At 61.5% G+C, this 227,118-nt stretch carries 213 protein-coding genes, 10 tRNA genes and 1 riboswitch (1 of these 224 running past the window's edge); of the genes, 142 read left to right on the top strand and 81 right to left on the bottom strand.

The window, feature by feature from the left end:
* Positions 1-524, bottom strand: partial view of a nuclear transport factor 2 family protein gene (locus I5R65_RS03865; RefSeq protein WP_180667619.1) — the start only. 988 nt of this gene lie to the left of the window's left edge; 524 of the gene's 1,512 nt are visible here — the first part of the coding sequence; it begins with the start codon at positions 522-524; its stop codon lies off the left edge, out of view.
* Between the two features lie 244 nt (positions 525-768).
* Between I5R65_RS03865 and cysS the strand changes: the two genes are divergently transcribed.
* From cysS to tilS, 4 genes are all read left to right on the top strand, one after another.
* Positions 769-2,160, top strand: a complete 1,392-nt coding sequence (gene cysS / locus I5R65_RS03860; protein ID WP_180667623.1) for a cysteine--tRNA ligase — start codon at positions 769-771, stop codon at positions 2,158-2,160.
* Position 2,161: 1 nt separating this feature from the next.
* Entirely contained in the window at positions 2,162-2,821 is a 660-nt protein-coding gene (locus tag I5R65_RS03855) for a DNA-3-methyladenine glycosylase (RefSeq protein ID WP_180667624.1), read from the top strand.
* A 147-nt stretch (positions 2,822-2,968) separates the two neighbouring features.
* Positions 2,969-3,949, top strand: coding sequence for an acetyl-CoA carboxylase carboxyltransferase subunit alpha (locus tag I5R65_RS03850; protein ID WP_180667625.1), 981 nt, complete (start codon positions 2,969-2,971; stop codon positions 3,947-3,949).
* Between the two features lie 95 nt (positions 3,950-4,044).
* On the top strand, positions 4,045-5,463 hold the full coding sequence (gene tilS / locus I5R65_RS03845) for a tRNA lysidine(34) synthetase TilS (RefSeq protein ID WP_180667626.1): 1,419 nt from the start codon (positions 4,045-4,047) through the stop codon (positions 5,461-5,463).
* Between the two features lie 140 nt (positions 5,464-5,603).
* Here the strand turns inward: tilS and I5R65_RS03840 are convergent, their stop codons facing one another.
* Together I5R65_RS03840 and I5R65_RS03835 are read right to left on the bottom strand one after the other, a co-directional pair.
* Positions 5,604-5,855 (bottom strand): hypothetical protein, encoded by a 252-nt coding sequence (locus tag I5R65_RS03840; RefSeq protein ID WP_180667627.1) that lies wholly within the window; start codon positions 5,853-5,855, stop codon positions 5,604-5,606.
* 87 nt (positions 5,856-5,942) lie between these two features.
* Positions 5,943-6,260 carry a hypothetical protein gene (locus tag I5R65_RS03835; protein ID WP_180667635.1) on the bottom strand — a complete coding sequence of 106 codons (318 nt, stop codon included), beginning with the start codon at positions 6,258-6,260 and terminating at the stop codon, positions 5,943-5,945.
* Between the two features lie 205 nt (positions 6,261-6,465).
* On the opposite strand from I5R65_RS03835, the gene I5R65_RS03830 reads away from it, so the two are divergent.
* Positions 6,466-7,125, top strand: coding sequence for a LysE family transporter (locus tag I5R65_RS03830; RefSeq protein WP_006463555.1), 660 nt, complete (start codon positions 6,466-6,468; stop codon positions 7,123-7,125).
* A 127-nt stretch (positions 7,126-7,252) separates the two neighbouring features.
* On the opposite strand, the gene I5R65_RS03825 is transcribed toward I5R65_RS03830, so the two are convergent.
* Both I5R65_RS03825 and I5R65_RS03820 read right to left on the bottom strand, forming a co-directional pair.
* Positions 7,253-7,552 (bottom strand): PsiF family protein, encoded by a 300-nt coding sequence (locus I5R65_RS03825; RefSeq protein ID WP_180667641.1) that lies wholly within the window; start codon positions 7,550-7,552, stop codon positions 7,253-7,255.
* A 79-nt stretch (positions 7,553-7,631) separates the two neighbouring features.
* On the bottom strand, positions 7,632-8,021 hold the full coding sequence (locus I5R65_RS03820) for a lysozyme inhibitor LprI family protein (RefSeq protein ID WP_180667656.1): 390 nt from the start codon (positions 8,019-8,021) through the stop codon (positions 7,632-7,634).
* A gap of 148 nt (positions 8,022-8,169) precedes the next feature.
* Here I5R65_RS03820 and I5R65_RS03815 point away from each other — a divergent pair, with 148 nt between their 5' ends.
* The 4 genes from I5R65_RS03815 to rmuC all read left to right on the top strand — a co-directional run bounded on the left by I5R65_RS03815 (position 8,170) and on the right by rmuC (position 13,079).
* Positions 8,170-8,520 (top strand): hypothetical protein, encoded by a 351-nt coding sequence (locus tag I5R65_RS03815; protein WP_077238524.1) that lies wholly within the window; start codon positions 8,170-8,172, stop codon positions 8,518-8,520.
* Positions 8,521-8,609: 89 nt separating this feature from the next.
* Positions 8,610-11,108: an ABC transporter permease gene (locus I5R65_RS03810; protein ID WP_180667657.1), complete on the top strand. Its 2,499-nt coding sequence runs from the start codon at positions 8,610-8,612 to the stop codon at positions 11,106-11,108.
* An 81-nt stretch (positions 11,109-11,189) separates the two neighbouring features.
* Complete coding sequence (locus I5R65_RS03805) at positions 11,190-11,591, top strand: group II truncated hemoglobin (protein WP_180667658.1); 402 nt, start codon at positions 11,190-11,192, stop codon at positions 11,589-11,591.
* A 21-nt stretch (positions 11,592-11,612) separates the two neighbouring features.
* Entirely contained in the window at positions 11,613-13,079 is a 1,467-nt protein-coding gene (rmuC, locus tag I5R65_RS03800) for a DNA recombination protein RmuC (protein WP_180667715.1), read from the top strand.
* A 70-nt stretch (positions 13,080-13,149) separates the two neighbouring features.
* On the opposite strand, the gene glp is transcribed toward rmuC, so the two are convergent.
* The 4 genes from glp to I5R65_RS03780 all read right to left on the bottom strand — a co-directional run bounded on the left by glp (position 13,150) and on the right by I5R65_RS03780 (position 19,806).
* Positions 13,150-14,436 carry a gephyrin-like molybdotransferase Glp gene (gene glp / locus I5R65_RS03795; protein ID WP_180667660.1) on the bottom strand — a complete coding sequence of 429 codons (1,287 nt, stop codon included), beginning with the start codon at positions 14,434-14,436 and terminating at the stop codon, positions 13,150-13,152.
* Complete coding sequence (gene mobA / locus I5R65_RS03790; RefSeq protein WP_196872125.1) at positions 14,433-15,053, bottom strand: molybdenum cofactor guanylyltransferase MobA; 621 nt, start codon at positions 15,051-15,053, stop codon at positions 14,433-14,435. Before mobA ends, glp begins: the two co-directional genes overlap by 4 nt.
* A 47-nt stretch (positions 15,054-15,100) precedes the next feature.
* Complete coding sequence (gene moaA / locus I5R65_RS03785; RefSeq protein ID WP_180668869.1) at positions 15,101-16,216, bottom strand: GTP 3',8-cyclase MoaA; 1,116 nt, start codon at positions 16,214-16,216, stop codon at positions 15,101-15,103.
* A gap of 371 nt (positions 16,217-16,587) precedes the next feature.
* On the bottom strand, positions 16,588-19,806 hold the full coding sequence (locus tag I5R65_RS03780) for an Rne/Rng family ribonuclease (RefSeq protein WP_180668868.1): 3,219 nt from the start codon (positions 19,804-19,806) through the stop codon (positions 16,588-16,590).
* A gap of 799 nt (positions 19,807-20,605) precedes the next feature.
* Here I5R65_RS03780 and I5R65_RS03775 point away from each other — a divergent pair.
* From I5R65_RS03775 to I5R65_RS03760, 4 genes are all read left to right on the top strand, one after another.
* On the top strand, positions 20,606-21,673 hold the full coding sequence (locus I5R65_RS03775) for an RluA family pseudouridine synthase (RefSeq protein WP_180668867.1): 1,068 nt from the start codon (positions 20,606-20,608) through the stop codon (positions 21,671-21,673).
* A 128-nt stretch (positions 21,674-21,801) separates the two neighbouring features.
* On the top strand, positions 21,802-22,461 hold the full coding sequence (locus I5R65_RS03770; protein ID WP_180668866.1) for an HAD-IA family hydrolase: 660 nt from the start codon (positions 21,802-21,804) through the stop codon (positions 22,459-22,461).
* Entirely contained in the window at positions 22,454-22,846 is a 393-nt protein-coding gene (locus I5R65_RS03765) for a Rieske 2Fe-2S domain-containing protein (RefSeq protein ID WP_180668865.1), read from the top strand. Before I5R65_RS03770 ends, I5R65_RS03765 begins: the two co-directional genes overlap by 8 nt.
* A 47-nt stretch (positions 22,847-22,893) precedes the next feature.
* Positions 22,894-23,928, top strand: a complete 1,035-nt coding sequence (locus I5R65_RS03760; protein WP_180668864.1) for a S49 family peptidase — start codon at positions 22,894-22,896, stop codon at positions 23,926-23,928.
* A gap of 89 nt (positions 23,929-24,017) precedes the next feature.
* Here the strand turns inward: I5R65_RS03760 and I5R65_RS03755 are convergent, their stop codons facing one another.
* Complete coding sequence (locus I5R65_RS03755) at positions 24,018-24,782, bottom strand: SAM-dependent methyltransferase (RefSeq protein WP_180668863.1); 765 nt, start codon at positions 24,780-24,782, stop codon at positions 24,018-24,020.
* Positions 24,783-24,971: 189 nt separating this feature from the next.
* On the opposite strand from I5R65_RS03755, the gene I5R65_RS03750 reads away from it, so the two are divergent.
* Both I5R65_RS03750 and I5R65_RS03745 read left to right on the top strand, forming a co-directional pair.
* Entirely contained in the window at positions 24,972-26,429 is a 1,458-nt protein-coding gene (locus I5R65_RS03750; RefSeq protein ID WP_180668862.1) for a Ppx/GppA phosphatase family protein, read from the top strand.
* 340 nt (positions 26,430-26,769) lie between these two features.
* Positions 26,770-27,804 carry an extracellular solute-binding protein gene (locus tag I5R65_RS03745; RefSeq protein ID WP_180668861.1) on the top strand — a complete coding sequence of 345 codons (1,035 nt, stop codon included), beginning with the start codon at positions 26,770-26,772 and terminating at the stop codon, positions 27,802-27,804.
* 63 nt (positions 27,805-27,867) lie between these two features.
* Here I5R65_RS03745 and I5R65_RS03740 read toward each other — a convergent pair whose 3' ends face one another.
* Positions 27,868-29,010, bottom strand: coding sequence for a GNAT family N-acetyltransferase (locus I5R65_RS03740; RefSeq protein WP_180668860.1), 1,143 nt, complete (start codon positions 29,008-29,010; stop codon positions 27,868-27,870).
* A gap of 125 nt (positions 29,011-29,135) precedes the next feature.
* On the opposite strand from I5R65_RS03740, the gene I5R65_RS03735 reads away from it, so the two are divergent.
* From I5R65_RS03735 to I5R65_RS03720, 4 genes are all read left to right on the top strand, one after another.
* Positions 29,136-31,193, top strand: coding sequence for an NAD(+) synthase (locus tag I5R65_RS03735; RefSeq protein WP_180668859.1), 2,058 nt, complete (start codon positions 29,136-29,138; stop codon positions 31,191-31,193).
* A 179-nt stretch (positions 31,194-31,372) separates the two neighbouring features.
* A complete protein-coding gene (locus I5R65_RS03730; protein WP_006463535.1) occupies positions 31,373-31,711 on the top strand; it encodes a P-II family nitrogen regulator in 339 nt (112 codons plus the stop codon).
* Between the two features lie 267 nt (positions 31,712-31,978).
* Entirely contained in the window at positions 31,979-33,499 is a 1,521-nt protein-coding gene (gene adh, locus I5R65_RS03725) for an aldehyde dehydrogenase (RefSeq protein WP_180668858.1), read from the top strand.
* Between the two features lie 115 nt (positions 33,500-33,614).
* Positions 33,615-33,995, top strand: coding sequence for a DUF779 domain-containing protein (locus tag I5R65_RS03720; protein ID WP_180668857.1), 381 nt, complete (start codon positions 33,615-33,617; stop codon positions 33,993-33,995).
* On the opposite strand, the gene I5R65_RS03715 is transcribed toward I5R65_RS03720, so the two are convergent.
* On the bottom strand, positions 33,976-36,000 hold the full coding sequence (locus I5R65_RS03715; protein WP_180668856.1) for a sigma-54-dependent Fis family transcriptional regulator: 2,025 nt from the start codon (positions 35,998-36,000) through the stop codon (positions 33,976-33,978). The genes I5R65_RS03720 and I5R65_RS03715 overlap by 20 nt on opposite strands.
* 199 nt (positions 36,001-36,199) lie before the next feature.
* Here I5R65_RS03715 and I5R65_RS03710 point away from each other — a divergent pair, with 199 nt between their 5' ends.
* Together I5R65_RS03710 and I5R65_RS03705 are read left to right on the top strand one after the other, a co-directional pair.
* Entirely contained in the window at positions 36,200-37,504 is a 1,305-nt protein-coding gene (locus I5R65_RS03710) for a PA0069 family radical SAM protein (protein WP_180668855.1), read from the top strand.
* A gap of 65 nt (positions 37,505-37,569) precedes the next feature.
* Positions 37,570-38,880 carry a leucine-rich repeat-containing protein kinase family protein gene (locus I5R65_RS03705; protein ID WP_180668854.1) on the top strand — a complete coding sequence of 437 codons (1,311 nt, stop codon included), beginning with the start codon at positions 37,570-37,572 and terminating at the stop codon, positions 38,878-38,880.
* Here I5R65_RS03705 and I5R65_RS03700 read toward each other — a convergent pair.
* The 3 genes from I5R65_RS03700 to trxB form a co-directional block, all read right to left on the bottom strand.
* Entirely contained in the window at positions 38,877-39,530 is a 654-nt protein-coding gene (locus tag I5R65_RS03700) for a Smr/MutS family protein (RefSeq protein ID WP_180668853.1), read from the bottom strand. The two genes, I5R65_RS03705 and I5R65_RS03700, sit on opposite strands and share 4 nt — an antisense overlap.
* 85 nt (positions 39,531-39,615) lie before the next feature.
* The gene (locus I5R65_RS03695) at positions 39,616-39,930 is read right to left on the bottom strand and encodes an I78 family peptidase inhibitor (protein ID WP_180668852.1); all 315 of its coding nucleotides are present in this window, start codon (positions 39,928-39,930) and stop codon (positions 39,616-39,618) included.
* A 144-nt stretch (positions 39,931-40,074) separates the two neighbouring features.
* The gene (trxB, locus tag I5R65_RS03690; protein ID WP_180668851.1) at positions 40,075-41,028 is read right to left on the bottom strand and encodes a thioredoxin-disulfide reductase; all 954 of its coding nucleotides are present in this window, start codon (positions 41,026-41,028) and stop codon (positions 40,075-40,077) included.
* Positions 41,029-41,505: 477 nt separating this feature from the next.
* On the opposite strand from trxB, the gene I5R65_RS03685 reads away from it, so the two are divergent.
* Positions 41,506-43,854 carry a DNA translocase FtsK gene (locus I5R65_RS03685; protein ID WP_180668850.1) on the top strand — a complete coding sequence of 783 codons (2,349 nt, stop codon included), beginning with the start codon at positions 41,506-41,508 and terminating at the stop codon, positions 43,852-43,854.
* 97 nt (positions 43,855-43,951) lie between these two features.
* A complete protein-coding gene (gene lolA / locus I5R65_RS03680; protein WP_180668849.1) occupies positions 43,952-44,671 on the top strand; it encodes an outer membrane lipoprotein chaperone LolA in 720 nt (239 codons plus the stop codon).
* Between the two features lie 72 nt (positions 44,672-44,743).
* On the opposite strand, the gene fdxA is transcribed toward lolA, so the two are convergent.
* Complete coding sequence (fdxA, locus tag I5R65_RS03675; RefSeq protein WP_180668848.1) at positions 44,744-45,082, bottom strand: ferredoxin FdxA; 339 nt, start codon at positions 45,080-45,082, stop codon at positions 44,744-44,746.
* Positions 45,083-45,341: 259 nt separating this feature from the next.
* Between fdxA and I5R65_RS03670 the strand changes: the two genes are divergently transcribed.
* Positions 45,342-46,646, top strand: coding sequence for a replication-associated recombination protein A (locus I5R65_RS03670; protein WP_180668847.1), 1,305 nt, complete (start codon positions 45,342-45,344; stop codon positions 46,644-46,646).
* Between the two features lie 21 nt (positions 46,647-46,667).
* On the opposite strand, the gene I5R65_RS03665 is transcribed toward I5R65_RS03670, so the two are convergent.
* Complete coding sequence (locus I5R65_RS03665; RefSeq protein WP_180668846.1) at positions 46,668-47,306, bottom strand: alanyl-tRNA editing protein; 639 nt, start codon at positions 47,304-47,306, stop codon at positions 46,668-46,670.
* Between the two features lie 93 nt (positions 47,307-47,399).
* On the opposite strand from I5R65_RS03665, the gene I5R65_RS03660 reads away from it, so the two are divergent.
* The gene (locus I5R65_RS03660) at positions 47,400-48,344 is read left to right on the top strand and encodes a LysR family transcriptional regulator (protein ID WP_180668845.1); all 945 of its coding nucleotides are present in this window, start codon (positions 47,400-47,402) and stop codon (positions 48,342-48,344) included.
* Positions 48,345-48,373: 29 nt separating this feature from the next.
* Here the strand turns inward: I5R65_RS03660 and I5R65_RS03655 are convergent, their stop codons facing one another.
* Positions 48,374-49,018, bottom strand: coding sequence for an anaphase-promoting protein (locus I5R65_RS03655; RefSeq protein ID WP_180668844.1), 645 nt, complete (start codon positions 49,016-49,018; stop codon positions 48,374-48,376).
* Between the two features lie 175 nt (positions 49,019-49,193).
* On the opposite strand from I5R65_RS03655, the gene serS reads away from it, so the two are divergent.
* Positions 49,194-50,495, top strand: coding sequence for a serine--tRNA ligase (gene serS / locus I5R65_RS03650; protein WP_180668843.1), 1,302 nt, complete (start codon positions 49,194-49,196; stop codon positions 50,493-50,495).
* A 102-nt stretch (positions 50,496-50,597) separates the two neighbouring features.
* Here serS and I5R65_RS03645 read toward each other — a convergent pair whose 3' ends face one another.
* On the bottom strand, positions 50,598-52,484 hold the full coding sequence (locus I5R65_RS03645) for a GGDEF domain-containing protein (protein WP_180668842.1): 1,887 nt from the start codon (positions 52,482-52,484) through the stop codon (positions 50,598-50,600).
* Between the two features lie 263 nt (positions 52,485-52,747).
* Here I5R65_RS03645 and I5R65_RS03640 point away from each other — a divergent pair.
* Positions 52,748-52,837, top strand: a tRNA-Ser gene (locus tag I5R65_RS03640).
* 396 nt (positions 52,838-53,233) lie between these two features.
* Positions 53,234-54,979: a diguanylate cyclase gene (locus I5R65_RS03635; RefSeq protein ID WP_180668841.1), complete on the top strand. Its 1,746-nt coding sequence runs from the start codon at positions 53,234-53,236 to the stop codon at positions 54,977-54,979.
* A 3-nt stretch (positions 54,980-54,982) separates the two neighbouring features.
* On the opposite strand, the gene I5R65_RS03630 is transcribed toward I5R65_RS03635, so the two are convergent.
* Both I5R65_RS03630 and I5R65_RS03625 read right to left on the bottom strand, forming a co-directional pair.
* Entirely contained in the window at positions 54,983-56,005 is a 1,023-nt protein-coding gene (locus I5R65_RS03630) for a LacI family DNA-binding transcriptional regulator (RefSeq protein ID WP_180668840.1), read from the bottom strand.
* A gap of 104 nt (positions 56,006-56,109) precedes the next feature.
* Entirely contained in the window at positions 56,110-56,535 is a 426-nt protein-coding gene (locus I5R65_RS03625) for a MarR family winged helix-turn-helix transcriptional regulator (RefSeq protein WP_180668839.1), read from the bottom strand.
* 158 nt (positions 56,536-56,693) lie between these two features.
* On the opposite strand from I5R65_RS03625, the gene I5R65_RS03620 reads away from it, so the two are divergent.
* Positions 56,694-57,890 carry an HPP family protein gene (locus I5R65_RS03620; protein ID WP_180668838.1) on the top strand — a complete coding sequence of 399 codons (1,197 nt, stop codon included), beginning with the start codon at positions 56,694-56,696 and terminating at the stop codon, positions 57,888-57,890.
* A 359-nt stretch (positions 57,891-58,249) separates the two neighbouring features.
* Here I5R65_RS03620 and I5R65_RS03615 read toward each other — a convergent pair whose 3' ends face one another.
* Complete coding sequence (locus tag I5R65_RS03615) at positions 58,250-58,423, bottom strand: hypothetical protein (protein WP_180668837.1); 174 nt, start codon at positions 58,421-58,423, stop codon at positions 58,250-58,252.
* A gap of 32 nt (positions 58,424-58,455) precedes the next feature.
* Here I5R65_RS03615 and I5R65_RS03610 point away from each other — a divergent pair, with 32 nt between their 5' ends.
* A complete protein-coding gene (locus I5R65_RS03610) occupies positions 58,456-58,674 on the top strand; it encodes a DUF1289 domain-containing protein (RefSeq protein ID WP_180668836.1) in 219 nt (72 codons plus the stop codon).
* Here I5R65_RS03610 and I5R65_RS03605 read toward each other — a convergent pair.
* Positions 58,668-59,309 (bottom strand): Maf-like protein, encoded by a 642-nt coding sequence (locus I5R65_RS03605; protein ID WP_180668835.1) that lies wholly within the window; start codon positions 59,307-59,309, stop codon positions 58,668-58,670. The genes I5R65_RS03610 and I5R65_RS03605 overlap by 7 nt on opposite strands.
* Positions 59,310-59,475: 166 nt before the next feature.
* Here I5R65_RS03605 and I5R65_RS03600 point away from each other — a divergent pair, with 166 nt between their 5' ends.
* On the top strand, positions 59,476-60,006 hold the full coding sequence (locus tag I5R65_RS03600; RefSeq protein WP_180668834.1) for a DUF177 domain-containing protein: 531 nt from the start codon (positions 59,476-59,478) through the stop codon (positions 60,004-60,006).
* Positions 60,007-60,119: 113 nt separating this feature from the next.
* Positions 60,120-60,302 carry a 50S ribosomal protein L32 gene (rpmF, locus tag I5R65_RS03595; RefSeq protein ID WP_006463510.1) on the top strand — a complete coding sequence of 61 codons (183 nt, stop codon included), beginning with the start codon at positions 60,120-60,122 and terminating at the stop codon, positions 60,300-60,302.
* Positions 60,303-60,308: 6 nt separating this feature from the next.
* On the opposite strand, the gene I5R65_RS03590 is transcribed toward rpmF, so the two are convergent.
* The gene (locus tag I5R65_RS03590) at positions 60,309-60,560 is read right to left on the bottom strand and encodes a hypothetical protein (RefSeq protein ID WP_180668833.1); all 252 of its coding nucleotides are present in this window, start codon (positions 60,558-60,560) and stop codon (positions 60,309-60,311) included.
* On the opposite strand from I5R65_RS03590, the gene plsX reads away from it, so the two are divergent.
* From plsX to I5R65_RS03435, 31 genes are all read left to right on the top strand, one after another.
* Positions 60,532-61,632, top strand: coding sequence for a phosphate acyltransferase PlsX (plsX, locus tag I5R65_RS03585; protein WP_180668832.1), 1,101 nt, complete (start codon positions 60,532-60,534; stop codon positions 61,630-61,632). The two genes, I5R65_RS03590 and plsX, sit on opposite strands and share 29 nt — an antisense overlap.
* A 17-nt stretch (positions 61,633-61,649) precedes the next feature.
* Positions 61,650-62,636, top strand: a complete 987-nt coding sequence (locus tag I5R65_RS03580; RefSeq protein ID WP_180668831.1) for a beta-ketoacyl-ACP synthase III — start codon at positions 61,650-61,652, stop codon at positions 62,634-62,636.
* A gap of 75 nt (positions 62,637-62,711) precedes the next feature.
* Complete coding sequence (gene fabD, locus I5R65_RS03575; RefSeq protein ID WP_180668830.1) at positions 62,712-63,644, top strand: ACP S-malonyltransferase; 933 nt, start codon at positions 62,712-62,714, stop codon at positions 63,642-63,644.
* Complete coding sequence (fabG, locus tag I5R65_RS03570) at positions 63,641-64,396, top strand: 3-oxoacyl-ACP reductase FabG (RefSeq protein WP_180668829.1); 756 nt, start codon at positions 63,641-63,643, stop codon at positions 64,394-64,396. The genes fabD and fabG overlap by 4 nt, the downstream gene beginning before the upstream one ends.
* A gap of 163 nt (positions 64,397-64,559) precedes the next feature.
* Positions 64,560-64,799: an acyl carrier protein gene (acpP, locus tag I5R65_RS03565; protein ID WP_006463505.1), complete on the top strand. Its 240-nt coding sequence runs from the start codon at positions 64,560-64,562 to the stop codon at positions 64,797-64,799.
* A 34-nt stretch (positions 64,800-64,833) separates the two neighbouring features.
* Positions 64,834-66,075 (top strand): beta-ketoacyl-ACP synthase II, encoded by a 1,242-nt coding sequence (gene fabF / locus I5R65_RS03560; protein WP_180668828.1) that lies wholly within the window; start codon positions 64,834-64,836, stop codon positions 66,073-66,075.
* Between the two features lie 69 nt (positions 66,076-66,144).
* Positions 66,145-66,642 (top strand): protein YgfX, encoded by a 498-nt coding sequence (locus tag I5R65_RS03555; protein ID WP_180668827.1) that lies wholly within the window; start codon positions 66,145-66,147, stop codon positions 66,640-66,642.
* 91 nt (positions 66,643-66,733) lie between these two features.
* The gene (rpoE, locus tag I5R65_RS03550) at positions 66,734-67,336 is read left to right on the top strand and encodes an RNA polymerase sigma factor RpoE (protein ID WP_006463502.1); all 603 of its coding nucleotides are present in this window, start codon (positions 66,734-66,736) and stop codon (positions 67,334-67,336) included.
* Between the two features lie 76 nt (positions 67,337-67,412).
* Positions 67,413-68,108: a sigma-E factor negative regulatory protein gene (locus tag I5R65_RS03545; RefSeq protein WP_180668826.1), complete on the top strand. Its 696-nt coding sequence runs from the start codon at positions 67,413-67,415 to the stop codon at positions 68,106-68,108.
* A gap of 1 nt (position 68,109) precedes the next feature.
* Positions 68,110-69,144 (top strand): MucB/RseB C-terminal domain-containing protein, encoded by a 1,035-nt coding sequence (locus tag I5R65_RS03540; RefSeq protein WP_180668825.1) that lies wholly within the window; start codon positions 68,110-68,112, stop codon positions 69,142-69,144.
* A 16-nt stretch (positions 69,145-69,160) separates the two neighbouring features.
* Positions 69,161-70,639, top strand: a complete 1,479-nt coding sequence (locus tag I5R65_RS03535) for a DegQ family serine endoprotease (RefSeq protein WP_180668824.1) — start codon at positions 69,161-69,163, stop codon at positions 70,637-70,639.
* 113 nt (positions 70,640-70,752) lie between these two features.
* A complete protein-coding gene (locus tag I5R65_RS03530) occupies positions 70,753-71,043 on the top strand; it encodes a glutaredoxin family protein (protein ID WP_180668823.1) in 291 nt (96 codons plus the stop codon).
* Between the two features lie 250 nt (positions 71,044-71,293).
* The gene (gene lepA, locus I5R65_RS03525; RefSeq protein WP_180668822.1) at positions 71,294-73,087 is read left to right on the top strand and encodes a translation elongation factor 4; all 1,794 of its coding nucleotides are present in this window, start codon (positions 71,294-71,296) and stop codon (positions 73,085-73,087) included.
* A 1-nt stretch (position 73,088) separates the two neighbouring features.
* Positions 73,089-74,003, top strand: a complete 915-nt coding sequence (lepB, locus tag I5R65_RS03520; RefSeq protein ID WP_180668821.1) for a signal peptidase I — start codon at positions 73,089-73,091, stop codon at positions 74,001-74,003.
* Positions 74,004-74,206: 203 nt separating this feature from the next.
* A complete protein-coding gene (gene rnc / locus I5R65_RS03515; protein ID WP_180668820.1) occupies positions 74,207-75,181 on the top strand; it encodes a ribonuclease III in 975 nt (324 codons plus the stop codon).
* Positions 75,178-76,107, top strand: a complete 930-nt coding sequence (era, locus tag I5R65_RS03510; RefSeq protein ID WP_180668819.1) for a GTPase Era — start codon at positions 75,178-75,180, stop codon at positions 76,105-76,107. Before rnc ends, era begins: the two co-directional genes overlap by 4 nt.
* A 103-nt stretch (positions 76,108-76,210) precedes the next feature.
* Positions 76,211-77,071, top strand: coding sequence for a DNA repair protein RecO (gene recO / locus I5R65_RS03505; RefSeq protein ID WP_180668818.1), 861 nt, complete (start codon positions 76,211-76,213; stop codon positions 77,069-77,071).
* 142 nt (positions 77,072-77,213) lie between these two features.
* On the top strand, positions 77,214-77,993 hold the full coding sequence (gene pdxJ / locus I5R65_RS03500; protein ID WP_180668817.1) for a pyridoxine 5'-phosphate synthase: 780 nt from the start codon (positions 77,214-77,216) through the stop codon (positions 77,991-77,993).
* Between the two features lie 10 nt (positions 77,994-78,003).
* A complete protein-coding gene (gene acpS / locus I5R65_RS03495) occupies positions 78,004-78,396 on the top strand; it encodes a holo-ACP synthase (RefSeq protein WP_180668816.1) in 393 nt (130 codons plus the stop codon).
* On the top strand, positions 78,393-79,421 hold the full coding sequence (gene nagZ / locus I5R65_RS03490; protein WP_180668815.1) for a beta-N-acetylhexosaminidase: 1,029 nt from the start codon (positions 78,393-78,395) through the stop codon (positions 79,419-79,421). The genes acpS and nagZ overlap by 4 nt, the downstream gene beginning before the upstream one ends.
* Positions 79,422-79,445: 24 nt before the next feature.
* Positions 79,446-81,302: an excinuclease ABC subunit UvrC gene (gene uvrC / locus I5R65_RS03485; RefSeq protein ID WP_370460953.1), complete on the top strand. Its 1,857-nt coding sequence runs from the start codon at positions 79,446-79,448 to the stop codon at positions 81,300-81,302.
* A gap of 121 nt (positions 81,303-81,423) precedes the next feature.
* Positions 81,424-82,023, top strand: a complete 600-nt coding sequence (gene pgsA, locus I5R65_RS03480; protein ID WP_180668813.1) for a CDP-diacylglycerol--glycerol-3-phosphate 3-phosphatidyltransferase — start codon at positions 81,424-81,426, stop codon at positions 82,021-82,023.
* Positions 82,024-82,093: 70 nt separating this feature from the next.
* Positions 82,094-82,169 (top strand) — tRNA-Gly (locus tag I5R65_RS03475).
* Between the two features lie 152 nt (positions 82,170-82,321).
* Positions 82,322-82,395 (top strand) — tRNA-Cys (locus I5R65_RS03470).
* 11 nt (positions 82,396-82,406) lie between these two features.
* Positions 82,407-82,482 (top strand) — tRNA-Gly (locus I5R65_RS03465).
* Between the two features lie 52 nt (positions 82,483-82,534).
* Positions 82,535-82,610 (top strand) — tRNA-Gly (locus I5R65_RS03460).
* Positions 82,611-82,661: 51 nt separating this feature from the next.
* A tRNA-Gly gene (locus tag I5R65_RS03455) sits at positions 82,662-82,737 on the top strand.
* A 296-nt stretch (positions 82,738-83,033) separates the two neighbouring features.
* Complete coding sequence (locus I5R65_RS03450) at positions 83,034-84,008, top strand: chemotaxis protein (protein ID WP_180668812.1); 975 nt, start codon at positions 83,034-83,036, stop codon at positions 84,006-84,008.
* A gap of 156 nt (positions 84,009-84,164) precedes the next feature.
* Positions 84,165-85,208, top strand: coding sequence for a nicotinate-nucleotide--dimethylbenzimidazole phosphoribosyltransferase (gene cobT, locus I5R65_RS03445; RefSeq protein ID WP_180668811.1), 1,044 nt, complete (start codon positions 84,165-84,167; stop codon positions 85,206-85,208).
* Positions 85,201-86,034 carry an adenosylcobinamide-GDP ribazoletransferase gene (locus I5R65_RS03440; RefSeq protein ID WP_180668810.1) on the top strand — a complete coding sequence of 278 codons (834 nt, stop codon included), beginning with the start codon at positions 85,201-85,203 and terminating at the stop codon, positions 86,032-86,034. Before cobT ends, I5R65_RS03440 begins: the two co-directional genes overlap by 8 nt.
* Positions 86,022-86,651, top strand: coding sequence for a histidine phosphatase family protein (locus tag I5R65_RS03435; RefSeq protein ID WP_370545870.1), 630 nt, complete (start codon positions 86,022-86,024; stop codon positions 86,649-86,651). The genes I5R65_RS03440 and I5R65_RS03435 overlap by 13 nt, the downstream gene beginning before the upstream one ends.
* A gap of 45 nt (positions 86,652-86,696) precedes the next feature.
* Here I5R65_RS03435 and I5R65_RS03430 read toward each other — a convergent pair whose 3' ends face one another.
* Both I5R65_RS03430 and I5R65_RS03425 read right to left on the bottom strand, forming a co-directional pair.
* The gene (locus I5R65_RS03430; protein WP_180668808.1) at positions 86,697-87,350 is read right to left on the bottom strand and encodes a response regulator transcription factor; all 654 of its coding nucleotides are present in this window, start codon (positions 87,348-87,350) and stop codon (positions 86,697-86,699) included.
* On the bottom strand, positions 87,343-88,758 hold the full coding sequence (locus I5R65_RS03425; protein WP_180668807.1) for a cache domain-containing protein: 1,416 nt from the start codon (positions 88,756-88,758) through the stop codon (positions 87,343-87,345). The genes I5R65_RS03430 and I5R65_RS03425 overlap by 8 nt, the downstream gene beginning before the upstream one ends.
* Before the next feature lie 322 nt (positions 88,759-89,080).
* Between I5R65_RS03425 and I5R65_RS03420 the strand changes: the two genes are divergently transcribed.
* From I5R65_RS03420 to I5R65_RS03385, 8 genes are all read left to right on the top strand, one after another.
* On the top strand, positions 89,081-89,464 hold the full coding sequence (locus I5R65_RS03420; RefSeq protein ID WP_180668806.1) for a response regulator transcription factor: 384 nt from the start codon (positions 89,081-89,083) through the stop codon (positions 89,462-89,464).
* Positions 89,461-90,084 carry a chemotaxis protein CheC gene (locus I5R65_RS03415; protein WP_102663978.1) on the top strand — a complete coding sequence of 208 codons (624 nt, stop codon included), beginning with the start codon at positions 89,461-89,463 and terminating at the stop codon, positions 90,082-90,084. The genes I5R65_RS03420 and I5R65_RS03415 overlap by 4 nt, the downstream gene beginning before the upstream one ends.
* Positions 90,081-91,043, top strand: a complete 963-nt coding sequence (locus I5R65_RS03410; protein ID WP_180668805.1) for a diguanylate cyclase — start codon at positions 90,081-90,083, stop codon at positions 91,041-91,043. Before I5R65_RS03415 ends, I5R65_RS03410 begins: the two co-directional genes overlap by 4 nt.
* Positions 91,044-91,333: 290 nt before the next feature.
* Positions 91,334-91,750, top strand: coding sequence for a hypothetical protein (locus tag I5R65_RS03405; RefSeq protein ID WP_180668804.1), 417 nt, complete (start codon positions 91,334-91,336; stop codon positions 91,748-91,750).
* Between the two features lie 145 nt (positions 91,751-91,895).
* Positions 91,896-92,774 carry a protease HtpX gene (gene htpX / locus I5R65_RS03400; protein ID WP_180668803.1) on the top strand — a complete coding sequence of 293 codons (879 nt, stop codon included), beginning with the start codon at positions 91,896-91,898 and terminating at the stop codon, positions 92,772-92,774.
* 175 nt (positions 92,775-92,949) lie between these two features.
* Positions 92,950-94,590 (top strand): YbaL family putative K(+) efflux transporter, encoded by a 1,641-nt coding sequence (gene ybaL / locus I5R65_RS03395; protein ID WP_180668802.1) that lies wholly within the window; start codon positions 92,950-92,952, stop codon positions 94,588-94,590.
* 95 nt (positions 94,591-94,685) lie between these two features.
* Positions 94,686-94,854, top strand: a riboswitch (FMN riboswitch).
* Between the two features lie 88 nt (positions 94,855-94,942).
* Entirely contained in the window at positions 94,943-95,458 is a 516-nt protein-coding gene (locus tag I5R65_RS03390; RefSeq protein ID WP_180668801.1) for a 6,7-dimethyl-8-ribityllumazine synthase, read from the top strand.
* A 178-nt stretch (positions 95,459-95,636) separates the two neighbouring features.
* Positions 95,637-95,948, top strand: a complete 312-nt coding sequence (locus I5R65_RS03385; RefSeq protein WP_180668800.1) for a hypothetical protein — start codon at positions 95,637-95,639, stop codon at positions 95,946-95,948.
* Positions 95,949-96,077: 129 nt separating this feature from the next.
* On the opposite strand, the gene I5R65_RS03380 is transcribed toward I5R65_RS03385, so the two are convergent.
* The gene (locus I5R65_RS03380; RefSeq protein WP_180668799.1) at positions 96,078-96,632 is read right to left on the bottom strand and encodes a DUF2242 domain-containing protein; all 555 of its coding nucleotides are present in this window, start codon (positions 96,630-96,632) and stop codon (positions 96,078-96,080) included.
* 326 nt (positions 96,633-96,958) lie between these two features.
* Here I5R65_RS03380 and I5R65_RS03375 point away from each other — a divergent pair, with 326 nt between their 5' ends.
* A complete protein-coding gene (locus tag I5R65_RS03375) occupies positions 96,959-97,132 on the top strand; it encodes a hypothetical protein (RefSeq protein ID WP_231395093.1) in 174 nt (57 codons plus the stop codon).
* A 96-nt stretch (positions 97,133-97,228) separates the two neighbouring features.
* Here the strand turns inward: I5R65_RS03375 and I5R65_RS03370 are convergent, their stop codons facing one another.
* Both I5R65_RS03370 and I5R65_RS03365 read right to left on the bottom strand, forming a co-directional pair.
* Positions 97,229-98,038, bottom strand: coding sequence for a hypothetical protein (locus I5R65_RS03370; RefSeq protein WP_180668797.1), 810 nt, complete (start codon positions 98,036-98,038; stop codon positions 97,229-97,231).
* A 366-nt stretch (positions 98,039-98,404) separates the two neighbouring features.
* Positions 98,405-98,491: transfer RNA gene (locus I5R65_RS03365), tRNA-Leu, on the bottom strand.
* A 305-nt stretch (positions 98,492-98,796) separates the two neighbouring features.
* On the opposite strand from I5R65_RS03365, the gene I5R65_RS03360 reads away from it, so the two are divergent.
* The 6 genes from I5R65_RS03360 (at position 98,797) to I5R65_RS03335 (ending at position 103,444) form a co-directional block, all read left to right on the top strand.
* Positions 98,797-99,663 carry an alpha/beta fold hydrolase gene (locus I5R65_RS03360; protein ID WP_180668796.1) on the top strand — a complete coding sequence of 289 codons (867 nt, stop codon included), beginning with the start codon at positions 98,797-98,799 and terminating at the stop codon, positions 99,661-99,663.
* Positions 99,664-99,733: 70 nt separating this feature from the next.
* Positions 99,734-100,084: a RidA family protein gene (locus I5R65_RS03355; protein ID WP_180668795.1), complete on the top strand. Its 351-nt coding sequence runs from the start codon at positions 99,734-99,736 to the stop codon at positions 100,082-100,084.
* Positions 100,085-100,090: 6 nt separating this feature from the next.
* Positions 100,091-102,343, top strand: coding sequence for a bifunctional (p)ppGpp synthetase/guanosine-3',5'-bis(diphosphate) 3'-pyrophosphohydrolase (locus I5R65_RS03350; protein WP_180668794.1), 2,253 nt, complete (start codon positions 100,091-100,093; stop codon positions 102,341-102,343).
* A 125-nt stretch (positions 102,344-102,468) separates the two neighbouring features.
* Positions 102,469-102,545, top strand: a tRNA-Val gene (locus I5R65_RS03345).
* A 102-nt stretch (positions 102,546-102,647) separates the two neighbouring features.
* Positions 102,648-102,724, top strand: a tRNA-Val gene (locus tag I5R65_RS03340).
* Between the two features lie 312 nt (positions 102,725-103,036).
* On the top strand, positions 103,037-103,444 hold the full coding sequence (locus I5R65_RS03335) for a response regulator (RefSeq protein WP_180668793.1): 408 nt from the start codon (positions 103,037-103,039) through the stop codon (positions 103,442-103,444).
* A gap of 83 nt (positions 103,445-103,527) precedes the next feature.
* Here the strand turns inward: I5R65_RS03335 and I5R65_RS03330 are convergent, their stop codons facing one another.
* On the bottom strand, positions 103,528-103,713 hold the full coding sequence (locus I5R65_RS03330; RefSeq protein WP_180668792.1) for a hypothetical protein: 186 nt from the start codon (positions 103,711-103,713) through the stop codon (positions 103,528-103,530).
* Positions 103,714-104,086: 373 nt separating this feature from the next.
* Between I5R65_RS03330 and thrS the strand changes: the two genes are divergently transcribed.
* The 10 genes from thrS to I5R65_RS03280 all read left to right on the top strand — a co-directional run bounded on the left by thrS (position 104,087) and on the right by I5R65_RS03280 (position 114,016).
* Positions 104,087-105,994: a threonine--tRNA ligase gene (gene thrS / locus I5R65_RS03325; RefSeq protein WP_180668791.1), complete on the top strand. Its 1,908-nt coding sequence runs from the start codon at positions 104,087-104,089 to the stop codon at positions 105,992-105,994.
* 73 nt (positions 105,995-106,067) lie between these two features.
* Positions 106,068-106,589, top strand: a complete 522-nt coding sequence (gene infC / locus I5R65_RS03320; protein ID WP_075258054.1) for a translation initiation factor IF-3 — start codon at positions 106,068-106,070, stop codon at positions 106,587-106,589.
* Between the two features lie 264 nt (positions 106,590-106,853).
* Complete coding sequence (gene rpmI, locus I5R65_RS03315; RefSeq protein WP_006712688.1) at positions 106,854-107,051, top strand: 50S ribosomal protein L35; 198 nt, start codon at positions 106,854-106,856, stop codon at positions 107,049-107,051.
* A 24-nt stretch (positions 107,052-107,075) separates the two neighbouring features.
* Positions 107,076-107,438, top strand: a complete 363-nt coding sequence (gene rplT / locus I5R65_RS03310) for a 50S ribosomal protein L20 (protein ID WP_006712690.1) — start codon at positions 107,076-107,078, stop codon at positions 107,436-107,438.
* A gap of 191 nt (positions 107,439-107,629) precedes the next feature.
* The gene (gene pheS, locus I5R65_RS03305) at positions 107,630-108,658 is read left to right on the top strand and encodes a phenylalanine--tRNA ligase subunit alpha (RefSeq protein WP_180668790.1); all 1,029 of its coding nucleotides are present in this window, start codon (positions 107,630-107,632) and stop codon (positions 108,656-108,658) included.
* 66 nt (positions 108,659-108,724) lie between these two features.
* Positions 108,725-111,151: a phenylalanine--tRNA ligase subunit beta gene (gene pheT, locus I5R65_RS03300; protein ID WP_180668789.1), complete on the top strand. Its 2,427-nt coding sequence runs from the start codon at positions 108,725-108,727 to the stop codon at positions 111,149-111,151.
* 64 nt (positions 111,152-111,215) lie between these two features.
* Positions 111,216-111,629, top strand: a complete 414-nt coding sequence (locus I5R65_RS03295) for an integration host factor subunit alpha (protein WP_180668788.1) — start codon at positions 111,216-111,218, stop codon at positions 111,627-111,629.
* A 3-nt stretch (positions 111,630-111,632) separates the two neighbouring features.
* Positions 111,633-112,034: a MerR family transcriptional regulator gene (locus I5R65_RS03290; RefSeq protein ID WP_180668787.1), complete on the top strand. Its 402-nt coding sequence runs from the start codon at positions 111,633-111,635 to the stop codon at positions 112,032-112,034.
* A gap of 150 nt (positions 112,035-112,184) precedes the next feature.
* Positions 112,185-112,706, top strand: coding sequence for a GNAT family N-acetyltransferase (locus I5R65_RS03285; RefSeq protein ID WP_180668786.1), 522 nt, complete (start codon positions 112,185-112,187; stop codon positions 112,704-112,706).
* Between the two features lie 227 nt (positions 112,707-112,933).
* Positions 112,934-114,016: a choice-of-anchor A family protein gene (locus I5R65_RS03280; RefSeq protein WP_180668785.1), complete on the top strand. Its 1,083-nt coding sequence runs from the start codon at positions 112,934-112,936 to the stop codon at positions 114,014-114,016.
* Between the two features lie 106 nt (positions 114,017-114,122).
* On the opposite strand, the gene I5R65_RS03275 is transcribed toward I5R65_RS03280, so the two are convergent.
* The gene (locus I5R65_RS03275) at positions 114,123-114,731 is read right to left on the bottom strand and encodes a phosphatase PAP2 family protein (protein ID WP_180668784.1); all 609 of its coding nucleotides are present in this window, start codon (positions 114,729-114,731) and stop codon (positions 114,123-114,125) included.
* A 398-nt stretch (positions 114,732-115,129) separates the two neighbouring features.
* On the opposite strand from I5R65_RS03275, the gene epsL reads away from it, so the two are divergent.
* The 11 genes from epsL (at position 115,130) to I5R65_RS03220 (ending at position 129,832) form a co-directional block, all read left to right on the top strand.
* Entirely contained in the window at positions 115,130-116,365 is a 1,236-nt protein-coding gene (gene epsL, locus I5R65_RS03270; RefSeq protein WP_180668882.1) for an XrtB/PEP-CTERM-associated polysaccharide biosynthesis outer membrane protein EpsL, read from the top strand.
* A 10-nt stretch (positions 116,366-116,375) separates the two neighbouring features.
* A complete protein-coding gene (locus I5R65_RS03265) occupies positions 116,376-117,785 on the top strand; it encodes an undecaprenyl-phosphate glucose phosphotransferase (protein ID WP_231395044.1) in 1,410 nt (469 codons plus the stop codon).
* The gene (locus tag I5R65_RS03260; protein WP_231395043.1) at positions 117,785-118,831 is read left to right on the top strand and encodes an EpsD family peptidyl-prolyl cis-trans isomerase; all 1,047 of its coding nucleotides are present in this window, start codon (positions 117,785-117,787) and stop codon (positions 118,829-118,831) included. Before I5R65_RS03265 ends, I5R65_RS03260 begins: the two co-directional genes overlap by 1 nt.
* 70 nt (positions 118,832-118,901) lie before the next feature.
* Positions 118,902-119,696 carry a polysaccharide export protein EpsE gene (epsE, locus tag I5R65_RS03255; RefSeq protein WP_370460950.1) on the top strand — a complete coding sequence of 265 codons (795 nt, stop codon included), beginning with the start codon at positions 118,902-118,904 and terminating at the stop codon, positions 119,694-119,696.
* Positions 119,697-119,772: 76 nt separating this feature from the next.
* Entirely contained in the window at positions 119,773-121,170 is a 1,398-nt protein-coding gene (gene epsF / locus I5R65_RS03250; RefSeq protein WP_180668783.1) for a chain length determinant protein EpsF, read from the top strand.
* A 51-nt stretch (positions 121,171-121,221) separates the two neighbouring features.
* A complete protein-coding gene (gene epsG, locus I5R65_RS03245; protein ID WP_180668782.1) occupies positions 121,222-122,100 on the top strand; it encodes a chain length determinant protein tyrosine kinase EpsG in 879 nt (292 codons plus the stop codon).
* 29 nt (positions 122,101-122,129) lie between these two features.
* Positions 122,130-123,773 carry an exosortase B gene (gene xrtB, locus I5R65_RS03240; RefSeq protein WP_180668781.1) on the top strand — a complete coding sequence of 548 codons (1,644 nt, stop codon included), beginning with the start codon at positions 122,130-122,132 and terminating at the stop codon, positions 123,771-123,773.
* A gap of 159 nt (positions 123,774-123,932) precedes the next feature.
* Positions 123,933-125,360 (top strand): O-antigen ligase, encoded by a 1,428-nt coding sequence (locus I5R65_RS03235; RefSeq protein WP_180668780.1) that lies wholly within the window; start codon positions 123,933-123,935, stop codon positions 125,358-125,360.
* A gap of 107 nt (positions 125,361-125,467) precedes the next feature.
* Positions 125,468-126,709, top strand: a complete 1,242-nt coding sequence (locus I5R65_RS03230) for a glycosyltransferase family 4 protein (protein WP_180668779.1) — start codon at positions 125,468-125,470, stop codon at positions 126,707-126,709.
* Positions 126,706-127,764 (top strand): acyltransferase, encoded by a 1,059-nt coding sequence (locus tag I5R65_RS03225; RefSeq protein WP_180668778.1) that lies wholly within the window; start codon positions 126,706-126,708, stop codon positions 127,762-127,764. Before I5R65_RS03230 ends, I5R65_RS03225 begins: the two co-directional genes overlap by 4 nt.
* A gap of 28 nt (positions 127,765-127,792) precedes the next feature.
* A complete protein-coding gene (locus I5R65_RS03220; protein ID WP_180668777.1) occupies positions 127,793-129,832 on the top strand; it encodes an acyltransferase family protein in 2,040 nt (679 codons plus the stop codon).
* Between the two features lie 48 nt (positions 129,833-129,880).
* Here the strand turns inward: I5R65_RS03220 and I5R65_RS03215 are convergent, their stop codons facing one another.
* The gene (locus I5R65_RS03215; protein WP_231395042.1) at positions 129,881-131,326 is read right to left on the bottom strand and encodes an Atrophin-1 multi-domain protein; all 1,446 of its coding nucleotides are present in this window, start codon (positions 131,324-131,326) and stop codon (positions 129,881-129,883) included.
* 403 nt (positions 131,327-131,729) lie between these two features.
* Between I5R65_RS03215 and I5R65_RS03210 the strand changes: the two genes are divergently transcribed.
* The 4 genes from I5R65_RS03210 to I5R65_RS03195 all read left to right on the top strand — a co-directional run bounded on the left by I5R65_RS03210 (position 131,730) and on the right by I5R65_RS03195 (position 136,773).
* Positions 131,730-132,920 carry a glycosyltransferase family 2 protein gene (locus I5R65_RS03210; protein ID WP_180668876.1) on the top strand — a complete coding sequence of 397 codons (1,191 nt, stop codon included), beginning with the start codon at positions 131,730-131,732 and terminating at the stop codon, positions 132,918-132,920.
* A gap of 43 nt (positions 132,921-132,963) precedes the next feature.
* Positions 132,964-134,082 carry a WecB/TagA/CpsF family glycosyltransferase gene (locus I5R65_RS03205; protein WP_180668877.1) on the top strand — a complete coding sequence of 373 codons (1,119 nt, stop codon included), beginning with the start codon at positions 132,964-132,966 and terminating at the stop codon, positions 134,080-134,082.
* 127 nt (positions 134,083-134,209) lie between these two features.
* Positions 134,210-135,346, top strand: a complete 1,137-nt coding sequence (locus I5R65_RS03200; protein WP_180668875.1) for a sugar phosphate nucleotidyltransferase — start codon at positions 134,210-134,212, stop codon at positions 135,344-135,346.
* Entirely contained in the window at positions 135,346-136,773 is a 1,428-nt protein-coding gene (locus I5R65_RS03195) for a mannose-1-phosphate guanylyltransferase/mannose-6-phosphate isomerase (protein ID WP_180668776.1), read from the top strand. The genes I5R65_RS03200 and I5R65_RS03195 overlap by 1 nt, the downstream gene beginning before the upstream one ends.
* 87 nt (positions 136,774-136,860) lie before the next feature.
* Here I5R65_RS03195 and I5R65_RS03190 read toward each other — a convergent pair whose 3' ends face one another.
* From I5R65_RS03190 to kdsB, 5 genes are all read right to left on the bottom strand, one after another.
* Positions 136,861-138,225, bottom strand: a complete 1,365-nt coding sequence (locus tag I5R65_RS03190) for a capsular biosynthesis protein (protein WP_180668775.1) — start codon at positions 138,223-138,225, stop codon at positions 136,861-136,863.
* A gap of 25 nt (positions 138,226-138,250) precedes the next feature.
* Entirely contained in the window at positions 138,251-139,681 is a 1,431-nt protein-coding gene (locus tag I5R65_RS03185) for a lipopolysaccharide biosynthesis protein (RefSeq protein WP_180668774.1), read from the bottom strand.
* A gap of 100 nt (positions 139,682-139,781) precedes the next feature.
* Entirely contained in the window at positions 139,782-140,621 is an 840-nt protein-coding gene (kdsA, locus tag I5R65_RS03180) for a 3-deoxy-8-phosphooctulonate synthase (protein WP_180668773.1), read from the bottom strand.
* A 92-nt stretch (positions 140,622-140,713) separates the two neighbouring features.
* Complete coding sequence (locus tag I5R65_RS03175; protein WP_180668772.1) at positions 140,714-141,661, bottom strand: SIS domain-containing protein; 948 nt, start codon at positions 141,659-141,661, stop codon at positions 140,714-140,716.
* 30 nt (positions 141,662-141,691) lie between these two features.
* Positions 141,692-142,972 (bottom strand): 3-deoxy-manno-octulosonate cytidylyltransferase, encoded by a 1,281-nt coding sequence (kdsB, locus tag I5R65_RS03170; RefSeq protein WP_180668771.1) that lies wholly within the window; start codon positions 142,970-142,972, stop codon positions 141,692-141,694.
* A gap of 621 nt (positions 142,973-143,593) precedes the next feature.
* Here kdsB and I5R65_RS03165 point away from each other — a divergent pair.
* Positions 143,594-144,124, top strand: a complete 531-nt coding sequence (locus I5R65_RS03165; protein ID WP_180668770.1) for a serine O-acetyltransferase — start codon at positions 143,594-143,596, stop codon at positions 144,122-144,124.
* Between the two features lie 178 nt (positions 144,125-144,302).
* Here I5R65_RS03165 and I5R65_RS03160 read toward each other — a convergent pair whose 3' ends face one another.
* Positions 144,303-144,851: an FxDxF family PEP-CTERM protein gene (locus I5R65_RS03160; protein ID WP_180668769.1), complete on the bottom strand. Its 549-nt coding sequence runs from the start codon at positions 144,849-144,851 to the stop codon at positions 144,303-144,305.
* A 736-nt stretch (positions 144,852-145,587) separates the two neighbouring features.
* Positions 145,588-146,748 carry a glycerate kinase gene (locus I5R65_RS03155; protein ID WP_180668768.1) on the bottom strand — a complete coding sequence of 387 codons (1,161 nt, stop codon included), beginning with the start codon at positions 146,746-146,748 and terminating at the stop codon, positions 145,588-145,590.
* A 335-nt stretch (positions 146,749-147,083) separates the two neighbouring features.
* Here I5R65_RS03155 and I5R65_RS03150 point away from each other — a divergent pair, with 335 nt between their 5' ends.
* The 5 genes from I5R65_RS03150 to I5R65_RS03130 all read left to right on the top strand — a co-directional run bounded on the left by I5R65_RS03150 (position 147,084) and on the right by I5R65_RS03130 (position 150,540).
* Positions 147,084-147,338 (top strand): hypothetical protein, encoded by a 255-nt coding sequence (locus I5R65_RS03150; protein ID WP_180668767.1) that lies wholly within the window; start codon positions 147,084-147,086, stop codon positions 147,336-147,338.
* A 191-nt stretch (positions 147,339-147,529) separates the two neighbouring features.
* Positions 147,530-148,393, top strand: coding sequence for a hypothetical protein (locus I5R65_RS03145; protein ID WP_219341831.1), 864 nt, complete (start codon positions 147,530-147,532; stop codon positions 148,391-148,393).
* 144 nt (positions 148,394-148,537) lie between these two features.
* Positions 148,538-148,614, top strand: a tRNA-Pro gene (locus I5R65_RS03140).
* Between the two features lie 365 nt (positions 148,615-148,979).
* On the top strand, positions 148,980-150,077 hold the full coding sequence (locus I5R65_RS03135; RefSeq protein ID WP_180668766.1) for an acyltransferase: 1,098 nt from the start codon (positions 148,980-148,982) through the stop codon (positions 150,075-150,077).
* 220 nt (positions 150,078-150,297) lie between these two features.
* Positions 150,298-150,540: a hypothetical protein gene (locus I5R65_RS03130; RefSeq protein WP_180668765.1), complete on the top strand. Its 243-nt coding sequence runs from the start codon at positions 150,298-150,300 to the stop codon at positions 150,538-150,540.
* 88 nt (positions 150,541-150,628) lie between these two features.
* Here the strand turns inward: I5R65_RS03130 and dmeF are convergent, their stop codons facing one another.
* On the bottom strand, positions 150,629-151,603 hold the full coding sequence (gene dmeF, locus I5R65_RS03125) for a CDF family Co(II)/Ni(II) efflux transporter DmeF (RefSeq protein ID WP_180668764.1): 975 nt from the start codon (positions 151,601-151,603) through the stop codon (positions 150,629-150,631).
* Positions 151,604-151,612: 9 nt separating this feature from the next.
* Positions 151,613-151,888, bottom strand: coding sequence for a metal/formaldehyde-sensitive transcriptional repressor (locus I5R65_RS03120; RefSeq protein ID WP_102662989.1), 276 nt, complete (start codon positions 151,886-151,888; stop codon positions 151,613-151,615).
* Positions 151,889-152,147: 259 nt separating this feature from the next.
* Between I5R65_RS03120 and I5R65_RS03115 the strand changes: the two genes are divergently transcribed.
* The 11 genes from I5R65_RS03115 (at position 152,148) to I5R65_RS03065 (ending at position 164,854) form a co-directional block, all read left to right on the top strand.
* Positions 152,148-153,851, top strand: a complete 1,704-nt coding sequence (locus tag I5R65_RS03115) for a methyl-accepting chemotaxis protein (protein WP_180668763.1) — start codon at positions 152,148-152,150, stop codon at positions 153,849-153,851.
* A 195-nt stretch (positions 153,852-154,046) separates the two neighbouring features.
* Complete coding sequence (locus tag I5R65_RS03110) at positions 154,047-154,919, top strand: CheR family methyltransferase (protein WP_180668762.1); 873 nt, start codon at positions 154,047-154,049, stop codon at positions 154,917-154,919.
* On the top strand, positions 154,916-155,521 hold the full coding sequence (cheD, locus tag I5R65_RS03105) for a chemoreceptor glutamine deamidase CheD (protein ID WP_180668761.1): 606 nt from the start codon (positions 154,916-154,918) through the stop codon (positions 155,519-155,521). The genes I5R65_RS03110 and cheD overlap by 4 nt, the downstream gene beginning before the upstream one ends.
* Before the next feature lie 49 nt (positions 155,522-155,570).
* Positions 155,571-156,647, top strand: a complete 1,077-nt coding sequence (locus tag I5R65_RS03100) for a chemotaxis response regulator protein-glutamate methylesterase (protein ID WP_196872124.1) — start codon at positions 155,571-155,573, stop codon at positions 156,645-156,647.
* A gap of 177 nt (positions 156,648-156,824) precedes the next feature.
* A complete protein-coding gene (gene cheY, locus I5R65_RS03095; protein ID WP_180668759.1) occupies positions 156,825-157,220 on the top strand; it encodes a chemotaxis response regulator CheY in 396 nt (131 codons plus the stop codon).
* Entirely contained in the window at positions 157,174-157,872 is a 699-nt protein-coding gene (gene cheZ, locus I5R65_RS03090; RefSeq protein ID WP_219341830.1) for a protein phosphatase CheZ, read from the top strand. Before cheY ends, cheZ begins: the two co-directional genes overlap by 47 nt.
* A 633-nt stretch (positions 157,873-158,505) precedes the next feature.
* On the top strand, positions 158,506-159,681 hold the full coding sequence (gene flhB / locus I5R65_RS03085) for a flagellar biosynthesis protein FlhB (protein WP_180668757.1): 1,176 nt from the start codon (positions 158,506-158,508) through the stop codon (positions 159,679-159,681).
* 2 nt (positions 159,682-159,683) lie between these two features.
* A complete protein-coding gene (flhA, locus tag I5R65_RS03080) occupies positions 159,684-161,792 on the top strand; it encodes a flagellar biosynthesis protein FlhA (RefSeq protein ID WP_180668756.1) in 2,109 nt (702 codons plus the stop codon).
* Positions 161,789-163,276, top strand: a complete 1,488-nt coding sequence (gene flhF, locus I5R65_RS03075; RefSeq protein ID WP_180668755.1) for a flagellar biosynthesis protein FlhF — start codon at positions 161,789-161,791, stop codon at positions 163,274-163,276. Before flhA ends, flhF begins: the two co-directional genes overlap by 4 nt.
* 34 nt (positions 163,277-163,310) lie before the next feature.
* Positions 163,311-164,111 carry an antiactivator of flagellar biosynthesis FleN protein gene (locus I5R65_RS03070; protein ID WP_180668873.1) on the top strand — a complete coding sequence of 267 codons (801 nt, stop codon included), beginning with the start codon at positions 163,311-163,313 and terminating at the stop codon, positions 164,109-164,111.
* Between the two features lie 5 nt (positions 164,112-164,116).
* Positions 164,117-164,854: an RNA polymerase sigma factor FliA gene (locus I5R65_RS03065; RefSeq protein ID WP_180668754.1), complete on the top strand. Its 738-nt coding sequence runs from the start codon at positions 164,117-164,119 to the stop codon at positions 164,852-164,854.
* 224 nt (positions 164,855-165,078) lie between these two features.
* Here the strand turns inward: I5R65_RS03065 and I5R65_RS03060 are convergent, their stop codons facing one another.
* The 3 genes from I5R65_RS03060 to flgA form a co-directional block, all read right to left on the bottom strand.
* A complete protein-coding gene (locus tag I5R65_RS03060; RefSeq protein ID WP_180668753.1) occupies positions 165,079-165,537 on the bottom strand; it encodes a flagella synthesis protein FlgN in 459 nt (152 codons plus the stop codon).
* Positions 165,538-165,567: 30 nt separating this feature from the next.
* Complete coding sequence (flgM, locus tag I5R65_RS03055) at positions 165,568-165,888, bottom strand: flagellar biosynthesis anti-sigma factor FlgM (protein ID WP_180668752.1); 321 nt, start codon at positions 165,886-165,888, stop codon at positions 165,568-165,570.
* A gap of 195 nt (positions 165,889-166,083) precedes the next feature.
* The gene (gene flgA, locus I5R65_RS03050; RefSeq protein WP_180668751.1) at positions 166,084-166,830 is read right to left on the bottom strand and encodes a flagellar basal body P-ring formation chaperone FlgA; all 747 of its coding nucleotides are present in this window, start codon (positions 166,828-166,830) and stop codon (positions 166,084-166,086) included.
* 221 nt (positions 166,831-167,051) lie between these two features.
* On the opposite strand from flgA, the gene flgB reads away from it, so the two are divergent.
* The 11 genes from flgB (at position 167,052) to flgL (ending at position 178,250) form a co-directional block, all read left to right on the top strand.
* On the top strand, positions 167,052-167,480 hold the full coding sequence (gene flgB, locus I5R65_RS03045; protein WP_180668750.1) for a flagellar basal body rod protein FlgB: 429 nt from the start codon (positions 167,052-167,054) through the stop codon (positions 167,478-167,480).
* A 6-nt stretch (positions 167,481-167,486) separates the two neighbouring features.
* Positions 167,487-167,891, top strand: a complete 405-nt coding sequence (gene flgC / locus I5R65_RS03040) for a flagellar basal body rod protein FlgC (RefSeq protein ID WP_180668749.1) — start codon at positions 167,487-167,489, stop codon at positions 167,889-167,891.
* 18 nt (positions 167,892-167,909) lie between these two features.
* A complete protein-coding gene (locus I5R65_RS03035; RefSeq protein ID WP_180668748.1) occupies positions 167,910-168,635 on the top strand; it encodes a flagellar hook assembly protein FlgD in 726 nt (241 codons plus the stop codon).
* A 39-nt stretch (positions 168,636-168,674) separates the two neighbouring features.
* Positions 168,675-169,976: a flagellar hook protein FlgE gene (gene flgE, locus I5R65_RS03030; protein WP_180668747.1), complete on the top strand. Its 1,302-nt coding sequence runs from the start codon at positions 168,675-168,677 to the stop codon at positions 169,974-169,976.
* Positions 169,977-170,087: 111 nt separating this feature from the next.
* Positions 170,088-170,825 carry a flagellar basal-body rod protein FlgF gene (flgF, locus tag I5R65_RS03025; RefSeq protein WP_180668746.1) on the top strand — a complete coding sequence of 246 codons (738 nt, stop codon included), beginning with the start codon at positions 170,088-170,090 and terminating at the stop codon, positions 170,823-170,825.
* Positions 170,826-170,863: 38 nt separating this feature from the next.
* Positions 170,864-171,646, top strand: coding sequence for a flagellar basal-body rod protein FlgG (gene flgG / locus I5R65_RS03020; protein WP_102662979.1), 783 nt, complete (start codon positions 170,864-170,866; stop codon positions 171,644-171,646).
* Between the two features lie 70 nt (positions 171,647-171,716).
* A complete protein-coding gene (locus I5R65_RS03015) occupies positions 171,717-172,376 on the top strand; it encodes a flagellar basal body L-ring protein FlgH (RefSeq protein WP_180668745.1) in 660 nt (219 codons plus the stop codon).
* Between the two features lie 38 nt (positions 172,377-172,414).
* Entirely contained in the window at positions 172,415-173,560 is a 1,146-nt protein-coding gene (locus tag I5R65_RS03010; RefSeq protein ID WP_180668744.1) for a flagellar basal body P-ring protein FlgI, read from the top strand.
* A gap of 56 nt (positions 173,561-173,616) precedes the next feature.
* On the top strand, positions 173,617-174,591 hold the full coding sequence (gene flgJ, locus I5R65_RS03005) for a flagellar assembly peptidoglycan hydrolase FlgJ (protein ID WP_180668743.1): 975 nt from the start codon (positions 173,617-173,619) through the stop codon (positions 174,589-174,591).
* A gap of 159 nt (positions 174,592-174,750) precedes the next feature.
* A complete protein-coding gene (flgK, locus tag I5R65_RS03000; protein ID WP_180668742.1) occupies positions 174,751-177,096 on the top strand; it encodes a flagellar hook-associated protein FlgK in 2,346 nt (781 codons plus the stop codon).
* A 23-nt stretch (positions 177,097-177,119) separates the two neighbouring features.
* Positions 177,120-178,250: a flagellar hook-associated protein FlgL gene (flgL, locus tag I5R65_RS02995; RefSeq protein WP_180668741.1), complete on the top strand. Its 1,131-nt coding sequence runs from the start codon at positions 177,120-177,122 to the stop codon at positions 178,248-178,250.
* Between the two features lie 92 nt (positions 178,251-178,342).
* Here the strand turns inward: flgL and I5R65_RS02990 are convergent, their stop codons facing one another.
* The 16 genes from I5R65_RS02990 to fliF form a co-directional block, all read right to left on the bottom strand.
* Entirely contained in the window at positions 178,343-179,749 is a 1,407-nt protein-coding gene (locus I5R65_RS02990; protein WP_180668740.1) for an efflux transporter outer membrane subunit, read from the bottom strand.
* A gap of 10 nt (positions 179,750-179,759) precedes the next feature.
* The gene (locus I5R65_RS02985; protein ID WP_180668739.1) at positions 179,760-181,763 is read right to left on the bottom strand and encodes a MacB family efflux pump subunit; all 2,004 of its coding nucleotides are present in this window, start codon (positions 181,761-181,763) and stop codon (positions 179,760-179,762) included.
* A 7-nt stretch (positions 181,764-181,770) separates the two neighbouring features.
* Positions 181,771-182,985, bottom strand: a complete 1,215-nt coding sequence (locus tag I5R65_RS02980; protein ID WP_180668738.1) for an efflux RND transporter periplasmic adaptor subunit — start codon at positions 182,983-182,985, stop codon at positions 181,771-181,773.
* A 136-nt stretch (positions 182,986-183,121) separates the two neighbouring features.
* Positions 183,122-183,925, bottom strand: a complete 804-nt coding sequence (fliR, locus tag I5R65_RS02975) for a flagellar biosynthetic protein FliR (protein ID WP_180668737.1) — start codon at positions 183,923-183,925, stop codon at positions 183,122-183,124.
* Between the two features lie 45 nt (positions 183,926-183,970).
* Positions 183,971-184,240: a flagellar biosynthesis protein FliQ gene (gene fliQ, locus I5R65_RS02970; RefSeq protein WP_180668736.1), complete on the bottom strand. Its 270-nt coding sequence runs from the start codon at positions 184,238-184,240 to the stop codon at positions 183,971-183,973.
* Positions 184,241-184,259: 19 nt separating this feature from the next.
* Positions 184,260-185,057 carry a flagellar type III secretion system pore protein FliP gene (gene fliP, locus I5R65_RS02965; RefSeq protein WP_231395040.1) on the bottom strand — a complete coding sequence of 266 codons (798 nt, stop codon included), beginning with the start codon at positions 185,055-185,057 and terminating at the stop codon, positions 184,260-184,262.
* Positions 185,041-185,589, bottom strand: a complete 549-nt coding sequence (gene fliO, locus I5R65_RS02960; RefSeq protein WP_370460949.1) for a flagellar biosynthetic protein FliO — start codon at positions 185,587-185,589, stop codon at positions 185,041-185,043. Before fliO ends, fliP begins: the two co-directional genes overlap by 17 nt.
* Positions 185,590-185,695: 106 nt before the next feature.
* Entirely contained in the window at positions 185,696-186,151 is a 456-nt protein-coding gene (fliN, locus tag I5R65_RS02955; RefSeq protein ID WP_180668735.1) for a flagellar motor switch protein FliN, read from the bottom strand.
* 2 nt (positions 186,152-186,153) lie between these two features.
* Positions 186,154-187,158, bottom strand: coding sequence for a flagellar motor switch protein FliM (gene fliM, locus I5R65_RS02950; RefSeq protein WP_180668734.1), 1,005 nt, complete (start codon positions 187,156-187,158; stop codon positions 186,154-186,156).
* 29 nt (positions 187,159-187,187) lie between these two features.
* Positions 187,188-187,703, bottom strand: coding sequence for a flagellar basal body-associated protein FliL (gene fliL, locus I5R65_RS02945; protein WP_180668733.1), 516 nt, complete (start codon positions 187,701-187,703; stop codon positions 187,188-187,190).
* Positions 187,704-187,829: 126 nt separating this feature from the next.
* A complete protein-coding gene (locus I5R65_RS02940; RefSeq protein ID WP_180668732.1) occupies positions 187,830-189,122 on the bottom strand; it encodes a flagellar hook-length control protein FliK in 1,293 nt (430 codons plus the stop codon).
* Between the two features lie 90 nt (positions 189,123-189,212).
* The gene (fliJ, locus tag I5R65_RS02935; protein WP_180668731.1) at positions 189,213-189,653 is read right to left on the bottom strand and encodes a flagellar export protein FliJ; all 441 of its coding nucleotides are present in this window, start codon (positions 189,651-189,653) and stop codon (positions 189,213-189,215) included.
* Positions 189,654-189,690: 37 nt separating this feature from the next.
* Positions 189,691-191,097, bottom strand: coding sequence for a flagellar protein export ATPase FliI (gene fliI / locus I5R65_RS02930; RefSeq protein WP_180668730.1), 1,407 nt, complete (start codon positions 191,095-191,097; stop codon positions 189,691-189,693).
* 38 nt (positions 191,098-191,135) lie between these two features.
* The gene (gene fliH, locus I5R65_RS02925) at positions 191,136-191,837 is read right to left on the bottom strand and encodes a flagellar assembly protein FliH (RefSeq protein WP_180668729.1); all 702 of its coding nucleotides are present in this window, start codon (positions 191,835-191,837) and stop codon (positions 191,136-191,138) included.
* A 62-nt stretch (positions 191,838-191,899) separates the two neighbouring features.
* Positions 191,900-192,895, bottom strand: coding sequence for a flagellar motor switch protein FliG (fliG, locus tag I5R65_RS02920; RefSeq protein ID WP_034338562.1), 996 nt, complete (start codon positions 192,893-192,895; stop codon positions 191,900-191,902).
* The gene (gene fliF / locus I5R65_RS02915; protein WP_180668728.1) at positions 192,888-194,672 is read right to left on the bottom strand and encodes a flagellar basal-body MS-ring/collar protein FliF; all 1,785 of its coding nucleotides are present in this window, start codon (positions 194,670-194,672) and stop codon (positions 192,888-192,890) included. The genes fliG and fliF overlap by 8 nt, the downstream gene beginning before the upstream one ends.
* Positions 194,673-194,921: 249 nt before the next feature.
* Here fliF and fliE point away from each other — a divergent pair, with 249 nt between their 5' ends.
* Positions 194,922-195,278 carry a flagellar hook-basal body complex protein FliE gene (fliE, locus tag I5R65_RS02910; protein ID WP_180668727.1) on the top strand — a complete coding sequence of 119 codons (357 nt, stop codon included), beginning with the start codon at positions 194,922-194,924 and terminating at the stop codon, positions 195,276-195,278.
* Between the two features lie 158 nt (positions 195,279-195,436).
* On the opposite strand, the gene I5R65_RS02905 is transcribed toward fliE, so the two are convergent.
* From I5R65_RS02905 to lexA, 10 genes are all read right to left on the bottom strand, one after another.
* Positions 195,437-196,192: a flagellar brake protein gene (locus I5R65_RS02905; protein WP_180668726.1), complete on the bottom strand. Its 756-nt coding sequence runs from the start codon at positions 196,190-196,192 to the stop codon at positions 195,437-195,439.
* A 27-nt stretch (positions 196,193-196,219) separates the two neighbouring features.
* Positions 196,220-196,564: an EscU/YscU/HrcU family type III secretion system export apparatus switch protein gene (locus tag I5R65_RS02900; protein ID WP_180668725.1), complete on the bottom strand. Its 345-nt coding sequence runs from the start codon at positions 196,562-196,564 to the stop codon at positions 196,220-196,222.
* Positions 196,551-197,735 carry a flagellar hook-length control protein FliK gene (locus I5R65_RS02895; protein WP_180668870.1) on the bottom strand — a complete coding sequence of 395 codons (1,185 nt, stop codon included), beginning with the start codon at positions 197,733-197,735 and terminating at the stop codon, positions 196,551-196,553. The genes I5R65_RS02900 and I5R65_RS02895 overlap by 14 nt, the downstream gene beginning before the upstream one ends.
* A gap of 2 nt (positions 197,736-197,737) precedes the next feature.
* Positions 197,738-198,067 carry a flagellar protein FliT gene (locus tag I5R65_RS02890; protein ID WP_180668724.1) on the bottom strand — a complete coding sequence of 110 codons (330 nt, stop codon included), beginning with the start codon at positions 198,065-198,067 and terminating at the stop codon, positions 197,738-197,740.
* A 5-nt stretch (positions 198,068-198,072) separates the two neighbouring features.
* On the bottom strand, positions 198,073-198,531 hold the full coding sequence (fliS, locus tag I5R65_RS02885) for a flagellar export chaperone FliS (RefSeq protein WP_180668723.1): 459 nt from the start codon (positions 198,529-198,531) through the stop codon (positions 198,073-198,075).
* 29 nt (positions 198,532-198,560) lie between these two features.
* Positions 198,561-200,630, bottom strand: a complete 2,070-nt coding sequence (fliD, locus tag I5R65_RS02880; RefSeq protein WP_180668722.1) for a flagellar filament capping protein FliD — start codon at positions 200,628-200,630, stop codon at positions 198,561-198,563.
* Positions 200,631-200,860: 230 nt separating this feature from the next.
* A complete protein-coding gene (locus I5R65_RS02875) occupies positions 200,861-201,220 on the bottom strand; it encodes a flagellar protein FlaG (protein WP_180668721.1) in 360 nt (119 codons plus the stop codon).
* Between the two features lie 78 nt (positions 201,221-201,298).
* Positions 201,299-202,387, bottom strand: a complete 1,089-nt coding sequence (locus tag I5R65_RS02870; RefSeq protein WP_180668720.1) for a flagellin — start codon at positions 202,385-202,387, stop codon at positions 201,299-201,301.
* Between the two features lie 322 nt (positions 202,388-202,709).
* Positions 202,710-204,683, bottom strand: coding sequence for a tetratricopeptide repeat protein (locus I5R65_RS02865; protein ID WP_180668719.1), 1,974 nt, complete (start codon positions 204,681-204,683; stop codon positions 202,710-202,712).
* Between the two features lie 198 nt (positions 204,684-204,881).
* Positions 204,882-205,541 carry a transcriptional repressor LexA gene (gene lexA / locus I5R65_RS02860; protein ID WP_180668718.1) on the bottom strand — a complete coding sequence of 220 codons (660 nt, stop codon included), beginning with the start codon at positions 205,539-205,541 and terminating at the stop codon, positions 204,882-204,884.
* A 325-nt stretch (positions 205,542-205,866) separates the two neighbouring features.
* Here lexA and rpsF point away from each other — a divergent pair, with 325 nt between their 5' ends.
* The 7 genes from rpsF to I5R65_RS02825 all read left to right on the top strand — a co-directional run bounded on the left by rpsF (position 205,867) and on the right by I5R65_RS02825 (position 210,925).
* Positions 205,867-206,232 (top strand): 30S ribosomal protein S6, encoded by a 366-nt coding sequence (rpsF, locus tag I5R65_RS02855; RefSeq protein WP_006462645.1) that lies wholly within the window; start codon positions 205,867-205,869, stop codon positions 206,230-206,232.
* 24 nt (positions 206,233-206,256) lie between these two features.
* Complete coding sequence (gene priB, locus I5R65_RS02850; RefSeq protein ID WP_180668717.1) at positions 206,257-206,559, top strand: primosomal replication protein N; 303 nt, start codon at positions 206,257-206,259, stop codon at positions 206,557-206,559.
* 53 nt (positions 206,560-206,612) lie between these two features.
* The gene (rpsR, locus tag I5R65_RS02845; RefSeq protein WP_006462643.1) at positions 206,613-206,897 is read left to right on the top strand and encodes a 30S ribosomal protein S18; all 285 of its coding nucleotides are present in this window, start codon (positions 206,613-206,615) and stop codon (positions 206,895-206,897) included.
* 26 nt (positions 206,898-206,923) lie between these two features.
* A complete protein-coding gene (gene rplI / locus I5R65_RS02840; RefSeq protein ID WP_180668716.1) occupies positions 206,924-207,376 on the top strand; it encodes a 50S ribosomal protein L9 in 453 nt (150 codons plus the stop codon).
* Positions 207,377-207,581: 205 nt separating this feature from the next.
* Complete coding sequence (locus I5R65_RS02835) at positions 207,582-209,027, top strand: replicative DNA helicase (RefSeq protein WP_370460947.1); 1,446 nt, start codon at positions 207,582-207,584, stop codon at positions 209,025-209,027.
* A gap of 203 nt (positions 209,028-209,230) precedes the next feature.
* Positions 209,231-209,857 carry a DUF47 domain-containing protein gene (locus tag I5R65_RS02830; protein ID WP_102662959.1) on the top strand — a complete coding sequence of 209 codons (627 nt, stop codon included), beginning with the start codon at positions 209,231-209,233 and terminating at the stop codon, positions 209,855-209,857.
* A 60-nt stretch (positions 209,858-209,917) separates the two neighbouring features.
* Positions 209,918-210,925, top strand: a complete 1,008-nt coding sequence (locus tag I5R65_RS02825; RefSeq protein WP_180668714.1) for an inorganic phosphate transporter — start codon at positions 209,918-209,920, stop codon at positions 210,923-210,925.
* Positions 210,926-211,026: 101 nt separating this feature from the next.
* On the opposite strand, the gene I5R65_RS02820 is transcribed toward I5R65_RS02825, so the two are convergent.
* The 10 genes from I5R65_RS02820 to I5R65_RS02775 all read right to left on the bottom strand — a co-directional run bounded on the left by I5R65_RS02820 (position 211,027) and on the right by I5R65_RS02775 (position 221,761).
* The gene (locus I5R65_RS02820) at positions 211,027-212,694 is read right to left on the bottom strand and encodes a PhoH family protein (protein ID WP_231395039.1); all 1,668 of its coding nucleotides are present in this window, start codon (positions 212,692-212,694) and stop codon (positions 211,027-211,029) included.
* Between the two features lie 423 nt (positions 212,695-213,117).
* Positions 213,118-213,594 carry a peroxiredoxin gene (locus I5R65_RS02815; protein WP_180668712.1) on the bottom strand — a complete coding sequence of 159 codons (477 nt, stop codon included), beginning with the start codon at positions 213,592-213,594 and terminating at the stop codon, positions 213,118-213,120.
* A gap of 70 nt (positions 213,595-213,664) precedes the next feature.
* Positions 213,665-214,606: a xylanase gene (locus tag I5R65_RS02810; RefSeq protein WP_180668711.1), complete on the bottom strand. Its 942-nt coding sequence runs from the start codon at positions 214,604-214,606 to the stop codon at positions 213,665-213,667.
* Positions 214,607-214,860: 254 nt separating this feature from the next.
* Positions 214,861-215,916: a bifunctional UDP-4-keto-pentose/UDP-xylose synthase gene (locus I5R65_RS02805; RefSeq protein ID WP_180668710.1), complete on the bottom strand. Its 1,056-nt coding sequence runs from the start codon at positions 215,914-215,916 to the stop codon at positions 214,861-214,863.
* Between the two features lie 29 nt (positions 215,917-215,945).
* Positions 215,946-216,863 (bottom strand): formyltransferase, encoded by a 918-nt coding sequence (locus I5R65_RS02800; RefSeq protein ID WP_180668709.1) that lies wholly within the window; start codon positions 216,861-216,863, stop codon positions 215,946-215,948.
* Positions 216,860-217,816: a glycosyltransferase gene (locus tag I5R65_RS02795; RefSeq protein ID WP_180668708.1), complete on the bottom strand. Its 957-nt coding sequence runs from the start codon at positions 217,814-217,816 to the stop codon at positions 216,860-216,862. The genes I5R65_RS02800 and I5R65_RS02795 overlap by 4 nt, the downstream gene beginning before the upstream one ends.
* 180 nt (positions 217,817-217,996) lie before the next feature.
* The gene (locus I5R65_RS02790; RefSeq protein ID WP_180668707.1) at positions 217,997-219,127 is read right to left on the bottom strand and encodes a DegT/DnrJ/EryC1/StrS aminotransferase family protein; all 1,131 of its coding nucleotides are present in this window, start codon (positions 219,125-219,127) and stop codon (positions 217,997-217,999) included.
* An 87-nt stretch (positions 219,128-219,214) separates the two neighbouring features.
* A complete protein-coding gene (locus I5R65_RS02785) occupies positions 219,215-219,586 on the bottom strand; it encodes an EamA family transporter (RefSeq protein ID WP_006462630.1) in 372 nt (123 codons plus the stop codon).
* Complete coding sequence (locus I5R65_RS02780; RefSeq protein ID WP_180668706.1) at positions 219,583-221,325, bottom strand: glycosyltransferase family 39 protein; 1,743 nt, start codon at positions 221,323-221,325, stop codon at positions 219,583-219,585. The genes I5R65_RS02785 and I5R65_RS02780 overlap by 4 nt, the downstream gene beginning before the upstream one ends.
* A 55-nt stretch (positions 221,326-221,380) precedes the next feature.
* Positions 221,381-221,761, bottom strand: a complete 381-nt coding sequence (locus I5R65_RS02775; protein WP_077237067.1) for an Mth938-like domain-containing protein — start codon at positions 221,759-221,761, stop codon at positions 221,381-221,383.
* 394 nt (positions 221,762-222,155) lie between these two features.
* Between I5R65_RS02775 and I5R65_RS02770 the strand changes: the two genes are divergently transcribed.
* Both I5R65_RS02770 and I5R65_RS02765 read left to right on the top strand, forming a co-directional pair.
* A complete protein-coding gene (locus I5R65_RS02770) occupies positions 222,156-223,385 on the top strand; it encodes a pyridoxal phosphate-dependent aminotransferase (RefSeq protein ID WP_180668705.1) in 1,230 nt (409 codons plus the stop codon).
* A gap of 71 nt (positions 223,386-223,456) precedes the next feature.
* Positions 223,457-224,767, top strand: a complete 1,311-nt coding sequence (locus tag I5R65_RS02765; protein WP_180668704.1) for a homoserine dehydrogenase — start codon at positions 223,457-223,459, stop codon at positions 224,765-224,767.
* A 110-nt stretch (positions 224,768-224,877) separates the two neighbouring features.
* Here I5R65_RS02765 and I5R65_RS02760 read toward each other — a convergent pair whose 3' ends face one another.
* Complete coding sequence (locus I5R65_RS02760; protein ID WP_180668703.1) at positions 224,878-225,315, bottom strand: surface-adhesin E family protein; 438 nt, start codon at positions 225,313-225,315, stop codon at positions 224,878-224,880.
* A 323-nt stretch (positions 225,316-225,638) separates the two neighbouring features.
* Between I5R65_RS02760 and thrC the strand changes: the two genes are divergently transcribed.
* On the top strand, positions 225,639-227,099 hold the full coding sequence (gene thrC, locus I5R65_RS02755; RefSeq protein WP_180668702.1) for a threonine synthase: 1,461 nt from the start codon (positions 225,639-225,641) through the stop codon (positions 227,097-227,099).
* The last annotated feature ends 19 nt before the right edge of the window (positions 227,100-227,118 follow it).

Raw genomic sequence — 227,118 nt, 5'->3', positions numbered from 1 at the left:
TTGGCACCCGGATCGATCTGCAGTGCCTTGTCATAAGCCTGACTGGCCAGCTTGGCATAGACGTCGCCCAGGTTTTCCAGCGCCGTGGCATAGGTCGGGTTGGTGCGCATGGCCATGTCCAGCGCGCCACGGGCCTTGTCGTACTGGCCGTCGGCTGCGTACAGCACGGCCAGGTTGTTGTAGGGCTCGGGCAGGTCGGGGAAATCTTCGGTCAGCTTGCTGAACACCGCGATGGCCTCCGCAGAACGGTTTTGTTCTGCTAAGATCAGCCCCTTCGTGAAACGCAGTTGCGCATCGCGCGGGTGTTTCGCCAGCACGGCATCGGTCTTGGTCAGCGCCTCGGCATACTGGCCTGCCCGCATCAGCTTGTTGATGTCAGACATTTCGCTGGCATGCGCGAGCCCGGGCGCTGCCCCGAACAGGGCGGCCACCAGGCTGGACAACACTGCTGTCTTGTGGGCAGTCTTGCTGATCAAACCGCGCAAACCATGAATGGATGTCTGTTCTTGTGATTCTGGGGCCATGGTTTTATCGATGCTATACTCGAAGAAATTCGAAGAAATTCAAAGAAAGCTGGCATTTTATAACAAACAGGTAAGACAAAAAGAGGTTTGGCTACCGTGACCCGTTCATGTCGCAATTGCTGCTAGAACAATGATCCCCAGGCAGGGGCATTCCAGCGCCAAGTCTTTCCCCGGTGCGGACCCCGCGCAATTTGCATGAACCCGGCACCCCCAGCGGTAACGCCAGAACCAGAATTCCCATCCCATGAGCGAGCTCAAGATTTACAACACGCTAGCGCGTGATAAGCAGACCTTTTCCCCGATCGAACCTGGCAAGGTGCGCCTGTACGTGTGCGGCATGACCGTGTATGACTATTGCCATATCGGCCATGCGCGAGTGCTGGTGGTGTTCGACATGGTGCAGCGCTGGCTGCGCGCTTCCGGTTATGCAGTGACCTATGTGCGCAACATTACCGACATCGATGACAAGATCATCAAGCGCGCCCTGGAAAACGGCGAAACCATCAGCCAGCTGACCCATCGCTTCATCGACGCCATGAACGAGGATGCCGGCGCCCTGGGCGTGCAGCGCCCCGACCATGAGCCGCGCGCCACCCGGTACGTGCCGCAGATGCTGGACCTGATCGGCAAGCTGGAAAAGAATGGCCTGGCCTACAAGGCCAGCGACGGCGACGTCAATTACTCGGTGCGTGACTTCCCCGGCTACGGCAAGCTGTCCGGCAAGTCGCTGGACGACCTGCGCGCCGGCGAGCGCGTCGATGTCAACACCGGCAAGCGCGACCCGCTGGACTTCGTCCTGTGGAAGGCGGCCAAGCCGACCGAGCCGGACGAGGCCAAGTGGGATTCGCCCTGGGGCTGTGGCCGCCCGGGCTGGCATATCGAGTGCTCGGCCATGTCCAGCGACCTGCTGGGCGACCACTTCGACATCCACGGCGGCGGTCAGGATCTGCAGTTCCCGCACCACGAAAATGAAATCGCCCAGTCCGAAGGCGCGCACCAGCACACCTTCGTCAATTATTGGATGCACAACGGCTTTGTGCGTATCGATAACGAGAAGATGTCGAAGTCCCTGGGCAATTTCTTCACCATCCGCGACGTCCTGAAGCAATACGACCCGGAAGTGCTGCGCTTCTTCATCCTGCGCGCCCACTATCGCAGTCCGCTCAATTATTCGGATGCGCACCTGGACGACGCCCGCCAGGCCTTGACCCGTCTGTATACCGCATTGAAGGATGTGCCCCCCGAGGCCGGTGGCCTGGTCGCCGACGAAGCCCATGCCCAGCGCTTCGCCGATGCCCTGAACGACGACTTCAACACCCCGGTGGCGATCTCGGTGCTGTTCGAGCTGGCCAACGAGGTCAATCGCAGCCGCTCGCCGGCACAGGCGCGCCAGTTGAAGGCGCTGGCCGGCATCCTGGGCCTGCTGCAGCGCGCGCCGGGCGAATACCTCAAGGGCGGCGCCAGTGCCGCCGGTGGTCTGGACGAAGCGGCCATCGAAGCCCTGATCGCGGCCCGCAAGGCGGCCAAGGCCGGCAAGAACTTTGCCGAAGCCGACCGCATCCGTGCCGAACTGACCGACGCCGGCATCGTTCTGGAAGACAAGCCGGGCGGCCTGACCGAATGGCGGAGAGCTTGATTTGAATACCAACCGAAAAGCCAGCGACGTCGATCCCAGCCTGATCGTTCCGGCCTACTGGGAAGAGGCCAAGGCCGAGCTGATGAAGCGCGACCGCATCATGCGCAAGCTCATCCCGCAGTTCGGGGACCTGCAATTGACGGTGCGGGGCGATGCCTTCACGACCCTGGCGCGTTCGGTGATCGGCCAGCAGATTTCGACCAAGGCCGCCAATGCGGTCTGGCAGCGCTTCCTGGAAGCCTGCCCGCGCTGCACGCCGGGCCAGGTGATTCGTACCGGTCCGGAGGCGCTCGCCGCCTGCGGCCTGTCCAAGCGCAAGGCCGAATACATCCTGGACCTGGCGGCCCATTTCAAGGCCAAGACGGTACATCCCGACAAATGGGCGGAGATGGAAGACGAAGCCGTCATTGCCGAGATGATCCAGATTCGCGGCATCGGCCGCTGGACAGCCGAGATGTTTTTGATATTTAATCTGCTGCGCCCGAATGTGCTGCCGCTGGATGACCTGGGATTGCTCAAGGGCATCAGCAACAGTTATTTCTCGGGCGAGCCGGTTTCGCGCAGCGATGCGCGCGAGGTCGCCGCGAACTGGGAACCGTGGCGCACCGTGGCCACCTGGTACCTGTGGCGCAGCCTGGACCCGCTGCCATCCGATTATTGATCCAAGGGGAAGAGGGCGCGGATGCCTCTGGTGTATACTCCGCTCCTCTCAAGATTTAAGGCAAACCGATTTATCCGGGACCATCACGCCGCAACCCGCAACGGGGCGGCCTCCCGCCGATGAACGGACTTGTTGAAAAGGAACACAATGAGTAAATCGACAACGACTTTTCTGGGCTTCGAGCAGGCCATCGCCGAGCTGGATGCCAAGATCGAAGAGTTGCGTTTTGTGCAGGACGATTCGGCCGTCGACATCTCCGAAGAGATCGAGCGCCTGGTCAAGAAAAGCCAGCAGCTGACCAAGGACATCTACGCCAAGCTGACCCCCTGGCAGGTGTCGCAGATCGCCCGCCACCCGCAACGTCCCTACACCATGGACTACGTGCGCGAGTGCTTCACCGACTTCCACGAACTGCACGGTGACCGCACCTTCGCCGACGACCAGTCCATCGTCGGTGGTCTGGCCCGCTTCAATGGCCAGGCCTGCATGGTCATCGGCCACCAGAAGGGGCGCGACACCAAGGAGCGCGCCATGCGCAACTTCGGCATGCCCAAGCCCGAAGGCTATCGCAAGGCCATGCGCCTGATGAAGGTTGCAGAGAAATTCGGCCTGCCGATCTTCACCTTCGTCGACACCCCGGGTGCCTTCCCCGGCATCGATGCCGAAGAGCGCGGCCAGTCCGAAGCCATCGGTCACAACCTGTACGTGATGGCCGAACTGAAGGTGCCGCTGATCGCCACCATCATCGGTGAAGGTGGTTCTGGCGGCGCGCTGGCCATTGCCGTGGGCGACCAGGTGCTGATGCTGCAATATGCGACCTACTCGGTGATCTCGCCGGAAGGTTGCGCTTCCATCCTGTGGAAGACCGCCGACCGCGCCGCCGATGCCGCCGAAGCACTGGGCCTGACCGCCCATCGCCTCAAGGCCATCGGTCTGATCGACAAGATCGTCAACGAACCGCTGGGCGGCGCCCATCGCGATCCCAAGCAGATGGCCGGCCTGCTCAAGCGCGCCCTGTCGGATTCGCTGCGCCAGTTCCAGGGCATGAAGACCAAGGACCTGTTGGCGGCCCGTCACGAAAAGCTGATGGCCTATGGCAAGTTCAAGGAATTGAATTCGGCGGAATAAGCCGGCGGATAGTCTTCCCCCCGGTTTCAGCTTCCACCGTTCAGGCGCCAGCGATTGCTTCGCTGGCGTTTGTCTTTTCAGCCGCTGCCTTTCCCATGTCCGATCATCCTTCCGCTTCCCACGACAAGACTCTGGTCACCCTGAAGCAGGCACTGCAAACGACGCTTGCGGGTGCCGGCTTCGATGCCACGCGCGACACGCTGGCCGTGGCCTACAGCGGCGGTCTGGATTCCACCGTGCTGCTGCAGGTGGCCGCCGAATGGGCGCAGGAAGGCGGCGGCAGGCTGGTGGCCTTGCATGTCCATCATGGGCTCAGCCCCCATGCCGATGCCTGGCTGGCGCATGCGCAAGCTTGTTGCGAGGAACGCGGTGTGTCCTTCCAGGCCGAGCGCGTACAACTGCAGCAGGTCGCCGACAGCGGTGTCGAAGAAGCGGCGCGTCTGGCGCGCTATGCCGCGTTGGGGCGTCTGTGTCGCCAGCAGGGCGCGCGCCTCTTGCTGACCGCGCACCACCTCGACGACCAGGCCGAAACCGTCCTGCTGCAACTCCTGCGCGGCAGCGGCCTGGCCGGCCTGTCCGGCATGGATCGCTGCAATGCCGCGCCGGGCTTGCTGGGCGACCCCGATACCCTGATGGCGCGGCCCCTGCTGGGCGTGACGCGGGCGCAACTGGAAAGTGTCGCGCAGGCACAGTCGCTGACCTGGGTCGAGGATGAATCCAACCACGATCCGCGCTACGCCCGCAATGCGCTGCGTCATCAGGTGATGCCGGCGCTGGGCCAGGTCTTTCCCGGCTACCAGCAGCGGTTGGCGCGGGCCGCAGGCCATGCCCAGGGCGCGCAGGAATTGCTGCGTGAAGTGGCCCAGGCGGACCTGGAGCAATGTCGGCAGGACGATCATCTGCGCATGCCGGCGCTGCGTCAGTTGAGCGAGCAGCGCTTCCTCAACCTGATGCGCCACTGGTTTGCGCTGCGCGGCATGCGCATGCCCTCGGCAGCCTGGATGCAGGAGATGCGCAGTCAACTGCTGCAGGCCGACGTCGAGGCGCAATTGTGTGTCTCGCACCCCGATGGCGAGGTCCACCGCTATCGCGACCGTGTTTTCCTGGCCCCGCGCCGCCGGCCGCCGGAGGAGGGCGAGTCCCTGCAACTGCGCTGGCAAGGCCAGGCCCAGGTGCGCGTGCCGGCTTTCTACGGCACGCTGCATTTCGAGCCCATGGTCGGCACTGATACTGACGCCGATGGCAGGGGAGGCTTCGATCCGGCCTGGTTGCGGTCGCAATCCTTGCTGGTGTGTGGTCGCGGCGGCGGCGAGCGCGTCCGACTGGCGGCCAACCGGCCGGCGCGCAGCCTCAAGCAGCAATACCAGAGTGCCGACGTCCCCGCCTGGGAGCGACCTTACCTGCCGCTGGTATGGGCCGGCGACACCTTGCTCCTGGCCGCCGGCATCGGCATGGACTGCACCCGTTTCGTCACGCAGGGCGAGCGCATCGCCTTGCGCTGGCAACCCGACTGAGTGTTGGGTTCAAATTATCTAAACAATATAAAAAATACCGCACCCTGGCTACTAGCGAGGGTGCGGCATCCCTGTCATCCCTGACATGGGTGGGCGTGGCAGAAGATGCGCCGCGCCCGGTCTTGCTCCTTGCAGACGGCTTACTTCTTGGCGCCGTCGGTGGCCGGCTTGGCTTGCTCGCCGGTGGCTTCCTTCTTTTCAGTCTTGGCTTCGGCCTTCTTTTCCGACTTCTTGTGCTTCACGTGATGCTTGGCCTTGGGCGCAGCCTCGGCCTTGGCGGCTTCGGTCTTGGCCGGGGCGGCGGCCGGTGCTGCTGCTGCGCCGGTCTGGGCGAACACGGGCAGGGTCAGGGCCGACAGCAGGGAGGCAACGATGATGGTCTTGGTGTTCATGATGGTGTCCTTTCAAGGAGACGGAAATCGATTTGGATGCTGCGTTGCTAGGTGTATCAGTGATCGGTAGTACGGTGTACTGCAGGATTACTTGGTCTTGGCGGCGGCCGGTGCGGCATCAGCGGCCGGCTTGGCTTCGCTGCCGGCGGCGTCCTTCTTTTCCGCCTTCTTTCCGGTCTTGCCTTCAGCCTTGGTGGCAGCCTTCTTTTCGGCCTTCTTGTGCTTGGCCTGATGTTCGGACTTGGTCTTGGTCGTGGTGTCGGTCTTGCCTGCTTCCGCCTTGGCCGGTGCGGCCGTGGTCGCGGCTGGGGCGGCGGTGGCAGGTGCGGTGGCGCCGGTCTGGGCAAACACCGGCAGGGCCAGCGCGGTCAGCAGGGAAGCGACGATGACGGATTGGGTTTTCATGGCAATTTCCTTTAGAAAGTGGTTGTTACGTTCGGCGCTTGATTTTGCGTAATCGATGATGATTTCCTTGCGCCTTGCTTCCTATAACGAGCCGCCGACGTGCAGGACGACGTCAAAGTGTTTCAATTCATCGTGGATTTGTAAGCAATCGTTGCGGCTGTGCTTATAATGAGAACCTTCACTTTTTTGCCTCACCGAGCGCCTCATGGACTATCAGACCTGGTTCACTTTCTTCGCTGCTGCATGCGTCATCGCCATTTCGCCCGGATCGGGCGCGGTCCTGTCCATGAGCCACGGTCTCAATTATGGCGTGCGCCGCACCAGCGCCACCATCCTCGGGCTGGAGATCGCGCTGGTGGTGATCCTGGTCATCGCCGGTGCCGGCGTCGGTTCGCTGCTGGTGGCCTCCGAGACCGCCTTCAATGTCATCAAGGTGGCCGGTGCGCTGTATCTGATCTATCTCGGTTTCTCGCAATGGCGCGCGCCGGTGCCGACCGAGCAGCAGGGCGAAGCGCTGGACGCGGCCAATGCCGCTGCCCGCGCCAATCGTGGCCAGCTCTGGTGGCAGCGCTGCATGACCGGCTTCCTGACCAATGCCACCAATCCCAAGGGCATCGTCTTCATGGTGGCCGTGCTGCCGCAGTTCATCGACCACCAGCGTCCGCTGTGGCTGCAATTGCTGGTGCTGGCGGTGACCATGGTGGTGGTGGATCTGGTGGTGATGCATGGCTACGCGTTCGCGGCCAGCCGCCTGCAGCGCTTCTTCCGCAGCCAGAAGGCGATCAAGGCGCAGAACCGTTTCTTCGGTGGCGTGCTGATGCTGGTGGGCGCGGGACTGTTCTTCTTCAAGCGCACCCAGCACTGAACCACGCGCGCAGGACCACGCGCCCAACAAAAAACCCGCAAGTCACAAACTTGCGGGTTTTTTTCATCCGGGCAGGCCGGTGAGGCCGATGGAATGGCCTGCGCCTGCCTTTTCCTTCACTTCAGCTTCATTTGTCCTTTTTCAAACACGACGACATGAAGGCCTTGCGCTCATCGCCCTTCTTGCCGGCGGCGTCGGCATTGCACTGCTTCATCTTGTCCTGCTGGGTGGCCGGCTTGGGCTGCTCCTTCTTCAGGCAGGACGACATGAAGGCCTTGCGCTCGTCCCCTTTCTTGCCGGCGGCGGTGGCGTCCGCATTACATTGCTTCATCTTGTTCTGCTGGGCGTTTTCCGCCATGACGGGGCTAGCCACGAGCAGCGGGGCGGTCAGTGCGAAAGAGGTGATGGCGATGAGCAATTTTTTCATTGAATACTCCCTGGGCAGTGTGGATTCGTCTGTCTGAAAGTTCAGACGGGAGCATTACAGCATGAAAGTTTGCGACTGCCTAGCGCACGCAGTTCAGGTCACCCTCCTGGCAGCCGGCCAGGGCCTTGAGCTCATCGGCGCGCTGCCGGGTCTTGTCGGCCAGGCAGGTCTGCAGGGCCAGCGAGGCCGCCGAACCGCCGGCGCTGGCGGAGCTCTCGAACCGGCAGGACAGGTCGCGGTATTTCAGCCAGGCCAGTTGCACTTCGCGCAGCTGGTTCTGCTGGGCCTTGCTCAGCTTCTCGCGGTAGGCCAGATAGGTGGCATTGAGGTCGCTGTCGTTCTGGGTCAGGGTCTGCGAGGCGCAGGCATTCATTTCGGCCTGGGTGGCGGCCTTGCTGCAATCGGCGGCGTAGCTGGCGCCGGCGCACAGGAACAGCAGGGCGCCCAGCAGGGGCAGGGGGGCTTTCATCGTCGGGAAACTCCATCATGGTTACCGGATGCTCGGGATAGAATTGCATTTTGCCTGTCTTAGAAGACAGTGCGGGGTCACGGTTCTCCCAGGCGTGCAAGAAAATTGCAACAAGCCGTACCCGACCCTGCGGACAAAGGAGAAACATATGGGATTGAGCTGGTTGTCTGCCATCAAGTTGATTCCCTGGGGCGATGTGGTCCAGGCCACCCCGGGCATCGTCAAGGGCGCACGTGATCTATGGTCGCGCACCCGCAAGGCCAAGTCGGCGGTGGAGGCGCAGGAGGCCATGCCGGCGGCCAGCGATGCCGAACTGTTCGCCCAGCGCATCCGGCAGCTGGAGGCCGAGCAACTGGAAGCCAGCCAGTTGATCAACACCCTGGCCGAGCAGAATGCGCAACTGGTCGCCACCATGGACCGCATGCGTTCGCGCCTGCGCATGTTGACCGCTGGCTGCGTGCTGCTGGCCGTGGGGCTGGTGGCGCTCTGGTTGCGTTGAGCCTGCAGGCGGCGTGGAATCGGTATTCCCGCTATGGTGCAGGTATGGCCTGCGCATTTTCTTCTTCCTTTTTTATTCCTGGCCACTGAATGTTCCAACAAGCATTGCGCATGACCCTGCGCGACTGGCGTACCGGTGAACTCCGCTTCCTGCTGATCGCCCTGATCGTGGCGGTGGCGGCCCTGTCGTCGGTGGGTTTCTTCGTTGACCGCATGCGGGCCGGCATGGCCCGCGACGCCCACCAGTTGCTGGGGGCCGACCTGTTGGTGGCGGCCGACCAGCCGCTGCCGCCGCAATGGGTGCAGCAGGCCGGCCAGCAGGGGCTGTTGCAGGCCCAGACCCAGGTCTTTCCCAGCATGGCGCTGGCGGGCGAGGGTGATGTGGCACGTTCGGTGCTCTCTTCCATCAAGGCCGTCACGCCGGGCTATCCGCTGCGCGGGCAGCTCAGGCTGCGCGCCGCTGATGGCAGCGACCGGCCGGCCGAAGGCATTCCACAGCCCGGGACGGTGTGGGTGGACCCGCAGATCCTGTCACAACTGGACGTGAAACTGGGCGATACCATCAAGCTGGGCGACTTGCCGCTGAAGATCGCCGCCATCATCTCGGTGGAACCGGACCGTGGCAGCGCCTTCGTCAACTTCGCCCCCCGCGTGATGCTGGGCGAAGCCGATCTGGCCGCCACCCATCTGGTGCAGCTCGGTTCGCGGGTGACCTACCGGCTGCTGATCGCCGGCCCGGCCGGGGAGGTCCAGCGCTACCAGAAGCAGATCGAGCGCCAGATCGACGCCGACAAGCTGCGCGGCGTGCGCCTGGAGTCATTGGAAAACGGTCGTCCCGAGATGCGCGCCACGCTGGACCGGGCCGAACAGTTCCTCTCGCTGGTGGGCCTGCTCTCGGCCATGCTGGCGGCGCTGGCGGTGGCCATGGCGGCGCGCCGCTTCATGCTGCGCCACCTGGACGCCTGTGCCATGCTGCGCTGTTTCGGCCTGACCCAGGCGCAGGTGACGCGGCTGTATCTGACCGAATTCATCGTCATCGGCCTGGCCGCCAGCGTGATTGGCATGCTGGTCGGCTTTGCCGCGCATTTTGCGCTGCTGCAGTGGCTGGGCAGCTTCATGCCGACTGCCTTGCCGGCGCCGGGCTGGGCACCGGCGGTGCAGGGCGTGACCACCGGACTGCTGTTGCTGGTCGGCTTTGCGCTGCCACCCATCCTGCAGTTGCGCAATGTGCCGCATAACCGGGTGATCCGGCGCGACCAGGGCGCACCGCAGGCGATGACGGTGCTCACCTATGTGTTGGGCACGCTGGTGTTTTCTGGCTTGCTGCTGTGGCAGGCCGGTGACCTCAAGCTGGGCTTGCTGACCATTGCCGGTTTCCTCGGCGGCTTCGGCCTGTTCGCATTGGTGGCCTGGCTTTGCCTGCGCGCGCTGCGTTCCATGCGCGGCCTGGTGGATCGCCAGAGCTGGCGCTTTGCCATCGATGGCCTGCAGCGTCGTCCGGCGGCCGCTGTGATGCAGGTGGTGGCGCTCGGGCTGGGCTTGATGGCGCTGCTGCTGCTCACCGTCATCCGTGGCGATCTGGTGGGCGCCTGGCGCCAGGCCACCCCGGCCGACGCGCCCAATCGTTTTATCATCAATATCCAGCCCGACCAGCGCCAGCCGGTGCAGCAGGTGCTGCAGCAGGGCGGGGTGAAGGACGCCGCCCTGTATCCGATGATCCGCGGCCGCCTGGTGCAGATCAACGGGCGCCCGGTGAACCCGGCGGATTACCAGGAAGATCGCGCCAAGCGGCTGGTCGATCGTGAGTTCAACCTCTCCACCATGGCCGAGATCCCGCCCGGCAACGGCATCGTCGCCGGCCGCTGGTACGACGATCGCCAGCCGGAGGCCTCGGTGGAGCGCGGCCTGGCGCAGACCCTGGGCATCCAGTTGGGTGATCGCCTGCAATTCGACATCGCCGGCCAGTTGGTGGAGGCGCCGGTGACCAGCCTGCGCAAGCTGGAGTGGGGTTCCTTGCGGGTCAACTTCTTCGTGATCCTGAACCCGACCCTGATGCGCGATACGCCGCAGAGCTGGATCACGGCGGTGCATCTGGCTCCGCAGCAGGAAGCCCTGGGCAATCGCCTGACCCGCGACTTCCCCAATCTCACCGTGGTCGATATCGGCAGCGTGCTGCGCCAGATCCAGGAGGTGGTGGGGCAGGTGATTTCGGCGGTGGAGTTCCTGTTCCTCTTCACGCTCTGCTCGGGCGTACTGGTGCTGTATGCGGCCCTGGCCGGGTCGCAGGACGAGCGGGTGCGCGAGGCGGGCCTGTTGCGCGCCCTGGGCGCCACGCGCCAGGAGCTGTCGCGGGCGCAGCGCATCGAAGTGCTGCTGGTGGGTTCGCTGGCCGGACTGCTGGCGGCCAGTGGTGCCGCCGGCATCGGCTGGGCGCTGGCGCATTACGTCTTCAATTTCGACTGGAGCTTCAGCCCGCTGGTGTGGGTCGCCGGCATGGGGCTGGGCGCGGCCTGCTCGGCACTGGGCGGCTGGGCCGGACTGCGTCATGTGTTGCGTCGTCCCCCTTTGCAGACCTTGCGCGAAGCCTGATCCGCACCAGGTCAAAGGCGCTGCAGATCGCAGCCGGCCGGCCCGACGATGGCGGGTTGGCTGCGGTATCATGGCGGTCTTATGCAAATCGAAGATCCCAACCAACCCACCACGTTCGACCTCATCGGCGGCGCTGAAAAACTGCGCGAGATGGTCGACCGTTTCTACGACCTGATGGACCTGGAGCCGGAGTTCGCCGGCATTCGCGCCCTGCATCCGCCTTCGCTGGAAGGTTCGCGGGAGAAGACCTACATGTTCCTCTCCGGCTGGACCGGCGGTCCCAGCCTGTACATGGAAAAATTCGGCCATCCGCGCCTGCGTGCACGTCACCTGCCTTTCCCCATCGGCATCTCCGAGCGCGACCAGTGGCTGCGTTGCATGACCTGGGCCATGCAGGACGTGGGCCTGCCCGACGAGCTGATGAAACGCCTGCTGGCGGCGCTCTACCAGACCGCCGACTGGATGCGCAACAAGCCCGAGTAAGACCCCATGAACACATTTGACATGATCCTGGCCGGCCTGGTGGTGGTCGGCATCGTCTTGCAGCTACTGGTGCTGCTGCGCGGCGGCTCGCGCGACGATCCAAGTGCTGCCATCGAGGACATGCTGTTGCAGCTGCAGCAGGAACTGCAACGCCACCAGCAGGACACCGGCGAGCGCATCGAGCGCGAGTTGCGCAGCCAGGTCCAGGCCAGCGCCCAGAGCACGCGCCAGGAGCTGGGCAGCAACTTCGCCCAGTTGCAGCAGACGCTGGCCACGCAGATGTCCAGCGTGGCCGGACTGCAGAACCAGCAGATCGATGGCTTCGCACGGCAACTCGTGAAACTGAACGAAACCAATGCCCAGCAACTGGACAGCATGCGCCAGTCCGTCACCCTGCAGGCGCAGGTCAACCGCGAAGAGCAGGCGGTCTCGCTCAAGCGCTTCGGCGATACCCTGCACCAGCAACTGTCGGCACTGACCGAATCCAACGCCCAGCGCATGGGCGAAGTGCGGGCCACGCTGGAAGCCCGCATCAAGGATCTGCAGAATGACAACGCGCTCAAGCTGGAAGAGATGCGCAAGACCGTGGACGAGAAGCTGCACGCCACGCTGGAACAGCGCCTGGGTGAATCCTTCAAGCTGGTCTCGGACCGTCTGGACAAGGTGCATCAGGGCCTGGGCGAGATGCAGCAGCTGGCCACCGGCGTGGGCGATCTCAAGCGCGTGCTGACCAACGTCAAGACCCGTGGGACCTGGGGTGAAGTGCAGCTGGAAATCCTGCTGGAACAGATGCTCACGCCCGAGCAGTACGCCAAGAACGTCGAGACCGTGCGCGGCACCGGCGAGCGCGTCGAATTCGCCATCCGCCTGCCGGGTGCGAAGGACGAGGGCGAGCCGGTGTGGATGCCCATCGACGCCAAATTCCCCAAGGAACAGTACGAACGCCTGGTCGATGCCGCCGAGCGCGCCGACGCCGATGGCGTCGCCAGCGCCGGCAAGGAGCTGGAGCGCGCCGTGCGCAACGAGGCCAAGACCATCGCCGAGAAATACCTGTCGCCCCCGCTGACGACCGATTTCGCCATCTTGTTCCTGCCCACCGAAGGCCTGTATGCCGAGGTGATGCGCCGACCGGGCCTGTCCGACGATCTGCAGCGTACCTGCCGGGTGACCATCGCCGGGCCGTCGACGCTGTCGGCACTGTTGAATAGCCTGCAGATGGGCTTCCGCACGCTGGTGCTGGAGAAGCGATCCTCCGAAGTGTGGCAGGTGCTGGGTGCGGTCAAGACCGAGTTCGGCAAGTTCGGCGAAGTGCTGGCTTCGACCAAGGTGGCATTGGAGCGCGCCGCCCGCAACATCGATCAGGCCGAGACCCGTACGCGCCAGATGACCCGCAAGCTCAAGTCGGTGGAGGCACTGCCGGCGGACAATGCGCAGAAGCTGCTGGGGACGGCGGAACTGGACCTGGGTGATACGGATGAGGCGGTCTGAGCGGCTGATTCGTCTGTCCAACAACGAAAAAGCGCGGCCTTGACCGCGCTTTTTTCATCCTGGGACGGCTTCAGACCAGACCGTCGAACAGCACCACCGAGACCTCTTCGCCGGCAGCCACGTCGCCGCGCGCATGCTCCAGTTCGAGAATGCAATTGGCGTCCGACATCGAGCGCAGGATGCCTGAGCCCTGCATGCCGGTCAGGCGCACGCTCCACCGGCCATCGGCGTCGGGTGCCAGGATGCCGCGCTGGTATTCGGTGCGACCGGCCTTCTTGCGGATGGGCGTGGCGGTCGTCACCCGTAGACGTGGCAAGGGTCGGGACTCGGCACCGGCCAGCCGCAGCAGCGCGTCGCGTACAAAGAAGGAAAAACTGACGGTCACCGCCACCGGATTGCCGGGCAGGCCGAACAGGTAGGCATCGCGTCCACGCGAGCTGATGCGGCCAAAGGCCAGCGGCCGGCCGGGACGCATGGCGATCTTCCAGAACGTCATTTCACCCAGGCTGGCCATGATCTGCTTGGTGTAGTCGGCGGCACCCACCGACACGCCGCCGGAGGTGATGACGGCGTCGGCCTCTTCGCAGGCACTGCGGAAGGCTGCTTCCAGCGCCACCGGATCGTCTGGTACCACGCCCATGTCCAGTACCTCGCAACCCAGGCGGGTCAGCATGCCGTGCAGGGTGTAGCGGTTGGAGTCATAGACGCAGCCTGCGTCCAGCGGCTCGCCCACCGAGCGCAGTTCGTCGCCCGTGGAGAAGAAGGCCACGCGCAGGCGGCGCTGCACCGGCACCTCGGCGATGCCCAGCGAGGCCAGCAGGCCGATGTCGGAGGGCCGCAGGATGCGCCCGCGCGGCAGCGCCACGCTGCCTTGCATCAGGTCTTCGCCGCGCAGGCGGCGGTTGTCACCGGGCCGTACGCGTCCGGGCGGCAGGGTCACGCCCTGGTCGTCGGCGTCGGTGGTCAGTTCCTGCGGGATGACGGTGTCGCATCCGGTCGGCATGGGGGCGCCGGTCATGATGCGCACGCACTGGCCGCGCTGCACGCTGCCCTCGAAGCGCTGGCCCGCATGGACCGCGCCGACGATCTGCAGGCGCCGCGCCTGGCCGTCGGCAATGTCTTCGCCGCGCAGGGCGTAGCCATCCATGGCCGAGTTGTCATGGGCCGGGACGTCGATGCGGGAGATGATGTCCCGTGCCAGTACCCGCGAGAGCGCGCTGCGGATGGCCAGCTTTTCCACCGTCTCGATGGGGGTGATGAAGTCCTGGATCACGGCCTGGGCACGGGCCACGGTCATGGCGTGGGGGTCATAGCCACTGATGCAGCTGACGATGTCGTTCAGGGAAGGATGGGTCATTGTTCTTCTTCGAGCCGTTGCAACTCCGGCGCGGTGTTGATGTTGCTGAAGGCGTGTTCTTCGGGGAATTCCACTTCCACGCACTGGAGGGTGGCGAACCAGCGCTCCATCTTGCGTTCACCCGTGGCGAGGAAGGCATCCAGGGCGTCGCGGGTGCTCCTGCTGAGCAAGGCGCAGACAGGATGACGCTGCCGGCCTTGCGCGCCGATGGTAACGGCGATGGCGGCCTCGGCGCCGACCTCGGCAATGGCATCGGCCAGATGCGCCACCAGGTCAAACGGGATCAGCGGTGCATCGCAGGGGGCGCAGGCCAGCCAGGGGGTGGTGCAATGGGCCAGGCCACTCTGCAGCCCCGCCAGCGGGCCGGGGAAGCCGGCTTGCAGGTCGCTCCAGACCGGGTAGCCGAAGCTGGCATAGTGCAGTTGCGAGCGATTGGCGTTGACGGCCAGGGTGCCGACCTGCGGCGCCAGCCGCTCCAGCACGTGCTGCACCAGCGGCTTGCCATGCAGCCGTTGCAGGCCCTTGTCGACCCCGCCCATGCGCGTGCCGCGTCCGCCGGCCAGCACCAGGCCGGTGATGTGGCTGGCGGTCAGGGTGTTGGCGGTGGGGGAGGCCATGGCGGGTGAGGACAGGAGGCAGGGCGGCGGGAGGCGGAACTGAAGGCCTAGCCACCGATATAGGACATCTCGACCTTGCGTGCCGGGGCGGCTTGCATGGCGCTGCGCAATTCGGAATAGCGGTCGCCCCGTTGGCCCCACAGCGCGGCGATGGCGCCTGCCATCTCGGCGTCGCTGGCGCCATTGCGCAGGAGGCTGCGCAGGTCGTGGCCCTCGCTGGCGAACAGGCAAGTGTAGACCTTGCCTTCGGTGGAGAGCCGGGCGCGCGAGCAATCCTGGCAGAAGGCCTGGGTCACGCTGGAGATCACGCCAATCTCACCGCCGCCATCGACATAGCGCCAGCGCTCGGCGGTCTCGCCGGTGTAGTTGGGGTCGGCCACCTGCAGTGGCATCTCGGCCGAGATGCGTCGCACCACTTCGCTGGAGGGCAGTACCTCGTCCATGCGCCAGCCGTTGGAGCTGCCCACATCCATGTATTCGATGAAGCGCAGGATGGCCGGTGTCCCCTTGAAGTGGCGCGCCATCGGCAGGATCTGGTCGTCGTTGACGCCCTTCTTGACCACCATGTTGATCTTGATCGGTCCCAGGCCGGCGGCGTGGGCGGCGTCGATGCCTTCCAGCACGCGTGCCACCGGGAAGTCGACATCGTTCATGCGGCGGAAGCTCTCGTCATCCAGCGAATCCAGCGAGACCGTCACGCGCCGCAGGCCGGCAGCCTTGAGCGCCTGCGCCTTCTGCTTGAGCAGGGTGCCATTGGTGGTCAGGGTGAGATCGACAGGCTCGCCATCGGGCGTGCGCAAGGCGGCCAGCATGGCGATCAGGGTCTCGATGTTCTTGCGCAGCAGCGGTTCGCCGCCGGTGAGGCGGATCTTGCGCACGCCATGCGCGACAAACTGGGCGGCCACGCGGGTCAGCTCTTCGAAGGTCAGCAGGTCGGAATGCGGCAGGAACTGGTATTGCTTGTCGAAGACATCCTTGGGCATGCAATAGACACAGCGGAAATTGCAGCGGTCCGTGACCGAGATGCGCAGGTCGTGCAGGGGGCGGCCCAGGGAGTCGGCCAGCCAGCCGGTCGGTGCCATCGCCAGGGGCGCAATCACGCCTGCCGTGCTGGCGGACGGCGCTTGCCGGTAATCGACGATGGGAATGACGCGCTTGTTCATACGGGCTGGTGAAAAAGGGTGTGTAAAGATAGCACGGCTGGCGCTACGGCGTTGCTGTCGGTTCATGCATATTCAGTATGCCGCAAGTGCAGGTAACGTGCGCAAAGCCTGTACCAGCCTGGCCTTGCCGCACGACCAGGGTGACTGTGGCACAGCGCGGCCGACACTGTATCGCTGCCAGGGCGGGCCAACTGTCACCAGATAGGGGGCAAGTTGCCGATGGCAAGAGGGCAGGAGGGTGGCAGTCGCCCGACTGAGGTGAAAGACCGGCACGAAAGCCGGCACGCAAACCGGTAGGAAAGCCGGCAAGAAAAAAGGGAGCCGAAGCTCCCTTTTTCCTGGTGATCACCGGTGCGACTGCACTTGAGCGATCAGCGACGCGTTTCCACCTGGACCAGCGGTTCGCTCGACTGCGGCGGCAGCGGCTTGCGCTCGCGCGGTGCACGCGGTGCCGGGACGAAGGCGGCGGCGGCTTCTTGTGCAGCGCGCAGCTTGACCGGATCGGTCGTGGCCAGCGTCAGGCCGGCTTGCGACAGCATGTGCTGCAGCGACTCCGGCTGGCCGCCGTTGCCGGCAGTTGCGGCCGGAGCAGCAGCTTCGACAGCGGCTGCAGGCGCGAACGCAGCCGGGGCCGGTGCCGCAGTGGTTTCCACCGCATCCAGCAGGCTGATCTGTTGAGGCAGGTTGGTAGCCGGAGCGGCATGCTGCACTACCTCGACCTGCACCGGTGCTTCCGACGCTGCCGGAGTGGCAGCAGGGGCTTGCACGGGCGCAGGCGCCGGGGCAGGTTCGAAGGCCGGCGTCGGAGCGAAGCTGGCGTCGATGGACGGCGCCGGTGGTTCGATGGCTTCCTGCTGCGAGAACACGGCTTCGGTCGCTTCGGCTGCGGCTGCGGCCACGGCTTCCACCGAGTTCACGCCGCTTTCCACTGCGACAGCTTCGCTACGGACAGCGGCCGGCGCTGCGCTTGCTTCAACCACGTCGGCCGGAACCGGCGAGGCAGCAAAAGAGGCCTGGGCCACAGCGGCCTGGGCGACTTCCACCGTTGCGGCCGGCGTCGCAGTGAACACGGGTTCACCGTTTTCACCGGTTTCGCCAGCTTCAGCTTCAGCTGCATCGGCATCGGCGTTTTCGATCAGGTTGCCGTTCTCGTCACGTTCGCGACGATGACGGTTGCGGCCGCCACGACGACGACGACGGCGCGGTTCGGTGCCGCCTTCGGCATTTTCCGAGGCTTCAACGCCTTCGCCACCTTCGACCTGTGCCACTTCCAGCTGTGCTGCCTGCTCGTCATTGGCCAGTGCCACGGCACCAGCGGCCACGGCGACGCCGGCAGTTGCGGCGCCGGCTGCCAGAGCGGCTTCCAGCGGCAGACCTTCCTCGGTGCGGGCTTCCTTGCGTTCACCACGGGGGGCGCGTGGTTCACGTGGTTGACGCGGTTCGCGACCTTCGCGGGGTTCGCGAGTTTCACGGCCTTCACGCGGCTCACGGGCTTCGCGTGGCTCGTTGCGACGGGCTTCCTTGGCTTCCTGGCCCTGGACTTCACGACCCTCGCGGGCTTCACGCGGTTCACGGCCTTCGCGCGGTTCACGACCTTCCTTGGGCTCACGCGGGCCACGCGGTGGGCGTGCCTGCTTGGCTTCAGCCAGTTCACCTGCCTTCATCTCGACCGCAGCCGGGCCGCGGGCATTGCGTTGTTCGCCATTGCCATTGCGCTCGCCACGTTCGGCACGATCACCACGGTCGTTGCGATCATTGCGATTGCGGCCGCGACCGTTGCGGTCTCCACCACGGCCGCCACGTTCGGTGTCGCGCTTGGCAGGGGCCTTGGCTTCGACCGGGGCCGGCACTTCCAGCGGGGCCACGGGCTTCTTGCGGAAGAAGGCGAAGATCTTGCCCAGCAGGCCCGATTCCGGTGCCAGGGTCGGCGGCGGGACGGCAGCGGCGACCGGTTCGGCTGCCTTGCGTTCGACGATCGGGGCCGGCTGGTCGGGGGTGATGCCCTTGACCATGGCTTCCTGGCGCGGACGCTCTTCTTCCTTCTGACGCTTGCTGTAGCCGATGTCGGTATCGGCCTGCTCGGCCATGGCGTAGCTGGCCTGGGATTCGTCCAGGCGCGGATCGTCGTGCTTGATCCGTTCCATCTTGTAGTGCGGGGTTTCCAGGTGCTTGTTGGGGATCATGATGACCGTGACGCGATGACGCGTTTCGATCTTCAGGATTTCGCCACGCTTTTCGTTCAACAGGAAGGCGGCGACGTCCACCGGTGCCTGCACGTGGATGGCGGCGGAATTTTCCTTCATCGCCTCTTCCTGGATGATGCGCAGCACCTGCAGGGCGGAGGATTCGGTATCGCGGATGTGGCCGGTGCCATTGCAGCGCGGGCAGGTCACGTGGCTGCCTTCGGACAGCGACGGACGCAGGCGCTGACGCGACAGTTCCATCAGGCCGAAGCGCGAGATCTTGCCCATCTGGACGCGGGCACGGTCGTGGTGCAGGGCATCCTTCAGGCGACCTTCGACTTCGCGCTGGTTCTTGGAATTCTCCATGTCGATGAAGTCGATCACGATCAGGCCACCCAGATCGCGCAGGCGCAACTGGCGGGCCACTTCATCAGCCGCTTCGAGGTTGGTATTGAAGGCGGTGGTCTCGATGTCGCTGCCACGGGTGGCGCGTGCCGAGTTCACGTCCACCGACACCAGCGCTTCGGTGTGGTCGATCACGATGGCGCCGCCCGAGGGCAGCGGCACCGTACGCGAGTAGGCGGTCTCGATCTGGTGTTCGATCTGGAAGCGCGAGAACAGCGGCACGTCGTCGCGATAGCGCTTGACGCGATGGACCATGTCCGGCATCACGTGGGCCATGAACTGCTGGGCCTGGTCGTGGATGTCGTCGGTGTCAATCAGGATTTCGCCGATGTCGGGCTGGAAGTAGTCGCGGATGGCGCGGATGACCAGCGACGATTCCTGATAGATCAGGAAGGCACCCGAGGACGACTGGCCGGCGCCTTCGATGGCGCGCCACAGTTGCATCAGGTAGTTCAGGTCCCACTGCAGTTCATCGACGTTACGGCCGATGCCGGCGGTGCGGGCGATGACGGACATGCCGTTGGGCAGGTCCAGCTTGTCCATGGTCTCGCGCAGTTCCTGGCGGTCTTCACCTTCGACGCGGCGGGAAACACCACCACCACGCGGGTTGTTGGGCATCAGGACCAGATAGCGGCCGGCCAGCGAGATGAAGGAGGTCAGGGCGGCGCCCTTGTTGCCGCGCTCTTCCTTTTCGACCTGGACGATGATTTCCTGGCCTTCGCGCAGCGCTTCCTTGATGCTGGCGCTACGGACGTCGACGCCTTCCTTGAAGTAGGTGCGGGCGACTTCCTTGAACGGCAGGAAACCGTGGCGCTCCTCGCCGTAGTTGACGAAGCAGGCTTCCAGCGAGGGCTCGATGCGGGTGATCACGCCCTTGTAGATGTTGGACTTGCGCTGCTCGCGTCCGGTGGTTTCGATGTCGATGTCGATCAGCTTCTGACCGTCAACGATCGCCACGCGCAGTTCTTCCTGCTGCGTTGCGTTGAACAACATACGTTTCATGTTTTCACTCCGGGATCCGAAGATCCTTCAAATGGCCCGTCCGTATGTGGTAGCGGGCCAAAAGTACAGGGGATGTACGCGAGAACGAAGTGATTGGGGAGGGAATTGCCTTGATTGTGTGAATGCGCCTTAGCGGGCGCTCCAGCACAAGGGGGCGCGGATGCAGTGGACCGGGACGCCGGGCAGCACCGTATCCGCGCCGCGCGCTCCGCCATAGGCGGTCGCGCAGGCAACTGCGGACGGTAAGCTGGTCTGTGGAGCCAAACGTAACATAGTGAGGGTTGGCGACGGCGATCGGGTTCTACTGCATCAACCGGCAAGCTTCGCGATGGCCCGGCCCGAATTGCGGCATGGCCCGAGCGATGCGCTGCAAGGCGGCGGGCTGATGAGCCTGTCACGCTTGCGCTGCTGGTCGCCGGGGGGCTGTGCGCTGCTGTCCTGGGTCAGGTCACCGGATGCGAGTCTTGCCAGACTTTTATCCTGATGATCCAAACAATTCTGTTCCACTTCCAAGTGCGCTGTCCGATTGCAACTGCGGTGCAAACTGGACTCGCAAAGGGAAGGTGCGTACTCGTTTCGAGGCCTTTACGTGGACCAGGCAAGCGACATGATCGGTTGTATTGTCAACCGTTGCAGCGCTTTTATTGCGTCTGCGATGGCGCGCGTCGTGGTTTTCGGGGCCCCCTTCGTCAATTTTGCAAATGAGCGAGGCTGACGAAGTCTCCTCTTGTGTAGAATGTTCCTTTTTTATTCTACTGACGCCGTTTTTTGATCGGCGTCAATCGATTATATATTCAAAATGAAGGACTTAGCGAGATTTTCTAGGGGGGCTTCTGAAAGCGCCGACGCGGCGCCGGCCTCCCGGAACGCAGCCGCCTCGCAGAGCGTCCCTCAGGTGCAGTTGCTGACCATTTCTGACGAAGAAGCGGGGCAGCGGATTGACAATTTCCTGCTGCGGATCTGCAAGGGCGTTCCCAAGAGCCATATCTATCGGGTCCTGCGTTCGGGCGAGGTGCGCGTCAACAAGGGCCGTATCGACCAGACCTATCGCCTGGTTGAGGGCGATGTCCTGCGCGTGCCGCCAATACGAGTTGCAGAGAAGCAAGAAGCCGTGGTGCCGGGGGCGGAATTCCGCATCCTGCTGGAAGACAGCCACATGCTGGTCATCGACAAGCCGGCGGGGGTGGCCGTGCATGGTGGATCGGGCGTGAGCTACGGCGTGATCGAGCAACTGCGGGCAGCCCGGCCGGAGGCCAAGTTCCTGGAACTGGTGCATCGCCTGGACCGCGATACCTCGGGCGTGCTGCTCATTGCCAAGAAGCGTTCTGCCCTGACCAACCTGCACGAGCAGATGCGCGAGGGCCAGACCGACAAGCGCTACCTGACCCTGGTCCAGGGTGACTGGAAGAATGCCCGCCAGCACGTGAAGTTGCCGCTGTTCAAGTACAGCACGCCTGACGGCGAGCGCCGGGTGCGGGTGCAGGCCGATGGCCAGCCGTCCCATACGGTGTTCTCGCTGCTGCGCCGCTTCGGTGAATTTGCTTTGCTGGAAGCTGAACTGAAGACCGGTCGCACCCATCAGATCCGGGTACACCTGTCTTCCAGCGGTTTTCCCATCGTCGGCGACGACAAGTATGGCGACTTCCCCTTGAACAAGGCGCTGCAGAAGGCCGATGGCAAGCGTATTGCTTTCAAGCGCATGTTCCTGCATGCCTGGCGCATCAGCTTCCTGCATCCGGAAAGCGGCCAGACCGTCACCCTGAAGGCCGGCCTGCCCGAAGAGTGCGCCAAATTCCTGCGCAGCCTGGAGGGCGGTGCCGAGGGCGATCTGTTGCCCTACAACATGCTGGCTGGCACGGAGGACTGAAGGACAGTGCACGTAGTCGGCCGGGATATGATACTTTCTGCCCGGCATTAACAAAATCGCATGTTTCGCCGCTTCCTTGTCTTGATGGCAATCCAGCGGCGGTCATGCCAGCAGAAAGAGCATCAGACATGGCAAGAAAGCAATTCGACCTGATCGTCTTCGACTGGGATGGCACCCTGATGGATAGCACGTCCACCATCGTGCGTTGCATCCAGGCGGCGGCGCGCGACCTGGGTCTGCCGATTCCCGACAAGAGCGCGGCGTCCTACGTGATCGGCCTGGGCTTGCAGGATGCGATGCAGGCGGCCATTCCCGATGTCGATCCCAAATACTATCCGCGCATCGTGGAGCGTTACCGCCATCATTACCTGGGCCAGGACAAGGACCTTACGCTCTTCGAGGGCGTGCCGGCGATGCTGACCGACCTGTCGCAACAGGGCTATTTCCTGGCGGTGGCCACCGGCAAGAGCCGGGTGGGCTTGAACCGGGCCATGAACAGCACCGGCTTGCTGTCCATGTTCGACGCCACCCGCTGTGCCGACGAGACCTTCTCCAAGCCACATCCGGCCATGTTGCAGGAGCTGACCCGCGAGCTGGGCCAAGACATGCACCGCACCCTGATGATCGGCGACACCACCCATGACCTGCAGATGGCGATCAATGCCGGCGCCGTGGGGGTCGCGGTGGAATTCGGTGCGCACCCGCCCCAGCAGTTGCAGACACTGTCACCGCTGTATTCGGCGCGTTCCATCCGCGAATTGCACCAGTGGCTCAACGAGCATGCCTGAGACCGGCCACGTGAACCCTTCCCGCGAGATCCTGATCTGTGCGTCTGGCGAGCTGGCCGAAGGCGGCTTGGGCAAACGCTTCCCGGTCCAGGTGCATGGCGACGAGACCACCGGTTTCGTGGTGCGCTACGGCGGGGTGGTCTATGGCTACCTGAACCGCTGCGCGCATGTCCCCATCGAACTGGACTGGGCCGAGGGAGAGTTCTTCGAATCCAGTGGCCTCTATCTCATGTGTGCAACACATGGCGCCGTTTATGCGCCCGATACCGGAAAATGCGAGGGCGGTCCTTGTACCGGCGCCCACTTGCGTAAGATCATGGCGATGGAACGCGACGGTCAGGTCTACTGGCGTCCGGACGACATCGTCAAGCCCGTCGAGGCATGAGCTTCGGGGAAACCGGCGCAGGCTGCTGCGCTGCTTAGAGTGAGCCTATGAGCAACAACGAATCTGAAAACCAGCAAAACAAGCCGCCAGTCCCTCCGCAAGCCGCTCCGGCGTCATCCATTCCCGCCAGCGTGCGCGAGGACAAGAAGACCGGCTGGGAGCGCGACGTACTGGAGAAACTGGCCCTGTTCGCCGTCAAGGAGCAGCGCGCCCGGCGCCGCTGGGGCATCTTCTTCCGCATCTCCATCCTGGTGGTGATCGTGCTGGGCGCCTGGCTGGCCTTCACCTACAACAAGACCGAGAGCGAGCCGCTGGGCACCCATACCGCCCTGGTCGAGATCAGGGGCGCCATCGATTCCGAAGGGCAGGGTTCGGCCGGGGTGGTGATCCCGGCACTGGACAAGGCCTTTGCTGCCTCCGACTCGGTGGGCGTCATCCTCAAGATCAACAGCCCCGGCGGCAGCCCGGTGCAGGCCGGCATGATCAATGACGAGATCAACCGCCTGCGCAAGGCCTATCCCAAGAAACCGATCTACGTGGTTGTGGAGGAAGTGTGCGCCTCCGGTGGCTATTACATTGCCGCAGCGGCCGACAAGATCTACGTCAACAAGGCCAGCCTGATCGGCTCGGTGGGCGTGCTCATGGACGGGTTCGGCTTCACCGGCCTGATGGACAAACTGGGTGTGGAACGTCGCCTGCTGACCGCGGGCGAGAACAAGAGCTTCCTCGACCCCTTCAGCCCGCAAAGCCCGAAGCAGCGCGAGTACGCGCAATCGATGCTGCAGGAAATCCACCAGCAGTTCATCGAAGTGGTGCGCCAGGGCCGTGGCACGCGACTGAAGGAAACGCCGGATACCTTCTCCGGGCTGGTGTGGACCGGCTCCAAGGCGATCGAGCTGGGCCTGGCCGATGGCTATGGCACGGTCGACAGCGTGGCCCGCGATGTGCTCAAGGCCGAGGATGTGGTGGACTATACCCAGACTGAAAACCTCTCCGAACGGGTGCTCAAGAAATTCGGCGTGGCCTTCGGTGCGGGCTTTGCCAAGACCCTGATGTCGACGCCGCTTTCCACCTTGCGCTGACGCCGTAGCAGGAAGGTGCATGCAAAAAAGGCCGGTTGTGTATCACAACCGGCCTTTGTCATTGTGGTGCTGCGCGTTCTTTTTCCGGATTATTCGGCCAGCAGCAGGAAGACGGTCGGCTTCTTGTGGAAGTCCGGTGCCTTGCCGACGGCCAGGGCGGTTTTCCACTGCGCGGCGGTCTGCGTGCGCACCGATTCGCTGGCAAGCGACAGGTCGGTGGCCACGCAGATGAGCGTGCCGGGCTGACAGGATTGCACCAGCGCTTCCAGCATGGCGGTATTGCGATAGGGCGTTTCGATGAGCAACTGGGTCTGCTTTTCCTTGCGGGCGCGGTCTTCCAGCTGGCGGATGCGCTTGGCACGCGCTTCGGCGTCGGTGGGCAGGTAGCCGTTGAAGGCGAAGCTCTGGCCATTGAGCCCACTGGCCATGACCGCCAGCAGCAAGGACGAGGGGCCTACCAGCGGCCGCACCTGGATGCCATGCTGATGGGCCAGCCGGACCAGGTTGGCACCGGGATCGGCCACCGCCGGTACGCCCGCTTCAGAGATCAGGCCACCGTCACGGCCTTCCAGCAAGGGAGCCAGCAGCGAGGGTAGGGCCGCCGGCGGCGTATTGACGTTGAGCTCGGCGATCTGGATTTCCTGGATGGGCTGGGTCAGTGGCTGGCTGCTACCCAGCAGTTTCAGGAAGGCCCGTGTGGTCTTGGCGTTCTCCGCGACGAAATAATCCAGGCGTGCCGCGATGGCCTGCACCTGGCGCGGGATGATGCTCTCCAGCGGATGCATGGCGCTGGCGTCGGCGGGAAGCTCGGTGGGTCCCAGCGTGTTGGGAACCAGGTAAAGAATGCCGGGCATGGAAGGGAAATGGAATAAATTGTATAAAATAATATGTGCGACGCAGCATGGCAGCGCCGAGCCGCCATTCTACAGGGTGCCGGCTGTCATCAAAGTGTAATGCGCGCCGATTATCTTGTCGGGATGGAGACAAGGTGAGGTTTAAATTATTTAGCAATTGGCTACTAGTGCCATTGCGAAAGGACATGCATGTTTGCAGCGGTAGATCTCGGTTCCAACAGTTTTCGCTTGCATATCGGCAAGTACGAGGACGACGGCATACGCGTCATCAAGAGCGCGCGTGACCCCATCCGCCTGGCGGCGGGCATCGACAAGAGCGGCAATCTGACCCAGCAGGCCTGTCAGAGTGCCATCGATTCGCTCACGCGCTTTCGCGCCATCCTGCGTGACTATCCGCTGACCGCGGTGCGGGTGGTCGCCACCAATACCTTGCGCGTAGCCAAGAATGCCGCCGACCTGCTGCCGGAACTGGAGCGGGCCATCGGTTATCCGGTAGAAATCATTTCCGGCGAGGAAGAGGGGCGCCTGATCTACATGGGCGTGGCCGGCGTGCTGGCCAATGCCGGCGAAGAGCGCATGGTCATCGACATCGGCGGCGGTTCCACCGAGGTCATCCGCGGCCTGGGCGAACATATCCGTCACGTCGAATCCTTCGGCATCGGTACCGTCAATCAAAGCCTGGCCTTCTTCCCGGATGGCGCCATTACCGCCGCAGCCTTCGAGCGTGCCATCATCTCGGCCCGCTCGCATGTGGAAGACGCGGTACATCTGTTCAGTTTCGATCCGATGAAGGTGAATGTCTATGGCTCGTCCGGCACCATGCGGGCGATTGCCGATACCATCCGTCGCAACGGCATGGGCGATGGCCGCGTAAGCCTGCCCAGCCTGGCCGACCTGATGCAGCGCCTGATCGACTTTGGCCATGTCAGCCAGATTGCGCTGGACGGCATGAAACCCGACCGCGCCGGCGTCATCATGGGCGGGCTGGCGGTGCTGATCGGTTTCATGCAGGAGTTTCGCATCGAGGTCATCACCCCGGTGGAAGCCGGCCTGCGCATGGGCGTGATGTGGGACTTGCAACTGCGCGCCACCAAGGCCGACCGCCGCGACCGTTCGGTGGAAGAGTTCGCCCGCCGCTTCCATGTCGATGCCGCCCGCGCCCATGGCGTGGCTGATACCGCGCTGGGTTTCTTCGATCTGTTGAAGCCGGCCACCGATTCCTACGCCCGCTATCTCTACTGGAGCGCCTTGCTGCATGAGACCGGACTGGTGGTGTCGCCCACCGGTTACCACAAGCATTCGGCCTACATGATCGCCAACGCCGACCTGCCGGGCTTTACTACCCGCGAGCAGCGCCTGATGAGTACCTTGATCCTCGGCCAGAAGGGCAACCTGAAGAAGATCAGCGAGATGCTGGCCGACGTCGATTTTGCCAAGGCGGTGCTGGCGCTGCGGCTGGCGGTGATGTTCCGCCATGCGCACATCACGCTGGACCTGGACAAGGTGCGGGTCAAGCTCAAGAGCCGCATCGATCTGGAGATACGCCGCGATTACATCAAGGAGCATCCCAGCATTTCCTTCTGGTTCCAGAAGGAACAGGAGTGGTGGGCCGGCATCGGCGTCGATTTTGCCGTCAAGGTGATCTGAGCGCGCTTCGCCTGCCCAAGCAGCTTTCGCCGCTTTCAAAGAACCTCAAAACGCCCTTGCCGCAGTGGTCGGCGAGGGCGTTTTTGCGTTCACTGCGTGGTTTCCCGATATGTCTTCCAGAAGATGATAATGCTTCTTATTTGTGATATATTCGCCTGCGCTTTACCTACCGCGAACGTGCATGCACATGCACGCGCATACCCATAACGAGGCAGCCATCAGGCCGCCCGCTGCGACAGCCAAGTCCATCCTGGAGCCTGCTCCCCGGACCGCCTTCCGCGCCAAAAGAAAACGCCGTTTCGCCACGGCGGTCGTTCACTCTTTTTGAAAAGGATGGTCCATGTTTTCCCGTCAATTCGCCGTCGGCGCCGTACTGGCTGCCATTGCCGCCTCCAGCTTCGCGCAGGAAAAGGTCCTCAATCTCTATTCGGCACGCCACTATCAGACCGATGAAGCGCTCTACGCCGACTTCACCAAGGCTACCGGCATCAAGATCAACCGCGTCGACGGCGATGATGCCGGCATCCTGGCGCGCCTGAAGAGCGAGGGTGCTTCCAGCCCGGCCGACGTGATCCTGCTGGTGGATGCGGCGCGCCTGTGGAAGGCCCAGAGCGATGGCTTGTTCCAGCCCGTCAAGTCCAAGCTGCTGGACGAACGCATCCCCGCCAACCTGCACAGCAAGGAAGGCAGCGACGGCACCCAGTGGTTCGGTTTCTCCACCCGCGCCCGCGTGATCGTCTACAACAAGACCCGCGTCAAGCCGGAAGACGTGGACACCTACGAAGCCCTGGGCGATCCGAAGAACAAGGGCAAGCTGTGCACCCGCAGCGGCTCGCACCCCTACAACGTCTCGCTGTTCGGCGCGCTGCTGGAGCATGATGGCGCCGCCAAGACCGAAGCCATCTTGAAGGGCATGGTCGCCAACCAGGCGCGCCAGCCGGTGGGCGGCGATACCGACCAGATCAAGGCCGTGGGTTCGGGCGAATGTGGCGTGGCCATTTCCAACTCCTACTATGTGGCCCGCCTGCTGCGCTCCACCAAGCCGGAAGACGTGGCCCTGATGGAAAAGGTCGGCATCGTCTGGCCCAACCAGAAGAGCTATGGCGCGCACGTCAACATCGCCGGTGGTGGCGTGGCCAAGCATGCCCCGCACAAGGCCGAAGCCGTGCAGTTCCTGGAATACCTGGCCAGCGATGCGGCCCAGCGCTACTTCGCCGAAGGCAATAACGAATGGCCGGCCGTCAAGAGCGTGAAGACCGAGAACCCGGCGCTGGTCAAGATGGGCCCGTTCAAGGCCGAAGTGATCAACATCGGTGCCGTCGGTGCCAACCAGCAGAAGGTGCTGCAGATGCTGGATCGCGTCGGTTACAAGTAATCCGGATGTCTGGCAGGAGGCCGGCCCGCAGCATTGCTGCGGGCCGGCTTTTTTTACGCCGCCTCAGCGGGGCGGATCGCGGAAGGGATTGCGCTCGTTGAGCTCGTTGATATAACCATCGATGCCACCGCCTTCGCGGGCCAGGAAGTGTTCCACCGCATCGTAGAAGCCCGGATGCGCCAGCCAGTGCGCCGACCAGGTCTTCTGCGGCAGGAAGCCGCGTGCCATCTTGTGCTCGCCCTGGGCACCGCCTTCGAACCAGCGGATCTTTTCGGCGATGCAGAATTCCAGCGGCTGGTAGTAGGCGGTCTCGAAGTGCAGGCAGGGGACGTGTTCCAGCGCGCCCCAGTAGCGACCGTAGAGGGTGTCGCCGTCATGCACGGTGAGCGAGGAGGCAATCGGTTGGCCATCGCGCAGGGCCAGGGTCAGCAGCAGGTGCTGCGGCATGGTGGCACCGATGCGGCGGAAGAAATCCAGGTTCAGGTAGGGCGTCGAATAATGCGCCGCATAGGTGTGGCGATAGCAGCGGTTGAAGAATCGCCAGTGGGCCTCGGTGATCTCGCTGCCTCGCAGCCAGGTGAATTGCACGCCCTGTTCGGCCACCTTGCGCCGCTCGGCCAGGATGTTCTTGCGCTTCTTGCGATCCAGGGTATCGACGAACTCGGCAAAGCTGCCATAGCCTTCGTTGTGCCAGTGGAACTGCACGCCGCTGCGCAGCAGGAAACCGGCATCGGCCAGTTGTTCGGCCTGTTCCTGGGGCGGGTAGAGGATGTGGGTGGACGAATGCTCGCCCTCCTGCTGCAGGGCCTGCAAGGCGGCCAGCAGACCGGCGCGGGCGGTCTCATCGACTGCCATCAGCCGCGCTCCGCGCACCGGCGTGAAGGGGATGGCGGCCAGCAGCTTGGGATAGTATTCGACGCCGTGGCGCTGGTAGGCCTCGGCCCAGGCCCAGTCGAAGACATATTCGCCATAGGAGTGGAACTTGCGATAGAGAGGCAACGCCGCCACCAGCGCTTCGTTCTGCCACAGCGTCAGGTAGTGCGGCTCCCAGCCGGTGTCGGCACTGGCTGCACCGCTCTCGTGCAGCGCATGCAGGAAAGCGTAGCTGAGGAAGGGATTGCCTTCGGCCTGGGCGGCCACCAGGGCGTCCCAGCGGTCGGGGCCGATCTCGGCCAGAGAAGAAACGATTCGCGTGCGATAATCCATGGACTGCGAGTGACCTGCGTAAGAAGGCGCGGCCCACGGCCCCGCTCGAACAGGCATTCTACGCAAAACCGACAGAACGCGTCGCCATCGCGGCGACCTGCACAGAGCAAGAAAGTCCGCACGATATGACTAGCCCATTCTTCAATCTCTATAGCCACGGTTTCGCCCGCGTCGCCGTGGCGGTGCCGGACTGCAAGGTGGCCGATCCGGTCTTCAATGCCCGGCGCACCATCGCCCTGGCCGAGCAGGCCGCCGCTGGTGGCGCGGTGCTGGTGGCCTTCCCGGAACTGGGGCTGTCGGCCTATAGCTGCGAAGACCTGTTCCAGCAGCGCGCTCTGCTAGACGCCGCGCAAGAGGCCCTGCAGGCTGTGCTGGAAGCCTCCTTGCGCATCCCGGCCGCCCTGATCGTGGGCATGCCGCTGAAGGTCGAACACCAGCTCTACAACTGTGCCGTAGTGGTCAGCGCGGGCCGCATCATGGGGGTGGTCCCCAAGAGCTACCTGCCCAACTACAGCGAATTCTACGAAGCGCGTCAGTTCAGCAGCGCCGATTGCGCCGTCACCCGCCGCACCCGTCTGCTGGGCCAGGATGTGGACTTCGGCAGTCACCTGCTGTTCGAGATCAGCAATATCCCCGACCTGCGTTTCCATGTCGAAATCTGCGAAGACGTCTGGGTGCCGATCCCGCCATCCTCCTTTGCCGCCCTGGCGGGCGCCACGGTGCTGGTGAACCTGTCGGCGTCCAATATCGTGGTCGGCAAGTCCGGTTACCGTCACCAGCTGGTGTCGCAGCAATCGGCGCGCTGCCTGGCGGCCTACCTGTATTCCTCGGCCGGCGATGGTGAATCGACCACCGACCTGGCCTGGGACGGCCAGGCGCTGATCTGCGAGAACGGCGAACTGCTGGCCGAGTCCGAGCGCTTCACCCAGGGTGGCCACGTCATCTATGCCGATGTGGACCTGGAGCGTCTCTCTCGCGAACGTTTCCACCAGACCACCTTCGGCCAGTCGGTGCGCCGGCATGCGGACGAAGTGCGCCGCTTCGAGGTGGTGGCGTTCGATGTCCAGTTGCCACAGGATCGGCCGCTGCCGCTGCAACGCCGGGTGGCCCGTTTCCCCTATGTGCCGGCCAACGCGGAGCAGCGCGAGCTGCGCTGCCGCGAGGTCTACAACATCCAGGTCATGGCGCTGGTGCAGCGCTTGTCTTCGTCGGGCCTGAAGAAGGTGGTCATCGGCGTCTCCGGCGGTCTGGACTCCACCCACGCCTTGCTGGTCTGCGCCAAGGCCATGGACAAGCTGGGCCTGCCGCGTACCAATATCCTGGCCTATACCATGCCCGGTTTCGCTACCAGCAGCCGCACGCTGGTGCAGGCGCATCAGTTGATGACGCAGGTCGGTTGCTCGGCCCAGGAAATCGATATCCGTCCCAGCTGCGAACAGATGTTGAAGGACCTGGGCCATCCCTACTCGCGGGGCGAACCGGTCTACGACATCACCTTCGAGAACGTGCAGGCCGGCGAGCGTACCAATCACCTGTTCCGCCTGGCCAACCACCATGGTGCCATCGTCATCGGCACCGGTGACCTGTCGGAGCTGGCGCTGGGCTGGTGCACCTATGGCGTGGGCGATCATATGTCGCACTACAACGTCAACGCCAGCGTACCCAAGACCCTCATCACCCATCTGGTGCGCTGGGTGGCCGAGTCCGGCTCGCTGGAACTGAAGCAGCCGGAAGTACTGATCCACATCCTGGAAACCGAGATCAGCCCGGAACTGGTGCCCGGGGCCTCGGATGGCGAGCCCGGGCAACGTACCCAGGACTTCATCGGTCCCTACGAGTTGCAGGACTTCAATCTCTACTACATCCTGCGCTACGGCTTTACGCCGGCCAAGGTGGCCTTCCTGGCGCACAGCGCCTGGCATGACCGCGATGCCGGTCATTGGCCCGATGGCCTGCATGGTGCCCACAACCAGTACAGCTTGCCGCAGATCAAGAAAAACCTGGGCATCTTCGTCTATCGCTTCTTCAAGACCAGCCAGTTCAAGCGTTCCTGCGTGCCCAATGCGCCCAAGGTCGGTACCGGTGGCTCGCTCTCGCCGCGTGGAGACTGGCGCGCGCCCAGCGATGGCGAGGCCACCGTATGGTTGCAGGACCTGGAGCGGATTCCGGATCTGGAGGGCTGAAACCGGCTTTTTAGGGACTCGCTTGCGCGGGGTGGTTGAAAGCTGCGCGAGCCTGATTGACAATGTACAAGTGGGCAGGGGGCCACGTCCCTGTCCGTAAAAGAACAACATCGCATCACCCGCTATTCAACAGATCGCAACAGATCGTTTCTTTACGACATACCAAGAGAGGAATTGCCATGAAACAAGTGACCGCCATCATCAAACCGTTCAAGCTGGACGAGGTGCGTGAATCCCTCGCCGAAGTCGGCGTCACGGGCCTGACGGTCACCGAAGTGAAGGGCTTCGGTCGTCAGAAGGGGCATACCGAGCTGTATCGCGGTGCCGAATACGTGGTCGATTTCCTGCCCAAGGTCAAGATCGAGGTCGTGGTCGATGACAAGGTGGTGGAGCAGGCGGTGGATGCCATCATCAAGGCCGCCCGCACCGGCAAGATCGGCGATGGCAAGATCTTCGTGCAGGAAGTGGAACAGGTGATCCGTATCCGTACCGGCGAGACCGGTCCCGATGCCGTCTGAGCCGGATCGGCTCTCCCAGAAACCGGCCGCTGGCCGGTTTTTTTACGTCCGTCGCAGCCGGAAAGCTGTTGCAGTCTGTTGCGCCGTGGCGTGACGGATTGCGCCAGTCTGACACAGCGTGACAGCGGCACACTTGTGGTACAGGCCGGTGGGCCGCCTGGGACGGGCGTCTGGCGGCTGGCATGCGATTTGCCCCTCAGGAGGTCGAACGTCCGCCGCGGCCATCGATGCGAGCGGGATTTCAACCATAACCCCAACGGAGACGACATGAACCTGGCAGACATCAGCAAACTCGGCGTACGTGACCCTTTCAAGCAGCGTTACGACAACTTCATCGGCGGCAAATTCGTCCCGCCGGTCAAGGGGGAATACTTCGAGAACATCAGCCCGGTGATCGGACGCGCCTTCTGTGAAGTGGCCCGTTCCAGCGCCGAAGACGTGGAACTGGCCCTGGACGCCGCTCACGCCGCCAAGAAGAGCTGGGGCAAGACCTCGCCCACCGATCGTGCCAACCTGCTGCTGAAGATCGCCGATCGCATGGAAGCCAACCTGGAACTGCTGGCCACCGCCGAGACCCTGGACAACGGCAAGCCCATCCGCGAAACCATGGCCGCCGACATCCCGCTGGCGATTGACCATTTCCGCTACTTCGCGGCCGCCGTGCGCACCCAGGAAGGCAGCATCGGCACCATCGACAACGACACCTACGCCTATCACTTCCACGAGCCGCTGGGCGTGGTAGGCCAGATCATTCCCTGGAACTTCCCCATCCTGATGGCGGTATGGAAACTGGCCCCGGCCCTGGCTGCCGGCAACTGCGTGGTGTTGAAGCCGGCCGAACAGACCCCGGCCTCGATCATGGTGCTGATCGAACTGATCGCCGACCTGATCCCGCCGGGCGTGCTCAACATCGTGCAGGGCTTCGGCGTGGAAGCCGGCAAGCCGCTGGCCTCCAACAAGCGCATCGCCAAGATCGCCTTCACCGGCGAGACCACCACCGGCCGCCTGATCATGCAGTACGCTTCGCAGAACCTGATTCCGGTGACCCTGGAGCTGGGCGGCAAGTCGCCCAATATCTTCTTCGCCGACGTGCTGGACCGGGACGACGATTTCTTCGACAAGGCCCTGGAAGGTTTTGCCATGTTCGCGCTGAACCAAGGTGAAGTCTGCACCTGCCCCTCGCGCGTGCTGGTGCAGGAATCGATCTACGAGCGCTTCATCGAACGTGCCTTGAAGCGCGTGGCCGCGATCAAGCAAGGCAACCCGCTGGACAAGAGCACCATGATCGGTGCCCAGGCCTCGCAGGAGCAGCTGGAAAAGATCCTGTCCTATATCGACATCGGCAAGCAGGAAGGCGCCAAGGTGCTGGCCGGCGGCGGTCGCGAAGCACTGGGCGGCGATCTGGCCTCGGGCTACTACGTCAAGCCGACGGTGTTCGAGGGCAACAACAAGATGCGCATCTTCCAGGAAGAGATCTTTGGCCCGGTGGTCTCGGTGACCACCTTCAAGGATGAGGAAGAAGCCCTGGCCATCGCCAACGATACCCTGTACGGCCTGGGTGCCGGCCTGTGGACCCGTGATGGCACCCGTGCCTTCCGCATGGGTCGCGAGATCCAGGCCGGGCGCGTGTGGACCAACTGCTATCACCTGTATCCGGCGCATGCGGCCTTCGGTGGCTACAAGCAGTCCGGCATCGGCCGCGAAAACCACAAGATGATGCTGGACCACTACCAGCAGACCAAGAACCTGCTGGTCAGCTACAGCCCCAAGGCGCTGGGCTTCTTCTGATCGGGTTCCGATCCTTCGTTTGACTCCTTGGCTCCTTGCAGCAAGGTAGCTTGGGCGCCGGTCCGTTCTCCCACGGCCGGCGCCTTTTTTATGTGGACTTTCCAGGAGCGTGCCGATGAGCACCTTACCCCGGGTTACCGCCACCGACGCCACGGTGGCACTGCTGCGTCAGTTGAAGGCGCGCCATGGCGCCTTGATCTTTTTCCAGTCCGGCGGCTGTTGCGATGGCAGCGCGCCGATGTGCTACCCCGAAGGGGACTTCACCTTGGGCGACACCGATGTGTACCTGGGGGAGATCGATGGCGTGCCGTTCTATATCGGCGCCGACCAGTTTGAGTACTGGAAGCACACACAGCTGATCATTGATGTCGTCAATGGCAACGGCGGTATGTTCTCGCTGGAGAACGGCAGCGGCAAGCGCTTCCTGACGCGCTCGCGGCTGTTTTCCGATGAGGAATATGACGCTCTGGAACCGCTCAGTGCCCGCGTGACTTGAAGCGTCGGTACAGGGTATTGCGCGACAGCCCGAGCGCCTTGGCGGCCGCGCTGACATTGCCGTCATGCTTGCGCAGGGCGCGTTCGATGGCGGCCCATTCCGTGTCCTGCATGGACAGTGGTGGGCGGGCCGGTTCGTCAGCGGCGCTGGCCAGCGACGAGGCGGTGTCAGCGTCTTCCAGGAAGTCGTCCGGCAGGTGCTGCAGGCCGATGGCTGCTTCGCCCTCGGCCATGGCCAGCGCGGTGCGGACCAGGTTGGACAATTGCCGCAGGTTGCCCGGCCAGTGGCTGGCCTGCAGCAGCGCCAGGGCCTGGGCATCGAAGCGCGGCGCCTGCGGGCCGCCTTCTTCCTGCAGGATGCGCTCGATCAGGCAATCCAGATCGCTGCGTTCGCGCAGGGCGGGCAGCCTGACCTGCAAGCCATTGATGCGGTAGTACAGGTCTTCGCGGAAGGCGTGACGCGCCGTCATTTCGCGCAGCGGCTGGTTGGTGGCGCAGACCAGCGCGAAATCCACCGGGATCACGCGCTGGCTGCCCAGCGGCGTGACGGCGCGCTCCTGCAGTACCCGCAACAGGCGGCCTTGCAGTGACAACGGCATGTCGCCAATTTCATCCAGGAACAGCGTGCCCCCCTGGGCCTGCGCGATCTTGCCGATGGCGCCCTTGCGGCGGGCGCCGGTGAAGGCGCCATCCTCATAACCAAACAGTTCGGCTTCGATCAGGTTTTCCGGAATGGCCGAGCAGTTGACCGCCACGAAGGGCGCCACCAGCCCTCGGCTCAGCGCCATGCGCGAACAGGCGCTGGCGCGGTGGATGGCCTGCGCCAGCCACTCCTTGCCGGTGCCGGTCTCGCCGGTGATCAAGACCGGGATGGCGCGGTCGATCACCCGGCGCAGCTTGCCGATGATGTCGCTCATGCGGGCGTCGCCGGTCTCCAGCGCCTGCAGGTCGGGCAGGTTTGCAGGTCCGCGCACGACCGGTGGGTGGCTGACCGGCGCCAACGCTGGTGCAGACGCTGCTGACGCCGCTCCAAGTTCAGGCGCCTCGATGACCGCTTCACGGGCATTCTGGAAATGCTGGTCGCGCAGCCGCAACTCGGCGCGACCGTGGATGCGGATGCCATTGTGCAGGCACAGTTCCAGCAGGCCGGGCGCGGCCTTGCGGTGCTGCTCGAACAACAGCGACAACGGCACCCCGAACAGCGAGGTGAAGGTATGCGACTGCAGTGCCGCCAGCGTCAGGCCCAGCTGGAACTGGGCACTGCGGTTGGCCGCCAGGAAACGTCCGCCCGGCGTGAAGCTGACGATGCCCTCCACCAGCGTACCCACGAATTCGGCGCGGCTGTGGAAGTGCAGGGTGATGCAATCGGGAAAACTGCCGGCCAGCAGGTGGTTTTCTATCATCTGCGCCGACATGCGCACCAAGGCCATGGTGTGCTTGTGGAAGCTGCCGCATTCGCCCGACACGTCCAGCACCCCCAGCACCTTGCCGCGATGATCGAAGATAGGGGCCGCCGAGCAGGTCAGGAAGCGGTTGGCATCCAGGTAGTGCTGCTGGGCGTGGACCGTGGTCGGTTTCTGTTCGAACAGCGCCGTGCCGATGGCATTGGTGCCGCGCAACTGCTCCGACCAGCGCCCGCCGGGGCCGAGCGCCACGCGGTCGGCCTTGGCCAGGAAATCGCGGTCGCCCAGGGTATGGATGATGGTGCCTTCGGCGTCCGAGAGGATCACCATGCTGTGGGTGTTGCGAATCTGGTCGTAGAGGGTTTCCATCACCGGGCGGGCGTGGCCGGACAGGGACTGGCTGGCCTCCAGTGTCTGCGCCAGGTCGGCGCGCGAGAGCTGTTCCAGATCCGGCAGCTGGCCGCGGGCGATGCCGTAGGACGAGCTGCGCTGGTGCGAGCGCGCAATGGTCTGCAGGTCCGGCTCGCCGTCGGCCGTGGCCTGCACCAGGGGCGCCGCGCCCAGCAATGCACCGGCGCCGGGCCGGTTTGCCTGGTATTGCATCCTTGTCTCCTTGGACCTTTGCGATCCTTATGCCCGATCTTCGTGACCGCCCGGTGTTCTATTTCTTATGTTCCGAGAGGCTAGGGGTGAACAAGCATACCCGATTAATGTGGCAGCCGGCTAAATTGAAACAGGGTTTGCAGGAGACCTGAAGTGTGGGCAAAATACTGTAAATATATACAGTATTATTCGGCTATACATGGCTTCCTTCCCCAAATTTCCCCAGGGCATCGCCCGGCCGTTTCCTGACCAGCCGGCGCCATCGTCGTCGGCCGACGATGCGACCCTCACGCCGGCCGCGTTCATCCATCGCCAGCAGGTGGCGCAAAAGGGCCGGGGCGCGGTCACCAACCTGCGCGGGCGCTATGAATCGGTGGACCGAGAGGCGTTCGATGACGGCTGGCAGCCCCTGCAATTTGCCGGTGACGGCCCAACGACCGGCGAAGAGGTCGTCGGCACAGAACAGGCCAATACTGTCGATCATGGCGATCAGGACGCCGAATCGCCGCGCCTGAAGACCATCGTCATGGAAGAGACGGCCAAGTCCATCATCAGCCGCAATGCCTCGCCCGACTTGCCGTTCTCGCTGTCCCTGAATCCCTATCGCGGCTGCGAGCACGGCTGCATCTACTGTTTTGCCCGACCCTCGCACAGTTACCTGGGCCTCTCGCCGGGCCTGGATTTCGAAAGCCGGCTGGTGGCCAAGACCAATGCCCCCGAGCTATTGCTGCGCGAGCTGGCCCGGCCGTCCTACCAGCCTGACACCATCACGGTGGGCATCAATACCGACGCCTACCAGCCCATCGAGCGCGAGCGCCAGTTGACCCGCCGCATCCTGCAGATCCTGCACGATTGCGAAAACCCGGTGGCCCTGATCACCAAGTCGTCCCTGATCGAGCGTGACATCGACCTGCTGGCGGCGATGGCAGCCAAGCGCCAGGCCATTGCCGCTGTCACCATCACCACGCTGGACCCGGCCATCGCCCGCACCCTGGAACCTCGGGCGGCCAGTCCGGCGCGGCGCCTGCGGGTGATCCGTACGCTCGCCGAGGCCGGTATTCCGGTGAGCGTATCGATTGCGCCGGTGATTCCCTTCGTCACCGAGCCAGATCTGGAGCGGGTCATGGAAGCTGCCGTGGAGGCTGGTGCCGGCCAGGCCGGCTATATCGTGCTGCGCCTGCCATGGGAAGTCAGCCCCTTGTTCAGGCAGTGGCTGCAGGCGCACTTCCCGGACCGGGCGGCACGGGTGATGAACCGCATCCAGGACATGCGGGGCGGCAAGGATTACGACGCCGATTTCGCCACCCGCATGCGTGGCACCGGTGTCTGGGCCGAGCTTCTGCAGCAGCGCTTCGACAAGGCCAGCCGCCGGCTGGGCATCGACCATCGCAACCGCGCCTTCACCACGCTGGATGCCAGCCGTTTCCGGCGGCCGCTGCTGGTGCCGCCGGCCCGGGGCGGGCAGGGCAAGCGGACCAAGAATGATCAGCTTGATCTGTTCTGAACTGAAGTCTTGGGAAGGAGCTTGGCTGGTACACTGCGCGCTTTGATCGAATCAGGCTTTTTTGCATGCATACCCTGGAACAATTGCGTAGTGGCGCGCTGGCTGGCGTGACAAGGCTTTCGCTGTCTTGCGGCCTGCGTGAATTCCCGCCGGAGATTTTCACCCTGGCCGATACGCTGGAAATCCTCGATCTGAGCGGCAACCAGCTCAGCGCCTTGCCGGACGACCTGCCACGCCTGACCCGGCTGCGCATCGTCTTCTGTTCCGACAATCGGTTCACCGAATTGCCGGCTGTCCTCGGCCGTTGCCCGTCGCTGGAGATGATCGGTTTCAAGGCCAACCAGATTGTGGAGGTGCCGGCCGACTCCCTCCCGCCCTCGCTGCGCTGGCTGGTGCTGACCGACAATCGCATCGAAGCGCTACCGGCCAGCATCGGCCGTTGCCGGCCTCTGCAGAAGCTGATGCTGGCCGGTAACCGCCTGCGTGCCTTGCCGCCGGAACTGGCGGCCTGCCGCAATCTGGAACTGCTGCGCCTGGCCGCCAATGCGCTGGAAGAATTCCCGCACTGGCTGTTGACCTTGCCGCGACTGAGCTGGCTGGCCATGGCCGGCAACCCCTGGTGCGCGCCGGTGGAAGAACGGGCCGATGGCCTGGCGCAGGTGGCGGACATTGCCTGGGACGATCTGCAGCTGCAGGACAAGCTGGGCGAGGGCGCTTCCGGAGTGATCCATGCCGCCCGCTGGCATGTCGGCGGTGCGTCACAGCCGGTGGCGGTCAAGCTCTTCAAGGGCGCCGTCACCAGCGATGGCCTGCCGGAACGCGAAATGGCCGCCTGCATCATGGCCGGACGGCATCGCGGGCTGATTCCTGTGCTGGGCCGCCTGCAGGGGTATCCGCAGGGGGTGGCGGGGCTGGTGATGCCGCTGATCGACCCGGACTATACCAACCTGGCCGGGCCGCCCAGCCTGCATTCCTGCACCCGCGATGTGTATCCCGAAGCAATGGTGCTGCCGTGGTCGCAGGCGCTGGCAATCGCCCGCGATATCGCTTCGGCGGCGGCGCACCTGCATGCACAGGGCATCGTCCATGGTGACCTGTATGCCCACAACATCCTGCATCGTTCCGACGCGGCACTGCTGGGCGACTTCGGTGCGGCCTGGTTCTACGATACCGACCAGCCCTATGCCTGGGGCGTGCAGGCCATGGAGGTGCGGGCTTACGGTTGTCTGCTGGAAGAGTTGCTGGCGTACAGCCAGCCGGCCGATGAAAAGGCAAGGGCGGTGCTGGCCGGATTGCGGCAGGCCTGCCTGTCGGCGGATGCGGCCTCGCGCCCGCATTTCGAGGCCATCGTGGCCATGCTCGACGAACTTGCCTAGCTGCGCTCGCTGGACTTGAGCAGCACCACCAGCGCGCCGGCCCCGCCATCGGCGGCGCGGGCCTGGCAGAAGGCCATCACTTCATCTTTTTGCGCGAGCCAGTTGCGTACCTTGTGCTTGAGCACGGGCTCCTTGTTGACCGAACCCAGTCCCTTGCCGTGGATGATGCGCACGCAGCGCAGACCGCGCCGGCGCGACTGGCGCAGGAACTCGCCCAGCGCTTCACGTGCCTGGTCGCGACGATAACCGTGCAGGTCGAGCTGGGCCTGGATCACCCAGTTGCCGCGCCGCAGCTTGCCGAGCACGTCGGCACCTACGCCAGGGCGGGCGAAACTGAGATTCTCGTCGCTGTCCATCAGGGTTTCGATGGTGAATTCGTCGGAGAGCGACTCCAGCAGTGCCGCCTGTTCATCGGCCAGGTGCTGGCGTGGAATGGGTAAGGGGGGATCGGGCAGGTGAAGGGCCTTGTCGGCCGCCCGCTGATGCAGCGGCGCCACCTGGCCGATGCTGTGGCGGAACAGATTGGCCTCCTCGCGGGCGGCCGTTTCCTGGCGCTGGCGCTCGGCCAAGGCCAGCGCGCGCGCTTTTTCCTGCTCCTGCAGATCGCGGCGCAATCCCTTGAGCGCCGAGAAGTCCTTCATTGTCGCCATGACAGCACCCAACCCTGTAGCCTACGTTTCCCTGAACTGGCAACTTTAGCAGAAGTGCAGTCGCTCTACAGCGTGATCGCAGGCATCAGCCGCAGGCGACCTTGATGATGACCTTGCCCGGATCGATGTAGAGATTGAGGCGACGTGGATTGAACTCCATCGTGGCCACATCGTCCGGCTTGAGCACGCGCACATCGGCGGCGCCCGATTCAGCTTGCGCCTGGCGTTCCAGGTAGCCGCTCAGATTCTCGCCGATCAGGTGATCAGCACGCGAGGCATCGCACAGACCGGGGCCGGACGGGGCGTCGGCACTTTCGCGCGAGGCACTGCAGGCGGCCAGCAAGGCGCCCAGGGTCAGCGAGGCAAACACGGTAGTGACGGCAGCAGATGAGCGTGGCACGGTGCTTTCCTTGTTGAAGAGAGGGGACAGGCGCTTTGTTGTCTTTAGAATAAGCTTAATGTAAACAAAAAACGCCGGGACGAACACTCGTCACCGGCGTTTTGATGCCTTGTTGTGCTGCGAGTTCTCGCAGCGCAGCATTTTTTATTCCAGGCCTTCCAGGTAGCGCTGGGCATCCAGTGCCGCCATGCAACCCGTACCGGCGCTGGTGATGGCCTGGCGGTAGACGTGGTCCTGCACGTCGCCGGCGGCGAACACGCCTTCGATGCTGGTTGCCGTGGCGAAACCTTCGGTCCCGGTGCGGGTCTTGAGGTAGCCGTTCTGCATGTCCAGCTGGCCGTCGAAGATACCAGTATTGGGCTTGTGGCCGATGGCGATGAACAGGCCGTGCACCGGGATCTCGGTGATGGCGCCGTCCTGGGTGGACTTGATCTTGATACCGGTCACGCCGCTGTCGTCGCCGACCACTTCGTCCAGCGTGGAATGCCATTGGATGGCGATCTTGCCCTCGGTGACCTTGTGCAGCAGGCGGTCGATCAGGATGGGCTCGGCGCGGAATTTATCGCGGCGATGGATGATGGTGACCTTGCTGGCGATGTTGGAGAGGTACAGCGCCTCTTCCACGGCCGTATTGCCGCCACCGACCACGGCCACTTCGCGGCCACGGTAGAAGAAACCGTCGCAGGTGGCGCAGGCCGACACACCGCGGCCCATGAAGGCCTGTTCGGAGGGCAGGCCGAGGTACTGGGCCGAGGCGCCGGTGGCGATGATCAGGGCATCGGCGGTGTATTCACCGCTGTCGCCGATCAGGCGGAAGGGACGTTCGGACAGCTTGGTGGTGTGGATGTGATCGAAAATGATCTCGGTATTGAAGCGTTCGGCGTGCTGCAGCAGGCGCTGCATCAGTTCCGGACCTTGCACGCCCAGCGGGTCACCGGGCCAGTTCTCGACGTCGGTGGTGGTCATCAGCTGGCCGCCCTGTTCCACGCCGGTGATCAGTACCGGGTTCAGGTTGGCGCGCGCGGCATAGACGGCGGCGCTGTAACCGGCGGGGCCGGAGCCGAGAATCAGGACCTTGGCATGTTTGGGCGTGCTCATATGTGACTCATCAAATGTTGTGGGATCGCCTCTGCAACTTGAGGCGACTCCCGGGATTTCAATTCCCGACCGGCCATGACAGCGGGTCGGGCAGGGCAAGCGGATCAGCTGGCGGGCACCGAAGTTTGCGGATTGCCGCGCTGCAAAACGGGTAAGATTATAGTCCAAGCCCTCATCCAGGCTCATGGAATTACGCTATCCCGGCAATAGGTCGGCAGAGGGTCGGATGCAGATGGGCACCGCATCAGCGTCCACCCAGCCTGTCTCGCTCATTCACGGGCGCGGCAACAGAAGTGCAGTATCAGGATCAGGAAAGAACGCTGGAAAGCACCCGAGCGAGCAATTGAGCATCAGGAAAGCAGAACGATAGCGGCAAAAGCCGGTCAGTGAGCCGTTGGCGGTGCTGCCTGGCGCAAATCCGCGAAGCGCCAATTCAATGCCGTTACAATGACGGCTGGTTTTTTTTGCACGGAAGTTATGTCGAAGACGAGTCAAGCCCACATCCGCAATACCAAGGCGCCGGCGCCTCCCATGCCCAGTCGCCTGGTGCGGTTGCTATCGGAGGCACGCTGGCTGGCGCTGGCGGCCTTGCTGGTCTACCTGGTACTGATCCTGCTGAGCTATTCCAAGACCGACCCTGGCTGGTCGGTGGCCAGTTCGGTGCCGCGCGTGGGTAACTGGGGCGGCCGGGTGGGCGCCTGGATGGCCGACCTGATGCTCTACATCTTTGGCCTGTCGGCCTGGTGGTGGTGCGTGCTGGTGGCGCGTTCGGTGTGGAGCGGCTATCGCCGCCTGTCCAATCGCTTCCTGATGGAGCAGCCGGTCGAGCCGGAGCACCAGCAGGAGCCGCTGATCCGGGCCGTGGGCTTCGTCTTCATGCTCACCGGCAGCATGGGCATCGAGTTCACCCGCATGCATCGTTTCACTCCCATGCTGCCGCATTCCTCAGGCGGCGTGCTGGGCGAGATGATTGGCGCCGGCATGCAGCCGACCTTCGGCTTCACCGGATCGACGCTACTGCTGTTGCTGCTGTTCGGGCTGGGGTTCTCGCTGCTGTTCCAGGTGTCCTGGCTGGCAGCGGTGGAGCGCATCGGCGGCCTGATCGAGGATGGCCTGTTCTGGGTGCGCGATTTCTTTGCGGCCCGTGCCGACCGCCGCGCCGGCCAGGAAGCCGCCGTCAAGCGTGAGGAAACCGTAGTCCAGGAGCGCGCCAAGATCGTGGAGGCGCCACCGATCCGCATCGAACCGCAGATCGTGGAAGTGCAGAAGTCGGACCGGGTGCAGAAGGAAAAGCAGACCAGCCTGTTCGACGACCTCAACAGCGAACTTCCGCCGCTGTCGCTGCTGGATGAAGCGCCGCCGTCGCAGCAGACGGTGTCGGTGGAAACCCTGGAATTCACCAGCCGGCTGATCGAGAAGAAGCTTTCCGACTTCGGCGTCGAGGTCAAGGTGGTGGCCGCCTATCCCGGCCCGGTGATCACCCGCTACGAGATCGAACCGGCCACCGGCGTCAAGGGTAGCCAGATCGTCAATCTGGCGCGCGACCTGGCGCGCTCGCTCTCGCTGACCTCGATCCGCGTGGTGGAAGTCATCCAGGGCAAGAATTACATGGGCCTGGAACTGCCCAATCCCAAGCGCCAGATTGTGCGCCTGACCGAAATCCTCGGCTCCAAGGTCTACAACGACAGCCATTCCAGCCTCACCGTGGCGCTGGGCAAGGACATCGCCGGCAACCCGGTGGTGGCCGACCTGGCCAAGATGCCCCACCTGCTGGTGGCCGGTACCACCGGTTCGGGCAAGTCGGTGGGCATCAACGCCACCATCCTGTCGCTGCTGTACAAGTCTTCGCCGCGCCAGGTGCGCCTGATCCTGATCGACCCCAAGATGCTGGAATTGTCGATCTACGAAGGCATCCCGCACCTGCTGGCGCCGGTGGTGACAGACATGCGCCAGGCCGGCCACGCCCTGAACTGGGCGGTGGAAGAGATGGAGCGCCGCTACAAGAAGATGTCCAAGCTGGGCGTGCGCAACCTGGCCGGCTACAACCAGAAGATCGTCGATGCCGACAAGCGTGGCGAGAAGATCCCCAACCCCTTCAGCCTCACTCCGGATGCACCGGAACCGCTGGAGCAGCTGGAAACCATCGTCATCATCATCGACGAACTGGCTGACCTGATGATGGTGGTGGGCAAGAAGGTCGAGGAACTGATCGCCCGCATCGCCCAGAAGGCGCGCGCGGCCGGCATCCACCTGATCCTGGCGACCCAGCGGCCCTCGGTGGACGTGATCACCGGCCTGATCAAGGCCAACGTGCCGACCCGCATCGCCTTCCAGGTGTCGTCCAAGATCGACTCTCGCACCATCCTCGACCAGATGGGCGCCGAGGCCCTGCTGGGCATGGGCGACATGCTCTACAACCCGCCTGGCACCGGCTTGCCGGTGCGGGTGCACGGCGCCTTTGTCTCCGACGATGAAGTGCACCGGGTGGTGGAACACCTGAAATCCCAGGGGGAACCGAATTACATCGAGGGCATCCTAGAGGGAGGCGTGCTGGAAGACGCTGACGGTGGTGGTAGCGGTGGCAGCGGTGCCGCAACCGGTGCGGGTGGTGGCGAAGGCGACGAGATGTACGACCAGGCCGTGGCCGTGGTCCTCAAGCATCGCCGGGCTTCGATCTCGCTGGTGCAGCGTCATCTGCGCATCGGCTACAACCGCGCCGCGCGCCTGCTGGAGCAGATGGAGCAGAGCGGACTGGTGTCGACCATGCAATCCAACGGCAACCGTGAAATCCTGGTGCCAGCGGGCGCCGCCGACGCTGCTGAATAAGCTCCCGCACAGATCTTCCACCACGCCCTGAAGGCCGGCCACTTTCGTGCCGGCCGCTACCTCCGGGTGGGTCCAAATCAAGAAGGAACCGAACAACATGGACAATTCCAGAACCGCTTTGCGCTCGCGTACCGCGCAAGCCCGCACCATCAACTTCAAGCTGCGTCGCATGGTCATGGCCGCCGGCCTATCGGCACTGGCCGTGGCCGGGGCCATTGCCATCACCGCGCTCACGCCGGGCCGTGCTTCGGCCGCCGCCCTGGACCAGTTCAAGCAATTCGTCAGCAGCACGCAATCGGCCAAGGGCAGCTTCACCCAGCGCATGGTGCGCAACGAGAACGGCACATCCAAGGTGGTCAACACCTCCAGCGGCAGCTTCGTGTTTTCGCGCCCGGGCAAGTTCATCTGGACCTACCAGAAACCCTATGAGCAGGTGATCCAGGCCGATGGAGAAAAACTCTTCATCTATGACAAGGACCTGAACCAGGTCACCACCAAGAAGCTGGGCAATGCGCTGGGTTCTTCCCCGGCCGCGATCCTGTTCGGCAGCAACGACCTGGAAAAGAACTTCACCTTGAAGGAAGCCGGCAACAAGGATGGCCTGGAATGGCTGCAAGCCACCCCCAAGAGCCGTGACACCACCTTCGACAACATCGGTATCGGCCTGAAGAATGGCACGCCGGTGGCGATGGAATTGCATGATTCCTTCGGCCAGGTGTCGGTGCTGACTTTCGACAGCTTCGAGAAGAACCCCTCGCTGAAAGGCAACAGCTTCAATTTCGTGGTCCCCAAGGGCGCGGACGTGTTCGACAACTGATCCCGCTGCGCTCCATGCAAACAGCCCCGCAAGCGTAAGCCTTGCGGGGCTGTTTGATTTGACGAGGACAGATCAGGCCGGTGGCATCTGCAGCAGCGGCAGCTTGTCGGTCCGGTCCTTCCATTGCGTGTGTTCCGGCAGGGGCGCCTTGGCCTGGGTGATGGGCTTCCAGCCGGCTTGCCTGGCCAGCTTGGCGTTGAGGTCCTCGAAGTGCGCCAGCGCCGCCGGCAGGTCAGTGGCGTTGTAGATGGCCCCGACCGGGCATTCCGGTACGCACATGGAACAATCGATGCAGCCGTCCGGATCGATGACCAGGAAGTTTGGCCCCTCCATGAAACAGTCCATGGGGCAGACGCTGACGCAATCGGTGTACTTGCACTGGATACAGGAATCGGTGACGACGAAGGGCATGGCAACTCGGGGTGGGCAGTCAAAAGGGCAGGCGGCATTGTAACGCCTGCGCCCGATGCCTGCTGCCCTCTGCCGGCCCTCTGCCCGCCATCTGCCCTCATCGTCCCGCTGCTGCGTTAGACTACGGCCTTTGGCGAATGCGCCTTGCAATCCGGCGCCGCGCCCGCATCCTGAAAGAACATGAAACCGATTTTCGAGACCGCCCCGATGCGCTCGCCATCGCCGGACCACGCAACCAGTCTGGCCGGGGAGCACCCCCATGGCTGACCTGTTTGCACAAGAACCCGCCGCGCCGCTGGCCGAAGCCCTGCGTCCCAAGACGCTGGACGAGGTCATCGGCCAGTCGCACCTGCTGGGCGAAGGCAAGCCCTTGCGCCTGGCCTTCCAGTCGGGCAAGCCGCATTCCATGATCTTCTGGGGGCCGCCGGGGGTGGGCAAGACCACGCTGGCGCGCCTGACGGCAACGGCCTTCCAGTGCGAATTCATCGCCTTGTCGGCGGTGTTCTCGGGGGTCAAGGATATCCGTGCGGCGATGGAGCAGGCCGAGCAGAACCTGGCCATGGGCAAGCACACCATCCTGTTCGTGGATGAAATCCATCGCTTCAACAAGTCGCAGCAGGATGCGCTGCTGCCCTACGCCGAGAGCGGCCTGGTGACCTTCATCGGCGCCACCACCGAGAATCCCTCCTTCGAGGTCAACTCGGCGCTGCTGTCGCGGGCGCAGGTGTATGTGCTCAAATCCCTGAGTGACGACGAACTGAAGCTCCTGCTCAAGCGCGCCCAGGAAAAGGCGCTGGGTGAACTGCATTTCGACGAGCAGGCCATCGACACCATCATCGGCTACGCCGACGGCGATGCGCGTCGCTTCCTGAACCTGCTGGAGCAGACTGAAACTGCCGCGCGCACCACCGGTACGGTGCTGGTGACGGCCGATTTCCTGCAGAATGCGCTGACCCTGAACAGCCGCCGTTTCGACAAGGGCGGGGATAATTTCTACGACCAGATTTCAGCCCTGCACAAGTCGGTGCGCGGTTCCCACCCGGACGCGGCGCTGTACTGGCTGACCCGCATGCTGGATGGTGGCGCCGATCCGCGCTACCTGTCGCGCCGCATCGTGCGCATGGCCTGGGAGGATATCGGCCTGGCTGACCCCCGCGCCATGCAGATCGCCAACGACGCTGCGCTGACCTATGAGCGCCTGGGGAGTCCCGAAGGCGAACTGGCGCTGGGCCAGGCGGTGATCTACCTGGCCGTGGCGGCCAAGAGCAATGCCGGCTACAACGCCTACAACGCCGCCCGCGCCTTCGTGAAGCAGGACAAGAGCCGCGAGGTGCCGGTGCACCTGCGCAATGCGCCGACCAAGCTGATGAAGGAGCTGGGCTACGGACATGAATACCGTTATGCCCATGACGAGCCCAATGCCTATGCGGCCGGGGAGACCTATCTGCCGGATGGTATCGATGAGCCGGGCTGGTATCAGCCGGTGCCGCGTGGGCTGGAGATCAAGATCGGCGAGAAGCTGGCGACCCTGCGCAAGTGGGATGAGGAAGCCGGTAACGACTGAGTGCGGCCGTAGAAGACGGCCTTAGACCACCACATCGTAGCGGATCGAGGCCTCACCTTTTTTCACCCGTACCGACTGGATGGCGATCCTGCCGATCTCGCCCAGTGATGCCACATGCGTGCCGCCGCAGGGATAGGCAGGCAGGGCGCCAAAGCCGACCTGGCGCCGGCCACCTTCGCTGGAGAGCGCGCAGGCCAGGTCGTCGGCAATGAGGGCATTGCAGCGGCTTTCGATCTCCGCCGCTTCCAGTTCCTGCACGCCGGCGTCGGGGGCGCTGACGCCGACGACACGACCTTCCCCTGGCCAGTGGTGGGCCTTGGTGGCGCGCCATCCCAGTTGTGCCATCACATAGCCGATGACATGCCCACCGGAGTGCAGCCGCGCATGCAGCTGCCGTGGCTGGGCATCCACCCTGGCGCGGATCTGGCCGGCTGCAACGGCCGCGCTGGTGTAATGGATGATCTCGTCGCCTTCGCTCACGACCTTCGTTACCTCGACCTCGCCGAGCCAGCCGACATCGCTGGGCTGGCCGCCGCCTTGCGGATGAAACGGCGTGGCCGCGAGGTGGACGGCGTAGCGACCATCTTCCAGGGGAGTGCAGCTCAACACTTCGGTATCGGCTTCCAGCGCCGGCTGGGTCAGGTAGAGGCGGTCGGTCACGGCTGGCCTTTCGGTCGATCAGGGAGGTACATGCATTGTATCGCCCGGGTGAAGTTGCGATAATCCATTACCCAAGCAAATTATCTTTGCCTCATGAGCACAAATCAAAGCATCGCCCTGCTCAACGAGATGGCCGTCTTTGCCAAGGTGGTGGAGACCGGCAGTTTCTCGGAAGCGGCGCGTCAGCTGGGGGCGACGCCCTCGGCCATCAGCCGTGCCATTGCACGCCTGGAAAAGGCACTGGGCACGCAGCTGCTGCAGCGGACCACCCGCAAGCTGCGCCTGAGCGACAGCGGGCGTGACATCCACCAGCGTTGCCGGGAGATGCTGGACGCAGCCCAGTCGGTGCTGGCCGCTTCGGGTGGCTTCGAGGCCGCGCCGCAGGGGCAGGTCAGGGTGAGCGTGCCCAAGGCGGTCGGGCATTACCTGGTGCATCCGCATGTGCCGGATTTCCTCGCCGCCCATCCCAGGGTGGACGTCCTGTTGAGACTGGAAGACCGCTACATGGACCTGATCGACGAAGAGGTGGACCTGGCCATCCGCATCACCGACCAGCCGCCGCCGGGCCTGATGGGGCGAAGGTTGACGCGCATCGAGCACCTGCTGTGTGCCACGCCCGAGTACCTGGCGCAGCATGGGACGCCTCAGCATCCACAGGGACTCAAGACACATTCCTGCATCTACCTGGGCGAGGCGCCCGGGGACGCGCGCTGGCGCTTCCGCCGGCAGGGCGAACGGGTCACGGTCGAGGTGCGGGGGCGCTATGCGGCCAACCATACCGGGGTACGACTGGATGCGGTGCTGCGCCATCTCGGTATCGGCAGCCTGCCGTATTTCGTCGCTCGGGAGGCGCTGGCGCAGGGGCGTATCGTCCAGGTCTTGCCGCAATGGAGTTTCAGGACGCACTATTGCGGCGATCTGTGGGCGCTCTATCCGGCTACCCGCCATCTACCGCCGCGGCTGGGGGCTTTCGTCAACTTCCTGGCAGAACGGCTGGCCCGGGAGCCAACCTTGGCCGATACCGGCGGACCAGGCTGATCCGTGCCGGCCGGGCCTGATGTCTCGCTTCAGCGATCAGGCCTCAGCTCTCCGGCGGCCGCCCGGTGCCAGACGTGGAAGCTGCCCTCCATGGCGGACATGGCGGCGATCACGGTTTCATAGTTCTTGTCGTTGTCATAGCCGGGCAGGCGTTGCTTCATCGCTTCCATCAGCTCTTCCAGGCCGTCGGCATCATTGGGGACCAGTACGCCCTTGATACCCTCGGTTGCCTGGCCGGCGATGATCCATTGCGGCTGGGGCAGGCTGTCTTCGCTGATGCGGATGGTGACGTCGTCGATCGCGTTCCAGGCGATACCTTCACGCCTGGCGCCACGCACCATGGTACGGATTTCCTGATCGTCGAATTCCACGCTGATCTTGCGCGCCTGCTGTGCCGCCAGGCGGCCGCTGGACAGTTCGGCCGCGCCCGGAGCCTGCACCTTCCAGTCGGTCTTGCGCACCTTGGGCGGGATGAAGCGGTTCTTGATCTGCTGCCCGAAGGCGAAGGCGGCACCGAAGGACAGGCCGGCGATCAGTCCGTAGAACAGGCTGGCGTCGTTGGACATGTAGTGGATGCCGGCCCACAGCCCCACGGCGAAGGCGGCCACCAGGCCCAGCAGGGAAAACAGGACGGGAACATCGCGCTGCGGGCGCGGGTCGGGCTGGTCGGACATGGGCGGGGAGGCTCTCTGGATGACGGGAATGGGCCGAATGGTAACCCGCGAGGCCGGTGGCCGCTACCACGGTCGCAGCATTTTCTTGAGGGGGAAGGGGGCCGGAACCCCGTGATGGGCGCGCGACTTGGTACAATCGCGGTTTCCTGCTTCAAACCTATCGTATTTTCTCCCCATGATCGACATCCAACTCCTCCGTAAAGACATCGAGAACGTCGCGGCCCGCCTGGCGGCCCGCAAGTTCGTCCTGGACGTGGCCGGCTTCAACGCGCTGGAAGCTGAACGCAAGCAGATCCAGACCCGCACCGAAGAACTGCAGGGCAAGCGCAACACCCTGTCCAAGCAGATCGGCATGCTCAAGGGCCGTGGCGAGGATGCCTCCGCGGTGATGGCCGAGGTCAATGGCATCGGCGACGAGCTCAAGTCGTCGGCGGCGCGCCTGGAAGAAGTGCAGCACCAGATGAACCTGTTCCTGCAGGCGGTTCCCAACCTACCGCACGAGTCGGTGCCGGCCGGCAATGACGAAAGCGGCAATGTGGAATTGCGCAAGGTCGGCACGCCGCGCCAGTTCGACTTCGAGATCAAGGATCACGTCGATGTCGGCGCCCCGCTGGGCCTGGATTTCGATACCGCCACCAAGCTCACCGGTTCGCGCTTCGCCGTGCTCAAGGGCGGCATCGCCCGCCTGCACCGGGCGCTGGCGCAGTTCATGCTCAACACCCATACCATGGAGCATGGCTATACCGAGTGCTATACCCCCTACATCGTCAATGCCGACAGCCTGCGCGGCACCGGCCAGTTGCCCAAGTTCGAGGCCGACCTGTTCGCGGTCAAGAAGGGTGGCCAGGAAGGCGAGGCCGAGAATGCCGCGCTGTACCTGATCCCCACGGCCGAAGTGCCGCTGACCAACTTCGTGCGCGACGAGATCGTGGCCGGCGATGCGTTGCCGATGAAGTTCACGGCGCACTCGCCTTGCTTCCGTTCGGAAGCCGGCTCCTATGGTCGCGACACCCGCGGCATGATCCGCCAGCACCAGTTCGACAAGGTGGAAATGGTGCAGATCGTCCATCCCGAGAAGTCCTACGAAGCCCTGGACGAGATGCTGGGCCATGCCGAGACCATCCTCAAGAAGCTCGGCCTGCCGTACCGCGTCATCACCCTGTGTACCGGTGACATGGGCTTTGGCGCGGCCAAGACCTATGACATCGAGGTCTGGCTGCCGGCGCAGAACACCTATCGCGAAATCTCCTCGGTCTCCAACTGCGAAGCCTTCCAGGCGCGTCGCATGCAGGCCCGCTTCCGCAATGCCCAGGGCAAGCCGGAACTGCTGCACACCTTGAACGGTTCCGGCCTGGCCGTGGGGCGTACCCTGGTTGCCGTGCTGGAAAACTACCAGCAGGCCGATGGCAGCGTGGATATCCCCGAGGTCTTGCAACCCTACATGGGCGGCGTGAGCAAGCTGGTGCCGGGCGCCTGATCCGCTGTACCACTGCAGGACGCACGAACGGCCGCCTCGTTGATGAGGTGGCCGTTTTTTTATGGGTGCGCGACGGAGAAAACGTTTTCCTGATCGCGACGGCTAGGCGTCCTTCATGGCCCAGGAGAAGGTGGCCGGGATGCGGCGCTCGATGAAGAGGCTGTTGCCCTGGATCTTCTTGGCCTGCTTCTTGGCGCGGGTGGCGGCCGAGGCAATCTGGTGCGGCGATGAATATTGCGAGGGTTCGATCTTCACCGCGCCCAGCGACAGCGAGACCAGCGGGTGGAACACCCGGTTGCCCTGGCGATCCTCGGTGTAGTAGCCGCCACGCGCCACGTCCTCGTCATAGTAGAGGGCGCGGGTCTCGGCGTCGAAGTTGTCGAGGATGACGCGGCAACGTTTTTCCCAGTCTTCGCTCTGGAACATGATCAGGAAATCGTCGCCGCCGATGTGGCCGATGAAGTCCAGGTCGGCGTCGCAAGCCTGCTGCAGCACGCGGCCGGTGGCCTGGATCATGTCGTCACCCTTGCGATAGCCATAGACATCGTTGTAGGGCTTGAACTGGTCCAGGTCGCAGTAGCAGATGCAGAATTCGACTCCGCTTTGCAGCAGGTATTCGATGTGGTCGTTGATGGGGACGTTGCCCGGCAGCTGCGTGAGCGGATTGGCGTGGCGGGCGGCGTCGATCTGCATCTGGGTGATTTCGCGCAACAGGTCGTGACCGGTGCCCAGGCCCACGTACTGGCCCCGGTCGGTGATGATGAAACCGTTGGAAAGGTGGTGCGTCTCGGCCTGCACCAGCAGGTTGGAGAGGTCTTGCAGGCTGGTGTCCTGCTCGGTCAGCAGGGGATTGGGATCCATGAAGAAGGCGCAGGACTTCTTGCCGTACAGCTCGCGCCCATACAGGCGGGCGAAGCGCTCCACCATGCTGTAGCGGTTGATCAGCCCGATCGGCAAGCCATTGCTGACCACCGGCAGGGCCTGCAGCTGCGGATCGTTGACGAACAGGTCGTAGGCCGCATCATTGGTAACCTCCGGGCTCACGTATTGCGTCTCGCGCAGTAGCTTGGCGACGGTGGCGCTGCGCTTGCCGGGGCCGTACTTGTTGGCATTGAGCGGCACCTTGTCGCGGCGCAGGGTCTTGCTGACATCCTCCGAGATCGAGACTGGCGGCTCCGGCAGCGGGCGCGAGATGTGGTAGCCCTGGCCGCAGGCGATGCCCAGGTCGCGGATGGTCAGCAGCTCGGCCTGCGATTCGATGCCTTCGGCGATGACGATGGAGCCGGACTTCTCGGCGATCTCCTGGATCGAGCGCACGAACTGCAGCTTCATCGGATCATGGTTGATGCCCTGCACGAAGTGCATGTCGATCTTCACGTATTCCGGCTGCAGTTCCGACCACAGGCGCAGGCTGGAGAAGCCTTCGCCGAGGTCGTCGATGGCGATCTGGAAGCCCATGTCGCGGTAGTGCATGGCGGCATTGCGCAGCAGGGCGTAGTCGTAGGTAGGCTCGTTCTCGGTCAGCTCGATGATGATGCGCTGCGGGTTCACGCCCAGCTTTTCCAGGTAGCGCAGGGTTTCGCCCTGGATCGCCTCGGGCTGCATCAGCGCCCCGGGGGAGACATTGAGGAACAGGTTGCCCGGCAGGCCGAGTTGCGCGAAACGGGTCAGCACGATGTGGCGGCACAGGTATTCCATCTGCACCGACAGATTGTGGGCGCGCGCCACCTTGAACAGCGCCAGCGGGGAGTGCAGGGGAGTATTGGAGGGGCCCCGGATCAATCCTTCATATCCCAGGATTTCGCCATTGCGCATGCGCACGATGGGCTGAAACAGGGCGGAAAGCTTGCGCTGGGCGATGATCTCATGCAGCAGGGACAGCATCGGGTCCGGGTCTTCGACGCCGCGCAGGGCGGCTCCCGAGGCACGGGCAATGAGATCGACGACTTCTGCGCCGAGCGGGAAGGTAGCGTTGGATAGGGGCGCCATCTGGCTGAATCCGGGTTTGAGGGTACAAAGAACGACAAATAGTTTACGGATGCTAGAAGTGATTTATGACAAGATGATGATAAGAAAGACAGTTCTTGCGGTTTTGGGGTGAAGAAAGATTCTTTCGCTACGCTGCCCCCCCTTGTGCTCGCAGGACGAGCATTTTTTTGAAAGTTTTTTCGAAAAAACATTCCACTATGAAAATAGTTCTGCTATAGTCGCTGTCTTTGCTGCACCACGCAGTGAAACGACCGAAGTTAACCGGAGAGGTGGCAGAGTGGTCGAATGTACCTGACTCGAAATCAGGCGTACGGTTTCCCGTACCGTGGGTTCGAATCCCACCCTCTCCGCCAGTTGGCTCGCAGTTGTAGAAGTTGTATAGATAAGGCTCTGAATTTTTCAGGGCCTTATTTTTTTGTCTGTCGTTTTGGCTTGTCGTTTTGGCTGGTCGCCTTCGCCTGATTTCGTCACTGGCGAATCTGGTCTGCCGGCACGCAGCCTGTGCGGGAAATGCTCCCGGGCGAAGGTCAGTCCGACGCTCTGTTTATCGCATTTGGTGGTCACGCGTTCACGAGGGGGAAGCGCGTGATGCGCCGGCTTCTCCCACAACGTGGGAGGGCATGCCTGCTTCCGTGGCGTCGTGTCTGCACCGCCCGCCTTTTTTATCCCTGCTCGCGATGTAGTCGTGCCGCCGATTGGTCGGCCTTGTTATATTCGTCAAATGCACTTGCCTTCGTAGCGGGCTTATCATGTCCTTGAATCGTCTGTTCCGGCTCATTTCCATCGGCTTGCTGATGCTGTTTCTGGCATTTGCCGTCGCGTTGGTCTGGACGGAATGGAGTACCTATCGCAATGGCGCCAACAGCGTGCCTGCCTTGCGCAATCTGCGGCTGGCCCTGCTGGCCATGGAAAAGATATCGGCCGAGCGTGGCCCGGCCAACGCTTTTCTGGGCGCCCCGCCGCAACACTCCGAAGAACTGCTGAAGCAACTGGCCAGCGCCCGGCAGCAGACCGATGTCGCCTTGACCAGTTTGCATGCGGCGCTGGAAGCCGATGCGCGGTTGCGCCAGTCATGGGCGCTGGACAAGGTGCGCACAGTGGAGCAGGGGCTGGCGCCGGCCCGGGCCAATCTGGACCGGGTGGCACATCTGTCGGCGGACAATCGCAGTGATGTGCTGGTGCTGGCCGCCGTGGGTGGCATGGTAGACCTGATGCCGCTGATGATCCGCGTGGTCACCGAATTGACCCTGGAAGTGGATCGGGCCGATCCGCGCCTGCGCGATGGTCTGTCGGCCGTGCGTGCCACTGCCAGCCTGCGCGAATACGCCGGGCAGGTCGGTTCGCGCTTTGTGGCGCCGCTGATCACGCAGCGCCAGCTGGCCCAGGATGAGGTCATCGAAATCGGGCGCCTGTATGGTCGCATCGAACTGTTACGCGGCGTGGTGGCTGCGCAGATGGCTGGCTACGCGAGCCAGCCGCAGTTTGCCGAGGCACTGGACAGGGTGGACAAGGAGTATTTCGATAGCGGATTCCAGTTCCTCGACTTCCTGCTGCAGATTGGCCTGCATTCCAGCAATTATGGTGTCAGCACGGCCGATCTCTACAAGTTCTATGTGCCACAGATGCAATCCATCACCGATCTGCGCGACCTGTTGCTGGCTGAATTGATGCGTCAGGCCGAGCAGAACAACGCCCGGGCACGCAACCTGCTGGTGCTGGTGGTGGGGTTAACGCTGACGGCCTGCCTGTTCTTCCAGTTGCTGATGGTGCTCATAGGCCGGCGCGTGGTGCAGCCGCTGGTGCAGGCCACCGATCTGGTGGCCGGACTGGTGGAGGGCAAGCTGGAGCAGGAAATCCCGGAGGCGCGGTATCGCGACGAGATTGCTGCCATGATGCGCGCCCTGCGGGTGCTCAAGCAGCGCATGCTAGAGCGCAATAGCCTGGCCAGCGAGCGCGAAGCATTGATCACGCAGCTGCAGACCTCCTCCAATACCGATTTCCTCACGGGTGTACTGAACCGGCGCGCCTTCTTTGCCCAGGCCGGTCAGCAGATGGAGCTGTCGCAGCGCTATGGGCGAGGCATGGCGGTGGTGTTGTTCGATATCGATCATTTCAAGCGCGTCAACGACAGCTATGGCCACCAGGCTGGCGACGTCATCCTGCGTGGCGTGGCCCAGCTCGTGGCTGGCTTGCTGCGCAAGGTGGATGTGCTGGCGCGCTATGGCGGCGAGGAGTTCGTCATCCTGCTGCCGGAAGCTGACCTGGCGCAGGCAGGCAGCGTTGCCGAGAAGTTGCGTGCGGCCCTGGAGCATGCCGATTTCGAGATCGAGGACGGGCGCCGGATCAAGGTCAGCGCCAGCTTCGGGGTGGCCGCGTTATGCGATGGGGCGGGGCTCGACGAACTGATCAGGCGCGCCGATCTGGCCCTGTACCGGGCCAAGCGGATCGGGCGCAATCGGGTCGAACAGGCGGCCGTCGACGACGTGGTGTCCTGAGGTTTAGGTGCTATCGCGTTCGAGGATAGCGTAGCCGAGGTCGCATACCGGTTGCGCGACCGCATCGCCCTCGAAGCGGGTCAGCAGCATCTCGGCGGCCGTCAGTCCGATCTGGTGGGCACTGATCTGGACCGTGGTCAGGGCGGGCAAGACTTCCGGTGCGATTTCCAGGTTGGCGAAACCGGCCAGCGCGATGCGCTGCGGCACGGCGATGGCGCGTCGGGCGCATTCCAGGGCGGCGCCTGCGGCGAGGACATCATTGCTGAAGAAGGCGGCGTCGATGGCCGGCTCTAATGCCAGGAGCCGGCAGATGGCTTCGCGCCCGGCCTGCAGGAAGGAGCCCATGGGCATGACCAGGTGTGCCGGCTCCGGCGCCGACTGCGTCAGCAGCGCTTCGCGCATGCCGGCAAAGCGCGCCAGGCCACGCGGGTCTTCGCCGCCGACGAAGGCCATGCGGCGATAACCCTTGCGGTGCAGGTATTGCCCCATGGCGTAGCCGGCAGCATGGTTGTCGAAGCCGACCAGCATGTCGATCGGTTGCGGGGTGAGGTCCCAGGTTTCCACCACCGGGATACCGGCTGCCCTGAGGCGCTGGCGGGTGCGTACCGAATGCTGTACGCCGGTCAATACCAGGCCGTCGACGCGACGGCCGATGAAGGCCTCCACCAGTCCTGTTTCCGCTTCTTCCGAATAATTGGTCTGTCCCAGCAACAACTGGTAGCCCTGCAGGCTAAGTTGTTCCGACAGCCCGCGCACGGTTTCGGCAAAGATCGAATGGCTGATGGTGGGCACGATGGCGGCCACGATGCGCGTGCGCCGCGAAGCCAGCCCGCCGGCCAGCATGTTGGGGATATACCCCATGCTACTGATGAAGGCCTCAACGCGTTCACGGGTGGCAGGTGCCACTTTCTCCGGTGTATTGATGACCCGCGAGACCGTGATGTGCGAGACACCGGCGGCGCGTGCCACGTCTTCCTTGGTAATGGCGCGGGAGGGCGCAGCGGCGGTGGAGGGTTTGCGATTCATGGGGGCGGGTGGTGGAAAGTTGTCGCAAGCATAACAGCAGCCTGCCGCGACGGGGGGGGGCTGCCGACATCCGCAGGGTGCCAGCACGGTGGCAATGCGCAGGCTCAGTCGCGGTCGTTGAAGGCTGAGATGTGCGAAACCTGGAACACGCCCGACAGGGATTGCAGCTCGTTGCGGTGCAATTGCGCCAGGCGGTGCAGGTATTGCTCGCCCAGTTCAGTGAGCCGGACTTGCACCAGTCGCTTGTCGCGATCGTCCGGGGCGCGGGTGACCAGGCCCGCCTTCACGCAGCGCGTGACCAGCGCCACCACGCCGTGGTGCTGGGCTTGCAGCCGTTCGGCCAGTTCGCTGATGCTGGCCCAGTCGCGTCCCGGGAAGCCCTTGATGTGCAGCAGCAGAAGGTATTGCAGTGGTGTCAGGCCTTCGCTTTGCGCGGCGTCTTCCGAAAAGCGCAGGAAGCGGCGCAACTGGTAGCGAAAATCCGACAGGGCCTCGAAATCCTCCTTTTGCAGGCGGCTGGCGCTTTTCATGAGTCCCGACCTGCGGGGTGGGGGTGGCTCGCCGGTGTGAAAGACTGCGTAATACGGGGTAAGTGGGACATATGTATCATCTTGTGATGTAATTGCGGTTTGGCCTGGTACGTTGCTGTGCCCAGGACGTCGTCGGCCCAAGTTGTCACGGAACGGATATGCCTGATTCTATCTTGCTGTGGTTCAAAAGTTTTATTCCTGCCAAGACTAATGTGGACCGATTCGAGCGCATGCGCTCCTGCGCCGGTAGTTTGTTCGGGATTCTGCTCGTTGGACTGATCAGTTATGCAGTCCTGCCTCACGAGGCCACGACCCTCTGGCTGATTGCACCGATGGGCGCCTCGGCGGTGCTGCTGTTCGCGGTGCCATCCAGTCCACTGGCGCAGCCCTGGTCCATCATCGGTGGCAACCTGTGCGCTGCGATCATCGGCGTGAGCTGCGCCAAGCTGGTCCAGGAACCGGCGCTGGCAGCGGCGCTGGCGATTTCATTGGCCATCGGTGCGATGTTCCTGCTGCGCTGTATCCATCCGCCCAGTGGTGCGGTGGCGCTGACCGCCGTACTGGGTGGTCCTGCAGTGCAGGAGATGGGCTATGCCTTCGTGCTGTCACCGGTACTGCTCAATTCGGCGCTGCTGTTGCTGACGGCGCTGTTCTTCAATAACGCCACGGGCCGCCGTTATCCGCATGCGCAGCACAGCGCGGCGCCGCATCCGCACCAGACGCGCGATGAGCTGCCGATCACGCGGCTGGGTTTCTCGCATGATGATCTGGATGAGGTACTGAAGAATTTCAATCAGGTGCTCGACATCGGGCGGGATGACCTGGAAGAGATCTTTCTGCAGACCGAAATGCGCGCCTATCATCGCCGCTTCGGTCAGACCTTGTGTGCGGCGGTGATGTCGCGTGATGTGGTGGCGGTGGAGTTCGCCACCGGGCTGGACGAGGCGTGGCGGCTATTGCAGCAGCATCGCTTGCGTGCCATGCCGGTATTGGATCGGGGGCGGCATGTGATCGGCATTGTCAGTCGAAGTGACTTTCTGGAACATGCCGGGGTGGAGGTGCATACCGGCCTGGTGGCGCAACTGCGACGGCTGCTGCACCGGGTGCCGTTCAGTCATTCGGACAAGCCGGAAGTGGTGGGGCAGATCATGAGCCGTCCCGTGATCATGGCGCAGGTCGATACGCCGGTGCTGGAGCTGGTGCCACGTATGGCCGATGGTTTGCACCAGATTCCCATCGTGCAGGCAGATGGCAAGCTGGCCGGGATGCTGACGCAATCCGACATGATCGCGGCGCTGTACGAAAAGAACCTGGCCGCCGCCCGTGCAGAGCCGGGTTTGCGCAGCGTCGCTTGACAGTCCGGGTGGCAAGGGGGATCGTGGTTGCCCGGGCCGGGTTCGTGTGGCCTGAAACTTCACGTGGAGAGCTGATCATGAGAATGCGTGGCATGGTTCTGGCAGTCTGCGCTCTCTTGCTTGTGCAAGCATGCGAGCGCAAGGGGGGTACCCCGCCGCGGCCGGTGACGTCGGCACTGGAGCGTGCCGGTCAGGCGAGCTGAACCGCGATGCGGGCCCGGCAGGAGGGGAGGGTTGAGACGATGTTGCGACTGTTATTCTGCTGCTGAATATCTGCTATTGCCACAATAAAGCAGACTCGGCGATAGCGCATCGCTATAGTTGCACCTGTCTCCTCCAATCTCCTTAAGAAATTGGATTCAAGCCCGCACCTCTTGGTCGCGGGCTTTTTTTTGCCTGTCGTTTCTGCCTCTTTGTTCCGCTTTTGCCCATGCGGTCTGTTTATCCCTTCCATCGATAGGGAGGGTGAGCGGCAGGTTCTTGGTAAGATGGGGGATACGGGCGTGCATGGAACTGGTCAATACCATGATCATGTCGCTTCATGTTTTTTGTTCAGATCCTGTCAATGTCTTCCACATTCCTGTCTCCCTCGCCCTTGTCACCCGCGCCCGAGCGGCCCGATACGCCTTGCGTAGCGGTCTGCTCGACCACGTTCGATGATGTCTGCCGCGGCTGCGGACGCACCGTCGATGAAGTTGCCCAATGGGTCTTCATGGATGTGGAGCAGCGCGAAGTGGTGTGGCAGCGCATCCTGGCCCAGGGCTATCCGCGTCGCAACTACTGATCGCCGCTCGCCTCGTTCCTGAAGAACCGCACGCCGGCCCGGCGCAGCATGCCGGTCAGGGCGATCAGTGGCAGTCCGGTCAATGCAGTGGGGTCGTCGCTGCGGATGCTTTCCAGAATGGCAATGCCCAGGCCTTCATTCTTGGCGCTGCCGGCGCAGTCGTAGGGCTGCTCGATGTGCAGGTAGCCGTCCAGCTCGGCGTCATCCAGATCGCGGAAACGGACCAGCGTCTGCACGTTGCAGACTTGCGTGGTCGCGGCGATACCGGAATGGCGACCATCCCACAGGCACAAGGCGGTATGGAAGATCACTTCCCGCCCGCGCATCAACTGCAATTGCCGCAGCGCATTGGCATGGTTGCCGGGCTTGCCGATCTGCAGGCCATCCAGGGTGGCCACCTGGTCCGAACCGATTACCAGAGCCGGGCCGCTGCGGGCGCCGATGGCGGCGGCTTTTTCTCGTGCCAGTCGCAGGGCGGTGGCCTCCGGCGTCTCTGCGGGATGCGGGGTTTCGTCGATGTCGGGGATCATGGTCTCGAAAGGCAGGCCAAGCCGGCTCAGCAATTGCTTGCGGTAGATCGAGCTGGAACCGAGGATCAATCTGGGAGGGGATGCTTCAGGATGATGTTGCGACATGGTGGTGTGATGGCTAAGTGTCGACCGGCGACGCGGGCAAGTAAAACAGGGATTCTGGCGGAAAATCGATGCAAAAGAGGGTTTGCCGCGACAGGTCCGGCGATTTTTTCGTCTCTCTGTCGCAATTGGCGTGCTAAGGCTTTGACTGGTAAGGAAATTTTCTGTTATGATCGCAGGTTTTCCGGATTCTGCTTTGGCTATGAATGCATTTGTTATCGACGCGTTCGAATTCTGCAGGCTGAAACAGCAGGCACAGGGTGAGATTCCGGTTGCTGAATTAGGTCGTCTGGCGCAAGAGACGGTTGACCGTTCCGGCTCGATTCGTTGGGCCCTGTCCGGCGACATCGACAAGCTGGGGCATGCTCAACTCAGTCTGGCAGTGTCGGGTGCAGTTAATCTGATCTGTCAGCGTTGCCTGACGGCATTGAATTTCGAGATTGATTCGAAGTCGCTGCTGGTATTGGCAAAAGATGAGGCGCAGGCCGACACCATCGAGGAACTGCTGAATGATGACGAGATCGATGTCATCGTCGGATCGGCAGACTTCGATGTGAACTCCCTGATCGAAGACGACGCGCTGCTGGCCCTGCCGGTAGCACCCAAGCATGACGTCTGTCCTGACGGTAGTGTGGCGGTCGAGGCCAAAAGTGCTGAACGGGCTTCCCCGTTTGAAGTACTGAAGAAGTTGAAGCAGTAACAAGTATTGTTGGGGAATGTCTGGCGTTGCCGGGCAGCGGCACAGTGGGTTTGCGGAAAAACGCAATCCGGTGTGTTAAAATTTTCAATCTTAAGTAAGGTTTAGGAGTAATCATGGCCGTTCAACAGAACAAAAAGACCCCGTCCAAGCGCGGTATGCATCGTGCACACGACTTTCTGACTGCACCCCCGCTGGCTGTGGAGCCGACGACTGGTGAAACCCACCTGCGTCACCACATCAGCCCGAACGGTTTCTACCGTGGTCGCAAGGTGCTGAAGACCAAGAACGACGAGTAATCTCATTCATTGAGCTTGCTGTTTTTGGAGAAAAGCGGCGCAATGAGCTTCTGATTCAGGAGGTTCATTTTGCGCCGCTTTTTTATGTCCGTTGCATCCGTGTAATCCGTGTGCGGACGTGCCTGCCTGCTTGCGTGAACCTTCACTTTTTGCGCTGTGCGAGCGTGCTATTTTGAAGGGTCTCCAATCTGCCTCATAATGTGGGCTGGCAAGGCTCTGAATCAAATCGATGACCATCAAAATTTCAATCGACTGCATGGGTGGCGATCATGGCCCGTCAGTCACTCTCCCGGCCGCTGCCTCCTTCCTGAAGCGTCAATCCGATGCCGAACTGATCCTGGTGGGCCAGGAAAGCGTGCTGCTGCCGTTGCTGAAGAAATACCGGCTGGCCGGCGAGCCACGTGTGCAGATCCAGAACGCCACCGAGGTGGTGACCATGGAAGACCCGATCGAGGTCGCACTGCGCCGCAAGAAGGATTCGTCCATGCGCGTGGCCGTGAACCTGGTCAAGGATGGCGTGGTCCAGGCGGCCGTGTCGGCCGGCAATACCGGCGCCCTGATGGCAGTGTCGCGCTATGTGCTCAAGACCTTGCCAGGCGTGGATCGCCCGGCCATCTGCACCATCCTGCCCAACCAGAAGGACGGCCCTACCTACATGCTCGACCTCGGCGCCAATGTCGACTGCGAGCCTCAGCATTTACATCAATTTGCACTGATGGGCTCGGCCCTGGTGGCGGTCATGGAAGGCAAGCCCAAGCCGACCGTGGGCCTTTTGAACGTGGGTGAAGAAGACATGAAGGGCAACGAGCTGGTCAAGGCGACCGCCGGGCTGCTGCGTGCCGACCACGAGAAAGGTATCCTCAACTTCTACGGCAACGTGGAAGGCAACGATATCTTCGAAGGCACGACCGACCTGGTGGTGTGCGACGGTTTCGTCGGCAACGTCACCCTGAAGGCCTCCGAGGGGCTGGGGCGCTTCGTCAAGAGCGTGCTCACCAGTGAATTCAAGAAGGGCTTCATCAACAAGCTGGGCGCCCTGATCGCCTATGGCGCCATCAAGGCGCTGTCGCGCCGGCTCAATCCTTCCCGTTACAATGGCGCCAGCCTGCTGGGCCTGAAGGGCCTGGTGTTCAAGAGCCATGGCGGCGCCGATGTGTATGCGTTCGAATGGGCCATCCGCCGCGCGTATGATGCGGCCAAGTATGATGTGCTCGCCCGTATTGCCGCCACCATGGCGGAGCTGATGCCCCAGGGACAGGGGCGCGCGGTCGAGACGGCTGTCGTGGCGGTGGAGCCTGCGGCACCGGTCTCGCTGGATCAACCGAACTAACAGAGCAAGAAGACGGCATGACCACTTACAGCAAAATCGTCGGCACCGGCAGTTACCTGCCGACCAAGCGCGTGACCAATCACGAACTGGCTGCCCAACTGGCAGAGCAGGGTATCGAGACTTCGGATGAATGGATCGTCACACGCAGCGGCATCTCCGCGCGCCATTACGCCGAGCCGACCCAGTTCTCCAGCGACCTGGCCCTGACGGCCGCCCAGCGTGCGCTGGAAGCGGCCAACATGCAGCCCAATGATATCGACCTGATCATCTTGGCGACCTCCACCCCGGATCACCTGGGGGGCTTCCCCAGTACTGCCTGTGTGGTCCAGCGCAAGCTGGGCATCACCAATGGTGCGCCGGCCATGGACGTGCAGGCTGTGTGCAGCGGCTTCGTCTATGCCATGTCGGTGGCCGACAGCTTCATCAAGTCGGGCGCGCACAAGAACGTTCTGGTGATCGGCGCCGAAGTGTTCTCGCGCATCCTCGACTTCAAGGATCGCACGACCTGCGTGCTCTTTGGCGACGGCGCTGGTGCCGTCATCATGAGTGCCTCGGAGGAGCCAGGGGTGCTGGCCACCAAGCTGCACGCCGATGGCAGCCACGGCCACATCCTGTGCGTGCCCGGTAGTATCGACAATGGTGCCATCACCGGCACTGCCTACCTGTACATGGATGGTCCGGCCGTCTTCAAGCTGGCCGTTTCCTTGCTGGACAAGGTCGCGCGCGAAGCGCTGGAGGCGGCCGGCTTGCAGTCCACAGAGGTGGACTGGCTGGTGCCCCACCAGGCCAATATCCGCATCATGCAGGGTACGGCCAAGAAGATGGGCCTGCCGCTGGAAAAGATGGTGGTCACTGTTGCCGAACATGGCAATACCTCTGCTGCCTCGATTCCTTTGGCGCTGGACCAGGCGGTGCGCGATGGTCGCATCCGGCCCGGCCACACCGTCATGATGGAAGGCGTGGGTGGCGGCTTCACCTGGGGCGCCGTGCTGGTGCGCATGTAAGCAGGGCAGGGAGCGTCGCGCCGATCCGTGCGGCGCAGCTCCCGCATTTTTATCCAACTTCACTCACATCCAAGCATGACAACATTTGCTTTCGTTTTCCCGGGTCAGGGTTCTCAGGCAATCGGGATGCTCAACGGTTTTGCCGATAATGAGATCGTTCGCCAGACCGTGGCCGAAGCCTCCGATGCGCTGCAATTCGACCTGGGCAAGCTCATTGCCGAAGGTCCCAAGGAGGATCTGGACCTCACCACCAACACCCAGCCGGTCATGCTGACGGCGGCCGTGGCGTTCTATCGCGCCTGGCTGGCCGCTGGCGGCAAGGCGCCGGCGCTGGTCGCGGGCCATAGCCTGGGTGAATACTCGGCGCTGGTCGCCGCTGGCGTGATCCAGTTCAAGGATGCCGTGCCGCTGGTGCGCTTCCGCGCGCAGGCCATGCAGGAAGCCGTGCCGGTCGGGCAGGGCGGCATGGCTGCCATCCTCGGACTGTCCGACGACGACGTGCGTGCTGCCTGTATCGAAGCCGCGCAAGGCGAAGTGGTCGAGGCGGTCAACTTCAATGCGCCGGCCCAGGTGGTGATCGCCGGTCACAAGGCCGCCGTCAGCCGTGCCTGCGACATCGCCAAGGCCAAGGGCGCCAAGCGCGCACTGCCGCTGCCGGTGTCGGCGCCGTTTCACTCCTCGCTGCTCAAGCCCGCTTCCGATCGTCTGCAGGCTTATCTGGCCAACTTGGCGTTTGCCGCGCCGCAGATTCCCCTGATCAATAACGTCGATGTGGCGGTGGTCAGCGATCCGGCTGCCATCAAGGATGCGCTGGTGCGCCAGGCCGCTGCGCCCGTGCGCTGGGTCGAGACAGTACAGAAGATGGCTGCCGGTGGCATGACCCATCTGGTCGAATGCGGTCCCGGCAAGGTGCTCACCGGCCTGACCAAGCGCATCAACGGCGAACTGGTGGGTGAGGCCATCGTCGACCAGGAATCCCTGAACAAAGTATTGGAGTTGCTGAAATGAGTGCACAGAATCTGCAGGGCCAGGTCGCCCTGGTGACCGGTGCGTCGCGCGGTATCGGTCGTGCCATCGCCACCGAACTGGCGCGCCAGGGCGCCAAGGTGGTCGGTACCGCCACCTCCGAGGCCGGCGCGGTCGCCATCAGCGAATACCTGGCGGCGCTGGGGCCGCAAGCCGGTCGCGGCGTGGTGTTGAACGTCAACGATGCCGAAGCCAGCGTGGCCGTGGTGGAGCAGGTGCAGAAGGAATTCGGTTCGCTGTCCATCCTGGTCAACAATGCCGGTATCACGCAGGATCAGTTGGCCATGCGCATGAAGGACGAGGAGTGGGACAGCGTCATCGCCACCAACCTCACCGCCGTCGGCCGTCTCTCCCGCGCCGTGCTGCGCGGCATGATGAAGGCCCGCACCGGCCGCATCATCAATATCACTTCGGTGGTGGGCGAGGCCGGCAATCCCGGCCAGATGAACTACGCCGCCGCCAAGGCCGGTGTGGCCGGCATGAGCCGTGCCCTGGCGCGCGAGATCGGCAGTCGCAACATCACCGTGAACTGCGTGGCGCCCGGCTTCATCGATACCGACATGACCAAGGCCTTGAACGAGCAGCAGTCCGCCGCCATCTTGCAGCAGATTCCGCTGGGTCGTCTGGGTGCGGCCGAGGAGATCGCCTATGCGGTGGCCTTCCTGGCCTCTGCGCAAGCCGCCTACATCACCGGTACCACCCTCAATGTGAACGGTGGCATGTACATGGGTTGAGTAAGTCCTGAGGGCTTGATTCAAGTCCTTTTGCTGACTTTTGTTTGAAGTTAAGCTGCACTTGGCGCAATCTTGCCAGGAATAGTTAAAAGTAAATTTTCCCCGCGCAAACCTGCTAAAATGCGCGCACTTTTGTAACCTATCATCCCTCTGGAGGAACACTATGTCCGATATCGAACAACGCGTGAAGAAGATCGTCGCTGAACAACTGGGCGTCGCCGAAGCCGACATCAAGAACGAATCGTCGTTCGTGGACGACCTGGGCGCCGACTCGCTGGACACCGTCGAGCTGGTCATGGCACTGGAAGATGAGTTCGAAATGGAAATCCCCGACGAACAAGCCGAAAAGATCACCACCGTGCAACAGGCGATCGACTACGCAAAGTCGCAAGTCAAGGCCTGATAAGGGCTTTGGTCAAAAGTTTCAGGAGAATTGCTTGAGCCGCACTCGTGAACGTCGTGTAGTCATTACCGGCCTGGGATGCATCTCGCCTGTCGGCAACAACGTCGCCGATACGTGGAGTGCCATCAAGGAAGGCAAGTCCGGCATCGCTACCGTCACCAAATTCGACGCTACCCCCTTCACCACGCACTTCGCCGGTGAAGTCAAGGGCTTCAATATCGAGGATTACATCCCCGCCAAGGAAGCGCGTCATATGGACACCTTCATCCACTATGGCATGGCCGCCGGTATCCAGGCCATCCAGGACAGTGGCTTGACGGTGACCGACGAGAATGCCGAGCGCATCGGCGTCATGATCGGTTCGGGCATCGGCGGCTTGCCGCTGATCGAAGAAACCCACGCCGAACTGACCAACCGTGGTCCGCGCCGCATCAGTCCCTTCTTTATCCCGGCCTCGATCATCAACATGATCTCTGGCAACTTGTCCATCAAGTTCGGCCTGAAGGGGCCTAACCTGGCGATCGTCACTGCCTGCACCACCGGCCTGCATTGCATCGGCTCTGCCGCGCGCATGATCATGTACGGTGACGCGGATGCGATGGTTGCCGGCGGCGCCGAATCCAGCGTCTCGCCGCTGGGCATCGGTGGTTTCGCTTCGGCCCGCGCCTTGTCGACCCGCAACGATGATCCGGCGACCGCGTCCCGTCCCTGGGACAAGGATCGTGACGGCTTCGTGCTGGGCGAGGGCGCCGGCGTGATGGTGCTCGAAGAGTATGAGCACGCCAAGGCCCGTGGCGCCAAGATCTATGCAGAACTGCTCGGCTTCGGCATGAGCGGTGACGCGTACCACATGACTGCACCCAATCTGGATGGTCCGCGTCGCTGCGTGCTCAATGCACTGCGCGATGCCGGCATCAATGCAGATGAAGTGCAGTACCTGAACGCACATGGCACGTCGACCCCGCTGGGCGACAAGAACGAGTCCGATGCGATCAAGGCCGCTTTCGGTGACCATGCTTACAAGATGGTTGTCAATTCGACCAAGTCCATGACCGGTCACCTGCTGGGTGGCGCTGGTGGTCTGGAGACCGTGCTGACCGTGCTGGCCGTGCACAATCAGGTGTCGCCACCGACCATGAACATCTTCAATCAGGATCCGGAATGTGATCTGGATTACTGCGCCAACCAGGCGCGGGACATGAAGATCGATATTGCCGTCAAGAACTCCTTCGGGTTCGGCGGTACCAACGGTACCCTGGTCATCGGCAAGATGTAAAATGCAAGACCCGGCTTCCCTGGAAGCCGGGTTTGTCGTTTTAACGGCGCCATCGCTCCCGGGCATCCTATGTCGATAGCAGTTTCTGCGGATATCAAACCTTCCCGCCTGCTCCTGCTGGTCACCGGTTTTGCCTGCCTGTGCGTGGCGTTGACCGGCATACTGGTCTCGGCGCTGATGCCGGGCGTGCTGTCCTGGCCTGTGCGCATCTGCCTGGCCGGCGGTTGTATCCTGGCGGCCGCCATCGCCCTGGTGCTGGTGTTGCGGGACCGCAAGGTCATCTGGCTCCATATTTCCGGTACTGGGCAGATCCGGGTGGTCGAACACCTCGTGCAGTCTGCCCGCGCCAAGCCGCAGGTCATGAAGGCCGGGCTGGCACAATTGCTGGCTGGTAGCACCATCTGGCCGGGCATGCTGTTTCTGCGCCTGCGCCTGGAAAACGGCAAGACCCGTACCATTCCCATTCTTCCGGATTCGGTGTCTGAAGATACCTTCCGTTCACTTTCCGTGGCATGTCGCTGGCTGATCAGTCACAATACGGCCAAGGCGAAGATGCTCGAAAAATAAGGTCGGCAGACTTGAAAATTGCCGGGCTGGAAGCATCTGTCACAGGCAATGACGATAAAACAACACGGCCATAAAAAACAAGGAATCCGGTTTGACGACAGAACGCGAAATAGATCAGCAGCTTGTTGAGCGCGTCCAGCGCGGCGACAAGAAGGCGTTCGAGCTATTGGTAGTCAAGTATCAACGCAAGCTGATGCGGCTGGTTTCGCGCCTGGTGCGCGACCAGGCAGAAGCCGAAGATGTGGTGCAGGAAGCCTTCATCAAGGCGTATCGCGCATTGCCGCAATTTCGCGGCGATTCGGCCTTCTATACCTGGCTTTATCGTATCGGCATCAACACTGCCAAGAACTATTTGGTCACCATGGGCCGTAGGGCGCCAACTTCGACAGAAGCCGATGCAGAAGAAGCTGAAACTTTTGACGATGCAGACCATCTGAGGGACATCAACACTCCAGAGTCGATGTTGGCCACCAAGCAAATTGCTCAGACGGTCAACGTGGCGATGGAGGCATTGCCGGAAGAATTACGTACTGCCATCACGTTGCGCGAGATCGAGGGGTTGAGCTACGACGAGATTGCAGATGCGATGAATTGTCCGATCGGCACCGTGCGCAGCCGCATTTTCCGCGCCCGGGAAGCAATCGCCGAGAAGTTGCGTCCATTGCTGGATACGGCGGCGGACAAACGCTGGTAATGAGGCCACAAGCCTGTTGTTAAAAAGAAAACAATAAAGCGGGTATGGAACTAAGATTTTTGCCGGGTGACTGCTTATGGATACCAAAGTAACGACCAGAGAACAGATCTCAGCCCTTGCCGATGGCGAGTTGAGCTCTGATGAAATGACCCTTGCCTTCGCGGCCCTGCGTTCTTCCGAGAACGCTCAGGACGCGTGGGAAGATTACCATCGCATAGGCGAGGTACTGCGTTCAGAGGAGATGGATGTCTCGCTGAGCGCCGGCTTCTCGGCCAGGATGGCTGCCTTGCTGGACGCCGAGCCGGCCATCGTGGCACCTCAGGCTGCTGCAGCACCCGCCGCTGTTGAAGTCCAGCCTGCCGCTGCGGTCAAGACCGCCGCCAATGGCGACCATCGTGCCGCTCGTCCCGGCCGCCTGGTGCGTCTGTTGATGCCCAGCGCCGCAGCGGCAGCTGCCGCCGTGGCTGCGGTGTTCGTAGCCATGCCGCAGCAGGCCGTGGTCAATGCCGACGCCAGGATGGCGACCCCGGTCGCCCAGGTGGCTTCGGCTCCCGTGGCTGCGCCCTCGGTGCCGTCAGCGATCGCCACGGTTGCCGATACCAGTGGCAACTCGCAGAACGTCAACCAGCTCAGTTCGTTGGCCCAGCAGGGTGAAGTCAGGCGCGACCCGCGCATCGACCAGTACCTGTCGGCCCACCAGCGTTTCTCGCCTTCCTATAGTTCGGCGCAATACGCCCGTTCTGCTGCCTTCTCCTCTGACGCCGATAAATAAGATGCGTCAAACGGGGCGTCTGTACGGCGTACTCTGCTTCCTGCCCATGTTGTTCTCGCCATCCGCTCACGCGGCGGATGGCGTTTCAACATCTCCCGCCAGCGAAGCTTCCATTCCCTCTCCATTGCCGGCGCAATTGCAAAAGATGCAATCGGCCGCGCAGCGACTGAATTATTCGGGTAGTTTTGTCTATCAGCAGGGCTCCCTGATCCGTAGCTCGCGTGTCACGCACGTGGTCGCAGGCAAGGTCGAGCACGAAAAGCTGGAACTCCTCGACGGCAAGCCCAGCGAATTCATCCGTAGTAACGATGATGTCGTCAGCTATCTGCCAGATCTGCGCGTCATGCGCGTGGAAAAACGCGTCAGCCGGGATGTATTTCCGGCGATTCTGGATGCCCGACCCGATGAGCTGGCAGTCCATTATCGCTTCAAGGAAGGCAGCGTCGAGCGGGTGGCGGGACGGGTGTGCGATGCCGTGGTGCTGGAGCCACTGGACAAGTTGCGTTACGGTTACCGCTTCTGCGGCGACAAGGCGTCTGGCCTGTTGCTGCGCGCCCAGACGCTGGGGGTGAAGGGAGAGGTGATTGAGCAGATTTCCTTCACGCAGATCGAGATCGGCGGGATTGATCGCAACCGCGTCAACCCCACCTACAAGGATACGCGTGGCTGGCAGGTCGAAAAGGTGGCCATGAACCCGGTCGATCTTTCCGCATGGCGGATTACGCCACCGCCGGGATTTCGTAAAATCCAGCAGGTACGACGCATGATCCCCGGCAGCCTGCCAGACGGGGTGGCGCCTGCCCAGAGTCGACCAGCCGAACGTGAAGTGTCGCAGATCGTGTTTTCCGATGGCCTGGCCGCCATTTCGGTATTCATCGAGCCCGGCAGCCAGGGCGGCGAAGAAGGTACGATCCAGCAGGGGGCCATGAATATCCTCGGCCGCCGGCAAGGAGACTACTGGCTCACCGTGGTGGGGGAAGTGCCGGTCGCCGCAATCCGGCAAGTCGCCGATTCCATTGAACTGACATCCAAATAGAAGAGAGACTGTTGCAATGACTCCGTTGAAGAAGACCTTTGCCAGCGCCTTGCTGGCCGCCTCCGTTGTGGCCGCCGCTCCGGGCGTGCTGGCTGCGCCGCCCGTGGCATCGCCGAGCGTGGCCGCGCTGCCTGATTTCGCCGACATCGTCGAGCGCACTGGCCCCGGTGTGGTCAATATCCGTACTACCGAGCGCGTACGCCAGAATGCCCAGGGGCAGGGCGGGATGGATGATCCGGAAATGCAGGAATTCTTCCGGCGTTTCTTCGGTATACCCATCCCGCGCCAGCAGCAGCCCGGAACGCCGCGTGGCAATGGCAAACAGGGTGGGCAGGGGCAGCAGGATGAGGTGCCGCGTGGCGTTGGTTCCGGCTTCATCATCTCGGCCGACGGCTTCATCCTGACCAATGCCCACGTAGTGGACGGTGCCAGCGAAGTCTATGTGACCTTGACCGACAAGCGTGAATTCAAGGCCAAGATCGTCGGCTCCGATACCCGCACCGATGTGGCTGTGCTCAAGATCGACGGCAGCAATCTGCCGCGCCTGAACATGGGCGATTCCGACAAGATCCGCGTCGGCGAGTGGGTGCTGGCCATCGGCTCGCCGTTCGGGCTGGAAAATACGGTCACTGCCGGCATTGTCTCGGCCAAGGCGCGTGATACCGGCGACTACCTGCCTCTGATCCAGACTGACGTCGCCGTCAATCCCGGTAATTCGGGCGGTCCGCTGATCAACCTCAAGGGTGAAGTGGTCGGCATCAACTCGCAGATCTACAGCCGTTCTGGCGGCTTCATGGGGATTTCCTTCGCGGTGCCCATCGATGAAGCGCTGCGCGTGGCCGACCAGTTGAAGGCTAGCGGCCGCGTGACCCGTGGTCGCATTGGCGTGCAGATCGGCGAAGTGACCAAGGACGTGGCTGAATCACTGGGCCTGGCGCGTGCCCAGGGGGCCCTGGTGCAGCGCGTGGAAGCCGGCGGTCCGGCCGAGAAGGCTGGCCTGGAAGCGGGCGACATCATCCTGAAATACAACGGCGCCGCCATCGAACGGCCCAGTGATCTGCCGCGCATGGTGGGCGCCACCAAGCCGGGTGCCAAGGCGACCGTCAATATCTGGCGCAAGGGCAGTGCACGTGATCTCACGGTGACCGTGGTCGAGCTGGAAGCCGACAAGCCCAAGCAGCCGGAGGAAAAGAAGGCCAAGCCGGATAACACCCCCAATGCCCTGGGCCTGGTGGTGAGCGACCTGTCTGACGCCCAGAAAAAGGAGTTGAAGGTCGATAACGGCGTACTGGTGGAGGCGGTCAGCGGTGCGGCTGCCGCGGCCGGCATCCGCCCGGGCGACGTGATCCAGCGTCTCAACGAGGTCGATATCAAGGATGCCAAGCAGTTCGGGCAGTTGGTTTCCAAGCTGGATGCCAAGAAGCGTGCGGCCGTGTTGGTGCGCCGTGGCGATTCTTCCCAATTCGTGCCGTTGCGCCCCAACGGCGGTAATTGACGAAATTGAAGGGAGTGGCCAGCGCCTTCGGGCGTTGCGCCATCAAGGCTGCGATTCCCGGGAGTCGCAGCCTTTTTCCATCCATTGCCCGGGATTGATCGCTTATCCGCTTCATGTCCTTGTCTGAATCCCCGTCGGTGCATGCCGCAGAGTTGCAGTTCATCATCTATTCGCGCAGTTACTGTCACCTTTGCGATGACTTGCGTGACGCCTTGCGCACCGCGCTCGGGGCGCGGCCTGCGCAGATCGACATGATCGATGTGGATGCCGATCCGGCGCTGTTGGCGTTATATGACGAACTGGTGCCGGTATTGATGGGGCGGGCGACGGACGGGCAGTGGCTGCAGTTGTGTCATTACCATCTTGACTCGCTACGCTTGCAGGATTTTCTCGCAGCCGGGTAGCGCCGGGGAGGGGGATGCCCCCGGAGTGGTATTCAAGCCGGAAAAAGTTGTTGGATAGTCATGCTTGGCGGCGCCATGTGGGGTGCATTTCCGAGGTTTTTTCGCCTTCGCCGGACCGACTGGGCACCGGAAAGTCGGGCTCGTCCCTCTGAAATCCGGTAAAATGCCGGGTCGAATAAGCTGTTGCAAAGGCGCTCGGCTGGGCACTGCCCGCTTAGGAGCGCCTTTTTTCATCGTTTCCAGTCTGTTAATGAACAATATCCGTAATTTCTCGATCATCGCCCACATCGATCATGGCAAGTCCACCCTTGCCGACCGCATCATCCAGTTGTGCGGGGGCCTCTCCAACCGCGAGATGGAAGCCCAGGTACTCGATTCGATGGATATCGAGCGCGAGCGCGGCATCACCATCAAGGCCCAGACCGCAGCGCTGTCCTATAAGGCCAAGGACGGCCAGATCTACAATCTCAACCTGATCGATACCCCGGGCCACGTCGACTTCAGCTATGAAGTCTCGCGCTCGCTGTCGGCCTGCGAAGGCGCGCTGCTGGTGGTCGATGCCTCGCAGGGTGTGGAAGCGCAGACAGTCGCCAACTGCTATACCGCGCTGGAACTGGGTGTAGAAGTGGTACCCGTACTCAACAAGATCGACCTGCCCTCGGCCGACCCCGACAACGCCAAGAGCGAAATCGAGGACGTCATCGGCATTGATGCCTCCGATGCCACCCCGTGCTCGGCCAAGACCGGTCTGGGCGTGGAAGATGTGCTGGAAGCCATCGTCGCCAAGGTGCCAGCGCCCAAGGGCGACCCGGATGCGCCCTTGCAGGCCCTGATCATCGATTCCTGGTTCGACAACTATGTCGGCGTGGTCATGCTGGTGCGCATCGTCAATGGCAGCTTGCGACCCAAGGACAAGATCCTGCTGATGGCCACCGAGACCCAGTACCTGACCGAGAGCATTGGTGTCTTCACGCCCAAGTCGCAAGCGCGTGAGGCGCTCAGGGCAGGGCAGGTGGGTTTTGTCATCGCAGGCATCAAGGAACTGAAGTCGGCCCGCGTGGGCGACACCATCACCCTGGCCGGCAAGCCGGCGCCGGCGCCGCTGCCGGGCTTCAAGGAGGTGCAGCCGCAGGTGTTCGCGGGTCTGTTCCCGGTGGAAGCCAACCAGTACGATGCCTTGCGTGACTCGCTGGAAAAACTGAAGCTCAATGACGCCGCCCTGATGTACGAACCGGAAGTTTCGCAGGCGCTGGGCTTTGGCTTCCGCTGCGGCTTCCTGGGCCTGCTGCACATGGAAATCGTGCAGGAGCGCCTGGAGCGCGAGTTCGACATGGACCTGATCACTACCGCCCCCACGGTGGTGTACGAAGTACAGCAGCGTGACGGCACCATGCTGATGGTGGACAACCCGTCGAAGATGCCGGAAGTGTCCAAGATCGAAGAAATCCGTGAGCCCATTGTCACCGTCAACCTGTACATGCCGCAGGAATACGTGGGCTCGGTCATCACCCTGTGCACGCAGAAACGTGGCGTCCAGATGAACATGAGCTACCACGGCAAGCAGGTCCAGCTGACCTACGAGATGCCGATGGCCGAGATCGTGCTGGACTTCTTTGATCGCCTGAAATCCACCTCGCGCGGCTATGCCTCGATGGACTACGAGTTCAAGGAATACCGGGCCGCCGACGTGGTCAAGGTGGACATGCTGATCAACAGCGAGAAGGTCGATGCGCTGGCCATCATCGTGCACCGCGCCGCTGCGCAACTGCGTGGCCGCCAGGTGGCAGCCAAGATGCGCGAACTGATTCCGCGCCAGATGTTCGACGTCGCCATCCAGGCCGCCATCGGCGCCACCATCATCTCGCGCGAGAACGTCAAGGCCATGCGCAAGAACGTGCTGGCCAAGTGCTACGGTGGCGACATCTCGCGCAAGCGCAAGCTGCTGGAAAAGCAGAAGGCCGGCAAGAAGCGCATGAAGCAGGTGGGCTCGGTCGAAATCCCGCAGGAAGCATTCCTGGCAATCTTACAAGTGGACGATAAATAACATGCAGGCTTTGTTGGGTAACTTCGCACTCATTCTGTTCGTCCTGATGCTGGTGACTGGCGTGATCTGGTTCGCCGACACCTTCTTCCTGTCCAAGCAGCGCCGTGCCCGTGCCGATGCCGCTCTGGCCGAGTTCGATGCCCGCGTGGCGCGCGACGAGGCGCAAGGCATCAAGCGTGACGGCGCCGTGGCCACCGGTCGTGCCGATCTGCAGGCCAGCCTGATGAAGCAGCCGGCCTGGATCGAGTATTCGGGCAGCTTTTTCCCGGTGATCGCACTGGTGTTCTGTCTGCGCTCCTTCCTTTACGAGCCGTTCAAGATTCCCTCCAGTTCCATGGTGCCCACATTGTTGGTTGGCGACCTGATCCTGGTGAACAAATTTACCTATGGCATCCGCTTGCCCATCATCAACAAGAAGATCATCGAAGTGAACCAGCCGCAGCGCGGCGACGTCATGGTCTTCAAGTATCCGAAGGATGTATCGGTGGACTACATCAAGCGCGTTGTTGGCGTGCCCGGTGATAAAATTGTCTATAAAAACAAGCGCTTAACCGTTAATGGTGAACAAATTTCTTATAAAGCGCTGCCGGATTATCTGGACGAGGAAAATCTGACGTACTATAAGCAATGGCAGGAAAACCTGACCGGCGTGGATCACAAGATCCTCACTGATGAGCGTGCTCCCAATTTCGTGCCCAATCCGGATGCCTTCCCGCATCACGAACTGTGCACCTACAACGCCGAAGGTTTTGCCTGCACGGTGCCGCCGGGCGAGTATTTCATGATGGGTGACAACCGGGACAACAGCCTCGACAGTCGGTATTGGGGCTTTGTGCCTGACCAGAACATCGTCGGCAAGGCCTTCTTTGTCTGGATGAACCTGGGCGATATCAAGCGGATCGGCAGCTTCCACTAAGGCGCGCCGCATTCTGGTCGAGCAGCTTTCGAAGGTTTCGCAGTTTTCCGCAGTTTCCATTTGGCAATTTTGCGTTGTGGAGGCAGACCCGGAGCAGTATTCAGCTTTGCTTTGTACCGATCCCGCTGACTGGTCAGGCTGGTAATCCCCGATCCTCGCGCCACTGCGCGAACGGGGCGGCAGACTGAATGACGGATGAAAAAATGGATCCTCAACTCTTGCAACAACGGCTAGGCCACACTTTCAAGGACGCATCGCTCCTGCAGCAGGCCTTGACCCATCGTAGCCATAGCGCCTTGCATAACGAGCGGCTGGAATTCCTCGGCGATTCGGTACTGAACTGCGTGGTGGCTTCCCTGCTGTTCGAACGCTATGACAAGATCGACGAAGGCGACCTTTCCCGCCTGCGCGCCAATCTGGTCAAGCAGCAATCCCTGTATGAGATCGCCCAGCGGCTGGAATTGTCGCAGTTCCTGCGCCTGGGCGAGGGCGAGCTGAAGTCGGGCGGTTTCCGCCGCCCCTCGATCCTGGCCGATACCCTGGAGGCGCTGTTTGGCGCCATCTTCCTCGATTCCGGTTTCGATGCGGCGCGTGGGGTGATCCGCTCGCTCTATGTCCCGGTGCTGGAACACGTCGATCCCCGCACGCTGGGCAAGGATGCCAAGACGCTGCTGCAGGAGTTCCTGCAAGGCAAGAAAATCCCGCTGCCGCAATACAACGTGATCGCCACCCATGGTGCCGCCCACAGCCAGGAATTCGAGATCGAATGCCTGGTGCCCAAGCTGGACATCCAGGTCTTCGGCACCGGTGGCAGTCGCCGGGCCGGTGAACAAGCCGCCGCCAAACTGGCATTGGAAGCGGTGCAGCTGGCGCTGGCCAAGACGCCCTCGGCCGGCCGCAAACCACGCACCCGCACCACCCAGTTGAAGCTGGCCGGCATCGCTACCATCCAGCCCGATGCGCCGGACCAGGAAAGCGGTAAGGGCAACCGTCCGGAGGGAGCATCCTCCTCCGAGCGTGCTCCTGCCAGCAAACCGGCCAAGTCCTCCAAGGAGCCGAAGAGCCCTGCGGCGGCCACCCGCAACGAGGGCAAGAACAACACCGGCGACCGCGCTGAAACGGTCGCGGCAGAACCCATTTCGGCGGCTTCATCCGCCACGCAATCAAGAACAGCATGACAGATTCCCCCATGGCCGGCGACACGTCGGCGCAGACCCCGGCTGATGATTACCGTTGTGGTTACATCGCCATCGTCGGTCGTCCCAACGTCGGTAAGTCGACCTTGATGAACGTGCTGGTCGGCGCCAAGGTCAGCATCACCTCGCGCAAGGCCCAGACCACGCGCCACCGCATCACCGGCATCCAGACCATCGAGAACACCCAGTACGTCTACGTCGATACCCCCGGTTTCCAGACCCGTCACAGCAATGCGCTCAACAAGACCCTGAACCGTACCGTCACCAACACCCTGACGGCGGCCGACGTCATCCTGTTCGTCATCGAGGCGGGCACCTTCGGCCCGGCCGACAAGCAGGTCCTGGACCTGCTGCCGTCCAACGTGCCCTGCATCCTGGTATTGAACAAGGCCGACCGCAACAAGGACAAGACCACGCTCATGCCCTTTGCCGCCGAAGTGGCTTCGCATCATGATTTTGCGGCCGTAGTCCCGGTCTCGGCCAAGCAGCGCTTCCAGCTGGATCGCCTGCAGGAAGAGGTGCGCAAGCTGCTGCCGCAGAATCCGCCGATGTTCGACGAGGACGACATCACCGACCGCAGCGAGAAATTCCTGGCCTCTGAAATCGTGCGTGAAAAGGTGTTCCGCTTTGTCGGCGAAGAACTGCCCTATACCAGCACGGTGCTGATCGAGAAGTTCGAGCAGGAAGGTAACCTGCGTCGCGTCTTTGCCGCCATCCTGGTCGAACGCGACACCCACAAGGCGATGGTGATCGGTCAGAAGGGCGCACGTCTGAAGGAAATTTCCACCCAGTCGCGGCTGGACATGGAGCGCCTCTTCGGCGGTCCGGTCTACCTGGAGATCTGGGTCAAGGTCAAATCGGGCTGGGCCGACAACGAAGCCGGCCTGCGCGCCTACGGCTACGAATAATTCCGGCTGCGGCCCGTCCTGCGGGCCGTGCGAAATTCCTGCATCATCATGGCATTACGCCGCGCCCTAACGACGTGGCTTCACGCATTCAGGACGGATATCCATGACTACCATGCTCACCGAATCCCAGCTCGACAGCCAGGCTGACCCGGCAAATGCCGCAGCGCCGGCGGTCGTGCCGCAGGCGCCTGCCAAAACCCCGGCGCGCAAGCCGGCCGCGCCCCGTGCGCGCAGCCGCGCCGTGCCGGAGAAGGAGCACAAGGTACTGGCCCAGCCAGGCTTCGTGCTGCACAGCTATCCGTACAAGGAAACCAGCCTCATCATCGACGTCTTCTCGCGTGACCACGGTCGCGTGGCGCTGGTGGCCAAGGGCGCCAAGCGTCCGCACTCCAAGTTGCGTGGCGCCTTGCAGACCTTCCAGCCGCTCTCGCTGTCTTGGAGCGGCAAGTCCGAGGTGCGTACCCTGACCGATGCCGAATGGGTCGGTGGCCTGCTGCCGCTGGAGAAGTCGGCGCTGCTGTGCGGTTTCTATCTCAACGAATTGCTGGTCAAGCTGCTGGCCCGCGAAGACGCCCACCCGGAGCTGTTCGATCACTACGTGGCGACCCTGAACAAGCTGGCCCATGGCGAAAACGCACCCATCGTGCTGCGCCAGTTCGAACGCGTCCTGCTCAGGCAGACCGGTGTGGCCGGCAACTGGAGCCATTGCGTGGTCAGCGGCAAGACCGTGCAGGCTGACAGCGTCTACGTCGTCGATCCGGAACAGGGGACGCGTCCGGAGCGCATTTCAGACCGTGCGCCCAAGGTCAGCGGCAAGACCCTGCTGGACATGGAGCGCGAGGACTACAGCGACCCTACCACCCAGCTCCAGAGCAAATTCCTGATGCGCTACCTGCTGGCGCACCACCTGGGTGGGGCGCAGTTGAATACGCGTCAGATCCTGATCGACCTCATGCAATTGTGATCTGGTGGCGGCCAGTCGGCCGTCGCTTCTCCCACGCACGCTCCCAAGTCGCTACAATCACCGTCTGGCCGCACCATCCCCGATGCGCGGCCAGATGCCCATAGCACATCCGAATATCACTCACACGAAACATCCTGACGCCATGAGTTTCCTGCAGCCCGCCGGCCCGACCATCGAACTGGGCATCAACATCGACCACGTCGCCACCCTGCGCAATGCACGCGGCACCCGCTATCCCGATCCGATCCGGGCTGCCCTGGAAGCCGAGGAAGCCGGTGCCGATGTCATCACCCTGCATCTGCGCGAAGACCGTCGCCACATCCGCGACGACGATGTGAAGGCCATCCGTCCGCTGCTGCAGACCCGCATGAACCTGGAAGCGGCAGTCACGAAGGAGATGATCGACTTCGCCTGCTTCATCAAGCCGCAGGATGTCTGCCTGGTACCGGAAAAGCGCACCGAAGTCACCACCGAAGGAGGGCTGGACGTGACCGGCCACTTTGCCGATGTGCAGTCCGCCATCCGCCAGTTGCAGCAGGAACAGGTACGCGTCTCGCTCTTCATCGATCCCGACGTCCAGCAGATCCAGGCCGCGGCCGAATCGGGCGCGCCGGTGATCGAACTGCACACCGGTCGCTACGCCGACGCCATCAGCGAGCAGGAGCAGCAGGAAGAACTGGAACGCATCCGCACCGCCGTGCTGGCCGGCATCAAGCTCGGCCTGAAGGTCAACGCCGGGCACGGCTTGCACTACACCAATGTCCAGGCGATTGCGGCCATCCCCGAGATCGCCGAGTTGAACATCGGCCATGCCGTGGTGGCGCATGCGGTCTTCGTCGGCTGGCGCAATGCCGTCTCCGAAATGAAGGCCATCATGGTCAAGGCACGCTTGGAAGCGACCAAGACCGGCGTCAAGGCTTGAGGCGCGTCGCATGATCTACGGCATTGGTACCGACATCCTCAAGATCCCGCGCCTGGAGGCGGCGCTCAAGCGTCACGGTGATCGCTTCGCCGGCAAGATCCTGGGGCCGCAGGAGATGGAAAAATACCTGCGTCGCAAGGCCAAGGTGGAGGCCCGTGGCATTCGCTTCCTGGCGACCCGTTTCGCTGCCAAGGAAGCCTTTTCCAAGGCCATCGGCATGGGGATGCGCATGCCCATGACCTGGCGTGCCATGCAGGTCCTGAACGCTCCCAGCGGCAAGCCGGTGGTGGTCTGTAGCGGCACCTTGCAACAATGGATGCAAGAGCAGGGCCTCAGCGCCCACGTCACCATCACCGACGAAGTGGAATACGCCGTCGCCTTTGTCATCGTGGAGAAGTCATGAACCAAGCCGCCAAGCCCCTGGGTCCGGTGATGCTGGACGTGGTCGGCACGCGGCTGGATGCCGCCGATGTCGCCCGCCTGCAGCACCCGCTGACCGGCGGTGTCATCCTGTTTGCCCGTAACTACGAGAACCGTGCGCAGTTGATCGCGCTGACCAGCGCGATCCGCCAGGCACGTCCCGGCATCCTGATTGCGGTCGACCATGAAGGCGGGCGTGTGCAGCGTTTCCGCAGTGATGGGTTCACGCGTCTGCCGGCCATGGGCCAGCTCGGCCAGCTGTGGGAGCGTGATGTGCTGCAGGCCACCAAGCTGGCGACGACCACCGGTTTCGTGCTGGCGGCCGAGTTGCGCGCCTGCGGTATCGACTTGTCCTTCACGCCGGTGCTGGACCTCGACTATGGCGTCTCGACCGTGATCGGCGACCGCGCCTTCCATCGCGATCCGCGCGTGGTGACCTTGCTGGCCAAGAGCCTCAACCATGGCCTGGCGCTGGCCGGCATGGCCAATTGTGGCAAGCATTTCCCCGGTCACGGTTTCGTCACGGCCGATTCGCACGTGGCCATCCCGGTCGATGAGCGGGAACTGGAGGACATCCTCGGCGAGGACGCCATGCCCTACGACTGGCTCGGCATGAGCCTGGCGGCAGTGATGCCGGCCCACGTCATCTATCCCAAGGTGGATGCCCAGCCGGCCGGTTTCTCCAAGGTATGGCTGTCGCTGCTGCGTGAGCGCTTTGGCTTCCAGGGAGTGATCTTCAGCGACGACCTCAGCATGCACGGCGCCAGTGTCGCCGGTGGCCCGCTGGAGGCCGCGCAGGCCGCCCTGGATGCGGGGTGCGACGTGGCGCTGATCTGCAATTCGCCCGACAAGGCCGATGCCATTCTGGCCGGTCTCAAGGGGGGCACCGCTGCCGCTTCCGCCACACGCCGTGCCAGCCTGCTGCCGTTGGGCCAGGCCCTGGGCTGGGATGCGCTGCAAGCCGATGCGCGCTACCTGGCTGCCCGCACATTGCTGCAATCGCTGTAAGCTGCGCTCAGATCCATGTCCGATATGCCTGCCTCTGCGCTGCCCGATCCACGTGAGATTGTGCTTGAAACGGTCGCCCGTCTGCCGCACCTGCCGGGCGTCTATCGCTACTTCGATGCCGAAGACAATGTGCTCTACGTGGGCAAGGCACGCGACCTCAAGAAGCGCGTCTCCAGCTATTTCCAGAAGACCCTGACCAGCCCGCGCATCGCCATGATGGTCGAGCGCATCGCCCGTCTGGAAACCACGGTAACCCGCAGCGAAGCCGAAGCGCTGCTGCTGGAAAACAACCTGATCAAGACCCTGCGTCCGCGCTTCAACATCCTCTTTCGCGACGACAAGTCCTACCCCTACCTGAAGATCACCGGCCACGCCTTTCCGCGCATGGCCTACTACCGTGGCGCGGTGGACAAGCGCAGCCAGTATTTCGGGCCGTTTCCCAATGCCGGTGCAGTCAAGGAATCGATCCAGATCCTGCAGAAGGTCTTCCTGCTGCGCACCTGCGAAGACACGGTGTTCACCAATCGCACCCGTCCCTGCCTGCTGCACCAGATCCACCGCTGCAGCGGCCCCTGCGTGAATCTGGTCAGCCGCGAAGACTACGTCATCGACGTCGAGAATGCCTCCAAATTCCTGCGCGGCCGCCAAAGCGAAGTGATGGAAGCACTGGAGCAGAAGATGCATGCCTTCGCCGCCGACCTCAAGTTCGAGCAGGCCGCTGCCGTGCGCGACCAGATCGGCTCGCTCTCTAGCGTACTGCACCAGCAGAGCATGGAAACCGTCAGCGACGCCGACATCGACATCATCGCCGTGGTCGTGCAGGGCGGTCGTGCCTGCGTCAACCTGGCGATGGTGCGGGGCGGCCGTCATCTGGGCGATCGCGCCTATTTCCCCACGCACGTCGACGATGCGATGGATACCGCCGAAGACAGCATCGAAGTCGAAGTGCTCAAGGCCTTCCTGGCCCAGCATTACATCGACAAGTTCGTTCCCGGCTCGCTGATCGTGGGGACCGAATTCGACGACCCGGCCCTGATGGTGGCGTTGATGGAGCAGTGCGGCCACCGCATCACGCTGACCTTCCAGCCCCAGGGGCAACGCCGGCAGTGGCTGGAAATGGCGACCAAGGGCGCCGGCATCGCGCTGGCCCGGTTGCTCTCCGAACAGGGTTCGCAGCAGGCCCGCACGCGTGCCCTGGCCGAGGTGCTGGAACTGGAACGCGACGACCTGGACGAGCTGCGCGCCGAATGCTTCGACATCAGCCACACCCAGGGCGAGGCCACGCAGGCATCCTGTGTGGTGTTCCATCACCATGCCATGCAGAACGGTGAATACCGCCGCTACAACATCAACGATATCACCCCAGGTGACGACTACGCCGCCATGCGTCAGGTGCTCACGCGCCGTTACGAAAAGGTCGCCAACGGCGAAGGTGTGATGCCCGACATCGTCCTGATCGACGGCGGCAAGGGGCAGGTGGAAATGGCGCGCCAGGTGCTCACCGAACTGGGACTGGATATCAGCCTCATCGTCGGCGTGGCCAAGGGGGAAGGGCGCAAGGTCGGCCTGGAAACCCTGGTCTTTGCAGATGGACGCGCGCCCAAGGAACTGGGCAAGGAGTCGGCCGCACTGATGTTGATCGCCCAGATCCGCGACGAAGCACACCGCTTCGCCATCACCGGCATGCGAGCCAAGCGCGCCAAGGCACGCCAGAGTTCGCGCCTGGAAGAGATCGAAGGCATCGGTGCCAAGCGTCGCCAGCGGCTGCTGGTGCGCTTTGGTGGCCTGCGCGGCGTGGTCGATGCCAGTGTGGACGACCTGGCCTCGGTGGAAGGCATTTCGCGCCAGCTGGCCGAGGAAATCTACCGGCAATTGCACTGATCCGCCACGCGCTGGATGCGTCGCGCGGCGGCCGCCGAATGAAAGGCGGCGCAGCAGGGGATGACTCTGCTACTATTCGGTAAATTTTTTTTGTGTACGCCGCTCCAACCCTCCAAGACGTATGCCTTTCAATATTCCGATTCTGCTGACCTGGTTGCGGGTGGCGCTCATTCCTCTGGTGGTCGGTGTCTATTACCTGCCCGAGATCGGCCTGAACCGCTATGAGCAGGGTATCGCTGCTACTGCCGTCTTCATCGTCGCTGCGGCGACCGACTGGTTCGACGGCTTCCTGGCCCGGCGCTGGAACCAGACCTCGGCCTTCGGTGCCTTCCTCGACCCGGTTGCCGACAAGCTCATGGTCACCGGTGCGCTGCTGGTGCTGGTGCACCTGGATCGCGTGCATCCCGTGATCGCCTTCGTCATCATCGGTCGCGAGATCGCCATCTCGGCCCTGCGCGAATGGATGGCCCAGATCGGTGCCTCCAAGTCGGTGGCGGTCAGTTCACTGGGCAAGATCAAGACCACTGCCCAGATGATCGCCATCCCCATGCTGCTGTATTACGACACGCTGTTCTCCGTTATCGATACCCGCCTGTGGGGCAGCCTGCTGCTGCTGGTGGCGGCGGTGCTGACGGTGTGGTCGATGCTGTATTACCTGCGTCGCGCCATGCCGATGATCAAGGAAGCCGACGCTGAAAACCGCAAGAAGATAATTAAATAAATAATTAAAAAACCAAGTTTGATAGTTGACAAGCGCCAACGGTGACTTATAATAGCGTTCTGTTTTCGATGCGGGAGTAGCTCAGTTGGTAGAGCGATACCTTGCCAAGGTATAGGTCGAGAGTTCGAGACTCTTCTCCCGCTCCAGGTTACTTGGAAAAAAGGAAGCCTCACAAAGCTTCCTTTTTTTATTGTGATAGGTGAGCATGCATTGAAAGTTTGGCTTTCGAAAGTTGTCGAAAAAGTCAAAAAAGATGTTTGCAAACAACACGTGTTTTAGGTAGTATGCGTGTCCCCAAGGCGGGGTAGCAAAGTGGTTATGCAGCGGCCTGCAAAGCCGTCTACGCCGGTTCGATCCCGACCCCCGCCTCCAAAACGCTCCATGCGGGAGTAGCTCAGTTGGTAGAGCGATACCTTGCCAAGGTATAGGTCGAGAGTTCGAGACTCTTCTCCCGCTCCAGATTCAAGGCAGGCAGCTTCGGCTTCCTGTTGCAGTAGATGCAGGTTCCCATGCGGGAGTAGCTCAGTTGGTAGAGCGATACCTTGCCAAGGTATAGGTCGAGAGTTCGAGACTCTTCTCCCGCTCCAGTTTCAAGGCAGGCGGCTTCGGCTCCTGTTGCAGTAGATGTAAGGTCCCATGCGGGAGTAGCTCAGTTGGTAGAGCGATACCTTGCCAAGGTATAGGTCGAGAGTTCGAGACTCTTCTCCCGCTCCAAGTTGAAAAAGGAAGCCTCCGGGCTTCCTTTTTTGCTTTCCGGTTTCCGCTTTCTGCTGACCCTCCCGGTTTTCCTCTCCCTTGTCTTCTCCGGTTTGCCGCATTCCAGCGCGGCCTGCGCTATCGCGGGCGTAAATGGGAGCTAGAGGCGTCGCAATTGATCTCAGGCCGGGTGTTGCGTCAAAGTGCCTGGATCAAGGCTAGGAAATTGACTGATTGCCACCGCACACTTTCCCCACTACATTGCTAAATCAGGCACTTGCCTGTCAAATTCAGACATACGGGGAGAGGGGGAAATGGACAATTTCCAGAAAGAGATCGACGAGAGAACCAATCTCACCGCATCTAACAAGTTCGAGCTGCTGCTGTTCCGTCTGGGGGCGGACCCACATGGCGAGCGCTCCGAGTTGTTCGGCATCAACGTCTTCAAGATTCGTGAAATCGTGCCCATGCCGCCGGTCACCAAGGCGGCCGGTACGCAATCGCCGATGCTGGGCATGGTCAACATCCGGGGCCAGATCATTTCGGTGATCGACTTGCCGGCCGTGGTCGGCTGTGTGCCCAAGACCGGCCTGAACATCCTGCTGGTCACCGAATATGCCCGTAGCACCCAGGCCTTTGCGGTGGAGTCGGTGGACGAGATCGTGCGCCTGGAGTGGAGCCAGGTGCTGTCGGCCGAAACCAGCAGCGGTGGCGCCTTCGTTACCAGCATTGCGCGCCTGGACAACGACAAGGACACCAGCCGTCTGGCCCAGGTGCTCGATGTGGAGCAGATCCTGCACGAGATCATGCCCAGCGACCGTCACCTGAAGATGGAGAGCCTGGAGAAGAGCACCGGTCATGGCATCCGTCCGGGGACCGTGGCCATTGCGGCGGATGACTCCAAGGTGGCGCGCTCGCTCATCGAACAGGGCTTGCGGGCCATGGAGATTCCCTTCGAGATGCACGTCACCGGCAAGGACGCCTGGGAAAAGATCCAGAAACTGGCCAAGGAAGCACGCGCCGAGGGCAAGCCGATCTCCGACAAGATTTCCTTCGTCCTGACCGACCTGGAAATGCCGGAAATGGACGGTTTCACGTTGACCCGCAATATCAAACGCGAAGACTTCCTCAAGAGCATTCCCGTCATCATCCACTCCTCGTTGTCCGGCTCGGCCAACGAGGATCACGTGCGCAGCGTGGGGGGCGATGCCTATGTCGCCAAGTTCGAAGCCAACGAGCTGGCCTCGACCATCTACGGTGTGCTGGACAAGGCGGCCGTGAAGGCCTGATCGAGTCCTTCATCCTGTCGTCCAGAGCAGGGAGTCGCAGGGCTCCCTGCTTTTTTTACGTCCGCACCGCGGGTCGTCGCCTCCGCCGGTCGTGGCGATCTCTTATACTGTCGCTCCCTTGATCCTGTCGCGCCATGCGGCGCCGAGCACGACGCCATGCAGATTCCCACCCTCGTTTCCACCCACGATGCCGCGCTGGCAGCGCGCCTGGACGCGCGCATCAACGACAAGACCAAGCCCCAGGGCAGCCTCGGCGCGCTGGAGCACCTGGCGCGGCAGATCGGCCTGATCCAGGCCACCGACCGTCCCACCCTGCGGCGGCCGGCCATCGTCATCTGTGCGGGCGACCACGGGGTCACCGCAGAGGGGGTTTCCGCCTATCCGCAAAGCGTGACCTGGCAGATGGTCGAGAATTTCCTGGCCGGCGGCGCGGCCATCAATGTCTTTGCGCGCCAGAACGACTGCGCGCTGACCATCGTCGACGTCGGCGTCAATCATGATTTTGGTGTTCGTGCCGGCCTGCTGGATCGCAAGATTGCCCACGGTACCGCCAATTTCTGCGATGATCCGGCGATGACCGCAGCGCAATGCGAGGCTGCCATCCAGGCCGGCCTGCAATGGGCCGAGTCGGTGGATGCGGACGTGCTCGGTTTTGGCGAGATGGGGATCGGCAACACGACTGCGGCGGCCGCCTTGATGGCCGCGCTGACCGGCATGGCCGTGGAGGATTGTATCGGCGCCGGCACCGGGCTGGACCAGCAGGGCATGGCGCGCAAGGCCGATGCCATCACGCGGGCACTGCGCCTGCACGCGCAGGCGAGTACGCCGCTGGCGCCGCTGGAACAACTGGCGGCGCTGGGTGGCCTGGAGATCGCCTTCATGGTCGGCGCCATGCTGGGCGCCGCCAAGCGGCGCCTGGTCCTGCTGATCGACGGTTTCATCGTCACGTCGGCGCTGCTGGTGGCGGCGGCCTTGCAGCCGGCGGTGCTGGACTACTGCGTGTTTTCCCACTGCTCCGACGAGGCCGGCCACGCTCGCATGCTGCAGCATCTGCAGGCCCGGCCGCTGATGCAGCTGGATCTGCGCCTGGGCGAGGGCACCGGAGCTGCGCTGGCCTTGCCCCTGCTGCGGGCGGCGATCAATTTCCTGGAGCAGATGGCGACCTTTTCCTCGGCCAGCGTCAGCGTCAGACATGGCTGAACCGCACCCGGACTCCGGTGACCCGTCCGCACGCAGCGCGGGTGCGGTGCATCAACTGAGGCTATTCTTCATCGCCCTGCAGTTCTTCACGCGCCTGCCCATCCCGCGTTGGGTCGGCTTCCAGCCGGAATGGCTGCAGCGTTGCACGCGCTATTTTCCACTGGTGGGCTGGTTCGTGGCCTGGGCCTGCGCGCTGGTATATCTGCTGGCCGTGCAGTTCTGGCCGCATCTGCTGGCGGTGCTGTTGTCGACGGCGGTCGGCATCTGGCTCACAGGGGCTTTCCATGAGGACGGCTTTGCCGATGTCTGCGATGGGCTAGGTGGCGCGGTGGAACGCGAACGCGCCCTGGAGATCATGCGCGATTCTCGCCTGGGCAGCTATGGCGTGATCGGGATCGTCCTGCTACTGGTTACCAAGGTGGTTGCGCTCAACGCGCTCCTGCCCCTGCAGGTATTGGCCGTACTGGGCATGGCCCACCCCGTGTCGCGCTGGCTGGCGACCTGCCTGATCTGGCGCATGGACTACGTGCGCGAGCAAGGCAAGGCCAAGCCGCTGGCCCAGCACATGCATGGCGGTGAATTCCTGTTGGCGTCGCTGTGCGCCGCTTTGCCGGTCTTGGGCGTGTGGGCCGTCGGTCTCATGTCCTGGCAACGCATCGTGGTGGGCGTGCTGTTCGCGGCGCTGGCCGCCGGCTGGCTGGCGCGCCGTTTCCAGCAGCGACTGGGCGGCTATACCGGCGATTGCCTGGGCGCCGTCCAGCAATTGAGCGAGACCGCGTTCTATCTCGGCGCGCTGGCCACGCTGCCGGCCTGGTGGAACGCCTGAACATGCTGCTCTACCTGATCCGCCATCCACAACCGGTGCTGGATCAGCGCACCTGCTATGGCCGCAGCGACATCGCGGTCGCACCTGAGGTGCAACAGCAGTGCCTGGAGCAACTGGTCACGCAACTGCCGCGCAATGTGCCGGTGTTCAGCAGCCCCCTGCATCGTTGTGCCGGGCTGGCGCAACTGCTGGCGCTGCGGCTGGGGCAAGCCGATGTGGTGCTGGAGCGCGATTTGCAGGAAATGGATTTCGGCAGTTGGGAATTGCGCCACTGGGACGATATCCCCTGGGCCGAGGTCGAGGCCTGGAACCAGGACCTGCTGCACCATGCGCCCGGTGGTGGCGAGACATTGCCGGCCATGGCCTGGCGCATCTGGCAGGCCCTCCGGAGCATGCGTGCCCGCGCCACACCGGCTGCCATCGTGGTCTGTCACGCCGGATCGATCCGTATGCTGCACGCCTGCGCCCAATGGCGCGCCGAGCGGGGCGACACACGGGCCCCGGATCAACAGGCATGTGAAGACATTGCCCTGCGCGCCATGGCACAGCGACGTCAGATCGGTTTTGGGGAAGTGATCAGCCTGACCTTGCCCGCGATGCCCACGCCGGCGGCGTGACATGCATCATGCCGGCCGGCATCGGCGCGCCCCGGCCTGGGCCAGTCAGGACGTGCCGCTGCTGCTGCGTGACTCCACCGCGAACTTGATCAGCTCGGCCTGCCCATCGATGTTGAGCTTGCGCTTGATGTTGAGTCGATGGGTTTCCACCGTGCGTACGCTCAGGTCCAGTTCGCGGGCGATCTGCTTGTTCGATTCGCCGTTGGCGATGTGCTGCAGCACCTCCCGCTCGCGCTGGGTAAGCAGGTCGCGCGCCGGCAGCGGCTGGGTCAACTGGCGTGCCAGCGCAGCGCTGTAGTAGATGCCGCCCGAGCGCACGGTCTCGATGGCTTGCACGATGTCCTGGCTGGGCGCGTCCTTGAGTACGTAGCCACGGGCGCCGGCCTGGATCGATTGCATCACGTATTCGGCCTTGTCATGCATGCTCAGGATGAGCACCGCGATTTCCGGATGCAGGGCGTGGAAGCGGGCGGTCAGCTCGATCCCGTTGATGCCGCGCATGTTGATGTCCATCAGCGTCAGGTCGATCTGCTGCGCGCTGGCGGCGGCCAGCGCTTCCTCGGCATTGCCGGCTTCGGCCACCACCAGCAGGCCAGGCACCGTTTCCAGGCGTGCCCGCAAGCCATCCCGCACCAGCGGATGGTCGTCGATGAGCATGATGCGGGTCAGTGCCGGTGCAATGGGAATGAATTCAGCCATGGGGGGAGAGGAACAGGGAGGAACGGGGAATGATGGCGCTGATGCTGGTGCCGGCGGCCGACGAATCGATCGCCAGTTCGCCGCCCACCGACTCCATGCGCTCGCGCATGTTGCGCAGACCGATGCCGTGGCGCGAGTGATCGTCCACCTGGCCCAGGTCGAAGCCGCAACCATTGTCCTGGACCTGCAGCATGATCAGATTGTGGCCGCCGTAGAGGCGCATCCTGATCTGGCTGGCGTGCGCATGGCGGGCGATGTTGGTCAGCGCTTCCTGAGCCACCCGGAAGAGCACGGTATTGACCACGTCGGACAGAGGCGCGCCATCGCCGATGTTGCCGTCGCTCTCGAAGTCGATCCGGCTTTCACTGTGCTCGGCACCTGTACCGTCGCCAAGGGTAGCGCGCCATTCGCCGCAGAGATGTTCCAGTGCCGCCGCCAGACCGAGGTCGTCCAGGATGGCCGGGCGCAGGTCGTGCGAGATGCGCCTTACTTCGGCCAGCACGCCATTGATCTGGGTCGCGGTCTTCTCGAAGCCCAGGCGCGCCTGGGCGGCCTGCTCGGGCGTGCCGCGCAGACGCTCCAGTGCCGCCTCGATCTGCAGCTTGATCGATACCAGCCATTGGCTGATGCCGTCATGCAGATCGCGTGACAGGCGGGCGCGTTCTTCTTCCTGCGAGCGCACCACGCGCTGCGCCAGCTGGCGCAGCTTGGCATCGGCGACGCGGTGTTCGCTCAGGTTCAGGAGGACGCCGGCCAGGCCCACCACCAGCGCGCTGGACAGCGCAATGGCGGCGATCAGCAGCATGGTCCGGCGCAGGTGGCCGGAGTTCTGGTGATCCACCTGGGCCAGCGCCTTTTCAACGTCGTCGAGATAGATGCCGGTGCCGATCACCCAGCCCCAGCGGGGCAGGCCGATCACGTAACCCAGTTTGGGCGCCACCGCCTTGCTGGACGGCTTGCGCCACAGGTAATGTTCGAAGCCGCCGCCCTGATGGGCCAGCGTGATCAGGTGCTGGATGGTGGGGCTGCCGGACTCGTCGCGCCAGTCCCACATGTCCAGTCCCACCAGTTCCGGTTGGCGCGGGTGGACGATGTTGCGGCCATGGTCGTCATAGACGAAAAAATAGCCATCGTCGCCGAACTCCATGTCGGCCAGGATGCGGCGCGCCTCTTCCTTGATGGCGTCGTCGCTGCGTCCTGTGTCGTAGAGGTGAGCCAGTGCGTGCTGCGCCAGGTCCACGTAATGCCGCAATTCGGTGTTCTTGCTGGCCAGATAGGCGGCTTCGATGGTGGCGCGCTGCTGGCGGGCCAGTTCCACCGCCTGGTAGCGCACCACCAGCGCAATGGCGGCAAAGGCCAGGCCCAGGGGGACAATGGCGAGGAAAATGATCTTCTGGCGCAGCTTCATGCCCGGGATTCTACCCAAGCCCTGCACGCCCAGCCGAAAATCTGCGTTGCGCCGGCATCGCGATATTGCCACAGGTCAAGATGTCGGCTGCAGTGGCGTGAGAAAGCGGTCCCACCGGAGTAATATTCATGTTGCATCTTTGATAGATGCAGGTTTTATCAGGGATTCCCCCATACGGCCCGGCTTGATTTTGATTTATCATTCTTAAATGTCTGACAACTTGTCAGTAGGTGTCAGCATTTATCCAGTTTTTTTCTGCATTTTCGTTCAGCTGTTTGTTTTCAGCTTGTATTCAGCTTTCTGATAGTCAAAGTGATTCAAGATGGTTAATGACGCAACAGGCAAGACTCTCCTCATCGTCGACGACAGCAAGGTATCGCGTATGGTGATCAAGGCCCACGTGCTGGCGGTGCACCCGGATTGGCAGGTGGTGGAAGCGGCCAGCGGGGAAGAGGCGATCCGCGTGGTGCAGCAGAATGCGCCGCATTACTGCACGATGGACATCAACATGCCCGGCATGCTCGGCACCGACGCCGCCGAGCAGATCCTGCAGCTCCAGCCCACCGTGCGGGTGGCGATCTTCTCGGCCAATATCCAGGAGGCCGCACAGACGCGGGCCCAGCAACTGGGCGCCGTGTTTGTCGCCAAGCCGGTCACGGAAAAGTCGATTGCCCAGGCCTTGCTGCATTTCCGGGGACCGGTGTGAGCATCCTGTCGGAAATCGAACGCGATGCCCTGACCGAGATCTTCAATGTCGGTGCCGGTCGCGCTGCGCAGAGCCTGTCGGAAATCGTCGGCGATGAAGTGCGCCTGACCGTGCCTTCGGTGGAGGTCTTGCGCACCGACGCCATCAACGAGCAACTGCTGCCGCGCATCCAGGGCCGCTTTGCCACGGTGAGCCAGAATTTCTACGGCCCCTTCGATGCCGAGGCGGTGCTGCTCTTTACCGAAGACCGGGCGCTGGCCATCGTGCGCGACATGATGGGGTCGCAAATGAGCCTGGACCAGCTGGCCGAGTTCGAACGCGAGGCCATGTGCGAACTGGGCAACATCATCCTCAATGCCTGCCTGTCGGCCATGGCCGACATGCTGGAGATCACGCTCAACAGTTCCCTGCCGCAGTATGTGGTGTCCTCCCCGGAGGAGATTTCCTCGCGCCTGTCGGAGGTGCAGTCCGACGAGCGCTACGTGCTGGTGCTGCACATCGATCTGGTCATCGAGAAACACCAGACCGATGGCCATCTCATCTTCCTGCTCAGTTCCACGTCCTTGCACGCACTGGTCGAGCATGTCCAGGCCTATCTGAGGAAGATCGAGTTGACATGAGCAGTTTCGTTGCTGGGCGCTTCCGCTTGGAGGACGTCTACGACCAGCTCAATTGCGGCCTGGTCATGCTGGACGGGGACTTGAACATCCTGCTGTGGAACGCCTGGATGGCGCGCCATAGCCGTGTGCCTGCCAGCGCTGCCCTCAATGCCGACTTTGCCGCGCTGTTTGCGGGGCAGGTGACGCCAGCCCTGCTGCGCGCCCTGGACAATACGCTCAGCTACGGCCTGCCCTCGCTGCTCTCCAGCGCCTTGCACCGTTCTCCCTTGCCGCTCTACCCGCACCATCCGGGCGGGCAAGGGGAGGGCGGCCAGAGGATGGCGCAGTCGGTGGTACTCACGCCCATCGACAATCCGGACGGCCAGCGCCTGTGCCTGATGCAGGTCACCGATGCCAGCAATTCGCTCAAGCGCGAGAAGATGCTGCTGTCCCATTCGGAAGTGCTCAAGCGCCAGGTTGGTACCGACGGCCTGACCGGCATTCCCAATCGCCGCTACTTCGATGAGAACTACGCCCGCGCCTTGCAGCGGGTCCGGGAAGAGGGCGGAACGCTCTCCCTGTTCATGATCGACGTGGATTATTTCAAGCAGTACAACGACCTCTATGGTCACGGTGGCGGCGATCGCGTGCTCAAGCGCGTGGCCGAGACCCTGCGCGCGCACCTGCAGCGCCCGGACGACGTGCTGGCGCGCTATGGTGGCGAGGAATTCATCCTCCTGGTCGGCAATCTGCAGCCGGTGCGGGCCGCTGAACTTGGCGAAGTGTTGCGTCAGGCGGTCTATCAGCTGGCCGAGCCCCATGAAAAGTCGCTGGTCGAGCGGCGTCTGACCATCAGTGTCGGCGTCTGCACGCGTGAACTGCGGGACGATGCAGAGGGTCGCCAGCTCCTGGAGGCGGCCGATGCCGCGCTCTACCGCGCCAAACTGGGCGGCCGTAACAAGGTGGTCTCCACCATCTAGGCCAATTTCTTCACCTTTGTGTAAAACAAGGGCAATTTATTGGAAACCCTTGCTCAGCAAGCATGTCAGAAACTGTCAGGGCGCTTATCAACAGGCTTGTTCACAGCTTTTGTGGATAACTTTCCTGCCGGCTTGATTCTGGGGAGAACGGTCGGCAGCGGCCAGGCGGTGATATTGCGTATAATGCCGGGCCGCCATTGCTGACGAAATGCTGACGGATGTTACCGTGTTGACGCCTGTGAATGGCTCCTGCTCTTAGCTCCGTTTTCTTTCCATCTGACAAGGATTTGATGCGCCGATTGCTGCTTCTGTTGCTGACTCTGCTGATCCCGCTGCAATTGCTGGCAGCCACGGGAGAGTCGCAGCTTCGCCAGCAGTTACGCGTCGAATTGCACAACGCATTGCACAACACCGCTGCCGGGGCGGCTTCCTGCCCGCAAGCCGAGCAGGCCAGGCCGGACCATCGTGCCTGGCACACGTTGACGGCGCTGGCCGACGTGGCTGGCGCGACCACCAGCGATCCCGGCGCGCCCGTGGACGATGACGATGACCGGCCATCGCTGCAGGCTGAACTGGAAGACCCCGCCTTGCCGGCGCGTATCGTCACCCCGGAGCTGCACTGGTACCCGTTTCCCCACGCCTTTTCGGCAATTCCTGCCTGGTCGTCCTACCTGCGCGATCAGTTGCGCCCGCCACCATTGGCCTGAGCCTGCCTGATCTGCTCGCGCCCACGTCGCGTCCGCAGTGATGGTCCGCCCCCGGCGGCGCGCTCCCTCTCCCTGATTTCACGTTTCCCCAGTCTTGGCGACCGGCTCGTGCCGGACGCTTTCATTTCGTTCTACAGGAAAAACCATGAAACGCATTGCTCTGTTCCTCGTTACCAATCTGGCCGTGATGCTGGTCCTGAGCGTCACGGCCAGCCTGCTCGGGGTGAATCGCTACCTCACCGCCAATGGCCTCAACTTCGGCATGCTGCTGGTGTTCTGCGGCCTGATGGGGTTTGGTGGCTCCTTCATTTCGCTGTTCATGTCCAAGACCATCGCCAAGTGGTCTACCGGAGCGCGCGTGATCGAGCAGCCGCAGAATTCCACCGAACTGTGGCTGCTGCAGACCGTGCAGACCCTGGCCACCCGCGCCCAGTTGCCCATGCCGGAAGTGGCGGTCTATGACGGTCCGCCCAACGCCTTCGCCACCGGTGCCAGCAAGAGCAATTCTCTGGTGGCGGTATCCACCGGCCTGCTGCAGGGCATGACCAAGGAAGAAGTGGAAGCCGTGCTGGCCCACGAAGTGGCGCACATCGCCAATGGCGACATGGTGACGCTGACCCTGATCCAGGGAGTGGTCAATACCTTCGTGATGTTCTTTGCCCGCATCGTCGGCTATTTCGTCGACTCCTTCCTGCGTCGCAACAACGAAGAAAATTCCGGCCCCGGCATCGCCTACATGGTGACCGTCTTCATCTGCGAGATCGTGTTCGGCATCCTGGCCAGCGTCATCGTCATGTACTTCTCGCGCCAGCGTGAGTATCGAGCCGATGCTGGCGCCGCTACGCTCATGGGCTCCCGCGCGCCGATGATCAATGCCCTGCGTCGCCTGGGCGGCCTGCAATCCGACGGCTTGCCGCAGAACCTGCAGGCGTCCGGCATTTCCGGTCGCGACGCCTGGTTGGGGCTGTTTTCCAGCCACCCACCGCTGGAGTCGCGCATCGCGGCCCTGCAGGCGGCCCGCTGATCGCCATGGCGTAATGACCGCAGGCGGTGGACCAGCGGCGCCGCGCCAAGCGCCGCAGTTCGCCACCGCGGTCGACCGACGGCCATGTTAGTCTTTGCGTGGTCGTCGGTATCCTTCGTGCTTCATCTGCAGTCATCTCCATCAATTTCATCCACCTAGAAAGGAACCCTGACTGATGCCCCATCACACCCCCCTGATCGCCACCATTGTCGCAGGCCTGGTGCTGGCCTTTATCTTCGGCACCCTGGCCCATCGTCTGAAAATGCCGCCGCTGATCGGTTACCTGGTCGCCGGCATCGCCATCGGCCCCTTTACTCCCGGTTTCGTGGGCGATGCCGACCTGGCCCAGGAGCTGGCCGAGATCGGAGTGATCCTGCTGATGTTCGGGGTGGGGCTGCACTTCTCGCTCAAGGACCTGCTGTCGGTCAAGAACATCGCCATCCCCGGAGCGGTCGCCCAGATCGCCATCGCGACCTTGCTGGGCATGGGGATGGGGTGGGTGCTGGGCTGGCCGGTGGGTGAAGGTTTCCTGTTCGGGCTGGCCTTATCGGTGGCCAGTACCGTAGTGTTGCTCAAGGCCCTGCAGGAGCGGCGCCTGGTGGAGACCCAGCGTGGGCGCATCGCCGTCGGGTGGCTGATCGTCGAAGACATTGCCATGGTGCTGGCGCTGGTGCTGATCCCGGCGCTGTCGGGCATCCTCGGCGGCAAGGGCGAGGCCCTGAGCGGCAATGCGGTGCTGCTGACGCTGGGGATCACGTTGGGCAAGGTGGTGGCCTTCGTCGCGGTGATGCTCATCGTCGGTCGTCGCGTCATTCCCTGGATCCTGGAGCGCATTGCCGATACCGGCTCGCGCGAGCTGTTCCGCCTGGCGGTGCTGGCCATTGCGCTGGGCTTCGCACTGGGTTCGGCCTATGTGTTCGGTGTTTCCTTCGCGCTGGGGGCCTTCTTTGCGGGCATGATCCTGTCCGAATCCGAGTTGAGCCATCGTGCCGCCGAGGAATCCCTACCGCTGCGCGACGCCTTCTCGGTGCTGTTCTTCGTCTCGGTGGGGATGCTGTTCGACCCCTCGATCCTGGTACGCGAGCCCTTGCTGGTGCTGGCGACGGTGCTCATCATCGTGGTCGGAAAGTCGCTGGCGGCATTGATGATCGTGCGGGTCTTCGGTCATCCGAATTCGACCGCCTTGACGATCTCGGCCAGCCTGGCGCAGATCGGTGAATTTTCCTTCATCCTGGCAACGCTGGGACTGTCGCTGGACCTGCTCTCGCCGATGGCACGCGACCTGATCCTGGGTGGCGCCATTCTCTCCATCCTGCTCAATCCGCTGCTGTTCTCGCTGCTGGATCGCTACGAGGCGCGCCAGCCCAAAGAGCCTGACGCCAACAATGCGCCACCGACCGTCGACCTGCAGGATCACGTCGTACTGATCGGCTATGGCCGGGTGGGGCGGGGCATCGGCGAGCAATTGCGTGCCCAGGGCCGGCCCTTCGTGGTCATCGAGGCGGAACGGGAAAACCTGGATGCCCTGCGCAGCGCCGGTGTGCCAGCCCTGTATGGCAATGCCGCCCAGAGCGAACTGTTGAAGGCGGCCGCCGTGGATCGCGCCCGCTGGTTGCTGGTGGCCATTCCCGAAGTATTCGAGGCCGGGCAGGTGATCGAGAATGCGCTGGAGCTGAACCCCGGACTGCAGGTGGTGGCGCGGGCCCATTCGGATGCCGAGATCGAGCACCTGGAAAAACATGGTGCCCAGCGCGTCATCATGGGGGAACGCGAAATCGCCCGGGGCATGCTCGACATGGTGGGGCAGGGCGCCTGATGGTTCAGTCAACGCGCCGGTGGCCTGCAGCAATTTTCCATGCGTGCTAAAGTCGCGGCTGCTGCGGTGGCGGGCTCACTGTCTGCTGCGCAGCAACAAGTTCTCGGGGCGGGGTGAAACTCCCCACCGGCGGTAATCAGGCGAGGTCACCCGACTTCGCCTGTAGCCCGCGAGCGCCCGGCCTGCCATCGTGGCGGGACGGGGTCAGCAGACCCGGTGTGATCCCGGGGCCGACGGTCATAGTCCGGATGAAAGAGAACGGAATGTCTGGCATGGCAGCCCTGCGTGAGCAGTCTGCCTGCGGCCGTGCATTCCAACGCCCTGTTTAAACATCAAACAGGAGTCCTGAACCATGTCGCAATCGCATCTTTCTGCCGTTTCTTCCCACCACGGTCAACGTATCGCCTTCATCCAGGCTTGCTGGCACAAGGATATCGTCGATCAGTGCCGTATCGCCTTCACCGCTGAAATGGCTGCACTCGGCTGGCCGACCGGCAGCATCGATTTCTTCGAACTGCCCGGCGCCTTCGAAATCCCCCTGCATGCCAAGGTATTGGCCAAGACCGGCAAGTATGCCGGCATCGTCGCCAGCGGCCTGGTGGTGGACGGTGGCATCTACCGTCACGACTTCGTGGCACAGTCGGTCATTTCGGCGCTGATGCAGGTGCAGCTTGATACCGAAGTGCCGGTCTTCTCGGCCGTCTTGACGCCGCATCACTTCCATTCCCATGGCGAGCACCACAGCTATTTCCATGAGCATTTCCTGGTCAAGGGCAAGGAAGCGGCACAGGCTTGCGCCACCACCGTGGCCAAGCTCGCCGAGGTGCGTGCTGCCGAGGCTGTACGTCACAGCCTGAACGCGGCTTGAATAAGCTTGGCCGGCGCGCACAGGCCACGTGCGGAAGGGCATTGGGTTCAAATATCTGTTCACATTTTTCTTAATGATTGTGAAGCATTTGCTTACAACCCTTACGGCTTTGGCCTAGAGTTGTCAGGATTGGCGGGCTATATTCACGCTACGTAATCCAGAACAACGAGGAGCTACCGTGAAAAAGTCGATTCCCCTGATGGCCGGCCTGGCCATCTTCGCTGCCGTAGCCGGGCTGTCGGCCGCTCCGGCAATGGCCGGACATGTCTCGATCGGCGTGAACATCGGCGTGCCGGGCGCCTACGTGGCTCCGCAGCCGGTCTACGTGCAGCCTGCACCCGTGTACGCACCGCCGCCGCCGGTCTATGTCCGCCCGGCGCCGGTCTATTACGGTCCGCCACCGGTCTATGTGGCTCCGGGCTATTACCGTGGACACCATCACCGCCACTGGCATCGCCCGCCGCCGCCGCCGGGTTACTGGCATCGTTGATGTCGGGGACAGGCTACCCCTGGTGACGTGGGGTGTGCCGGCGAAAAAAATGGCGGCCGAGGCCGCCATTGTCGTATCCGCGATGTGAACCTTGCGCCGGGAGTGGTGAGCCTGGCGCCTGTGCTCGGCTTACTTCTTGGCCGGAGCGGCTTCGTCGTCGACGTCGACCAGCAGATAGCGCTCTGCCGCGCCGAAGAAACGGTCGTAGAAATCGGGCGAGCGGATGGTCTCGCTGGAGACGCGCACCATGGAGTCGTCGCTGGCAGCGAAGGGCATCGACACCGAGCCCAGCACGCTGACCCCAAGGCTGGCCGAACTGTTGCTCTTCTTGATGCCATAGCCATCCTGGGTGGCGCTGGCGAACATGGTGGAACTCTTGCCGTTGCCATTGGAGGCGCAGACGACGTGAAAAGCGATTTCCATGTGCTTGTCGCTGGCCGGCTGGAAGCTCTTGTTGCCGTCCATGGTGTTGTCGGTGGAGCGGCTGATGACATAGCCCTGGCCCAGCAAGGCGCGGCGCGCGGCCTCGCAGACCGCCTTCTCGCTACCGGGGAAGCTGCGCGAGAAGGCGCTGGTATCGCTGAACTCTTCCTGGTGATAGAAAGCGGTCTTGCCGCTGGCGCAGGCGCTCAGGCCGAAGGCAACGATCAGGGTAAGCGGAACAGAAAGACACGGGCGCGACATGCGGCAAATCTCCGGCGACAGAAAACGGTGGCTGAATTGTAAAGGATTCGCCCACCCCAGGGTTTGGGCAGATGGTAAAGATCGGTAACAGAAAAGTTATCACCTAGTGAGAACAGATGTGAAGCTGCCCGCAAGTCAGTTGCGTGAAGGTAAAATCACTTGTGAAATTGCCTGACTGAAAGTAATGTTAGACGATTCAAGGGAGTGGTCTTCCATCGGGACGATCATGGATCTGCACAGCGTGCTGGGCAAATTCGCATACGGCCTCGTCAAGGATAATGGATAAAAATCAGAAAGCGGAATTGGAGCGCATTCAGAAGGAGCTGGTGGATGCACACAATAAGGCTGCGTGGCAGATGGCTGCCACGATCATCAAGGCCTCGCTGGTCAAGAACGGCATGGATCAGCCGCCCACTGCGGCTGAACTGGCCGATCTCAACGCCACCATCACCAATCTGCGTAGCGTGGCCGAAGATGCGCTGGAGTTGCTCAAGCGCTGATGCCACGCCGGGCTGCACGGGTGGAGCACGTCGCCTGACCAGGCTGATATCGGCTCATCGTTTTCCTTCCCCCTTCCCACACACATCATGCCGACATCAAGAGTGCTCGGTGTCTTCAGTGGCTGCTGGCATCTGACGTCGTTGCCGGCGCTTCAGGTAGTACAGCATGGCCGCCAAGCTCGCCAATCCCAATGCCCAGTTTCGCTGATGAAGCTGATATGCCGCTGATGTACCCGGCAGGGTAATCAAACAATTCAGGACGGCGTTCGGCCCCATGGCCAGCGTCAGACTGGCGCTTAAATTGAACAAGCGACCCGGGGCGCCAGGCGATGCGCCCAGTCCCTCGGCAACCAGCAAGACGGGCAGCGCCAGAAAGCTCAGGTTTTCCATCCCGCGGAGCTGGGGATAAAAATGTCCCAATCCGGTGGCAATGCCATGAAAGCTCAGTACCAGGACGATGCCGGCGACCACGTACAGGCTGCTGCGCAACGCCCGCCTGGTCTTTTCCGCACGGGAGTATTGCGGCTTGGTGCGCACCGGGGCCTGGCTGAAATACTGCGCGACCTCCTTGCGCGTGATCATGTAGAGCAGCCCTGCGACGAAAGGAAATAGGGCCAGGACATACGCCCACTTCAGGTTCGATGCCATCATGGGCGTCAGCAACGGAAGCGGAAATATGATCAGGCTGGTGTAGAACATGAGGCGCGCCCACTTTTTCGCCGCGAGGAATCCCCATGCCAGCAGCGGGTTGAAGATCAGGCAAAGGATCAGGGACACGATCGCGATGATGGCCTGTGACCTGACCGGGAGCGGCAGGGAAGACGTGGCGACATTCCAGTAGTACCGGCCCAGCAGAAGCATCCAGATGCACATCATCCCCGCGCTGATCAGTGCGGCGTAAGCCATGATAGGCACTACTGATGGCGTTGACGGAGACGTCGGCGGAGGTGTCGGCGAGTCCTCGGCTTGCCCATCGGGCCCCGTTGCGTCGGGGGCTGGCGAGGGTGGGGCGGTGGGAGCGGTATTCATGCTGAAATCGGACGGGTTTTCTTTTCCGGTGGCCCGTTGAATGGAAAATAATTGCCTATATTAACGCGAATTTCTGAACGGAAATGTTTCTGGGTGGACGCTACCGGAAAAGAAAAGCCAAGCTCGCCCTGAGCGCTGACACGCTTTGGCGCGTGGCCAGCATGGGAGGCGGGATTGTTGGGGAGCGGCGGCGTTGGCTCAGTCCGCTGCCAGCAATTGCGGAGCCGCATTGCTGTAAACCTCTGGTGGGGGTAGTCGGAATCGAACCGACAAGGCCTTGCAGCCGAGGGATTTTAAGTCCCTTGTGTCTACCAATTTCACCATACCCCCGGTGCGACATCAGCCTGGCAGTGCGCATGCACCCCGGTTGATCTGTCGTGACGATCGCCAGGACATCAGCGTTGTCGGCAATGGCCGCCGAAAAGGCAGGCATTATAGCAGCGACTTATGTTGCGATATGGATTTTTTCCTAAGGAAATGGCGCTACTTCCCGGGTGCTCTTCTCCGGTACGCCGACCCTGTTCATTCGGGTGCGCGTGAGAGCATTCTACCGGGGGCAAAGTAAGCCTTTTCCGGACGAGAAGCCGGTTCGAGATAGTAGAATGACGACTTCTTTCACCAGAAAAGCCGTCATCATGACTGAAGCCGTAGTCAAGACAGTGCAATGCATCTCACCCGCCGGGCTGCATACCATGGCCTACAAGGAATGGGGCGATGCCCGCAATCCCAATGTACTGGTGTGCGTGCATGGGGTGACGCGGGTCTCCGATGATTTCGATCGCATGGCCCGTGAGCTGTGCGATACCTACCGCGTGATCTGCCCCGATGTGGTCGGTCGCGGACGCTCCGGGCGCCTGGCCAATCCGCAGTTCTATGCGGTGCCGCAATACGTCAGCGACATGGTCACGCTGCTGGCGCGGGCCGACGCCGAGATCGTGGACTGGTTCGGTACGTCCATGGGCGGGCTGATCGGCATGGTACTGGCCTCGCTGCCAGGCAATCCGATCCGACGCCTGGTGCTCAACGATATCGGCCCCTCCATCAATGGTGCGGCGCTGGCGCGTATCGGTGACTACATTGGCCAGGATGTGCGTTTCGACAGTTTCGAAGAGGCTGCGCAGTACATTCGTACCATCTCGGCCAGCTTTGGTCATCACAGTGATGAAGAGTGGCACAAGCTGGCCAGGGATGTGCTGCGACAGAACGGGGACGGCAAGTGGGTGCGCCATTACGATCTGGCGCTGGCGGTGCCGTTCAAGCTCACCACGCCGGAAGCGGCCAGCGCCGGCGAGAAGATGCTGTGGGCCGCCTATGACGCCGTTGCCTGTCCGACGCTGCTGGTGCGCGGTGCCCAGTCAGACCTGCTGCTGCCCGAGGTGGCGCAGGAGATGACTCGTCGCGGTCCCAAGGCCACGCTGGTGGAGTTGCCCGAGGTCGGTCATGCACCGACCTTCATGCATGCCCCGCAAATCGAGGTGGCCCGTCAGTTTCTGCTGGGTTGAGTGTTCAACCCGGTAAATTTTTATCATGCGCCGGTTCTGCGGAACCGGCCTCATCTATAAGGAAAATCCCATGCCCATTCAACGCCTGCACGTCGGCAAGCGCCTCTCCGAAGTGGCCATCCACAATGGCACCGTCTACCTGGCTGGCCAGATTGCCGAAGACGCTACCCAGAACATCGAAGGCCAGACCCGTGAAGTGCTGGGCCATATCGACCGCCTGCTGGCCGAATCCGGCAGCGACAAGACCAAGATCCTGTCGTGCCAGATTTTCCTGTCCGATGTGAAGGATTTTGCCGGCATGAATTCGGTCTGGGACGAATGGGTGGCCCCCGGCAACGCGCCGCCGCGTGCCACCGTCGAAGCCAAGCTGGCCCGTCCTGAACTGCTGGTGGAAATCATCATCGTCGCCGCACAGAAGTAATCGCTTATGGTTTCGGTAGCAAGTACACAGGGTGAAGGCCTGGCGGCGATCACCGCCGGCCTTGCCCCCGAGGATGTGGTGCGGGTCGAGCAGGCACTGGCCGAACTCGAACCGTTGTATGCCGACAGGCAGATCCTGTCCGGGCAGAACGCCTTGCAATTCGCGGTTTCCGTGGCCACGGTGCTGACCGCGCTCAATGTCGACGCCGCCACCCGCATCGCCGGCCTGGCCTTCGAGGCGCAGATGCTGCATCCGGAGCTGGAAGAAAAGCTGGAAGAGCGCTTCGGCAAGGAGATCGCCGAGCTGGTGGGCAATGTGCGCCAGTTGATGCGCTTCCATAGCCTCAGCTTCCAGCCGCAGAACCAGGAGGTCCTGCGCGGCAAGAATGCGGCCCAGCAGGCGGCTGCGCAGGTGGAAACCTTGCGCAAGATGCTGCTGGCCATGGCCACCGACATGCGCGCCGTGCTGGTGCGCCTGGCCTCGCGGGTGGCCACCTTGCGCTACTTTGCCGAAACCAAGCAGGAGAACGAGGCCAGCGCCCAGTATGCGCGCCAGACCTTCGACCTCTATGCGCCGCTGGCCAACCGGCTGGGTATCTGGCAACTGAAGTGGGAGCTGGAGGACCTGTCCTTCCGCTTCCTGGAACCGCAGACCTACAAGCGCATCGCCAAGATGCTGGAAGAAAAGCGCCTGGAGCGCGAAGCCTTCGTGGCCAGCGCGATTGCGCGCCTGCGCTCGGAAATGGCAGCCCAGGATATCCGGGCCGAGGTCAGTGGTCGGCCCAAGCACATCTACAGTATCTGGAACAAGATGCGCGGCAAGTCGATCGACTTTTCCGAGCTCTACGACGTGCGCGCTTTCCGGGTCATCGTCGATGACGTCAAGACCTGCTACGCGGTGCTGGGCATCGTGCACGATATCTGGACCCCGATCCCCGAAGAGTTCGACGACTACATTTCGCGTCCCAAGCAGAACGGCTACCAGTCCCTGCACACCGTGGTGCTGGCCGAGGATGGCCGCGCCCTGGAAGTGCAGATCCGTACGCACGAGATGCATCACTTTGCCGAATACGGCGTGGCCGCGCATTGGCGCTACAAGGAAAGTGGCGGCTCCAATTTCTCGGCGCAGAAATACGACGAGAAGATTGCCTGGCTGCGTCAGCTTCTGGCCTGGAAAAATGAAGTAACCGACGCTGTTGTGGATCAGGAAGAGGTCCGACGCGACTGGGTGCAAAAGCTCAAGTCGGCCACCCTGGATGAGCGCATCTACGTGCTCACACCCCAGGCGCGGGTGATCGAGCTGCCCAGTGGTGCCACGCCCATCGATTTCGCCTACCACCTGCACAGCGATGTGGGTCATCGCTGCCGCGGCGCCCGGGTCGACGGTGTCATGGTGCCGTTGAATACCGTGCTCAAGAACGGCCAGACAGTCGAGATCATCACGGCCAAGAGCGGTGCGGGAGTCGGGCCTTCGCGCGACTGGCTGAGCCCCGATTATGCCGCCAGCTCACGTACCCGTTCCAAGATCCGCGCCTGGTTCAACGCCATCGAGCAGCAGGAAACCTTGTCGGTCGGTCGCGGCCTGTTGGAAAAGACCCTGCAGCGCGAAGGCAAGACCGCCGTCAACCTGGAAGAGCTGGCGCAGAAGCTGGGTTTTGCCAAGGTGGACGACCTGTGCCTGTCGCTGGCCAAGGAAGAGTTCAGCCTGCGTCATGTCGAGCAGGCTTTGCATGAAGGTCAGGACAAGAAGCCCGAGATCGACGACGAGGCGCTGATCACCCGCAAGAGTCGCGCCTCCAGCATCGTGCAGGGCGCCAAGTCCGGCGTGCTGGTGGTCGGCACCGATGGTCTGCTGACGCAACTGGCGCGCTGCTGCAAGCCGGCACCGCCGGATGTGATTGCCGGCTTCGTCACGCGGGGCAAGGGGGTGTCGATCCATCGGGTGAGCTGCAAGAATTTCGCCGAGATGGCCTCGCATGCCCCCGAGCGGGTGATTCAGACGACCTGGGGCGCGCCGGCGCGGGATACGGTCTATCCGGTCGATATCTTCGTGCTGGCCAGTGATCGCCAGGGTTTGCTGCGTGATATTTCCGACATCTTCCTGCGCGACAAGATCAATGTGATCGGTGTGAGTACGCAGAGTGCAAAGGGCCATGCGCGCATGGCCTTTACAGCCGAGATCGGCTCGACCGAACAGTTGCAGAAAGCCCTGACAGTGATTCGCGATGTGAAGGGCGTGATCGAGGCCAAACGGCAGTAGCGGGTCCGAGCAGGTTAGGTTCCGCCTGCGGGGGAGTGTTAGGAGGAAGGGGGAATTATTTTAATTTTTCATCATTTACCTCTTGGCAAATTTTGAAAAGCCTCCTATACTCTCGCTTCTTCGTTAGGCGCGTAGCTCAGCTGGTTAGAGCACTACCTTGACATGGTAGGGGTCGTTGGTTCGAGTCCAATCGTGCCTACCAATCTTTCTTCCCTTCTGGGGATGTTGGGTTGGGGCGAAGCCAACTGAAAAGGAGGCGCATTCTTGGCTTCCTTTTTTGTTTTCTCATCTGTAATTCTTCGATAGGCGCGTAGCTCAGCTGGTTAGAGCACTACCTTGACATGGTAGGGGTCGTTGGTTCGAGTCCAATCGTGCCTACCAATTCTTCTGTTGCAGTGGCGAGCGGATGGATTGGCGAAGTAGAAACGCAAAAGGAAGCGCATTGGCGGCTTCCTTTTTTGCTTTTCAGTCCCTATTTCCCTCATTTTCTGAACTTCCGCGGCGCTCTTGTCTTTCGCTTTTTGTTCTCATTATGCGAGAGGGTGGAGGATGGATCTGCATGTCGACGAAGTGTTTTACGTGTAGGCGTGACATATGTTTCGCGAAAGCATCTAAAAATGCTTTACACTTGCCTCGAATTTTTTGTGAGTTTGCTCCTCAAACTCATATTCTTACGGATGAACGAATTTTCCTATGGCGGCAGATGATCAGTATTTCCTCGTGGTTGATGACTTTTCGACGATGCGTCGTATTGTCAGCGGCCTGCTGAAGGAACTTGAATACACCAAGATGGTGGAGGCCGACGATGGTACGACCGCCCTGAAGATCCTGGAGGCGGGTGCCATGCCGGTCACCTTCGTGTTGACCGACTGGAACATGCCGGGCATGGATGGTCTGACCCTGCTCAAGAAGATTCGCGCCACGCCATCGATGGCGCATCTGCCGGTGTTGATGATTACCGCCGAGGCGAAAAAGGAAAACATCGTCGAAGCCGCGCAGTCCGGTGCAGATGGTTATATCGTCAAGCCTTTCAATGCGGCGACGCTGAAGGATAAGATCGAGAAGATCCTGGCGCGACGTGCCAACCTTGCCAAGGCATGATGCGCAGGGTGGGATAGGTTGTGAAATGAAAACGGCATCTGTGGATGCCGTTTTTTTGTTTTCAATCCGGGTGGGGAGGGGTGTCAGGTCAGGCCGAAGTAGCGGGCGACATCGCCGCGCGTCCAGGATTTGATGACATCCCCATCCAGCAGCACGCGGTATTCGTCATGGCGTTCGCCGTTCTCCAGTTCCACGGTGCGGCTCTGCAGGGTGTATTCCCGGTTGTTGATCACGGTCTGGTGCTCGGTGTGATTCTTCTGGTCCGACATGATGCTGGTCTCCCTCTGTGGACTTGGATGCTAGCACGGCGGCGTTCCTCTGCGTGTACTGGAGCGCGGGTAAGTTGTGTCGATGGTCGAGGGAATTTGCTATAATAGCGAGCTATGGTTGAGGTTGCCTTCGGGTGGCGACTTCCCGAATATCAATGCATCCCCATCTGTAAGAGCGAGAAAGGCAAACCGGTTATGACACCGCGAACTACCACCGAGGTTTTCACGCGACGCTAGTCGGGTTCTTTTTCGTCCTTTGAAAAAGCGCGGCTGGTCCGCGTTTTTTTTCGTCCGTCTTTTCGCTAATCCACTTAGCTAACCCGTAATTACCCTCAATAGGCAAGGCAGCCACGCTGCCGACATGGAGTGCAAAATGGTTTCAGTTCGTCTTCCCGATGGTTCGCAACGCCAGTTCGACAACCCGGTCACCGTGGCGCAGGTCGCCGCCAACATCGGCACCGGTCTGGCCAAGGCGGCCCTGGCCGGCCGCGTCGATGGCAAGCTGGTCGATACCTCCTACCTGATCGACAAGGATGCGGACCTGGCCATCATCACCGACAAGGATGCCGATGGCCTGGAGGTGATCCGTCACTCCACCGCCCACCTGCTGGCCTATGCGGTCAAGGAGCTGTTCCCTGACGCCCAGGTCACCATTGGTCCGGTCATCGACAACGGTTTCTACTACGACTTCTCCTACAAGCGCCCCTTCACTCCGGAAGACCTGCAGGCCATCGAAAAGAAGATGGCCGAGCTGGTGAAGAAGGATGAGCCGGTGACCCGCAAGGTGCTGCCGCGCGATGAGGCGGTGGCGTACTTTAAATCCATCGGTGAAGCCTATAAGGCCGAGATCATCGCTTCCATTCCGCAGAACGAGGATGTCTCGCTCTATACCGAGGGCAGCTTCACCGACCTGTGCCGCGGCCCTCACGTGCCCTCGACCGGCAAGCTCAAGGTGTTCAAGCTGATGAAGCTGGCTGGCGCCTACTGGCGTGGCGACTCCAACAACGAGATGCTGCAGCGCGTCTACGGTACCGCCTGGGCCAAGAAGGAAGACCAGGAAGCCTACCTGCACATGCTGGAAGAGGCTGAGAAGCGCGACCACCGCAAGCTGGGTCGCGCACTGGACCTGTTCCATTTCCAGGATGAGGCGCCGGGCCTGATCTTCTGGCATCCCAAGGGCTGGACCATCTGGCAGCAGGTCGAGCAATACATGCGTCGTGTCTACCAGGACAACGGCTACCAGGAAGTGAAGGCACCGCAGATTCTGGATCGTTCGCTGTGGGAAAAGACCGGCCACTGGGAAAACTATCGTGAAAACATGTTCACGACCGAATCGGAAAACCGGGCCTACGCGCTCAAGCCGATGAACTGCCCGGGCCACATCCAGATTTTCAACTCTGGCCTGCACAGCTACCGCGACCTGCCGCTGCGCTACGGCGAATTCGGTCAGTGCCACCGCAACGAGCCCTCGGGCGCGCTGCACGGGATGATGCGCGTGCGTGGCTTTACCCAGGATGACGGTCACATCTTCTGTACCGAAGACCAGATCCAGGAAGAGGTGGCCGCCTTCAATCGCGTGGTGCGTGAAGTCTACGATTGCTTCGGTTTCAAGGAAGTCGCGGTGAAGCTTGCGCTGCGTCCGGAAAAGCGCATCGGTGCCGAGGAAGTCTGGGACAAGGCCGAGAACGCCCTGCGCGAAGCCATCCGTGCCTCCGGTTCGGAGTGGGAGGAGTTGCCGGGTGAGGGCGCTTTCTATGGTCCCAAGATCGAATACCACCTGAAGGACTCCATCGGTCGCTCCTGGCAGTGCGGCACCATGCAGGTGGACTTCTCGATGCCAGCCCGCCTGGGTGCCGAGTATGTCACCGAGGACAACAACCGCAAGGTACCTGTGATGTTGCACCGGGCCATCGTCGGTTCGCTGGAGCGTTTCATCGCCATCCTGATCGAAAACCATGCTGGCGCGATGCCTTTGTGGCTGGCGCCAACACAAGTTGTCATCCTGAATATTTCCGACGCGCAAGTGGATTATGTGCAAAACGTTGCACAAACGCTGAAAAAACAAGGGTTTAGGGTAGAGACCGATTTGCGCAACGAAAAGATTACCTATAAAATACGGCAGCATTCTATTCAGAAGCCGCCCTATATCTTGGTTGTCGGCGATAAAGAACGGGATGCAAACACTGTGGCCGTGCGTGCGCGGGGCAATGTCGATCTGGGCGTCATGTCCATCGACACCTTGGTGGAGCGCCTCAAGGATGAGGTTGCCGCCAAAGCCTGAGTCGGGGAAGCCTAGGGCTTCCTCCCAGCGCAAGAGCACGGCTTAATTTATTGGATTTTAAAAGGAAACTGCAATAGCTACTGACAAGTCGCATCGCCTCAACCGCGAGATCACTGCGCCGGAAGTACGCCTTTCGGGTGTTGAAAACGAGCCGTTGGGCATCGTGAGCCTGGCCGAAGCCTTACGGCTTTCCGAAGAGGCCGAAGTCGATCTGGTCGAGATTGCGCCCACCGCGCAACCTCCTGTCTGCCGCCTGATGGACTACGGCAAGTTCAAGTACCAGGAACAGAAGAAGGCGCACGAGGCCAAGCTCAAGCAGAAGGTCATCCAGGTCAAGGAAGTCAAGTTCCGTCCGGGTACCGATGATGGCGATTACAACATCAAGCTGCGTAACCTGACCAAGTTCCTGGAAGAGGGTGACAAGACCAAGATCACGCTGCGTTTCCGCGGCCGTGAAATGGCTCACCAGGAAATCGGCATGCGCGTGCTGGAGCGTCTGAAAGCGGATCTGGAGCCCTACGGTCAGGTCGAGCAGTTTCCCAAGATGGAAGGTCGCCAGATGATCATGGTCCTGGCGCCGAAGAAAAAGAAATAAATCTTTTTCATCATTCTTGTTCAGTTATTCAGTTTCAAGCAGTTAGCCGTATCAGGACGACATCTCTCCGGTGTCGTCCATGCCGCGAAAGCCGCGGCAGCGTAGGGCCGACAAAGGATTTGCAGGGCGCAGGCGACTGTGTCAGGCAAAAGCAGCGGGATTACCCGCTGTCAAATAAGTGAGAGCAGGCATCAAAGAGCAGCGAGTATTTGCGGCCACCTGCAATCATCAAAAAATGGAGCTGTCCGGAAGGACAGAGTTGCTATGCCTAAGATGAAATCGAAGAGCAGCGCGAAGAAACGTTTTCGCGTGCGCCCGGGCGGTACCGTCAAGCGCGGTCAAGCCTTCAAGCGTCACATCCTGACCAAGAAGACCACCAAGAACAAGCGTCAACTGCGCGGTACCGAGGGCGTCCATGAGACGAACCTGAATTCCGTTCGCGCAATGCTGCCGTTCGCTTAACCTCACCTACACTAAGGAGCTACTATGCCTAGAGTCAAACGTGGGGTAACAGCACGTGCCCGCCACAAGAAAGTCCTCGCACTCGCCAAGGGTTACCGCGGCCGTCGCAAAAACGTCTACCGTATCGCCAAGCAAGCAGTCATGCGCGCTGGTCAGTACGCGTACCGTGACCGTCGTAACAAGAAGCGCGTGTTCCGCGCACTGTGGATCGCCCGTATCAACGCCGCTGCGCGTTCGCACGGCGTGACCTACAGCGTGTTCATGAACGGCCTGAAGAAGGCTGCGATCGAACTGGATCGTAAGGTCCTGGCCGATATGGCTGTCACCGACAAGGCTGCATTCGCTGCCATCGTCAACCAGGTGAAGGCCAACATCGCTGCCGCCTAAATCGACAGCGTGTTGACGCGGTAGCCGGCTGCAACATCCACGACGCAAGTCAGACGAGCAGCCGGCGCTGCAAAATCCTGCGGGGCAGAGGTGTCACACCGATGCCCCGTATGTTTTTGATCCACGGTTTCGTGGATTTTTTTCCTTTTCGACTTCGTCGTCGGATTTTCGATTGGAGCGAGACTTACCGCATGAATCCCCTAGACCAACTCCTGGGCCAACTGGTCACGCAGGCGCAGGCTGATTTCGCCGCCGCGCCCGACGCCGCCGCACTGGAAAACGCCAAGGCCAAGTACCTCGGCAAGACCGGCCAGATCACCGAGCAGATGAAGGGGCTGGGCAAGCTGGCGCCGGAAGAACGCAAGGTACAAGGGGCGATCATCAACGTCGCCAAGGAACAGATCGAAAACGCGCTGACCGCACGCCGCGATGCTCTGGCCAATGCCCAGATGCAGGCGCGCCTGAATGCGGAAGCCATCGACGTCACCCTGCCTGGTCGTGGTCGCGGCGTGGGTGGTATCCATCCGGTGATGCGCTCCTGGCAGCGCGTCGAGGAAATCTTCCGTTCCATCGGCTTCGATGTCGCCGACGGTCCCGAGATCGAGACCGACTGGACCAATTTCACCGCATTGAACAGCCCCGAGAACCATCCGGCGCGCTCGATGCAGGACACCTTCTATATCGAAGGCAACGACACCCAGGGCAAGCCCCTGCTGCTGCGTACCCACACCAGTCCGATGCAGGTGCGCTACGCCCGCATGAACAAGCCGCCGATCAAGGTCATCGCCCCGGGCCGTACCTATCGCGTGGACAGCGATGCCACCCACTCGCCGATGTTCCACCAGGTCGAAGGCCTGTGGATCGCCGAGGACATCAGCTTCGCCGACCTCAAGGGCGTCTACCTCAACTTCGTCAAGGCCTTCTTCGAGACTGACGACCTGCAGGTGCGTTTCCGTCCCTCCTATTTCCCCTTTACCGAACCCTCGGCCGAAATTGACATCGCCTTTGGTAGCGGTCCGCTCAAGGGGCGCTGGCTGGAAGTCTCCGGTGCAGGCCAGGTGCATCCGACCGTGGTGCGCAACATGGGGCTGGACCCCGAGCAGTACATTGGCTTCGCGTTCGGCTCCGGCCTTGAGCGCCTGACCATGCTGCGCTATGGCATCAATGACCTGCGCCTGTTCTACGAAGGCGACCTGCGCTTCCTGAAGCAATTCAATTAATCCGATCAAGAAGGGCGCCGCGCCATGTCGCGACGCGCCTCTGGCTGATAGCTGAAAGTCTGAATCATGCAATTCTCTGAAAACTGGCTGCGTACCATGGTCAATCCGACCATGACCTCGGATGAACTGTCGCATCTGCTGACCATGTCCGGCCTGGAGGTCGAGGAAGTCGAGCCGGTCGCGCCCCCCTTCACCAATGTGGTGGTGGGTGAAGTGCTGGAAGTCACCAAGCACCCGGACGCGGATCGCCTGAACGTATGCCGCGTCAACGTGCACACCGGTACCATCCTGAACATCGTCTGTGGCGCGCCCAACGTGCGTGCCGGCCTCAAGGTGCCTTGCGCCATGGTGGGTGCGGTGCTGCCCCCGGGTGCCGATGGCAAGCCCTTCGAAATCAAGGTCGGCAAGCTGCGCGGCGTGGAATCGCAGGGCATGCTGTGCTCCGCGCGCGAACTGAAGCTGTCGGAAGATCACGGTGGCCTGCTGGAATTGCCCGACGATGCACCCGTGGGCCAGAACTTCCGTGACTACCTGCAACTGAACGATCTGAAGTTCACCATCAAGCTCACCCCCAACAAGGCGGATTGCCTGTCGGTGTTGGGCGTGGCCCGTGAAGTGTCAGCCCTGACCGGTAGCCCTCTGAAGGCACCGGTGTATCAATCCGCGGCGGTCAATCTCGACGAGAAACTGCCCGTGCGCATTTCGGCGCCCGAGTTGTGCGGCCGTTTCGCCGGTCGCGTCATCCGTGGCCTCAATGCCAAGGCAGCTACGCCGCAATGGATGAAGCAGCGCCTGGAACGCAGCGGTCAGCGCTCGATCTCGGCGCTGGTGGATATCTCCAACTACGTGATGCTGGAGCTGGGCCGTCCCTCGCACGTGTTCGACCTCGACAAGATCCATGGCGGCCTGGATGTGCGCTGGGGGCGCAAGGGCGAATCGCTCAAGCTCCTCAACGGCAATACCGTGGAAGTCGATGAGTGGGTTGGCGTGATCTCCGACGACAAGGAAATCGAATCCCTGGCCGGCATCATGGGCGGTGACGCCACTGCAGTCTCGCTGGAGACCAGCAACATCTACCTGGAAGCTGCCTTCTGGTTCCCGCAGGCGATCCAGGGCCGGGCACGTCGCTACAACTTTTCGACCGATGCGGCGCATCGCTTCGAACGTGGTGTCGACTTCGCCACCGTGGTCGATCACATCGAACGCATTACTGCGCTGCTGCTGGAAATCTGCGGCACCAGCGACACCCGCGTCGGCCCCATCGACGACCAGATCGTCAACCTGCCCAAGCGTGAGCCTGTCACGCTGCGCACTGCGCGTGCGGCCAAGGTGATCGGCGTGGAGATCACCGATGAGATGGTCTCGGACATCTTCAAGCGCCTGGGCCTTTCCTTTGACTATCAGCCTGGCCTGTTCTCGGTCACGCCGCCGTCCTATCGTTTCGACATCGAGATCGAGGAAGACCTGATCGAGGAAGTCGCGCGCGTCTACGGCTTCGAAAATATCCCGGCACTGCCGCCGGTGGCCGCCAATGCCATGTGCATCGCGCCGGAGAACACGCGCTCGCTGTTCGCCATCCGTCGTCTGCTGGCGGATCAGGACTATCAGGAAGTGGTCAATTTCAGCTTCGTGGAAGCAGGCTGGGAAGCCGACTTCGCCGGCAATACCGATCCGATCAAGCTGCTCAATCCGATCGCCAGCCAGATGAGCGTCATGCGCTCTTCGCTGATGGCCGGGCTGGTGGCCAATGCGCGCTACAACGTCAACCGCAAGGCGTCGCGCATTCGTGTCTTCGAAGCCGGTGCCGTCTTCCGCAAGAATGCCGATATCGTTGATGGTCCGCTGGCGGTCGCTGGCTTCGAGCAGCCCAAACGCGTGGCTGCGCTGGCCTACGGCCCGGTGGCCGAAGAACAATGGGGCCAGTCCAGCCGCAACGTCGATTACTTCGACGTCAAGGCCGATCTGGAGGCCCTGTTCGCACCGCGCACCCTGCGTTTCGTTAAGGCAGAACATCCGGCGCTGCACCCGGGCCGTACCGCGCACGTGCTGCTGGGCGAGCAGGTGATCGGTGTGATCGGTGAATTGCATCCGAAGTGGCAGCAGAAGTACGAGCTGCCGCTGGCACCGGTGGTCTTCGAAGTCGATGCCGATGCTCTGCAGCAGCGCGACCTACCGGTCTACACCGAGATTTCCAAATTCCCCGCCGTCAGCCGCGATATCGCCCTGGTGGTGAAACAGTCGATTGGCGCCCAGCAATTGCTGGATGTTTTTACTGCTGAAAAGCAGGTCAACCCCGCATGCGCTATCTTGCAAGCCCTTGTTTTATTTGACGAATATCAAGGCAAGGGTCTGGAAAGCGACGAAAAAAGTCTTGCGTTCCGCTGCACCTTGCAAGATACTCAAAACACCCTTCAGGATGACAAGGTCGACCTTGCCGTGAATGCGCTGGTGGCCGCTGCGGGCAGCAGACTTGGCGCCAGGTTGCGTGCCTGACGTGATGTCCGAGAGCGAAAATAATTACAGACCGGAATCGGTTGAGGCCCAGTCATTCATCGCCATGAACAACGTGAATTCGAACGAATTTCAATCCGTGCTGGACGCCGATCTGCATCGTGCTGTGATGGAATCGCAGGCACGTTCGCAGGCCGACAAGAACCTGCCAACGCTGACCAAGGCCGAGCTGGCCGAACTTTTGTTCGAACAGGTCGGTCTGAACAAGCGCGAAGCCAAGGACATGGTGGAAACCTTCTTCGACGAGATCCGCAACGCCCTCGAGCGTGGCGAGGCCGTCAAGCTTTCCGGCTTCGGTAATTTCCAGCTGCGCGACAAGCCGCAACGGCCTGGCCGCAATCCCAAGACTGGCGAGGAAATCCCGATCACGGCGCGTCGCGTCGTGACCTTCCATGCCAGCCAGAAATTGAAGGAAATGGTGGAACTCTCCAGCGGCGGTGCCGTTGAAATGTCCGTCTAATCTATGAATGAACGTGTCAACAAGCCGGCGGCCATTGTGCTGCCGCCCATCCCGGCCAAGCGTTATTTCACGATAGGTGAGGTCAGCGAGCTGTGTGGCGTCAAGCCGCACGTGTTGCGCTATTGGGAGCAGGAATTTACCCAGTTGAAGCCGGTGAAGCGACGTGGCAACCGTCGTTATTACCAGCATCACGAAGTGCTGCTGATCCGTCGTATCCGTGAACTGCTCTACGAGCAGGGCTTCACCATCAGTGGCGCCCGCAACAAACTCGATGGCACCCACGAGGTCGAGCAACCGGAAGAGCCGCAGCCTCCTGCCATCAGTCTGGACGAGGCCGCCATCGACAGCCTGCGTGCAGAGTTGCTGGCCGTGCTGGAGAGCCTCAAGCCAGGTGCCGCAGCATAATCCGCTGGCATCGTTCCGATCGCGAGGTCTTCTCCGTTCCGGCGGATATCACGCTTCTACGCGCCGCACGCTGGTCTCGTTGACCACCGTGCGGCGCGTTTCCTTCCAACCCCATCGCAGCAACAACATCGATGGCAGGGGAGAGTACCCATGAACCCTTATCAGTGGCGCCCGATGAAAGCGGCTGACTTGCCGCAGGTGATGGACATCGCCGCGCAGGTTCACGTCGGTTACTACGAAGCGCCGGAAGTCTTTGCCGAGCGCCTGAGCCTGTTCCCGCAGGGATGCCGCATCGCCTGGCTGCGCGACTTGTCTGGTGCGGCCGTGGTGCTCGGCTACGCCTTCATGCACCCGACGCGTCGTGGCCATCCGCCAGCCTTGAACCAGTTGTTGCACGTCATTGATGAACAGGCCGACTGCCTGCACCTGCACGACGTCGCTTTGTTGCCGCAGGCGCGGGGCTCCGGCCTGGGTCTTGCACTGATTCAGGAGATCTACCACCTCGGCCGTGCCACCGCGCTGCCATGCGCGACGCTGGTGGCCGTTCATGAATCCGGCGGCTACTGGCACAACGCCGGATTCGAGGATGACCTGGAAGTCCCGCCGCAAGGGCTGGACGCATTGGCCGGCTACGGTGATGGCGCCCGTTACATGAGCAAGCTCATCCGCTAGCAAGCAGCTATCAAGAGATGGGAAACTTGATTGTTGTCAATGTGGCAAATATTTCACACTATCGCAGAACTTCACTTTTCGACTTGATCAAATGACAACTACGCCCGTAGAATTGATAAAAAATTTACAACTATTTGTGTAGATTTACGCGGCGACAGCCGCGATCAATTCTTGCCTGAGCCAGTGAGGGATCTGACCAGGCGTCATTTTATCGAATCGGGGGTTCCATGTTTGGTCGTTCCAAGTCGGTCTTGGCCACGTTTGCTATCGCGCCGCTGTTATCGTTCGGCCTGTCCGAAACCGCACACGCGGCGACGACTTCGCTCACCGGCGCCGAAGCGCTCCAGCAGTTCAACCTGGTCGTGCTCGGTAGCGCCACGTCCAATTCCCACGTCGATGGTCGTGCCTGGATCGGCGGCTCGCTCACCGGCGGCGATTATGTACAGCACGTCGGCGATACCCCGGCCTCCAATTACGCGGGCCTGACCGTCATGGGCAGCGCCACCAACGTACACGTCAATGGTCTGGGCTCGGCTATCGGCGGCTCGCTGGTCAATTCCACGGTCAACACCGGCTCCAGCTACATCGGCGGCTCCGTCTCCAATAGCAATCTGAACGGACCGGCCTATGTGGTTGGCGGCAGCAACGGTAGCAATTTCAATGGTGGCCATCTGTCCGCGCCGTCCTCGCTGATGCAGACCAACTTCGATGCAGCCAGCTCCACCAATTTCGGCAGCACGCTCGGCGCGCTGTCCAACACCCTCAAAGGCGCAGTCGCCAATAGCACGGTCTCTCTCAGCGGCAACAAGGCGACCTTCAATGCCGTCGCCAATGCCAAGGGCGTTGCCGTCTTCAACCTGGATAACACCACCAGCGCCTCGGTGTTCTCGGCGGGCGAATTCTCCTTCGCCGCCAATGGCGCCAGTACCATCATCATCAATTCGAGCGTGAGTTCGGCGGTGATCGGCGCCAATTTCCTGGGCGGGCAAGCGCAGTCGCTGGGCAAGTCCATCGTATGGAACTTCTATAACGCCAGCAGCCTCACCATCAACAATCAGTTTGGCGGCACCATCCTGGCCACGCATGCCAGTCTGACCAATAACCAGAACATCGAAGGCGGCGTGTTCGTCAACAGCCTGACCCAGAATGGCGAACTGCACCTGCAGTCCTTCACCGGCAACCTGGCAGCCGTGGCCCCGGTTCCCGAGCCTGAGCAATACCTGATGATGCTGGCTGGGCTGGCCGTTGTCATCGGCGCAGCGGCCCTGCGTCGCAGAAACGTCCCCATGCCGGTGGCACTGGGAGCCTGAGGCCTGCAGTCACGAAGCGGATAGTGGTGATGCGCTAGACATGCCGTTCAGCGGAGTGCTGAACGGCATTTTTCATGGTGAAGGGCAAGGTGCCGGCAGTGCGGGCTTACAAAGGTTCATGACGGAAATAGACCTCCGGGCGCCCCGACAGATTCTTGGCCAGCTCCTGCAGGAAGCTCTGTGTGGGTGCCGGTTTGTCGAAGCCGGTCATCAGCAGCGCTGCAGCCAGGCCGAGTGGCAGGAATAGATGGCGCAAGGAAGGTGGCGACCTATGTAGCGAAAGGCTGAATGCCCATGCCGCGATGGCACCGAGAAGCAGTCCCAACAACACCTCGGATTCGGAGTGAACCTTGATTACCAGACGCGACACGCCAATGGCAGTCACAGCCAGTGCCACCAACGCGAGCACAAACATACGACGAGGGCGGCTGCTAGCTTGCGTGAAGACCAGCGCAATGGACAGATAAAGCGCACTGGAAGAAGCGGTGTGGCCGCTGAAACCGGTGAAATTGAGCAGGGGTGGGGCGATATCCCAGCCCATGAACAACAGCTTGCTGATGACAACGATGAACATTGCCGTGCCAAAACAGACTAGCCAGGCCAGCATCGGGCGCCACATCCTGTTCAGACCCAGCCAGATCGCAAGGATGAAGGCGGCGGGAATGGTGATGGCGCTGTCGCCGAAGAAAGTGATGGTATGCCAGTTCGGGTTCATGTGGGACGAGGAGGGTGCAAGGGGGTGGCGCTGAGGATCTTATCCGCTTGCAGCGCGTCGTGAAAGCGTTGGGACGCTTGCCAGAAGATAAACGTTCAGTTTTTGTTGCGTCGCGATATAAATAGTTTGTAGCTTTTTTGCAGCTTGTTGTCTTAATTGAAATATCCCGTTTGTCCTACAAGGGCATCCGTCATTGTCTGATTGTCGGATTTTCCGGGCTGCGTATCCTTACCGCATTGTTTTCTAGAGGGCAATCTTCAGCACAAATTTTTGCCTAAATATCAAAAATGATGCATGATTGACTCTAAATTTTTTTGTGTTGCGATGCAGCAATTCAAGTATCAACTATTGCCATTGTTTCAAAAGTAAAACTAAAAAAGAAAGGGCGCTGATTCGTGATGCCACGGCAGTTTCGCAATAGCAGCAAGCGCAAGACCCGGGTGCAAGTATGTGCGCTGCTGGTGTCCGTGACCTGCCCTTTGGCCTACGCGGCAGACCCCGGTCAGGTGGTTGTTCCGTATGTGCAGTACACCTATTTGCATGACGATAACCTGTTGCGCCTGAGCGGGCCGGATGCTGCCCAGACTGCACTGGGATCTCCCAAGTTGTCCGATAACGTGCAGAGCAGGGTGGGCGGGATTCGTATCGACAAGAATCTTAGCCGCCAGCATATCTATCTGGATGCGAGTGCAACCAAGAACACGTTTGATTATTTCAGGCAGTTCGACAACGACGCTCGTGATCTGAAGGCGGACTGGGGTTGGGCGCTGGGCGAACGTTTTTCGGGCAACGTTGGCTATGTATATTCGCGTTCCCTAACGCCGTTCCAGAACTACCGCGTGCTGGATCTGAATATTCGCACCATGAGTACGAAGTATGCCAACTTGGCATGGCAATTGCATTCCGATTGGACATTGCGGGTCCAGGCTTCCCGTTTTGGGCTGGCGTATGACCTGAGCACGCAGAAAGCAAACAGTTTTACCCAGAACCTGGCGGAAGTCGGACTTGATTACAACCCGAGCAGCGGCAGTATCGCTGGGGTGCAGGTACGCAAGACCACCGGCAATTATCCATATGACTCGGTGGTGGGTACCGGAACTATCAACAACTCGTTCAGCCAGGAAGACTACAAGGCCAAGATTGTCTGGCTTTACAGCGGCAAGACCAAGCTGCAGTTTCTGGGCGGCATTACGCAGCGTGAACGAAACTCGGCGGCAGATGCGGGTTACCGTGGTTTCAATGCGCGCCTGATCGCAGATTGGGCAGCCACGGACAAGACCAGTTTCAAGGCCAATCTCTGGCGTGAAATTGGTGGCGTGAATGATGTCGATGCAAACTTTGCCCTGACCAATGGCGTCAGCGTCGCTGGAACCTATTTGCCAACTGCCAAATTGCGGGTAGATGGCTTGATAGATTATGAAAAGCGGAATTACAACGGTGCCTCGATCGTGACAGGTGTGACGCCATCGAACCGTCGTGACAATTACGAGAAGGCGAGTCTCAGTTTGACCTATTCGCCAACCACGTCCCTGTCGCTGATGTTGGCGATCTACCGGGAAAACTCGCAATCGAACATCAACACCTTCAGCTATCTCTCCAACGGCATTTCCCTGACTTCGCGCTATGAATTCTGAGGCCCCCAAAATGAGTGACCTGCATGATGGCCTGCCGTTGGTCAACGTCAAGCCCAATACCATCACCATGGTATTCAAGCGCTTTGTCGAGCCGGCACTGATCGTGGCCTATCTGTGGATCTTGGTCCGCCTGCATGGGCACACGTTCAATGGCGACTACTGGGTGCTTGCCATCATGGCGTTCTTCCTGTCTTCGTATTTCTTCACCGAATTGCATCAGCGGCGCATGCGGCGTAATCCGAAAGGACCTTCTGTCCTGGCGCCGGTGCTGGATTGGATGGCAGTGGCCGCGGTGCTGGTGCTGGTGGCCTACATCTGCGAGTTCTACCAGAGCTTTTCGATGCGCGCGATCTTCTTCTGGGTCGTCAGCACGCCCATTGGACTGATCATTTCCCAGCATGTGCAATCGCGGGTGATGCGCGATCTGCATACCAAGGGAGAGGTGCGCAAGGCCATCATCATCGGCGTCAATCCTGCCGCGCTGAAGCTGGCAGACCGCATGGACAAGTATCCGTCGCTGATGATCAAGCTCATGGGCTTCTTCGATGACCGCGAGTTGAATCGTCAGCCGGCCGGTACCTATACGCCCTTGCATGGCAAGATGTCCGACGTTGCGGCCTACGTCCGGCAGAACAACATCAATATGGTCTACATCAGCATGCCGATCTCGGCGCAGCCGCGTGTGCTGCAGATGATCGACGAGCTGCAGGACACCACGGCGTCTATCTATTTCATTCCGGACATCTACATCTTCAACCTGATCCAGGCCCGCTTCGATTACGTGGGCGGGATGGCAGTGATGGCCATTTGCGAGACGCCCTTTACCGGGACCAACAATCTGGTCAAGCGCGTGAGCGATCTGATCCTGGCCTCCCTCATCCTGCTGATGTTGTTGCCGGTGATGATGGTCATTGCCATCTGCGTCAAGCTTACTTCGCCGGGGCCGGTCATCTTCAAGCAGCGTCGCTATGGCCTGGATGGCGAAGAGATCGTGGTCTACAAATTCCGCTCCATGACGGTGATGGAAGACGGTGGCAAGGTCACGCAAGCCACCAAAGGAGACATGCGTCTGACCAAGATCGGTGGCTTCCTGCGCTCCAGCTCGCTTGACGAATTGCCGCAGTTCTTCAATGTCCTGCAAGGTCGCATGAGCATCGTCGGGCCGCGCCCTCACGCAGTAGCCCACAACGAGTTGTATCGCAAGCAGATCAAGGGTTACATGCTGCGTCACAAGGTCAAGCCGGGCATCACTGGCTGGGCGCAGGTCAATGGCCTGCGGGGTGAAACCGAGACGCTGGACAAGATGAAGGCCCGTATCGAATTCGATCTGGAATATCTGCGTCGCTGGTCGCTGTTTTTCGATCTGTGGATCATCTTCCAGACCGTGCGCATGGTGGTCAAGCGGGATAACGCTTACTGATGGTCGACGCCTCCTCCAAGGGGAGAGGGCACATGAGCCGGTGTGACTGGTCGGCAACAAGTGATAGTGAAAATAACAGAGAGCTTGGTGAAATGAAAATCGGGAAGGCAGCAATTCGGCAGCATCACAATGTTGCAAACAAGGCGCTGGTATCGGCCATGCTCTTGATCGCCCTGGCGGCGTGCGGAGAAAAGAAGCCGGCGTCGGCTTCCTCCAGCCAGGTGGTGGCCATCGTAGATGGTCAGGAAATCACAATCCATCAGGTCAACAATGAACTGGCCAAGACCGGCGGGCAGCAAGTCACCAAGCAATTGCTCGATGGTCTGGTTGCACGCCAGTTGTTGGTCAATGCGGCCAAGAAGGACAAGCTCGATACCGATCCGGCGGTGCTGGCCGACATGGAGCGCGCGCGCAATCTGGTGCTCGCGCAAAGCTATGTGGCTACCAAGGTGAAGGCGCCCACGCGCCCGCTGGACCAGGACATCGATGACCTGTATCGCAAGAACCCGGACTGGTTTGCACAGCGCCGGCAATATGAATTCGCGCAATTGATCGTCGCGGCGTCAAGCGTGACACCCGAGCTCAACGCACTGATGGATCAGCGCGGTAAACGTCTTGAGGACGTCGTGGCGTGGCTTGATGCGCATCGCGTGCAGTACGCGCGCCAACAGGTCATCAAGACATCGGCCGACCTGCCGCCGCAGATGAATGCCAGCTTGAAGACCATGGAGCGTGGCGCGCTGTTTATCGTGATCGAAGGGCAGACAGCGATCCTGACCTCGCTGCAGGACGTCAAGAGTGCACCGCTCTCGCTGGCAGTGGCAACGCCGCAGATCGTGCAATACCTGGCGGGGCAGAAACAGAATCAGGCCTCCGAAGAATTGCTGGATCGTCTCAAGAGCGGGGCCAAGATCGAGTATTCGGAGCAGGCCAAGACGTTCAAGGACCTGAGCGTCGCAATCCCTGGTGCCGCGGGCGATACCAGCAAGAGCGCCGAAAGTATCAAGAATGACGCGATTTCTCGCGGCGTGGCCGGTTTCAAGTAAAGAAGTATTGATCAACATCCGGGCGTGCGACGTCTGAATCAAGAACCTGATGTATTGCGGAGTAATGACAATGATGAGAAAAGTGGTGTTCCTGTTGGTCGGTCTGATGCTCGCCAGCTCGAGTCTGTTTGCCAAGGCCGACGATATCCTGCTGGGTGCGGGTGATGTGATTCGCGTGAAGGTGTATGGCAGCGACGATCTGAGTCTGGAAACCCGGATCAGTGAAGCTGGCGTGATCAGCTATCCCCTGGTTGGCGAAGTCAAGGTCGGTGGCCTGTCCACGGCACAGGCCGAGACCAAGATCGCGAGCCTGCTCAAGAACGGCGGCTACCTCAACAATCCGCAGGTCAACATTCTGGTGACTGTGCCGCAAAGCCAGATGGTATCGGTGCTGGGTCAGGTGACCAAGCCGGGGCGCTATCCGCTGGATGGCAGGCGCAACGTGGCTGATGTGATCGCCCTGGCTGGCGGCGTCACCCCTGACGGCGGGGACGCTGTGACCATCGTGCGTCCGGACGGCAAGGGCGGTGTGACCAAGCAGCTGGTAGATATCTACACCATCACCCATAGCGGCGATACGACCTCGCTGCCGGAAGTGGGCGCCAATGATGTGGTCTATGTCGAGCGCTCCTTGCGTTTCTATATCTATGGCGAAGTGCAACGTCCAGGCATGTACAAGCTGGAACGCAACACCACCGTATTACAGGCCTTGTCGGTGGGTGGCGGCTTGACCCAGCGCGGTACCGAGCGTGGTCTGATGGTCAAGCGTCGTGATCCGGAGGGCAATTTGCAGGAAGTCCCGGTGAAGAAGGATGACCTGCTGCAGGCCGACGACATCGTCTATGTGAAGGAAAGCTGGTTCTAAATCAGTGTCCCCGGCAGCGATAGAAGTGAGTTTTTTCTTTTAGTGACTGAATACGCCAACCAGGAGGCGTGATCCTATGAACCTATCCCAATTTATTCTGATCCTTCAGGCCCGTCGCAAAGTGATCCTGCTCATTCTTGCAGTCACGGTGGTCGTGACGCTGGCGGTCAGCTTGGTCTTGCCCAAGCAATACAAGGCGACCTCGTCCGTGGTGCTCAATTACAAGGCTTCCGATCCCGTGACCGGTCTGGTGGTTTCGCCCCAGGCCCTGCCGGGCTTCATGCCTACGCAGGTGGCAATCATCAACAGCCCGTCGGTGGCGCTGGCGGTGGTCGATAGCCTCAAGCTGACACAACAGCCGGCAGTCAAGGATGCTTACGATGCCGATGATCACGGCGAGTTGGACATCCGTAACTGGTTGGCCGCTCTGCTGCTGAAAAAGCTTGATGCCGTCGCGTCCAAGGAGAGCAGCGTCATCGATATCACCTACCGGGCCGAAGATCCGCAGTTTGCTGCGCTCATTTCCAATGCCTTCGCCGCTGCCTACCAGAATGTCAGCATGCAGCTGAAGCTGGATCCGACCCGCAAGGCTTCAGTGTATTTCAACGACCAGGTCAAAGTCCTGCGCGATGCCTATGAGCAGGCGCAGACCAAGCTGTCGAAGTATCAGGAAGAGCATGGCATCACCAACCTGGATACCCGTACTGACGTCGAAAACAATCGCCTCAACGATTTGTCGACCCAACTGGTGATGGCGCAAGGCGCACTGGCAGAAGCCCAGTCCCGTCGTCGCCAAGCCGCCGGTGGTGGGGCAGGCGAGTCGCCGGACGTCAACTCCAACGCGCTTATCCAGAATCTCAAGGCCAACCTGGCCAGCTCGGAGGCTCGCTTCGAACAGGCAGCCAAGCGACTGGGTGCCAATCATCCGGACTACCAGTCGGCCAAGGCTGAGCGCGATGGTCTGCGTGCCCAACTGGCGGCCGCCACGTCGGCGATTTCGGCCTCGGTGGGTAGTAATGCCACCATCCTGGCCAAGCGCGAATCTGAAGTCCGCGCCGAGTTCGAGGCCCAGAAGCGCAAGGTGCTGGAGATGAATCGCACCCGTGATGAATTGTCGGTGCTGACCCGCGAGCTGGAAAGTGCGCAGCGTGCCTACGAGTTGACCACGCAGCGCTTCGCACAGACCAACCTGGAAGGTCAGTCCAACCAGTCGGATATCTCTCTGCTGTCGGCGGCGGTTCCCCCGGCCAATCCCTCCAGCCCACGTATTTTTGTGAATCTGGTGTTGTCGATTTTCGTCGGCTTCATCCTGGGCGTGATGGCCGCCCTGGGCCTAGAACTGACCAACCGTCGCGTGCGTTCAGAACATGATCTGGTTGAAGAGCTGGGCCTGCCGGTGCTGGGTGCTATCACTCGTCCCGCCGCTGCGGCACGCCGCGGTCGATTCGGCTTTGGTCGCTCAAAGCCAGTGTGAGTGCGGACGGCTTTCGTTCATCGATAAAAAATATGAATCCCCGGGAATAACATGACTACTGCAACGTTGACCTTCAATGAAGGCGCATCCCTGCCGAACCGCTCCATTGGTGCGATCCTGGTCGATAGCGGCAAGCTCTCCCCCGAAAACGCGGAACGTATCCTGCGCCTGCAGCGCGAGCGTGGTCTGCGCTTCGGTGATGCGGCGATCCAATTGGGGCTGTTGACCCAGTCCGATATCGATCAGGCGCTGTCGCGCCAGTTCGACTACCCTTATCTGCTCAAGGGCGAAAGCAAGGTCAGCGAGAAAGTCGTTGCGGCCTTCAATCCCTTCAGCAAGCAGGTCGAGGCGCTGCGTGCCCTGCGCAGCCAGTTGATGGTGCGATGGTTCGACGTCGACGGCAAGCACAAGTCGCTGTCGATCGTGAGCCCCGAAAGCGGGGAAGGGCGCAGCTTCATCGCCTCCAACCTGGCGGTCGTTTTCTCGCAGTTGGGCGAACGTACCTTGCTGATCGATGCCGATATGCGTCACCCGTGCCAACATGAGCTGTTCGGCCTGGACAATCGCAACGGCCTGTCCGGCGTGATCGCCGGGCGTTGCACTGCAGCCGATGCGCTCCAACGCGTTCCGGATCTGCTGGACCTGTCGGTGTTACCGGCTGGTCCGATCCCACCCAATCCGCAAGAGCTGCTCGGTCGTCCCAATTTCACGCAGATGCTTACCGATTTTGCACAGGAGTTCGATGTCATTCTGGTGGACACGCCATCCGGCACGCAATACGCCGACGGCAACATGATCTCGGCCCGTACCGGTGCGAGCCTGGTGGTGGTGCGCACCAACGTCACACATATCTCTGCAGTACGTACCTTGACCGACAACCTGACCAGTGCACATGTGGCCGTGGTCGGTAGCGTCGTCAACGAGTTCTGACGGCTGCCTGTCCACGCGAGAAAGTCAAGATGACTGCAGACACCGTCCGCCCGATGTCCGAACCGAGGTTTTCCGGCTTGCCCTGGTTGGTGATCGCGGCAGGCCTGGCGGCGATGTACATTCCAAGCTTCATCGATCTGTTTCATGGAGTGTGGGGGACCGAGCGCAATGCGCATGGTCCGATCGTACTGGCGGTAGCATGCTGCTACCTGTTCGTACGGGTAAGGCAGCTGTTGCAAGAAGGATTGATCGAACGTCGCCCCGCGCCAGTTCCGGGCGTACTGTTCCTGCTGCTGGGTCTACTCAGTTTCGTGCTGGGTCGGTCCCAGACCGTACTGTTTCTGGAAGCCGGTTCCCTGATTCCCATCCTGATGGGGATCGTGCTGTTGCAATTCGGTGTGCGTACCTGCCGGCGCCTGTGGTTTGCGTTCTTTTTCATGCTCTTCATGGTTCCCCTGCCGGCCTCCGTGGTAGACCTTCTGACGCAGCCGTTGAAGATCGGCGTGTCCTATGTCTCGGAGCAGGTATTGCGCCTGTTGGGCTATCCCATCGCGCGTAGCGGTGTGATTCTCTACATCGGCCCATACCAGTTGCTGGTGGCCGATGCCTGCGCGGGCCTCAATTCCTTGTTCACCCTGGAAGCGCTGGGTCTGCTGTATATGAATCTGGTACGCCACCAGTCACTGTTGCGCAACGTGCTGCTGGCAATCCTGATCGTGCCGATTTCGTTTACCGCCAATACCGTGCGTGTGATGGTGCTGGCGCTGATTACTTTCTACCTGGGTGATGCCGCCGGGCAGGGCTTCCTGCATGGCTTTGCCGGCATGCTGCTGTTCATGGTCGCACTAGGGCTCATCATTGCCCTTGACGGCTTGCTGCGCTGGATCGCCGTGCGCCACGCGAGCTGGAGGGGGCGCATCGCGCCCGTGGCCGTGCAGCGACAGCGGGTGGTTACGGCGGATCGTGCAAGCGACAAGTTTGTCATGAACATTCGGCTGGCCGTGCCGATGGCGATCATCATGGCGCTGTCGGTGGCGGCGGCGGGACTTCTAGTGCCGCATGATGTCCAGATAGTGAAGAACGCCAAGCTTTCGACCATCGTGCCGATGCGGTTCGGTGACTGGCGCGAAATGCCATCGCCTTTCCTGCAGGTCGATGTGGGGCTGGATGACGGTACTGGTCGCAATCCTGATCAACCTTATGACGATGTACTCGGTCGGACCTATGTCAACAGCCATGGCCAGATGGTGATGCTGGCCCTGGCCTATGCCAACGAGCAGACCCAGGACGTCAAGATCCACCTGCCGGAGGTCTGCTACGTTGCCCAGGGTTTCAAGCTCAAGGACGAGCAGAGGATGCAGATGCCCTTGCGTGGCGAGGCTTCTCCGATCACCGGCTCGCGCTTCGTCGCCACTCAGAAGAATCGGATCGAGGCCGTCAGTTATTGGGTGCGCATCGGCGATGGCTTTCCCAATGGGGGCCTGGCGGCGCGCTGGAAAATTTTCAAGGATGGCATGGCAGGCCGGGTTTCGGACGGAATTTTGGTTCGCGCCTCCAGCCTGATGCCGGAAATGGGGGGCGAGGCCGAAGCCTTTGCCTTGCAACAAAAGTTCCTGCAGGACCTCGATGCTGCCATGCGTAACGGCCATCCAGGCCTGCTGGTGCCAGCCTGAGTAAGGTTTGATGGCAATGGCGGGTTCAGGCTGGCTTCGCTCCAGGGGCGGACGTCGTTGGCTGAACACAGGCAATGTCTGTGCAAGTGCTTGCCCCCGGAGCTGACACGATGATTGTGCGAGTGGCCGACAAGCTAGCCGTTCGTCAAGGAAGAAATGATGAGAAGACTTAACCTCCCACCCTCAGAGCTGAAGTTCCTGCTTGCCGCCTGCGTCATCGCAGCCATGGCGGGCTTGGTGCTGCCCGTGGTGGCCGGCCTTCTGGAGGGGAGCTATGCGCGCCTCGCCGCCTTGCCGGCACTGCTGATCTTCGGCGGGCTGTTCCTCTTCAACAAGCGCCTGTTGTTGCTGATCGTCCTGCTGCTGCGGGCATCCGGGGACATCGTGCTCGAGTCGACACGAGTCGGGTCCGGTGGCAGTCTGTCGCTCGGTCTGGGTGGGGCCATCAATGCGCTGATCATCTTGATCGCTTTCCTCTTCTTCATCGAAAAGCCCAAGCTGCTGCCGCGCAAGGCCTGGCTGTACTGGATGATTCTGATGGCAGTGGCGGTTGTCGGCATGGCCGTGTCGCCCGACAAGGGCGCGGCGCTCAAGATCGTGCTGGGCCTCTGCTCCTATTTCGCAGTGTTTGTCTGCGCGTTCTACCTGGTGCGTACCCCCGAGGAATTCAGGTCAATGATCCTGCTGATCCTCGCCTCGTCGCTGATTCCGGCACTCTATGGGCTGGTCAGCACCGCGCTCAATGCACGCGGCGGCCTGAGCGGGTTCCGTTTGCAAGGCACCTTCGGCCACCCGAATATCTTTGCCTTCTATCTGACCCTGGTGATCGCGCTGGGTCTATACGTGATCAAGAGCGCCGAATTCAAACTGGACCAGTTCAAGCGGTTCATGCTGGCCGGATACCTTGGGGTGCTCTTCCTGTTGCTGCTGCTGACCCAGACCCGAAGCGCATGGGTCGCGTGTTTCCTGATCTTCTTCCTGTATGGCTTGAAGTTCGAGCGGCGTTACCTGGTCTACATGCTGGTGCTAGGCACATTGGCGCTGATGATACCCAGCGTGCAGGAACGTATCCTGCAGCTGGATTCGGGCAACACCGTCACCACTTATGCCAAGCTCAATTCATTCGCCTGGCGGACCTACCTGTGGCAGTCCGGATTGAACTGGATGACGCCCTCGCACTATCTCTTCGGCTATGGAGTGGAGTCCTTCCCGTTCTATTCGGGCATGTTCTTCCCGCTGGCCGGCGGCGTGAAGTGGGGGGCACACAGCGTCTTCGTCCAGTGGTTCTTCGATACCGGAGTGATAGGCATGGTGGCTTACCTTGCCATCTTCTATCAGGTCATGCGGGTGCTGCTGCGCTACTACGCCGTGGACCAGTTGGGTGCAGTGATCCTGATCTGTACATTGATTGAGTACTTGGTGGTTTCGGCTTCGGACAACATGCTTGCCTACCTCGCCTTCAACTGGTATTTCTGGCTGGTGATGGGGATGGGCTGGTCGGTCTATGCCAACAGCGAGGCCGGCAAGCTGGAAGCCACGAAGAAGAAACGCACATTGCTGCCACCGGTTCCTGCTGCATCTTCTTGAAACCAGGTTCGGTCGCTTCATGCCGAACCAACTAGAACCACCGAGAACCATCGATATCCGTACTCCGGTCATTCCCGCCGGGGCATGCATTCGCCATCGACCCTGTCATGACAAAGAAAATCGCTTACTTCATCAACCAGTATCCCAAGGTCAGCCATAGCTTCATCCGTCGCGAGATCGCTGCGGTGGAGCTGCAGGGCTTCGCCATTGACCGCATTGCCCTGCGTGGTTGGGACGCCGAAGTGGTGGATGAGGACGACCGGGCTGAGCGCGACCGCACGCGCTATATCCTCAAGCGTGGCGTGGTCGGATTGCTGGCGCCGATGCTGCGCCAGGCGCTGGCCAATCCCAAGGGCTTCGTGGCGGCGCTGGGGCTGGCCTTCAAGATGTCGCGCCGAGGCGAGCGCGGGCTGATCTATCATCTGGTTTACTTGCTGGAAGCCGCGCAGGTTGTGGAGTGGACGAGCGACTTCGGTGCAACCCACATCCATGCCCATTTCGGTACCAACTCCACCGAGATCGTCATGCTGGCCCATTGCATGGGCGGACCTTCCTACAGCTTCACCGTGCATGGCCCGGAGGAATTCGACAAGCCGCTGGCATTGGGGCTGGACGAAAAGATCCGACGTTCCGCCTTTACGGTAGCAATCACCTCGTTCTGCCAGAGCCAGTTGTATCGCTGGGTAGAGCAAAGCGTATGGTCCAAGGTGGCGATCGTCCACTGCGGACTGGATCGTGGTTTCTACTCGGATGCGCCGGTGCAGGCCCAGGCCGCCGCACGCCTGGTGTGCGTGGGACGCTTGTGCGAACAGAAGGGACAGTTGTTGCTGGTCGAGGCGGCGGCTATGCTTCACCGCAAGGGTATGTCCTTTGAGTTGGTGCTGGCCGGCGACGGTGAGATGCGTGCGCAGATCGAGGAGCGTATCCGCCATCACGCATTGCAGGACAAGATCCGTATCACGGGATGGATCAGCAGCCGTCAAGTGCGTGACGAACTGCTTGCCGCCCGCGCCATGGTGCTGCCCAGCTTTGCCGAGGGCCTACCGGTGGTGGTGATGGAGGCCATGGCCTTGCGCCGGCCGGTGTTGACCACCTTCATCGCCGGGATTCCGGAGCTGGTGCTGGATGGCGAAAACGGCTGGCTGTTCCCGGCGGGTGACGTGGAGCGTCTGGTGGACTCCATGCAGTCCTGCCTGCAGGCCTCACCTGAGCAATTGCAGCGCATGGGGGATGCCGCGCACATCCGTGCAGTAGCTCGCCACTCCATTGATACCGAGGCTGCCAAGCTGGCTGCCTTGTTTGACAGCCACGCCGGGAAAACGGCAAATCCGCAGGGAGCGGCGGCATGAGCATGGTGCACACCAAGCATCAGGACATCGCCTCGCTGGACGGGTGGCGTGCCGTTGCCATTGTCATCGTTGCGACCAGTCACGCCGGTCTGGGCAAGATCGTACCCGGTGGCCTCGGCGTGACCATTTTCTTCTTCCTCAGCGGCTACCTGATCACGACCTTGCTGCTGCGCGAATTCGCCGTCAGCAGTTCGATCAACATCAAGCATTTCTATCTGCGTCGTTTACTGCGGCTGACGCCTCCCTTGCTGCTGGTGCTAATCCTGACATACTTGCTGACTTACCTTGGGTGGTTCAAGGGTTATGCGACCTGGCAAGGTTTTTTTGCCCAGCTGTTTTATTTCGCCAACTACTACGGGCTGTTCTTCGACGCGGCGCATACAGTGCCATTGGGGACAGGAGTATTCTGGTCGCTCGCGGTGGAGGAGCATTTCTATTTCTTCTTCCCGGCCTTGTTGCTGTTGATGTTGCACCGGGCGCAGCGCAAACATATTCCACTTTACCTGGGGCTGGCCTGCATATTGTTCCTGGCATGGCGCTGTTATCTGGTTCTCGGAGCGGGGGTTGCGGTCGAGCGGACCTATTATGCGACCGACACCCGCATCGATTCCATGCTGTATGGTTGCATCCTGGCCACTCTGCAAATATCCGAGCGCTGGCAGCAAGCCTTGCAGAAGCCTGGCGTGCGAACCTCTGCCATGGTGCTCGGGGCGGTCTTGCTGCTTGCTACCCTGCTGGTGCGTAACGACGCATTCCGCGAGACCATTCGTTATTCGCTTCAAGGCATCGCACTGATTCCCCTTTTCTATTATTCGGTCAACAACCCTGGCCTCTGGCCGTTCCGCTGGCTCAATGCCTATTGGGTGCGACGCGTCGGCATCTATTCCTATTCGATCTATCTGGCCCATTACGTCATGCTCAATAACGTTGACTGGGTCTCGCGCCATGCGGCCGTGAACGTATTGGTCGCGCTGTTCATTTCCTGTCTGTTTGCAGTAGCGGTAGATCGCTTCGTCGATGTCCCATTGCGCGTGATCCGAGCTCGGCTTCGTTAGTCCGACGCTGCCTGAGAAAGCCCATTACATGGTCACACACCACAAAAACCCTGCTCTCGATAAAGTTGCTCGCGATTCATCTGTACCTTCGCTTGCCGCCAGTCAGACCCAGCCTCAGTTGCATCCGAAGTACCGCCCAGATATCGACGGCTTGCGCGCCATCGCCGTCGGTTCCGTGGTGATCTTCCATGCCTTCCCGGAATGGTTTAAAGGCGGCTTCATTGGGGTGGACATCTTTTTTGTCATCTCCGGTTTCCTGATTTCGCTGATCATCTTCAATAACCTGGAGCATGGCCGCTTCAGTATCGTCGATTTCTACATCCGTCGAGTCAAACGCATTTTCCCGGCATTGATGACGGTGATGGTCCTGTGCGCGGCGGCTGGAGGAGCCATCCTCTTTGCCGATGAATACCGGCAGTTGGGTAAGCACCTGCTGGGCGGCTCCACCTTCATTTCCAATATCCTGTTCTGGCGCGAGAGCGGTTACTTCGACAACTCCGCCGAAACCAAACCGCTGTTGCATCTGTGGAGCCTGGCCATCGAGGAGCAGTTCTATCTTTTCTGGCCTCTGCTGCTGGCCTTTGTCTGGAAGCGTAAATGGGGCTTCCTGCGCATCATTGCTGTGATTGCGTTGGCGTCCTTCATCATCAATCTGTATCTGATCCGGCATGACCAGACTGCCGCTTTCTATTCGCCTTTCGCCCGCTTCTGGGAGTTGATGGTGGGCGGCGCACTGGGCTATATCAACCTGCACAGAGCTGACTTGAATGCGCGTTACAAGGACGTGCAGTCCTGGCTGGGCGTGATGTTCCTGGCAATCGGATTCGTTCTGCTCAACGGATCACGCAGCTTTCCAGGATGGTGGGCTTTGCTGCCATGCATCGGGGCTTTCCTGCTACTCTCCGCCGGACCGGGAGCCTGGTTCAACCGCAAGGTACTGGCCAGCAAGCCCATGGTCTGGATCGGTCTGGTCAGCTATCCGCTTTATCTCTGGCATTGGCCGTTGCTGGCCTTTACCGCCATCATTGCAGGGGAAACCGCACCCCAGCAGTGGCGGCTGATCGCCATGATCGTCGCAGTGTTGCTGGCATGGGGGACCTTCCTGTTCATCGAGCGGCCGTTGCGCCATGCCAGCGGGATCAAAGTGGTACTGGTCTTGTTGGGTATCAACATCGTTGTTGGTGCTGCCGGCGCCATGATCTATGTCAACGGCGGTTTTCCGCAGCGGGCCATCAACGACAAGCTCGACTATCTGGCACGTACCGATGTGTTCGAAGGCTCGCGCAACTCCGATGGTAGTTGCGCACGTCTGAATCAACTCAGCGAAGTCAGCGAGGAAGTGTGCCTGTCCAACTCGGCGCAACCACAGGTGTTGTTCGTGGGCGACAGCCATGTGATGGCATTGCACTCAGCCGTCTTCAGCCGTCAGGTGGCTCTGCCGTCCATCATGGTGGCCGGCCATGCTTGCCGCATCTACCCCAACCTGCCTTATGAAGCTGCCAACGTGCGACGTTGGTCCAACAACTGCACGGAGATTGCCAGGCAGGCCATCGATGTCGGGGCCAAACTGCCGTCGATCCAGACGGTCGTCATCAGTGGTGCCTACCCACGCGGCAACCTGGATTTGCCCTCGCAGTACAAGGTGAGCGGACATCCAATCTCGCAGCGGGAAGCCTTCATGGCGGGCTACGGTGCGTTGATCGAGAGTTTCATCGCGCAGGGCAAGCGGGTCGTCTTCGTGGCCGATGTGCCTTACCTGAAGCTCGATCCACACTCCTGTGTCAATCGCTTCGGCGCAGAACCAACGCGCGAATGTGCCTTCACCCAAGCAGAGCACGATCAGATACGCAAATCCTATGACGCGGCAGTTGCTGAATTACGTCAACTGCATCCGAAGGCCACGGTATTCGATCCCGTGTCACTGTTTTGCAAGCAGGGAAAGTGCCAGTCCAAGGTCGATGGCGCCTACCTCTACAACGACGATCAGCACATCAGTTTGGCCGCTTCGACGTACTTGCTGCAGTCGATGCAACGGGATGGCTTGTTGCCTCCCACGCAGGCCAAATGAAAAAGCCGCCGTCAGTTCGACGGCGGCTCGAATGAAATGCAGTGTACGTCAGTTGGCCTTGAGCAATTGACCGCCTACTGCAGTACTGTTGCCCACGCCGCTCTGGGCATACAGCACGATGCGAGGTGAGTTGGCATTCCAGGTAAAGGTTTTGCTTTCACCGTTGGCCAGATAGCCGCTGTCGAAAACCACTTTACCTGCCAGTTGGTCATAGACACTCATGCGCAGCTTGCCGCCGTTGGTAGCCCGGGCGGTCAATGTGTAGCTTGCCCCCATGACCGGTTTGGCCCAGGTCACGGCATTCATGCCGCGATTGCTGTAGTTGACCACTTCCGATACGGAACTGGTTGCCGGAAACACGACTGCCTGGTCCCATGAGCTGAAACTGCCCGGGACGCCGCCGGATTGTTGAGTCCAATTACCGCGCATGGACAGCAGGTTGAGGTTCTGGCTGGGCGTGAAGCGGTTACCGTTGCCATCGATCCAGCCTTCCGCGCTGACCACACGGCGCAGGGCTGCCCGCACCGATTGCAGCTCGTTGGCGACGGTGTTGTTCCAGCCATTGGGCGCCGGGTTGGCGTCGGAGCCGATCTCGGCATAGATGACGAAGGGTGTACCGATGTTGGCGTCGACGATATAGGCGCCGTAGCGCTTAAGGGTCTCCGCGATACGGCGCACTTCGGGATTCGTGATCCTGCTGGTATCGAAGCCTGGGGGCAGCATGACCAGGCTGCCCTCCGGAATGCTGCCCTTGTTGCGGGTCGCAGCATAGGTGTCGGCTGAGGTGGCCGGGAAAACGTAGGCTGGATTGGGGCTCAGGCCTGAATAGCTCAGCGACATGGCCAGAGCGTGTTGGTAGTAGTCCGGTTTTAGCGCTGCTTCGTGGGTACGGATGATGCCCGCCGCAGCAGGTACTCCGGTGGCGCGTGCGCCTTGATAGTAATGGCCGGGTTCCGGCCAGCCGCGGCCGTCAATTCTGGTCCAGGCATACATGGCAGCGGTCCACTGAGTGCCTTCCTGCTTGAGCTTGAACAGCGAATGGACGATGCCCGTGGTCGGGTCCACGATGTCGGCGTGGCCGTCGGTGCCGGGAGCGGCCTGGGCCGAAGCAGGCCAGTGCGGAATGGTAACGTCGTGGTAGTTCTCGTCATCGGTATTGAACAGACCCTTGCTGCCGGTGAGTCCCTTGACGGTGACTGGCGGGTCGTCGGGCGAGGCTAGAAAGATGCCAGTGGAATAGGTTTTATTGGTAACAGCCGGGAAATAGGTGTCGGTCGGGATGACAAAGCTATCGAACACCGGATTGACCGGTCGGCTGTTCCACAGCGAATCGGCGGCGAAGGGCTTGAGATAGCTGCCCCATTCTTGCGCCCAGGTGGGCGCAGTGGAAAGCAGGGCGGTCACCGCCAGGGTAAGTTGAAGACGCCGTAGCGTTTTTGGTGGCCGTAACATGAGCAGCTCCTGTGAAGATGGAATAGCGATGATCTGGGTCAACAGATTAAGTTCGACATATCCGGAAATGTAAGCAATTTAGCGGGACAGGTGAAAAGTATAGCGAGCATTGCACTCGAGTATTGTCGGAAGGTTCAAATTGGGCGTGCTTTTTATTGCAAAATTCTTTCGAATTAAGTGAAAGAAAATTTTGGGCTACTGGACGGGATAATTATTGTCGCGATGCAGCAATTTTGTGATTGACTATCGCATAATGGAGTTGTTTTACTGTCGGAGCGCGGCGCTCAGTCAGTTCCTGTGGCAAAAATGATCCCGCAGGCGCGGCTGTTTATGGCAAGGAGCAGAGCTGCTCATGCAGTCGAGCAAAAAATTGCCTTTGGGTAATCAAAAATGCGAGCTTGTGCTTGCGGCCGCGCTCTCGGTTTCACATGGAAATGGAATATTGATGATCATCGTGATGCTGCAAATGTTGTTGTTGGCGGGGCTGGTGCTGCTGGCAATACCTGTCCTGGTGTTGCTGGTACAAGTCTTCTCCGCGCACTGGACTGCCACCCGTCCGGCGGCGTTGAGCGCAATGCGCCCGCGCATTGCTGTGCTGGTGCCGGCTCACAATGAAGCTGGCGGTATTGGCGAAGTGGTGGCGGGTATCCGCAGCCAGTTGGTCGCTGCCGACCGCTTGCTGGTGGTGGCGGACAACTGTTCTGACCAGACCGCGCACATCGCCCGCGAAGCCAGTGCAGAAGTCACTGAACGCTTTCACGAGGAATTGCGCGGCAAAGGCTATGCACTCGACCACGGTATTCGTCAATTGGCAGCAGATGCGCCGGACGTGGTCATCATCGTTGACGCCGATTGCTATCTGGGCGCCCAGGCACTGGAAACGATCGCGCGCACCTGCGTGCAATCGAATCGCCCTGTTCAGGCGCTCTACCTGATGCATGCACCGGAAGGTGGCAGCCCGATGCGCAAAATTGCCGAGTTCGCCTGGCTGGTCAAGAACCTGGTGCGCCCACTCGGCTTCCAGAAGCTGGGCCAGCCTTGCCAGCTGATGGGCACCGGTATGGCCTTCACCTGGCAGCAGATCAGCCAGGCCAACCTGGCCACCGGCCATATCGTGGAAGACATGAAGCTGGGAGTGGATCTGGCTGAGGCAGGCCAGCCACCGCTATTCTGCCCCGAGGCCATGGTCTACAGTTTCTTCCCCTCCAGCGATAGCGGGGTCAGCACCCAGCGTACGCGCTGGGAACATGGTCACCTGAGCGTGATTCAGTCTTACGTACCGCGCTTGCTGGCTGGCGCTGTCAAGCGGCGCAATGCTGCCCTGGCGGCATTGGCGCTGGATCTGAGCGTACCGCCGCTGGCATTGCTGGTAATGCTGGTGGTACTGGCCTGGGGCGTGAATGCCGTTGTTTGGCTGGTATCGGGCCTGGTGTGGCCCTTGCTTCTGTCCAGCTTGCTGGTGGTGTCGATTGGTGTGTCGGTCTTGCTGGCGTGGTCGGGCTACGGTCGCAAGGTCATCGGCCTGGGCGAATTGCTTGGCGCGTTCGGCTATGTAGCGCGCAAACTGCCCTTGTATGTCAAGTTTCTTTTCAATCGCCAGGTGGCATGGGTAAGGTCAAAACGTGACTCAGAATAACGTCTATCAAATCGCGCCGGAAGCGGTGTCACATGCGCCAGTCGTGCATCTGCCCGATTTTAACCGCGATGTCTTCTGTATCCTGGGCCTGCCATTTGATCGAGTCAGCCTTGCCGATGCCGAACGCATTACGCGCGCTGCAGTGGAACGGCGACAGCGCTGCTTTCTGTCCACGCCCAACCTGAACTTTGCGATTGCCTGCCTGGAAGATCCGCAATTCCGCTTATCGGTCATCCAGAGCGATCTTTCCATTGCCGACGGCATGCCGCTGATCTGGATCGCACGTGCCACCGGCTTGCCGCTCAACGAACGGGTGGCCGGTTCCTCGCTGTTTCAGAGCCTGCGCCAGGCAACTTTATCAGCCGGTAGTGAGCCGATGCGCGTGTATTTCTTTGGCGGTCCGCCGGGTGTGGCCAAAGCCGCCAGCGAAAAGCTCAATGCCAGTGCATCGGCGATGACTGCGGTGGGATTTGATAGCCCCGGCTTCGGTACCATCGAAGAGATGAGTGACACCGCCAGTATCGAACGTATCAACGCCAGTGGCGCCGACTTCCTGGTGGTGGCCCTCGGTGCCAAGAAAGGCCAGGCATGGATCCAATACAATCTGCCCCGGTTACGCGTGCCCTTGGTCAGTCACCTTGGTGCGGTCGTCAACTTCGTCGCCGGTACCGTCTCGCGTGCGCCGGTCTGGGCTCAGAAGACCGGCCTGGAGTGGCTCTGGCGCATCAAGGAAGAACCCAAGTTATGGCGTCGTTATTGGGATGATGGCGTCGGCCTGCTCACGCTGCTGGTCGATCGCGTCTTCCCTCTGGCACTGGCAGCTCGGCGGCAGGCGCCGGTGGTCACCCAATTCGAAGCGGCACACATGGCGGTGGAAGAGCAGGAGGGCGATTGCATCCTGCGCCTGTCCGGCGCCGTGGGGCAAGCCAACATCGGACGCTTGCGTGCGCTGTTGCCGGAGGCGGCCCGCTCATCAAGCCCGCTGGTGGTGGATTGCACCGCTCTGGTTCATCTCGACAGCGCAGCCCTGGCGTCGCTGATGCTGTTGTATGGCGCATGTCGTGCCGCCAAACGACCGTGGGCCGTACTGGGTGTGTCGCCGGAACTGCGCAAGCAGTTTGGGCTGCACTGCGCCGAATATCTGTTACAGCCGTCGGCATGAGCGGACGCCGTTTCGCATAGACCGCTAGCGCAGCAGGGTAGCCGGGACTTGGTCGGCACCTGTTGGAGTCGTCTACCTGAGTAGCACCGAACACCTATCGTCAATAGAAGAGGCATTCATGAAAGCAATGATTCTGGCAGCCGGCAAGGGAACCCGGGTTCGCCCCCTGACCTATGCGCTGCCCAAGCCGATGATCCCCATCCTGGGCAAGCCGGTGATGGAATACCTGATCGAACACCTGGTGAAGTTCGGCGTCCAGGACATCATGGTCAACGTCAGCTACCTGCACGATCGCATCGAAAACTATTTCGGCGAAGGGCAGCGTTTTGGTGCGCGCATCGGCTATTCCTTCGAAGGCTATGTGGACGACGACGGCCAGGTCTTTCCCAATCCCATCGGCTCGGCCGGTGGCATGAAGAAGATCCAGGAATTTGGCGGCTTCTTCGACGAGACCACCCTGGTCATCTGCGGCGATGCCCTGATCGACCTCGACCTGCATTCGGCATTGTTCGAGCATCGCCGCAAAGGCGCGCTGGTGAGCGTGATCACCAAGGAAGTGCCGATGGAACAGGTGTCCAGCTATGGCATCGTGGTCGCTGAGCCGGACGGCAAGGTCAAGTCCTTCCAGGAAAAGCCTACCCAGGAGGAGGCTTTGTCCAATCTGGCCAGTACCGGCATCTACATCATGGAGCCGGCGGCGCTGGATCTGATCCCCAAGGACAAGTTCTTCGACATCGGTGCGGACCTGTTCCCGCTGCTGGTGGAGAAGCAGTTGCCGTTCTATGCGCAGAAGCGTTTCTTCAACTGGATCGATATCGGCAACGTCACCGACTTCTGGTCGGTACTGCAGAGCGTGCTCAAGGGTGAAGTGGCGCAGATGTACGTGCCGGGCACGCAGATCCAGGAAGGCGTCTGGGTGGGCTTGAATACCCGCATCGACTGGGAAGGCACGACCATCGAAGGCCCGGTCTATATCGGCGCCGGCTCCCATATCGAGGCCGGTTCCACCATCGTCGGTCCGGCCTGGATCGGTCATGGCAGCCATATCTGCAGTGGTGCAGAAGTGATCCGCAGCGTGCTCTTCGAATATACTCGCGTAGCCAGTGGCACCAGGTTTGAAAACAGCGTCGTCTACGGTGCCTACAGTGTCACCCATGACGGCGAAATGAAACATACGTCCGATCAGCCGGACGAACAATGGAACGATGCACGGGACCGCCGCCTCAAACCGCGCACTGAAATTCAGGAAACAAGGAGTGCCTAATGTCTAATACCAAAATCTATCCCGTCATCTTGTCCGGTGGTTCGGGTACCCGCCTGTGGCCGTTATCGCGTGCGGCTTATCCCAAGCAGCTGCTGCCGCTGGTGAGCGAGCAGACCATGCTGCAGGAAACCGTGGCACGTGTTGGTAGCTGGGCCGAAGTGCAGGCGCCGCTGATCGTTTGCGGCAACGAGCACCGCTTCATGATCGCCGAGCAGATGCGCGAGATCGGTGTGCGCCCCCTGAGCATCATGCTGGAACCGCAGGGCCGCAATACTGCGCCGGCGGTCGCCGCCGCGGCTCTGCATCTGCAACGCCTGGACCCTGAGGCCGTCATGCTGGTGCTGCCGGCCGACCATGTCATCACTGACGTCCTGTCTTTCCACGAAGCCGTGCGCCGCGCGCTGGTGTCGGTGCAGCAAGGCGCGCTGGCGACCTTCGGCATCGAGCCGACCCAGCCGGAAACCGGTTACGGTTATATCCTGCGCGGTGCCGCGCATGCTGCCGAGAGTAGCAACTTCATGGTGGACCGTTTCGTCGAGAAGCCCGACCTGGCGACCGCCACCGGCTTCCTGCAACAGGGAGGGTATTACTGGAACAGCGGCATGTTCCTTTTCAAGGCGCGTGATTATCTGGCAGAACTGGAAGTGCACCGTCCGCTCATCGGCGCTGCCGTCAAGGACGCCGTGGCCAAGGCCTACAATGATCTCGATTTCTGCCGTCTGGACGAGGCCGCGTTTGCTGCATCCCCCTCGGAGTCCATCGACTATGCAGTGATGGAAAACACGGCCCGTGCCGTGGTGGTGCCGGCTTCCATCGGCTGGAGCGATGTCGGTTCCTGGAGCGCTTTGCATGAAGTGCTGCCTGCCGATACAGAGGGCAACGTGGTGCGCGGTGACGTGCATCTGAACCAGGTCAAAAATACCCTGGTGCGTGCCGAGAGTCGCATGGTCGCGGTGCTGGGCGTGGAAGATCTGGTCGTGGTGGAGACCGATGATGCCGTGCTGGTGGCGCATCGCGACAAGGTACAGGACGTCAAGTCCTTCGTGGATACGCTCAAGAACGCCAAGCGCACCGAACACGTCCATCACAAGCGCGTCTTCCGCCCCTGGGGCAGCTACGAAAGCGTCGATTCGGGTGAGCGCTTCCAGGTCAAGCGCATCATCGTCAAGCCGGGCGAAAAGCTCTCGCTGCAGATGCATTACCATCGTGCCGAGCACTGGGTCGTGGTCAGCGGATCGGCTTTGGTCACGCGTGGCGAAGAGCAGACCCTGCTGAGCGAAAACGAGTCGATCTATCTGCCCATTGGCGTCACGCATCGTCTGGAAAACCCGGGCAAGCTGCCGCTGCACTTGATCGAGGTGCAATCGGGCAGTTACCTGGGCGAGGACGATATCGTGCGCTTCGATGACATCTACAAGCGTGCCTGACGTAGCGGCCGCGCAATGAAAAAGGAGAGCATCCGTGCTCTCCTTTTTTTTCGTTCGCGCCACCCGTGTTGCCTGTGGCGGGCCGATTCAACTGTTGGCGAAGGACCTGCTGGATACGGTCTTTGCGCTTGCGCCCGCGCTGCCTGCATGCAGGGCTACAAGCCGCTCTGCCAGCGCTGGCCCGGCCTGGATGCAGGCTGGATACTTCCATGTGCCTTTCACGAAGAGGGTGCGATCCAGTGCCTCCAGGAAGCGATCGATACGCACCGACATCATCTCATCCACCCCGGTGACGGCGCGCTGCACGTTGGCATCAAGCTGGGCCAGGTCCTTGACCACGAAAGCGATTTCCGGCTTGGAATAGAAGGACTCCCCCAGCACTACGGTCGGCTTCTTGCGGCGCACGGCTTGCAAGCCCACCGACGAGTTGATCACGAACACCATGGTAGCGCGATCCAGCAGCAATTCGATGTCGAACTTGCGCAGCCAGATCACATCCGGGTATTTCTGGCGCAGTTCACTGTAGTCGTAGCGTCCCAGGTCTTCGGGGTGTTCCTTGACGATGATGGGATAGTCCGGTCCGCAGGTACGGCGAATGGCGGCATGCACGGTCTCGAAGAACTCCTCCACCGAATGCACCAGCCTGGAGTTAAGCAGAACCTGGGTATCGTCGTGGACCTGCAGGGGGACGAAAGCAAAGTGCTCCGGCAGCGTGACCTGGTCGTTCGGGATGGCAGCGCGTTCACGCTTGATCTGCCAGGTCTTGATGCGGCTGGAACCGCGTTGTTCCGGATACTGGGTGTAGTAGCCGAGATGGGTACGATGGGCCAGCGCGATGGCCGCCAGTTGCGTGCGGGTCAGAGAGCGGATTTCGAGGGCCGGGGCTGGCTGAGCCTCGCTGCTCGAAGGTGGCTGGGACTGGGCTTGTGCAAGAACGGCATCGTAGTCCAGCGCCGCCAGGGTGGCGGAGGCATTCACGCCGGCCAGGTCGGCTTGCAGCGTGTTGGCGAAGTAACCGTTCTCCAGGTAGACCACCGGAATATCTTTGCGTCGGCACAGGACACTGATGACCTGGCCGATGTGGTCCTGGCCATTCCAGAGCACGAACAGATCCGGCGCCTCTGCATCGATGAAGCGCTGGACGTAACGCGCGACCGCATTGACCCGTCCATGCCACTCGGTCAGGCTGCCACCGTGCTTGAGTTGCATGAAGTTGACCATGTCCTTCACGTCGTCCTGCGGGAACAGAATGTTCTGCTCCTGGGCGCTGCCGTCCAGCGTTTCCAGATTGCGCGGGAAGAGCTGCGCAGTGTTCTTGGATAACAGCTTGTGGTCATGCGGCAGAAAATTCAGGTAGCGCACCTGGTGGCCATGACGCTGTTCCAGGCAGTTACCGGTGCTGAGCATCAGCGGCACGAACATGTCGGCCAGGACAAAGATGGCAATTTTCATCGAGGATACCCGTTCGGAAAATGGATCATTTCTTGATTCGTTTGAAGGCCAGGCGGAAGAACTCCTTGGCTGCGGCCCGCTGGAACAGGGCTACCGTGATCAGCCAGAAGAGCGCACCGGCCCCAGCCAGCAACGTAAAGAGCAGCGTTCCCGTGGCCGGGATGCGGTTGCGGCAGAACATGACAAAGAGCATCATGCCCACGCCGGAAAGCAGCGACGGCAGCAGCGCCACCAGGAAGTCCTTGAGCCCGATGGCGATCAGGCGACAGGCGAAATAGAAGGTCGGGAAGGCCATTGCCACCGATACCGCCAGATAGGCCAGCGCCAATCCCCGTACGCCGCCTTGTTGTGCGCCAAGCACGAAAGCCAGCACATACAGCGGTGTACCGATCAGCGACAGGCGCAGCATCCAGCCGGTCTTGCCCAGTGCCATAAAGACCGGGGCGGCCACACTGGTGATCACCTGCAGATAACCGACCAGGCCCAGGAAAAGCAGGATATCGCCCACCAAGGACCACTTTGGGCCAAGGAAGACCGCCACGAACAGGTCCGACAGGCTGGCCACTCCGAACATCATCGGCGCTGCCACGAAGGAAATCAGGCTCAGGGAGCGCAGTGTCAGGCTGGACAGGTAGGTCAGGTCGTCCTGGCGCCGGCTCATTACCGGAAACAGCGAGCGCACCGCCACCCACGAGATGTTCTGCACCGGGAACAACATGAGCTTGTAGGCCAGCGAGTAATTGCCCAGGATAGTCGCCCCCAGCATCTTGCCGACCACGAAGCTGTCGGCATTGCGGAATACGTAGGCCGCCATCTGGTTGCCAGCCATTGCTCCGCTGAAGGAAAAGACGCTGCGAATCGATGCGCGGTCGAAGATCATCTTCGGTCGCCACGGCGAATAGCGCCATAGCAGCAGGGTCGTACAGACCGCCGTGATCACCGCCTGCGCCGTCAGGCTCCATACACCGGCACCCTGGAAGGCCATGGCCAGCGCGATGGCCAGCGACAGCAGCGAGGCTGCCGATTCGATGCCAGCAATGAGGCGGAAGCGCGACACCCGCTCCAGCAAGGCCTGATGCACCATTGAACTGGCGGCCACCGGGAAGGTGATCGCCAGTACCCACAGCACATGGGTCAAGCGCGGCTCGCCGAAGGTGGACGACATGAAGGGCGCTGCCAGCCACAGCAGCAGCATCAGTACCAGCCCGCCGATCATGTTGAGCCAGAACACCGACGAGCTATCGTTGTCGTGCAGCTCTGCCTTTTGGATGATGGCGGCGGCCGTGCCCATATCGCGCAGGATGAAGGCGAGATTGGTCGCGATGCCGGCCATTGCCATGAGGCCGTATTCGGAAGGCGGGATCAGCCTCGTCAACACAAACATGTTGACGAGCTGGGAGCCGATCTTGACGAACTGCGTTATCGCGATCCAGCGGACGTTGGAAGCTGCGCTCATGCCGCTCCCCGGGATGCCAGGCGGCAAGCCCGCAGGCCTGCGGTTGACGTCGATAGTACCGTGCCTGAAGACTTGCCCGCCTCGATGGGAGCGGCCATGCTCAATTCGTATCCAGCTCGGGCAGGCCCTTGATCAGATCGTCCACTGCCTTGACCTGCTCAAGGAAGGGCTTCAACTGGGAGAGCTTCAACGCGCTTGGACCGTCGCACAAGGCTTTGGTCGGATCGGGATGCGCCTCCAGGAACAGACCCGCCAGGCCCAGTGCCATGCCTGCACGCGCCAGTTCGGTGACCTGGCCGCGACGGCCACCCGAGGCGGCTGCGCCGGATTCACGCTGTTGCAGCGCATGCGTGACATCGAAGATCACCGGCTTGTTGCCGCTGACCTGTTTCATCACGCCAAAGCCGAGCATGTCGACCACCAGATTGTCGTAGCCGAACTGGGCGCCGCGGTCACACAGCATGACGTTGGTGTTGCCGCCTTCTTCGAACTTCTCGACGATGTTCTTCATCTGCGGTGGGCTGACGAACTGCGGCTTCTTGATGTTGATGACCTTGCCGGTCTTGGCCAGCGCGATCACCAGGTCGGTCTGGCGGGCCAGGAAAGCGGGCAGCTGCAGCACGTCGCAGACGCTGGCTACTTCGGCAGCCTGGTAGGGTTCGTGCACGTCGGTCAGTACCGCCACGCCGTGCGCCTTCTTGACGGCTTCGAAGATCTTCAGGCCGGCGTCCAGGCCGGGGCCGCGGTAGCTCTTGATGGAGGAACGATTGGCCTTGTCGAAGGAGGCCTTGAACACATAGGGGATGCCCAGTTCCTTGGTGATGCGCACGTATTCACCGCAGACATCGACGGCGAACTGTTCGGATTCCAGTACGTTGATGCCACCAAAAAGGACGAAGGGCAGTTCGTTTCCAACCTCGATATCAAAGATCTTGATCATGTTCCGTTTCCTCATACAGGAGGTGATTGTTCAAATTGCGGCGTCGACCGGGTCGCGCCTGGAGGGGGAGAATACTTGGGTTTGCGCAGAAATCACAGACGCTTGGCGTCCAGCAGCTTGAGTACGCCCACCACGTGCTGTTCCTGGTTCAGCGCCACCAGGGCGGTGATGTTCAGTTCCAGCATCTTGGCTTCGGCGTCGACGAACATCTCGCTTTCCGGGACGGTCTTGGGCGAGCGGTTCATCAGGTCGGCGGCGGTGATGTGATAGATGTCCTTGCGGGCGGCCAGGGCGCGGCGCAAGTCACCGTCGGTGATCACGCCACTCAGGGTCTGGCGCTTGCCGTCATCGCTGACCAGGGCCATGCCCAGGCCACCTTCGGTCATCTGGCCGATCACATCGATGAGGGGAGTGTCGTGCATGACCCACGGTACCTGGGTGTGCATCACATCCTTGACGCGTGTCAGCAGGCGCTTGCCCAGGCTGCCGCCCGGGTGGAAGCGGGCGAAGTCGTTGGGCTTGAAGTCACGCTTCTCGATCAGCGCCACGGCCAGGGCGTCGCCCATCACCAGGGTGGCGGTGGTGGACGTGGTCGGGGCCAGGTTGTTGGGACAGGCTTCGCGCGGTACCGAAACATCCAGGACCACATCCGCATTCTTGCCCAGGGTCGAATTGCGCTTGCCGACGATGGCGATGATGCGCAGGCCGAAGTGGCGCAGGGAAGGAATCAGGCGGATCACCTCTTCGGTCTCGCCGCTATAGGAGATGAGGATGGCGGTATCGGCCTCGGTGAACATGCCCAGGTCGCCGTGATAGGCCTCGCCCGGGTGCACGAAGAAGGATGACGTGCCGGTAGAGGCGAGGGTGGCGGCGATCTTGCTGCCGATGATGCCGGACTTGCCCATGCCGGAGACGATCACGCGACCGCGGGTGCTGTACATCAGATCGACGGCTTGTTCGAATTCATCGGCCAGGCGCTCGGCGATCATGCTCAAGGCTTGCGCCTGTTCCTGGAATACCCGGATACCGGTTTTTCTCATGGTGTGCTCACTTGTTTCTGTAGGGGCGGTTCACTGCGTCATGCGGCTCATGGCCTGGGCATAACCAGCAACGCTGTCATAGATGGCAGAACGGTTCTGGGCGTTCAATACACTGTCGGAAAATTCCCGGAAAGCGCCGTGGCCGCCGGGCTTGGCCAGCACGATGCGGGCATGGCGCTTGACGTAGTCAGGTGCGTCACCGACGGCGACCGGCCAGTCGCAGGCGGCGAAGCCGGGCAGGTCGATGCTGTCATCGCCGATCATGGCCGTGGCTTCGCGACCGACGCCGTATTGCGCCATGATGTCCTGGCAGGCGGCGGCCTTGTCCTTGGCACCGAGGTGGAACACGGTGATGCCCAGGTCGGCCAGGCGACGTCTTAGCGTGGCTGAGTCACGGCCGGAGATCACCGCCACGTTCACACCGGCTTCCTGCAGCATCTTGATGCCCATGCCATCGCGCACGTGGAAGCGCTTGAGGCATTCGCCACTGTCGTCGTACCAGATGCCGCCGTCGGTGAGCACACCGTCGATATCGGTGATCACCAGCTTCAGGTCCGCCAGGCTACCGGCTTTGAGCGCCGGATCGGGCAGGCCAGCCATCAGGGCGCGTACGCGCTCCAGGCAGGCCGGCGTATCCACGCCAGTGGCGGCGTGATCGACTTCGATGACGCGGATCTGCCAGCCGGCATCCATGATGCGCAGCTGTTCCAGCATTTCCGCGCGTTCCAGCTCGCTGGCTGGCAATTCCGGGAAGGCCGCCAGCAGTTCGGCGCGATAGGCGTACACGCCGATATGCTTGAAGTAGCGGGTCTTGCCGGTGGACTCGCGTTCGAAGGGGATGCATGCGCGGCTGAAATACAGCGCGTCACCCGCACGATTGCGTACCACCTTGACGGTATTGGGGTTCTCCGCCTCGCTGGCACTGATCGGATGGCAGAGAGTGCCGACCTGCACTTGCGGTGCGCCCAGCATGGCTTGCAGCAGGCTGCGCAGGTGCGCCGGATTGACCAGCGGTTCGTCACCTTGCACGTTGAGATAGAGGTCGGCCGGGTGGTGTTGCATGACCTCGCGCAGACGATCGGTACCGGAAGGGTGGTCAGGCGAGGTCAGGACGGCCTTACCGCCGAAGGCGGTGACCGCCGCCACGATGCGTTCATCGTCGGTGGCCACCACCACATCGGCCAGTTCTTCCAGGGTCTTCACGCGTTCGTAGACATGCTGGATCATGGGCTTGCCCAGGATATCGGCCAGCGGTTTGCCGGGCAGGCGGCTGGAGCCGAAGCGTGCCGGAATGACAGCGATACAGCGCATGCGGGGCCTCAGGCGCGAGCCGCTGGGCGCAGGGCCAGCGTATCCGTCTTCGGCGTGCAGTTCGATATGTTCATCATGGAAATGCTTTCAGGTGAGAGGGTTGGTTCGCCAGATACATCCATACAGGCTGGTGCACGACGTGCTCCGAGCGGCAGGTCGCGGATGACTGCGCTTGCATGGCCCGGCTGCGTCCCATGCATTGTTCATCATTCTCACGAAGCGACGCGGCAGGATGGGCATGGCGGCATTTGTTCTTGTCGTGGATCGTTGCGTAGACCTCAGGTCCACATTTCCCCGTGATCGCCCGGTGGCAACTGCGCGAGGAACTGTGATGTTCTTATCTGGCCAGGTGCAATGATTCAAAGATGAAGGAAAAAGTTCCTGCGGATTTTGCTGGCTGGAAATTTTCCCGGCATTTGCTGGTAGTTACTGGCTTGTTCGACAAATTTATCATATTGTTGCGCTGCACAGTCGCATTTTTGCCGTAAATGCTGCGCTGAACTGGGGCATAATTTTTGTTGCCATCGAGTGAACATTTTCTGGCAAATGATGACAATACGACAAGTTAGTGTTTGATGCCGAGAGAAGATTGAAGAATGAGCGATTTTGAGAGGAAACAAGATGTCGCGGGACCCTGACTGGCTGGCTGATCTGGAGCGCTATAACCTGCGCCGTCCTTTCCTGAAAGAACAATCGATCTGGGCCGTCTGGGTCTATCGCTGGGGCCGGCGTATCGAGGCAAGACCGCCTGGTTTCGGCCGCAAGCTGCAGAACGCACTGTATTGGCCACTGTTCCGACTCACCGAAACCGCCTTTGGCATCAGCCTGCCGCGGGGCGCCAGGATTGGTCCCGGCCTGCGCATCTGGCACTTCGGCAATATCTTCATCAATGATCAGGCTGTCATCGGTGCGCGCTGCACCTTGCGCCAGGGTGTCACCATCGGCAACCGCCATGCGGGTGGGCCTTCGCCAGTCATTGGGGATGATGTCGAGTTCGGCGCCTATGCTCAGGTGCTTGGTGGCATCCGTCTAGGAGATGGGTGCAAGATCGGGGCTATGTCGGTGGTGTTGCACGACGTACCTGCCGGCGCCACGGTGGTGGGGGCACCGGCCCGTGTGGTTTCAGCTGCGGCAAGGATCGACGAAGTCTGATCCCGCACGCGCTTGCGACTCTTTCAGCCAGGCCCGCAGATCATGCGGGCCATTTTTTTGCGCCGGCCGGAATGGAATGCGACATTCCATTTGCTCGCAGACCTGCACGAATCTCACTCCCAAATGAAAAAACGCCCGATTGCTCGGGCGTTTTCTCTGCGTATCGCCTTGCTGCTGATCAGGCGGCAGTCATGCCCATGGGCATGGACAGCTTCTGGTCGCCGCGACGACGGCGCCATGCCATCATGCCCACGAAGGCCAGGCCACCCAGCATCATGGCGGTGGTGGAGACTTCCGGGACCGACGAGGTCAGGGTCAGGTTGCCGCCGTAGGTGCCCTTGCCGGTCACATTCAGGGAGTAGGAGCCTGCGGTCAGCTTGGAGGAATCGACGCTGAAGGTGATGACGGTGTTCTTGAGGCCGCTCGGCGAGCTGGTCGACGTACCCGTTGCTATCGTCGTGTTGGTCGTGGTGTTGATCAGTGTATAGCTAGTCAGGCCGCCGCCGTTCGTGGTGTTGAACGTTGCGGTGACGGCAGACGACAGGTCGGTCAGGCTGGTGATGCTGAAGGTGTAGTTATCGCTGAAAGATTGCGAAGTGGCGTACTTCGGCGAGCTGAAGCTGGCGGTGCCACCAGTGGTGTCCAGCGCGAAGGTGGTTGCGTGGGCTGCAGTGCCAGCCATAGCCAATGCCAGCGCGACGGCGGAAGTGGCGAGAAGTTTTTTCATGGGATCAATCCTTTAAGTTCAAGACTATTTGTGAAGAGGATTGCGCGTGGCGCTCTCCATTCAAAAGCAAATCAACTCACTTTGATGCTGGATTGCCCTGTGACAACTGCGTCGTGGCCAATCTTTTGTTGCCAAAATGTTACCTAAATCCTGATCAATCCTGACCGGAATTAACAAAGGAAGTGTTGATGTCGGAAATATAACATTGAGACTAAGGCTGAGCAATAAAAAAGAGCCACAAATCTCACTTTTTTCAGACTTTTTCATCGGCCTGAAAGCCGCGCCAGTAAAGGATTTCAAGAGTTTCTGCAGGGGAACTGATGAGCATTAGTGCAGTGCAGTAACGAACAAATCCGCCTGGCAATTATTTTGCTTAAAAGACAATAAAAAAAGTGCGAAAAATGGATAAAAAGACAATTTAATTGCAATATTGATATTGCCAATAAAATAATTTTTTGAGGCGAGTCTTTACATTTCTCGTCCAATGAAAAATTGTATGAAAGACAAATGCGTGGGGGCAAAAGCGGTTGCATTTCAGTTAAGTGGCAACGGCGGGGGAAAGTAGGTGTGCAGGGTTGAAAAAAACACCGCCGGCAAGATGCAAGATTCAAGCAGACGCGGGAGCCTCAACCTGCCCGGCGATTTCGCGATGCAAGGCGGGAGAGTGAGACGCGGGGCTGGGAGCGGCCCCGGGATGGAGATGGTAGCCCCGCAAGCACGTGCGGGGCTGAGGGCGTCAGCGGGAGCGTGCGGCTTGCCAGAGGCGCGCCAGCTGTTCACCGCTGTCGTGCAGCAGCCCGGGCGCCTGGGCAATCGCGTCCGGCAGGCTCATCGGCCCGAAACTGATGGAAAAGCACCCGGAAAACCCCGTCTGCAGCTTCTCCAGCGATGTGCGATCGATTCCTCCGGAGAGCAGGGTGGTGGGAACGCCTACGCGGCGTGCACGCTGGCTGGCGATGAAGGGGGCCTTGCCATGCAGCGTCTGGGCATCACTGCGGCCTTCGCCAGTAATAAGCCAGTCGGCACCGGCCAGGGCTTCGTCCAGCCCGATATGGTCGGCGACGGTTTCGGCACCCGAACGGAACTGCGCTCCCAGCATCAGTAGTGCATAGCCGAGGCCGCCAGCGGCACCGGCACCGGGCTGATTGATGGCGTGACGCCCGAGCGCCTGCTCAAGAATGCCGGCGAAATGGTGCAAGGCGTGGTCCAACTGTTCTACCTGGTCCGCTTGAACGCCTTTTTGCGGGCCAAAGACTGCGGTTGCGCCTTCTTCGCCGCACAAGGGATTGTCGACATCGGACATGGCCACGAAATGCGCTTCGCTGATCCGCGGGTCCAGCGCCGATACATCGATACTGACCACCCGATGCAACTGCGCCGGCTGCGGCGGCACCGTCTCGCCAGTGGCATCGCGCAACACCGCGCCCAAGGCTGCCAGCAGTCCGGCGCCGCCATCATTGGTGCTGCTGCCGCCCAGCGCCACCAGAAAGCGGCGTGCGCCACGATCCAGGAGGCTCTTGATCGCGTCCCCCACTCCCAGCGTGGTGCGCAGCTCCACGGGCAGGCTGGTACCTGCCGGATCGGTCAGTCCGACAATGGCAGCCGATTCCACCACTGCGCTGCCATCCCTGAGGATACCCACCGGTGCTGTCACCGCTTGCCCGGCGGCATTGCGGCAGTTGACGGAGAAACGTTCACCTCCGGCATGCATGAGCGCATCAAGCGTACCTTCACCACCGTCGGCGATGGGGCAGAGCCGGATCTCGGCCTCAGGGATGGCGGCCTTGACCCCGGCGCCGATGGCCGCGGCGACCTCTTCCGCCGAGAGGGAGCCTTTGAAGGAATCGGGAGCGATGACGACGACGGGTTGGGGCAGGGAGGAGCGGGTAGGGGTCATGGTGGGGGCGTATGCTCAGGCCGTGCGCATTGCGGCGCTAGGCGTATTGAAAAGGTCTCGTGAAGTCTTGTGCGGCGGACAATTGGGCCCGTCGCTGCTGGTTGTGGCGTGATTATATAAGGAGGGTCTGGTTTGATTATCGCCTCGCTGGTATAGATAGTAGAAACGGAGGCAAAAGTGGGCGCAAGCACGGATATGGTGCCAGGTGATGAATATCTGCTCACATAACCCGTCGGTAAGCTGAAGCGCGTAACAAAAGGTAAGGATGGTGGCCGGGGTGAAACGGCCGGGTGATAGTACGACATTGGCGAAACTGCGCCCAAGGAGTAATGCACATGAAGTCCCCAGTCCATGTCCCTCTCTATCGCGGTCTGCTGCTGGCGGTGTTGCCTGCCACCCTGTTGCTGGGCGGATGTGTGGCTGTGCCTGTCAGTCCATACAATGGCGCTGCGGTCTATCCCGCCCAACCGGTTTACTCCCCTTATTACGCTTATCCGTCCTACCCCGCTTATCCGGCATATAGCTATCCGTCGTCTTCCTTCTATTTCGGCTATAGCAATGGCTGGGGTGGGCGAGGGCGCTGGCGTTGAACTGCCCGGTGAATGCTATATGCCCTTGGCCACTTGATCTGGCGGTGTCCAGAGCAAAACCGGCTAGAATGTTGCCTTCGTTGATAGGTGGGCTTGGCAGGGCTGATGCAGGTTGGGGCGCATGGGGCGTTTCAACCGAAGCGTAATGGCATCGACCGCAGATCAGTCGCCCACTGCTGTCGTCACAAGGTATGAGTTTTATCGTTTCGTCGACCCGACCAGATGTCATCTCCCGCTCCCGGCGCCGCACTGCGCTGGGCGTCGTGTCGTCCGTGCTGGTGCATGCGGCGGTATTCATGTTCGTCCGTGCCAAGCTCAATGAGACGCCACTCAAGCTCGACTCGCCTGGTCGGCCTGATGCACCGTTGCAGGTCAGCTTCATTCGCCCGACGGCGCCGGTGCGGGTAGAACAGCCGGAACCGCCCAAGCCGGCACCTGAGCCCAGGAAGATCCAGCCGACACCCAAGAAACCGGTGGTCAAACCTGCGCCCCGGCATAACGCGTCACCTGCGCGACAGGCCGTGCCACAACGCACGCCGTTGCCGACGACAACGGCGCCAAGCAGTAATACGTCAGCGGCGGCCCCGGCCCCGGCGGAGGACTTCATGACCTTTGCCAATCGCAATCGCCAGCGGCGTGAAGAAGCCGAGCAAGCGGCGGCTCAGGAGAACGCTGCCGCGCGCGCCGCGGAAAACCCTTCCGCCAATGACATCGCGCGCGCCAATATTGCCTTCCAGGACAAGCGTGGGCGCGGCACCAATGGTGTATTCCAGATCATCAGCATGGGGCCGCGGGTTGCTCAATACAGTTTCCGGGGGTGGACCACGGACCAGCGCCGTAGCCAGAACCAGCTGATCGAGGTGGATGCGGGCTTTGGCGGCAATGTTCAACTGGCCGTGGTGGACAACATGATCGCGTTGATCCGTCGCTACTATCAAGGTGATTTCAACTTCGACTCGCAGAAATTGGGCAGGGTGGTGACATTGTCGGCGCGGCCTGAAGACACCAAGGGTTTGCAGAGCTTCTTGCTCAATGAATTCTTCGGTGGACGTTAATCGATCGGGCTAAGCCTGTCGATGAACGGCTCGCCTGCAGGACTTGCGAGGATGGTCTGATGATGCCGGCCCGAAATAATTAAAAATGTTTTTGAGAAACAGTTGAATTAATAGTATTTCATCGCTATAATCTTTGTCTTCAGTCGGGGCGTAGCGCAGCCTGGTAGCGTACTTGCATGGGGTGCAAGGGGTCGAGTGTTCGAATCACTCCGTCCCGACCAATTAATTAGAAGCACAACGCAAGTTGTGTATGTGAACAGCACTGTGATCGGGCGCAAGCCAGATTCCAGTGCTGTTTTGTTTTTTGGAGCGCATTTTCGAGTGCTTCTTCGGAGTTCCCGGTCCCGCCTTGTAAGGGTAAGTAGCGCGATTCCACACCGGTTCGGCGGCGCTGTACGAATTTTGTGATGCTGCGGCGCACACCAAAAGCCAATTTCGAGTAATCTCCTCTTGTTGCTCAATCGCCAATATTTAGATTCCGGTGCGATACGCGCAAGTCCTGACCCTGGTCGATATCTTCGAATGTGAGGTTGCAACCAGTTCGCGTCACCCAAGGTCTCTATCCAATTTGCAGAGCGAATATGCGATGACGAACTCAATTCAAGCAGAGCAAGCCCCACAAGCTCATCGGCGCTATCACGATGTAGACGTCCTTCGGTTTTGTGCGGCGGTCGGTGTCATGCTGCTGCACTATCTGGTACGTGGCTTTGCGCCGGGAGACGATTATTCCCCCGTTTTCTATGGCCACGTCGCTGATTTCGTTAAGTACAACTACCTGGCAGTGAACCTGTTCTTCATGATCTCCGGCTTCGTGATCCTGATGAGTGCAGAAAACGCCACGCCGCGGGCTTTCCTGCGTTCGCGCGTGCTGCGCTTGTATCCCGCTTACTGGTTCTGCTGCACGCTCAGCTTCGTTCTGACCTATCTCTTCATCAACCATATCTTTCATCTCACGCTTCCGCGCTATGTGTTGAACATGACCATGCTCAACGGTTTCTTTGGGATTGGTTTCGTTGATGGCGTCTACTGGACATTGCTGGTCGAGTTGAAATTCTATCTGCTGATTCTCTTCATCTTGTTGATGGGGCAGATGAAGAGGATCGAGTTGATTCTGGCGGCTTGGCTCTTGCTTTCGATCGCACAGATATTCTTGAAAGTCGATGTATTGGAGAAGCATTTCATCACCAATTTCGCGAGCTTCTTCATCGCCGGTTGTCTTTTCTATCGGATTTCCAAACGGGGATTCACGTGGTTTCGATTGCTGTTGTTGTTGCTGACGATTCCCGTGGGCATTCACTATGAGTTACTGGACCTGGTGCGTCGTGCGGCTCATTACACAGGACTTGCCTATCATGGTGAAATGGTCGCTGTCATCTGCTTCGCGTTTTATCTGCTGTTCGTGGTGGTCATCACCCGGCGGTCGACGTCGACCACCTACGCTGGTATCTCCCGCCGGCTAGGCAGTCTTTCCTACCCGATCTATCTGATTCATCTGAATGTGGGACTAGTCCTCTATAATCTGATCGGCAACAAACTGGATAAATGGCTGCTGTTGGCGCTGGTTTCAGCGGCCATGATCGTGCTGGCCTATCTGATCAACCGTTATGTGGAGCGCCCACTGGCAAGTTTCATGGGGCGAAAAATTTCCTCAGGGTCGGCGCAGAGAAGCTCATCAATGGCCTAGGTGTCGCCCTTGCCCAGTTCGGCTTTGTTTACTTTTTCCGCGATTCACTACATGAGGTAGCCGGCTTTTTTTGGGGGGGGGCGCTGGGGTGTCGTTACACAAACACACAATTCCGCGTCCGCTCGCACTCAACCCCATCCGTTATCTGATCACCACTTATAAGTGGCAGCCGGCCAACCCTAGCCGGCACATTCCGCCAAACAAGATCAGGAGCGCAAGCATGAAATCCCTACTATTGATTCCGGCCGTGGCCTTGGTCACGGCCCTGAGCGGCTGCGTGGTCGCACCACCCACCGTGCGGCCTGCCTACGTGGCACAGCCGACCTACGTCGCGCCTCCGGGTGTGGTCTATGTGCAGCCGACCTACGCTTCGCCCGGTCCGGGTTGGGTCTGGGAATATCATTCCTACTACGGCTGGGGCTGGCACCATCCGCACTACGGCTGGCATCGTGGTTGGCGCTGATGGGTACAACAAGAGGCACCTGACGTGAAAACAGCGGCATTTGCCGCTGTTTTTCTGCATGCGTCCGGCGCCAGTGGGCCGGTCAGCATCAGCGCTGTCGTAGTTCCAGCGTCAGGTGCCGCAGCTCATTCACTTCCGCCAGTTTCTGGCGCAACTGCGCTTCCGAGGCCACCATCGCAGTCGATACGCTCACAATTGCCGCCCGCGCAGTCGGGCCGATCCGCCAGACATGCAGGTCGTCGATCTGCACATCCTGTTCTTTCAATACCTGTTCGATACGGGCAGCGACCTGGGCGTCGGTCACGTCCAGCAGCACCGCCGCGCTGGAGCGCATCAGCGTATACGACCAGCGTGCAATCACCACTGCGCCAACCAGGCCCATCAAGGGGTCCAGCCAGTTCCACCCAAGATAGAGGCCGGCCAGCAGGGCGGCAATGGCCAGCACCGAGGTCAGGGCGTCGGCCACCACGTGCAGGTAGGCCGAGCGCAGGTTGTTGTCATGCCCATCGTGGTGGTGGCCATGTCCGTGATCTTCATGATGCGGGTGGTCGTGGTGTTCATGGGCATGTCCATGGTCATGATCTCGCCCGTGATGACCATAATGTCCGTGATGTCCCTCCATCAGCAACCAGGCGCTGGCGATGTTCACGATCAGGCCGACCACCGCAATCGGGATGGCCTGTCCAAAATCGATCACGCTCGGGCTGGCCAGGCGCCACAGGGATTCGCCGCCGATGCCGATGGCAATCACCGCCAGTACCAGCGCGGAGGCGAAGCCGGCCAGGTCGCCGACCTTGCCGGTGCCGAAGCTGAAGCGTCCATCATGGGCATGGCGGCGGGCGAATACATAGGCGCCGGCGGCAATGGCCAGCGCGCCAGTGTGGGTCGCCATGTGAAAGCCGTCGGCCAGCAGTGCCATCGATCCGGTCAGGTAGCCTGCAGCGATTTCGGCCACCATCATCACGGCGGTGAGGGCGACCACCCACAGGGTGCGGCGGGTATTGCGGTCGTGGTTGGCGCCAAGATAGACGTGGTCATGGCGCAAGGGTGAGGTGCTTGGCATGTTGTTTCCTTATTTGGCGTAGCGGCGGATGGCTTCCAGGACTTCTTCCAGTCCCTGCTTACGTTCTTCGTCGGTCAGCCCGGGGCGGGCCACATGTTCACGCGCGTGGGCTTCGATCAACTCATCCATCAGCCCGTGCACCGCCCCGCGGATGGCAGCGGCCAGATGCAGGGTGCGGCCGCACTCGGCATCGCCTTCCAGTGCGCGTTCCAGGGCCTGGACCTGGCCGCCGATGCGTCGCACGCGGTTGAGCAGGGCATCCTTGTCTTGCGTCAGGTGCGCCATATACCATACCCCCCTATCCTATAAAGCCGCCATTATAGGCCGACATGTAGCGGCGTTGTGCAGGGATTTGCATGCAATCCGAGGCTGCAGCAATTCTCATGTCGTGGAAAATACTTGCCCATGTGCAGTTTTATTCAGTTATACGTAAGCTGTGCGCTATAGCCTCGGGACAATGCGGCGTGTTGCGTCATGTTTCGTCCGCAGCCATAACTGCCCCAGGCAGGAATAAAAGAAGCGGGCTACCCGCAAGGAGACATCGATGGCGAAGAACAGAAGTGCTGGTGCTGCTGGAGCGCCCGGCGTGGCGGCGCAAGCGTGGCAGGGGGCCGCGCCCTGGTTGGCCGGGCTGGTGCTCGGTGGCGGTGTGGCGCTGGCGCTGGAGGCGGTGGGGGCAGGGCGCTGGCTCGCGGCACCCCTGGTCAGCTGCGTGGCAGTGCTGCTGGGCATGGTCGGGTTTGCGCTGGTGCGTGGACGCGGTCAGTCGCGTGGCGATGCGCTGGTCGACAAGATCAGTGGCGAAATCGATCACATCATGATCGGTGCTGCTGAAACATCGTTCTTCGTCGATACCATCAAGAACAAGATCAGCAAGGACGTAGGGGCGGCCGATCGCATTGCCGCCAGTGCCGAACAGAACGCTGCTACCACCGAGCAGATCGCCGCCAATGCCGAGCGTGCCTCGGCCATCGCGGCCGAAGTGCGTACCGAGAGCGTCAGCGGCAGGGCTGAAGTCGATCGCGGCCTGCAGCAGATCGGGCAGGCCCGGTCCGATGCCCTGTCCGCGTCGTCGATGATGGCGCAGCTGCAGGAAAAGTCGCGTCGCATCCACGGCATCACCGAGGTCATCAGCGAAATTGCGGCCCGCACCAATCTGCTGGCATTGAATGCCGCCATCGAGGCAGCACGTGCCGGTGAGCAGGGACGCGGATTTGCAGTGGTGGCCGGGGAAGTCCGGCAACTGGCCCAGCGTACCAAGGAGGCCACCGACGATATCGGCGTGATGGTGCGTGCCATTACCGAGGAAGCCGAGCGGGCAGCCTCGGGCATGAATTCGCTGAGCAGCCGGGTGCTGGAGGCGGCGCAGAACGTGGAAAAGGTGCATACGCTGCTCAACAGCATCGAGCGTTCTTCCAGCCAGTCGCAGGAGCAGATCGAGGAAATTGCCGTAGCTTCGCGCGAACATGTCCAGACGACCCAGGAAATCGCCGAGGCCATCACCGACATCCGCAACGGCATGCTGCAGACCGATGGCGAGCTGCCCCGCGTGGCGGCGTCTGCGATGCTGCTGTCGGAGCGGGCTGAGGCGGTCTTCGAGGCCATCGTCGATGGCGGCGCACGCAGTGGGCATGATGAGATCCGCGTGGCCGCTGCCGAATCCGCGCAGGCGATCGGGAGCTTGTTCGAGAAGGCGATCCGGGCCGGCCAGATTTCCGAGGCGGCGCTGTTCGATCGCAGCTACAAGCCTATTCCCAATACCTCGCCGCAAAAGCACTCCAGCCAGTTCGACGGCTTTACCGACCGCGTGCTGCCGGCCTTGCAGGAGGCGCTGCTGGAGCGTATGCCGCAACTGGCCTATGCCGGGGCGGTGGACAACAATGGCTACTTCCCCACCCACAACAAGAAGTTTTCCCAGCCACTGACCGGCGACTATGATGTCGACCTGGTCAACAACCGCACCAAGCGCATCTTCAGTGACCGCACCGGCAAGCGTTGCGGTGCCAATACCAAGGCTTTCCTGCTGCAGACCTACAAGCGTGATACCGGCGAGGTGATGCACGACCTGTCGGTGCCGATCTACGTCAATGGCAAGCACTGGGGCGGCTTCCGGGTGGGCTACCGGTCCAGTCATGCGGCGCCTGCTGTAGTGCCGGCGACCACGACCGCCACCTTGGCCTCGTCGGGCTCGGTGCGGGCCCCGGCCACCCCGCGCGGGGCAAGGCCGGTGAGGATTTCCAAGGTTTGAGAAGGCTATGCACGCCGGCATCGGATTGACTTGCCGCAATAGGGGGGTAAAACCGTTTCATTTCCGAGGCTGATTCGCTTGACCCCGTCCGGCGCCTGATAGATTATTCGACGAGGGGACGCTCGCCCGCACGGGACGGGCGATAGATAGCAAGTGGCCGGCCTGCGAGCGGGCTGCGCCAGGGAAGGAAAGACAGTGAAGCCTACGGTGCCAAGCAAGGGCGAATCATCCGGCAAGGAGTTCGATTTCAACAGCCGTGATTTCGAGCGCGTGCGTGGCCTGATCTACCAGCGGGCGGGCATCGCCCTGGCCGACAGCAAGCAGGAAATGGTTTACAGCCGCCTGGCGCGACGCCTTCGCGCGACCGGCATCACTTCCTTTCAGCAGTATCTCGACCTGCTCGAGCGCACCCACGACTCGGACGAGTGGGAAGCCTTCACCAACGCCCTGACCACCAACCTGACCTCGTTCTTCCGCGAGGCACACCATTTCCCCATCCTGGCGGACTTTCTCAAGACCCTGAAGGAACCGGCCACCATCTGGTGCTCGGCGGCTTCCACTGGGGAAGAGCCCTATACCATCGCCATGACCGCCTGCGAGGCCTATGGCTCGATGACGCCGCCGGTGCAGATCGTGGCCACCGACATCGATACCAACGTGCTGGCCACCGGCGCCAATGGGGTCTATCCCATGGAGCGCATCGAGAAGATGTCGCCCGAGCGGGTCAAGAAGTTCTTCCTGCGTGGCAAGGGTAACCATGAGGGCTACGTGCGCGTGCGCCCGGAGCTGCGCAAGCTGATCACGTTCAAGCAACTGAACCTGCTGGGCGACGGCTGGCCCATCAGCGGTCAGTTCGATGTGATCTTCTGCCGCAACGTGATGATCTATTTCGATAAACCTACGCAGAGCAAGATCCTCTCCCGATTCGTTCCATTGATGAAGCCTCATGCCTTGCTGTTCGCCGGCCATTCGGAGAACTTCCTGTATGTCTCCGATGCGCTCAAGCTCAAAGGCAAGACGGTCTATGAACTCAACGCGACGCAGCGTGGCACAAGGACCAAGCCATGAGCCAGGCTTCCGAGCAGATTGCCACCAATCTCTACTACGACCGCACCTTCGATTGCGACGCTGCCAAGATCCTCCCGGGTGAGTACTACTTCACCAGCAAGGACATGATGATCGTCACCGTGCTGGGTTCCTGTGTCTCGGCCTGTATCCGCGACCGCGTCTCTGGCATCGGCGGGATGAACCATTTCATGTTGCCCGACGGTGGTGGCGACGATGGCAGTCCGATCTCGGCTTCGGCCCGCTATGGTACGTACGCCATGGAAGTGCTGATCAACGAAGTGCTCAAGTCCGGTGCCCGGCGTGAGAATCTGGAGGCCAAGGTGTTCGGCGGCGGCAATGTGCTGCGCGGCTTTTCGGCCATCAATGTGGGCGAGCGCAATGCCGAATTCGTGCGGCGCTACCTGAAGGCGGAAAACATCCGCGTGGTGGCAGAGGACCTGAACGATATCTATCCCCGCAAGGTGTATTTCTTCCCCCGCACCGGCAAGGTGCTGGTGAAAAAGCTGAAGCAGATGCACAACAACACCCTGGTGGATCGCGAAAAAGCCTACGCCAGCAAGCTGGTCACCAAGCCGGTGGGTGGCGAGGTGGATCTGTTCTGATGAAGATGATGAAGCCGCAGGGCAATACTGAAATTTGAGTGATTGAGTGATGAAAATAAAAGTTCTTATCGTCGACGACTCCGCACTGATCCGCAGTGTCATGCGCGAAATCATCGGCAGCCAGCCCGACATGGAAGTGGTGGGCGTGGCGCCCGACCCGATCATTGCGCGTGAGCTGATCAAGCAGACCAATCCGGACGTGCTGACGCTGGATGTGGAAATGCCGCGCATGGACGGCCTGGATTTCCTGGAAAAGCTGATGCGTCTGCGCCCCATGCCGGTGGTGATGGTGTCTTCGCTGACTGAACGGGGTTCCGAAATCACCCTGCGGGCACTGGAGCTGGGTGCCATCGATTTCGTGACCAAGCCCAAGATCTCCATCCAGAGCGGCATGCAGGAGTATGCCGACATGATCGCCGACAAGATCCGCGCCGCTGCCAAGGCGCGCGTGCGCGCCCGCCCGTCGCGTGCAGCCGAGCAGGCCGCTACGCCCGGAGAAGTCTTGCCGCAGATCCGCAACCCGCTCACCAGTAGCGAAAAGCTCATCATCATCGGTGCCTCCACCGGAGGCACCGAGGCGATCAAGGAGTTCCTGATCCGCATGCCTTCGGACTGCCCTGGCATCCTGATCACCCAGCACATGCCGGAAGGTTTTACACGTTCCTTCGCCCAGCGCCTGAACAATCTGTGCAAGATTTCGGTGGTGGAATCGGCCGGCAACGAACGCGTCCTTCCGGGCCACGCCTACATCGCGCCCGGCCATTCCCACCTGAAGCTGGTGCGCAGCGGCGCCAACTATATGACCCAGCTCGACCAGGGGCCGCCAGTGAACCGCCATCGCCCCTCCGTGGATGTGCTGTTCCAGTCCGCCGCAACCTGTGCCGGCAAGAACGCAGTGGGCGTGATCCTGACCGGGATGGGCAAGGACGGCGCCCAGGGCATGCTGGAAATGCGCAATGCCGGCGCCTACAACTTCGCCCAGGATGAGGCCTCCTGCGTGGTCTTCGGCATGCCTCGCGAAGCCATCGCCATTGGTGCGGCGCATGAGGTTCTTTCACTGCAGACCATGCCGGGCCGGGTGCTGGCGTGGCTGGCAGAACACGGAAGCCGTGCCCTGCGGGTGTGAAGCGGCACCAAGCGCTTATTGTTCTGCCAAATTTGTACTTGCTGCACTACAATGCGTTGCATATGAGAGGCAGCATGAAGTTTCATCTCATGCTGGGAATATAAGAAGGTATCGGCTCAAGTCAGCGAAGGCACTTGCCGTTATCCAAGAATTCAATTGTTCAGATGGAGTCTTAGCATGTCGGGTCCCAATACCAAGTTCTTAGTCGTCGACGATTTCTCGACCATGCGCCGCATCGTGCGCAACCTGCTCAAGGAATTGGGCTACACCAACGTGGACGAGGCTGAAGACGGCGTGCAGGCGCTGCAAAAGCTGCGCAGCGACCAGTTCGACTTCGTCGTCTCCGACTGGAACATGCCCAACATGGACGGCCTGACCATGCTGCAGGAAATCCGCAAGGACCCGGCCCTGTCCAAGCTGCCGGTGCTGATGGTCACTGCCGAAGCGAAGAAGGAAAACATCGTCGCGGCCGCCCAGGCTGGTGCCAACGGCTACGTGGTCAAGCCTTTCACCGCGGCGACGCTGGATGAAAAGCTGGCCAAGATCTTCGAAAAGATGGCCGCAGGTGGCTGACGTGGAAGGCGGCCTCAATCCCGCTCGTACCGCATCCGCCGAGGGTGCTGCAGCCAGCGAAGAGGTATTGGTCCGTATCGGCCACATGACGCGCAACCTGCATGACAGCTTGCGCGGACTGGGCTTCGACCGGCTGCTGGAACGGGCCGCCAGCGACATGCCCGATGCGCGTGACCGCCTGGAATACGTGGCCCGCATGACCGAGCAGGCCGCCCAGCGGGTGCTCAATGCCACCGAACTGGCCAGCCCGCTGCAGGAGCGTATCCACGACGGAGCCGGCGAGTTGCAGGCACAGTGGGCAGCAGCGGCTGCTGGCACTTTCTCGGAAGCCCAGTACCGCGAGCTAGGGGCCCGCACGTCGGCCTTCCTCGCGCAGGCTGGCGAAGACAGCAGCGTCACCAAGCAGCAACTGCTGGACATCATGATGGCGCAGGATTTCCAGGATCTGACGGGCCAGGTCATCAAGCGTGTCACCAAGCTGGCACACGATCTGGAGTCGCAACTGGTGCAGTTGCTGGTGGATTACTCACCCTCGGAAACCAAGCGCGAAGACACCGGCCTGCTCAATGGTCCCCAGATCGACCCGGTCGGCAAGGATGTCATTGCCAACCAGGGGCAGGTCGACGATCTGCTGGAGAGCCTGGGCTTCTGATTCGGCGTGCCTCTCAATCCAAGGCCTTGCATGTTGTCTGATGGGCAACATGCAAGGCCTTCGTCTTTGTTGCTCGTTCTATATGTCGTGGAAATGCCACGCATCACATTTAACAAGTAAATCCGAATGTGCCCTATGTCGTCTGTGCAGGAACGAGCATGCGGCACACGGCTTTCGATACGCCTCGTTCTGTCCAAGGCAGAGCCCGGGGCTTTTGCCTAGTCCGAAATGGGGGACGTTTTCGCCCCTATTCCGATGATGATGGCAGGGTCCCGTCGCGAATAATCCTAGCCTATTGTTCCAGAACTCATTTCATCAATAGGCGTGAGATGCGTTCTGCCCAGAAAGGGCCCTGGCAAGGCGCGCGACGCGTCGTGTGGCGGTGCCACACGCAAGGAGTGCAACGCGGCCAGCGCCCTTTCTGGGTAGAACCCACAGGGAGCGGCCCGTTTGGGCGAATTGCTGTGTTACGAATCTGGGTCAAGACGCCCAGTCTTGACCCAGATTCGCGCCTTGCACTTCATCCCAAACGGGACCCGCTCGCACTCACGCCTATTGATCAAATGAGTTCTCGAAATCCGTCCAGCGCACGCGACGCCGGGGGGCAAGCAGTTTTGCAGGGGGATACGGCGGATGGCCGAAGACAGCGATATGGAGCGGACAGAACCCGCCACGAGTAAACGCATTGAGCGTGCTCGTGAGCAGGGTGATGTGCCGCGCTCGCGCGAACTGGCCACCTGCCTGATGCTGCTGGTCGGCGGGAGTTGCGTCTGGGCCTTCAGCGGTCCGGTGGTGACCAGCCTGGACCGCATCATGGTGGCTACCTTGAGCATGGAGCGCGCCGCCGCCTTCGATCCGGTGGTGCTCTTCAATATGCTCAGCGCGCATCTGATGGATGTTGCCGTTGCCATGATCCCCATCGCCTTCATGATGACCCTGGCCGCCATGGCCGCGCCGCTGATGCTGGGTGGCTGGCTGTTCAACGTCGAATCGCTGGCGCCCAAGTTCAGCAAGCTCAATCCCATCAGCGGTGTTGGCAACATGTTCTCGGTCAATTCCCTGGTCGAGCTGGGCAAGGCCGTGCTCAAGACCTTGCTGGTGGGGACCGTGGCCTGGTTGGCCATCCGCAGCCAGATCGACGCCGTCCTCGGGCTGGGCGTGGAATCGCTCAAGACGGCGGGCGCCCATTCGGCGTATCTGCTGTGGGTGAGCTTCATCACCATCGTCTCTGCGCTGATCCTCATTGCCATGCTGGACGTCCCTTACCAGATCTGGAACTACGGCCGCAAGCTGCGCATGACGCGCGAAGAGGTCAAGCAGGAGCACAAGGAATCCGAAGGTGACCCGCACGTCAAGGGCAAGATCCGGGCAATGCAGCGTGCCATGGCGCGTCGCCGCATGATGGCCGAGGTGCCGACCGCCGACGTGGTGGTGACCAACCCGACCCACTATGCGGTCGCGCTGAAATACTCCGAAGGCAAGATGGGTGCGCCCAAAGTGGTGGCCAAGGGCGCCGACGACATTGCCGCCAAGATCCGCGAACTGGCACGCGAACACAAGGTGCCGCTGCTGGAAGCACCGCCCCTGGCGCGTGCCTTGCACACCCATACCGAGATCGGCGACGAAATTCCCGAGGCACTCTATACCGCCGTGGCCGAAGTATTGGCCTACGTGTTCCAGTTGCGCACCTTTGGCAAGTTCGGTGGCGATCGTCCGGTGGAACCCACCGACCTGGCCGTGCCCAAGGATCTCGATCCGGCTACCGCTCCCCCGAAAACACGCGGCCCCAAGAATAGAAGCAGGCAGTAACGATGGCGACCAAACTCAATACGATGAAAATCCCGGCCTGGGTGCCGATCAAGAATTCCAAGGCTCTGGCAGCCCCGATCCTGATCGTCATGATGCTGGCGATGATGGTGCTGCCGCTGCCGGCCTTCATGCTGGACCTGCTGTTCAGCTTCAATATTTCGCTCTCGGTGATTGTGCTGATGACGGCGCTCTATACCGTCAAGCCGCTGGACTTCATCGCCTTCCCGGCGGTGCTGCTGGTGTCGACCATGCTGCGCCTGTCACTGAACGTGGCCTCGACCCGGATCGTGCTGACCGAGGGGCATACTGGCCCGGACGCGGCCGGCAAGGTGATCGAAGCCTTCGGTCACTTCCTGATCGGCGGCAACTACACGGTCGGTATCGTGGTGTTCGTGATCCTGACCATCATCAACTTCATGGTGGTGACCAAGGGTGCCGGCCGTATCGCCGAAGTGGGCGCGCGCTTCACCCTGGATGCGATGCCCGGCAAGCAGATGGCGATCGATGCCGACCTCAACGCCGGTCTGATCGGCGAGCCCGAGGCCCGCGCCCGCCGCAAGGAAGTGGCGCAGGAGTCCGAGTTCTACGGCGCCATGGACGGTGCCTCCAAGTATGTACGCGGCGACGCCATCGCCGGCATCATCGTGACGGTGGTCAACATCGTCGGTGGGCTGGTGGTGGGGATGGTCCAGCACGACCTGGCCTTCGACGCCGCGCTGAAGAACTACACACTGTTGGCCATCGGTGACGGCCTGGTGGCGCAGATTCCCTCGCTGATCATCTCGACGGCCGCCGGTGTGGTGGTCTCGCGCGTGGCCAACGACCAGGACGTGGGTGGCCAACTGATCAACCAGCTCTTCGCCAAGCCCGAAGTGCTCTATATCACCGCCGTGATCATCGGCGGCATGGGCCTGATCCCGGGCATGCCGCACATCGCCTTCCTGTTGCTGGCCGCTGCCATGGGGGGGGGTGCCTATGCCATCAGCAAGCGCGTCGAAAAAACCAAGGCCGAGAGCGCTGCCGCCACGCCGCAAACGGCTGCCGCCGCCGCCGCGCCTGCCGAAGGCGAAGAGGCCAGCTGGAACGACGTCATGCCAGTCGACACCCTGGGTCTGGAAGTGGGCTACCGCCTCATTCCGCTGGTGGACAAGGGGCAGGGCGGCGAACTGCTCAAGCGCATCAAGGGTATCCGCAAGAAGTTTGCCCAGGAGGTCGGCTTCCTGTCGCCGCCCATCCATATCCGCGACAACCTGGAATTGAAACCCTCGGCCTACCGTATTACCCTCAAAGGAGTGGAAGTGGGCAATGGCGAGGCACATGCCGGCCAGTACCTGGCGATCAATCCGGGCATGGTGACCGGCCCCTTGCCGGGCATGATGACCTCCGATCCGGCCTTCGGCCTGCCGGCGGTCTGGATCGACAACAGCCTGCGCGAACAGGCCTCGACCATGGGCTATACCGTGGTCGACGCCGGTACCGTGGTCGCCACCCACCTGAACCATCTGATCACCACCCATGCGGCCGAGCTGCTGGGCCGCCAGGAAGTGCAGAGCCTGCTGGATCACCTGGCCAAGGAAGCGCCCAAGCTGGTGGAGGACCTGGTGCCCAAGATGTTGCCGTTGGGTACCTTGCAGAAAGTGTTGCAGAACCTGCTCACCGAAGGCGTGCACATTCGCGACATGCGCACTATCATCGAAACCTTGGCCGAGCATGCCGCGCGCATCCAGGACCCGACCGATCTCACGGCCATCGTCCGCATTGCGCTGGGTCGGGCCATCGTGCAGCAGATCTTCCCGGGCGAGAGCGAGTTGCCGGTCATGGCACTGGACTCCAAGCTCGAACGCCTGCTCATGCAGGCGCTGCAAGCCAGCGGCGACACCGGCGGCATCGAGCCGGGTCTGGCCGATTCGCTGGTGCAGCAGACCGAAATGGCGGCGCAGCGCCAGGAGCAACTGGGGTATTCGCCGGTGCTGTTGGTGGGAGCACCGCTGCGTACCTTGATGGCGCGTTTCCTGCGTCGGGCCATGCCGCAGTTGCGCGTGTTGTCGCACGCTGAAGTACCAGAGTCGAAAACGATTAAAGTTACCAGCCTAGTTGGAGGGCAAGCATGAACGTCAAGAAATTTATCGCCAACTCTTCTCGCGAGGCCTGGCGTCAGGTTCGCGAGGCGCTTGGTCCGGATGCCGTCATTCTCTCCAACCGCAATATTCCCGACGGGGTGGAGATCCTGGCCATGGCCAACGAGGACATGACCACCCTGGTGGCGCCCACTGGCGCTCGCGAAGGTGGTGCCCGGGTGCAGGCAGCTTCGCTGCAGCAGCAATCCGGCCTGCCGCCGGCGCAGCAGCCCAAGCGCCCGGCATTGCTGTCCTCGCCGCTGGCGCAGCAGCAGCCGGCGCGCGCCACGCGTGTCGAGCAGGCTCCCCTGCTGGATCAGCCAGCACAAGGCCGGGCGCCCGCTCGCGCAGCAGAAGCCGCACCCAACTCGGACGCCCGGGTCTGGCGCAGCCGCCGTGCCGGCAGTGCCGCCGCCCAGCCGCCTGCGGCCGAGGCCGGCGATGCTGCCGACCAGGATCAACGTCCGCGTTCGGCGCTGCCTGAGTTCGATGGCAAGGACTACGACGAGATCCTGTCCGAAGTCATGAGCGAGATCCGCTCCATGCGCGGCGTGCTGGAAACCCAGCTGGCCGAGATTTCCTGGGGTGGCGCGCAAAAGCGCGAGCCGCTCAAGGGCATCGTCCTGAAGGAAATGCTGGCCGCCGGCTTCTCGGCCAGCCTGTCGCGCCTGATCACCGAAAACCTGCCATCCACCTCCAAGTCCCAGGACATCATGTTCTGGGTCAAGTCGGTACTGGCGCGCAATCTCAATACCCTGGCCAACGAGAACGAACTGCTGGAAAACGGCGGCGTCTTCGCCCTGGTCGGCCCCACCGGCGTGGGCAAGACCACCACCACCGCCAAACTGGCGGCGCGCTGCGTGATGCGCCATGGTTCAGGCAAGCTGGCCTTGATCACCACCGACGGTTACCGTATCGGCGGCTACGAACAGCTGCGCATCTACGGCAAGATCCTGGGCGTGATGGTGCACTCGGTCAAGGATGAGGCCGACCTGCGCATCGCCCTGGAAGAACTCAAGGGCAAGCACACCGTGCTCATCGATACCGCAGGGGTGGGGCAGCGCGACCAGATGGTGGCCGAGCAGGACGCCATGTTGGCCGGCGCCGGCGTGGACATCAAACGCCTGCTGTGCCTGAACGCCACTGCCACCGGCGGCACCCTCAACGAAGTGGTGCATGCCTACTCCAGTTCCGGGCTGGCCGGCTGCATCATCACCAAGCTCGACGAGGCCGCTACCATCGGCAACGTGCTCGACGTGGTGATCCGCCACAAGCTCAACCTGCACTACGTGGCCAATGGCCAGCGTGTGCCCGAAGACCTGCACGTGGCCAACAAGCTTTACCTCGCCGACCGCGCTTTCAAGCAGAAACGCGAGACCGCCCCTTTTGAATTCCAGGAAGGCGAGCTGCCCGGCGTGATCGGCCCCACCGCGATGTCCATGAACGACAAAGGTTTGCGTGAGGTGAGCTTTGGCTAGTTACGATATCGACCAGGCGGCCGGACTGCGCAGGATGCTGGAGCGCCCTGTGCCCAGGCTGTTCACTTTCTTCTCGGTGCTGGGTGAGGAAGAGAAGAGTGCCATGCTCATCAATATTGCAGCGTCCCTGTCGCAGACCAAGCACAATGTGCTGGTCGTCGATGGTGACGTCGCCACGACCGGCCTGTTGACCCGCATCGGCCTGCGCCACGATGTCGCCACGCTGCAGGAAGTGGCGCGCATGGAGCGCCCGCTGCGCGAGGCCACCCGTATGCTGCCCGAAGGCTTCGCCATGGCCCGCATTGCCCGCCGCAACGTGCCGCTTGCCAGCGATCCGCAGGCCGGGCGCCTGGCAGAGATTTTCGATAGCCTGATCGAGCAGGCCGAAATCACCCTCGTCAACGGCGTGCTGGCCAGCGATCAGTCGCTGCCGGTACCAACCATGGAAATGGGCGAGATCGTGATCCAGGTGTCGACCACGGCCTCTTCGATCAAGGCGGCCTATGTGTTGTTGAAGAGCCTGAGCGACCGCATCGGCCGACGTCCCTTCAGCCTGATCGTCAATGACGCCACCGAAGCCGAGGCGCGCACCGTCTACGCCAACATGGCCCAGGCCGCCAGCCGCTATCTGGCGGCGCAGTTGAATTTCCTCGGCGCCATCCCGGCCGATGACCATATTCGCCGCGCCACTGGTCAGGGGCGGGCAGTGATGGATGTGTTTCCCTTTGCCGGAGCGGCGCTGGCTTTCCAGCGCCTGTCCAAGCAATTCACGGCGGCCGATACGGCCCGCAGCACTTACGGAATGGCAACCGATGGTGCAAGCCTGGGAGTGTGACGTGCATGTATAACGTCAAGGGAAAAAAGGGCAAGAACGACGTGCTGGAGCAGCATGCGCCGCTGGTCAAGAAACTGGCGCATCAGCTCAAGGCCAAATTGCCCCCTAGCGTAGAGGTGGACGACCTGATCCAGGCCGGCATGATGGGCTTGCTTGATGCCGTCAACCGCTACGAAGAGACCCATGGCGCGCAGTTCGAGACCTATGCCGTGCAACGTATCCGTGGCGCCATGCTGGACGAGCTGCGCAGCAGCGATTGGCTGCCGCGCAGCATCCGGCAGAATGCCCGCAAGGTGGACGAGGCCATGCAGGCCCTGCTGCAGCAGCTGGGCAGGCCGCCGCAGGAGACCGAGGTGGCGCAGCACCTGAAGATCAGTCTGACCGAATACCAGTCGCTGCTCAGCGAATGCGGTGGCCACCAGTTGATCTACTACGAGGATTTCCACGACGCCGAGGGTGGGCACGAACATTTCCTGGACCGTTACCAGACCGCCGGCTCCGAGGACGACCCGCTGCAGAACCTGATCAATGGCGGCTTCCGCGAAGCGGTGGTGGACTCCATCAAGGCCTTGCCCGAACGGGAGCAGATCCTGATGGCCCTGTATTACGAACAGGAAATGAACCTGAAGGAAATCGGCGCGGTCATGGGCGTGTCCGAGTCCCGCGTGTGCCAGCTGCACAGCCAGGCGATCTCGCGTATGCGCTCCTATCTGCGGGAGCATTCGTGGAGCGGGGTGGCCTGAGAGGCAATGGGTGCCGGGCGCAGGCTCCGGTGTTCGTCAACGGCTCCTTGGGGAGCCGTTTTCAATTCCATCGATAAAAGCGATCAATTTAAGCATGGAGAGTGAAGTGAATAAGCTCACATCGATGGCTCTCCTCCCAAAAAGACAAGACCCCGATGCGTTGCAGTCGGGGTCTTTCGATTTGCGCTCGCGGCGCGGGGCTTGAATCGGCGGGGAGGTGACGATCAGACCACGCCCAACCTGCGGCCGGAAGATTTGATGCTGTTCTGGCCATCCGGCCCATAGAAGTTGCCGGTGCCGGTCTTGCCTTGCAGGATGGTCAATGCACTCTGGTTGATCGAGAGCTTCTTGCCGATCAGCAAGCCATTGACGCGATTGAGTTCCTTCGCATCCTGGGCCAGTTCGAACAGGCCGGCCCAGACATCCTTGTCGGTGTCGCTTCCGTGTTCGTTCATCCATTGCTGCATGCCGGCTTCGTCTTCGCTATAACCCAGGCTGCCCAGCAGGCTGTGGCGATTGCCGGCCAGCGTGGCCATGTCGGAAACGATGGTGGCTTTTTCGGAAATGATGTCGGTCAGGCCTTCGGCGGTGGCTTCAGCCAGCAGGGCCTGTTCCTGGTTCAGTTTTTCCACCAGGCGGGATAGGGCAGCGTGTTCCAGAGGCAGGTTGCTGGCCGGATTCATGCGGATAATCCTGTGCGAAGGCAAAGATGATCAGGCCGGACGGGCGCTGATCAGGGTCTTGACGGTGTCGATCAGGCCATTGGCCACTTTTTCCGGATCGATCTGGAACGTGCCGTTGGCGATGGCAGCCTTGATTTCCGCCACTTTCTTGGCATCGAAACTGCCGCTGTTGCTGTTGACCTTGGTTTCCAGCGACTGATAGGTGCTGGACAGACGCACGCTATCGGAAGTGGCTGCAGTGGCCGCCGCACCATTGCCGGCAGCAGCACCGGCGGGGGTGTTGTTGCGAGGCTGGGCCTGGGTCTGCTCGGTGTTGAGGGCAGCGGATTTGAGGGCGTCGTTAACGTTCACGGCAGTTATCCTTGTAGGGTGGGGGCGCATTGCACCCGCCTGTCGTATGGATTATCGACCAATTCTCCGCAAACTTTAACATCCGGGACGTCAAAAAGAAGAAATGGGAGAAATTTTCTTCACATGTCTGACGCAGAGCTGCAGATTCAGATCCGTCAGTCGTTTCATCAGCCCTTTATTCAGGCTTGCCCTATATCAATAGTTGATTTCCAGAATCCCGCCGGCCTTGGCGATCCCGCTGACCACTTGCCCGGCCGCGGTCCGTGCTTGCGCCATCTGTCCCTCGTTGGCATTGGTCATGGCACGCGCCTCGGTAGAAATCTGGAAGCCCGGCCCGATCGAGACGACCCGTACCGACTGACCCTGTTGCACGACCCGTTGGTTGCGGATGGCGTCCATGCGCAATGGCATGCCGGCGCGCAGGGACATGTTGGCTACCCGGCCGACGACCTGTGCTTCTTCGGTGATCACGCCACTGGGCAGGCTGGACATGTCGCCGCGGATGCGGGTGATGTCGCTGGCGCTGATGGTCTGGCCCTGGGCCAGCGGGACGGCCGCCACCAGGTAGTCGGAAATCACCTGGACATTGGCGCGCAGATAGATCGTCCAGGGGGAGGGCGCTACGCACTTGATGCCCACCGTAGTACGGCCCCACAGGCGACCACCATTCGGCATGAAGGCTTGCGGCTCCAGGCAGGAGGCCAGTGTCAGTCGCGGGTCGGCGGGATCGATGGTGACCGTGACGCTACCCGGCAGGCCTGAAGTCTGGCTTGCCAGAAACTGCTCGGCCACCTGTTGCAGGACTTGCAAGTTCTGCTTTTGCGGGCTGTCAGGAGTGTTTTGTGCGGCGACTGGCGACATCGTCGTCAATGCGCCGGCCAGCAAGGCCAGGGCGGCGACGGCGCGGCGCAGCGTACGAAGAATGCAGAGGGGATGTTTCATTTTGTGCAACTTGCCTGCAACAGGTATTGGCGAATCTTGGCAGCAATGTTACGTCGCGCGCGCGACGTCAAAAGGGCAAACAGGGGAGGCTTTTATCTCTTTATCGCCCCTTAGAGTCCCGGGTGGAAACGTATGATCAAGCCTACGTAATTCCATCATCGGCGTAGTGTGCGACCGTCCCCGGCAGGGCGGCAGCGGCGCCGGTATTTCCGGAGGACCCGATGGTCTCTAAGCTCGACGATTTCTTCCGTTTCAACGAGATGGCACTGAACCTGCGGGCGCAGCGCCAGCAGGTGCTGGCGTCCAACATCGCCAACGCGGATACGCCCAACTACAAGGCAAGGGACGTCAATTTTGCCGATGCGCTGAAAAATGCCCTCGACAACAAGGGTAGCGCCATCCCGCCGCTGCAACTGGCGCGCACCGCCGACTCGCACGTGGCCGGCACGGCGCCCGACAACGGCCCCGGCAGCATCGGCGGCTCGCCCCTGCAATACCGCACCGTGACCCAGGGCAGCGTGGACGGCAACACCGTCGACCTGGATGTGGAACGCAATGAATTCGTCGACAACGGCATCCGCTACGAAGCCGGCGTCACCGCCGTGAACGGCCAGATCAAGGCCATGATTAACGCCATCCAACCGGGTTGATAAACCATGTCCCTTTCCAACATCTTCAACGTTGCCGGTTCGGCCATGAGTGCGCAGGCCCAGCGCCTCAATGCCACCGCCAGCAATATCGCCAACGCCGATAGCGCCACCGGCCCGGATGGTCGGCCCTACCGGGCCAAACAGGTGGTCTTCGAGACCATTCCCGTGGGTGATGTGAAGGATAGCGGCGTGAAAGTGGCTGCCGTGGTCGAAGACCAGGCGCCGCCCAAGCTGGTCTATGACCCCAAGCATCCCATGGCCGATGGCAATGGTTATGTCGCCATGCCCAACGTCAACCCGGTCGAGGAAATGGTCAACATGATCTCGGCTTCCCGCTCTTACCAGACCAATGTGGAAACGATGAATACGGCCAAGGCCATGCTCGTCAAGACCCTTACCATCGGACAATAGGAAAATAGGACCTGAATCATGGCAATCGTCTCCAATGACCTGCTCACCGCAATGAATGGCACGAGCAGCAGCTCGTCCACCACCACCAGTTCGTCGAGCCTGAACGATAACAGCCCGGATGCGATCCAGAATCGCTTCCTGGCGCTGTTGATCGCGCAGATGAAGAACCAGGATCCCAGCAACCCGATGGACAACTCGCAGATGACCACGCAGATGGCCCAGCTGTCGACCGTCTCCGGCATCAGTCAGTTGAACAGTACGCTCAGCACCCTGATGGGCAATCTCAATTCGTCGCAGGCGCTGTCCACGGCCAGCATGATCGGCCACAGCGTGCTGGCACCGGGCAACAGCATCCAGTTGACCTCGGACACCACCAAGGACGCCAGCGGCAATGATGTCACCAGCCAGAAGGCAGTGTTCGGCGTGAACCTGCCCAGCACGGCTTCTTCGGTCATCGTCACCGTCAAGGACTCGACCGGTGCCGTGGTGCGCACCATGGACCTGGGCACCCAGGCCGCCGGTGCGGTTCCGGTGATCTGGGACGGCACCAACGACGCCGGCGGCAAGGCCGCCGACGGCAACTACACCTTCACCGCCACCGCGTCCAACAATGGCACGGCGGTCGCGGTAACGGCCCTGGCCTTCGGTACGGTGGCCAGCGTCTCGACTACGTCGGACGGCGTCAAGCTCAATGTCACCAACGTCGGCACCATCAAGTCGACCGACATCGTTCAAATTCTTTAATCGTTATTACCGACCACATTCGGAACAAGGGGATATCTCATGAGTTTTCAGCAAGGTCTGAGCGGACTGAACGGCGCAGCCAAGAGCCTGGACGTCATCGGTAATAACGTGGCCAATGCCAGCACGGTCGGTTTCAAGCAGTCGCAGACGCAGTTTGCCGACATGTACGCCAACTCGATGAACCGCTCCGGCAATTCGCCGGTGGGCATCGGCGTGACTGTGGCCAATGTGGCGCAGCAGTTCACCCAGGGCAATATCAGCTCCTCCAACAACCCGCTGGATATCGCCATCAATGGCGACGGTTTCTTCCAGATGTCGGCCAGCGCGTCCGATCTGTCGCCGATGTATGGCCGTAACGGCCAGTTCCAGCTGGACAAGAATGGCTACATCATCAACCCCAGCATGAACGGCGCCTTCCTCATGGGCTGGGCCGCCGGCGCGTCCGGTGGCGATCCGGTGCAGCTGCAGATCGATACCTCGTCGATCCCGGCCACCCCGACCACTTCGGTGTCCACCAAGGTCAACCTGGATTCGCGCCTGGCCGTGCCGACGGTCACGCCTTTCAACGCTGCCGATCCGAACAGCTACAACAACTCCACCGGCGTTACCCTGTATGACAGCCTGGGTAACCCGTACAGCATGCAGACTTACTACGTCAAGGCAGCACCGACCGGTACGCCGCCGACGACTACCTGGACCGTCTACGCCAAGATCGACAACACCACCCTGAACGACGGCGCCACCCCACCGGCCCCCGTTGCGCTGGGTACCATGACCTATGACTCGACCGGTACCCTGACCCAGATCAACGGTGCGGCGGTGACGGCCACCAGCGTCATGACCCTGACGGCCGCGCAACTGAACGACCCGAGCATTGTCAAGGGTGGTGGCAACTTCGCTGCGCCGATCAATTTCTCCTATGCCGGGTCGACCCAGACCGGTTCGGCCTTCGTGAACCTGGCGCAGAGCCAGAACGGCATGCCTCCGGGCACCCTGTCGAGCTTCTCCATCGACAAGGACGGCACCATCGTCGGTTCCTACAGCAACCAGCAAACCAAGAACCTGGGGACCGTGGTACTGGTGAACTTTGCCAATCCCAATGGTCTGCAGCCGCTGGGCAACAACCTGTATGCGGCTACCGGTGCGGCCGGCAGCCCGCTGGTGGGCAAGCCTTCCACCGGTACGTTCGGTAGCTTGCAGGCGCGCGCGGTGGAAGACTCCAACGTCGACCTGACTGCCGAACTGGTCAACATGATCGTGGCGCAGCGGGTCTACCAGGCCAACTCGCAGACCATCAAGGTGCAGGACACCGTGTTGCAGACCCTGGTCAGCCTGCGCTGATAAAGGCTTGATCGCGCGCCTTGCGGCGCGCATGCAGAAAGGTCGCCGGCGCCGCCGGCGGCCGGTTTCAACCGCTGGTGCCGGGGGATGGTGCCGCAAAAAAGGGGTTTTATGGATCGTCTGGTCTATACAGCGATGTCGGGGGCCAAGCACACGCTGGAGCAGCAAGCCACCGCCAGCAACAATCTGGCCAATGCCACGACCACGGGTTTTCGCGCCCAATTGAATACCTTCCGCTCGGCACCGGTGGTGGGCGATGGCCTGGCCACGCGTGCCTTCGTGGTGGATTCGACCGCGGGTAGCGACTTTTCGCAGGGACCGATCCAGGACACCGGACGCGCCCTGGACGTGGCCGTACAGGGGCGTGGCTGGATCGCGGTACAGACCGCCGATGGCGGCGAGGCCTATACCCGCAATGGCAGCTTCAAGATCAACGAGAACGGCATCCTGCAGACCCAGAATGGTCAGTCGGTGCAGGGCGATGGCGGTCCGATCACGATCCCGCCCGATACCACGGTGGCCATTGCCGCCGATGGCACGGTGTCGTCGATTCCGACCAACGGTATTCCCAATGCAGTCAATGTGCTGGGTCGTATCAAACTGGTCAATCCCGATGAAAAGAACATGAAACGCGGCGATGATGGCCTGTTCCGCACCATCACCGGTGCGGCCCAGCCCGACGCCAACGTGCGCCTGGCCAGCGGTGCCGTCGAAGGCAGCAACGTGAACGTGGTGGAAGCGATGGTCAACATGATCAACCTGTCGCGCCAGTTCGAGATGAACATGAAGGTGATCCAGACCGCCGAAAGCGATGCGACCAAGGCGACCCAGATTCTGTCCTTGTCCTGATAGCACACTAGCCCCTGCGCTGATTACCGGAGAAATAAATGATTCGTTCCCTGTGGATTTCCAAGACCGGCCTGGATGCGCAACAGACGCAACTGGACGTGATTTCCAACAACCTGGCCAACGTCAGCACCAACGGCTTCAAGCGTTCGCGCGCCGTGTTCGAAGACCTGCTGTACCAGACCGTGCGTCAACCCGGCGCCCAGTCCTCGCAACAGACGCAATTGCCCTCGGGCCTGCAGATCGGTACCGGCGTGCGTCCGGTCGCCACCGAACGCATCTTCACCCAGGGCAACGTCAACCAGACCAACAATGACAAGGACCTGGCGATCCAGGGCAACGGTTTCTTCCAGATCCTGCTGCCCGACGGTACCACCGCCTACACCCGCGATGGCGCCTTCCAGACCGACAGCCAGGGCCAGCTGGTGACCTCCAGCGGCTACACCCTGCAGCCGCCGATCACCATCCCGCTCAACACCACCAAACTCAGCGTGGGCCGTGACGGCACGGTCTCGATCATGCAGGCCGGTTCCACCGCCACCACCCAGATCGGTACCATCCAGGTCGCCACCTTCATCAATCCGGCTGGCCTGGAAAGCCGTGGCGAAAACCTGTACGTGGAAACCGCCGCCTCCGGCACGCCCAACCCCAATACCCCGGGTACCAACGGTGCCGGCGCCCTGTGGCAGGGCTATGTGGAAACCTCCAACGTGAACGTGGTGGAAGAGCTGGTCAACATGATCCAGACCCAGCGCGCCTACGAAATCAACAGCAAGGCCATCACCACTTCCGACCAGATGCTGGCCAAGCTGTCGCAACTGTAAGACCTGGCGGCGAGCCGGGGTGGCGTTATTGAACAAGGTAGTCGGCAGTAGAAAGAAGGACGAGGCAGATATGAAGAACTTGCTGAAATTGGTTTCCATCGCGGGCGTGTTGGCTGTCACCGGTTGTACCACCGTGCCCGACAGCATCGTGACGGGTCCCAAGACGGCGCGTCCGCAGCCGGCTTCCTATGCGCCAGCAACCTCGGGCGCGATCTTCCAGTCGGCGGTCTACCGTCCGTTGCTGGAAGACCGCCGCGCGCGTCTGGTGGGTGACACCATCACCATCGTCATCAACGAAAAGACCAGTGCCGGCAAGTCGGCCGGCAGCTCGGCCAGCAAGACCGGCGCGGTGGCTTCACCGGCACCGACCATCTTCGGCACCTCGATCAAGGAACTGTCGGCCTCCGGTAGCTCCTCGGCCAAGTTCGAAGACAAGGGCGCCACCAATTCCAGCAATACCTTCACCGGTACCATCGGTGTGACGGTGGTGGAGGTCCTGCCCAACGGCAATCTGGTGGTCTCCGGCGAAAAGCAGGTAGCACTGGACAAGGGCGTGGAGTACGTACGCTTCTCCGGCACCATCAGCCCGGACAACATCCAGACCGGCAATACCGTCTCGTCCACCCTGGTGGCCGATGCCAAGGTCGAATACCGCACCAATACCCGCGTAGACATGGCTGACTTCATGTCCTCGCTGGGCCGATTCTTCTTCAGCGTTTCTCCTTTCTGATGTGGAGTAGTGCAATGACCCGGAAAGGATTTTTCGCGATGGATATCTTCCGATCAGGTGGCAGGCGGTTGGTCGCCGCCTGCGCTGCCGCCGCCACCGTGGCCGGCCTGTACCTGGGCATGGCGGCTCCGGCCCATGCTGAACGACTCAAGGACCTGGCCAGCATCCAGGGCGTGCGTCAGAACCAGTTGGTGGGTTACGGTCTGGTGGTCGGCCTGGATGGCAGTGGTGACCAGACCACCCAGACCCCCTTCACCGTGCAGAGCGTGATCAGCATGCTGCAGCAGCTGGGCGTGAATGTGCCGTCCGGTACCAGCAGCAACATGCAGTTGAAGAACGTGGCAGCGGCCATGGTGACGGCAAACCTGCCCGCCTTCGCGCAGCCGGGCCAGTTGATCGACGTGACCGTGTCGTCCATCGGCAATGCCAAGAGCATCCGTGGCGGCACCTTGCTGATGGCGCCGCTCAAGGGTGCCGATGGTCAGATCTACGCCATCGCCCAGGGCAACATCGTGGTCGGTGGTGCCGGCGGCTCGGCGGCCGGCAGCAGCACCACCATCAACCAGCTGTCGGCTGGCCGCATTTCCGGTGGCGCCACGGTTGAACGCGCCGTGCCCAGCTCGCTGGGCGGCGGCGACTCGGTGGTGCTGGAATTGAATGACAACGATTTTTCCACCGCCAGCCGGGTGGTGGATGCGCTCAACAAGCGCTTTGGCAGCGATACCGCAGTGGCCCAGGATGGTCGCGTGATCCGGGTGCGCGCACCGATCTCCAGCGGTGACCGGGTGGCCTTCCTGGGGGCGCTGGAAAACGTCGACGTGACCCCCGGCAAGCTGGCCGCCAAGGTCATTCTCAATGCGCGTACCGGTTCGGTGGTCATGAACCAGAGCGTGATGCTCGATACCTGTGCGGTGTCGCATGGCAATCTCTCGGTGGTGATCCAGGCCGACAATGCCGTGAGCCAGCCCAATGCACTGGCGGGTGGTCAGACCGCTGGCGTGCAGAATGCGCAGGTCTCGATCAACAAGGAACCGGGTAAGGTGATGCTGTTGAAGGGCGGGGCCTCGCTGTCCGATGTGGTCAAGGCGCTCAATGCCATCGGTGCGACCCCCCAGGACTTGCTGGCGATCCTGCAGGCGATGAAGGCGGCAGGTTCCTTGCGCGCCGAACTCGAAGTGATCTAACGGTAGCGGGACGGCACGGCCGATTCCATTACAAACGCTCTCATCCAAGGTAACCCATGCTCAACAAGATCAACCCATCCAATCCGACCGAGAACTTGGCCGTCGATGCGAATGGGCTGAACGGCCTGCGCGAAGCCGCCCGGCAGAACTCGCCGGAAGCCATCAAGGGGGCGGCCAAGCAGTTCGAGGCGCTGTTCCTGAACATGGTGATGAAGAGCATGCGGGATGCCACTCCGCAGAATGGTCCCTTCGATAACGAGCAGACCAAGATGTTTACGTCCATGCTCGACCAGCAATTGAGCCAGAGCCTGGCTCAGCGCGGCGTCGGGCTGGCCGATGTACTGACCCGCCAGTTGTCGGCCTCGTTGCCCAAGAAGCTGCCGGATGCGCAGGACCTGGAAGGGGGGGCGACCCCGGGCGAGGAAGGTCTGCCCATGGGTATCCCGTTGGTCAAGGAAATGAGTGATGCCGACCGTGCCAAGTTCATCCAGAGTTTCGCCAGCCAGCAGCAGGCCGAGAGCACCGATCAGGATGGCCGCAACGGCAAGCAGCGTCGCAACTCCAACAAGCCGGCCCATGTGGAGGCCTTCCAGAACCGCCTGCAGGCTGACGCCGAGATCGCCAGCAAGATGACCGGCATCCCGGCCAAGTTCATGCTGGCCCAGGCGGCACTGGAGACCGGTTGGGGCAAGAAGGAAATCATCGCCCGCGACGGCAGTTCGGCCCACAATCTGTTCGGCATCAAGGCCACCGGCAACTGGACCGGCAAGGTGGTCGAGGCCACCACCATCGAATACATCAACGGCAAGCCGCAAAAGCGGGTGGAGAAATTCCGCGCGTATGATTCCTATGCGGATGCCTTCAAGGACTACGCCAACTTGCTGCGCAGCAATCCACGCTACGAGAAGGTATTGGCCAGCGCCCAGGATGCCCACGGGTTCGCCTACGGCCTGCAGCGCGCCGGCTATGCCACCGACCCGCACTACGCCGAGAAACTGTCGCGCATCATCCGCCAATCGCTCTCGGCATAAGTTTCTTGCCGGTCACGGTCTGGCCGGCGTCCGATTCCACGGTGGCAAGCTCATCGGTGCCGGTCGGAAACAAATTCGCGTGCAGCCGTCTAAAGTTTTGGTCAATCCTGCCGTTGACTTGGTTATTCCGCTAAAAGCTTTCAGGGACGACAACCTAGCATGGCAACTAACATCTTCAGTATCGGGCAATCCGCGTTGCAGGCGGCCATGGCGGCGCAGGCCACCACCAGCCACAACATCTCCAACGCCACCACGCCCGGCTACAACCGCCAGGAAGTCGTGCAAAGCTCGGCCGGCGGCATCAACTACGGCTATGGCTTTGTCGGCCAGGGTACTCAGGTCACCGAGATCAAGCGCGTCTACAACGACTTCCTGACCAAGCAGGCACTGGCCTCGCAGACCTCGGCCAGTTCGCTGGATGCGTACTACTCCGAGATCTCGCAGATCAACAACATGGTGGCCGACACCAAGGCTGGCCTGTCGCCGTCCTTGCAGGATTTCTTCGCAGCGATCCAGAACCTGGCCTCCAACCCGAATACCCAGGCTTCGCGCCAGTCGGTACTGTCGCAGGCGTCGACCCTGGTGGCACGGGTGACCAGCATCAACGATCAGCTCTCGGCCAGCAGCGCCAGTGTCAACAGCCAGATCACCTCGACCGTCACCTCCATCAATTCCTACGCGCAGCAACTGGCCCAGCTCAACAAGGCCATTGTCAACGCCATCGGTACCGGCGGTGGCCAGCAGCCCAATGACTTGCTGGACCAGCGCGACCAGTTGGTGGCGGAGCTCAACAAGTACGTCAAGATCACCACGGTGCCGCAGGATACCGGCGCGGTGAGCGTGTTCATCGGTACCGGCCAGGCGCTGGTGACCGGTGAAAACGTGACCCAACTGGCGGTGACCAATTCGCCCACCGATGTGTCGCGCCTGCAGATCGGCCAGGTCGGCACGGGCGGTACCACGACCACCATCCCAGATAGCTTCTTCTACGATGGTGGTAGCCTCGGTGGTCTGCTCAAGTACCGCAGCGAAACGCTGGACCCGACCCAGAACGCGCTGGGTCGCATCGCCATCGCCCTGGGTACCGCTTTCAACCAGCAGCAACAGCTGGGCCTGGACCAGAACGGCAATCCCGGCACCAACATGTTCAATGTCAGTTCGCCCAACCTGATCGGTTATCCGACCAATACCGGCACGACTGACCTGAAGGCGACCATTACCGATCCGTCGGCCTTGAGCACCAGCGACTACACGCTGACCTACGACGGTACCAATTACACCTTCACCCGCCTGTCGGACAATACCAAGACCGTCAAGGCGGCGACCGATTTCCCGGTGACGCTGGATGGCGTGACCTACTCGAATGGTGCGGCTGCGCCCGGTCCTTACGCGCCCGCCATCCCGAATGGCAATATCTACAAGATCCAGCCGACCGCCAACGGCGCGGCCGGTTTCTCGCTGGCACTGAACAATACCCAGCTGCTGGCCACGGCAGCGCCGATCGCGACCTCGATCAGCGCTACCAACAACGTCAACGCCAGCACCGCGGCCACCAATACCGGCAATGCCCTCATCTCCAGCACCTCGCTGGATTCGACCAAGTTCCAGCAGGGTTCGTCGGTGTCGTTCACTGCTTCGATGAGCGGAGGAACACCGTCGGTGTTGCAATTGACGAGCGCCTGGAGCGGTGCCACGCCAGTACCGGATGTGACCTATTCCAATCCGGATGGCACCGGTGGCACGGTCGCCGGCGGCACGGCATTCCCCTACCAGTCGGGCATGACCATCACCAGCGGTGGCGTGTCCTTCACGTTGACTGGCACGCCCAGCACGACGGGCACGGGTGACCAGTTCAACTTCGCCCCGGTGGCGGCCAACAAGGGCACGGCCACCATCAGCACCGGTTCGGTCACGCCGGCCTATCTGACCACCACCACGCCGCTGACCAAGCCGACCACGCTGGAATACGACGGCAATGCCACACCGCCGAACTTCAGCATTTCTCCGGCCGTCCCTGCCGGCGGTGGCACCATCACCCACAAGGATGGCACCACGACCGCGATCGGCGCTGGCGTCAGCGTCCTGCCCTACACGGCGGGCGATACCTACGAGATCAGCGGTGTCTCGTTCCAGATTTCCGGGCAGCCGTCCGATGGCGACCAGTTCACCATCGCGGCCAATACCAATGCCGCCTCGGACAATCGCAACATGCTGGCCATGGGCGCCCTGCAGACGGCCAAGACCATCAATGGCACCAACTTCCAGGGTTCGTACTCGCAGCTGGTCGCCACCATCGGCAACAAGACCAACGAGATCAACGTCACCAACACCGCCGAGAAGGCAAGGCTGACCGCGATCCAGACCCAGCAGCAGTCCGAGTCCGGGGTCAACCAGGATGAGGAACTGGCGCAGATGATTCGCAACCAGCAGCAATACCAGGCTGCCGCCAAGATCATCCAGGCCGCCAGTGACATGATCAACGTGCTGCTCACCCTGGGCGGTTGAACAGTTAGATAGAGGAAGACGATATGCGTATTAGCACCCAGATGCTCTATCAATCGAGCAACAACGATCTGACCACCATGCAGAGCCAGATCCTGAAGCTGTCGCAGCAGGTAACGGCGCAGCAAAAGGTCTTGCTGCCGTCGGACGATCCGGTGGCTGCCGCTCGCGCCCTGGACATGACCCAGACGGCTGCCCTGAACGAGCAGTACAAGACCAATCGGCAGAATGCCAACAGCGCCCTGTCCAGCGTGCAAGGTACCCTGGACAGCCTGACCAACATGCTGACCAAGCTGAAGTCCAATGTGATTGCAGCCGGCAATGCCTCCTACTCCAACGCCGAACGCAGCAACATGGCCACCGAGATCAAGGGCAACCTGAATGAAGTGTTGGGCTATGCCAATGCCCAGGACGGGCAGGGCAACTACATCTTCGCCGGCTTCAAGAGCACGACCCAGCCGTTCACCCTTGATGGCAGCGGCGGCGTGACCTACAACGGTGACCAGGGTGCCATGACGCTGCAGGTCGATTCGACCCGTCAGATGGACATCAGCGCCTCCGGTCAGGCGATCTTCCAGGGGGGTGGTCAGGATATCTTCAAGACCATGACCAACATGATCAATACGCTGTCGGTGCCGGTGACCGAGGCGGCCAACAAGGCCGATGACATCGCGGCCGATAACTTTGAATATCCGACTACGGGGCAGTTTCCAATCAAGGACTACAAGACGGCCCAGGCCACTCTGGATGGCATGAAGCCCGACGATCCGCTGTATCAGACCCAATTCACCGCCACCGCCGCCGCCAAGCTCAAGGCGGACGCCGCCGAGGCCGCCCGTACGCCGGTACCGGGTAGCCAGGCCGCACTGAACCGCAACCTGGCCGCCTTCAATACCCAGATCGATTCCATTTCCAGCGGCGTGTCGACTGCCAAGGCCTCCATTGGCGCGCGCCAGAACGAACTGGACAACCTCGATGCGGCCGGTGAGGTCAACAAGGAAAACTACACCCAGACCATCAACAACCTGCTGGGCCGCAACCTGTCCGACACCAGCGAATTGATCAGCGACCTGACGCTCAAGCAGACCTACCTGTCGGCAGCGCAGAAGGTCTTCGTCACCACCAGTGGTCTGACCCTGCTGAACTATCTGAAGTAAGTCCTGGCGCGACCGTCTGCTTTCGGCAGCGGTCGCCAGACAAAAGAAAGGCGAACCCGCGGGTTCGCCTTTTTGCTTTGGATGTGCGCTTGCTACTGCGCTGCCGGCATGGCGGGTGGAGTCGCCCGGGCATCGCCGCCCAGTGCCTGGTACAGCGTCATCTGGTTCTTGAGCTGGTTCAGCCGGGTCTGGGCCAGGGAGGTCTCGGCGGTACGTCGTTTGTCCTGCTGATCCAGCCAGGCCTGCAAGGTGACCGAACCGGCGCGGTAACGCAGTTCGAACAGTCGCTCGGCGGCCTGTGCCACTTCCAGGTTACGTACCAGCAGGGCCTGCTGGTTGGCATATTGCTGGCGTGCCGCGAGGGCATTTTCGACATCGCTGAAGGCCGAATACAGGGTCTGGCGGAAGTTGGTGACGGCGCTGTCATAGTCGGCCTGCGAGACGCCGACCTTGAGCTTCATCTGCGTCTGCTGCAGGAAGGGCAGGGTCAGTTGGGCGCCCAGCGTAGCGATCGGATTCTGTACCAGACGCAGCAGGGCGTCACTGCTGGTGCCAAGCGTGCCGGTGAGGTTCAATTGCGGATAGAAGCCCAGTCGTGTGAGGTCCACATTGGCCAGCGCGCTGCGCAGGCGCAGCTCGGCCGCGCGCAGGTCCGGTCGGCGCCCTAGCAGGTCGGCCGGCAGGCCGGCTTCAAGCGCTGGCAGTGGCTGCTCAGGCAGGCTGGGCGGTAGCGTGAAGGCCTGGTCCGGCGGGCTGTCGAAAAGAATCGCCAGGGCGTTGTCGTTTTCCACCCGCTGCCGTATCAGGTCGGTATAGCTGGACTGCTGGCTCAGCAGGTTCTGCTGCGCCGTCAGCACTTCCAGCGAAGAGACGGCGCCGGCACCGTATTGCGTGTTGACCAGTTCCAGCGTCTTGCGGGCGTAATCGATGCTCTGCTCGGCGGTGCGGATGCGCTGGTTCAGGAAGGCGCCGGTCCAGTAGAGGTTGGCGGTGGTGCCGACCATGGTCAGCGCGGTGGAAGCGCGATCCTGCTCGGTCGCCAGGGCTTCCCAGCGGGCCGCGTCATAGTTGGCGCCCAGGCGGCCCCAGAGATCCACTTCATAAGACAGGGTGATCGAATTCTGGCTTTGGCGCGTGGTCGAGCGGTTGTTGCCGCTCAGGGGCTTGCTGGCGCTGCTGCCGAGCTGCCCGCCGAGCGCCGGGACGAAGGCATCGTCAGCCAGGCCGGCCAACAGTTGGGCGCGTCGTACCTTGATGGTGGCGGCAGCCAGATTATTGTTCTTGCGCAGGACTTCATCGATCAGGCGCGTCAGTTCGGCGTCGCCGAAACCTTGCCACCAGCGCTGGGCATCGACCGTGCCGGCCGCAGGCGCCTGTTGCCAGGCCGGCGGCGCCTGGGTCACCGGCGGCGCGTAGGGTGTGCGCGTCAGGGAACTGCAGCCGCCCAGCAGGGCCAGTGCCAGCAGCAGGGGAAGACGGGAGAGAAGAGGCTTGGACATGGCTATGGAATCATTCGCGTGCAAGGGCGTCCACCGGGTTCAGGCGCGCCGCATTGCGGGCCGGGAGGAAGCCGAACACCACGCCGATCAGGGTGGAACAGGCAAAGGCGCTGACGATGGAGGCGGTGGAATAGATCATCCGGAAGCTGCTGACGAAGTGCGCGAAGATCGCGCCGAAGGATAGCGCCAGCAACACCCCCAGCAGCCCGCCGGCCAGGCAGACCAGTACCGCCTCGATCAGGAACTGCTGCATGATGTCGCTCTGGCGCGCGCCCACTGCCATGCGCACCCCGATCTCGCGGGTGCGCTCGGTGACCGACACCAGCATGATGTTCATCACGCCGATGCCGCCCACCACCAGTGAGATCAGCGCGATCATCGACACCAGCAGGGTCAGGGTGGCGGTGGCCTTCTCGATGGTCTGGCGGATGCTGTCGGTATTGAAGATGTAGAAGTCCTTGATGCGGTGACGCAGGGTCATCAGCCGCGTGATGCCTTCTTCGGCAGCGGCGCTGGGAATGTTGTCGCTGACCCGCACGGTGATGCCGCTGAGATAGCGTTGACCGATCACGCGACTCATCGCCGTGGTGTAGGGAACCCAGACATTGAGGGCGCTGTTGTTGCCGAAACCGTTCTCGCGCTTTTGCGTCACGCCGATCACCCGGCATGGGACGCTGCCCAGGAAGATCACTTCACCCAGGGCACTGCCACCGTTGGGGAAGAGCTTCTTGTAGGTGTTGGCGTCGATCACCACTTCCTGCGCATAGCGGCGGATGCTCTCGTCATTGAAGACCATGCCCTGCGCCATCTTCAGGCCGCGCACCCGGAAATACTGCTCGCCCACGCCATTGATGGTGGCGGTGACCGAGATGTTGCCGTAGCGCGCCGAGGAGGCCGCGGCCACGCTCGGGGTGACGCTGTCGACGAAGTTCTGTTCGGCCAGGGCGGCGGCATCGGCGGGGGTGAGGGTGCGGATGGCAGCGGACTTCATGTCGCCGAAGTCGGTGCCGGGGAAGATGTCGATGGTATTGGTCCCCATGGAACTGATGTCGGACAGGATCTGCTCCCGCGAGCCGCTGCCCAGCGCCACCACCGAGACCACCGAGGCAATGCCGATGATGATGCCCAGCATGGTCAGGAAGCTGCGCAGGCGGTGTGCATTCATGGCCAGCAGCGACATGCGCAGCGCCTCGTTGAGCCGGTCCAGCGTGGCGCGCCAGGCCCGAGCATGCTGCTGGCGCTCATTGCGCTGGCGGCGCGGTTTGTGGCTGCCTTGCTCGGTGCTGGCGTCGATACTGACGCCGCTCTCTGCATCGGTGGCTGCGGGCATGTTGCGGCGGTCGGCGATGATCACGCCATCCTTGATCTCGATGATGCGCTGGGCATTGCTGGCCACCTGCATGTCGTGGGTGACGATGATGATGGTGTGGCCTTCCGCGTGCAGCTCCTTGAGGATGTTCATCACCTCGTGGCCGCTATGGCTGTCCAGGGCGCCGGTGGGTTCGTCGGCCAGGATGACGTCGCCGCCGTTCATCAGCGCGCGGGCGATGGATACCCGCTGCTGCTGGCCGCCCGACAATTGCCCGGGCTTGTGGTGGCTACGTTCGGCCAGGCCCAGGCGGGCCAGCAGTTGCGCGGCGCGCTGGCGTCGTTGCGTCGGGTCCTGGCCGGCATAGACCGAGGGCACCTCGACGTTGGAGGTGGCGTCCAGGTCCGAGAGCAGGTGGTAGCGCTGGAAGATGAAGCCGAAATGCTCGCGCCGCAATTGCGCCAGTTCGTCGGCGTCGAGCTTGCCGGTTTCGCGCCCGGCCACCAGGTAGCTGCCGGCGCTGGGCTTGTCCAGGCAGCCGAGGATGTTCATCAGGGTCGACTTGCCCGAGCCGGAGGCGCCGACGATGGCCACCAGCTCACCGGCCTCGATATCGAGGTTGATGTCGTTGAGCACGGTGATGCTGTCGTCACCGGCCGGAAAATCGCGGCGCAGGCCGCGCAGTTGCAGCAGGGCAGTGGTCATGGTGGCCTTACATGCGCGGCGGTGGGCCGCGCCGCTCGCTGCTGCTGTCAGTGGCACCGGCCACGGCAGTGCCGGTCACGACACGCTCACCGGCCTTGAGACCTTCGGTGATCTGCACCTGGGCATTGGTATTGATGCCGATCTTGACCCGCCGATCGTGCGCCTGGCCCTGGTCGTCGAGCACCCGCACCAGATAGCTGCCCTGCGCATCCTTCTCGCCCAGCGCGGTCGAAGGCACGACCAGGGCGTTCTTCGCTTCGGAGAGCACGATGTTGACCTGGGTGGTCATCGAGATGCGCAACTTGCCTTCCGGATTGGGGACATCCAGCAGGCCGTTGTAGTAGATCGCCGTAGAGCTGGCACTGGTGCTGCTGGAGCTGAGACTGCTGGTGGAGGTGTCGTCCTGCAGGATGGAATCCGGCGCCGGTTCGATGGCACGCAGGGTGGTGCGGTAGCGATGGTCGGGGTCGCCCAGGATGGTGAAGAAGACCGGCAGGCCGGGCTTGACACGGACCACGTCGGCTTCGGAGATTTGCGCCTTGACGGTCACCGTATCCATGCGCGCCACCTTGATGATGGTCGGCGTGGACTGGTTGGCGTTCACGGTCTGGCCTTCCTGCGCCACCACTGCCACCACCTGGCCGTCGATGGGCGCGGTGATGCGGGTGTAGCCCAGATTGACGCGGGCGGTATCGACCTTGATCGCGCCGTCCTTGATCTGTGCCTGCAGGCCGGCGATGTCGGCACGGGTGGCGTTGAGGGTGGCTTCGGCGGTCTCGAAGTTCTCGCGTGAGCTGGCGTCGCCGGCCAGCATCATTTTCTGGCGCTCGTAGGCCAGTTGCGCCTGTTTCAGGGAGGCCTCCTTGGAGCGCAACTGCGCCTGCAGGCTCTGCAGCGAGAATTCGCTGCTGGCCAGGGTATTGGCCTGGGTCAGCGAATCGATCTCGGCCACCAGTTGCCCCTTCTTGACGCGCTCGCCCAGCACCACCTTGAGCGACTTGATCTGGCCCGAGACCTGCGCACCGACACTGACCTGCTTGTAGGCCTTGACGGTGCCGCTGGCCAGTACCACGTCCTGGATGTCGGTCACGGTAGCGGTCGCGCTCAGGTACGTGGGCGGCGGCGGTGGCGTGAGCATGCGATTAATGATGTAGCCTCCCGCCAGCAGGATGGCGAGACCGATGATGATGATCTTGGGACGGCGAAGGGTGGCAATATTCATGCGAAAAATGGACGCGCTTTGGTCAGTTCCGGGCAGCCGCCAGTGTGAAGCAAGGCTGGTCGCCGGATCGTCAGAAGAAGTAAATGTGGAGCCATCGCACGCAGGCGAAAATCCCACGGGAGCCAACATCGCCTGCTCACGGTCTGGGCAACGCATTGACCGGCGGCACGCTGCCCAGCAGCCGCACCATCTCGATGCCATCCGAGAGAAAACGTTGCAGGGGAGTTAGCATGTAGGGCAGGGCAAAGGCGATGAGGATGAAGCCGGACAGCATGGTAATCGAAAAACCGATCCCGAACAGGTTGAGTTGGGGGGCCGCGCGGGTCAGGATGCCCAGTGCGAAGTTGGTGATCAGCAGCGCGATCAGCAGCGGCAACGACAACTGCACCCCCATGCTGAATATCTTGCTACCCCACAGGACGAGCTGGTGGAAACCCTCGGTGGTGATAGGCTGGCCCGTGATGGGTAGGGTATGGAAGCTTTCGGCCATCACCTGCAGCAACAGCAGATGCCCGTTCAGGCTGAGGAAGACCATGGTAGCCAACAGCGACAGCACCTGGCTGATGACGGCCGTACGGCCCTGACTCTGGGGATCGAAGAAGGCGGCGAAGGACAGGCCCATGGTGGAACTGGTCAGTTCGCCCGCGGCCTCGACGGCGGCAAACACCACCCGCATGGCAAGGCCCATGGACAGGCCGATGAGCAGCTGCTGCAGCAGGATCAGCAGGCCAGTCATCGACATCGGATCGATGGCCGGCGGCACCGGCACATCCGGCGCCAGTAGCGCGCCGATGGCGATGCCCAGCAAGACCTTCACCAGCATCGGCACGCTGGCACTGCCGAAGGGCGGTGCGATGGATAGCAGCCCGAGGATACGGGTGGTCGGCCAGATGAACATGGCGACCCAGGCGTAGAGTTGCTGGCTGGAGAAGGTGAGCATGAGTCAGGAGTCAGGAGCCGCCGGACACGTGGCCCGGCAAGCGCGCTACTGGACCATGGCAGGAATGCCGGCGAGCATGTTGTGCATATAGTCCAGGATGACGCTCAACATCCAAGGGCCGGCAATGATCATGGCCAGGAACACGCCCACCAGCTTGGGAATGAAGGCCAGGGTCTGTTCGTTGATCTGGGTAGCAGCCTGGAAGATGCTCACCAGGAGGCCGATGACCAGGGCCGTGAGCAGCATCGGGGCGGCGATCAGGAGGGTCACCTCGATGGCCTGACGGCCCATGGTCATGACGGTTTCGGGAGTCATCGTTGGTCCTTGCCTGCGGCTAATAGAAACTCTGGGCCAGGGACCCGATCAGCAACTGCCATCCATCCACCAGCACGAACAGCATCAGCTTGAACGGCAGCGAGACGATGGCTGGCGACATCATCATCATGCCCATCGACATCAGGATACTGGCCACCACCATGTCGATGATAAGGAAGGGGATGAAGATGGCAAAGCCGATCTGGAATGCCGTCTTCAGTTCGCTGGTCACGAAGGCTGGCACCAGCAGGCGCAGCGGCACGTCTTCCGGTCCTTGCAGGGCGGGGCCACGCGAGAGCTTGACGTACAGCGCCAGGTCGGACTGGCGGGTCTGCTTGAGCATGAATTCCTTGAGCGGCGCGGCACCCTTGTCGAGTGCCTCCATCATCTGGATCCGGTTTTCCGCGAAGGGCTGGTAGGCCTCGGTGTAGATGCGGTCGAATACCGGGCTCATGACGAAGAAGGTCAGGAACAGCGACAAGCCGATCAACACCTGGGTGGGCGGCGTCGATTGCGTACCGAGGGCCTGGCGCAGCAGCGACAGCACGATCACGATGCGGGTGAAGCAGGTCATCATCAGCAACGCCGCCGGGATGAACGACAGCGAGGTGAGCAGCAGCATGGTCTGGATCGGCAGCGAATAGTTCGTGCCACCGCCCGGAGCGGGCATGCTGTTCAATGCGGGGATGCCTTGCTGGGCCGAGGCTGCCAGCGGCAGACAGGCCAGTGCCAGCCACCAGTAGCGGCTGCGCAGCAGACTGGCGGCATGAGCGGCCAGGAGACGGAAGAGGCCTTGCGGCTTAGGTTGTGCTGCCATCATTACCCGGGCGGTTGCCGTTGCCGGCGCCGCCATTACGTTTGTCCATGGTGTGCTTGAGCCAGGTGGCGAAGGCTGGTGCCCCGGTCTGGCTGCTCTGCTGCGCCGTCAGTTCCTGGCGCGGCAGGGTGGCCAGGGCGTTCACGCGTCCCGGCGCCACGCCGACCACGATCCACTGTTCGCCGACTTCGATGACCATCACCCGTTCACGGCTGCCCACCGATACCCCACCGACCACCTTGGCGGCGGCATGACCACTCAGGTTCTGGCTCAGTCCGAAGCGCTTCAGGAGCCAGGCGATGCCCGCCATGACGGCCAGTACCGCCACCAGTCCGAACAGCATCGTGAAGATGCTGCCGCCGGACGAGGGCAGGGCGCTGCCAGTGACGGCGGGCACGGCTGTGAGGGGGGCGCTGGTTGCGTTCGCTGTGGTGGCGGTGGTGGTAGCGGCTGTACCAGCCACCGGTGCGTTGTCGGCCCAGGCCTGGGCGCCGATGATCAGGCTGCCGCCAATAAAGAGCAGGGCGGACACGAGGCCCGCCCGATACTGATGCTGATGCGGTCTGCCCGTCGCATGTGTTGCAGGCGGGACGCGGAATGCAGCTGAAATGCGTTTCATCAAACTCAAGCCATCCTGCCTAGCGGTTGAGCTTGCGGATGCGTTCGGCGGGCGTGATGATGTCGGTCAGGCGAATACCGAACTTGTCGTTCACCACCACCACTTCACCCTGGGCGATCAGGCAACCGTTGACCAGTACGTCCATCGGTTCGCCGGCCATGCCATCCAGTTCCACCACCGAACCCTGCGCCAGTTGCAGGAGGTTCTTGATGGCGATCTTGGTGCGACCCAGTTCCACGGTTAATTGCACCGGAATATCGAGGATGAAGTCGATATCGTTGGGGGTGTTGGTCTTGATGTCCTGGGCACTCAGATCCTTGAAGACGGTGGCAGCAGCCGGTGCGGCCGTGATGCCCTTCTCGTCTTCCATCTGACCTTTTTTCAGCGCTTCTTCGGCCTCGGTCTGCTCGGCCATGGCCGCGCCCCACGGATCGTCTTCCGCCGCGCCTGCGCCTGCTACGTTCTCATCAGCCATTACTAATCTCCTTGAAAGCTTTCCGGTGTTTCTTGATGGGTGATGGACAGCAGTTTTTCCACGCGCAAGGCGTATTGACCATTGAACTGGCCATAGCTGCATTCCATCACCGGCACGCCATCAACCTGCGCCTCGACGGTCTGGTTGGTCTGCAGCGGGATCACGTCACCCACCTGCATGTGGAGGAGGTCGGTAAAGTTGACGCGGGCGGTGCCAAAATTGACGATCAGTTCGACCTCGGCGGTCTGGATCTGCTGCTTCATCAGGCGGATCCAGCGCTTGTCCACTTCCAGTGCCTCACCCTGCATGCTGCTGGTGAGGCGATCCCGCACGGGCTCGATCATCGAGTAGGGCGTGCAGATATGGATTTCACCCGACACCGGTCCCAGTTCAATGGTGAAGGTGGTCGAGACCACCACTTCGTTGGGGGTTGCGATGTTGGCGAACTGGGTGTTCATTTCCGAGCGGATGAACTCGAATTCGATGGGATAGATCGGCTCCCACGACTTGGAGTACGTCTCGAAGGTGATTTCCAGCACACGCATGATGATGCGCTGCTCGGTGGGCGTGAATTCACGACCTTCGATGCGGGTGTGGAAGCGGCCATCCCCGCCGAACATGTTGTCCACCAGCATGAACACGAACTGCGGGTCGAACACCACCAGCCCGATACCGCGGAAGGGCTTGATGTGGACCAGGTTCAGGTTGGTCGGGACCACCAGGTTGCGAATGAACTCGCTGTACTTGGACACCTTCACCGGACCGACCGAAATCTCGGCGGTACGGTGGATGAAGTTGAACAAGCCGATGCGGAACAGGCGGGCGAAACGCTCGTTGATGATTTCGAGCGTGGGCATGCGCCCGCGCACGATGCGTTCCTGTGTGGCCAGGTTGTAGGTACGTACCGTACCAGGAGCTTCTTCGACGACTTTTTCTTCGTCTTCATCTCCCGTCACGCCCTTCAAGAGGGCATCGACTTCTTCCTGTGATAGAAAATGCTCGGCCATGGTCGAAAATCTCTGACTGCGATGCGGTGTTACTGCTGTTGGATCACGAACGAGGTGTAGAACACGTCGGTGATCTGCGGTCCCTTGCCCTTGCCGGAGAACGGTTCGCCCAGTTGGTCGATGATCTCGTCGGTGAGCTTGCGTTTGCCTTCACTGGTGAGCAATTCGGAAGCCTTCTTGCTGGACAGCACCATCAGCAGGCGGCTGCGAACTTGCGGCATGTAAAGCTTCAGCGCTTCGGCGGTCTGGCCATCCGGCACTTGCAGGGTCATCGCCACTTGCAGATACTGGTCGCCGGATTCCTGCTGCAGGTTGACCACGAAGGGCTCGATGACCACGAAGGTCGGGGCCTTGGCCTCGGACTTTTCCTCGGCGTGATCCTCGCCCTTTTTACCCTTGCCGCCCATCATGAAGAAGGCGCCGGCACCACCGACGACCAGCACCAGCACGACGCCGATGATGATGAACAGCATCTTCTTGCTGGATTTGGCCGGTGCTGTATCTGCTTCAGCGCCCTTGGCAGGTGCTTTTCCTTTTGTTGCCATCTACTAGTCCTTTCAGTTCGTCAGCGCGTAATGCGAGGATATCTGCTTATCGGCAAGGAAATCCCATTGTTGAGCCCTGCGCGGACGAAATTGCATTTTTTGTAAGTGGGTCGGTCGCGGCCGGCCTCAGGCGAAGGTGTCCACCAGACCTGCGCCGCTGCTGGTGGCGGTCGTGGTGGTGGTCGCGTTGACGGCCAGCTCGCCGTCCTGTTCCTTGCCGAAGCTGCCCGATGCTGACGAAGCGCGGCCTTGCTGCTGTCCATTGTTGCCTTGCTGCTGATTGGGCATGCCGGTATTGACGGTGGCCTGGCCCAGCTGGATGCCGGCCTGGTCCATCATTTCGCGCAGCTTGGGCATGGCCGCTTCCAGCGCCTGCTTCACTTCGGGCTGGGCGGTGATGAAGGTGGCGTCGGCCTGCTGGTTGTGTACGTTCAGGACCACTTGCATCGGTCCGAGATCGGGCGGGTTCAGGGTCAGGGAGGCACTTTGCATGCCGGCGCTGACCATCCAGGTGATCTTGCTGCCGACCGCCTGATCCCAGCCAGCGCTGCCCACATTGGGCTGAATCTTGTCGGTGTAGGTGCTGCCGAAGACGGCCTGCGGCTGGTTGGCGGCCAGGGCCTGCTGCATGGCAGGCATGACCAACGGGGTTGCGGTGGCCTGCGGCAGGTCCTGTTTGACCACCGGTGCGGCTTCCGCACTCACCTTGCCGAACTGGGCGCGGCTGGCCAGGGCAGTGGCATCTTCCTTGGGAGTGGCCTTGCTGGTGTCGCTTCCCAGGTCGATGGCAGGCTTGTCGTTCTTGCTGCTCTTGTCGCTGGCCTGATCCAGGGCATTGGCCTCGGTCGCGGCACCTTTGCGGGCCAGTTCTGCGCTGTCCTGCCTGGCCTTGCTGGCGGCCATGCTGTTTTGTAGGCCCGCCAGGTCGATCTTGCCTTGTTTGGCGTCTTCCATCATGGCCTGATGCTGGTCGGCCAGCGATGGCGCTGCGCCGCCGCGCTTGGCCTGGCTCAGCAGGTCGCCCTCGGTGTTTTCGCTTTTGCCCTCGGTCACCGGCTTGACGGCATTCTGGGCGATGTTGGCGACCAGCGCCAGCAACTCGGCCGAGGCCGGGGTGGTGGTGTCGTCGTCGGCATCGTCCTCGTCCTTGCTCTTGTCGGCAACTTCCGACTTCGATTCGGCCTTGGCCGCTGCTGCCGGCTTGGCAGCGTCATTCTGCGCGGTCTGGTTCGTCGCTGCGGGCGCGGCCTGTGGCTTGTCTTTCGACTGATTTTCCTGGTTGCGCGTGCTGACCTGGCTATTGAGCACCTGGTTGAAGGGGACGTCGGCCGTGAAGCTGTCGGCCGGATTGCCCGAGCGCGAACCGGTGGCGGCTTGCGAGCCGGTAATGACATTCAACAGCGGCAGGGAAGTGTTCATGGTGGTGGCCTGTCGGTTACGTGCTACTCGGTGCTCTGCGTACTCTGTGCGTTGCGGTCGTCGTGTACTGCTTGCCTGTCGCAGGCCGGATCAGCGCTTGTAGAAGCTGATGCGTGCGGCGTGCTCGTCCATGGACTTCTGGTCGCGCTTGTTTTCCTTGCGCATTTCCTTGTCCCTGGCACGCGTGGCCAGGGTGTCGTAGGACATGCGCTTGCGCTCGCAGGCCTGCCAGGCAGTGCGAGCTTCAGCCACGCGTTGCTGGCTGCTCTGCACCACATCCTGCTGGCCGTCGATGGCGTTGTCGATCTTCTCCAGGAACAACTGGAAGTTGCGGTAGGCCAGGGCGGTCAAGCCATTGGTCAGGGTTTCCTGGAAGCGTGCTGCATAGTCATCGCGGTATTGCTGCAGGATGCCCAGCTTCTGCTGTGCTTCTTCACTCACGCGAATAGCCCGGCCGAGGCGCTTGGTCGCATCGTCGGTCTCTTTGGTCGCCAATTCAATCAGCGTATCAAGTGCGGAGGGAGTAGCCATGATCGCTCAGATTATATTTTTGGGCGCTGCTGCTCAATCACCCGAATAGAGCGGTAAGTTGCCTCAAGCTCTCTGATACATCGGCCTGCTCGTGGATGCCTTGCTGCAAAAAGGCTTCCATTCTTGGCAATAAGGCAATGGCTTCGTCGAGGATGGGGTCGCTGCCGGCGGAATAGGCGCCCACGCTGATGAGGTCGCGGTTACGCTGGAAGCGTGAATACAGCTGTTTCAGGTGGCGTGAGCGGCGTTGGTGGTCGGCATCGGTGATGCTGTGCATGGCGCGGCTGATGGATTGCTCGATATCGATGGCCGGGTAGTGGCCCGCCTCGGCCAGCTGGCGGTTGAGCACGATGTGCCCGTCCAGAATGGCGCGGGCGGCATCGGCGATCGGGTCCTGCTGGTCGTCGCCCTCGGTGAGTACGGTGTAGAAGGCGGTGATCGAGCCGCCGCCCTCGTCGCCATTGCCGGCGCGCTCCACCAATGCCGGCAGCTTGGCGAACACTGACGGCGGATAGCCCTTGGTGGCCGGCGGCTCGCCAATGGCCAGGGCGATCTCGCGCTGGGCCATGGCATAGCGGGTGAGCGAATCCATGATCAGCAGCACATCCTTGCCCTGATCGCGGAAATATTCGGCAATCGAGGTGCAATAGGCTGCCCCCTGCAGGCGCATCAGGGGCGGGGTATCGGCGGGGGCGGCCACCACCACCGAACGAGCCAGGCCTTCGGGCCCCAGGATCTGTTCGATGAATTCCTTGACCTCGCGGCCGCGCTCGCCGATCAGTCCAACGACGATCACGTCGGCGCTGGTGTAGCGCGCCATCATGCCCAGCAGTACGCTCTTGCCCACGCCGGAGCCGGCGAACAGGCCCATGCGCTGGCCACGGCCCACGGTGAGCATGGTGTTGATGGCGCGAATACCGGTGTCGAGGATGTCGCGGATCGGTGCACGCCCCAGCGGATTGGCGGCGCGTACGCCCAGCGGGGCGGAGCTTTCGGTGTGCAGCGGGCCGAGATTGTCCAGTGGACGGCCGGCGCCATCGAGTACGCGGCCCAGCAGTTCGTCGCCGACCGGCAGGCGGCGGCTGTGCTCATCGATACGGCGCGGAGTAAAGCTGATGGGGCCGGTGCGCGGCGGCGGGCGGACCGGTTCGACCGGATAGACGCGGGTGCCCGGGACGATGCCCTCGACATCGCTTTGCGGCATGAGAAAGAGGCGATCGTCCTGGAAACCGACGACTTCTGCTTCGATCATGGTGCCATTGGGCAGCGGGACGTTGCAGGGGCTGCCTACCGGCAGCTTCAGTCCGACCGCTTCCATCACCAGCCCGGCGACGCGGGTGATGCGGCCGGCGGTCATGGTCGGCTCAGCCATGGAAACCAGGCTGCGACAGTTGTGCAGATAGGCTTGCCAGAGGCTGCTATGGGAAGGCATCGGGGAGTTCATGCGGGGCTCCCGTTCAGGTCGGTATCACTTGCACAACTTCATTCCAGCCAGTCGAGCTGCTTGGAGAGTGACTCGCCCAGGCGCTTCCAGCGGGTCTGGGTGGTGGCATCGATCTGGTTGGTCCGGGTTTCGACACGGCAACCGCCACGGTCCATCTGGGGATCCTCGTCGATCTTCCAGCCCTGCTGGGCCAGTTCTGCGCCCATGTGCTCGCGTACCAGCGCGGCGTCTTCCGGGTGCAGGGCCAGGCTGGCCGGCAGTTGCAAGATGGGCAGCGCGTGGATGGCGGCGCTGACGGTGGGCAGGACCAGTTCCGGACGTGCGCGCAGGGCGGTCTTGAGCATGGACTTGGCCAGGTCTAGCGCCAAGTCCAGCATCTCAGGGGCCATGCGTTCGCTGCACTGGGAGACTTCGGTACTGAAGTTGACCGCGATCTGGCGGAAATGCTGGATGACTTCGTTGATTTCCTGCTGGCCCTGCTGCAATCCGGCCATATAGCCTTCCGAGCGGCCGGCCTGCAGGCCATGCTGGCGGCCTTCGGTAAAGCCTTCCTGGCGCGCGGCCTCGCGGATGGCATCCAGCTGCTCGGCGGTCAGTTGCGGTACCGGCGGCGGTTCTTCGAGGAATTCCTCCTCTTCCGGCAGCGGTTCGGGCTCCGGTTCGGGTTCGTCGTGGAAGGACGCCAGCTCCCAACGCTGGTAGGGCGTCATCTCTTCCTTGGGTATGATCTTTGCACGCATGGCTTCTTTGACTCCTCAGGCCGGCATGCCGACAGCAAACTGCACGATGGGCGTCAAGCGCATCAGACGAACGCGTCCTCGCCTTTGGCGCCCAGCACGATCTGGCCTTCGTCGGCCAGGCGGCGCACGATCTGCAGGATGGCCTTCTGTTGCGCATCGACTTCGGACAGACGCACCGGTCCCTTGGATTCCAGGTCTTCCTTCATCATCTCGGCCGCACGCTGCGACATGTTGGCGAAGATCTTGTCGCGCAGGCCTTGCGAGGCACCCTTCAGGGCCACGATCAGCGACTCGGACTGGACTTCGCGCAGCAGCAGCTGGATGCCGCGGCCGTCGATGTCGATGATGTTCTCGAAGACGAACATCTCGTCCATGATCTTCTGCGCCATGTCCTCGTCGTAGGAACGCAGGTTGTTCATCACCGCAGTCTCGTTCTCGCCCGACATGAAGTTGAGGATCTCGGCCGCGGTACGGATACCGCCCATCTGTTGCTTCTTGAGGCTTTCGTTGCCGGTCAGCAGCTTGGTCAACACGTCATTGAGTTCGCGCAACGCGGCCGGCTGCACGCCGTCCAGGGTTGCAATACGAAGGATGACGTCGTTGCGCAAACGTTCCGTGAAATTGTTGATGATACCGCAGGCATGGTCGCGCTCCAGGTGGACCAGGATGGTGGCGATGATCTGCGGGTGTTCGTTGCGGATGAGTTCGGCCACCGACTGCGCGTCCATCCACTTGAGGCTTTCGATGCCGGAAGCGTCGCGTCCACCGAGGATGCGGTTGAGCAGGGAGGTGGCCTTGTCGTCGCCCAGGGCCTTGGTCAGCACGCTGCGGATGTACTCGTCCGAATCCAGTCCCAGCGAAGAGGCCTGGCCGGTCTCGGCGACGAAGGCTTCCAGCACTTCGTTGATTTCCTCGAAGCTGACATTGCGCAGGGCCGACATGGCCGCGCCCAGCTTCTGGACCTCTTTCGGGCCCAGGTATTTCATCACTTCGGCGGCCTCATCCTCGCCCAGGGCGAGCATGAGGATGGCGCCTTTCTGAACGCCGTCGTTACTCATTGTTCACCCATGACTTAATGATGCTTGCCACCAGTTTCGGATCGTTCTTGGCCCACTGCTTGGCGGTTTCCAGGTTGGCCTTGTAGGCGGCGCGTTCGTCGATTTCGGATTCGCCCGAGAGGTTGACGATGGCATCCGGATCGTCCGGATCGAAGCCGGCGGCCACTGCCGCAGCGGCGGCGGCAGCTTCGGCCTCGGCCTTTTCCTTGGCCAGGCGTTCGCGCTCTTCGCGGCCGGAGAGCTTCCAGACGATGGGGCGCAGCACGCGGAAGTAGAGGAACAGCAGCACTGCAGCCACCAGCACGTACTTGCCGATTTCCTTGGCCAGTTCGATCATGCCCGGTTGCTTCCACAGCGGCACTTCCGGTTCCATGTCGGTGCTGAACTGGGTGTTGACCACGTTGAGCGAGTCGCCACGATCCTTGTTGTAGCCCATCGCCTCGCGGACCAGGTCGGTGATCTGGTTGCGCTCGGCTTCGGTCAGCGGACGCATCACGATCTTGCCGGTGTTGTCCATGGTCCGCTTGTAGTTCACCACCACGGCTACCGTCAGGCGACGCACGCCACCCATGGGTTGCTGGGTATAACGCACGGTCTTGTCGACCTCGTAGTTGATGGTCTCGTCCTTGCGCGAGTTGCCGCTGGCCGTGGGGGCGGGCGCTGCGCCATTGGGCGTGGCAGCGGTGCCGTTCTGGTTGGCGGCGCCATTGGCCACAGCCGGGTTGACGATAGGGGCGGTGGCCGGGGCCGGTGGCTGGTTGGTCAGTGCGCCAGGGACGCCGGAGGTGCCGGAGGTCGCGCTATTGGCTTCGCTGCTCTGCTTGCTGCGAACGGCAGCGGTGTCCTTGGTCTGGTTGGGCTTGTAGGCTTCGGAAGCCTGCTCGGTACGGGAGAAATCGACATCCGCAGTCGCTTCGGCGCGCACGTTGCCATTGCCAACGATGGGCGCGATGATCGATTCGACACGTTTGACGATGTCCTGCTGCAGGTCCTGGACGTACTTCAGCTGCGTCGGGTCCAGGGTATTGGTCTGGGCTTGCTTGGTGGTGTCGGAGAGCAGATTGCCGTTCTGGTCGACGATGGTGACCGACTTCGGCGACAGTTCGGGGACGCTGCTGGCGACCAGGTGGACAATGGCGCTGACCTGTTGCTGGTCGAGATAGCGACCAGGGTAGAGGCTCAGCACTACGGATGCGGTGGGTTTCTGCTGATCGCGCACGAAGACCGACGCCTTGGGCAAGGCCAGGTGCACGCGGGCAGTCTGTACCGAGGACAGGGATTGTACCGAACGCGCCAGCTCGCCTTCGAGGGCGCGCTGGAAGTTGACCTGTTCCAGGAACTGGGAAATGCCCAGCTTCTGGTTTTCCATCAGCTCGAAGCCGACATTGCCGCCCTTGGGCAGGCCTTGGGCGGCCAGCTTCAGACGGGCGTCATGCACCATGTTCTCGGGCACCAGAATGGCCGTGCCGCCCTCGGAATACTTGTAGGGCACGTTCATCTGCTGCAGCGAGGCCACGATGGCGCCGCCGTCGCGGTCATTGAAGTTGGAGAACAGGACGCGATACTCGACCTTCTGGCTCCACAGCCAGATACCGGCCATCAGCGCCAGGGTGGCAGCTGCGGCGATGATGAGCAGGATGCGTTTGCCTTGCGGCGAGCGGGCATAGCCAACCATGCCACCCTGGGCGGGTTGGCCCTGGGGCATGCCCTCAGCGTTGCTGATGTCGCCCGTGGTATTGGTTTCGCCGGTCATCGTGCCGTCGGCTGCTACCGCCATGATTTCCCCTCTGGCGTCCCCGCGATTGCCAGCTTGATAAAGACTTTAGTCACTGCCTACCTTTGTGAGGTTTTTTGCTCAGTGTGGATTGTCCGTTGGAAGCGGGAATTTGATCGCCCGAACAGAATGGCAAATTCCCCGCTTATTGGTGCGATTTGTCAATGCGGCAGTGTTAAGGTGCTGCTGTAGATGGCAGGGGTGCGTGCTGCGCTCCGGTAGCTCCGGCAAGATGAACTCAAGAGGTGGGAAATGGCAATCGAAAGCGTGATTGATACCAGCAAGATCGAGGCGATGGTGGCCCAGCTGAAGGCAGCTGCGGCGCGGGCGCAGGGCGTTACCGATCCGATTCAGAGTGGCCTGAAGGCCGAAAAGCCGGCGCAGCGCGTCGATTTCGCCGATGTGCTCAAGGGGGCCATCAATCAGGTCAACGATTCCCAGCAAACGGCAGCCAAGATGTCACAAGCCTTTGCGATGGGTGATGATAGTGTGAATCTTTCTGATGTGATGATCGCTTCACAAAAGGCTAGTATTTCCTTCCAGACAAGTATTCAGGTGCGTAATAAGCTGGTCTCTGCCTACCGCGACATCATGACCATGCAGTTGTGATCGGTTGATGCCTGATGGTTAATGCTTGCGCGGGTCGGCTTTGCCGGCCGTGAGCAGGCTTGCATGGCAAAACACCCCGAAAACCGGCTGATCCGGTCTTCGGGGTGTTTTTTTGTGTACGGTGGGGTGTTGCGGAGGCAGTGACGTGCCGTCCGATATTACATCATGCCGGAGGCCTTGGCGTTCTGCTCGCGTTCCAGCTTGGTGATGAAGCGCTGGATCGCCGCCAGCACGGTGCGGGGAATGTCGACGAACTGGCAGCCGAAGCGGTTGACCACCTTGCCGTTGGTCATCTTGAATTCCTTGCAATCCCGGACTTGCAGTTTGACGGACACCAGGGTGTTGTCGCCCAGTTCCAGCTGGCAATCTTCATAGATCATGCCGGGTGTCGAAGGCAGGATCTTCTTTTCGTCGGTGATGCCTACGCCGCCGGCGCTGATGTTGTTGAGCAGCGTGATCACGGTGGCAAAGGAGCCGTCGGTCTGTGTCACGCGGAAGGTGCAGCGCAACGGCTTGGCAATCGGCGTGGGGATGCGGAAATATTCGCGGCGCTGCAGACGAACCAGGCTTTCGGGAATGGCCACCCTGAATGCGGGGCGGTTCTGGTACTCGATCTGGCTGGCGCCGTCGACTGCGAAGGTGATGCGGATGCTGTTGTACAGTGCTTCGAAATTGATGCGCTTGCTGGCAACGATGCTCTCATTGAGCATGGCGCTGGGAGCAGCATCGATGATGACCGAGTCATCATCGGCATCGACTTCAAGTATGGAAGTGATCACGGATTCGGAGCCACCCTTGATCAGCAGGCTCAGGAGCTGGTTCTTCTCCATCATGCTGGTCAGCAGGGCGATGATTTCCCGCCGCGAATGAACCCGGAAGGGACTGTCGTCTTCGATATCGTCGTGGTTAGGCATCTATCTGTGCGTCTTGTGCGTCTGAATTCAGCGAGTGGACTCGCTTTCCCCTGGGAAATTATTTGAATAATTTAACGCAGTATCATACATCACAGACCCACCTAATTGCATATTTTCAATACGATATAACCACGCGAGCAATTCCGCCACAGTGCGGTAGAGGGCAGGCGGGATCTGCTGGTCCAGTTCCACCTGCATCAGCAGGGAAACCAGTTCCTTGGATTCATGAACATAGACGCCGCTTTCTTTGGCGCGGGCGATGATGGCTTCGGCCACCAGGCCGCGGCCCTTGGCCACGACCTGTGGCGCGCCCTGGCTGCCATTGTAGGCCAGCGCGACGGCATTTTGCAGGGGGATGTTAGGTTTCTCCATCGGCATGCTTGACGGTCAGGGAGTCGAGGGAGGTGCCGGCGGCTGCCATGGCGTTGGCAAACAGGCTGCTTTGACCACGCAGGGCCGCCGCAGCAGCTTCGTTGTCGGCTTTGACTTGTACGTGGATCTGCTGCCCGATCAGGCGGATCGAAGCGGAAACGCTACCCAGCTGGGCGAAGTTGAAGCGCACCACGCTGTGCCAGGTGGGCGCCGCTTCCTCGTCGCTGTGCGCACCGGAAGAGGGCTGGTCGTGCTCCCGGCTGATCTCCCACTCCATCTGCTGCCCTGGCCAGACTTGCCCGTGCCAGACCACCCGCTGCTGTTCGAGGGCGTTGAGTTGCAGATTGATCAACTGTCCAAGCTGGTTCTGGGCCGGATCGCTCTGGCTGAGCAGATTGATGTCGCCGCCTTTTTGCGCCGCCACCTGGGCTTGGGGTTCCTTCATCAATTCTTCAGCCGGGCGCTGGCCGGCTGCCCAGGCCGATACGTGCGATTCGTAGAACACACCGCTGTAGGCGATGGCGTCCTTGAGTGCGCCGGCCATCTGTTCGGTGGGGACATTGGGCTTGGCCAGCAACGGGGCAGGGGCACTGACATGATCGGCCATGTCGCCTTGCTGCGAGGCGTGCAGCAGGCTGCCGATGAGGCGGCCGGCATTGCTGAGCGTGGTGGTGGTGCTGGACGGGGGGCCAGATTCGCCCTGGCCCGGGGACTTGGCCCTGGCGTCGACCGGGACTTCCTCGTTCTGGGCGATCTGGCCCGCACCGCTTTCGTCGCGAGTGACGAATTGCAGGGACTTCAGGTCCTTCTGCATGGCGCGGCCGGCATTGCTCAGCGCGACAGCGGCACTGTCTTCGTCGGTGCGAATGCTGCCTTCGTTGACGGAAAACGTAGGGCGAGGGTCCTTCGAGACCAGTGTGAGGATCAGTGAATCGCCGACCTTGGCATTGTTGGGCAACACCATGCGCGCTGCCGTATTGGCAATGCGTACCAGGAAAGTGCCGTCGCTGAAGTTCGAGAGGATGCGGCCGGACATCTGCTGGCCGATGGCGATCTGGGCCAGCCGGCTGAACGCTTCTTGTCGGGTATCGGCAACCGAAACAACGGCGGTGGCCGCGTCAACTGCGTGGACAGGCTGGACGGCGCTGGCAATATCGGCCCGCGGCAGCATGTTCAACTACCCATGCCGTAGGTATTGAGCAGCTTCTGTTCGGTTTGGTTGCTTTGGATGAGCGCCGACAGCTTGCGCAATCCCGGCTCGGTCAGATTGCGGATGTGGCGATCGTCTTCGAGGATTTTCTTGATGATGTCGACCTTGCGGTGACGCAGTGCCTCGGGAAGGGACACATGGTCCTCGCAATTGCGCAGGTTGGCGATATGCTTGCCACATTGCGCTTCCAGTGCGGCGAGCAGGTCCCAGTCCGCTGCCCGCGCGGCAGCCAGCATTTCATCGGTCAATTGGGAGATCGACTCGTAAATGGCGATGACTTCGTCACCGTTCATATCAGTCAGGCCTTTGCGAAGCTGGGTTGGGAATGATCCGGAACAATGGCCATCTGCGGTGTGGACTGTGCGGCGTTGGGCCCGATCTGTTCCCACGCCGAACGAATTTCATCCAGCAGCCGGTGGACCTCATCGAGAATGGCAGGATTGTTGCTGGTGTTGGCTTCGAACAGGCGGCGGCTCATGTACTCGTACAGCGCATCCAGGTTCAATGCCAGTTCGCCGCCGACTTCCTTGTTCAGGCTCGCGCGCAGGCCATTGTCGATGATCAGGATGGCCTTGGTGATGGACTCGCCCTTGTCCTTGATATTGCCTTCGCCCATGTACTTCTTGGCCAGCGCAATAGCTACCAGTGCGCCATCGAAGAGCATGGTGATGAGCTTGTGCGGGCTGGCGGCGACCACGCCGGTTTCCACCCCGATATTGGCGTAGGCGTTGGCCCCGCGTTTCATGCTTCCGAACATGACTTTCTCCTATGTTCGCGGATTCAGACTCAACTGCTCTTGGCCAGACTGGCCAATTGCTGGGTCAGGTAGCTCTGCGTGGACTGCATGCTGGCCAGCGTGATGTTGAGTTGGTTGAACTGGTTGGTGTAGGCATCTTTCAGATTGGACAAGCGGCTCTGTACTGCAGTCTGGCGATCCTGGTTGATCTTCAGGCTGGCTTGCAGGCCGTTGGTCTTGGTGGCGATGATGCCGGTGTCACTCAACAGGTTCGTCATCAGCGTCGTCAACTTGGTGACGATACCATTTTTGGAGGAGGTGGTGTTGGTGGTATCCGGATCAGTGCCGGCGAACAGGTTGGCGATGCCGGCGAAATTGTTGGTGGCCGCGGTCGACAGCTTGGTGGCGTCCAGTGCCAGCGTGCCGTCCTTCTGGAACCCGATGCCGATGTCGGACAGCGTGTTGATGCCGTTGCCACCATCCACCGAGGAGAACAGGGTGTTGCGCAACTGGGTCATGATGGTCTGGACCGACGATTCGCTGGCCAGTGGCGCCGAGGTGTTGGCCTGGCCCAGCGTGGTCGAGGGTGTCTGCGCGGTCATGCTGGCGATCGCCTTGGCCAGGGTGTTATAGGCAGAGACGAAGGTGTTGGCCGCGCTGGTCAGGCCGGTGGTGTCATTGCTGATATTGAGTGTGAAATCGTCAGCCGAGGTGGTGACCTTGGAGAGGTTCAGGGTTACGCCTGAAATCACGTTTTCCACCTTGTTGCTGGGGCTGGTGACGGTCACGCCGTCGATGGACAGTTTGGCGTCCTGCGCCTTGAGCAACTGGCCCATGCCGCTGGCGGTGAGGCCCGAATAATCCCCGCTACCGGCGAGGGAGATGGCAGCCGTGGCGTTCGCGGCGTTGGGTGTCAGCACCAGGCGGCTATTGGTGCCATCGTTGGTGATCGAGGCGGTCACGCCAGCGGCCGCGCCATTGATCGCGGTCATGACCTGAGTCAGGTCGATGTCGCCGCTGCCATTGGCCGTCGGGTTGATGGCGATGGTGCTGTCACCCACTTTCAGGTTCAGCGAGCCGGTGGTAAAGAGCTGGCTGTTGCCGACATTGGGGGTGGTGACCGTACCGCTCGGGTCCGAATTGAATACTGCAAAGTCCGACGTGCCGGTGACCTTGATGGTATTGGTGGCACCGCTGTCCTTGGCGGTGAGTACCAGGTGATCGTTGGTGCCGTCGCTGACGATGGTGGCATTCACGCCGGCATCGCTGCTGTTGATGGCATCGCGCACGCCTGCCAGGCTGTTGGTGGTTGGCTTGATGATGGTGGTCGAACCGGTGCCGGTCTTGATCGCCAGCAAGCCGTTTTCGAAGGTGCTGCCCGGGGTAATGCTGGCCGAGCTTAGCTTGGCGGTCTGCGCCAGTTGCGTCACGCCGACCGAATAGGTGCCCGAGGCGGCCTTGGTGGCATCGCGCGGCGCCTGGATCTGGGTCGTGGTGCTGGGTGTTGAACTCGATGGATCGTAGGCGAAGCGGGACAGGCTGTTGTTGGCCGTGACCTTGATGGTATTGGCGGTGCCGCCGGTGTTTGATTCCAGCACCAGGTGATCACCGCTGCCATCGGTGACGATGGATGCGCTTACCCCCGCCTTGGAGGCATTGATGGCGTCGCGCACACCTGCCAGGGTGGAGTTTGCCTTGAGCGTGATGAACGTGGGCGAGTTGGTACCGATCTTGATGGCCAGCGAGTCTCCGGCGCTGAAGGTGGTGCCGCTGGCGACGCCCTCGGACTTGATCTTCTGCGCCAGGATCTTGGTCGAGTCGTCGCTGTTGATGTCGGCGGTGAACGGATCGGTGGTCAGACTGCTGCCGGTGCCGGCGTTGCTGACACTGCTTTTCTGGGAGCTGAAGCTGGCTGCACTCATGCCCTTGATGGCCGACTGATAAGTCGATAGCGCGCTCTTGAGGCTGCCGTACGCGGAGATCAGGGTGTTGTAGCTGCTGGCCTGGGTGGTCAGCGGAGTCAGCTGGGATTGGCTCTCCGCGGAGATCAACTGGCTGACCAGGGTCGCGACGTCAAGTGGACCTGCCGAGGTGGAGATAGTGCCGGTGGAAGTGGCCATGGTTCAACTCCTGAATCTTTGCGTAAGGCACAGCGCTTTAGGGGGGAGCTGCGCGCGCGGTCAAGAGGAGAGTGGCTCTCAAGTACGGCGTCGGTGCAGGAGGGACGCTGTGCGGGTGTTATGCGAATCCATTATGAACTGGGGTAGCCGAACCCGTCATGCGCCATGAGTGAACATGGGCGCACGCGGTCTTTCGAGCCACTGCAGTTCGTACCAGACTCAAGTTCAATTCAGACCTTGTGGTTGATCAACAGGCCTTGCATCTTGTCGATGGACTTGGCGATGGAGATCGCTTCTTCACTGGGAATCTGGCGAATCACGGTGTCGGTCGCGGTATCCACGACTTTGACGATGGTGCGGCCAGTCTCTTCGTCCTTGGAGAAATTCAGTGCCGAGGCGCTGGTCTTCGCGAAGTCATTGAGTTTGCTGACGGCATCGTTGACATCGCTTTCCGTCGCACGCCGTGCTTCCGAAGTCGCTGCCGGGGCAACGGTCGATACCACGGGATCTGGCTTGACAGCGCTTTGCGGCAAGGCATACGCCGTACCGGAATCGCCAGCAGCTGTGATATTAAGTGGGGCAATCGACATGTTACTACTCCCTTCCTTAAAGGAACGTGCGGAGAATAAGGCCTATCCTCCGCACGTCATCCTACCTAGCTATCAGGCTTATTTCAACAGCGACAGGACTTGCTGCGGTGCCGAGTTGGCCTGCGACAGCATCGCGTTACCAGCCTGTTGCAGGATCTGCGCACGGGTCAGGTTTGCAGTTTCTGCAGCGTAGTCGGTGTCCATGATACGGCTGCGGGACGCGGTGATGTTCTCGCTCGACACTTGCAGGTTGCTGATGACGGCGCTGAAGCGGTTCTGAACGGCACCGAATTCTGCACGCTTGGACGAGATCAGGCTGATGGCCTTGTCCAGGTTGGTGATTGCCTTCTGTGCATCGCTTTGTGCCGACGGAGCGGCAACAGCCTTGTCCAGGGACAGTTTGGCGCTGTCCACGGCCTTCTGCAGGGTCACTGCGGAAGATGCCAGGGCGCTGGCGCTCAGGGTCGAGCCGGTAGCGAACAGGTTGTCCAGCTTGGCCTTGGCCGAGGTGTAGGTGGTTTGAGCAGTGCTCACGCCGGAGGTGTCGCCGAGACCGATCAGGCCCTTGGCGCTGGTACCGATGACGTCGGCGACGGTCTTGTTGTTCGACAGGTCATCCAGGGTGATGGTGATCTGATCGTTCAGCTTGTTGTCCTGGACGTTGGCGCCGACCTGGAACGACAGGGTCAGGGAAGCCGAAACGTTGGCCGAGCTGGAGCCGACGCCAGCCGATGCGCCTTGACCGGCGCCGGTGAACAGGTTCTGACCGTTGAAGCTGGTGCCGTTCAGCACGCGGAAGACTTCGCTGGACAGTTGCTTGTATTCGTCGTTCAGGGTCTTGCGGTCTTGTGCGCTGTTGGTGCCGTTGGCAGCCTGAACAGCCAGTTCACGCATACGCTGCAGGTTGTCGGTCACGGTGGACAGAGCGCCTTCAGCGGTCTGAGCCATCGAGATGCCGTCGTTGGCGTTACGTTGTGCAACTGCCAGACCCTTGATCTGGGAGTTCATGCGGTCGGCGATGGCCAGGCCGGCGGCGTCGTCCTTTGCGCTGTTGACGCGCAGGCCGGACGACAGACGTTGGATCGAGGTGTTCAGCGACGCCTGCGACGAATTCAGATTTCGTTGCGTGTTCAGCGACGGAATGTTGGTATTGATGACTGATGCCATGTTAATTCTCCTAAGATTTGAGACCGATGATCCGAGTTTCAGTGCTTAACTTTGGTCTTCTACCCATGAGCCCCAGGCGTTTCAACCTCTGTTGATTGCTTTATCGGGCAGTCTTGGAAAAAGTTTAGGGCTTTCGCGAAAAAAATCTCTTTCAAGGCTTTCCGAACTAAAACTGCGTGCTTTGAAACTGCAAGCAAATCCTTTTTCGACGCCGATCAGGAAAACTTTAGCGAAATTTTGTTGAAACCGAGAAATTTTCGTCCCAATGAAAAAAGCCGCTTGGTGTGAGCGGCTTTGGAGAGAGGTGCGCGTGGACGAACGCCTATTGCTGCGTCTTTTTTTGTTGCAATCTGATTAATTCCTCGGCGACGCGCTTCATCACTGAGTCCCAGTCGCTGAAGGTCGGTTGGCGGAACAGGCGCATGCTCGGGTACCAGGGCGAGTCGTCGCGGTCTTGCAGCCAGCGCCAGTCGGGGATGTGCGGCAGCAGTACCCAGGTGGGATGGCCCATGGCACCGGCCAGGTGCACCACCGATGTGTCCACGCTGATGACCAGATCCAGGTTGTGGATGGCAGCGGCGGTATCGGCAAAGTCTGCACACTGGTCGCCCAGATTGTGCGCAGTCCGGTCCTCAGGCAGGTTTTTCAGGTCTTCCAGTGGCTTGCCCTTTTGCAAGGAGTAGAACTCGATCTTCGGAAGTCCGAACAATTGCTTGAAGGTCTCCAGGGGAATCGAACGGTGCCGATCGTTGCCGTGCTCCGGATTGCCGCCCCACACCACACCCACCCGCAGATGTTGCTCCGATGTTGTCAGGGCGGCAATTTTCTGGCGCCAGTCTTCTGCCAGCAGCGGATCGGCCGCCAGGTAGCTCGGGAAGGAAGGGATGTCCTCCACGGTATCAGTGCCCAGTGCATAGGGCAGACTCATCATCACGTATGCGCAGTCGCAGGGCGGCAGCGGGTCGCTTTCCCGGATCAGGGTGACTTCAGGAGTAAATGACTGGAACAGCCGATACAGCGGATTCTTCACGTGTACCGCTACCCGCGCGCCGCGGTCCATGACCAGGCGCGCATAGCGCAGGAATTGGATGCTGTCGCCGAAGCCCTGTTCGTGCATCAGCAGCACGAATTTGCCTTCCAGTGAACTCTTGCCATCCCACTTGGGAATGATCTCGAACAGTTTGTGGATGAGCTTGTAGACATAGGCGCGCTCGCGGGTTTCCAGGCGACTCTCATGACACTCCCAGCCTTCCTTGAGATCGCCATGCAGCAGCAAGCTCAAGGCCAGGTTATGTTTGGCGGTGGAGTAGTTGGGGCGCAATTCGAGCGCCTTGCGGAAGATTTCCACGGCCTCATGCGTGTCGCCATGATCGTGCTTGATGGCGCCGATGTTGTTGTAAGTCAGGGCCTGTTTGGGGTTCAGTTCCAGCGCCTTGTTGAACATGCGCATGGCATCGTCGAAGCGATCTTCGGCGGAGAAGTAGCTGGCACCCAGCTTGAGATAGCTGTTGGGATCCTTTGGCGCGATGTCGATGACACGCTGGAGATGCTCATGGGCTTCTGTAATCTTGTGCAGTTTCAAATACGTATCAGCAATCTTGTAGTGCGCGTAGGTGTCTTCGGGGTCCAGCAGGATGGCCGTTTTATGCGACTCCAGCGCTTCCTTGTACATCTCCATGGCGTGGAAGGCCTCTCCGAGCGCCGTGTGCGAGGGCGCAAAGCTGATCTGCAGTTCCAGCGACTTGAGAATGGTGGCCACTGCCTCGTCATAACGGCGTGCCTCGACCAGGGCGCGACCAAGGTGGGAGAGCGGGCCGGCTGCCTCGGGCTCACGTCTGGCGGCGTCTTCGAAATAGGCAATCGAGGCTTCCGGATCGTTTTTCTCGTGCAGGGCGTTGGCCAGGCCGACGCGGGCCGTCCTGCTTTCCTTGTCGACCGAGATTGCGCGCTCATAGAGGGCGATGGCGTCGTCGATCCGATCCTGTGCCAGCACCGCGGCGGCCAGATTGCTCAGGTATTCGGCATTGTCCGGGTCAGCCGCAATGGCCTTGCGCAAGTACAGTTCAGCTTCCTTGTTAAGGCCTTCCTGCATGGCGATAAGCCCGCGCGCATGATTGGCAAACACCAGGTCGGGAACGCGTGCCAGGACCGCACTGCAGAGCGCCTTGGCTTCATCGACCTTGCGATTGTCCAGGAGATCCAGGCATTTACGGACATCCAGCAGGTCTTGCAGATTGGACTTGGCGGCGGCCTGGGCCTGGTTACCGTGCTTGTTGTTGCTCTTGCGCGTCGACATCGAAAGGGGTCCTCTTGGTTGGGCGCATGCTTTGCGCCGGACATGGCTATCCAGTAGAAATAATATGCGCAAGGACGGAATGCCGAAGAGGCGAATAGAACGCAAAAAACCTTCGTTTTAGGCGAAGGTTTTTTGGAATGGAGCGGCGCGGGCGGTGGCGCCGATGCAATGGGGGGGGCGGTCGTGCTGCCTACTGGTTCAGTTCCAGCTGCGCAGCAGGCCGACTGCAAGTCCTTCGAGGGCAAACTCGTCGGCGTCGGGCTTGACGATGATGGGGTCGAATTCCGGGTTCTCGGGGAAGAGGGTGATGACCGAGCCAGCTTTCTGGTAGCGCTTGACGGTGACCTCGTCGGCCAGCCGCGCCACCACGATCTGGCCGTTGCGCGCCTGGTCGGTCTTGCGTACGGCCAGCAGGTCACCATCGAGAATGCCAGCGTCGCGCATGGACATGCCGCGTACCTTCAACAGGTAATCGGGCTTGCTCGGGAACATCGCCGGATCAAGCTGGTATGTCTTTTCGACATGTTCCTGTGCCAGGATGGGGGAGCCGGCGGCCACGCGACCGATCAGGGGCAGGCTCAGTTGCATCAGGGCCGGGTGGGGCAGGGCCATCTGGCGGGCGATGCTGCCCGAGGGGGTGGCGCCTGATTCGCGCAGACGGATGCCGCGCGAGGTGCCGGGGGAAATCTCGATGGCACCCTTGCGGGCCAGCGCCTGCAGATGCTCTTCAGCCGCGTTGGCGGAGCGAAAGCCCAGCTCGGCAGCGATTTCGGCGCGCGTGGGAGGGAAGCCGGTGTTCTCGATGGCGTTCTTGATCAGGTTCAGGATCTGTTCCTGGCGCGCGGTCAGTTTGAGCATGAGGTGGGCCTTTCTCTTGGGGAAGGCTGTTTGGATGAACAGTCTGTATTTTTATACAGGTGCAATCCTTGTGTCAACGGCAACATGCAATTTGCAATGCGGAAAGTGCGTAAAAGCCCGGACTTTCTGATCAATATATAAATAGCTGAAGAGATTTTCATGGCTGATCTGGAGGAAACCTCGTGACAGCTGTGTCCGTGCGACCTCGCCGGCGATGGTCGACATTGCTGTTCTGCGCGAAACCTTGTATAGTCTTGGGCTTTCCTCTTCCCACACCCGTCTTGACGCCGGGGTGGGCGTCTTCAATAGTCCATAAGGAGTCTACATGCGTCATTATGAAATCGTATTTATCGTCCATCCGGACCAAAGCGAGCAAGTGCCGGCGATGATCGAGCGTTACAAGGGCATCGTCACCACCCGCGGCGGCAAGGTTCACCGTGTCGAAGATTGGGGCCGTCGTCAACTGGCCTACCAGATCCAGAAGCTGGCCAAGGCTCACTACGTCTGCCTGAACATCGAAGTCGACAGCGAAACGCTGGCCGAAATCGAAACCGGCTTCAAGTTCAACGACGCCGTCCTGCGCCACCTGACCGTCAAGATGAAGAAGGCCGAAACCGGTCCTTCGCCCATCCTGAAGGCAGTGCAGAAGGAAGACGCGGCCAAGAGCCGTACCGAAGCACCGGCAGCCTGATTGCGCTGCGATTCATAGCGGAGAGTGAACCAGCTTCAAGTCATCGCCAGCCTGGCCGAACGTGATGTACTGCGTTATACGCCAGCCGGTATCCCGATCGTGACTGCCAGGTTGCAGCATCAGTCGGAGCAGATGGAAGCTGGCATGCGTCGCCAGGTCGAATTCGAGATCGCGGCGATGGCAGCAGGAGAAATCTCCGGCGCGCTCAACAAGGCAGCGCTGGGTGACGTCTTCCGCTTCACCGGCTTTCTGGCCCGCAGGAATCGCAACAGCAAGAGCGTCGTGTTTCATATCGTTGATTTTGGCGCCGTCCCGTCGGAAGACTGACGCAAGACAGCGCCAAAAAGACCTTACCCAATTTTTAGATACAGGAGCCAATCATGGCATTCGGTAAAAAGTTCGATAAAAGCAAGCTGAAAAACAAGCGTCAACAGCAAAACCCGCTGTTCAAGCGCAAGAAATTCTGCCGTTTCACCGCCGCTGGCGTTGAACAGGTCGATTACAAGGACGTGGACACCCTGAAGGACTTCGTACAGGAAAACGGCAAGATCATGCCGGCACGCCTGACCGGTACCAAGGCCCACTACCAGCGTCAAGTTGACACCGCCATCAAGCGCGCGCGTTACCTGGCCCTGCTGCCGTACACCGATCTGCACAACGCGTAATCAGCGCCGAGAAATAGGAGAAAAACATGCAAGTCATTCTGTTGGAAAAAATCGTTAATCTCGGCGGTCTGGGTGATGTCGTGCGCGTCAAGGACGGTTTCGCACGCAACTTCCTGATCCCGCAACGCAAGGCCCGTCGTGCTACCGACGCTGCCATCGCCGAATTCGAAGCCAAGCGCGCCGAACTGGAAAAGGCCGCTGCCGAGAAGCTGGCTGCCGCACAAGCCCAAGGCGAAAAGCTGGCTGGCGCCACCGTGGAAGTGTCGCAGAAGGCCGGCGTTGACGGCCGTCTGTTCGGTTCCGTGACCAACTTCGACATCGCTGAAGCCCTGGGCAAGAAGGGCTTTGCCGTGGAAAAGTCGCAAGTGCGTCTGCCCAACGGCCCGCTGAAGACGGTTGGCGAACACCCCGTCTCGGTTGCTCTGCACACCGACGTCGTGGTCGACGTGACCATCGCAGTGAAGGGCGAGCAAGCGTAATACGCCTGTTGGCTGCAATTCGTTTTGCAATAGAAAAGCCGGGTTCGCCTGGCTTTTTTATTGCCATTTTGCTTCGGCTGTTCCTGCCGGGAAAGCGTGTTGGCCTACCATCTCCCGGGGATTGCGCTTCACATCCGTTCCTTGCGCCGGCCGCGTGCTGCAAAAACGTCCACCTGAACCAACGGCTTCACATCAGCAGGTTATAATGCGCGCCATGAAAGAATCGTCCCGCGGCAATCCTGAATTTTTCCGCGGCCAGAAGGAGTCTTCCGATCCCCAGATCGATGCGCTCCGCGTGCCGCCACACTCCATCGAGGCCGAGCAATCGGTGCTGGGCGGCCTGCTGCTGGATAACGCAGCCTGGGACCGCATCGCCGATTTCGTCAGCGCGGAGGATTTCTACCGCTACGACCATCGCATCATCTTCGAGCACATCGTCAAGCTCATCAACAGCACCAAGCCGGCCGACGTGATCACCGTGTACGAGGCCATGTCCACCAGCGGCAAGGCCGAAGAAGTGGGTGGCCTGGTCTATCTGAACGCGCTGGCGCAGAACACGCCATCGGCGGCCAATATCCGTCGCTATGCCGAGATCGTGCGCGACCGTGGCATCCTGCGCAAGCTGATCACGGTGGCCGACGAGATCTCCGGCAAAGCCTTCAATCCTCAGGGCAAGGATGTGAAGTCCATGCTGGACGAGGCCGAATCGAAGATCTTCGCGATTGCCGAAGAGGGCTCGCGCGGTTCCCAGGGCTTCATGGAAATCCAGCCCTTGCTGACCCAGGTGGTGGAACGCATCGACGAGCTCTACAACCGCGACAACAGCAGCGATATCACCGGCGTGCCTACCGGCTTCATGGATCTGGACAAGATGACCTCCGGCCTGCAGCCGGGCGACCTGATCATTGTCGCCGGTCGTCCTTCGATGGGCAAGACGGCATTCTCGATCAACATCGGCGAACACGTGGCCATCGAGTCCGGTCTGCCGGTGGCCGTATTTTCCATGGAAATGGGCGGTACCCAGCTGGCCATGCGTATGCTGGGCTCGGTGGGTCGCCTGGACCAGCACCGTCTGCGTACCGGTCGCCTGCTGGACGAGGACTGGCCGCGCTTGACGCACGCCATCCAGAAGATGAACGATGCCCAGTTCTACATCGACGAAACACCCGCACTGTCGCCCATCGAATTGCGCGCGCGTTCGCGGCGCCTGGCGCGCCAGTGCGGCAAGCTGGGCCTGATCATCATCGACTACCTGCAACTGATGTCGGGTAATGGTGGCAACTCTTCGGAAAACCGGGCCTCCGAAATCTCGGAAATCTCGCGTAGCCTGAAGGGCCTGGCCAAGGAACTCAATTGTCCGGTGATCGCGCTGTCGCAGCTGAACCGCTCGCTGGAACAACGTCCCAACAAGCGTCCGGTGATGTCCGATTTGCGCGAATCCGGCGCCATCGAGCAGGATGCCGACGTCATTTTGTTCATTTACCGGGATGAAGTCTACAATCCGGACTCGCCCGACAAGGGCACTGCGGAAATCATCATCGGTAAGCAGCGTAACGGCCCCATTGGCAGCATTCGCCTGTCTTTCCTGGGGATGTATACCAAGTACGACAACTATATCGGGAATCTGGCGCAGCCTTACGGCGGCGACTGAACGGTTGGGGTGGCGGGCAGCGATGGCCGTCACCGCATGAGGATCACGGGCGGCGCAGGGCCGCTCGTGTCATGTAAGACGGATGGCTTCCGAGGCCATTCGTGCAGGACCGGCAGGGCGGGATTCCGGCTTCCAAGGGGGCAGCCGCAGGCCGGTTCGAAACGGCGCCCGAGACGGGCGCTCACCATTGATGAGAGAGAAAAATGTTTGGACGATTGATGCCGACGGAAGGCAAATTCTTTGACCTTTTCAATCAGCATGCAGAGCTGGCGGTCAAGTGCGCGAAGGAAATGGTAGCGCTGATGACCAATTTCGATGACCTCGAAATCCGCGTGCATGCCATTGAAGCCGTCGAAAAGGAGGCCGACAAGATCACGCACAATACCATCGATTTGCTGCACAAGACTTTCATCACGCCGCTGGACCGTGATGACATCCACCAGCTGATCACCCGCATGGACGACATCCTGGACCTGCTGGAAGACGCTGCCCAGACCATCTCCCTGTACGACATCAAGGCCATCACTCCTGAAGCCAAGCGCCTGGCCGAGTTGTGCCTGTCCTGTGCGGAGAAGGTGCAGGCGGCCGTTGGCCTGCTGTCGAACATGGATAATTCGCGTCAGATCCTGGCCATCTGCCAGGAAATCGACCGCCTGGAATCCGATGCCGACCACGTCATGCGTGCGGCCATGTCCAAGCTGTTCCGCGACGAGCCTGATGTGCGTACGCTCATCAAGCTCAAGGCCATCTACGAAATCCTGGAAACCGTCACCGACCGCTGCGAAGACGTGGCCAACATCATCGAAGGCATCATCGTCGAAAACGCCTGATCCCCGGCGTAGCGGCGATTCCTCCGGGGACGCCGCTGGCTTCATACAACGGTTTCCCCCATGCAAACAATCCAAATCAGTTTACATATCCTCGCGCTGTTGATCGTCCTGGCCCTGCTGTTCGATTTCATGAACGGCTTCCATGACGCGGCCAACGCGATCGCCACCGTGGTCTCCACTGGTGTGCTGCGTCCGCAGACAGCGGTGGCGATGGCGGCCTTCTTCAACCTGGCGGCGGTGTTCGTGTTCCACCAGCTGCACGTGGCGGCCTCGGTTGGCAAGGGCACCATCGAGCCGGCCATCGTCGACCAGTACGTCATCTTCGGCGCCCTGATCGGCGCCATCTTCTGGAACCTGGTGACCTGGTACTACGGCATTCCATCCTCGTCCTCCCATGCCCTGATCGGCGGCCTGGTCGGTGCGGCCGTGGCCAAGGCCGGTACTGGCGCCCTGATCTCGGCGGGCTTGCTCAAGACGATCCTCTTCATCGTGCTGTCGCCCTTGCTGGGCCTGGTATTCGGCTCGTTGATGATGCTCATGGTGTCGTGGATATTCTTCCGCTCGACACCGCGCAAGATCGATGGCTGGTTCCGACGGCTGCAGTTGCTGTCGGCGTCCATGTACAGCCTGGGCCACGGCGGCAATGATGCGCAGAAGACTATCGGCATCATCTGGATGCTCCTGATCGCCTCCGGCTATTCCTCGCCGGAAGCGCCACCGATGTGGGTCATCATTTGCTGCTACTGCGCCATCAGCCTGGGCACGCTGTTCGGCGGCTGGCGCATCGTCAAGACCATGGGTCAGAAGATCACCAAGCTGAAGCCAGTGGGCGGCTTCTGTGCCGAAACCGGCGGCGCCATCACGCTGTTCATTGCGACCGCCCTCGGTATCCCAGTCTCCACTACTCACACCATCACCGGCGCCATCGTCGGCGTGGGCGCGGCGCAGAAGATGTCGGCCGTGCGTTGGGGCGTGGCCAGCAACATCGTCTGGGCCTGGATCTTCACCATCCCGGCTTCGGCCTTCGTGGCGGCGATTGCCTGGTGGATCGGCGTGCACGTGCTGTAAGTCATCCTGGTTCGCGACCGCCGCAGCTTCCGCAGCAGTCGCCCGAAAGCAAAAAGCCACGTTTTACCGTGGCTTTTTGCTTTGCTGCTGAAGAAAAATGCTTACAACACGTCGCTCGCGTGATCCGCCAGGCGGGAGCGTTCGCCCCGCGCCAGGGTGACGTGGCCGCTGTGGGCCCAGCCCTTGAAGCGGTCGACCACGTAGGTCAGGCCGCTCGAGCCTTCGGTCAGGTAGGGTGTATCGATCTGGGCGATGTTGCCCAGGCAGACGATCTTGGTACCCGGACCGGCTCGCGTGACCAGTGTCTTCATCTGCTTGGGCGTCAGGTTCTGCGCCTCATCGATGATCAAGAACTTGTTCACGAAAGTACGCCCACGCATGAAGTTGAGCGACTTGATCTTGATGCGCGAGCGGATCAGGTCCTGGGTCGCGGCACGACCCCATTCACCGGCATCGCCGTCCGACTTGTTGAGCACCTCGAGGTTGTCGTCGAAGGCGCCCATCCAGGGGCCCATCTTTTCTTCCTCGGTTCCGGGCAGGAAGCCGATGTCTTCGCCGACCGGCACCGTCACGCGGGTGACGATGATCTCGTTGTAGAGCTTGGTTTCAAGCACCTGCGCCAGGCCCGAGGCCAGCGCCAGCAAGGTCTTGCCGGTACCGGCCTGGCCCAGCAGGGTGACGAAGTCGCACTCCGGGTTCATCAGCAGGTTCAGCGCGAAGTTCTGTTCGCGGTTGCGCGCAGTGATCCCCCAGACGCTGTTCTTGGCATGGCCGAAGTCACGCAAGGTCTGCAGCACTGCGGTCTTGCCGTTGATCTGGCTGACCTGGCCGTAGAAAGCCGGTTCGCCATTCTTGGGCTCGATGAACACGAACTGGTTGACCAGCAGCGAGGGCACGTAGGGGCCGGTGACACGGTAGTAGGTGTAGCTGCTGCCGTGGCGGCTTTCCTGCCAGGATTCCATGCCCTTGCCGTGCTTGTTCCAGAAGTCATCCGGCAATTGCTGGATGCCCGAGTACAGCAGGTCGGTGTCTTCCAGCACATGGTCGTTGAAGTAGTCTTCGGCAGGCAGGCCGATGGCACGCGCCTTCAGGCGCATGTTGATGTCCTTGGACACCAGCACCACCGGACGCTCCGGATTCTGCTGGTCCAGCGCACGCACCACGCCCAGGATCTGGTTGTCGGCCTTGCCCTCGGGCAGGCCTTCGGGCAGGGCGGCGTTCTGCAGCTTGGTCTGGAAGTACAGGCGACCCTTGGCGTCCTTGTTGCCCAGCTTGGAGAGCGGGATACCCAGGTCGATCGCGTCCTCGGCGATGTCGGACACCAGCGCATCCAGCGAACGCGAGATCTGACGGGCATTGCGGGCCACTTCGGACATGCCCTTCTTGTGGTTGTCCAGCTCTTCCAGCGTGACCATGGGCAGGTAGATGTCGTGTTCCTCGAAGCGGAACAGCGAGGTCGGATCATGCATCAGCACGTTGGTGTCCAGCACGAACAGCTTGGACTTGCCCAGCTTGTCGGCCACCCGGCTGGTGGAGGATTTGGGTCGGATCTCGGCGCTCTTGGGTGCGGCTTTCGGCTTTTCGGTCACGGCGGCGGTCTTGCCGGTGATGCGCGCACGGGGTGCTGCGACCTTGGCATCGGCAACGGTGGGCGCGGCGACGGCGACTTCTTGTGGTGCAACGGCAGGAGCGGACGTTTCAACGAGAGTGATGTTCGGTTTGACAGGCTTGTTGCGATCGGCCTTGGGATAGTCCTCGGGAGACAGCATCGAAGCTGGTTTGCTCGGCATTTTGGGCAGGGGCATCAGGACCTCGGAAGTGGATGAAGAAAACTCCGCTTTGTCAGAGCGAACAGGTGAAGCAAAACAGCGAACAGCAAAGGGAAGCAAAGTGAAGCTGCGGGGCCGAGAAGTCTAATGAAACCCTTGCCGGGCAAGCTGGCAAAGGGAGTGGCAAGGGCTTGATTAGAGGGGGCGGCAAATCGAAAAGTAAAAAAGCCGTTTCGGCAGGCCTGAGGCCTAAACCTGAAACGGCTTCCAGCAAACGTTTTTCTGTTTGAATTCAATGGCTTGTATCGTTTGACCGCATTTTTGTCGAACGCGTCGGAAACGCTTGCCAGACGGATCCTTCGCTGCCGGAACCTGCCGCCTCATGGGCGTTCACGCAAAGCACGGCAGCGCTTCTTGTGCAGTTCAGGCGAGGGTGTTGATGAAGGTCAGTACCTCATCCACGTGGGCAGGAACCTTCACTCCACGCCATTCTTTCACCACTTTACCTGCGCCGTCAATCACAAACGTGCTGCGCTCCACACCGCGCACCTGCTTGCCATACATGTTTTTCATCTTCATGACATCGAACATGGCGCACAGGGTTTCATCCGGATCGGAGATCAGCTCGAAAGGCATGCCCAGCTTGCCCTTGAAGTTTTCGTGCGACTTCAGGCTGTCGCGGCTGATGCCGAAGATTTCGGTATTGGCGGCCTGGAATTGCGGATGCAGGTCACGGAACTGCATCCCCTCGGTGGTACAGCCCGGCGTGTTGTCCTTGGGATAGAAATACAGCACCAGGTTCTTGCCCCGGTAATCGGCCAGGTTGAAAGTCTTGCCACTGGTCATGGCGGCCGAAAACTCCGGCACGGTCTTGTTCAGGATGGATGGTCGGTCTGTCAAAGTGGCGCCCCGTAGGTGAAGTCTTGTTGGTGGAAGTGATGCAGGCAGAAAGCTTCAGCTGTTGCCTGGATTACATGGCCTGTACGATCATCTCGCCCGAGCGGCCGGGCAATTCGCCCCAGCTGATCGGCAGGATGGGCAGGACGTCATTGCTGACGCTGTCGTAGTAGTCGCCCATGGAGACCAGTTCATAACCCTGGGCTCGCCAGCCGGCTAGCAATCGTTCGAAAATGGGGGCGAGTTTCTGGCCTTCAAGTTCGGCGTGCAAGGTGAACACATGATCACGCGGTTGCTTGGTCAGCTGCAGCAGGAATTCGGCGGCATTGCCAGCGTCGATCATCTTGCCGCCGATCTCGCGTCCCAGGATTTCGTCCAGCGTGGGCAGCGTCGTCGGCAATTGCACACAGGACAACGGCTTGCCGAAGGCCGACAGCCGATGCGGGCCGGCGTCCTGGTCGGCCAGGCGGCCATCCTCGCGCAGTTGCGAACGACCATCGGAGGAATAGGCCATGCCGAACTGGTCCAGCTGTACGAAGGCATGGTCGTTCATCTGCCAACCGGCGGCACCGTGGGTGCGTGGCGCCTCGCCGAAAATCTCGCGATAACGCTGGTGCGACTGGTGCATGGTCTCCACCGTCCACTGGGCATCGGCGGTACGTACATCGTCCTGCCAGACGCGGTGGTCCCAGGTATGGATGCCGCATTCGAAGCCGGCATCACGGGCCTGGCGCATGAAGCCGGCACAGGTCTTGCCGATGTCCGGTGCCGGCAGCAGGGTGCCGTACATCAGCGTCTTGATGCCGTAATGTTCCACCACCGAAGTGCGCGACACCTTGCTGAAGAAACCCGGGCGGAAGATCTGCTTGAGCGCCCAGCCAGTGTGGTCGGGACCCAGGGAGAACAGGAAGGTGGCGCCAGCGCCATGGCGGCGCAATTGCGCGATCAGGTTGGGGACGCCGACGCGGGTACCGCGGTAGGTGTCGGCGTCGATCTTGAGTGTGAGTTTGGGCAATTCGCTGAACCGGGAATGGGTGATGGCTGTGTTTCGCCATGGTGTGGGGCGGGCTCCGGGAGATGATTCCAGTGACCGCCGACAAGTTGCGAGACTAGCATTGTGCGGCCGATAGAACAATATGCAGCGATGCAGCAAAATGGGGAAAACAGGCTGCACATCGGCCCATGACGATCGCCTCTGTTGCGGTTTCTCGCCGGAAAAAACAAAACCGCGCCAGAAGCGCGGTTTTGTGGGCCGTGGCGGGACGGAAATCAGTCCATCAGGGCACGGGCTTCGGCGACCTGGCTGCGATAGGCGTCGAAGATATTGCGCAGGGTGTCGGCCATGGTGGTCTTGGGCGCCCAGTTCAGTTCTTCGCAGGTATTGGTGATCTTCGGGACGCGGTTCTGCACGTCCTGGTAACCCTTGCCGTAGTAGGCAGCGGAGGTGGTCTCGACCAGTTGCACCTGCTTGGCGGTCTCGGCATATTCCGGATACTCGGTGGCCAGCTTCAACATCATGTCGGCCAGGTCCTTGATGGAGTAGTTGTTGACCGGGTTGCCGATGTTGTAGATCTTGCCCGTGGCTACGCCGCCTTCGTTGGCGATGATCTTCATCAGCGCATCGATGCCGTCATCGATATAGGTGAAGGCGCGCTTCTGCAGGCCGCCGTCGACCAGCGAGATGTTCTCGCCGCGCACGATGTGGCCGAAGAACTGGGTCACCACGCGGGACGAGCCTTCCTTGGGCGTATGGATCGAGTCCAGGCCGGCACCGATCCAGTTGAACGGACGGAACAGGGTGAAATTCAGGCCGGATTCCATGCCATAGCCCCAGATCACGCGATCCATCAACTGCTTGGCGCAGGAGTAGATCCAGCGCGGCTTGTTGATCGGACCACAGATCAGCTCGGATTCCTCCGGATCGAATTCCTCGTCGTGGCACATGCCATAGACTTCCGAGGTCGAGGGGAAGACCAGGTGCTTCTTGTACTTGGCGGCCGAACGCACGATCGGCAGGTTGGCTTCGAAGTCCAGCTCGAACACGCGCAGCGGCGCATTGACGTAGGTCGACGGAGTGGCGATGGCCACCAGCGGCAGGATCACGTCGCACTTCTTGACGTGGTATTCCACCCATTCCTGGTTGATGGTGATGTCGCCCTCGAAGAAGTGCATGCGCGACTTGTAGGCCTCGTTTTCCAGGATGTCGGTGATGCGGTCGGTCATCATGTCCATGCCATAGACGTGCCAATCCGTGGTTTCCAGGATGCGCTTGGACAGGTGGTGGCCGATGAAGCCGTTGACGCCGAGAATGAGGACTTTTTTCATAATGTAGAGAGCTAGTGAATGGCCGGACTTCAGGAGGCCATGTATTTCAGATAATTGTTGAGTGAAGCATCCTGATCATTGATCTGGATCCCCAGGATCTGGAGGAAGTTGCCATCGCCACAACGGGCGTACAACTTGCCGCCTTCGAAGAACTTGTCCTGCATGCCGTGGGCCCGTTGCAGGGGCGGGTGGGCCGACTGCGGAACCAGCCGGGTTCTCGTGACCGTAATTTTATCACCCGCGATTTCCTCGAAGGCGCCGGGGTAGGGGGGCGCTACGGCGCGCACCAGATTATGGACTTCGCGGGCGGTACGGCGCCAGTCGATACGGCCATCCTCGGGCTTGCGGCCGCTATAGTAGCTGCCCTTGGACAAATCATTGGGCAACTCCGGCGTGTGCCCCGACAGCATGGCCGGCAGGGCATTCCACAGCGTCATCTCGGCAGCGACCACGACCTTGCCGAATACCTCGTGGGCCGTATCGTCAGGCAGAATAGGCACGGCCGTCTGGGCCACGATGCTGCCGGCGTCCGGCTTGACGGTCATTTCATGCAAGGTGGCACCGGTCTCGGTCTCGCCATGCAGCACCGCCCAGTTGATCGGCACGCGGCCACGGTATTTGGGCAGCAGCGAACCATGCATGTTGTAGGCGCCGCGCCGGGCCGTCGCCAGCACTTCCACAGGCAACATGTGACGGTAATAGAAACTGAAGATAAACTCCGGCTGCGCCGCCTGCACCTGGGCCAGCAATTGCGGCGACTTCGGGTCGGTGGGGGTGATGCAGGCGATGCCATGTTCCCGGCAGACCCCGGCCACCGAGCCGAACCAGATGTTCTCGGCGGCATTGTCTTCGTGCGTGACCACCAGCGAGACCTGCACGCCACGGGCGAGCAAGACTTTCAGGCAGCGCACCCCCACGTCATGGTAGGCGAATACGACGGCGTTCATAGGGCTTGCTTGTCTTCCGAAGAGGATTGCTCAAGGATGGCCTGCACCACATAGCGCGGGCGCGCGCGCACCTGCATGTAGATGCGGCCGATGTATTCACCCAGCAGGCCGATCGAGAACAGGATCACGCCCATCAGGAAGAAGGTGATGGCGAACAGCGTGAAGACGCCGCCCACTTCGGCACCGATCAGCAGCCGGCGCAGTACGATCAGGATGAACAAGGCCGCCGAGGCGAACGACAGGGCGATGCCCAGCAGCGAGAAGAATTGCAGCGGTACCAGCGAGAAGCCGGTCACCAGGTCGAAGTTCAGGCGGATCAGGCTGTAGAAGGAATATTTCGACTCCCCGGCCGAGCGCTCTTCATGCTCCACCACGATCTCGGTCGGATTGCGCGAGAAGGTATAGGCCAATGCCGGTACGAAGGTGTTCACTTCGCGGCAGCGGTTGACCAGGTCGATGACGTTGCGGCCATAGGCGCGCAGCATATTGCCCTGGTCGGTCATCTTGATGCGGGTGATCTTCTCGCGCAGGCGGTTCATGGCCTTGGAGGCGTAGGTTCGCCAGGCCGAATCCTGGCGCTCGCGGCGGATCGAGCCGACATAGTCGTAGCCCTCGCGCATCTTGGCGACCAGGTTGCCGATTTCTTCGGGGGGATTTTGCAGGTCAGCGTCCAGCGTCACCACCACATCACCCCGGGTCGCCTCGAAGCCGGCCATGATGGCCATGTGCTGACCGTAGTTGCCATTGAAGAGCACCACCCGCGTGACGTCCGGACGCAGCCGATACTGTTCGGCCAGGATGCCGGCCGAGCGGTCGCGGCTGCCATCGTTGACGAAGATGACTTCATAGCTGTAGCCCAAGGCGTCCAGCGCCGGGTAGAGGCGCTCGAACAGTTTGGAGAGCCCGGATTCCTCGTTGTAAACCGGGATGACGACGGACAGTTCTGGTTTCATCAAATATCGAATGCTGGAAATGCAGGTACTGAAATAAATCAAAGGCCCGATGCGCTGCGACGGTGGTGGTCGCGGCGTTCAGGCCAGCGTGTTGCAAGGATGACGAATTGCGAAAGCGGCAAATTGCGAAAATGCAAATAAATCGAATTATGCCGAAATTTTCGAACAATTTCGCAAAAATCAGCCAAGCACCGATTTTACCGTTTCAACCGCGCGCACAACGTCCTCTTTACGCATGACATTGAACATCGGCAGGGAGACGATGCGCTGGCCGACGCGTTCGGCCACCGGGAACATGCCTTCCTTGAAGCCGCGTTCACGGTAGAGCTTGAGCAGGTGAATGGCCGGGTAGTGGTAGCCGATGCCGACCTGCTTTTCCATCATCTTTTCCATGAAGGCAGCACGGGTAATGCGTTCCGGCAGCACCAGCTGGAACATGTGCCAGTTCGAGTTCTCGAAGTCGGCCACCGGCAGCTGGGCACCGTAGTTGGCCTCGAAGTTGCTGCCGAAGCAGGCGAAGTAATGGCGTGCCAGTTCCTTGCGGTGGGCGGTCACGGCGTCGATGTGGGCGAACTGGCCCAGGCCGATGGCGGCGTTCACATCGGTCAGGTTGTACTTGCCGCCCAGCACGTCCACTTCCAGCCCGTCGAAGCCGCTGCGGGTGACGCCCTGCAGACGATATTTCTCGGCCAGGCGCGCTTCGTCGGCATTGTTCAGTACCAGGAAGCCGCCTTCGGCGCTGGTGATGTTCTTGTTGGCCTGCAGGCTGAAGGAGACAAAGTCGCCGAACGAGCCGATGCGCTTGCCATTCCAGGTCGAACCCAGCGCCTGGGCGGCGTCTTCCACCACGCGCAGCTTGTGCTTGGCGGCGATCGCATACAGGCGGTCCATGTCCACCGGCAGGCCGGACAGATAGACCGGGATGATCGCCTTGGTGCGTGGGGTGATGGCTGCTTCCAGGCGGTCCAGATCGATATTGCGGGTGATCGGGTCGATGTCGGCGAACACCGGGGTGGCGCCGGTTTCCAGGATCACGTTGGCCGTCGCCACCCAGGAGATGGGGGTGGTGATGACTTCGTCGCCCGGGCCGATGCCGGCGATGCGCAGCGCGATTTCCATCGTGCAGGTGCCGGAATTGAAGGTGCGCACGATGCGTCCGCCCAGGTATTCCGACAGCGCCTTTTCGAACGCCTGAACCTTGGGGCCGCTGGTGATCCAGCCCGAGCGCAGCACCTCGCCGACGGCGGCGATGGTGGCTTCATCGATGGTGGGTTTGGCGAAAGGGAGGAATGGCAGCGAAGGCAGGCTCATGGTGGAATCCGGTCAGACGATATTCAGGATGGGAGGGCCGGCGCGGCGCTGGCGGGCGAGCGCCGCGCGGCGACCCGGTATTGTAAATCAGCTTCGGGTCAGCAAGACCACGCCGACAATGATCACGCCGATGGCCAGCAGGCGCTGCATGGAAATGGCCTCACCCAGGAAATACCAGGCACCGATGGCGTTGATGATGTAACCCAGTGAAAGCAGTGGATAGGCAATGGTGACATCCACCCGCGACAGGCCGATGATCCACACGCCCACCGAAATCACATAGCAGGACAGGCCGCCGATGATGGGCAGCTGGGTGGCCAGCTTGAGGCCGGTGGAAAACCAGTTGTCCGCGGTCAGATGGATCGCGCCCACGGCATTGGTGCCGGCCTTGAGCAGAAGTTGCGCCACTGCGTTCAGGCAGATGCCGACAAAGATGAAGCCAAATGTCGCCAGGTTCATTTGCCGGCCTTTTTCTCGCCGTTGGCGTGGGCAGCGGCAGGAGTGGACGCAGGCGGCGGATCATTGGCCACGATGACGCGGCGCGGGTCCTGGCCGATCAGGCGCATCGGCAACTTGCGCTCGACCAGCTGCTTGTAGATGGTCGGATCGATGATGGCGATATCCTTCTTGCCGGCCGCATTGTCGGCCACCCACTGGGCCACGAAGGCGTCCACCGTTGGCAGCCACAGCTGCGGTTCCTGCTTCAGGCCGAACTCCATTTCGTCGGCGTGCTGCACCAGGGTCATGGTGCGGCGCAGGTAGAAGGGCAGGGCCTGTTCATAGCGACCGACCAGGTAGATCGGGGTTTCCGGCTTGAGCTCGGCCTGCAGCGCCGGCACGTAGTCCACGCCAGCCGAATAGCGGCCTTGCGGGTCATGCCCCAGCAGCAGCAACTGTCCGGCCACGAAGGCGGTTGTCGCCAGCGAGGTGACGGCCCAGTCCTTGTGCTGGCGGGCCAGGCGGATCGCGGCGATGCCGCCGACGAAGAAGATCAGCGCCGCGGCGTAGAGGTAGGGCACGTGGGCTTCCACCAGCGGCAGCGAGTAGGCATCCTTGGCCATCGACGGCACGCGCGGGATGAAGGCCAGCGCCACTGCGGCGGGCAGGGCCACCAGCGAACCGGCCCAGGCCAGCGCCTTGTAGTCGGCTTCTTCCAGGTGGCAGGCGATCAGCAGCGCCAGCGCCGGGAAGATCGGCAGCACGTAGGAAGGCAGCTTGGAGTCCGAAATGCTGAAGAACACGAAGATGAACACCGCCCACACCAGCAACAGTCGCTTGGGCTGGAAGCGCCCGCCGTTGAGGCTGTTGTAGCCCGCCGTATCGCGTTGTTCGCGGGTGCCTTTCCACAGGCTCTGGAAGAACACGCCCAACCACGGAATGATACCCAGCACCAGGATGGGGATGAAGTAGTACCACGGGCCAGTCCGGCTATGGATCTTGCTGGTGAAGCGCTGGAAGTGCTCGTGGATGAAGAAGAACTGCGGGAATTCCGGGTTGCGCAGCGACACCGCCACGAACCAGGGCGTGCAGATGGCGAAGAACAGGATCAGGCCCTTGACCAGGTGCAGCCGCTTCCAGATCGCCCAGTCGCGGGCGAAGACGGTGTAGAGCACCAGTACCGCACCCGGCAGCACGATGCCGATCAGCCCCTTGGACAGCACCGCCAGGGCCATGCCGGTCCAGCACAACAGCATCCAGTTGCGCTGACTTTCGCGTGAGGCCCCGTCGCGTTGGGCCATCAGCAGGGCGCACAGGGCGATGGTCATCATGCCCGACAGGCCCATGTCCAGCGTATTGATGTGACCCATGCCGGCCCAGAAGAAGCTGGACGCCAGCACCAGTGCGGCATAGTAGCCCACGCGGCCATTGAACACGCGGGTGCCGGTGTAGCCGGCCAGGCCGATGCCGAGCAGGCCGCACAGGCCCGTCCACAGGCGCGCCTGCCATTCACCCAGGCCGAACAGCTCGAAGGTGATGGCATTCATCCAGGTCTGCAGCGGCGGCTTCTCGAAATACTTGATGCCGTTCAGGCGGGTGGTGATCCAGTCTTGCGTGGCCACCATTTCGCGTGCCATCTCGGCGTAGCGGCCTTCATCGGTGGGCACCAGGACGCGAGCGCCCAGCATCCAGAACCAGACCAGCAGGAAGAGGATAAGCAGCGTCCAGACGAACGCCTTGGATTTGTACAGTTCGCGCATTGACAGCGGTTCCTTGTTGCGTGTTCTTGGGTTTCTTGTCGCGGCAAGTGCCGGTTCAGGCTTGTGGCGCGATGATCAGCGCCAGTGCCACCTTGCGTCCCTCGGCCATGAGGATGTTGTAGGTGCGACAGGCGGCCTGGTTGTCCATGCATTCCACACCGATGCGGCGCGCCGTGAGCACGGTGGTCAGCTTGGGATGGACGAAGCGCTGGCGCTCGCCGGTACCCAGGATGACCACGTCGGGCGCGGTGGCGTCGATCTGGTCGAAATGCTGCGGGGTGAGCGCCTCGAAGCTGTCCACCGGCCAGGGCACCGGCTCGGTTTCGGGCAGCACCAGCAAGCTGTTGGTGAAACGGATGGCATTGAGCTCGACACCGTCCTCATCATAGGCGGTGACGGTCTGGTATTGCTTGGTCTCGGTCGTGTGGAGCTTCATCGCAGGATGGGCAGGATGGGTTGCAGGCGCCCGGTCCGGGCAGACGGCCGGGCCGGGATGTCATGGCGACATGCATCGCGGCAACGTGGTCGTAAAGTGCGCCATTGTAGCCGTTTCCGACCCCGGCGCACGCCTATTTGATTGATAAAATGCTTAGCTTTGGGCAAAATGGCCGGTTCCCGGCGGGCCCGTGGGGTGCTGCCACCGGCCTCTTTGCACGTGCTTTACATTGCACTGCAGCAGGTACGAACATGCAGGAAAATGACGGCAAGCGTGGTAATGGAGAGGACCGCGAGGCAAAGGTTCCGGACCCGCCATGCAAGCCGAGAGACCCGATGAGATCCGATGGGGGCCAGGCTGGCCGGTCCCCTGCGAAACGATTAGAGGAAGAGCTGTGCGACCGATTCAGAAATCCAAGAAGCTGGCAGATGTGTGTTACGACATTCGGGGTCCCGTGCTGGAAAAGGCGCGCCAGATGGAGGAAGAGGGCCACAAGATCATCAAGCTCAACATCGGCAACCTGGCCGCCTTCGGCTTCGACGCCCCCGACGAGATCGTGCAGGACATGATCCGCAACATGGGCAATGCCTCCGGCTATACCGACTCCAAGGGCCTGTTCGCCCCCCGCAAGTCGGTCATGCACTACACCCAGCAAAAGAAGATCGAAGGCGTCACCATCGATGACATCTACCTGGGCAATGGCGCCTCCGAGCTGATCGTCATGAGCGTGAACGCGCTGCTCAACACCGGCGACGAAGTGCTGGTGCCGTCGCCCGACTATCCGCTGTGGACCGCGGCCGTGAGCCTGTCCGGCGGTACTCCGGTGCATTATGTGTGCGACGAGCAGCAAGGCTGGCAACCCGATATCGCCGACATCAAGAAGAAGATCACCCCCAACACCAAGGCCATCGTCGTCATCAACCCCAACAACCCGACCGGCGCGCTCTATTCGGTCGAGGTGCTGAAGGAAATCATCGAACTGGCGCGCCAGCACCAGTTGATCATCCTGGCCGACGAGATCTACGACAAGGTGCTCTACGACGGCAACACCCACACCTCGCTGGCGTCGCTGGCCGACGATGTGCTGTTCATCACCTTCAATGGCCTGTCCAAGAACTATCGTTCCTGCGGCTATCGTGCCGGCTGGATGGTGGTCTCGGGCGAGAAGAAGCACGCCCGCGACTATATCGAAGGCCTCAACATGCTGGCCTCGATGCGCCTGTGCGCCAATGCGCCAGGCCAGTTCGCGATCCAGACCGCGCTGGGCGGCTACCAGAGCATCAATGACCTGGTCGGCCCCAACGGCCGCCTGACCAAGCAGCGCGACCTGGCGCACAAGCTCCTGACCGACATCCCGGGTGTCACCTGCGTGAAGCCCAAGTCGGCGCTGTACATGTTCCCGCGCCTGGACCCGGACGTCTACCCGATCAAGGATGACCAGGAATTCGCCTACGAACTGCTGGCCGAGGAAAAGGTACTGATCGTGCAGGGCACAGGCTTCAACTGCCCCACGCCGGACCACTTCCGCGTGGTGTTCCTGCCCAATACCGACGATCTGACCGAATCCATGGGCCGCATCGCCCATTTCCTGGAGGGCTATCGTCGCCGCCACGGCACCGCCTGACCGTTTCTGCAGTACCCCGTCCTGTCCGCTGAAACGGCATGGCGGTCTTTTTCATCAACCACGAAGACAATATGAAATCCATCAAAGTAGGTTTGCTCGGCATCGGCACCGTGGGTTCCGGTACGTTCAATGTTCTCAAGCGCAACCAGGAAGAGATTGCGCGCCGTGCAGGCCGGGGCATTGAAATTACCATGGTCGCCGCTCGCAACACTGCCCGTGCGACCGAACTGACCCATGGAGAAGTCAAGGTCGTCAACGACGGCAACCTGGTGGTGAACGATCCCGAGATCGATATCGTCGTCGAACTGATCGGCGGCTACGACACCGCCCGCGATCTGGTGCTCAAGGCGATCGCCAACGGCAAGCACGTGGTCACGGCCAACAAGGCCCTGATCGCCACCCATGGCAACGAGATCTTCAAGGCCGCGCAGGAAAAGGGCGTCATGGTGGCCTTCGAGGCGGCCGTGGCCGGTGGCATCCCCATCATCAAGGCACTGCGTGAAGGCCTGACCGCCAACCGCATCCAGTGGGTGGCCGGCATCATCAACGGCACCACCAACTTCATCCTCTCCGAGATGCGCGACAAGGGGCTGGACTTCGACGTGGTCCTGAAGGAAGCGCAGCGTCTGGGTTATGCCGAGGCCGATCCGACCTTCGACATCGAAGGCGTGGACGCAGCCCACAAGCTGACCATCATGGCCTCGATCGCCTTCGGCATCCCGGTGCAGTTCGACAAGGCCCACGTGGAAGGCATCACCAAGCTGCAGGCCAGCGACATCACCTATGCCGAAAAGCTGGGCTACCGCATCAAGCTGCTGGGCATCACGCGCCAGACCGAGAAGGGCATCGAACTGCGCGTGCACCCGACGCTGATCCCGGCCTCGCGCCTGATCGCCAATGTCGAGGGCGCGATGAATGCGGTGGTGGTACGTGGCGACGCCGTCGGCGAAGCCCTGTACTACGGCAAGGGCGCCGGTTCCGAGCCGACCGCCTCGGCCGTGATTGCCGACCTGGTCGACATCACCCGCCTGGCCACGGCCGACCCGGAACACCATGTGCCTTCGCTGGCCTTCCAGCTCAATGCCATGGCCGATACTCCGGTGCTGCCCATGAGCGAAGTGGTGACCAGCTACTACCTGCGCATCCGCGTGGCCGACCAGGCCGGCGTGCTGGCCGACGTGACCCGCATCCTGGCCGATTCGACCATCTCTATCGACGCCATGCTGCAGAAAGAGCCGGCCGAAGGTGAACAGCAGACCGATATCATCATGCTGACCCACCAGACCCAGGAAAAGAACATCGAGGCCGCCATCGCCAAGATCGAAGCCCTGTCCACCGTCGTGGGCAAGGTCACCAAGATCCGCCTGGAAGAGCTGAGCTGATCCCCGGCCGGTCAAGTCTTGCCGCCAACGAAAATCGGAGCCCGCGGGCTCCGATTTTTTATTCCGGCAGGGCGGACCGCCGCGCCGGGCGATGGCCGTCCTGCTGTGTCTTACTTCTTCAGTTCGAAGCTGCACACCGCCTGCAGCATGGCATCACCCACCGACATCGGCTTGGGCTTGATGAAATCCATGCCCTTGAGCGCGTCGGAATGGTCGCGCTTGTCGCCCTTGCCATCGTTCTCGGCAAAGATGATCTCGCGCACCAGCTTCATGGTGCCGGCCTTGCAGTTGTACTGGTGCAGGTCCTTGTAGGACTTCAGCGTCGGGAAGCTCTTGTCGCCATTGTTGGGACGCGCTTCCTTGAAGTTCCACAGCGACCAGGCCTCGCGCACGCCGCCGGACTCGACGATGGAGTCGGTATCGACCAGCAGTTCGGACTGGTCGGTGCCGCCCAGCGATTGCCAGTTCTCGGCGTGGGCCGGCAGACTCGCCAGGAGGGCCGCGAACAGGCCGGTCGTTGCGAGCAGGGTCTTGGTCTTGTGATTCATGCCGTTTTCCATCCTTGTTGAGTTTGAATAGGTCTTTGACGCAGCCAGCGTGCAAACATTCCGTCAATCCGGCGCTGCAGCACGAAGTGGCGCAGCATAGCCCGGCCATGGCCGGCTTTCAAGGGTGGTAACGTTTTATTTCAGGTCTGTGATGTTCCGGGGCAATAGTGCGGTCCACCCGCGCAGCGGCGCGGCGATCAGTGCGTGGCAGGGATTTCGCGGCCGGGCCCCTGCTGCGCTTTTGTCGTAGGCCGTCTGGCCTTATAATCCAAGGCTTTCCTGCCAATTCACCCTCCAGCCGCCTGCCGGCGCTTCCTATCGACATGCAATACGTCTCCACACGCGGTCACGCTGCAACTCCTTCCTTCTCCGACATCCTGCTGGGCGGCCTGGCCCCGGATGGTGGCCTGTACCTGCCGGCGCAGTATCCGCAGGTGAGCGGTGCCGAGCTCGACCAGTGGCGCAAGCTGTCCTATGCCGACTTGGCCTTCGAGGTGCTGCGCAAGTTCGCCACCGATATTCCCGAAGCCGATCTCAAGGCCCTGGCGCACAAGACCTATACCGCCGACGTCTACCGCAACACCCGCGCCGGCGAGGATGCCGGCCAGATCACCCCGCTGCGCACGCTGGAAGAGCGCGATGGCAAGAAGCTGGTGCTGCAAAGCCTGTCCAACGGCCCCACGCTGGCCTTCAAGGACATGGCCATGCAACTGCTGGGTAACCTGTTCGAATATGCGCTCGCCAAGAAGGGCGCCGAATTGAATATCGTCGGTGCCACCTCCGGGGACACCGGCAGCGCTGCCGAATACGCCATGCGTGGCAAGAAGGGCATCCGCGTCTTCATGCTGTCCCCGCACAAGAAGATGAGCGCCTTCCAGACCGCGCAGATGTTCAGCCTGCAAGACCCCAACATCTTCAACCTGGCGGTGGAAGGCGTCTTCGACGACTGCCAGGACATCGTCAAGGCCATCTCCAACGATCTCGGCTACAAGGCTGCTAAGAAGATCGGCACCGTCAACTCGATCAACTGGGCGCGCGTGGTGGCGCAGGTGGTGTACTACTTCCGCGGCTACCTGGCGGCCACCACCAGCAACGAACAGAAGGTGTCCTTCACCGTCCCCTCGGGCAACTTCGGCAATATCTGCGCCGGCCACATTGCCCGCATGATGGGCCTGCCCATCGACAAGCTGGTGGTGGCCACCAACGAGAACGACGTGCTCGACGAGTTCTTCCGCACGGGTGTCTACCGCGTACGCAAGTCGGCCGAGACCTACCACACCAGCAGCCCCAGCATGGACATCAGCAAGGCCTCCAACTTCGAGCGCTTCGTCTATGACCTGCTGGGTCGCGACAGCGCCCGCGTCAAGACCCTGTTCCACAAGGTCGAGACCGCTGGTGGCTTCGACCTGACCGGCAAGCCCGGCAGCGATGGCGATGAATTCGCCAGCGTGATCAAGTACGGGTTCGCCTCCGGCAAGTCCTCCCACGCCGACCGTCTGGACACCATCCGCTTTGCCGAAAAGTCCTACGGCATCACGGTCGATACCCACACCGCCGACGGCATCAAGGTGGCGCGTGAAAACCTCACCCCGGGCGTCACCATGATCGTGCTGGAGACCGCCTTGCCGGCCAAGTTCAACGAGACCATCCGCGAAGCCCTGGGGCGCGACGCCGACCGCCCGGCCGGCTTCGAGAACATCGAGGCGTTGCCGCAGCGCTTCGAGGTCATACCGGCCGACGCCGCTCGCGTGAAGGCCTTCGTGGCCGAGCATACCGACCTGTAAGCATTGTTGGTTCTCCCCG

It is taken from the genome of Herbaspirillum sp. AP02 (assembly GCF_015767275.1).
Taxonomy (GTDB): Bacteria; Pseudomonadota; Gammaproteobacteria; order Burkholderiales; family Burkholderiaceae_D; genus Herbaspirillum.
This window is presented reverse-complemented; position numbering and strand designations above follow the sequence as displayed.

Bases quoted from the DNA above. Each gene is read 5' to 3' on its own strand.
- rpmI (WP_006712688.1), top strand. From the start codon at position 106,854: ATGCCTAAGATGAAATCGAAGAGCAGCGCGAAGAAACGTTTTCGCGTG.
- I5R65_RS03355 (WP_180668795.1), top strand. From the start codon at position 99,734: ATGCCCATTCAACGCCTGCACGTCGGCAAGCGCCTCTCCGAAGTGGCC.
- I5R65_RS03810 (WP_180667657.1), top strand. From the start codon at position 8,610: ATGTTCCAACAAGCATTGCGCATGACCCTGCGCGACTGGCGTACCGGT.
- I5R65_RS02760 (WP_180668703.1), bottom strand. From the start codon at position 225,315: ATGAATCACAAGACCAAGACCCTGCTCGCAACGACCGGCCTGTTCGCG.
- I5R65_RS03220 (WP_180668777.1), top strand. From the start codon at position 127,793: ATGGTCACACACCACAAAAACCCTGCTCTCGATAAAGTTGCTCGCGAT.
- flgC (WP_180668749.1), top strand. From the start codon at position 167,487: ATGTCCCTTTCCAACATCTTCAACGTTGCCGGTTCGGCCATGAGTGCG.
- I5R65_RS03630 (WP_180668840.1), bottom strand. From the start codon at position 56,005: ATGAATCGCAAACCCTCCACCGCCGCTGCGCCCTCCCGCGCCATTACC.
- I5R65_RS03330 (WP_180668792.1), bottom strand. From the start codon at position 103,713: ATGTCGGACCAGAAGAATCACACCGAGCACCAGACCGTGATCAACAAC.
- I5R65_RS03540 (WP_180668825.1), top strand. From the start codon at position 68,110: ATGCGTCAAACGGGGCGTCTGTACGGCGTACTCTGCTTCCTGCCCATG.
- I5R65_RS03225 (WP_180668778.1), top strand. From the start codon at position 126,706: ATGAGCATGGTGCACACCAAGCATCAGGACATCGCCTCGCTGGACGGG.
- fabG (WP_180668829.1), top strand. From the start codon at position 63,641: ATGAGTGCACAGAATCTGCAGGGCCAGGTCGCCCTGGTGACCGGTGCG.
- pheT (WP_180668789.1), top strand. From the start codon at position 108,725: ATGCAATTCTCTGAAAACTGGCTGCGTACCATGGTCAATCCGACCATG.
- cobT (WP_180668811.1), top strand. From the start codon at position 84,165: ATGCAGATTCCCACCCTCGTTTCCACCCACGATGCCGCGCTGGCAGCG.
- I5R65_RS03645 (WP_180668842.1), bottom strand. From the start codon at position 52,484: ATGGCGCCCCTATCCAACGCTACCTTCCCGCTCGGCGCAGAAGTCGTC.
- I5R65_RS03035 (WP_180668748.1), top strand. From the start codon at position 167,910: ATGGCAATCGTCTCCAATGACCTGCTCACCGCAATGAATGGCACGAGC.
- fliS (WP_180668723.1), bottom strand. From the start codon at position 198,531: ATGTTCGGAAGCATGAAACGCGGGGCCAACGCCTACGCCAATATCGGG.
- fliQ (WP_180668736.1), bottom strand. From the start codon at position 184,240: ATGACTCCCGAAACCGTCATGACCATGGGCCGTCAGGCCATCGAGGTG.
- I5R65_RS03350 (WP_180668794.1), top strand. From the start codon at position 100,091: ATGGTTTCGGTAGCAAGTACACAGGGTGAAGGCCTGGCGGCGATCACC.
- I5R65_RS03010 (WP_180668744.1), top strand. From the start codon at position 172,415: ATGGATATCTTCCGATCAGGTGGCAGGCGGTTGGTCGCCGCCTGCGCT.
- htpX (WP_180668803.1), top strand. From the start codon at position 91,896: ATGAAACGCATTGCTCTGTTCCTCGTTACCAATCTGGCCGTGATGCTG.
- I5R65_RS03425 (WP_180668807.1), bottom strand. From the start codon at position 88,758: ATGAAGCTGCGCCAGAAGATCATTTTCCTCGCCATTGTCCCCCTGGGC.
- I5R65_RS03370 (WP_180668797.1), bottom strand. From the start codon at position 98,038: ATGGCTTACGCCGCACTGATCAGCGCGGGGATGATGTGCATCTGGATG.
- I5R65_RS03230 (WP_180668779.1), top strand. From the start codon at position 125,468: ATGACAAAGAAAATCGCTTACTTCATCAACCAGTATCCCAAGGTCAGC.
- I5R65_RS03740 (WP_180668860.1), bottom strand. From the start codon at position 29,010: ATGGATTATCGCACGCGAATCGTTTCTTCTCTGGCCGAGATCGGCCCC.
- rpmF (WP_006463510.1), top strand. From the start codon at position 60,120: ATGGCCGTTCAACAGAACAAAAAGACCCCGTCCAAGCGCGGTATGCAT.
- epsL (WP_180668882.1), top strand. From the start codon at position 115,130: ATGCCACGGCAGTTTCGCAATAGCAGCAAGCGCAAGACCCGGGTGCAA.
- fliL (WP_180668733.1), bottom strand. From the start codon at position 187,703: ATGGCAACAAAAGGAAAAGCACCTGCCAAGGGCGCTGAAGCAGATACA.
- fliI (WP_180668730.1), bottom strand. From the start codon at position 191,097: ATGAACTCCCCGATGCCTTCCCATAGCAGCCTCTGGCAAGCCTATCTG.
- I5R65_RS03150 (WP_180668767.1), top strand. From the start codon at position 147,084: ATGAAGTCCCCAGTCCATGTCCCTCTCTATCGCGGTCTGCTGCTGGCG.
- I5R65_RS03840 (WP_180667627.1), bottom strand. From the start codon at position 5,855: ATGAACACCAAGACCATCATCGTTGCCTCCCTGCTGTCGGCCCTGACC.
- acpP (WP_006463505.1), top strand. From the start codon at position 64,560: ATGTCCGATATCGAACAACGCGTGAAGAAGATCGTCGCTGAACAACTG.
- I5R65_RS03155 (WP_180668768.1), bottom strand. From the start codon at position 146,748: ATGACCCCTACCCGCTCCTCCCTGCCCCAACCCGTCGTCGTCATCGCT.
- I5R65_RS03555 (WP_180668827.1), top strand. From the start codon at position 66,145: ATGTCGATAGCAGTTTCTGCGGATATCAAACCTTCCCGCCTGCTCCTG.
- cheD (WP_180668761.1), top strand. From the start codon at position 154,916: ATGAGCCAGGCTTCCGAGCAGATTGCCACCAATCTCTACTACGACCGC.
- fliH (WP_180668729.1), bottom strand. From the start codon at position 191,837: ATGCGTGCAAAGATCATACCCAAGGAAGAGATGACGCCCTACCAGCGT.
- lepB (WP_180668821.1), top strand. From the start codon at position 73,089: ATGCAGGCTTTGTTGGGTAACTTCGCACTCATTCTGTTCGTCCTGATG.
- I5R65_RS03410 (WP_180668805.1), top strand. From the start codon at position 90,081: ATGAGCAGTTTCGTTGCTGGGCGCTTCCGCTTGGAGGACGTCTACGAC.
- I5R65_RS03200 (WP_180668875.1), top strand. From the start codon at position 134,210: ATGATTCTGGCAGCCGGCAAGGGAACCCGGGTTCGCCCCCTGACCTAT.
- I5R65_RS03060 (WP_180668753.1), bottom strand. From the start codon at position 165,537: ATGAATCCGGCCAGCAACCTGCCTCTGGAACACGCTGCCCTATCCCGC.
- I5R65_RS03285 (WP_180668786.1), top strand. From the start codon at position 112,185: ATGAACCCTTATCAGTGGCGCCCGATGAAAGCGGCTGACTTGCCGCAG.
- glp (WP_180667660.1), bottom strand. From the start codon at position 14,436: ATGACCCATCCTTCCCTGAACGACATCGTCAGCTGCATCAGTGGCTAT.
- thrS (WP_180668791.1), top strand. From the start codon at position 104,087: ATGGTTTCAGTTCGTCTTCCCGATGGTTCGCAACGCCAGTTCGACAAC.
- flgK (WP_180668742.1), top strand. From the start codon at position 174,751: ATGGCAACTAACATCTTCAGTATCGGGCAATCCGCGTTGCAGGCGGCC.
- I5R65_RS03830 (WP_006463555.1), top strand. From the start codon at position 6,466: ATGGACTATCAGACCTGGTTCACTTTCTTCGCTGCTGCATGCGTCATC.
- flgB (WP_180668750.1), top strand. From the start codon at position 167,052: ATGGTCTCTAAGCTCGACGATTTCTTCCGTTTCAACGAGATGGCACTG.
- I5R65_RS02780 (WP_180668706.1), bottom strand. From the start codon at position 221,325: ATGCGCGAACTGTACAAATCCAAGGCGTTCGTCTGGACGCTGCTTATC.
- rpsF (WP_006462645.1), top strand. From the start codon at position 205,867: ATGCGTCATTATGAAATCGTATTTATCGTCCATCCGGACCAAAGCGAG.
- I5R65_RS03750 (WP_180668862.1), top strand. From the start codon at position 24,972: ATGTTTGCAGCGGTAGATCTCGGTTCCAACAGTTTTCGCTTGCATATC.
- I5R65_RS03705 (WP_180668854.1), top strand. From the start codon at position 37,570: ATGCATACCCTGGAACAATTGCGTAGTGGCGCGCTGGCTGGCGTGACA.
- fabD (WP_180668830.1), top strand. From the start codon at position 62,712: ATGACAACATTTGCTTTCGTTTTCCCGGGTCAGGGTTCTCAGGCAATC.
- fliM (WP_180668734.1), bottom strand. From the start codon at position 187,158: ATGGCCGAGCATTTTCTATCACAGGAAGAAGTCGATGCCCTCTTGAAG.
- I5R65_RS03120 (WP_102662989.1), bottom strand. From the start codon at position 151,888: ATGGCGCACCTGACGCAAGACAAGGATGCCCTGCTCAACCGCGTGCGA.
- I5R65_RS03430 (WP_180668808.1), bottom strand. From the start codon at position 87,350: ATGGCTGAATTCATTCCCATTGCACCGGCACTGACCCGCATCATGCTC.
- xrtB (WP_180668781.1), top strand. From the start codon at position 122,130: ATGACTGCAGACACCGTCCGCCCGATGTCCGAACCGAGGTTTTCCGGC.
- I5R65_RS02865 (WP_180668719.1), bottom strand. From the start codon at position 204,683: ATGTCGACGCGCAAGAGCAACAACAAGCACGGTAACCAGGCCCAGGCC.
- flgG (WP_102662979.1), top strand. From the start codon at position 170,864: ATGATTCGTTCCCTGTGGATTTCCAAGACCGGCCTGGATGCGCAACAG.
- plsX (WP_180668832.1), top strand. From the start codon at position 60,532: ATGACCATCAAAATTTCAATCGACTGCATGGGTGGCGATCATGGCCCG.
- I5R65_RS03535 (WP_180668824.1), top strand. From the start codon at position 69,161: ATGACTCCGTTGAAGAAGACCTTTGCCAGCGCCTTGCTGGCCGCCTCC.
- I5R65_RS03235 (WP_180668780.1), top strand. From the start codon at position 123,933: ATGAGAAGACTTAACCTCCCACCCTCAGAGCTGAAGTTCCTGCTTGCC.
- cysS (WP_180667623.1), top strand. From the start codon at position 769: ATGAGCGAGCTCAAGATTTACAACACGCTAGCGCGTGATAAGCAGACC.
- kdsA (WP_180668773.1), bottom strand. From the start codon at position 140,621: ATGATCAAGATCTTTGATATCGAGGTTGGAAACGAACTGCCCTTCGTC.
- I5R65_RS03115 (WP_180668763.1), top strand. From the start codon at position 152,148: ATGGCGAAGAACAGAAGTGCTGGTGCTGCTGGAGCGCCCGGCGTGGCG.
- I5R65_RS03670 (WP_180668847.1), top strand. From the start codon at position 45,342: ATGGCTGACCTGTTTGCACAAGAACCCGCCGCGCCGCTGGCCGAAGCC.
- fliE (WP_180668727.1), top strand. From the start codon at position 194,922: ATGGCAATCGAAAGCGTGATTGATACCAGCAAGATCGAGGCGATGGTG.
- I5R65_RS03450 (WP_180668812.1), top strand. From the start codon at position 83,034: ATGGACAATTTCCAGAAAGAGATCGACGAGAGAACCAATCTCACCGCA.
- I5R65_RS02800 (WP_180668709.1), bottom strand. From the start codon at position 216,863: ATGAACGCCGTCGTATTCGCCTACCATGACGTGGGGGTGCGCTGCCTG.
- I5R65_RS03070 (WP_180668873.1), top strand. From the start codon at position 163,311: ATGCTGGAGCGCCCTGTGCCCAGGCTGTTCACTTTCTTCTCGGTGCTG.
- I5R65_RS03275 (WP_180668784.1), bottom strand. From the start codon at position 114,731: ATGAACCCGAACTGGCATACCATCACTTTCTTCGGCGACAGCGCCATC.
- flhB (WP_180668757.1), top strand. From the start codon at position 158,506: ATGGCCGAAGACAGCGATATGGAGCGGACAGAACCCGCCACGAGTAAA.
- flgA (WP_180668751.1), bottom strand. From the start codon at position 166,830: ATGAAACATCCCCTCTGCATTCTTCGTACGCTGCGCCGCGCCGTCGCC.
- thrC (WP_180668702.1), top strand. From the start codon at position 225,639: ATGCAATACGTCTCCACACGCGGTCACGCTGCAACTCCTTCCTTCTCC.
- moaA (WP_180668869.1), bottom strand. From the start codon at position 16,216: ATGAACAAGCGCGTCATTCCCATCGTCGATTACCGGCAAGCGCCGTCC.
- lolA (WP_180668849.1), top strand. From the start codon at position 43,952: ATGGACAATTCCAGAACCGCTTTGCGCTCGCGTACCGCGCAAGCCCGC.
- I5R65_RS03015 (WP_180668745.1), top strand. From the start codon at position 171,717: ATGAAGAACTTGCTGAAATTGGTTTCCATCGCGGGCGTGTTGGCTGTC.
- I5R65_RS03615 (WP_180668837.1), bottom strand. From the start codon at position 58,423: ATGATCATGGTATTGACCAGTTCCATGCACGCCCGTATCCCCCATCTT.
- fliG (WP_034338562.1), bottom strand. From the start codon at position 192,895: ATGAGTAACGACGGCGTTCAGAAAGGCGCCATCCTCATGCTCGCCCTG.
- I5R65_RS03545 (WP_180668826.1), top strand. From the start codon at position 67,413: ATGGATACCAAAGTAACGACCAGAGAACAGATCTCAGCCCTTGCCGAT.
- fdxA (WP_180668848.1), bottom strand. From the start codon at position 45,082: ATGCCCTTCGTCGTCACCGATTCCTGTATCCAGTGCAAGTACACCGAT.
- I5R65_RS03635 (WP_180668841.1), top strand. From the start codon at position 53,234: ATGTCCTTGAATCGTCTGTTCCGGCTCATTTCCATCGGCTTGCTGATG.
- flgL (WP_180668741.1), top strand. From the start codon at position 177,120: ATGCGTATTAGCACCCAGATGCTCTATCAATCGAGCAACAACGATCTG.
- I5R65_RS03710 (WP_180668855.1), top strand. From the start codon at position 36,200: ATGGCTTCCTTCCCCAAATTTCCCCAGGGCATCGCCCGGCCGTTTCCT.
- I5R65_RS02835 (WP_370460947.1), top strand. From the start codon at position 207,582: ATGCGCGCCATGAAAGAATCGTCCCGCGGCAATCCTGAATTTTTCCGC.
- I5R65_RS03190 (WP_180668775.1), bottom strand. From the start codon at position 138,225: ATGAAAATTGCCATCTTTGTCCTGGCCGACATGTTCGTGCCGCTGATG.
- mobA (WP_196872125.1), bottom strand. From the start codon at position 15,053: ATGGCCTCCCCCACCGCCAACACCCTGACCGCCAGCCACATCACCGGC.
- I5R65_RS03730 (WP_006463535.1), top strand. From the start codon at position 31,373: ATGAAACAAGTGACCGCCATCATCAAACCGTTCAAGCTGGACGAGGTG.
- fliN (WP_180668735.1), bottom strand. From the start codon at position 186,151: ATGGCTGATGAGAACGTAGCAGGCGCAGGCGCGGCGGAAGACGATCCG.
- I5R65_RS03620 (WP_180668838.1), top strand. From the start codon at position 56,694: ATGCCTGATTCTATCTTGCTGTGGTTCAAAAGTTTTATTCCTGCCAAG.
- recO (WP_180668818.1), top strand. From the start codon at position 76,211: ATGACTACCATGCTCACCGAATCCCAGCTCGACAGCCAGGCTGACCCG.
- I5R65_RS03280 (WP_180668785.1), top strand. From the start codon at position 112,934: ATGTTTGGTCGTTCCAAGTCGGTCTTGGCCACGTTTGCTATCGCGCCG.
- flhA (WP_180668756.1), top strand. From the start codon at position 159,684: ATGGCGACCAAACTCAATACGATGAAAATCCCGGCCTGGGTGCCGATC.
- serS (WP_180668843.1), top strand. From the start codon at position 49,194: ATGATCGACATCCAACTCCTCCGTAAAGACATCGAGAACGTCGCGGCC.
- I5R65_RS02830 (WP_102662959.1), top strand. From the start codon at position 209,231: ATGTTTGGACGATTGATGCCGACGGAAGGCAAATTCTTTGACCTTTTC.
- kdsB (WP_180668771.1), bottom strand. From the start codon at position 142,972: ATGCGCTGTATCGCTGTCATTCCGGCACGCTTCGGCTCCAGCCGCCTG.
- I5R65_RS03605 (WP_180668835.1), bottom strand. From the start codon at position 59,309: ATGTCGCAACATCATCCTGAAGCATCCCCTCCCAGATTGATCCTCGGT.
- I5R65_RS03265 (WP_231395044.1), top strand. From the start codon at position 116,376: ATGAGTGACCTGCATGATGGCCTGCCGTTGGTCAACGTCAAGCCCAAT.
- I5R65_RS03195 (WP_180668776.1), top strand. From the start codon at position 135,346: ATGTCTAATACCAAAATCTATCCCGTCATCTTGTCCGGTGGTTCGGGT.
- I5R65_RS03210 (WP_180668876.1), top strand. From the start codon at position 131,730: ATGATCATCGTGATGCTGCAAATGTTGTTGTTGGCGGGGCTGGTGCTG.
- I5R65_RS03850 (WP_180667625.1), top strand. From the start codon at position 2,969: ATGAGTAAATCGACAACGACTTTTCTGGGCTTCGAGCAGGCCATCGCC.
- I5R65_RS03165 (WP_180668770.1), top strand. From the start codon at position 143,594: ATGTCGCGGGACCCTGACTGGCTGGCTGATCTGGAGCGCTATAACCTG.
- I5R65_RS03720 (WP_180668857.1), top strand. From the start codon at position 33,615: ATGAGCACCTTACCCCGGGTTACCGCCACCGACGCCACGGTGGCACTG.
- rplT (WP_006712690.1), top strand. From the start codon at position 107,076: ATGCCTAGAGTCAAACGTGGGGTAACAGCACGTGCCCGCCACAAGAAA.
- I5R65_RS03175 (WP_180668772.1), bottom strand. From the start codon at position 141,661: ATGAGAAAAACCGGTATCCGGGTATTCCAGGAACAGGCGCAAGCCTTG.
- epsF (WP_180668783.1), top strand. From the start codon at position 119,773: ATGAACCTATCCCAATTTATTCTGATCCTTCAGGCCCGTCGCAAAGTG.
- I5R65_RS02890 (WP_180668724.1), bottom strand. From the start codon at position 198,067: ATGAACGGTGACGAAGTCATCGCCATTTACGAGTCGATCTCCCAATTG.
- I5R65_RS03775 (WP_180668867.1), top strand. From the start codon at position 20,606: ATGAAGGACTTAGCGAGATTTTCTAGGGGGGCTTCTGAAAGCGCCGAC.
- I5R65_RS03390 (WP_180668801.1), top strand. From the start codon at position 94,943: ATGTCGCAATCGCATCTTTCTGCCGTTTCTTCCCACCACGGTCAACGT.
- I5R65_RS02765 (WP_180668704.1), top strand. From the start codon at position 223,457: ATGAAATCCATCAAAGTAGGTTTGCTCGGCATCGGCACCGTGGGTTCC.
- I5R65_RS03600 (WP_180668834.1), top strand. From the start codon at position 59,476: ATGATCGCAGGTTTTCCGGATTCTGCTTTGGCTATGAATGCATTTGTT.
- I5R65_RS03760 (WP_180668864.1), top strand. From the start codon at position 22,894: ATGAGCAACAACGAATCTGAAAACCAGCAAAACAAGCCGCCAGTCCCT.
- I5R65_RS02875 (WP_180668721.1), bottom strand. From the start codon at position 201,220: ATGTCGATTGCCCCACTTAATATCACAGCTGCTGGCGATTCCGGTACG.
- I5R65_RS03185 (WP_180668774.1), bottom strand. From the start codon at position 139,681: ATGAGCGCAGCTTCCAACGTCCGCTGGATCGCGATAACGCAGTTCGTC.
- rmuC (WP_180667715.1), top strand. From the start codon at position 11,613: ATGATCCTGGCCGGCCTGGTGGTGGTCGGCATCGTCTTGCAGCTACTG.
- dmeF (WP_180668764.1), bottom strand. From the start codon at position 151,603: ATGCCAAGCACCTCACCCTTGCGCCATGACCACGTCTATCTTGGCGCC.
- rplI (WP_180668716.1), top strand. From the start codon at position 206,924: ATGCAAGTCATTCTGTTGGAAAAAATCGTTAATCTCGGCGGTCTGGGT.
- lepA (WP_180668822.1), top strand. From the start codon at position 71,294: ATGAACAATATCCGTAATTTCTCGATCATCGCCCACATCGATCATGGC.
- I5R65_RS03770 (WP_180668866.1), top strand. From the start codon at position 21,802: ATGGCAAGAAAGCAATTCGACCTGATCGTCTTCGACTGGGATGGCACC.
- I5R65_RS02985 (WP_180668739.1), bottom strand. From the start codon at position 181,763: ATGACCACTGCCCTGCTGCAACTGCGCGGCCTGCGCCGCGATTTTCCG.
- era (WP_180668819.1), top strand. From the start codon at position 75,178: ATGACAGATTCCCCCATGGCCGGCGACACGTCGGCGCAGACCCCGGCT.
- pgsA (WP_180668813.1), top strand. From the start codon at position 81,424: ATGCCTTTCAATATTCCGATTCTGCTGACCTGGTTGCGGGTGGCGCTC.
- uvrC (WP_370460953.1), top strand. From the start codon at position 79,446: ATGCCTGCCTCTGCGCTGCCCGATCCACGTGAGATTGTGCTTGAAACG.
- fliR (WP_180668737.1), bottom strand. From the start codon at position 183,925: ATGCTCACCTTCTCCAGCCAGCAACTCTACGCCTGGGTCGCCATGTTC.
- I5R65_RS03065 (WP_180668754.1), top strand. From the start codon at position 164,117: ATGTATAACGTCAAGGGAAAAAAGGGCAAGAACGACGTGCTGGAGCAG.
- I5R65_RS03420 (WP_180668806.1), top strand. From the start codon at position 89,081: ATGGTTAATGACGCAACAGGCAAGACTCTCCTCATCGTCGACGACAGC.
- I5R65_RS02790 (WP_180668707.1), bottom strand. From the start codon at position 219,127: ATGAGCCTGCCTTCGCTGCCATTCCTCCCTTTCGCCAAACCCACCATC.
- I5R65_RS03825 (WP_180667641.1), bottom strand. From the start codon at position 7,552: ATGAAAAAATTGCTCATCGCCATCACCTCTTTCGCACTGACCGCCCCG.
- I5R65_RS03380 (WP_180668799.1), bottom strand. From the start codon at position 96,632: ATGTCGCGCCCGTGTCTTTCTGTTCCGCTTACCCTGATCGTTGCCTTC.
- I5R65_RS02825 (WP_180668714.1), top strand. From the start codon at position 209,918: ATGCAAACAATCCAAATCAGTTTACATATCCTCGCGCTGTTGATCGTC.
- I5R65_RS03685 (WP_180668850.1), top strand. From the start codon at position 41,506: ATGTCGAAGACGAGTCAAGCCCACATCCGCAATACCAAGGCGCCGGCG.
- I5R65_RS02795 (WP_180668708.1), bottom strand. From the start codon at position 217,816: ATGAAACCAGAACTGTCCGTCGTCATCCCGGTTTACAACGAGGAATCC.
- epsE (WP_370460950.1), top strand. From the start codon at position 118,902: ATGATGAGAAAAGTGGTGTTCCTGTTGGTCGGTCTGATGCTCGCCAGC.
- I5R65_RS03440 (WP_180668810.1), top strand. From the start codon at position 85,201: ATGGCTGAACCGCACCCGGACTCCGGTGACCCGTCCGCACGCAGCGCG.
- I5R65_RS03360 (WP_180668796.1), top strand. From the start codon at position 98,797: ATGACTGAAGCCGTAGTCAAGACAGTGCAATGCATCTCACCCGCCGGG.
- flhF (WP_180668755.1), top strand. From the start codon at position 161,789: ATGAACGTCAAGAAATTTATCGCCAACTCTTCTCGCGAGGCCTGGCGT.
- fliD (WP_180668722.1), bottom strand. From the start codon at position 200,630: ATGGCCACTTCCACCGGCACTATCTCCACCTCGGCAGGTCCACTTGAC.
- I5R65_RS03780 (WP_180668868.1), bottom strand. From the start codon at position 19,806: ATGAAACGTATGTTGTTCAACGCAACGCAGCAGGAAGAACTGCGCGTG.
- ybaL (WP_180668802.1), top strand. From the start codon at position 92,950: ATGCCCCATCACACCCCCCTGATCGCCACCATTGTCGCAGGCCTGGTG.
- I5R65_RS02905 (WP_180668726.1), bottom strand. From the start codon at position 196,192: ATGCCTAACCACGACGATATCGAAGACGACAGTCCCTTCCGGGTTCAT.
- I5R65_RS03835 (WP_180667635.1), bottom strand. From the start codon at position 6,260: ATGAAAACCCAATCCGTCATCGTCGCTTCCCTGCTGACCGCGCTGGCC.
- I5R65_RS02990 (WP_180668740.1), bottom strand. From the start codon at position 179,749: ATGTCCAAGCCTCTTCTCTCCCGTCTTCCCCTGCTGCTGGCACTGGCC.
- I5R65_RS03715 (WP_180668856.1), bottom strand. From the start codon at position 36,000: ATGCAATACCAGGCAAACCGGCCCGGCGCCGGTGCATTGCTGGGCGCG.
- I5R65_RS02775 (WP_077237067.1), bottom strand. From the start codon at position 221,761: ATGAAGCTCCACACGACCGAGACCAAGCAATACCAGACCGTCACCGCC.
- I5R65_RS02870 (WP_180668720.1), bottom strand. From the start codon at position 202,387: ATGGCATCAGTCATCAATACCAACATTCCGTCGCTGAACACGCAACGA.
- cheY (WP_180668759.1), top strand. From the start codon at position 156,825: ATGTCGGGTCCCAATACCAAGTTCTTAGTCGTCGACGATTTCTCGACC.
- rpsR (WP_006462643.1), top strand. From the start codon at position 206,613: ATGGCATTCGGTAAAAAGTTCGATAAAAGCAAGCTGAAAAACAAGCGT.
- I5R65_RS02940 (WP_180668732.1), bottom strand. From the start codon at position 189,122: ATGAACACTTCCCTGCCGCTGTTGAATGTCATTACCGGCTCGCAAGCC.
- I5R65_RS03820 (WP_180667656.1), bottom strand. From the start codon at position 8,021: ATGAAAGCCCCCCTGCCCCTGCTGGGCGCCCTGCTGTTCCTGTGCGCC.
- I5R65_RS02980 (WP_180668738.1), bottom strand. From the start codon at position 182,985: ATGAATATTGCCACCCTTCGCCGTCCCAAGATCATCATCATCGGTCTC.
- I5R65_RS03260 (WP_231395043.1), top strand. From the start codon at position 117,785: ATGGTCGACGCCTCCTCCAAGGGGAGAGGGCACATGAGCCGGTGTGAC.
- I5R65_RS03735 (WP_180668859.1), top strand. From the start codon at position 29,136: ATGACTAGCCCATTCTTCAATCTCTATAGCCACGGTTTCGCCCGCGTC.
- cheZ (WP_219341830.1), top strand. From the start codon at position 157,174: ATGAAAAGCTGGCCAAGATCTTCGAAAAGATGGCCGCAGGTGGCTGAC.
- I5R65_RS03405 (WP_180668804.1), top strand. From the start codon at position 91,334: ATGCGCCGATTGCTGCTTCTGTTGCTGACTCTGCTGATCCCGCTGCAA.
- I5R65_RS03805 (WP_180667658.1), top strand. From the start codon at position 11,190: ATGCAAATCGAAGATCCCAACCAACCCACCACGTTCGACCTCATCGGC.
- adh (WP_180668858.1), top strand. From the start codon at position 31,979: ATGAACCTGGCAGACATCAGCAAACTCGGCGTACGTGACCCTTTCAAG.
- I5R65_RS03100 (WP_196872124.1), top strand. From the start codon at position 155,571: ATGAAAATAAAAGTTCTTATCGTCGACGACTCCGCACTGATCCGCAGT.
- fliJ (WP_180668731.1), bottom strand. From the start codon at position 189,653: ATGGCTACTCCCTCCGCACTTGATACGCTGATTGAATTGGCGACCAAA.
- I5R65_RS02820 (WP_231395039.1), bottom strand. From the start codon at position 212,694: ATGCTGTCTCCCGAGGACTATCCCAAGGCCGATCGCAACAAGCCTGTC.
- I5R65_RS03755 (WP_180668863.1), bottom strand. From the start codon at position 24,782: ATGCCCGGCATTCTTTACCTGGTTCCCAACACGCTGGGACCCACCGAG.
- I5R65_RS02785 (WP_006462630.1), bottom strand. From the start codon at position 219,586: ATGAACCTGGCGACATTTGGCTTCATCTTTGTCGGCATCTGCCTGAAC.
- I5R65_RS03530 (WP_180668823.1), top strand. From the start codon at position 70,753: ATGTCCTTGTCTGAATCCCCGTCGGTGCATGCCGCAGAGTTGCAGTTC.
- rnc (WP_180668820.1), top strand. From the start codon at position 74,207: ATGGATCCTCAACTCTTGCAACAACGGCTAGGCCACACTTTCAAGGAC.
- I5R65_RS03290 (WP_180668787.1), top strand. From the start codon at position 111,633: ATGAATGAACGTGTCAACAAGCCGGCGGCCATTGTGCTGCCGCCCATC.
- I5R65_RS03590 (WP_180668833.1), bottom strand. From the start codon at position 60,560: ATGCAGTCGATTGAAATTTTGATGGTCATCGATTTGATTCAGAGCCTT.
- I5R65_RS03135 (WP_180668766.1), top strand. From the start codon at position 148,980: ATGACGAACTCAATTCAAGCAGAGCAAGCCCCACAAGCTCATCGGCGC.
- I5R65_RS03700 (WP_180668853.1), bottom strand. From the start codon at position 39,530: ATGGCGACAATGAAGGACTTCTCGGCGCTCAAGGGATTGCGCCGCGAT.
- I5R65_RS02805 (WP_180668710.1), bottom strand. From the start codon at position 215,916: ATGAAAAAAGTCCTCATTCTCGGCGTCAACGGCTTCATCGGCCACCAC.
- pheS (WP_180668790.1), top strand. From the start codon at position 107,630: ATGAATCCCCTAGACCAACTCCTGGGCCAACTGGTCACGCAGGCGCAG.
- I5R65_RS03660 (WP_180668845.1), top strand. From the start codon at position 47,400: ATGAGCACAAATCAAAGCATCGCCCTGCTCAACGAGATGGCCGTCTTT.
- I5R65_RS03745 (WP_180668861.1), top strand. From the start codon at position 26,770: ATGTTTTCCCGTCAATTCGCCGTCGGCGCCGTACTGGCTGCCATTGCC.
- I5R65_RS03610 (WP_180668836.1), top strand. From the start codon at position 58,456: ATGTCTTCCACATTCCTGTCTCCCTCGCCCTTGTCACCCGCGCCCGAG.
- lexA (WP_180668718.1), bottom strand. From the start codon at position 205,541: ATGCTCAAACTGACCGCGCGCCAGGAACAGATCCTGAACCTGATCAAG.
- I5R65_RS03625 (WP_180668839.1), bottom strand. From the start codon at position 56,535: ATGAAAAGCGCCAGCCGCCTGCAAAAGGAGGATTTCGAGGCCCTGTCG.
- I5R65_RS03295 (WP_180668788.1), top strand. From the start codon at position 111,216: ATGAACAACGTGAATTCGAACGAATTTCAATCCGTGCTGGACGCCGAT.
- flgF (WP_180668746.1), top strand. From the start codon at position 170,088: ATGGATCGTCTGGTCTATACAGCGATGTCGGGGGCCAAGCACACGCTG.
- pdxJ (WP_180668817.1), top strand. From the start codon at position 77,214: ATGAGTTTCCTGCAGCCCGCCGGCCCGACCATCGAACTGGGCATCAAC.
- fliF (WP_180668728.1), bottom strand. From the start codon at position 194,672: ATGGCGGTAGCAGCCGACGGCACGATGACCGGCGAAACCAATACCACG.
- epsG (WP_180668782.1), top strand. From the start codon at position 121,222: ATGACTACTGCAACGTTGACCTTCAATGAAGGCGCATCCCTGCCGAAC.
- tilS (WP_180667626.1), top strand. From the start codon at position 4,045: ATGTCCGATCATCCTTCCGCTTCCCACGACAAGACTCTGGTCACCCTG.
- I5R65_RS03335 (WP_180668793.1), top strand. From the start codon at position 103,037: ATGGCGGCAGATGATCAGTATTTCCTCGTGGTTGATGACTTTTCGACG.
- I5R65_RS03580 (WP_180668831.1), top strand. From the start codon at position 61,650: ATGACCACTTACAGCAAAATCGTCGGCACCGGCAGTTACCTGCCGACC.
- trxB (WP_180668851.1), bottom strand. From the start codon at position 41,028: ATGAGCACGCCCAAACATGCCAAGGTCCTGATTCTCGGCTCCGGCCCC.
- I5R65_RS03815 (WP_077238524.1), top strand. From the start codon at position 8,170: ATGGGATTGAGCTGGTTGTCTGCCATCAAGTTGATTCCCTGGGGCGAT.
- I5R65_RS03765 (WP_180668865.1), top strand. From the start codon at position 22,454: ATGCCTGAGACCGGCCACGTGAACCCTTCCCGCGAGATCCTGATCTGT.
- I5R65_RS03655 (WP_180668844.1), bottom strand. From the start codon at position 49,018: ATGTCCGACCAGCCCGACCCGCGCCCGCAGCGCGATGTTCCCGTCCTG.
- flgJ (WP_180668743.1), top strand. From the start codon at position 173,617: ATGCTCAACAAGATCAACCCATCCAATCCGACCGAGAACTTGGCCGTC.
- I5R65_RS02895 (WP_180668870.1), bottom strand. From the start codon at position 197,735: ATGCTGCCGCGGGCCGATATTGCCAGCGCCGTCCAGCCTGTCCACGCA.
- acpS (WP_180668816.1), top strand. From the start codon at position 78,004: ATGATCTACGGCATTGGTACCGACATCCTCAAGATCCCGCGCCTGGAG.
- I5R65_RS03145 (WP_219341831.1), top strand. From the start codon at position 147,530: ATGAGTTTTATCGTTTCGTCGACCCGACCAGATGTCATCTCCCGCTCC.
- I5R65_RS03130 (WP_180668765.1), top strand. From the start codon at position 150,298: ATGAAATCCCTACTATTGATTCCGGCCGTGGCCTTGGTCACGGCCCTG.
- fliP (WP_231395040.1), bottom strand. From the start codon at position 185,057: ATGGCAGCACAACCTAAGCCGCAAGGCCTCTTCCGTCTCCTGGCCGCT.
- I5R65_RS03160 (WP_180668769.1), bottom strand. From the start codon at position 144,851: ATGAAAAAACTTCTCGCCACTTCCGCCGTCGCGCTGGCATTGGCTATG.
- flgE (WP_180668747.1), top strand. From the start codon at position 168,675: ATGAGTTTTCAGCAAGGTCTGAGCGGACTGAACGGCGCAGCCAAGAGC.
- I5R65_RS02900 (WP_180668725.1), bottom strand. From the start codon at position 196,564: ATGGAGAAACCTAACATCCCCCTGCAAAATGCCGTCGCGCTGGCCTAC.
- nagZ (WP_180668815.1), top strand. From the start codon at position 78,393: ATGAACCAAGCCGCCAAGCCCCTGGGTCCGGTGATGCTGGACGTGGTC.